166 protein-coding genes and 1 pseudogene (3 of these 167 only partly in view) are annotated in these 230686 nt (G+C 65.5%); 75 read left to right on the top strand and 92 right to left on the bottom strand.

Translation table 11 applies throughout. The annotated features are described in order from the left end of the window. Positions 1–4: the beginning of an AAA family ATPase gene (locus ACQP1T_RS18195; protein ID WP_433761721.1), read on the bottom strand. 1019 nt of this gene lie to the left of the window's left edge; 4 of the gene's 1023 nt are visible here — the first part of the coding sequence; it begins with the start codon at positions 2–4; the stop codon falls past the left edge of the window. After that, positions 1–416, bottom strand: the 5' portion of a protein-coding gene (locus ACQP1T_RS18190; protein ID WP_062982110.1) for a ribulose bisphosphate carboxylase small subunit. The gene continues 7 nt to the left of window position 1, outside the view; the window shows 416 of its 423 coding nt (coding positions 1–416); the start codon lies at positions 414–416; the stop codon falls past the left edge of the window. The genes ACQP1T_RS18195 and ACQP1T_RS18190 overlap by 11 nt, the downstream gene beginning before the upstream one ends. A gap of 17 nt (positions 417–433) precedes the next feature. Next, the gene (locus ACQP1T_RS18185; protein ID WP_433761720.1) at positions 434–1879 is read right to left on the bottom strand and encodes a form I ribulose bisphosphate carboxylase large subunit; all 1446 of its coding nucleotides are present in this window, start codon (positions 1877–1879) and stop codon (positions 434–436) included. Positions 1880–2111: 232 nt separating this feature from the next. Here ACQP1T_RS18185 and ACQP1T_RS18180 point away from each other — a divergent pair, with 232 nt between their 5' ends. Together ACQP1T_RS18180 and ACQP1T_RS18175 are read left to right on the top strand one after the other, a co-directional pair. Further along, on the top strand, positions 2112–2978 hold the full coding sequence (locus ACQP1T_RS18180) for a LysR family transcriptional regulator (RefSeq protein ID WP_433762241.1): 867 nt from the start codon (positions 2112–2114) through the stop codon (positions 2976–2978). Between the two features lie 203 nt (positions 2979–3181). Continuing rightward, positions 3182–4039, top strand: a complete 858-nt coding sequence (locus ACQP1T_RS18175) for a class I SAM-dependent methyltransferase (RefSeq protein WP_433761719.1) — start codon at positions 3182–3184, stop codon at positions 4037–4039. A gap of 1 nt (position 4040) precedes the next feature. Here the strand turns inward: ACQP1T_RS18175 and ACQP1T_RS18170 are convergent, their stop codons facing one another. From ACQP1T_RS18170 to ACQP1T_RS18160, 3 genes are read right to left on the bottom strand one after another with little or no spacing between them, the layout of a single operon-like run. Further along, entirely contained in the window at positions 4041–5480 is a 1440-nt protein-coding gene (locus tag ACQP1T_RS18170; RefSeq protein WP_433761718.1) for an FHA domain-containing protein, read from the bottom strand. Then, positions 5477–5920, bottom strand: a complete 444-nt coding sequence (locus ACQP1T_RS18165; protein WP_062982117.1) for a hypothetical protein — start codon at positions 5918–5920, stop codon at positions 5477–5479. The genes ACQP1T_RS18170 and ACQP1T_RS18165 overlap by 4 nt, the downstream gene beginning before the upstream one ends. Positions 5921–5923: 3 nt before the next feature. After that, the gene (locus ACQP1T_RS18160; protein ID WP_433761717.1) at positions 5924–7465 is read right to left on the bottom strand and encodes a hypothetical protein; all 1542 of its coding nucleotides are present in this window, start codon (positions 7463–7465) and stop codon (positions 5924–5926) included. A 154-nt stretch (positions 7466–7619) separates the two neighbouring features. Here ACQP1T_RS18160 and ACQP1T_RS18155 point away from each other — a divergent pair, with 154 nt between their 5' ends. The 14 genes from ACQP1T_RS18155 to nuoN all read left to right on the top strand — a co-directional run bounded on the left by ACQP1T_RS18155 (position 7620) and on the right by nuoN (position 24201). After that, positions 7620–8030 (top strand): Rv3143 family two-component system response regulator, encoded by a 411-nt coding sequence (locus ACQP1T_RS18155; protein ID WP_062982414.1) that lies wholly within the window; start codon positions 7620–7622, stop codon positions 8028–8030. A 402-nt stretch (positions 8031–8432) separates the two neighbouring features. Continuing rightward, the gene (locus ACQP1T_RS18150; protein ID WP_433761716.1) at positions 8433–8813 is read left to right on the top strand and encodes an NADH-quinone oxidoreductase subunit A; all 381 of its coding nucleotides are present in this window, start codon (positions 8433–8435) and stop codon (positions 8811–8813) included. A gap of 77 nt (positions 8814–8890) precedes the next feature. Beyond that, the gene (locus tag ACQP1T_RS18145) at positions 8891–9445 is read left to right on the top strand and encodes a NuoB/complex I 20 kDa subunit family protein (RefSeq protein ID WP_040690435.1); all 555 of its coding nucleotides are present in this window, start codon (positions 8891–8893) and stop codon (positions 9443–9445) included. Further along, entirely contained in the window at positions 9442–10212 is a 771-nt protein-coding gene (locus ACQP1T_RS18140) for an NADH-quinone oxidoreductase subunit C (RefSeq protein WP_433761715.1), read from the top strand. The genes ACQP1T_RS18145 and ACQP1T_RS18140 overlap by 4 nt, the downstream gene beginning before the upstream one ends. Beyond that, positions 10212–11546 carry an NADH dehydrogenase (quinone) subunit D gene (nuoD, locus tag ACQP1T_RS18135; RefSeq protein WP_433761714.1) on the top strand — a complete coding sequence of 445 codons (1335 nt, stop codon included), beginning with the start codon at positions 10212–10214 and terminating at the stop codon, positions 11544–11546. Before ACQP1T_RS18140 ends, nuoD begins: the two co-directional genes overlap by 1 nt. After that, the gene (gene nuoE, locus ACQP1T_RS18130) at positions 11543–12250 is read left to right on the top strand and encodes an NADH-quinone oxidoreductase subunit NuoE (protein ID WP_433761713.1); all 708 of its coding nucleotides are present in this window, start codon (positions 11543–11545) and stop codon (positions 12248–12250) included. The genes nuoD and nuoE overlap by 4 nt, the downstream gene beginning before the upstream one ends. A 2-nt stretch (positions 12251–12252) precedes the next feature. Continuing rightward, complete coding sequence (gene nuoF / locus ACQP1T_RS18125; RefSeq protein WP_433761712.1) at positions 12253–13566, top strand: NADH-quinone oxidoreductase subunit NuoF; 1314 nt, start codon at positions 12253–12255, stop codon at positions 13564–13566. A gap of 23 nt (positions 13567–13589) precedes the next feature. Continuing rightward, the gene (locus ACQP1T_RS18120; RefSeq protein ID WP_433762240.1) at positions 13590–16085 is read left to right on the top strand and encodes an NADH-quinone oxidoreductase subunit G; all 2496 of its coding nucleotides are present in this window, start codon (positions 13590–13592) and stop codon (positions 16083–16085) included. Next, positions 16078–17883: an NADH-quinone oxidoreductase subunit NuoH gene (nuoH, locus tag ACQP1T_RS18115; RefSeq protein ID WP_433761711.1), complete on the top strand. Its 1806-nt coding sequence runs from the start codon at positions 16078–16080 to the stop codon at positions 17881–17883. Before ACQP1T_RS18120 ends, nuoH begins: the two co-directional genes overlap by 8 nt. Then, a complete protein-coding gene (locus ACQP1T_RS18110; protein WP_433761710.1) occupies positions 17880–18764 on the top strand; it encodes an NADH-quinone oxidoreductase subunit J in 885 nt (294 codons plus the stop codon). The genes nuoH and ACQP1T_RS18110 overlap by 4 nt, the downstream gene beginning before the upstream one ends. Continuing rightward, entirely contained in the window at positions 18761–19060 is a 300-nt protein-coding gene (nuoK, locus tag ACQP1T_RS18105; RefSeq protein ID WP_062982135.1) for an NADH-quinone oxidoreductase subunit NuoK, read from the top strand. Before ACQP1T_RS18110 ends, nuoK begins: the two co-directional genes overlap by 4 nt. 1 nt (position 19061) lies before the next feature. Next, the gene (gene nuoL, locus ACQP1T_RS18100) at positions 19062–20975 is read left to right on the top strand and encodes an NADH-quinone oxidoreductase subunit L (RefSeq protein ID WP_433761709.1); all 1914 of its coding nucleotides are present in this window, start codon (positions 19062–19064) and stop codon (positions 20973–20975) included. Continuing rightward, the gene (locus ACQP1T_RS18095; RefSeq protein ID WP_433761708.1) at positions 20972–22591 is read left to right on the top strand and encodes an NADH-quinone oxidoreductase subunit M; all 1620 of its coding nucleotides are present in this window, start codon (positions 20972–20974) and stop codon (positions 22589–22591) included. Before nuoL ends, ACQP1T_RS18095 begins: the two co-directional genes overlap by 4 nt. Continuing rightward, positions 22588–24201 (top strand): NADH-quinone oxidoreductase subunit NuoN, encoded by a 1614-nt coding sequence (nuoN, locus tag ACQP1T_RS18090; RefSeq protein ID WP_433761706.1) that lies wholly within the window; start codon positions 22588–22590, stop codon positions 24199–24201. The genes ACQP1T_RS18095 and nuoN overlap by 4 nt, the downstream gene beginning before the upstream one ends. Positions 24202–24250: 49 nt before the next feature. Here the strand turns inward: nuoN and ACQP1T_RS18085 are convergent, their stop codons facing one another. The 3 genes from ACQP1T_RS18085 to ACQP1T_RS18075 form a co-directional block, all read right to left on the bottom strand. Further along, entirely contained in the window at positions 24251–24814 is a 564-nt protein-coding gene (locus ACQP1T_RS18085; protein ID WP_433761705.1) for a GNAT family N-acetyltransferase, read from the bottom strand. Between the two features lie 15 nt (positions 24815–24829). Further along, positions 24830–25549 carry an SDR family NAD(P)-dependent oxidoreductase gene (locus tag ACQP1T_RS18080; protein ID WP_433761703.1) on the bottom strand — a complete coding sequence of 240 codons (720 nt, stop codon included), beginning with the start codon at positions 25547–25549 and terminating at the stop codon, positions 24830–24832. 277 nt (positions 25550–25826) lie between these two features. After that, on the bottom strand, positions 25827–26657 hold the full coding sequence (locus tag ACQP1T_RS18075; protein WP_433761702.1) for an alpha/beta fold hydrolase: 831 nt from the start codon (positions 26655–26657) through the stop codon (positions 25827–25829). Between the two features lie 114 nt (positions 26658–26771). Between ACQP1T_RS18075 and ACQP1T_RS18070 the strand changes: the two genes are divergently transcribed. Continuing rightward, a complete protein-coding gene (locus tag ACQP1T_RS18070) occupies positions 26772–26909 on the top strand; it encodes a hypothetical protein (RefSeq protein ID WP_433761700.1) in 138 nt (45 codons plus the stop codon). Positions 26910–27130: 221 nt separating this feature from the next. Here ACQP1T_RS18070 and ACQP1T_RS18065 read toward each other — a convergent pair whose 3' ends face one another. From ACQP1T_RS18065 to ACQP1T_RS18040, 6 genes are all read right to left on the bottom strand, one after another. Beyond that, on the bottom strand, positions 27131–59704 hold the full coding sequence (locus ACQP1T_RS18065; RefSeq protein WP_433761698.1) for a PfkB family carbohydrate kinase: 32574 nt from the start codon (positions 59702–59704) through the stop codon (positions 27131–27133). Between the two features lie 49 nt (positions 59705–59753). Further along, complete coding sequence (locus ACQP1T_RS18060) at positions 59754–61202, bottom strand: hypothetical protein (protein WP_433761697.1); 1449 nt, start codon at positions 61200–61202, stop codon at positions 59754–59756. Positions 61203–61214: 12 nt separating this feature from the next. Next, positions 61215–62942: a hypothetical protein gene (locus ACQP1T_RS18055; RefSeq protein ID WP_433761696.1), complete on the bottom strand. Its 1728-nt coding sequence runs from the start codon at positions 62940–62942 to the stop codon at positions 61215–61217. A gap of 292 nt (positions 62943–63234) precedes the next feature. Then, positions 63235–64413 carry a CBU_0592 family membrane protein gene (locus ACQP1T_RS18050; protein WP_433761695.1) on the bottom strand — a complete coding sequence of 393 codons (1179 nt, stop codon included), beginning with the start codon at positions 64411–64413 and terminating at the stop codon, positions 63235–63237. Next, a complete protein-coding gene (locus ACQP1T_RS18045; RefSeq protein WP_433761694.1) occupies positions 64410–65360 on the bottom strand; it encodes an EamA family transporter in 951 nt (316 codons plus the stop codon). The genes ACQP1T_RS18050 and ACQP1T_RS18045 overlap by 4 nt, the downstream gene beginning before the upstream one ends. Next, positions 65357–66214 (bottom strand): prephenate dehydrogenase, encoded by an 858-nt coding sequence (locus tag ACQP1T_RS18040; RefSeq protein WP_433761693.1) that lies wholly within the window; start codon positions 66212–66214, stop codon positions 65357–65359. The genes ACQP1T_RS18045 and ACQP1T_RS18040 overlap by 4 nt, the downstream gene beginning before the upstream one ends. Positions 66215–66771: 557 nt before the next feature. Here ACQP1T_RS18040 and ACQP1T_RS18035 point away from each other — a divergent pair. Then, a complete protein-coding gene (locus ACQP1T_RS18035) occupies positions 66772–67362 on the top strand; it encodes a TetR/AcrR family transcriptional regulator (protein WP_433761692.1) in 591 nt (196 codons plus the stop codon). Beyond that, positions 67359–68198, top strand: coding sequence for an alpha/beta fold hydrolase (locus tag ACQP1T_RS18030; RefSeq protein WP_433761691.1), 840 nt, complete (start codon positions 67359–67361; stop codon positions 68196–68198). The genes ACQP1T_RS18035 and ACQP1T_RS18030 overlap by 4 nt, the downstream gene beginning before the upstream one ends. A 115-nt stretch (positions 68199–68313) precedes the next feature. Here the strand turns inward: ACQP1T_RS18030 and ACQP1T_RS18025 are convergent, their stop codons facing one another. From ACQP1T_RS18025 to ACQP1T_RS17985, 9 genes are all read right to left on the bottom strand, one after another. Then, positions 68314–69531, bottom strand: a complete 1218-nt coding sequence (locus tag ACQP1T_RS18025) for a DUF418 domain-containing protein (protein ID WP_433761690.1) — start codon at positions 69529–69531, stop codon at positions 68314–68316. A gap of 102 nt (positions 69532–69633) precedes the next feature. After that, on the bottom strand, positions 69634–70413 hold the full coding sequence (locus ACQP1T_RS18020) for a hypothetical protein (RefSeq protein WP_433761689.1): 780 nt from the start codon (positions 70411–70413) through the stop codon (positions 69634–69636). Between the two features lie 258 nt (positions 70414–70671). Beyond that, positions 70672–72060 (bottom strand): three-helix bundle dimerization domain-containing protein, encoded by a 1389-nt coding sequence (locus tag ACQP1T_RS18015; protein WP_433761688.1) that lies wholly within the window; start codon positions 72058–72060, stop codon positions 70672–70674. Between the two features lie 743 nt (positions 72061–72803). Beyond that, complete coding sequence (locus ACQP1T_RS18010) at positions 72804–74222, bottom strand: S8 family serine peptidase (protein WP_433761687.1); 1419 nt, start codon at positions 74220–74222, stop codon at positions 72804–72806. Between the two features lie 69 nt (positions 74223–74291). Then, positions 74292–74888: a DUF308 domain-containing protein gene (locus tag ACQP1T_RS18005; protein ID WP_433761686.1), complete on the bottom strand. Its 597-nt coding sequence runs from the start codon at positions 74886–74888 to the stop codon at positions 74292–74294. Between the two features lie 62 nt (positions 74889–74950). Continuing rightward, on the bottom strand, positions 74951–75643 hold the full coding sequence (locus ACQP1T_RS18000) for a hypothetical protein (protein ID WP_433761684.1): 693 nt from the start codon (positions 75641–75643) through the stop codon (positions 74951–74953). Beyond that, on the bottom strand, positions 75640–76500 hold the full coding sequence (locus ACQP1T_RS17995) for a maltokinase N-terminal cap-like domain-containing protein (RefSeq protein WP_433761682.1): 861 nt from the start codon (positions 76498–76500) through the stop codon (positions 75640–75642). Before ACQP1T_RS17995 ends, ACQP1T_RS18000 begins: the two co-directional genes overlap by 4 nt. A gap of 190 nt (positions 76501–76690) precedes the next feature. Further along, positions 76691–77641, bottom strand: a complete 951-nt coding sequence (locus ACQP1T_RS17990; protein ID WP_433761681.1) for a hypothetical protein — start codon at positions 77639–77641, stop codon at positions 76691–76693. 550 nt (positions 77642–78191) lie between these two features. Then, complete coding sequence (locus tag ACQP1T_RS17985) at positions 78192–79193, bottom strand: helix-turn-helix transcriptional regulator (protein ID WP_433761679.1); 1002 nt, start codon at positions 79191–79193, stop codon at positions 78192–78194. A gap of 62 nt (positions 79194–79255) precedes the next feature. On the opposite strand from ACQP1T_RS17985, the gene ACQP1T_RS17980 reads away from it, so the two are divergent. After that, complete coding sequence (locus ACQP1T_RS17980; RefSeq protein WP_433761677.1) at positions 79256–80413, top strand: epoxide hydrolase family protein; 1158 nt, start codon at positions 79256–79258, stop codon at positions 80411–80413. A gap of 76 nt (positions 80414–80489) precedes the next feature. Further along, complete coding sequence (locus ACQP1T_RS17975; RefSeq protein WP_433761676.1) at positions 80490–81611, top strand: winged helix DNA-binding domain-containing protein; 1122 nt, start codon at positions 80490–80492, stop codon at positions 81609–81611. A 110-nt stretch (positions 81612–81721) separates the two neighbouring features. On the opposite strand, the gene ACQP1T_RS17970 is transcribed toward ACQP1T_RS17975, so the two are convergent. After that, entirely contained in the window at positions 81722–82864 is a 1143-nt protein-coding gene (locus tag ACQP1T_RS17970; RefSeq protein ID WP_433761675.1) for an epoxide hydrolase family protein, read from the bottom strand. A gap of 503 nt (positions 82865–83367) precedes the next feature. On the opposite strand from ACQP1T_RS17970, the gene ACQP1T_RS17965 reads away from it, so the two are divergent. Beyond that, entirely contained in the window at positions 83368–84954 is a 1587-nt protein-coding gene (locus ACQP1T_RS17965) for a carboxylesterase/lipase family protein (protein ID WP_433761674.1), read from the top strand. 183 nt (positions 84955–85137) lie between these two features. Here the strand turns inward: ACQP1T_RS17965 and ACQP1T_RS17960 are convergent, their stop codons facing one another. Together ACQP1T_RS17960 and ACQP1T_RS17955 are read right to left on the bottom strand one after the other, a co-directional pair. Then, the gene (locus ACQP1T_RS17960; protein WP_433761673.1) at positions 85138–85881 is read right to left on the bottom strand and encodes a (R)-mandelonitrile lyase; all 744 of its coding nucleotides are present in this window, start codon (positions 85879–85881) and stop codon (positions 85138–85140) included. Between the two features lie 22 nt (positions 85882–85903). Next, the gene (locus ACQP1T_RS17955) at positions 85904–86470 is read right to left on the bottom strand and encodes a TetR/AcrR family transcriptional regulator (RefSeq protein ID WP_433761671.1); all 567 of its coding nucleotides are present in this window, start codon (positions 86468–86470) and stop codon (positions 85904–85906) included. Between the two features lie 325 nt (positions 86471–86795). Here ACQP1T_RS17955 and rox point away from each other — a divergent pair, with 325 nt between their 5' ends. Beyond that, complete coding sequence (gene rox, locus ACQP1T_RS17950) at positions 86796–88223, top strand: rifampin monooxygenase (RefSeq protein WP_433761669.1); 1428 nt, start codon at positions 86796–86798, stop codon at positions 88221–88223. Between the two features lie 486 nt (positions 88224–88709). Here the strand turns inward: rox and ACQP1T_RS17945 are convergent, their stop codons facing one another. Next, positions 88710–89108, bottom strand: a complete 399-nt coding sequence (locus tag ACQP1T_RS17945) for a pyridoxamine 5'-phosphate oxidase family protein (protein WP_433761668.1) — start codon at positions 89106–89108, stop codon at positions 88710–88712. After that, positions 89105–89923: an NAD(P)H-binding protein gene (locus ACQP1T_RS17940; protein ID WP_433761667.1), complete on the bottom strand. Its 819-nt coding sequence runs from the start codon at positions 89921–89923 to the stop codon at positions 89105–89107. Before ACQP1T_RS17940 ends, ACQP1T_RS17945 begins: the two co-directional genes overlap by 4 nt. Before the next feature lie 86 nt (positions 89924–90009). Between ACQP1T_RS17940 and ACQP1T_RS17935 the strand changes: the two genes are divergently transcribed. Next, positions 90010–90399, top strand: a complete 390-nt coding sequence (locus tag ACQP1T_RS17935) for a winged helix-turn-helix transcriptional regulator (RefSeq protein WP_433761666.1) — start codon at positions 90010–90012, stop codon at positions 90397–90399. Positions 90400–90693: 294 nt separating this feature from the next. Here the strand turns inward: ACQP1T_RS17935 and ACQP1T_RS17930 are convergent, their stop codons facing one another. Next, positions 90694–91878: an NAD(P)/FAD-dependent oxidoreductase gene (locus ACQP1T_RS17930; RefSeq protein ID WP_433761665.1), complete on the bottom strand. Its 1185-nt coding sequence runs from the start codon at positions 91876–91878 to the stop codon at positions 90694–90696. Between the two features lie 81 nt (positions 91879–91959). Further along, positions 91960–92904: an RNA polymerase sigma factor SigJ gene (gene sigJ, locus ACQP1T_RS17925; protein WP_433761664.1), complete on the bottom strand. Its 945-nt coding sequence runs from the start codon at positions 92902–92904 to the stop codon at positions 91960–91962. A 91-nt stretch (positions 92905–92995) separates the two neighbouring features. Between sigJ and ACQP1T_RS17920 the strand changes: the two genes are divergently transcribed. From ACQP1T_RS17920 to ACQP1T_RS17910, 3 genes are all read left to right on the top strand, one after another. Next, positions 92996–93640 (top strand): ABC transporter ATP-binding protein, encoded by a 645-nt coding sequence (locus tag ACQP1T_RS17920; protein WP_433761663.1) that lies wholly within the window; start codon positions 92996–92998, stop codon positions 93638–93640. Next, positions 93637–94413, top strand: a complete 777-nt coding sequence (locus tag ACQP1T_RS17915) for an ABC transporter permease (protein ID WP_433761662.1) — start codon at positions 93637–93639, stop codon at positions 94411–94413. Before ACQP1T_RS17920 ends, ACQP1T_RS17915 begins: the two co-directional genes overlap by 4 nt. A gap of 110 nt (positions 94414–94523) precedes the next feature. Further along, positions 94524–95732, top strand: a complete 1209-nt coding sequence (locus tag ACQP1T_RS17910; protein ID WP_433761661.1) for a site-specific integrase — start codon at positions 94524–94526, stop codon at positions 95730–95732. A gap of 282 nt (positions 95733–96014) precedes the next feature. Here ACQP1T_RS17910 and ACQP1T_RS17905 read toward each other — a convergent pair whose 3' ends face one another. Beyond that, complete coding sequence (locus ACQP1T_RS17905; RefSeq protein WP_433761660.1) at positions 96015–97406, bottom strand: amidase; 1392 nt, start codon at positions 97404–97406, stop codon at positions 96015–96017. A 121-nt stretch (positions 97407–97527) separates the two neighbouring features. On the opposite strand from ACQP1T_RS17905, the gene ACQP1T_RS17900 reads away from it, so the two are divergent. Continuing rightward, positions 97528–98166, top strand: a complete 639-nt coding sequence (locus ACQP1T_RS17900) for an MspA family porin (protein WP_433761659.1) — start codon at positions 97528–97530, stop codon at positions 98164–98166. 5 nt (positions 98167–98171) lie between these two features. Then, entirely contained in the window at positions 98172–98480 is a 309-nt protein-coding gene (locus ACQP1T_RS17895; RefSeq protein ID WP_433761658.1) for a hypothetical protein, read from the top strand. A 2-nt stretch (positions 98481–98482) separates the two neighbouring features. On the opposite strand, the gene ACQP1T_RS17890 is transcribed toward ACQP1T_RS17895, so the two are convergent. Both ACQP1T_RS17890 and ACQP1T_RS17885 read right to left on the bottom strand, forming a co-directional pair. Beyond that, positions 98483–98959 (bottom strand): nitroreductase family deazaflavin-dependent oxidoreductase, encoded by a 477-nt coding sequence (locus ACQP1T_RS17890; RefSeq protein WP_433761656.1) that lies wholly within the window; start codon positions 98957–98959, stop codon positions 98483–98485. Between the two features lie 76 nt (positions 98960–99035). Further along, on the bottom strand, positions 99036–101318 hold the full coding sequence (locus ACQP1T_RS17885; protein WP_433761655.1) for a molybdopterin guanine dinucleotide-containing S/N-oxide reductase: 2283 nt from the start codon (positions 101316–101318) through the stop codon (positions 99036–99038). Between the two features lie 94 nt (positions 101319–101412). On the opposite strand from ACQP1T_RS17885, the gene ACQP1T_RS17880 reads away from it, so the two are divergent. Continuing rightward, positions 101413–101592 carry a hypothetical protein gene (locus ACQP1T_RS17880; protein WP_433761654.1) on the top strand — a complete coding sequence of 60 codons (180 nt, stop codon included), beginning with the start codon at positions 101413–101415 and terminating at the stop codon, positions 101590–101592. Between the two features lie 155 nt (positions 101593–101747). Here ACQP1T_RS17880 and ACQP1T_RS17875 read toward each other — a convergent pair whose 3' ends face one another. Beyond that, the gene (locus ACQP1T_RS17875) at positions 101748–102077 is read right to left on the bottom strand and encodes a rhodanese-like domain-containing protein (RefSeq protein ID WP_433761652.1); all 330 of its coding nucleotides are present in this window, start codon (positions 102075–102077) and stop codon (positions 101748–101750) included. An 89-nt stretch (positions 102078–102166) separates the two neighbouring features. On the opposite strand from ACQP1T_RS17875, the gene ACQP1T_RS17870 reads away from it, so the two are divergent. From ACQP1T_RS17870 to ACQP1T_RS17860, 3 genes are all read left to right on the top strand, one after another. Next, positions 102167–102640: a MarR family winged helix-turn-helix transcriptional regulator gene (locus ACQP1T_RS17870; RefSeq protein ID WP_433761650.1), complete on the top strand. Its 474-nt coding sequence runs from the start codon at positions 102167–102169 to the stop codon at positions 102638–102640. A gap of 237 nt (positions 102641–102877) precedes the next feature. Continuing rightward, positions 102878–105133, top strand: a complete 2256-nt coding sequence (locus tag ACQP1T_RS17865; RefSeq protein ID WP_433761649.1) for an MMPL family transporter — start codon at positions 102878–102880, stop codon at positions 105131–105133. Between the two features lie 129 nt (positions 105134–105262). After that, positions 105263–106093: a class I SAM-dependent methyltransferase gene (locus ACQP1T_RS17860; RefSeq protein WP_433761647.1), complete on the top strand. Its 831-nt coding sequence runs from the start codon at positions 105263–105265 to the stop codon at positions 106091–106093. On the opposite strand, the gene ACQP1T_RS17855 is transcribed toward ACQP1T_RS17860, so the two are convergent. From ACQP1T_RS17855 to ACQP1T_RS17815, 9 genes are all read right to left on the bottom strand, one after another. Next, the gene (locus tag ACQP1T_RS17855) at positions 106060–106770 is read right to left on the bottom strand and encodes an SDR family oxidoreductase (protein ID WP_433761646.1); all 711 of its coding nucleotides are present in this window, start codon (positions 106768–106770) and stop codon (positions 106060–106062) included. The genes ACQP1T_RS17860 and ACQP1T_RS17855 overlap by 34 nt on opposite strands. A 102-nt stretch (positions 106771–106872) precedes the next feature. Next, the gene (locus ACQP1T_RS17850) at positions 106873–107814 is read right to left on the bottom strand and encodes a sigma-70 family RNA polymerase sigma factor (RefSeq protein WP_433761645.1); all 942 of its coding nucleotides are present in this window, start codon (positions 107812–107814) and stop codon (positions 106873–106875) included. 10 nt (positions 107815–107824) lie between these two features. After that, positions 107825–109015, bottom strand: coding sequence for an NAD(P)/FAD-dependent oxidoreductase (locus ACQP1T_RS17845; RefSeq protein WP_433761643.1), 1191 nt, complete (start codon positions 109013–109015; stop codon positions 107825–107827). A 492-nt stretch (positions 109016–109507) separates the two neighbouring features. Next, positions 109508–110440, bottom strand: a complete 933-nt coding sequence (locus ACQP1T_RS17840) for a TauD/TfdA dioxygenase family protein (protein ID WP_433761641.1) — start codon at positions 110438–110440, stop codon at positions 109508–109510. A 109-nt stretch (positions 110441–110549) separates the two neighbouring features. Next, complete coding sequence (locus ACQP1T_RS17835) at positions 110550–111896, bottom strand: LLM class flavin-dependent oxidoreductase (RefSeq protein WP_433761639.1); 1347 nt, start codon at positions 111894–111896, stop codon at positions 110550–110552. Positions 111897–111904: 8 nt separating this feature from the next. Next, positions 111905–112780: an ABC transporter permease gene (locus ACQP1T_RS17830; RefSeq protein ID WP_433761638.1), complete on the bottom strand. Its 876-nt coding sequence runs from the start codon at positions 112778–112780 to the stop codon at positions 111905–111907. Continuing rightward, positions 112773–113612, bottom strand: coding sequence for an ABC transporter ATP-binding protein (locus ACQP1T_RS17825; RefSeq protein WP_433761636.1), 840 nt, complete (start codon positions 113610–113612; stop codon positions 112773–112775). The genes ACQP1T_RS17830 and ACQP1T_RS17825 overlap by 8 nt, the downstream gene beginning before the upstream one ends. Continuing rightward, entirely contained in the window at positions 113609–114694 is a 1086-nt protein-coding gene (locus tag ACQP1T_RS17820; protein WP_433761635.1) for an ABC transporter substrate-binding protein, read from the bottom strand. The genes ACQP1T_RS17825 and ACQP1T_RS17820 overlap by 4 nt, the downstream gene beginning before the upstream one ends. Before the next feature lie 304 nt (positions 114695–114998). After that, entirely contained in the window at positions 114999–115769 is a 771-nt protein-coding gene (locus tag ACQP1T_RS17815; RefSeq protein WP_433761634.1) for an IclR family transcriptional regulator, read from the bottom strand. A gap of 246 nt (positions 115770–116015) precedes the next feature. Here ACQP1T_RS17815 and ACQP1T_RS17810 point away from each other — a divergent pair, with 246 nt between their 5' ends. Further along, positions 116016–117590: an FAD-binding protein gene (locus tag ACQP1T_RS17810; RefSeq protein WP_433761632.1), complete on the top strand. Its 1575-nt coding sequence runs from the start codon at positions 116016–116018 to the stop codon at positions 117588–117590. Further along, positions 117587–117925: a 4Fe-4S dicluster domain-containing protein gene (locus ACQP1T_RS17805; RefSeq protein ID WP_433761630.1), complete on the top strand. Its 339-nt coding sequence runs from the start codon at positions 117587–117589 to the stop codon at positions 117923–117925. Before ACQP1T_RS17810 ends, ACQP1T_RS17805 begins: the two co-directional genes overlap by 4 nt. Here ACQP1T_RS17805 and ACQP1T_RS17800 read toward each other — a convergent pair. Beyond that, complete coding sequence (locus ACQP1T_RS17800) at positions 117922–118620, bottom strand: TetR/AcrR family transcriptional regulator (RefSeq protein ID WP_433761629.1); 699 nt, start codon at positions 118618–118620, stop codon at positions 117922–117924. The two genes, ACQP1T_RS17805 and ACQP1T_RS17800, sit on opposite strands and share 4 nt — an antisense overlap. A 130-nt stretch (positions 118621–118750) precedes the next feature. Between ACQP1T_RS17800 and ACQP1T_RS17795 the strand changes: the two genes are divergently transcribed. Continuing rightward, a complete protein-coding gene (locus ACQP1T_RS17795; protein WP_433761627.1) occupies positions 118751–119680 on the top strand; it encodes an NAD-dependent epimerase/dehydratase family protein in 930 nt (309 codons plus the stop codon). 62 nt (positions 119681–119742) lie between these two features. Next, on the top strand, positions 119743–121467 hold the full coding sequence (locus ACQP1T_RS17790; RefSeq protein ID WP_433761625.1) for a GMC oxidoreductase: 1725 nt from the start codon (positions 119743–119745) through the stop codon (positions 121465–121467). Positions 121468–121474: 7 nt separating this feature from the next. Here ACQP1T_RS17790 and ACQP1T_RS17785 read toward each other — a convergent pair whose 3' ends face one another. Together ACQP1T_RS17785 and ACQP1T_RS17780 are read right to left on the bottom strand one after the other, a co-directional pair. Then, the gene (locus ACQP1T_RS17785) at positions 121475–121753 is read right to left on the bottom strand and encodes a hypothetical protein (RefSeq protein ID WP_433761624.1); all 279 of its coding nucleotides are present in this window, start codon (positions 121751–121753) and stop codon (positions 121475–121477) included. After that, entirely contained in the window at positions 121734–126143 is a 4410-nt protein-coding gene (locus ACQP1T_RS17780; RefSeq protein ID WP_433761622.1) for an FHA domain-containing protein, read from the bottom strand. The genes ACQP1T_RS17785 and ACQP1T_RS17780 overlap by 20 nt, the downstream gene beginning before the upstream one ends. A 192-nt stretch (positions 126144–126335) precedes the next feature. Between ACQP1T_RS17780 and ACQP1T_RS17775 the strand changes: the two genes are divergently transcribed. Together ACQP1T_RS17775 and ACQP1T_RS17770 are read left to right on the top strand one after the other, a co-directional pair. Then, a complete protein-coding gene (locus ACQP1T_RS17775; protein ID WP_433761621.1) occupies positions 126336–127898 on the top strand; it encodes a hypothetical protein in 1563 nt (520 codons plus the stop codon). Positions 127899–128166: 268 nt separating this feature from the next. Beyond that, complete coding sequence (locus tag ACQP1T_RS17770) at positions 128167–129108, top strand: acyl-ACP desaturase (protein ID WP_433761620.1); 942 nt, start codon at positions 128167–128169, stop codon at positions 129106–129108. A 162-nt stretch (positions 129109–129270) separates the two neighbouring features. On the opposite strand, the gene ACQP1T_RS17765 is transcribed toward ACQP1T_RS17770, so the two are convergent. Together ACQP1T_RS17765 and ACQP1T_RS17760 are read right to left on the bottom strand one after the other, a co-directional pair. Next, positions 129271–129807, bottom strand: a complete 537-nt coding sequence (locus ACQP1T_RS17765; RefSeq protein ID WP_433761619.1) for a DoxX family protein — start codon at positions 129805–129807, stop codon at positions 129271–129273. A 25-nt stretch (positions 129808–129832) separates the two neighbouring features. After that, on the bottom strand, positions 129833–130597 hold the full coding sequence (locus ACQP1T_RS17760) for a dioxygenase family protein (RefSeq protein ID WP_433761618.1): 765 nt from the start codon (positions 130595–130597) through the stop codon (positions 129833–129835). A gap of 88 nt (positions 130598–130685) precedes the next feature. Here ACQP1T_RS17760 and ACQP1T_RS17755 point away from each other — a divergent pair, with 88 nt between their 5' ends. Both ACQP1T_RS17755 and ACQP1T_RS17750 read left to right on the top strand, forming a co-directional pair. Beyond that, positions 130686–131135 carry a MarR family winged helix-turn-helix transcriptional regulator gene (locus tag ACQP1T_RS17755; RefSeq protein WP_433761617.1) on the top strand — a complete coding sequence of 150 codons (450 nt, stop codon included), beginning with the start codon at positions 130686–130688 and terminating at the stop codon, positions 131133–131135. 417 nt (positions 131136–131552) lie between these two features. Next, complete coding sequence (locus tag ACQP1T_RS17750; RefSeq protein WP_433761616.1) at positions 131553–132032, top strand: hypothetical protein; 480 nt, start codon at positions 131553–131555, stop codon at positions 132030–132032. Positions 132033–132039: 7 nt separating this feature from the next. Here the strand turns inward: ACQP1T_RS17750 and ACQP1T_RS17745 are convergent, their stop codons facing one another. Next, complete coding sequence (locus tag ACQP1T_RS17745) at positions 132040–134259, bottom strand: MMPL family transporter (protein ID WP_433761615.1); 2220 nt, start codon at positions 134257–134259, stop codon at positions 132040–132042. 355 nt (positions 134260–134614) lie between these two features. Between ACQP1T_RS17745 and ACQP1T_RS17740 the strand changes: the two genes are divergently transcribed. Together ACQP1T_RS17740 and ACQP1T_RS17735 are read left to right on the top strand one after the other, a co-directional pair. Beyond that, positions 134615–141055, top strand: coding sequence for a type I polyketide synthase (locus ACQP1T_RS17740; protein WP_433761614.1), 6441 nt, complete (start codon positions 134615–134617; stop codon positions 141053–141055). 30 nt (positions 141056–141085) lie between these two features. Continuing rightward, complete coding sequence (locus ACQP1T_RS17735; RefSeq protein WP_433761613.1) at positions 141086–142477, top strand: condensation domain-containing protein; 1392 nt, start codon at positions 141086–141088, stop codon at positions 142475–142477. Here the strand turns inward: ACQP1T_RS17735 and ACQP1T_RS17730 are convergent. Both ACQP1T_RS17730 and ACQP1T_RS17725 read right to left on the bottom strand, forming a co-directional pair. Beyond that, on the bottom strand, positions 142470–143156 hold the full coding sequence (locus tag ACQP1T_RS17730) for a hypothetical protein (RefSeq protein ID WP_433761611.1): 687 nt from the start codon (positions 143154–143156) through the stop codon (positions 142470–142472). The genes ACQP1T_RS17735 and ACQP1T_RS17730 overlap by 8 nt on opposite strands. A gap of 144 nt (positions 143157–143300) precedes the next feature. Beyond that, positions 143301–144371: an alpha/beta hydrolase gene (locus tag ACQP1T_RS17725; RefSeq protein ID WP_433761610.1), complete on the bottom strand. Its 1071-nt coding sequence runs from the start codon at positions 144369–144371 to the stop codon at positions 143301–143303. 561 nt (positions 144372–144932) lie between these two features. Between ACQP1T_RS17725 and ACQP1T_RS17720 the strand changes: the two genes are divergently transcribed. After that, positions 144933–146051 carry a TetR/AcrR family transcriptional regulator gene (locus ACQP1T_RS17720; RefSeq protein ID WP_433761609.1) on the top strand — a complete coding sequence of 373 codons (1119 nt, stop codon included), beginning with the start codon at positions 144933–144935 and terminating at the stop codon, positions 146049–146051. Here the strand turns inward: ACQP1T_RS17720 and ACQP1T_RS17715 are convergent. Next, entirely contained in the window at positions 146028–147155 is a 1128-nt protein-coding gene (locus ACQP1T_RS17715; RefSeq protein WP_433761607.1) for a TetR/AcrR family transcriptional regulator, read from the bottom strand. The two genes, ACQP1T_RS17720 and ACQP1T_RS17715, sit on opposite strands and share 24 nt — an antisense overlap. Before the next feature lie 116 nt (positions 147156–147271). On the opposite strand from ACQP1T_RS17715, the gene ACQP1T_RS17710 reads away from it, so the two are divergent. From ACQP1T_RS17710 to ACQP1T_RS17695, 4 genes are all read left to right on the top strand, one after another. Then, positions 147272–148282 carry a polyprenyl synthetase family protein gene (locus tag ACQP1T_RS17710; RefSeq protein WP_433761606.1) on the top strand — a complete coding sequence of 337 codons (1011 nt, stop codon included), beginning with the start codon at positions 147272–147274 and terminating at the stop codon, positions 148280–148282. Next, positions 148279–149655, top strand: coding sequence for a cytochrome P450 (locus ACQP1T_RS17705; protein ID WP_433761604.1), 1377 nt, complete (start codon positions 148279–148281; stop codon positions 149653–149655). Before ACQP1T_RS17710 ends, ACQP1T_RS17705 begins: the two co-directional genes overlap by 4 nt. Positions 149656–149663: 8 nt before the next feature. Then, positions 149664–150572, top strand: coding sequence for a UbiA family prenyltransferase (locus tag ACQP1T_RS17700; RefSeq protein WP_433761602.1), 909 nt, complete (start codon positions 149664–149666; stop codon positions 150570–150572). Positions 150573–151025: 453 nt separating this feature from the next. Next, positions 151026–153119, top strand: a complete 2094-nt coding sequence (locus ACQP1T_RS17695; RefSeq protein WP_433762239.1) for an AMP-binding protein — start codon at positions 151026–151028, stop codon at positions 153117–153119. A 2-nt stretch (positions 153120–153121) separates the two neighbouring features. On the opposite strand, the gene ACQP1T_RS17690 is transcribed toward ACQP1T_RS17695, so the two are convergent. The 3 genes from ACQP1T_RS17690 to ACQP1T_RS17680 all read right to left on the bottom strand — a co-directional run bounded on the left by ACQP1T_RS17690 (position 153122) and on the right by ACQP1T_RS17680 (position 158862). Then, positions 153122–154543, bottom strand: a complete 1422-nt coding sequence (locus ACQP1T_RS17690) for an MFS transporter (RefSeq protein WP_433761601.1) — start codon at positions 154541–154543, stop codon at positions 153122–153124. A gap of 155 nt (positions 154544–154698) precedes the next feature. After that, complete coding sequence (locus tag ACQP1T_RS17685) at positions 154699–156558, bottom strand: hypothetical protein (RefSeq protein ID WP_433761600.1); 1860 nt, start codon at positions 156556–156558, stop codon at positions 154699–154701. Between the two features lie 1161 nt (positions 156559–157719). Continuing rightward, on the bottom strand, positions 157720–158862 hold the full coding sequence (locus ACQP1T_RS17680) for an esterase/lipase family protein (RefSeq protein ID WP_433761599.1): 1143 nt from the start codon (positions 158860–158862) through the stop codon (positions 157720–157722). A 246-nt stretch (positions 158863–159108) separates the two neighbouring features. Between ACQP1T_RS17680 and ACQP1T_RS17675 the strand changes: the two genes are divergently transcribed. Next, positions 159109–160344 (top strand): PucR family transcriptional regulator, encoded by a 1236-nt coding sequence (locus tag ACQP1T_RS17675; protein WP_433761598.1) that lies wholly within the window; start codon positions 159109–159111, stop codon positions 160342–160344. 6 nt (positions 160345–160350) lie between these two features. Here the strand turns inward: ACQP1T_RS17675 and ACQP1T_RS17670 are convergent, their stop codons facing one another. Continuing rightward, complete coding sequence (locus ACQP1T_RS17670) at positions 160351–161028, bottom strand: FadR/GntR family transcriptional regulator (protein WP_433761597.1); 678 nt, start codon at positions 161026–161028, stop codon at positions 160351–160353. A 111-nt stretch (positions 161029–161139) separates the two neighbouring features. On the opposite strand from ACQP1T_RS17670, the gene ACQP1T_RS17665 reads away from it, so the two are divergent. The 5 genes from ACQP1T_RS17665 to ACQP1T_RS17645 all read left to right on the top strand — a co-directional run bounded on the left by ACQP1T_RS17665 (position 161140) and on the right by ACQP1T_RS17645 (position 167621). After that, positions 161140–162609 (top strand): amino acid permease, encoded by a 1470-nt coding sequence (locus ACQP1T_RS17665; RefSeq protein ID WP_433761596.1) that lies wholly within the window; start codon positions 161140–161142, stop codon positions 162607–162609. Beyond that, complete coding sequence (locus ACQP1T_RS17660) at positions 162606–163658, top strand: asparaginase domain-containing protein (RefSeq protein ID WP_433761594.1); 1053 nt, start codon at positions 162606–162608, stop codon at positions 163656–163658. The genes ACQP1T_RS17665 and ACQP1T_RS17660 overlap by 4 nt, the downstream gene beginning before the upstream one ends. An 11-nt stretch (positions 163659–163669) precedes the next feature. Then, positions 163670–165097: an aspartate ammonia-lyase gene (locus ACQP1T_RS17655; protein WP_433761593.1), complete on the top strand. Its 1428-nt coding sequence runs from the start codon at positions 163670–163672 to the stop codon at positions 165095–165097. Positions 165098–165763: 666 nt separating this feature from the next. Beyond that, complete coding sequence (locus tag ACQP1T_RS17650; protein ID WP_433762238.1) at positions 165764–166678, top strand: undecaprenyl-diphosphate phosphatase; 915 nt, start codon at positions 165764–165766, stop codon at positions 166676–166678. Between the two features lie 40 nt (positions 166679–166718). Further along, complete coding sequence (locus tag ACQP1T_RS17645) at positions 166719–167621, top strand: alpha/beta fold hydrolase (protein ID WP_433761592.1); 903 nt, start codon at positions 166719–166721, stop codon at positions 167619–167621. A gap of 15 nt (positions 167622–167636) precedes the next feature. Here ACQP1T_RS17645 and ACQP1T_RS17640 read toward each other — a convergent pair whose 3' ends face one another. The 4 genes from ACQP1T_RS17640 to ACQP1T_RS17625 all read right to left on the bottom strand — a co-directional run bounded on the left by ACQP1T_RS17640 (position 167637) and on the right by ACQP1T_RS17625 (position 170729). Further along, positions 167637–168602, bottom strand: a complete 966-nt coding sequence (locus ACQP1T_RS17640) for a serine/threonine-protein kinase (RefSeq protein WP_433761590.1) — start codon at positions 168600–168602, stop codon at positions 167637–167639. Positions 168603–168672: 70 nt separating this feature from the next. Continuing rightward, positions 168673–169350 carry a PAS and ANTAR domain-containing protein gene (locus ACQP1T_RS17635; protein WP_433761589.1) on the bottom strand — a complete coding sequence of 226 codons (678 nt, stop codon included), beginning with the start codon at positions 169348–169350 and terminating at the stop codon, positions 168673–168675. Positions 169351–169382: 32 nt separating this feature from the next. After that, positions 169383–170417: a PucR family transcriptional regulator gene (locus tag ACQP1T_RS17630; RefSeq protein ID WP_433761587.1), complete on the bottom strand. Its 1035-nt coding sequence runs from the start codon at positions 170415–170417 to the stop codon at positions 169383–169385. A 9-nt stretch (positions 170418–170426) separates the two neighbouring features. Next, the gene (locus ACQP1T_RS17625) at positions 170427–170729 is read right to left on the bottom strand and encodes a hypothetical protein (RefSeq protein ID WP_433761586.1); all 303 of its coding nucleotides are present in this window, start codon (positions 170727–170729) and stop codon (positions 170427–170429) included. Between the two features lie 210 nt (positions 170730–170939). Between ACQP1T_RS17625 and ACQP1T_RS17620 the strand changes: the two genes are divergently transcribed. After that, positions 170940–171836, top strand: a complete 897-nt coding sequence (locus tag ACQP1T_RS17620) for an alpha/beta hydrolase (protein ID WP_433761584.1) — start codon at positions 170940–170942, stop codon at positions 171834–171836. Between the two features lie 64 nt (positions 171837–171900). Here ACQP1T_RS17620 and ACQP1T_RS17615 read toward each other — a convergent pair whose 3' ends face one another. Further along, entirely contained in the window at positions 171901–173259 is a 1359-nt protein-coding gene (locus tag ACQP1T_RS17615) for an NAD(P)/FAD-dependent oxidoreductase (protein WP_433761583.1), read from the bottom strand. Positions 173260–173365: 106 nt separating this feature from the next. Next, on the bottom strand, positions 173366–174178 hold the full coding sequence (locus tag ACQP1T_RS17610) for a ParA family protein (RefSeq protein WP_433761581.1): 813 nt from the start codon (positions 174176–174178) through the stop codon (positions 173366–173368). A 337-nt stretch (positions 174179–174515) separates the two neighbouring features. On the opposite strand from ACQP1T_RS17610, the gene ACQP1T_RS17605 reads away from it, so the two are divergent. Continuing rightward, on the top strand, positions 174516–174851 hold the full coding sequence (locus tag ACQP1T_RS17605; RefSeq protein ID WP_433761579.1) for a histone-like nucleoid-structuring protein Lsr2: 336 nt from the start codon (positions 174516–174518) through the stop codon (positions 174849–174851). A 129-nt stretch (positions 174852–174980) separates the two neighbouring features. Here ACQP1T_RS17605 and ACQP1T_RS17600 read toward each other — a convergent pair whose 3' ends face one another. The 3 genes from ACQP1T_RS17600 to ACQP1T_RS17590 are packed head-to-tail and all read right to left on the bottom strand — an operon-like array spanning position 174981 to position 178148. Further along, positions 174981–175799, bottom strand: coding sequence for an FAS1-like dehydratase domain-containing protein (locus ACQP1T_RS17600; protein ID WP_433761578.1), 819 nt, complete (start codon positions 175797–175799; stop codon positions 174981–174983). Further along, the gene (locus tag ACQP1T_RS17595) at positions 175796–176959 is read right to left on the bottom strand and encodes a CaiB/BaiF CoA transferase family protein (RefSeq protein ID WP_433761577.1); all 1164 of its coding nucleotides are present in this window, start codon (positions 176957–176959) and stop codon (positions 175796–175798) included. Before ACQP1T_RS17595 ends, ACQP1T_RS17600 begins: the two co-directional genes overlap by 4 nt. A gap of 34 nt (positions 176960–176993) precedes the next feature. Then, positions 176994–178148 carry an acyl-CoA dehydrogenase family protein gene (locus ACQP1T_RS17590; protein WP_433761576.1) on the bottom strand — a complete coding sequence of 385 codons (1155 nt, stop codon included), beginning with the start codon at positions 178146–178148 and terminating at the stop codon, positions 176994–176996. Between the two features lie 126 nt (positions 178149–178274). Here ACQP1T_RS17590 and ACQP1T_RS17585 point away from each other — a divergent pair, with 126 nt between their 5' ends. Next, the gene (locus ACQP1T_RS17585) at positions 178275–179225 is read left to right on the top strand and encodes a LysR family transcriptional regulator (RefSeq protein WP_433761574.1); all 951 of its coding nucleotides are present in this window, start codon (positions 178275–178277) and stop codon (positions 179223–179225) included. Between the two features lie 266 nt (positions 179226–179491). Here the strand turns inward: ACQP1T_RS17585 and ACQP1T_RS17580 are convergent, their stop codons facing one another. From ACQP1T_RS17580 to ACQP1T_RS17555, 6 genes are all read right to left on the bottom strand, one after another. Continuing rightward, entirely contained in the window at positions 179492–180574 is a 1083-nt protein-coding gene (locus ACQP1T_RS17580) for an NADP-dependent oxidoreductase (protein WP_433761573.1), read from the bottom strand. Positions 180575–180737: 163 nt separating this feature from the next. Further along, the gene (locus tag ACQP1T_RS17575) at positions 180738–181238 is read right to left on the bottom strand and encodes a DinB family protein (RefSeq protein WP_433762236.1); all 501 of its coding nucleotides are present in this window, start codon (positions 181236–181238) and stop codon (positions 180738–180740) included. A gap of 766 nt (positions 181239–182004) precedes the next feature. Next, positions 182005–182796, bottom strand: coding sequence for an SDR family oxidoreductase (locus ACQP1T_RS17570; protein WP_433761572.1), 792 nt, complete (start codon positions 182794–182796; stop codon positions 182005–182007). A 96-nt stretch (positions 182797–182892) separates the two neighbouring features. Continuing rightward, entirely contained in the window at positions 182893–183471 is a 579-nt protein-coding gene (locus ACQP1T_RS17565; protein WP_433761570.1) for a TetR/AcrR family transcriptional regulator, read from the bottom strand. A 375-nt stretch (positions 183472–183846) separates the two neighbouring features. Further along, positions 183847–184887, bottom strand: a complete 1041-nt coding sequence (locus tag ACQP1T_RS17560) for a hypothetical protein (protein WP_433761568.1) — start codon at positions 184885–184887, stop codon at positions 183847–183849. A 342-nt stretch (positions 184888–185229) separates the two neighbouring features. Then, positions 185230–186117 carry a hypothetical protein gene (locus ACQP1T_RS17555; protein ID WP_433761567.1) on the bottom strand — a complete coding sequence of 296 codons (888 nt, stop codon included), beginning with the start codon at positions 186115–186117 and terminating at the stop codon, positions 185230–185232. Between ACQP1T_RS17555 and ACQP1T_RS17550 the strand changes: the two genes are divergently transcribed. From ACQP1T_RS17550 to ACQP1T_RS17540, 3 genes are all read left to right on the top strand, one after another. Then, positions 186101–186406, top strand: coding sequence for a hypothetical protein (locus ACQP1T_RS17550; protein ID WP_433761565.1), 306 nt, complete (start codon positions 186101–186103; stop codon positions 186404–186406). The genes ACQP1T_RS17555 and ACQP1T_RS17550 overlap by 17 nt on opposite strands. Before the next feature lie 524 nt (positions 186407–186930). Next, complete coding sequence (locus tag ACQP1T_RS17545) at positions 186931–189303, top strand: hypothetical protein (RefSeq protein ID WP_433761564.1); 2373 nt, start codon at positions 186931–186933, stop codon at positions 189301–189303. 519 nt (positions 189304–189822) lie between these two features. Beyond that, complete coding sequence (locus ACQP1T_RS17540; protein WP_433761562.1) at positions 189823–190776, top strand: NAD(P)-dependent alcohol dehydrogenase; 954 nt, start codon at positions 189823–189825, stop codon at positions 190774–190776. 36 nt (positions 190777–190812) lie between these two features. On the opposite strand, the gene ACQP1T_RS17535 is transcribed toward ACQP1T_RS17540, so the two are convergent. The 4 genes from ACQP1T_RS17535 to ACQP1T_RS17520 all read right to left on the bottom strand — a co-directional run bounded on the left by ACQP1T_RS17535 (position 190813) and on the right by ACQP1T_RS17520 (position 195475). After that, positions 190813–191655, bottom strand: coding sequence for an ATP-grasp domain-containing protein (locus tag ACQP1T_RS17535; protein WP_433761561.1), 843 nt, complete (start codon positions 191653–191655; stop codon positions 190813–190815). Between the two features lie 434 nt (positions 191656–192089). Continuing rightward, complete coding sequence (locus ACQP1T_RS17530) at positions 192090–193214, bottom strand: MAB_1171c family putative transporter (protein ID WP_433761559.1); 1125 nt, start codon at positions 193212–193214, stop codon at positions 192090–192092. A 145-nt stretch (positions 193215–193359) separates the two neighbouring features. Then, complete coding sequence (locus ACQP1T_RS17525; protein WP_433761558.1) at positions 193360–194826, bottom strand: MDR family MFS transporter; 1467 nt, start codon at positions 194824–194826, stop codon at positions 193360–193362. 478 nt (positions 194827–195304) lie between these two features. Further along, entirely contained in the window at positions 195305–195475 is a 171-nt protein-coding gene (locus tag ACQP1T_RS17520; RefSeq protein WP_062982450.1) for a hypothetical protein, read from the bottom strand. Between the two features lie 156 nt (positions 195476–195631). Here ACQP1T_RS17520 and ACQP1T_RS17515 point away from each other — a divergent pair, with 156 nt between their 5' ends. Then, on the top strand, positions 195632–196435 hold the full coding sequence (locus ACQP1T_RS17515) for a hypothetical protein (protein WP_433761556.1): 804 nt from the start codon (positions 195632–195634) through the stop codon (positions 196433–196435). Here the strand turns inward: ACQP1T_RS17515 and ACQP1T_RS17510 are convergent, their stop codons facing one another. From ACQP1T_RS17510 to ACQP1T_RS17475, 8 genes are all read right to left on the bottom strand, one after another. Continuing rightward, positions 196436–197413 carry a glycine betaine ABC transporter substrate-binding protein gene (locus ACQP1T_RS17510; RefSeq protein WP_433761554.1) on the bottom strand — a complete coding sequence of 326 codons (978 nt, stop codon included), beginning with the start codon at positions 197411–197413 and terminating at the stop codon, positions 196436–196438. It lies immediately after the preceding gene. Next, positions 197410–198147 (bottom strand): ABC transporter permease, encoded by a 738-nt coding sequence (locus ACQP1T_RS17505; protein WP_433761552.1) that lies wholly within the window; start codon positions 198145–198147, stop codon positions 197410–197412. Before ACQP1T_RS17505 ends, ACQP1T_RS17510 begins: the two co-directional genes overlap by 4 nt. Further along, positions 198144–199415, bottom strand: a complete 1272-nt coding sequence (locus ACQP1T_RS17500) for an ATP-binding cassette domain-containing protein (protein ID WP_433761550.1) — start codon at positions 199413–199415, stop codon at positions 198144–198146. The genes ACQP1T_RS17505 and ACQP1T_RS17500 overlap by 4 nt, the downstream gene beginning before the upstream one ends. Continuing rightward, on the bottom strand, positions 199412–200056 hold the full coding sequence (locus ACQP1T_RS17495) for an ABC transporter permease (RefSeq protein WP_433761548.1): 645 nt from the start codon (positions 200054–200056) through the stop codon (positions 199412–199414). The genes ACQP1T_RS17500 and ACQP1T_RS17495 overlap by 4 nt, the downstream gene beginning before the upstream one ends. A 262-nt stretch (positions 200057–200318) precedes the next feature. Next, positions 200319–200864 carry a hypothetical protein gene (locus ACQP1T_RS17490; protein ID WP_433761546.1) on the bottom strand — a complete coding sequence of 182 codons (546 nt, stop codon included), beginning with the start codon at positions 200862–200864 and terminating at the stop codon, positions 200319–200321. Positions 200865–201085: 221 nt separating this feature from the next. After that, the gene (locus ACQP1T_RS17485; protein WP_433761544.1) at positions 201086–201490 is read right to left on the bottom strand and encodes a DUF3618 domain-containing protein; all 405 of its coding nucleotides are present in this window, start codon (positions 201488–201490) and stop codon (positions 201086–201088) included. A gap of 2 nt (positions 201491–201492) precedes the next feature. After that, a complete protein-coding gene (locus ACQP1T_RS17480) occupies positions 201493–201915 on the bottom strand; it encodes a phage holin family protein (protein ID WP_433761542.1) in 423 nt (140 codons plus the stop codon). A gap of 117 nt (positions 201916–202032) precedes the next feature. Then, positions 202033–202452 carry a MarR family winged helix-turn-helix transcriptional regulator gene (locus ACQP1T_RS17475; protein ID WP_433761541.1) on the bottom strand — a complete coding sequence of 140 codons (420 nt, stop codon included), beginning with the start codon at positions 202450–202452 and terminating at the stop codon, positions 202033–202035. Positions 202453–202543: 91 nt separating this feature from the next. Between ACQP1T_RS17475 and ACQP1T_RS17470 the strand changes: the two genes are divergently transcribed. Continuing rightward, the gene (locus ACQP1T_RS17470; protein ID WP_433761539.1) at positions 202544–203269 is read left to right on the top strand and encodes an SDR family oxidoreductase; all 726 of its coding nucleotides are present in this window, start codon (positions 202544–202546) and stop codon (positions 203267–203269) included. Between the two features lie 63 nt (positions 203270–203332). Here the strand turns inward: ACQP1T_RS17470 and ACQP1T_RS17465 are convergent, their stop codons facing one another. Together ACQP1T_RS17465 and ACQP1T_RS17460 are read right to left on the bottom strand one after the other, a co-directional pair. Beyond that, a complete protein-coding gene (locus ACQP1T_RS17465) occupies positions 203333–203476 on the bottom strand; it encodes a hypothetical protein (RefSeq protein WP_433761537.1) in 144 nt (47 codons plus the stop codon). Positions 203477–203636: 160 nt separating this feature from the next. Further along, complete coding sequence (locus tag ACQP1T_RS17460) at positions 203637–203987, bottom strand: histone-like nucleoid-structuring protein Lsr2 (protein WP_433761535.1); 351 nt, start codon at positions 203985–203987, stop codon at positions 203637–203639. A 283-nt stretch (positions 203988–204270) separates the two neighbouring features. On the opposite strand from ACQP1T_RS17460, the gene ACQP1T_RS17455 reads away from it, so the two are divergent. Genes ACQP1T_RS17455 through ACQP1T_RS17445 form a run of 3 tightly spaced genes read left to right on the top strand, consistent with a single transcriptional unit; the run spans position 204271 to position 209364 of the window. After that, the gene (locus ACQP1T_RS17455; protein ID WP_433761533.1) at positions 204271–207690 is read left to right on the top strand and encodes a protein kinase domain-containing protein; all 3420 of its coding nucleotides are present in this window, start codon (positions 204271–204273) and stop codon (positions 207688–207690) included. Between the two features lie 54 nt (positions 207691–207744). Then, the gene (locus ACQP1T_RS17450) at positions 207745–208206 is read left to right on the top strand and encodes an RDD family protein (RefSeq protein WP_433761532.1); all 462 of its coding nucleotides are present in this window, start codon (positions 207745–207747) and stop codon (positions 208204–208206) included. Between the two features lie 54 nt (positions 208207–208260). After that, complete coding sequence (locus ACQP1T_RS17445) at positions 208261–209364, top strand: CapA family protein (protein WP_433761531.1); 1104 nt, start codon at positions 208261–208263, stop codon at positions 209362–209364. Here ACQP1T_RS17445 and ACQP1T_RS17440 read toward each other — a convergent pair. After that, positions 209345–209998: pseudogene (locus tag ACQP1T_RS17440) on the bottom strand (dienelactone hydrolase family protein); the annotation flags it as partial. The gene ACQP1T_RS17445 and the pseudogene ACQP1T_RS17440 overlap by 20 nt on opposite strands. A gap of 550 nt (positions 209999–210548) precedes the next feature. Here ACQP1T_RS17440 and ACQP1T_RS17435 point away from each other — a divergent pair. Next, a complete protein-coding gene (locus ACQP1T_RS17435) occupies positions 210549–211733 on the top strand; it encodes an NAD(P)/FAD-dependent oxidoreductase (RefSeq protein ID WP_433761529.1) in 1185 nt (394 codons plus the stop codon). Here ACQP1T_RS17435 and ACQP1T_RS17430 read toward each other — a convergent pair. Further along, on the bottom strand, positions 211706–212770 hold the full coding sequence (locus tag ACQP1T_RS17430; protein WP_433761527.1) for a sulfite oxidase: 1065 nt from the start codon (positions 212768–212770) through the stop codon (positions 211706–211708). The genes ACQP1T_RS17435 and ACQP1T_RS17430 overlap by 28 nt on opposite strands. Before the next feature lie 132 nt (positions 212771–212902). Then, entirely contained in the window at positions 212903–218365 is a 5463-nt protein-coding gene (locus ACQP1T_RS17425; protein ID WP_433761525.1) for a carboxyl transferase domain-containing protein, read from the bottom strand. A 338-nt stretch (positions 218366–218703) separates the two neighbouring features. Here ACQP1T_RS17425 and ACQP1T_RS17420 point away from each other — a divergent pair, with 338 nt between their 5' ends. Next, on the top strand, positions 218704–219072 hold the full coding sequence (locus ACQP1T_RS17420; protein ID WP_433761524.1) for a hypothetical protein: 369 nt from the start codon (positions 218704–218706) through the stop codon (positions 219070–219072). 87 nt (positions 219073–219159) lie between these two features. Here ACQP1T_RS17420 and ACQP1T_RS17415 read toward each other — a convergent pair whose 3' ends face one another. After that, positions 219160–219981, bottom strand: a complete 822-nt coding sequence (locus ACQP1T_RS17415; RefSeq protein WP_433761523.1) for an LLM class F420-dependent oxidoreductase — start codon at positions 219979–219981, stop codon at positions 219160–219162. Positions 219982–220096: 115 nt separating this feature from the next. Between ACQP1T_RS17415 and ACQP1T_RS17410 the strand changes: the two genes are divergently transcribed. The 6 genes from ACQP1T_RS17410 (at position 220097) to ACQP1T_RS17385 (ending at position 227501) form a co-directional block, all read left to right on the top strand. Beyond that, positions 220097–220633: a VOC family protein gene (locus ACQP1T_RS17410; protein WP_433761521.1), complete on the top strand. Its 537-nt coding sequence runs from the start codon at positions 220097–220099 to the stop codon at positions 220631–220633. Positions 220634–221151: 518 nt separating this feature from the next. Continuing rightward, positions 221152–221940: a DUF4344 domain-containing metallopeptidase gene (locus tag ACQP1T_RS17405; protein WP_433761519.1), complete on the top strand. Its 789-nt coding sequence runs from the start codon at positions 221152–221154 to the stop codon at positions 221938–221940. Positions 221941–222096: 156 nt separating this feature from the next. After that, positions 222097–223023 carry a DUF4344 domain-containing metallopeptidase gene (locus ACQP1T_RS17400; protein WP_433761518.1) on the top strand — a complete coding sequence of 309 codons (927 nt, stop codon included), beginning with the start codon at positions 222097–222099 and terminating at the stop codon, positions 223021–223023. 224 nt (positions 223024–223247) lie between these two features. Further along, the gene (locus ACQP1T_RS17395) at positions 223248–224030 is read left to right on the top strand and encodes a hypothetical protein (protein WP_433761517.1); all 783 of its coding nucleotides are present in this window, start codon (positions 223248–223250) and stop codon (positions 224028–224030) included. 65 nt (positions 224031–224095) lie between these two features. Beyond that, complete coding sequence (locus ACQP1T_RS17390) at positions 224096–225940, top strand: dynamin family protein (RefSeq protein ID WP_433761516.1); 1845 nt, start codon at positions 224096–224098, stop codon at positions 225938–225940. 136 nt (positions 225941–226076) lie between these two features. Next, the gene (locus ACQP1T_RS17385) at positions 226077–227501 is read left to right on the top strand and encodes an Hsp70 family protein (protein WP_433761515.1); all 1425 of its coding nucleotides are present in this window, start codon (positions 226077–226079) and stop codon (positions 227499–227501) included. Positions 227502–227507: 6 nt separating this feature from the next. Here ACQP1T_RS17385 and ACQP1T_RS17380 read toward each other — a convergent pair whose 3' ends face one another. Next, the gene (locus ACQP1T_RS17380) at positions 227508–228986 is read right to left on the bottom strand and encodes a dynamin family protein (RefSeq protein WP_433761514.1); all 1479 of its coding nucleotides are present in this window, start codon (positions 228984–228986) and stop codon (positions 227508–227510) included. Positions 228987–229270: 284 nt separating this feature from the next. Here ACQP1T_RS17380 and ACQP1T_RS17375 point away from each other — a divergent pair, with 284 nt between their 5' ends. Beyond that, a complete protein-coding gene (locus ACQP1T_RS17375; RefSeq protein WP_433761513.1) occupies positions 229271–229519 on the top strand; it encodes a hypothetical protein in 249 nt (82 codons plus the stop codon). A gap of 34 nt (positions 229520–229553) precedes the next feature. Continuing rightward, positions 229554–230216: a S1 family peptidase gene (locus tag ACQP1T_RS17370; protein WP_433761512.1), complete on the top strand. Its 663-nt coding sequence runs from the start codon at positions 229554–229556 to the stop codon at positions 230214–230216. Positions 230217–230287: 71 nt separating this feature from the next. On the opposite strand, the gene ACQP1T_RS17365 is transcribed toward ACQP1T_RS17370, so the two are convergent. After that, a protein-coding gene (locus ACQP1T_RS17365; protein WP_433761511.1) for an FHA domain-containing protein crosses the window boundary here: on the bottom strand, positions 230288–230686 show its 3' portion. The gene runs 240 nt beyond the window's last position; only the last 399 of its 639 coding nucleotides appear in the window; its start codon lies beyond the right edge, outside the window — the gene reads right to left on this strand; it ends in the stop codon at positions 230288–230290.

The raw sequence follows: 230686 nt of genomic DNA, 5'->3' as shown, positions 1-230686 counted from the left end.
CCATACCGGGTACCCGGCCGTTCGTCGGTGGCATAGGAGTGCAGACCGTAGCTCTGGCGCCGGTCCGGTCCCTCGGTGCGGGTCAGCACGAATCCCGGCTCGTCGACGGGACGCTGCACCAGGAAGCTCAGCGCGGTGGTCTGCCTGCCGTAGCGGGCATCGTAGGCGAGCACCCGAATGTAGTGTCGCGGAAAGGTATTGCGACATGCGTCGATCTCGGCGAGCACGCCGTCGGGCTCGTCGAGATCGAACAGCGGCAGCCCCCACATTTCCCAGTAGGCGTTGCGGGGGTGCGGATCATCGGTGTATTCGATGGACACCGGCCAGTTGTTGAGCAGGGCGTAGCGCACCTGGGCCGCGATTTCGGCGTCGGTGAGTTCGGGCAGATACGAGAAGGTTCCATGGCGCAGATACATGTGCGTGGTCCTGTCGTTCAGCGGCTGGCCGTTGGCACGGCATCCGGCGCGTCGGTGGAGGTGTAGTCGAAGGTGACATCGCCCCAGGTCGACAGCGCGACATCGAGCGGGCGGCAGCTCTCGGCGGCCTTGCGCAGCACATCCGGACCTTCTTTCAGCAGATCACGACCCTCGTTGCGGGCCTTGACCACCGCCTCCAGCGCCACCCGATTCGCCTCGGCTCCCGCGGCGATGCCGAGCGGATGTCCGATGGTGCCGCCGCCGAATTGCAGGACCACGTCATCGCCGAAAAGATCGAGCAGCTGGTGCATCTGGCCCGCATGAATGCCGCCGGAAGCGACCGGCATGACACCGCCGAGGCTGGCCCAATACTGGTCGAAGAAGATGCCGTTGCCCGGATTGGTGGGAATGTGGTTCTCCCGCAACGTGTCGTAGAAGCCCCTGGTCGTCGCCGGATCGCCCTCGAGCTTGCCGACCACGGTGCCCGCGTGCAGGTGGTCGACGCCGATCAACCGACACCATTTGGCCAGTACCCGGAAGCTCACGCCGTGGGTCTTCTGCCGCGTGTAGGTGGAGTGCCCGGCCCGGTGCAGGTGCAGCAGCACGCCATTGCGCCGCGCCCAGTGCGACATCGACTGCATGGCGGTGAAGCCAACCGTCAGATCCATCATGATCACGACGCTGCCCAGCTGTTTGGCGAACTCGGCGCGTTCGTACATATCCTCCATGGTCGCCGCGGTGACATTGAGGTAGTGGCCCTTGATCTCACCGGTTTCGGCCATGGCGCGGTTGACGCCCTCCATGGCGAACAGATACCGGTCGCGCCAACGCATGAACGGCTGGGAGTTGATGTTCTCGTCGTCCTTGGTGAAATCCAGGCCGCCCTTGCACGCCTCATAGATCACCCGGCCGTAATTCCGTGCGGACAGACCGAGTTTCGGCTTCACCGTCGCACCCAGCAGCGGCCTGCCGTATTTGTTCAGGTACTCGCGTTCCATGACGGTGCCGTGCGGCGGACCCTGGAAGGTTTTGACGTAGGCCACCGGAATTCGCATATCCTCCAGGCGCAGTGCCAGCAGCGGCTTGAAGCCGAAGACATTGCCGATGATCGAGGAGGTGAGATTGGTGATCGAACCCTCTTCGAAGAGGTCGAGATCGTAGGCGATATAGGCGAAGTACTCCCCGGGGCGGCCGGGAACCTCATCGATGCGATAGCACTTGGCCTGGTAGCGGTCGTGCGCGGTGAGACGGTCGGTCCATACGACAGTCCATGTGGCAGTGGATGATTCGCCCGCGACGGCGGCCGCTGCCTCGATCGGATCCACACCCTTCTGCGGGGTCACGCGGAAGACGGCGAGGACGTCGGTGTCTTTGGGGACATAGTCCGGGGCGTAGTAACCCATCGAGGCGTAGGAGTGGACACCCGGATCCCAGCGGTTGGGTTCGGTTTCGTCGGTCATCATTGCTCCGCTCGTTTTGCGGGTGATCCGCGCTCGGGAGATGTTGCGCGAGGCACCCGCGCCCGGATTTCGAGCAGGACACCTCGGCTCGGGTGTTGTGCGGGATGCTGCGCCTGAGACGTGGGGTGGACGCCTACTGAGTTCAAGGATGACGGCGTTGTCGATGACAAACAATTTGATTGTTCCTCGGAATACTCAACGGATTCATTGAGTTTGATACCGTCGAATCGTGGGTATGGTGAGTGCGGCGAGGATGGAAACATTCCTGGCCGTGGCCCGGCAGGGCAGCATTCGCCGCGCCGCCACCCAGCTGCACATCACCGAGGCCGCCGTCTCCGCGGCGGTCGCGCACGTCGAAAAGCAGCTCGGGGCAAAGCTGATCGCGAAGGCCGGGCGCGGTATCGCGCTCACCGAGGCCGGGCGCATCTACTCCGAATACTGCCGCACCATCCTCGGCCTGATGAAAGAGGCCAATGCCGCGGTGCGCCGGGCCGAAACCGGCAAGCTGCGGATCGGTGTGGTCGCTACCGCGGGTGAGTATGTGCTGCTCGGGCCGCTGGCGTCATTCCGGAATCGCTATCCGGATATCGAACTGAGCCTGTCGGTGCATCCGCGCGACGTGCTGTTCCTCGAATTGCACCACCACGAAACGGATCTCGTCATCGCGGGTCGCCCACCGCGGGACACCGGACTGGTCATCCGCGCTCGTCGCCCGAGCCAGCTCGTGGTCGTCGGCGCGCCCGGCTGCCCCGACCCGCTGCGCAGCACCTGGCTGCTACGCGGTCGCGGCTCCGGCACCCGCGACGCCACCCTCAGCCTCATCGATCGTCTGGAGATCTCGCCGTCCACGCTCACTCTGGGCAGTCACGGCGCCGTCCTGGCCGCCGCCCGTGAAGGCTTGGGCGTGACCCTCATTCACACCGACGCTCTGGCCCAAGATCTGGAATCCGGTCTGCTGCACGTACTTCCGGTCGAGGGCACGCCCATGGACCGTCCATGGCACGCCGTAACCACACGCACCCCGACCCCCACTACCCGGCTGTTCCTCGCCCACATCCTCGATCCCGCCGAAGTAGGCAACCACGCCTTCCACCCCGGCTAGCACCCCCGGGCGGTGGAGTCCGGGGGCACGACACCCGGACTCCACCCGACTGGCGATCGACATGATCGCGCAGGTCGTCGGCGGTGAATTCGCCATTCGTCGATTGTGGACCCGATACCGACTCAGCAGCATGTTTCGCTGTTACGAGCCGGTGAATATCGTGTTCCGCCCGGCCGGGTCAACGCTGTGCCAGACTGGCGCGCATGACTGGTGGGGAAGCGTTGATTTCGAATGTGTCCGATACCGCGCGTTGGGTCGCGGCCTACCGCGCGATAGAGACCGGGCGCCAGGATGCGCTGTTCCGTGATCCGCTGGCCGAACGCCTGGCAGGTGAACGCGGATACGCCATGGTGGCGGCCGCGTCGCGGATGATGCGCAACGGCTGGCCGGTCGTGACCCGAACCACGATCATCGATGACCTGATCGCGACCGCCATCGCCGAGGGCTGCGACCGCGTGCTCAATCTCGCCGCCGGGCTCGACACCCGCCCCTACCGCTTGGACCTGCCCGCCGATTTCGTCTGGATCGAGGCCGATCTGCCCGCGCTCACCACGGAGAAGGAGACCGCGCTCGCGGAGGAGAAACCGCACTGTGCGCTGATCCGCCGCGGTGTCGACCTGGCCGATCCGGCCGCGCTCGGGCAGTTCCTGGACTGGGCGCTCGGCCCGCTCGGTCCGGAAAATACCCCCGCCGCAAAGGCTTTGGTGCTCACCGAAGGTCTGCTGATGTATCTGAAAGAGGAGACGGTCCGCACCATCGCCGCCGCCCTCGCCCGGGCGGAGATCCGCTGGTGGGTCATGGATATCACGGTGAAAATGCACCGCATGCGCTCGAGTTCGATGTTCACGAACGCACCCATCGAATTCGAACCCGGCAACGGCGTCGCCTACTTCGAGGATCTCGGCTGGCAGCCCCGCGAAATCGAACACCTCCTCGTGCACGCGCGCAAACTCCACCGTGCACCGTGGTACCTGCGCCCGTTCACCTATCTGCGCCAGCCCGACCCTCGCAAGCCCGGGCGCAACCCCTGGTCCGGAATCGTCCGCTTCGAGCGCGATTGATTCAGAACTGGCTGTGTTGGGAGTCGAAGGTGAGGATGCGCCCGCCGAGCAGGATCTGGGCACCGGCGGCCAGGGTGGTGGGCTGGTTCGGCATGGCGCGCAGCCACTCGTGGTGACCGGGCATCCGGACATAGGTGCCGTTGGCCGAGCCTTGGTCGACCACGGCGACCTCCCATTCGATCAGCCGAATCTCCACATGCGCCCGCGACATCGCGCCGGAATTGTCCGGTAAACGGATCGGCCGCGCACCGCGCCGCACCGCCTCGGCATGTTCGGGTTCGCGCCCGAGGACTATGTCGTTGTCGAGCACGAACGATGTCCCGTCATCGAGCATCAGCAACCCGAGCGGCGGCCGCACCCCCTCGGTCAAAACACAGGTCAACTGGTCCATCCGAATCCCACAGACCGCGCAGAACGACACCCGCGGATCATTCAGATGCTGCCGCGAACACATGAACCCGCGAACGACGGCCCTACCATTCCCGGGCACCGACGCCACCTCGTTGTTCGTCGGCACAACAGGTCCCTGCACGCCGATCTCGGATCGCGACCCATTCTTCTGCAGCCCGATTCGGCGCCGCTCCCCGACGCCCGACACCGCATTCCTGGGCGGCAGGTTCCCCACGCCCATCGCGGACGCGCGCTCCCATGGCGCCGCCGTCCCCGCCGATCCACCCCCGATCGGTGGCCGCACCGCAATTTCCGACCGCGGTTCGACCTCGTCCGACCGATTCGCCACAGGGTCGACGAGTTCGATCGGCCGACTCCGGGGCTCGAGTCGTTCCGCATCCTCGACTCTCTGGACAGCTTGCACACTTTCGGTCGCCAACGCGTCCTTGGACCGGGCGGCCTCGACCTCCGCTTTCACCGACCGGGCACTGGAATTCAGCCGCACCGCGAGTGCGGGAGTCGACGCGGCCGACCCGAACCACAGCACGGCCCCGGCACCGGGCACCATTCCGTCACCGAGTGCGGCGATACCGCGGCCGGGCAGCGCCGATTCGGTAATCCCGTCCTCGTCCACGAACAACCCGATACCGATAGCGGGCGCCGGGATCACCACGCGGTCGACGGTGAACCCGGCATCCCTGCCGCGCAGTATTTCCGCGCGACCCGAGGTCTCCAGCACCGCCGTCACACCGCCGTGCAGGAACAACGCCACGCCCGCCGTGCTCGGGGTGATCACCCCGAATTCCACGTGCTCCTCGTCGTCCAGGCTCATCAACCAGTTGGTGGCAAGTCGTGCGAACCTGCGCCCGGTGCGTGGTTGCTCGGCCGCACCGGCCTCGCGCACCAGCTCGAGCAGCGCCGCCATCGTCTGCGCCGCAGGCGATTCGGCATCGGCGGCAAGTTCCGAACGGTGCGCGACGACGAGCGCGACACCACCACAGTTCGCGATCAGATGCCTACCCCCGGCCAGGACCTCCAGCTGCGGACTCACAGCAATCGCCCACCCTGGAACCGCCACCGATGGAATACCACCCGCATCGGCCCGTTCACGATGAGCCAGAACACGATCCAGGTCACGATGAACTGGATCAGGAATGCTGTCAGCGACGGATGCAACGCGCGTGGCAGCACAATGGTCGTATGGTGCACGAGGACCCACATCAGCGCCGCCTCGTTGAGCACCGTCCAGAAGCCGAACAGCGTGGGCCAGTCCTTCTCCCACCGGAATTGCTGCAGAAAATGGTAGAGCAGTTCCCACAGTACGCCGACGAGCACGGTCGCCAGCAGCACCGACAACGTCACCCGATAGGCATTGCCCAATGACAGCGATCCGGTCGGCAGAACCGGTGTGATGATCACTGCGACCAGCAATCCGATAATGCCGAGCGCGAGTATGCGGGTCTGAATCCGGCCGTTCAAGGTAAGCAGCATCGATCAGATCTTCTTGTTCGTCGCCCACAACCACCATTGCCGAGTCGACCGCAGCGGCCCCATCCGCTGGCAGAAACCCAGTGCCGCAAGGTCGTCCGCGATCTCCTGAGCCGCGATCTGCAACCCGAGGAAGGTGTCCACACCCGGAAACGGTCCACCCAGCGTCGCACTACCGGATGCATACATGCGTCCGCTGCCACTTCGGGTGCCGATCAACTCGAAGGTGGTCGCCACATCCATCCGGCCCACCGGATTGCGCCCGGCACCGGCATGATCCAGCAGATCGGCCAGCAGCCGATGTTCGCGCACATCGGCCTCCAGCCCGGTGCAATCGATGATGTAATCGGCCGAAATGTCGAACGGCTGGGTCGGCGGCGGAAACGGCAGTGCCGCCGTGGGATCCGGCACGATCGTGGTGATCACCCCGCCCTGGCCCCGCTCGGGCCGCAGATCACGCGCGCTGCCCGCCATCACCTGATACCAACCCTCCTTACGTCCGCGACGCAGTTGCGCCTGCCAGTTCGAGCGCACCGGGGTGTTGGTCCCGCCCATCTCCTGGTAGGCCTGCGCGCGCTGCTCCCCTTGCAGCGTGCGCATTTTCGCTTTGAGCTGTCCGCCCCATACCGACTTCGGATAGTTGAAGCCCTGATAGGACCACCCGTCGCCGCCCTTGCGTCGACTGAAAATATTCGGTCCGTGCGCTGCGGCCACATAGTGCCGAAACAGATGCAGGATCTGGGTATTCAGCCGCAGTTTGTCCCGGTCATCGATGAGCCGTTGCAACACCCGACTGGCCACGATCCCGCTGCCGCGGATCATCACCTTCCCCGGCCTGCGCTGTAGTGCCTGATACACGTGTTCATGCGGTTCATACGCATTGACTACCCGCGTGGGATCCCGGTACTTCTCCCGATACTCCTGCAGATCCGGCAACAACTTCAGCCCCGGATACCCCACGCCCACATGCACATACGTACTGCGAAACGCGATCCGCTTGGTCGGGGCCGCACCGGCGGGCGGGGTGAGGACGCTGAAATATCCACCGCCATACCGTTTGCGCACCATGCGCACATGCCCCTTGTGCAACGAACCCGCGTATCCGATCCGATGGAACTCCCGTTCCATCGCGACGAACGCCTGCCCCGCCCGTGGCGTGTAGTAATTGCTGAAGATCGGCTCGGTGAACACATTCCACAGCGGCCGGATCGATTTCTCCGCCAATGCCTCGCGCACCGCATAGGACGGAAAGCCCCAGATGTTGTCCGGTGTCGAGGCCGAGTCGCTGCGCAGTCGCTCACCGCGCGGAATCTGTGATACCCGGGTCAGATACTCATATGACGACCACGGCACCTCCTGCGGCCCGAGCACCGCCATCGCTGCCGCCGCGACGCCGTAGATCCGCAGGGTGTCATAGGTGACGAAGGAGCCGATCCCGCTGCCGATGGTCACGAACGGCACGTCCACCACCGGAATGCCCGCCCGGCCCACCATCTCATCGGTCCACACGTGGGCTTCGACGAGTTCGCCCGTGATATCTCCCCGCATTTTCGGGATGCTACCGGCCCGAACTTGGCAACCGCTTTCGATTACCTTGCCAGCGCACGCATTCCGCACCGCCACCCGGCGACAGCGCGACGCGTGCGGAGCAATCTGCGCCAACCTGCCACGCCGCACCCCCGCCCCGACGTACCATCCCTGCGTGGCCGACGCGATTCGTTCCACCCCACTGCGGGTCCTGGTCTACAGCAACGACGCCGATACCCGGCGGCAAGTAATGCTGGCACTGGGTAGAAACCCGCACCCCGAGCTGCCCACCTTCGAATACCTCGAGGTGGCGACCGCGCCCGTGGTCATCGAGCAGATGGACGCTGGCGGTATCGACCTGGCCATCCTGGACGGGGAATCCGCCCCGGCGGGTGGGCTCGGCATCGCCAAACAGCTCAAGGACGAGATCGCCCAGTGCCCACCGGTTCTGGTGCTCACCGGTCGCCCGGACGATGCCTGGCTCGCGAACTGGTCGCGCGCCGAGGCCGCGGTGGCCCATCCCATCGATCCGATCCGGCTCACCGAAGCCGTCGTCGCGATATTGCACAACCGCTCGGCAGCCTGACCCCATCTGCCCCGATCACCGCATAGTGCCCGCGTCCCGAGGACGCGGGCACTTCGATGTCACGTGACGGCTGCTATCACTTAGCGATCCGACGGGTCGGATTACCCCCGATTCAGTCATAAATAGCAGTCCCGTTTTCGATCAAAGACCCCAATCGAATAAACGGTCGACCCCCCGCGTCGGTTGTAGGCTGTGCCGTAGCTCACATGAGCGCGGGCCTCGATATGACAGACCCGCGCGGTGCGAGCAGGCCATGAGGCGAGTCTGACCGAGGCGGACAACGAAGTCAGCCCGCCTCGGAAGCTGCCGTCATGATTCGACGCCGACCATCACATCCCCGGGCGCCGTCGGGACATGACGCCCAACCGCCAGCTACAGCTCGCAAGGAGGGGAAGTGCAGTCGTGAATATCGAGATGCCCACTCTGGTCCTCGGCGCGGTCGCCGCCGCGTTCGCGGTGTTCTCCGTCATTCTCTCGGCCCTCGTCGGCCCGAAGCGCTACAACCGGGCCAAACAGGAGGCCTACGAGTGCGGCATCGAAGCGACACCGCACGCCGTCGCGGGCGGGCCGGGAAGCGTTACCGGACAACGCTTTCCGGTGAAGTACTACCTCACCGCCATGCTGTTCATCATCTTCGATATCGAGATCGTGTTCCTCTACCCGTGGGCTGTCCACTTCGATGCGCTCGGTCTCTTCGGTCTCGCCGCCATGGCGCTGTTCATCTTCAACGTCTCGGTGGCCTATGCCTACGAATGGCGCCGCGGCGGTCTCAGCTGGGACTGATCGCCCATACGCACTGGCCCACAAGGCATTACGCCGCGTCGGGCCGTACGCACAGTGGAAGTGAGAGTTAGTCGAACATGGGTCTCGAGGAAAAACTGCCCAGCGGCTTTCTGCTGAGCACGGTCGAAGATTTCGCCGGATATCTGCGCAAGGGCTCGCTGTGGCCGGCCACCTTCGGGTTGGCCTGCTGCGCCATCGAGATGATGGCCACCGGCGCAGGACGTTTCGATATCGCCCGCTTCGGTATGGAGGCGTTCCGCGCCTCACCGCGGCAGGCCGATCTGATGATCGTCGCGGGCCGGGTCAGCCAGAAGATGGCGCCGGTGCTGCGTCAGGTCTACGACCAGATGACCGAACCGAAATGGGTGCTGGCCATGGGCGTCTGCGCGTCCTCGGGCGGCATGTTCAACAACTACGCCATCGTGCAGGGCGTGGACCATGTGGTTCCGGTCGACATCTACCTGCCCGGCTGCCCGCCGCGGCCGGAGATGCTGTTGAACGCGATCCTGACACTGCACGCGAAGATCCAGCAGATGCCACTCGGCGTCAACCGCGAGGAGGCCATCCGCGCCGCCGAAGCGGCGGCCCTGGCGTCCACGCCGACCATCCGGATGGAGGGCCTGCTGCGATGACCTTCGACTCCCCCGAAAATACCGAAACCAGGACGCCGCAGGAATTCGTCGACGCCGCGGCCACCGCGGGCCCGGAAGGCACACCGCCGGAAGCGGATTCGGCACCAGCCGAGGTGATCGGCGTACGCCGCGGCATGTTCGGTGTCACGGGCACCGGCGACACCTCCGGTTACGGCCGCCTGGTCCGTCCGGTGACGCTGCCCGGCAGCACCCCGGCACCCTACGGCGGCTACTTCGACGAGGTCGTCACCGAATTGCATGCCGCGCTCGGCGCGGTCGGTGCCCGCTGGGAGACCGTTATCGAGAAGGTGATCGTCTTCCGCGGCGAACTCACCCTGCACGTGCGGCGCGAACATCTGCTGACGGTCGCCAAGGCGTTACGCGACTACGCCGCATTGCGTTTCGAGCTCTGCCTCGGCGTGAACGGCGTGCACTACCCGGACGACGCGGGCCGCGAATTGCACGCGGTCTATCACCTCATGTCCATCACCCACAATCGGCGCCTGCGCGTCGAGGTGTCCGCACCGGATGCCGATCCGCATATCCCGTCGCTGTTCAGCGTGTATCCGACCACCGACTGGCATGAGCGGGAAACCTACGACTTCTTCGGCATCCTCTTCGACGGCCACCCCTCGTTGACGCGCATCACCATGCCCGACGACTGGCGTGGCCACCCCCAGCGCAAGGACTACCCGCTCGGCGGGATCCCGGTCGAGTACAAGGGCGCGCGCATTCCGCCGCCCGACGAGCGGAGGGCGTACAAGTAATGAGCGACATCGACACCCGGCCCGGCGTCCACAACGACACCGGGCCCGACCCCACTGTCGTCACGGTGGCGGGCCAGGACTGGGACGCGGTCACCGAAACCCTCGACGGCGCGGGCGAGGAACGCATCGTCGTCAATATGGGTCCGCAGCATCCGTCCACGCACGGCGTGCTGCGGCTCATTCTGGAAATCGAGGGCGAGACCGTCACCGAGGCCCGCTGCGGCATCGGCTATCTGCACACCGGCATCGAGAAGAATCTGGAATTCCGGAACTGGGCGCAGGGCACCACCTTCGTGACTCGGATGGACTATCTGTCCCCGTTCTTCAACGAGACCGCGTACTGCCTCGGCGTCGAGCGGCTGCTCGATATCGAGGATCAGATTCCCGATCGCGCCACCATCGTTCGCGTCATGCTCATGGAACTCAATCGGATCTCCTCGCATCTGGTCGCGCTGGCGACCGGTGGTATGGAGTTGGGTGCGCTCACCCCGATGCTGTTCGGTTTCCGGGAACGCGAACTGATCCTGGATGTCTTCGAGACCATCACCGGCCTGCGTATGAACCACGCGTACATCCGGCCCGGCGGTCTCGCCCAGGATCTGCCCGACGACGGTGTCGCCAAGGTCCGTGAGCTGCTGAAGCTGCTGCCCAAGCGGCTGCGCGATATGGATCATCTGCTCACCCAGAATCCGATCTGGAAGGCACGCACCCAGAACATCGGCTACCTGGATCTCACCGGCTGCATGGCCCTCGGCATCACCGGTCCGGTATTGCGCTCGACCGGGCTGCCGCACGATCTGCGCAAGTCCGCGCCGTACTGCGGCTACGAGAACTACGAATTCGAGGTGCCCACCACCACCGGCTGCGACTGCTACGGCCGCTATTGGATTCGGGTCGCGGAGATGAAGGAGTCGCTCAAGATCGTCGAGCAGTGTCTGGACAAACTGCGCCCCGGTCCGGTGATGGTGGACGACAAGAAGCTCGCCTGGCCCGCCGATCTGCAGCTGGGTCCGGACGGACTCGGCAACTCCCCCAAGCACATCGGCCGCATCATGGGCACGTCCATGGAGGGGCTCATCCACCACTTCAAACTCGTCACCGAGGGCATTCGGGTCCCGGCGGGGCAGGTATATGTGGCGGTGGAGTCGCCGCGCGGCGAACTCGGTGTGCACATGGTCAGCGACGGCGGTACCCGCCCGTATCGGGTGCACTATCGCGACCCCTCGTTCACGAATCTGCAAGCGGTGGCGGCGATGTGCGAGGGCGGGATGGTCGCCGACGTCATCGCCTCCGTCGCCAGTATCGACCCGGTGATGGGCGGAGTTGACCGATGACCGAGATCCTGTTGAAGCTGTCCACCCGGCCGCAGCCGTTCGCTCCGTATGTGCGCGAGCGACTGGAGATCGATGCCAAGGAGGTCATCGCCCGCTATCCGGAGCCGCGCTCGGCGCTGCTGCCGCTGCTGCATCTGGTGCAGGCCGAGGAGGGCTGCGTCACCGGCACCGGCATCGAATTCTGTGCCGAACAGCTGGGTTTGACCGGCGCGGAGGTCACCGCGGTGGCGACCTTCTATTCGATGTATCGGCGCACGCCGACCGGCGACTATCACGTCGGTGTCTGCACCAACACGCTCTGCGCGGTGATGGGTGGCGATGCCATTCTCGAGGCCCTGCAGCGCCGACTCGGCATCGGGCACGGCGAGACCACGGCGGACGGATCGATCACCCTCGAGCACATCGAATGCAACGCGGCCTGTGATTTCGCGCCGGTGGTGATGGTCAATTGGGAGTTCTTCGATAACCAGACCCCGGAATCGGCTGCGGCACTGGTTGATTCGCTGCGTCGGGGCGAGCAGGTGACACCGACGCGCGGCGCGCCGCTGTGCACGTTCAAGCAGACCGCGCGCATTCTCGCGGGCTTCCCAGACGAACGCCCGGGCGTGCTCGACGGCGCGGCGGGCGAGGCGACGCTGGCCGGTCTGCGGGTCGCGCAGGAACAGAATATGCAAGCGCCGGAACCGAAGCCGGGCGAGGAATGAACATGACACTGACTCCCGTACTCACCCGGTATTGGGACGACCCGCAGTCCTGGACCATCGAGCACTACCGCGGCCACGACGGCTATCAGGCATTACGCAAGGCCCTGCGGATGGAACCCGATCAGGTCATCCAGACCATCAAGGACGCCGGTCTGCGCGGCCGCGGCGGCGCGGGCTTCCCGACCGGTATGAAATGGAGCTTCATCCCGCAGGGTCCCGGACCCGATGGCGTCACCAAACCGCACTACCTCGTGGTCAATGCCGACGAGTCGGAACCCGGTACCTGCAAGGACATTCCGCTCATGCTGGCCACCCCGCACACCCTCATCGAGGGCGTCATCATCGCGGCGTATGCCATTCGGGCGGCGCACGCGTTCATCTATGTGCGCGGCGAGGTCGTGCCGGTGCTGCGGCGGCTGCAGGCCGCGGTCGCGCAGGCGTATGCGGCCGGATTCCTCGGCAAGAACATTCTGGGCTCGGGCTACGACCTGGAACTCATCGTGCACGCCGGTGCCGGTGCCTACATCTGCGGTGAGGAAACCGCGCTGCTGGATTCGCTGGAGGGCCGACGCGGTCAGCCGCGACTGCGGCCACCGTTCCCGGCCGTCGCGGGTCTGTATGCCTGTCCGACGGTGGTCAACAATGTGGAATCCATTGCGAGCGTGCCGCCGATCATCCTCAACGGCACGGCCTGGTTCCGGTCCATGGGCAGTGAGAAGTCACCGGGTTTCACGCTGTACTCGCTGTCGGGGCACGTCGCCCGGCCGGGGCAATACGAAGCGCCGCTGGGCATTACGCTGCGCGAACTACTCGGCTATGCGGGTGGTGTGCGTGCCGGACATCAGGTGAAGTTCTGGACGCCAGGTGGTTCGTCGACGCCGCTGTTCACCGACGAGCACCTCGACGTGCCACTGGACTACGAGGGTGTCGCCACAGCGGGATCCATGTTGGGCACCAAGGCATTGCAGATATTCGATGACACCACCTGCGTGGTGCGCGCGGTGCTGCGCTGGACCGAGTTCTACGCCCACGAATCCTGCGGTAAATGCACGCCCTGCCGCGAGGGCACCTACTGGCTCGTCCAGTTGCTGAAGCGGATCGAGGCGGGCCGGGGTACCGAATCGGATCTGGAGAAGCTCCTCGATATCAGCGACACCATCAACGGCAAATCGTTCTGCGCACTCGGCGACGGCGCGGCCAGCCCGATCATCTCCTCGCTGAAGTACTTCCGCGAGGAATACGTCGACCATCTGCGGCTCGACGGCTGCCCGTTCGATCCCGCGCGATCCACCGCCTGGGCCGAAGGAGTGAAATGAGCACAGTATCGCGCAGCGATTCGATGGGGGGTGGTGGCCCGGTGACGGGTGGGCCAGCCACCGTGAACACCAATGCCAGCGGACTCGTGCCCGCCGACCTGGTCACCGTCACCATCGATGACACCCAGGTCAGCGTCCCCGCGGGCACCCTGCTGATCCGGGCCGCCGAACTCATCGGCATCCAGATCCCGCGCTTCTGCGACCATCCGCTGCTGGATCCGGTCGGCGCGTGCCGCCAGTGCCTGGTCGAGGTGGAAGGGCAGCGCAAGCCGGTCGCGTCCTGCACCATGACCGTCGCCGACGGCATGATCGTGCGCACCCAACTGACCTCACCCGCGACCGCCAAGGCCCAGGAGGGGGTGATGGAGCTGCTGCTCATCAACCACCCCCTGGACTGTCCGGTCTGCGATAAGGGCGGTGAATGCCCGCTGCAGAACCAGGCGATGTCCAGCGGTCGGCCCGAAACCCGGTTCGACGGCGTGAAACGCACCTACCCCAAGCCGATTCCGCTGTCCACGGCGGTACTGCTGGACCGGGAACGTTGCGTGCTGTGCGCCCGCTGCACCCGCTTCTCCCAGCAGGTCGCCGGGGATCCGTTCATCGAACTCATGGATCGCGGTGCGCTCGAACAGGTCGGCACCGCACAGGCCGAACCGTTCGACTCCTACTTCTCCGGCAATACCGTGCAGATCTGTCCGGTGGGCGCACTCACCGGCACCAGTTACCGGTTCCGGGCCCGCCCGTTCGATCTGGTCTCCAGTCCGAGCGTCTGCGAGCATTGCGCATCGGGCTGCGCACAGCGCACCGACCATCGACGCGGAAAAGTGTTGCGCCGCTTGGCAGGTGACGATCCGCAGGTCAATGAGGAGTGGAACTGCGATAAGGGCCGGTGGGCGTTCACCTACGCCACCGAACGCGACCGGCTCACCACACCGCTGGTGCGCGGGTGGGACGGCAACCTCACCCCCGCGTCCTGGTCCGAGGCCCTGGCCGCCGCTGCGGAGGGTCTGGCCTCGGCCTTCGGCAGCGCGGGCGTGCTGGTCGGTGGTCGCGTCACCGAGGAGGACGCCTACGCCTACGCCAAATTCGCGCGAGTCGCGTTGGGCACCAATGACATCGACTTCCGCGCCCGGGTGCATTCGGCCGAGGAGGCGGACTTCCTCGCCGCCCGTATCGCCGGACAGGGTGTCACGGTCGACTACGACGCCCTGGAGAACGCGCCGGTCGTACTGCTCGCCGGACTGGAACCGGAAGAGGAGTCGCCGATCATCTATCTGCGGCTGCGCAAGGCGGCACGCAAGCACGGTATGCCGATCTTCTCGCTCGCCGCTTATTCTTCGCGTGGGCTGGATCGGATGTCGGGCACGCTGTTGCAAACCGTGCCCGGGGCCGAACCCCATCTGCTCGATGTCCTGCGCACCGGTGAGACGGACGCTGCCGCTGTGGCGACGGCCGCACAGTTGCTGCGTCAGCCGGGTGCGGTAGTGCTGGTCGGTGAGCGGATGGCCGGAATTCCCGGCGCACTCTCGGCAGCGGTGCGGCTCGCCGACGAAACCGGTGCCGCCCTGGCCTGGGTGCCGCGGCGCGCCGGCGAACGCGGTGCGGTCGAGGCGGGCGCGCTGCCCGGGCTGCTGCCCGGTGGTCGCCCGGTCGTGGATCCCCGTGCGCGCCAACAGGTTCGCACGATCTGGAATGTCGACGAACTGCCGGTCACCTCGGGTCGCGATACGGCTGCGATTCTGGAGGCCGCGCCGACCTTGGGCGCACTGGTCATCGGCGGTGTGGATATCGCCGATCTGCCGGACCCCGAGGCGGCGCTCGAGGCCATCGACGCCGCCCGCTTCGTGGTCAGTCTGGAACTGCGGCACAGTGCGGTCACCGAACGCGCCGATGTCGTCTTCCCGGTGGCCTCGGCAATGCAGAAATCCGGCACCTTCCGCACCTGGGAGGGTCGGCCACGGCAATTCGATGCGGCACTGGGCGATTCGATGGTGCGCCGCGAACCCGCACCACTGTCGGATCAGCGGGTGCTGCAGGCCATCGCGGGCGAGATGAAGGTGGCACTCGGACTTCCCGATACCGAATCCGCGCGCGCCGAACTCGCCGAACTCGGCGCCTGGGACGGTCCGTCGGTGCCCGCCCCCGCGCACCGGCCGCACCCGGTGACCCAGCCCAATCCCGGCACCGCCATCCTGTCCGGCTGGCGGATGCTGCTGGATCAGGGCCGCATGCAGGACGGCGAGCCGAATCTGGCGGGTGTCGCGCGGCCGCCGGTGGTGCGGCTGTCTCCCGCCACCGCCACCGAAATCGGTGCCGCCGATGACGATCAGATCGTCGTCGCCACCGATCGCGGCACCGTCACGCTGCCGCTGCTGATCACCGATCTGCCCGATCGGGTGGTGTGGCTGCCGCTGAACTCGCCGGGCTGCTCGGTCAACGAACAGCTCGCCACCCAGCCGGGCGGTGTGGTGCAGCTGCACCGCGCCGACGAGAGGATGAAGGAACACCGCCATGAGTGATCTCTCTCTTTTCGGCCACGACCCGCTGTGGCTCGTCATCGGAAAATCCCTGGCGATCTTCGCCTTCCTGCTGCTCACGCCGATGATGGCGGTCTATCTGGAGCGCAAGATCGTGGCCTGGATGCAGATGCGCGTCGGTCCCAACCGAGTCGGCCCCAAGGGCACGCTGCAGGCCGTCGCCGACGGCGTGAAGATGGCGCTGAAGGAAGATATCGTCCCGGCCATCGTCGACAAGCCGATTTTCATTCTGGCGCCGGTCATTTCGGTGGTGCCCGCCTTCATGGCGTTCGCGGTCATCCCGATCGGGCCGGAAGTATCGATCCTCGGCCACCGGACCGCACTGCAGCTCACCGATCTGCCGGTGGCGGTGCTCTACATCCTGGCCATCACCTCGATCGGCGTGTACGGCATCGTGCTGGCGGGCTGGTCATCGGGTTCGACCTACCCGCTGTTGGGCGGCTTGCGCTCGACCGCGCAGGTGATCTCCTACGAGATCGCGATGGCGCTGTGTTTCGCGACCGTGTTCCTGCTCGGCGGGACCATGGCGACCTCCGGCATCGTGAAAGCGCAGGAGGGCACCTGGTACGTCTTCCTGCTGCTGCCCTCGTTCCTGATCTACTGCGTGTCGATGGTCGGTGAGACCAACCGTGCGCCGTTCGATCTGCCCGAGGCCGAGGGCGAGCTGGTCGGCGGCTTCCACACCGAATACTCCTCGCTCAAATTCGCCATGTTCATGATGGCCGAATACATCAATATGGCAACGGTTTCCGCGCTCGCCACCACGCTGTTCCTCGGCGGCTGGCACGCACCGTTCCCGATCAACCTGTGGGACGGCGCGAATTCCGGCTGGTGGCCCGCGCTGTGGTTCATCGCCAAGATGTGGACGTTCCTGTTCGTGTTCATCTGGTTGCGCGGCACGCTGCCCCGCCTGCGCTACGACCAGTTCATGAATCTCGGCTGGAAGTTGCTGATTCCGACGTCGCTGCTGTGGGTCATGGTGGTCGCCACCGCGCGGCTGCTGCAGAACGAGGGCTACCAGATCCAGACGCCGCTGCTGGTGACCAGCGGAATCGTCATCTCCGGACTGATCGTGCTGATGTTCCTGCGGGCCGGGCGCAAACAAGGCGCGCCGCCCACGGTCGAGGAACCCGCCCCGGCGGCATCGGGCAGCGCGGTCTTCCTCGGGTTCCCGACGCCACCGCTGCCGGATCCATCGACGCGACGGCCGGAACCCGAGGCGGGCCTGCTGGAACCACTGATGGGCTTCGCGGTGACCTTCCTGACCATGTTCAAGAAACCCAACACCGAGTCCTATCCGGAACAGAAGGTGCCGACCGCACCCCGCTATCACGGCCGCCACCAGCTCAACCGGCATCCGGATGGTCTGGAGAAGTGCATCGGCTGCGAACTGTGCGCGTGGGCCTGCCCCGCGGACGCGATCTACGTCGAGGGCGCGGATAACACCGAGACCGAACGCTTTTCACCCGGCGAGCGCTACGGACAGGTCTACCAGATCAACTATCTGCGCTGCATCGGCTGCGGATTGTGCATCGAGGCGTGCCCGACCAGGGCGCTCACCATGACCAACGAGTACGAGATGGCCGATGACAACCGCGCCGATCTGATCTACGAGAAGGACCGGCTGCTTGCCCCGCTGGAGCCCGGTATGACCGCACCGCCGCACGCCATGTATCCCGGTGCGACCGAAGGCGATTACTACCGCGGCAATGTCCCGGGCGGTGAAAGCGGTTCGGATAGGAAGCCCGCCGCCGCGGGCGCGGAAGGAGGTGCGCGGTGACCGAATTCATCCTGGCCGCCCAGACATCGGCGGCCGAGCCACTGACCCACACCTCGACCGGCGAGGCCGTCCAATTCTGGATCCTCGGCCCGCTCGCCGTCATCGGCGCGCTCGGCATGGTGTTCGCGGGAAAGGCCGTACATTCGGCGATCTGCCTGGCCGCCACCATGATCGTGCTGGCCACCTTCTATATGGCCCAGGACGCGCTGTTCCTCGGCGTCGTGCAGATCGTCGTCTACACCGGCGCGGTCATGATGCTGTTCCTGTTCGTGCTGATGCTGGTCGGTGTCGACTCCCCCGAATCGCTCGGGGAAACACTGCGCGGACAGCGGCTCTCGGCCACCGCGGTGGGACTCGGCTTCGGGTTGCTGCTGATCAGCGGCATCGCCAACGGCATCCGCAACTCCGGGATCACCTATCCGGCAAAGGGATTCGCCTATCAAGATGTGATCGGCCAACTCGCCGAACTGATCTTCGTCCGATATGTGTGGGCCTTCGAACTCACCGGCGCGCTGCTCATCACGGCCACCATCGGCGCGATGATCCTTGCGCACCGGGAGAATTTCGGGCCACGCCTGGATCAGCGGGAGCTCTCGCGCCGCCGCTTCCGCGGCGCCTACGATCCGGCCAGGCCCGCCGAACGCGCCACCCCACTGCCGACGCCCGGTGTGTATGCGAGGCACAACGCGGTCGATATTCCGGCGCGGCTGCCGGACGGATCCTTCGAGGAACTGTCGGTCAGCACCATCCTGCGGCACCGCCGCACCAGGGCGCTCACCGAGGCGGCGGTCATCTCGGTCGGTACGACCCCGACCTTCGCCTCCGAGGTCGACGAGCCCGAAACCCCCGCCCGCGAGGCAGACGAGGAAGGCAAGCGGTGAATCCTGAGAACTACCTGTTCCTGTCCGCCCTGCTGTTCACCATCGGCGCGGCCGGTGTGCTGCTGCGGCGCAACGCCATTGTGGTGTTCATGTGCATCGAGCTGATGCTCAATGCGGTCAATCTCGCCTTCGTCACCTTCGCCAGGCTGCATTCGAATCTCGACGGTCAGGTATTCGCGTTCTTCACCATGGTGGTGGCCGCGGCCGAGGTCGTCGTCGGACTGGCCATCATCATGACCATCTTCCGCACCCGCCGTTCGACCTCGGTCGACGACGCCAACCTGCTGAAGTTCTGACGTGGATACCGCAACGCTCTGGGTGCTGCCCGCCCTGCCGCTGGCCGGGGCAGTCGTACTGCTGTTGGTCGGGCGCTACAGCGATAAGTGGGGGCATCTGCTCGGCTGTGCCACGGCGCTGGCCTCGTTCGGCTTCGCCGTCGTCGCCTTCTTCCACATGCTCGACCGTGCCGACGCCGCCCGCGCGATCCACAATGACTTTTTCAGCTGGGTGCCCGTCGATGGGTTGCAGGTGGACTTCAGCCTCCAATTGGACCAGCTGTCGGTGTGTTTCGCGCTGCTGATCACCGGCGTCGGATCGCTGATCCACATCTATTCCGTCGGCTATATGAACCACGATCCGGGACGGCGGCGGTTCTTCGCCTACCTGAATCTGTTCCTGGCGGCCATGCTGCTGCTGGTGCTGGCGGACAACTACCTGGTGCTGTATCTGGGTTGGGAGGGCGTCGGTCTGGCCTCCTATCTGCTGATCGGTTTCTGGTACCACAAGCCGACCGCGGCGACCGCGGCCAAGAAGGCGTTCGTGGTCAACCGGGTCGGCGATATGGGGTTGGCGATCGCCATGTTCACCATGTTCGCGACCTTCGGCTCGATCGACTTCGGCTCGGTGTTCGCGACCGCGCCGAAAGCGGGCGAGGGCACGCTCACCGCGATCGGGTTGTTGCTGCTGCTGGCCGCGTGCGGTAAGTCCGCGCAGGTGCCGCTGCAGTCCTGGCTCGGTGACGCGATGGAGGGTCCGACTCCGGTCTCCGCGCTCATCCACGCGGCCACCATGGTGACGGCGGGTGTGTATCTGATCGCGCGCTCCGGACCGATCTTCGATCTCGCGCCCAACGCACGACTCGGCGTGGTGCTGGTGGGTGCGGTGACGCTGCTGTTCGGCGCGATCGTCGGTTGCGCGAAGGACGACATCAAGAAGGCACTGGCGGCATCCACCATGAGCCAGATCGGATACATGGTGCTGGCCGCGGGCCTCGGCCCGGCCGGATACGCGATCGCCATCATGCATCTGCTCACCCACGGCTTCTTCAAGGCCGGACTGTTCCTCGGAGCCGGATCGGTCATGCACGCGATGGACGACGAGACCGATATGCGCCGCTACGGCGGACTGCGCAAAGTGCTGCCGGTCACCTACATCACCTTCGGGCTCGGCTATCTGGCGATTATCGGGGTGCCGCCGTTCGCCGGATTCTTCTCCAAGGATCGGATCATCGAGGCGGCGTTCAATCAAGGTGGCACAAGCGGTTTGGCTTTGGGCGCGGTGACGCTGTTCGGTGCCGGGCTGACCGCGTTCTACATGACGCGCGTGATGATCATGACGTTCTTCGGCGAGCGTCGCTGGCCCGAACACTTATGCGGCTCCGCCGCGGGGGCCGATAAGCACCCACACGAGGCACCGGCAGTGATGACCGGCCCCATGATTCTGCTCGCGATCGGTTCGGTGGCCGCGGGTGGGTTGTTCGTCCTCGGGTCGTCACTGCAGAACTGGCTCGAACCCGTCGTCGGGGCACATCACGGCGAGGAGGTGGTGCCCGCGGGTGTGGTGACCGTACTGGCGCTGCTCGTGGTCGCCGTCGGAATCGGCTTCGCCTACTACCAGTACGCCCAGCGTGAGGTTCCCGAGACCGCGCCGGAAGCGGTGTCGGCATTGACCATCGCGGCCCGCAAGGATCTCTACGGCGACGCGTTCAACGAGGGCGTATTCATGCGTCCCGGTGCGTATCTGACGCGGTCACTGGTCTTCCTCGACAATCGCGGCATCGACGGCATCGTCAACGGGACCGCCGCACTGATCGGCGGACTGTCCGGGCGCATCCGGAAGGTGCAATCCGGGTTCGTGCGGTCCTATGCCCTGTCCATGTTCACCGGCGCGGCACTGGTGGCCGCCGCCCTGCTGGCAGTGAGGCTCTGGTGAGTGACTATCCCTGGTTGACCACGCTGTGGTTGTTGCCCGTCGTCGGCGCGGTGGCGGTGCTGCTGTTGCCCGCGTCGCGGCGCACTCTGGCGCGCGGGCTGGCATTCGGTGTCGCATCGGCGGTGCTGGTGCTCGGCATCGTTCTGGCCGTGCGCTTCGAACCCGGTGGGGCGCAGTATCAGTTCGTCGAATCGCATGAGTGGATTCCGGCCTTCGGCGCGGGATACACGCTGGGGTTGGACGGGATCGCGCTGGTACTGGTGCTGCTCACCACCGCGCTGGTGCCGCTGCTGATCCTGGCCGGTTGGAACGATGAGCGCGAGGTCGGCAGCGGGCGTCGGGTGTCGCACACCTATGTCGCGTTGACGTTGCTCGTCGAGGCGATGGTGCTGATTTCCTTTGTCTCGCTCGACATTCTGCTGTTCTACGTATTCTTCGAGGCGATGCTCGTCCCGATGTACTTCCTCATCGGCGGATTCGGGCCACGCAGTGCCGATCTCGCACATCGCCAGCAGCGCTCGCGGGCGGCGGTGAAGTTCCTGCTGTACAACCTGTTCGGCGGTCTGATCATGTTGGCCGCGGTGATCGGGTTGTATGTACTCACCGCACGGCAGGGACTCGGATCCGGATCGTCGGGCACCTTCGATTTCCGCACCGTGGTGGCCGCGGCCAATACCGGACAGCTCGGCGCCGGTCCGGCGGTGCTGAATGCGCTGTTCCTCGGGTTCATGTTCGCCTTCGCGGTGAAGGCGCCGCTGTGGCCGTTGCACACCTGGCTGCCGGATGCCGCGGTGGCCGCGACGCCGTCGAGTGCGGTGCTGATGATGGCAGTGGTCGACAAGGTCGGCACCTTCGGTATGTTGCGGTACTGTCTGCTGCTGTTCCCGGATGCCTCGGGAACCTATGCGCCCCTGGTGATCACGCTCGCGGTGATCGGCATCATCTACGGCGCGCTGCTGGCCATCGGACAGACCGATGTGATGCGCCTGATCGCCTACACCTCGATCTCGCACTTCGGCTTCATCATTCTGGGCATCTTCGCGATGACCAGTCAGGGACAGACCGGGGCCACGCTGTACATGGTCAACCACGGCATATCGACAGCGGCACTGTTCCTGATCGCGGGATTCCTGGTGTCGCGCAGGGGAACTCGGGCGATCGCCGCCTACGGCGGGGTGCAGAAGGTGGCGCCGGTGCTGGCGGGCACCTTCTTGATCGCCGGTCTCGCCACCCTGTCACTGCCCGGTCTCGCGCCGTTCATCAGCGAATTCCTGGTGCTCCTCGGCACATTCACCCGGTACGGATTCGCGGCGGTCATCGCCACCGGAGCGTTGGTGTTGGCGGCACTGTATGTGCTGTGGATGTACCAGCGGATGATGACCGGGCCGGTCAAGGAGGGCAACGAGCGGCTCTATGACCTGGTGCCGCGCGAGGTGGCGGTGGTGCTGCCGTTGATCGCGGCGCTGCTGTTCCTCGGTATCTATCCGAAACCGGTGCTGGACTTCATCAATCCCGCGGTGGGTCAGACGCTGACCACCATCGGCGTCCACGATCCCGCGCCGAAGACGCCCGCGATCCCCGCAGCAGGGGCCGATCACGGAGGTGCCCACAAATGAGCAGTCTGCTCGCGGCGAGTATGCCCGCGCCGAGCATCGAATACGCCGAGCTGTCGCCGATGCTGATCGTGTTCGGGGTGGCAGTGGTCGGGGTGCTCGTCGAGGCTTTCGCACCGCGTCGCCACCGGTACGCCATCCAGGTGCCACTCGGGCTTGCTGGGTTGGTCGCGGCGTTGGTCGCGGTGCTGCGGTTGTCCGGCACCGAGGCGACCGCGATGGTCGGTGCGGTGGCGATCGACGGTGTGACGCTGTTTCTGCAGGGCACGATTCTGGTGGTGTCGATTCTGGCGCTGCTGTTCATGGCCGAGCGCGGTGCGGAGCCGCGGCCGCAGGCGCGTTCCGGTCCCGGGACGTGGAGTGTGGCCGCCGCTGCCGCCGTCGGCGGTGGTGTGGACGCGTTCACACCGCAGGCCTCCGCGGTGCCCGGTAGTGCGGGTGAAATGGCCGCTGTCCGTGCGGGTGTCGCGACCACCGAGGTATTCCCGCTGACCATGCTCGCGATCGGTGGACTGCTGCTGTTTCCGGCGTCGAATGATCTGCTGACCATGTTCGTGGCGTTGGAGGTGTTGTCGCTGCCGCTGTATCTGCTGTGTGGGCTGGCACGGCGCAAGCGGTTGCTGTCACAGGAAGCGGCGCTGAAATACTTTCTGCTCGGGGCGTTTTCGTCCGCGTTCTTCCTCTACGGCGTCGCCCTGCTGTACGGGCAGGCGGGGACGGTGAAACTCGGTGGGATCGCCGATGCGATAACCCGGCATCCGCAGAACACCACCCTGGCGTTGCTGGGGGTTGCGATGCTGGCGGTGGGGCTGCTGTTCAAGATCGGCGCGGTGCCGTTCCAGTCCTGGGTGCCGGATGTGTATCAGGGCGCGCCGAGTTCGGTCACCGGTTTCATGGCCGCTGCGACGAAGATCGCCGCGGTCGGTGCGCTGTTGCGGGTGCTGCAGATCGCCGTGCCCGGTCTGCGGGACGACTGGCGTCCGGTGCTCGCCGCCATCGCTATCGCGACCATGGTGATCGGTGCGGTCATGGCGATCACCCAGACCGACGTCAAACGCATGCTCGCGTACTCCTCGGTCGCACATGCCGGATTCATCCTGACCGGTCTCGCCGCGGCGAACGAGGCGGGCACCTCGGCCATCCTGTTTTATCTGTTGGCATACGGCCTCGGCACGCTCGGCGCGTTCGCGGTCGTCAGCCTGGTCCGCGATACCGAAGGTGACGAGGCCACCGCGATGTCGCAGTGGGCCGGTCTCGGCCGCCGGTCCCCCTGGCTGGCAACGGTTTTCGCGCTGTTCCTGCTCTCGTTCGCGGGCCTGCCCCTCACCGGTGGCTTCGTCGCGAAGTTCGCGGTCTTCCAAGCCGCCGCCTCCGGCGACGCCGCCTACCTGGTGATCGTCGGTGTCATCTCCAGCGCCATCGCCGCCTTCTTCTACATCCGCGTCATCGTCCTGATGTTCTTCACCGACCCACCCACCGACGCCCCGACCGTCGCCGCCCCATTCCTGACCACTACGGTCGTTGCATTCACCGCGGGCGCCACCGTCCTGCTCGGCATCATCCCGCAAATGCTGCTCGACTTGTCCGACCGCGCATCAACTTTCGTCCGCTGACCCGTCACCCACACTGCCGCACCCCACAGGGGTGCGGCAGTGTCGCATTTCAGAGGGCGCCTGCAAGTCGTGTTGCGGCGTACACGAGCATGTCGCGTCGGACACCGCCGATCTCCTGGTACTTGTGTAGCAGGCCTTCACAGAGGTATCCCCCGGTTTCGGCTACGTGTATCGACCTCGTGTTCCATGGCTCGATATAGAGCTCGATCCGGTGCAGGGTGGAGATGGTCCAGGCGAAGGTTGTCAGGGCTTGCAGTGCCGCACCTGCGAATCCGCGGCCGCGGAGTGCCGGGGCGACCGAGTAGCCTACTGCCGCTCGTCCTTTCGCCAGATTTTGCAGCCACAGCCCGATAGCGCCGACAGCGTTGTCGGTATCGGCGTCGGCTATCGCGAAGGAGAAGCCGATTCCTTCGGCGTGTCTGCCGCGTTGACGGTGCACCCAGTCCAGTGCCTCCGCGGCGGTCGGAAAGGCGGGCAAACTACCGATCAACGGGATGTAGGGGTCCGCGCCCATATCGATCGCGAGATGGGTGTCGGTTTCGGTGAACTCCCGCAGGATGATCGGGCCGCTGGTCAGCGGTGTACTCGGCCAAGGTGGTAGCTGTTGTGTCATGGGTCCCCTCGCGGTTCAGTGCAGGTATGAGGCTCCGTTGACGTTCAGGACTGCCCCGGAACTCCAGGTTGCTTCGGGTGACGCCAAGTAGCGGACGGCGGAGGCGATTTCCTCGGGCTGGGCGACGCGGTCGAAGGGGCTTTGGGCGCGGACCTCGTCGGTGACGCGAGAGGCGACGCGTTCGGTTGCGACGAAACCCGGTGCGACCGAGGCGACGGCGATGCCGTAGGGGGCCAGATACACCGCAAGCGATTGACCGAGGGCATGGACGGCTGCTTTGGAGGCACCGTAGGCGGGGTAGTCGGGTTCACCGCGGAATGCGCCGCGGGAGCCGATATTGATGATGCGTCCGGGCACCTTGTTATCGATCATGTGGCGCGCGGCGCAGTAGGAGACATTGGCCGTGCCGAACAGATTGACGTCCACGGTCTTGCGCCACACGTTCTGCCAGTCCGGGTACGAGGTTTCCGCGAGGGGATGCGGAAGGTTCACCGCCGCATTGTTGACCAGCACATGCACTGTGCCGAGTTCCTCGATCGACGCCGCGACGATCGCTTCGGCCGCTTCCGGGGAACCGATATCGCCGTCGACGAGGATATGCCCGTCGCCGGGTAACCGGCGCAATGTCTCCTCGGCATCGGTCCGCGCGGAGGAGTAGTGCACCGCCACCCGATCACCGTTCTCCGCGAACGCCACCGCAACCGCCCGACCGATCCCCCGCGAAGCTCCCGTCACCAACACACCACGATTCATCCCACCACCCTGCCACGAGCATTTCGCTGCTCTCACGATGGGGACGAGGTACCAGGTCCCGGCTCCGAAACGAGCTCGGCGCGGGGATGGCACCTCGTTCGCCCAGCGCGCCCTGCGACATGGCGTGGCGATCCTGCCCGGCGCCGGTCTCGACGCCTGGCGTCACCGGCACTGGCTGTTCAGCATGCCCGGCCCGAGACGTGAGACATGGTCTCGGCGTGGAAACATCACTGTGCGTGAGAGATGCGGTACGGCCGTTCTAAGCAGCACCTCCGAGTACCGCACGCAACCGGACGGCGAAACCGGTTGGGTCCTCGACGAATCCGGTATGTCCGCCGGGGAATACGGTCGGAGTCACCCCGATGGCTGCGCCGAGTGCCCGTGACGTGCGGTCGCAATGTTGGCCGGTCGATTCGGAGCCGATGCCGATTACCATGCGCACCGGAGTCGCTTGCAGCACAGTGATATTCGGCTCCCACGTAGTGGTGCCACGCAGCTCGTGATCGAACCAGTAGCGCTCGCTGGCCAGCTGGCGCGGGTCGCGCTCGCCGCCGAATACCTGCTGTAGCACCGGTTCCGGCATCATGATGTTCGCGTTGGCCATGAACTTGCGCCACGCGCCGAGCGCATCACCGCTGCGGTAGGTGGCGATCACGTCTTCGGTTCCCGCACGGACCTGGTCGCGTTCGGCCAGGAGTTCACCCAGCGGCGGTTCGTGGGCGATCACGGTGGTGACCAGATCCGGCTGGGATTGGACAAGGGCCAATGCCGTCACAGCGCCGCCACTGGAGCCGAATACAGCCGCGGGGCCGATGTCGAGGTGGGTGATGAGGCAGGCCAGGTCGTCGGCGCGCAGCTGCGGTGTCGAGTCCTGTTCCGGGTCGTCGAGCACGCTGCCTTGATGGCCGCGCGGGTCGGTGGTGAGCACGGTGTGGTCGGTGGCGAGCAGTTCCGCCAACGGCGCGAAGGCCGCCGCATCCATCGGGGCGCCGACCAGTGCGACCAGCGGTCCGGTACCACGCACCTCGTAGTGCAGTCGCGCGCCGGCCACGTCGAGGGTGTGTGTGGTGGCGGTCGAAGTCGGGGTCATCAAGATCTCCTCGAGCAAATAGTCATGGTCTGCCGAGAAGGTTGACCGGACTTACCGCACGAATTAATCGGTCCGCCACCAACTCTTATTTCGAAGGTTGCTGGAGATGTCTCTGTGCTGGATCGGCCGGGCAACGGCTGGAGGAGCTGGCCGGGCGACGGTGCGGACGTTCCGCCCGCCGATGATGGCGACCAAGAGCAGTTCCATCGACATCTCGAGCAGCGCAACATCTTCGCCGTCACGGTGGCGTGAACCGCTGTCGCATCTGCAGCCGGGTGAGGTGTGCGAGGCCGCCCGCGACGCCGGCATGAACGCGGTGGACCTCCCGGTGGAGCCGGGCGCGTTGCTGTCCGAGCACGCGGCCAGGCTGGACGAGATGTACCTGGGAGTCGCCTCCCGGTTGGATTCCGATCTCCGGAAACGGTGCCCGCGTCACCGATCTCGGGCTGTCGGTCCCTCAGTTACTGCCATATTTACTTCAGGGGGTTTGCGCGCCATAGGATGGTGCTGAAAGACATTCTGATCAAACCTGTCTCGGGGTTCGCGTGCCGAGCGAACGCCTCTCGGTAATGTCGATCGTTCTGATCGGCAAGATCCGGATCGCCGAGATGCTCGAAATATGAATGATACAATGACATCACTTCGCCGAGATTGAACTCGTCACTCCAAGGGTAAGCCCCGCGATAAAAGTCGGTGAACAGCGGCGAACTCCAACCCTCGCCCTCAGGTCCTTTATTCACCGTCTCGAACGTTCTCGACGGTTCCGGCCCAGAATTGAGATCTTGCATAGTGGCATCATTAACGGTCCTGTTCCAGAGACTTACTACTCGCCCGCCAGATTTCAGGACTCGATGTATCTGCGGATTCACCGTTTCCAGATCCAACCAATGGAGAGCCTCGGCCGAAATCACGAGATCGAATGTGTCCGGTTCGAAGTGGTCGGAGATCTCCTCGGCAAGGCAACGGACCACCGTTACCGAGTCACCGAGATTGTGGACAAGCACCTCGAGCATAGCGGCATCGGGCTCCAACACGGTGATATCGGCACCGGGCATCCGTCTTTTCAGTTCATTGGTATTCAGCCCGGTTCCGGCACCGATTTCCAATATCCGCGAATTACTGGGAAGTCCACTCAGTGCCTGTTCCCACGCAGCTTCCGCAAAAGGTTTATGTCGGCGACCCAGATGATATGACCAGGCGTCCGTGCCGAACACATGTTTCAGTGGCACATCGCCTGTATCACCCCGGGCACCGACGTTACGTCCGTCAGATCCCTTCTGCTGATCGCCGCGCGGAACCGCTGTGGCCGAAGTAGATCCGAATCCCTGCGGTCGCACTCCCGAATCCTCCGAAAGCCCCGTCGACGACAAGAAATCCGAGAACGCAGTCCGATATCGGGCGGCGAGGTGAGCAGAGAGTCGTCCTATCGGAAAATCTTTTGCACGGATGGTGCGCTGTATTATCTGCCGGAAATACTCTTCGAGATCCGCCTTCGAGATGCGTGAACTGTGCCACTCTCGCGCGAATTGCTGTGCCATGAAGTCGTATTCGGCGGCTATTGTTCGTTGCATATCATCATCTTCCGGTGAACCCGGCACGGTGGCGGCCCACTTCGAGAATCTGAGGTCGAAGTCATTTCCGGCGTCGAGGTGTGGATACAGATCCCAATCCAGCGCATACGGGGAAATCTTCAACGCGTTTGCCCATCGCTGGATGAAATCGAAGGTGATAGCGCCGCCGTTCTCAGCCGAATCTACCGTAACGACCTCGATACCCATTGCGGTGGCGAGTTGCGCTCGACTCAATCCGCGCTGTTCCCGGACTGTGCGCAGCCATGCCCCCACGGTATCGCGTACAAGATTCGAAACAGGCGGGTAACCATCGACCGCAGTGGCCGGTTGCTTCGCCGGCGCCTTCGATTCCTTCCGCTGCTCGAACGTTCCGGCGCTCGGCGATCGCGTCGCGGACGAACGGCTCCACGGTGTCGGCGATGGCGAATCCGGACTCGACACAGCAGCACTCCCCGGCACAGCGGCAGCAGGATCGTTGTGTCGGGAACGTGCCGGTTTTCTCCGGTAATAGAGACTCGTGGCCTCCTTCCACTGGGGTATCGACGCGAAGTCGCGGGGGTCCGGAGCCGATTCACCGAGCCGATCCATGCGATACGAATAGCCCCACGCCGCGGCGAAATCGTTCCAAGGACCGGCCTGCCACAGGAATCGGTCATACGTTCGTAGCGCGGCGTCCACGCTCACCGGTGGACGACCCGGATTCCATCCGAACAAACGTCTTGTGTCGTTATCGGTGAGCCCGTTCACCCGCTGGAATTCATCTTTGTACTCGGCCGGAGATCGAGTCCTGCCCGGGTCGGGGAATAGGTATATTTCCGTCGAGCAGTGGGGAATGTTCCGTTTGACCACGGCGGGTTCCACAGCTTGATCGATCGACGGAAATGCTTCGATGATATTGCTCCGGATAGCAAGATCGGCAGCACTGTCGTCGAGATACGCGTCCACCATCTCGGTCGACAGCGGAACCCATCCTGTCTCGCGTCTTCTGACCATGACTTCCGTCATGCCCATCGCGGTCGCCACTTGCGATAAGCGAACACCCGCATGCTCGCGGCGATATCGGAGATAGCTGCCCGCGTAGGGATGGCCTTCCGGGAAATGCGGTGTGCCCGGCATTATCGACCGGAGGTAAGCCTCCACGAGTTGTTTGGACGGCGGAGAACCATCCGCCTCGATATCGGTGATAGCTTCCTCCGGCATGCCCATCTTCGTGGCGAGATGCCGACGCGGGAGACCGGTGCGCAACCGCAATACCCGCAGGCAGGCGCCAATGGGCGCATTGTCACCGATGGCATCCGACAACCGGACAGCCAGGGCGCGTACATGCGCCTCCCACACTCTGGGCACCAGATGATCGGCCGCCTCCCGGTTATCGATCGTCAGGGGAATTACGCCGAGCACAACCGCGAGTCGATCCGGGCTCGAACCGGTGTATTCGCGGAACCGCCGCAGGCTCCCGCCGACGGTGGCGGGCGGACCGGCCACCAGATTCGGACAGAAGGCTTGGGCGAGCGGAGCGTAGAGGCGACGGGCATCGGGAACACGGCGCAACAGTGCGCGCACCTGATCGGTAGGCAGTTCGCCGGGGCCGTCCTCGATGCTCTGCCAAGTCCCGGGCTCCGCCTCGGTGAGCAGATCCATCTCGTCGGATGTCAGTGCGAGGTATCGGCGAACATCACGCGCCCAGTCACCAGGGAGGTCGTAGGCATGCGGATGCGGAACGGGTTCGTCAGGGGCCGGGTCGGATTCCGCGCCGATCTCGGCGAGCAATCGCCTGATCCGGCGGCCTTCGACAGTGTGCATCCGCGCGTACTGTCCGAGACTTTGTGTGACGAACCCGGCCTCCCGATTCCGCGCCCGAGTCTCGTACCAGCGCCGGAATCCCTCCGCGTCCAGCGTTTCGGCCACCGCGGGCCCGCCGTCGCGACCATCGGCACCTGCTTCCGGTGACGCGCTCAGGAGGGAGAGATCGAGCTCGTCGGCATGCGGCATCGATTCGTAACCACCGGAATGCGCGACCGCGTGCGCGCCAGCCGACAGACCGACCTGCACCGCACGGTCGATAGGCAGCCCGGCCGCCAACGCCACCGCCAACGCGGCGGTGAACGCGTCGCTCCCGCCGGTCGTGTCGACGACTGAAGTGCTGTGCGCCTCGAACCGCGCACTGCGACCCTGATGATGCACGGCACATCCAGCCGCACCGAGCGTCACCACAATCGTTGGGACACCCAGTAACTCGAACAAACGCTCGGGCAGCAACGCCGCGTCGATCGCCGCGGCATCGATCGATGCCGCGGACAGCAGCGCCCGCGCCTCGATCTCGTTCGGCACGAGAATGTCCGCCATACGCACCGTGTCGAGGGAAACCTGTTCGCGTGGCGGAGCCGGTTGCAGAACGACCTTCGTACCATTCTCCCGGGCAACAGCGGCGACATGAGCGATAACCGCGTCGGATGTGGTGAATGTCAGCAGCACCACCTCGGCGTTCTCGATCGCCCCGAGGTTACGTTGAATGTCCTCGCTGGTCAGCCCCAATTCGCCAGGGTCGTGGTAAATGAACGACACTTCTCCGTCCGCCCGGACGAGACACGCGGTCTTCGCAGTCGAAGTCTCATTCTCGATGCGCACGCCAGCACTGCCGACTCCCTCCCGGTGCAGAACCGCTCGAATATCGCTGCCGAACCTATCGCGCCCGATCGCGGACACAACCTGCACCGTCGCGCCGAGTCGCGCGGCGGCTACAGCCTGGTTGAGAGCCTTACCGCCCGGAACCTCACGAAAGGATCGCGCGTCGCGATACTCCTGCGCCGCCGGAAGTTCGTCGTAACCGACGATGATATCGATAACAGCGTCACCGACCGCCACCACCCTTCGACCACTCAGCGCGGTGTGTCCCGGACCGTTTCCTGGTGACGGGGCGGGCTGGGTCGACGATGAGTCCCTATCAACCGCCGCACGGGATCCTGATTCGACATCCGAACTAGTTTCGTCGAAATAGCGCGCCAAATTACGTGGTGCGGCAGCGCGAAGCATCTCATCCGAAACATCGCAGACACGACCGAAATTGCGCAGATAACTTATGGATACACGAACATCCGATTCCGCCCTTTTTACCGTATCCACGTGGACACCAATGGCGTCGGCGAGTTGCCGCTGAGTCATCTCACGGATGTTCCGGACGGCCCTGTGCCAGTCACCGAAGGTAGCGAAGGCGGGGTCCCTGGGATGAGGGAGAGCGTTGTCGAAAAAATGTCGCAATTCATGCGGAGCAGCAGCACGAAGGACGTCATCCGAAATACCCAGAACGCGACCGAAGCCACGCAGATAGTCAACGGTTATGCGCGCTCCTGCCTCGGCCGTCATGACGGTTTTCCTACTGAGTCCCATGGCGTCGGCAAGTTGTTGTTGTGTCCGTTTATGCAAGATCCGGACGGCCCGCAGCCATTCGCCGACCATGCGCATTCTTTCGCCGCGACTGCGCTCCGGCACGGGCGCCGCGGCATCCCCGGCCCGACTTTCAGGCCCTGGCTCCCTGCCGTCAGAACCGATCTGGAAATCGGGTGGCGGGAAGTCGATTTCGGTTCCGGGCAGCAGTAGCGAATGACCGTCTCTATCGAAGGCCATCACCCAGATGCCTTTCAACTCGGCCGCGGTCGTCTGGTCATCCCACATCCCGAACAGCCCTTTACCGGGATCCTGCAGTTCGAGCCACCCGTCCCCCACCTGCTCGTCGTACCGGTATTCCAGCCGGTAGATGTGGCCGCTGACCCCGTGCTCGTCGACCACGTGCGTCCCGTCGATCACCACGATCGACACCCCGTCGCGCTCCTCGGCAGGCAATCCCGCCACCAGCTCGCGCGCCGACTCCTCGACCTGTCGATGGGGGTTGACCGGATCGATCGCGACCCGTTGCAAACGCCCGTGCAGATCGGACACGCAGGTTTGCACCGACAAGCCATCCAGGCCAACATTTTCCGACACACGGACATCTGGCCTACCGGTCCGATCCCGATGCAACTCCTCGGTCAACGGTGCGCATCGACCCGCGGTATGCCCATCGGGTCGGACATACACCGCCGCAGCGTCACCGGCCGCGGTTTCCTCGAGCTCGGGTGGCGCGACCTTCAGCGCCGTCGTCAATTGGGCGTCGAACTCGATATCGAGTCCATCCAGCTCAGCGGTCCGGATCTGCACCGCGTCGGCCTTATTCACCATCTCGCACAGTTCGGAGCACCGTTCGGCCAGCGGCCGCACCTGCTCGCGAAGGAGCGGATCTCGCAACCGCCGCACCGACTCGATGACGGCGTCGTCCACCTCGACCGGATCCAGCTCCTCGGCCCGCGCTTCGGACAGGGTGTGCAACTGGATCGATGCTTTCGTGCCGAGCGCTGTCATCGTCTGTTGTAGCGCTTCGGCGACCAGGCGACGCAAACCCGCGAGTTGCCCCAGGGGCGGACCCATTCGGCCCAGGTCCACACCGGCGTGGTCGGCGAGCCGGAGCAATTCGTCGGACGCTTCCGCACGGCTCGATTCCGCGTCGAGTATGCGGGAAACCGTGGCCTGAAGCGGCGCCGCAGCAGCCCGCAAGCGGAACCACCACCCCTCCGCCCGGCCGGCCTCGTCGTCGACAGCGATCATCTGGCGCAACGCGCGATACCGCTGGGCCACCGCCGACATGCGGCTCGATTCGGCACTCGACTGCAGGAGGTTTTGCGGTCGGCGCACCGCACCGTCCTGCGATACGTCCCAGCCCGCATCACGCAGCCAGGTTTCGCACGTGGTCGCCGCGAGACGCAGCGACGACCAATCCGGCCCGAGCTCACCTCGAAAAATGTTGCGGTCCAGGGGGAACTGTCGAAGATGGGCCGCCATCATGGCGGCGAGCCGCTCGTTGGCGACCTGCTTCTGATTGCTGGCTTCGGCGAATGCCGCCGCCACGGTATCGATCCGGCCGAGCCGTTCGGTCGCGTGGACGATCCAGCGAACGCGTTCGGTCACGCGGTCGAACCGATCTATCCGTTCCGCGAGCGCGACTACCCCCACCCGGGTGGACCGATGGGCCTGCTTGCGGATGTATCCGGGCATCGACGCCGCCGGGTCCAGCTCCCGCATTTCCGCGAGGTCTGCGGTCATCCGCTCCCGCAGTCCGGTCAACCGAGCCAATTCTTCGGCACCGGTTGTTTCCGCGGCCAGCGCGGTCGGATCGATGCCGAACTTCCGATGTTCGGTGTCCAGCAGTGCGAACAGATCGCGGCGACGCGCAATGACCACACCGTCACGTACCGGGACGAGAAAGGACTCCAGCCATCCGAGACTCGGCAGCTCGGGTCCGGGACCGCGCTCCGCGACCGGCGCGCTCGCGAGCTCCGCAATGGCCCCCGTCAGGCATACATCCAGGTCGGTGCGCAGCCGATGCACCGTATCGTCGAGATCAGTGAGCGTGTCCGCGTCGCGGACCAGCCCACGTAGCTGCTCGGCCCGCGCGGACTCGTGCGCGTCGATGGGCATGCGCCGCAAGCGATCTCGCAATACTAGCGACACCATGCGAGTGCTCTGATGCGCCAGTCCGTGTTCGCGAGCCTCGGCGCGCAGCAGCTGCCGCATCGGCTCACGGAGGCGCCACTGGCCCTCGGCGTCCGACAACGCCGAGCCGAGCAGATACAGCTGACGAGCCCGGCGCTCCAGCCGCTGGAACGCCCTCGCCCGGTGATCCGCCGACGCCAGCGTTGCCCCGAGTACGCCGAGCAGCACGTCGACACGACGGAAACGACCAGCAGCGCCCATCAAGGCGAGTACACGGCCCATCAGTCGGTGCAGCTCAGCGCCGCGCCGGGACAGTTCCTCTTCCACCGCATCGACCGCCCGCGCCCACCGATCCAGGCGATGGATGTCCGCGACCAGTTTCGCGACCGGCTGGGATTCGGCGAATTGCTTTGCGGCGGTGGCGAATCCCGCAGTCGTAGGTCCGGACGACCGCACCCGGGTCACCGTCCGCAGGATCCACTCGTCGTCTGTCAGGCCATTCACGACTCTGAGCAGCCGGATCAGATCGCCGCGGATTCTGGTGTGCTGAGCGAACCAGAGCTCCCGCGTGGGCGAACCGGTCCGCAGCAGTTCCGCCGGATCGACGGCGTGGTCGCGCAGCATTTCCGTGAGTTCCCGCTGTAGCCGCGCGGACTCCTCGTCCACGCGACGCGCGACCACCAGCCGAGCCGTGGGGTCGTCTTCGCGCCGCCGCAATTTTCTAGTAACGGAGCAGGGGGCCGCAGCGACGAGGTCGCGGCCCAGATTCGGGTTCTCACCGACCAGACTTATCAAATACCGCGGGGTGGGGAAGTCGGCTATCGGCCCGTCGAATCGACGCAGAATATTATCCAACAACTCCTGGTCGGCCTCGGTGCTACGGCGACGCAGGTCCATTGCCGCTGCGTTGATCCGCCATACCGAATCTTCGAGATCTCCTGGGTTGTCGATCAGCCACACCGACCCGAAACGCATTGCCGCGGCACCATACTCATGCCTGGCCATGGTATCGATTCGGTCGACTCCGCTTCTTTCGTAGTATTCCGCCGTTCGCTCTGCCAGAGCTGCATAATATCCGTTATCCGGTACGCCTTCATCGAGAATCGATTCGTCGGCAACCACAATCTTGCCCTCGTTATCGAATGCTATTTCCTGGTCGATAACTCCGACGGAGTTGCCGGCATCGTCGAGAATCGAACCTGTGACCGTTATACCTTCAATCGTCGCCGCATACTGGCGCCGCAGCGGGTCGAGATCCACATCATTCCAAAATTTCCACTCTACAATGTATCGTGCCGTCGTTCGCACCCGATACGGTCCAACCTGCCCGGTAACGGGCATCACATGCCGGAGCAGCGCATTGTGTGGTTCCTGATGAACGAGCAGATCGCCGAGGAAAAGAGTGACCGACGCATCTGCGCCGTCCACAGTCGGCAAATCGGCAGATTCGCCTCCTACCGGTTCGGGTTCCACTGTGCGCGATGACGGATCGGCAGCCATGTACTCGGCATAATCCCGAACCAAATCAAGTGCGGTCGACCTCAGCAGGCGCCTGCCCAGCTCACGGTCGTCGCCGACGAGATTTCGCACATCGGCAGGTGACGAGCCGTCGATACCCGCGTGCTCGATCTGGCCCAGGAAATCCACGATCCGACGATGATCGGCGGGGGTGATATCAATGAAGATGCGCGTAGCGGCTTCATACAATTGCTCGACATTCCATTCGAATTTGCCCACACCGTTATCCCACCGAACACCTGGCTCCCCTGCGGCGACCACCAATGCTTCGAATGCAGGCATAAACTCGCTTCGGTAGGCGTACCGGCCGAAATAATCTCTGTCCAGCCGCGAGAAGAACGACTCGTATACTTCTCCGACATATCTCCGTACACAATACGATAGATCACCGGCCCGTACCACGATCCGATTGTGCTCATCGAATTCGATATCGAACTGCGCGCCCCAAATCTCATTACCGTTATCGGAATCGACAAGATTACCGGAGAAGGTAAATCCGCGAACCCAGCGGATCGGGTCGGTGCGCGGCGTCGTGTCCGAATTCTCGATGACTGTGTAACGGGCATCGGTTACCTCGAAATCGAGGCGCCCATACCGGCCGTTGAGGTCTCCGAGCCGTTCACGGAGCAGACCATTGTCGGGGTCGGCAACAGCCAGCAGATCGGTCACCGGCGTCGCCGACGCCGGATCGGCGACGCGGATAGCAGACAGTTCCGGAACTGCCGTGCGCGAGGACCACGGCGTCGGAGGTGACGAATTATCCTGTCGTTCCTCGGTGGACCGGGCTAGTCCCGACCATGGTGTGGCCCTGGAGGATTCGGGATGCGGGGCCGATGACTGCGGGCTCAACCGCTCGTCGGCAGGCCGCGACTTTGTTTTCGCGAACAGCGTGGGATTGACCTCGGCGGGCGGACTCCACACCTGCGCCGCCTGCTCGAAGTCATACGCAAAGCCCAGCAGAGACGCCTCGGAGAACGGGGGGCCGACCCACATCCATCCTTCCGGCCTACCGTCAGGTGTGCGGTATCCGATCGGCTGCGCGACGGTCGGATACCCTGCCCTGGCGCTCAGCTGGGCTCCGGTGTCCCCGGCGAACAGCAACCCGTCCAATCGGTGATCGAACGCGGAATCGAGCCTTTCCCGTGCCGTCGCCACAACATGGGCGCGATGAACCTGATATTCCTCCAAGACCGCTGGATCGTCCAGGTCTATGGTGCTGGCGTGGATCAACCTGCCCTGCCCGTACAGGGTTGTGCCCAATGTGTAGGCGTTGGCCCGGTTGAAACGGATCAGGTCGTCCAGCGTTTTGATCGGCGCGCTCGCAGGCAGCCGGGCCAGGTAGCCATTGAAATCCCGCTCGAGCTCGTAGGGGGCGAGGGCTTTGGGCAGGCCGGTCAGGGGCACCTCGACCGGGATCAGAGTCGCGCCTCGCGCTATGAGTACCGCTTGCGCCGCAATGAACACGGGGGGTGCGGGCACCCCCGCCACGAAAGCCACCCCAATTCGGCTGCCACGCAGGGCGTCGACGGACAGCGCGGCGGTGTAATCCGTGTCGGCGCTACCCGCGATGACCGCCGTCGCCGGATCCTGTGGGTCGGTTCCGGCCAACACGGTGAGCAGCGCTGCCGCGCCGTACACCGTCCGGGCGATGGGGCCTGCGGTGTCCAAGGTGCCCGCGCTCGGCACCATTCCGGTTTTGGGCAGCAACCCACGCGTTGGTTTGACCCCGACCACCGAGTTGAACACAGCCGGACTGTTGATCGACCCCGAGGTCTCGGTGCCGATGCTTGCCGTGGTCTCCGCGGCCGCGACGGCAACTGCCAACCCGGTAGAGGATCCGTGCGGTGGGAACTTCCGGTTGTACGGATTGCGTACGGTCCCGCCGAGAGTGCTATAGCCGAACTCCATTCCATCGCTGACGAAATTCGCCAGTTCGGTCATATTGCCTTCACCGAGCAGTATCGCTCCGGCCGCCTGCGCTCGCTGCACCACGACGGCATCGAGGAAGGGATACGAATTGCGCAGCGCGACCGCGCCTGCGGTCGTCGGCAGTCCGGCTACATCGATATTCGGCTTGATCAACAGGGGAATTCCATGCAGCGGTCCCCGCACACGTCCCCGTCGGCGTTCGGCATCCATCCGCTCGGCCTCATCGAGGGCGTTCGGATGCAGCACATGAATCGCATGCAGATCCGGGTCCACCACCCGGATCCGGTGCAGATACGCCCGGACGAGCTCGACCGAGGTCAGCACCCCATCGGCCATCGCGCGCTGCAGCGTGTCGATATCGGCCCGGTCCAGATCGACAGGGGGTGTTGCGGGGTCCCGAGCTCCGGTCAACGGAAACTCCTCGGGTGCCTCGTTCTCGATGAAATGGTCGACGACCGCTCGCCAGTCACCGAGCTCTCGAGCGCTCGTCTCGGCGTGGATCGGATACCCCAGCCACGAGGCCACCGTGAGCACCCGCCGGTGCATGTCGGTCCTGGCCGGGTGGCTGCCATCCACCAGCGCGAGAACGATGTCCGCGTCCGCACCGGTCAATCGCGCCACCGTTTCTGGGCCGGGCCGCAGGTCCACGCCGACCCCGTCCAGTGCCAGGAACGACTCCGCGTCCGCGAGCAGCGTCAGCATCCGAGAGGCGTCGGTTCGCCCACTCAGCCGCCGGAGCTCGGTGACCGGGTCGGTGGTGACCGACTCCGCCACCGAATCCGCGCCGCCGACCATCTCGGTCAGCTCCCGTTCGATCCGATCAGCCCTGCCCTGCAAGCGATCCCACACCGCGGGATCAGGTGGTCCCCACCAGGCCAACTGTGTCATCGCGGCGGCGATGTCTCGCTGCCACCGCACCGTGTCCTTGATCCAGGACATCAAGCGCAACAGCAGGCCCGCCTCGACCGCATCCCGCCACTGCCCGGAAGCCAAGTCCCGCAACCGATCCAGCGCCCGGTCCAGCGCCCATTGCAGCGGTGCGGCCCGCACCTCGTCCGGGTCGATCTCGAGCAGTTCGGCCAGCGACGTGCGCAGAGCGTGCCACCGCTCGGCGGCCTCGCGCGCGGCGACCGACTCGACGGAAGGCTCGGCGGTCGACACCGCACCGATCGGGTCCGCAGCGTTGACCGGGCTCGGCACCGGCCCGAGCCCACCAGGGTCGAGAAACCGTGCGAGCGCCACGATCAATCTCGACAATTCCCTGGATCGCATCTCGGCGGCGATTCGCCGCAATGCGACCAGCGGGTCGACGGTGACCGGTGGTCCGGTCAACCACGCCTTGCCGGCCAGCCCGACCACATGGCGCAGATCGTTATCGAGATCTTTTCTCCGGCCGGCCAATTCGGCTCTTGTGCGGTCCAGTTCGGCTTTTCGGGCCGGGTCTCCTTCGTATTGGATCCGGTCGACCGACGCGGCCCGGAAATCCGCGTCCAGCCGCAACCACTCCCCGATCCAGCGGCCGATTCGGGTCAGCTCACCCGCCTGCCTCGCTCGTTCCCAGCTCGCGGGATCGAAATGCCGCAGCCGCGTCAACACCACGTTCAATCCCTCGCGTAGCGGCGCGTGCCGCACCAGGTCCGGATCCACCTGCATAGATTCGGCCAGCTCCGCCCGCAGCGCCGATCTATCGATCGGCGGTTCGGCTTGGTCGGGCGCCGCGATGACCGGCGGGAGCAGCGTGGTGACGTACTGGTGCACGACCGACCGCGCCTTGCGTGCGATGACGCCGTTCGTCTCCCCATCGGCGAACCCGGCACCGATCGTTTCCTCCGGGTCCAGAATCTTTTTGTCTCGGTCTTTGAAGGCGACGGCCGGTAGGTCACTCCACCACTGCTCGCAGGACTCGTCGATCAGGCCCTGCGCATGCCAGTGCGCCCACGTGTCGCGCAGCACGGTCTCGACGTTGCCGCTCAGTTCCCCCTTCGTGGCGTTATCGATGGCGTGCGCGAATTCGTGGATGACGTAGTCGCGCAGGGGGTTCCCCGTGCTCGGGTGTATTCCGGCGGCGGCGTCACTGCGGGTGCGTTCGAACGCGTCCATACCGTCGGCGAGCCGGCGCAGGTTGATTGTCATCCAGGCTGTCCGGTTGCTGTTGAGCGCGCCCTCTGCTGAGCTATCGAGGTCCGGATCGCTCATGACATCGATCCGCAGCCCCCGAATATTGGTCATCAGTCGGGTGAAGCCGGGCGCGTAGCGGTATTTCGTGAGCAGCTCGTCCAGTGCCGCGAGGATCTGCTCTGCGGCATGAGCGGTGACCTCGGGACGGTCGAAACCGACGATCGTGAAGTACGGGTGCGCGAGGGCGAAGTCCGTCACCGCCCGGGCCTTGACCTGTGCGTCGGCACTGAGCCCGGCGATATGCGATACCTGCTCGGGGCTGTGCTCCGCGTACCGCTCAGCTTGGGCGAGCGCGGCCAGGAACCGCTCGTGCATATCGAGCAGCATTATTTGGTGCATGGGCGGCACGGTGGGGTTTGCGATCAGCGCTCCGAGGTAGGCCACCTCCACCCGCATATCGGTGATGTCGTCGCGAGCGAAGCTGTGGTTGTGCCACAGGTCTCGGCCATCGACGCGCCGGACGAACGCGGCCGCGAACGGACTGACATCCTCGTCCACCGAAGTGCCGGCCCCGCGCCCGGCCACCACCTCGCCGGTCGGGCGGATGCCCCAGTGTGCGGACGTGCGCGCGGTTGCGGTGACCGCGTCGAACAAGCCGAGACGCAGACCGGAAGGTGAGTCGAGATACCGGGGATCCACCGCCGTGGCCGCGGGGAGCACAGTGTGCGCCGATCGTGCGGTCGGGAGCTCGCGGTAGAGCTCACGGCCGCCGAAGACGGGCAAGCTGACGCTGGCGACCGGCGCGCGCATCTTCCTGGCCACCTGGTAGTTCAGCCACTCCTTCGACGCGTCGAACGGATTGGCGTAGGTCTCCCTGATCATCTGAGCGCCGTTCGCGAAGGTCAGGACCTCGACCAGCACCCGCGGCGTGTCCTCGACCACCTCGACCCGTACGATTTCTTCTCGTAGAAGGCGGGCGGCGGCGGTGTCGAACGGCGTGGGTGACAGAGCGTCCGCTCGCTCTCCGGGATGGCGCCGACCGCCACTGCGATGTTCGGCGATCTCGGGATCGGGCGGAATATACGGGGAGGTGCCCTCGGCGGAGGCGGGCACCCCGTCCTCGGTCTCCGGCATTACCTCCAGCACCGAATCCAGCCACCGATCCAGATCCGCGTCGAATCGGTCGATTTCCGCGGTCGGGTCGGTGATCTTGTCGGCGGCATCGACCACTCTGCTGAGGTGGAAACAATGTTCTGCGCGCGCCAGCACCACGTTGTCTCTCGGATCATCGTCGGCCAGTTGAGGGAACAGCTCGAACATCGCCGGAATCACGGATTGAATCAGTATTGCTTCAGCGGGCACTCGGGCCAACTGGCGCAACCGCGGCGGAGCAGTCGATCCCAACTCCTGCGCCAGCCAGTCCAGGTCCTCTTTCACCATGTGGCGCAGTGCTTCCCGCAACTCCGACAGCGTGCCCCACCGGCCCATGTCCACACCGGCGGACGTGGCGGCACGCCATAGCTGGCGGTGGGCCAGCGCGCGCTTCTCGTCGGCGTCACGTCGGCTCAGGAGTAGCCCTTTGAGTTGCGGCCCAGGCTTGCGCAGGCGGTGAACCCATTGACTCCAAGATTTTTCGTCGTCAAGGGCTTCGATCAGTCGACGCAGCCCGAGATAGTGCTGCGCAACGTACTGCTGAGCGGTCGGCTCGTTACTCGGCCACAGCGCCTGGACGCGCCTGTGCACCTCGGCGACGGTCGACTCCGCCCATCCCTCGCCGGGCAACCGGGCCGCACACTGGCGGGCCGCGGCGAGCAGCGACGTCGAATCGGGTCCAAGTCCTCCCCTACGTCTATCCAACGGGTACTTCCGAAAGTGGTCGGCCGTCAGGCGGACGACCCGCTCGCGTGCCAGATTCCGCTGGTGGTGGGATTCGTCCATCACGGCTGTCACGGCATCGATACGGGTGAGTTGGGTGTTGGCGCGGACGATTCCACGAACGAGGTCGATGGCGGTGTCGAGCCGCGCCGCGCCCGCATGCCCGAGTACGTCTGGATGCGCCGACTGCAGACTCGTCAGCCGCATCAGGTCGTACGCACCCGCCCCCCGTTCGTCGAGTGCGGGCGTATCGATGTCGAATTCTTTGCCCAACCCGTCCAGTAGGGCTACGAGCATGCTGCGACGCCGGGACATGACGTCATCGCGCACAGCGGCCAGGCACTTGCTCAAAGATGACAGGGGGCGCAGCTGATCGGAGGTCCCGTGCACAGCGGCCAGATACTCGCCCAACGATGCGGAGGCGGTCAGGCGGCGCAGCTGATCGGGGGTCCCGGGCACCGCCACCGGTATGCCGGTCAACGTCCGAGTCAGGTGCTCGACCGCGGTGGCCGTATCGGTACTCAGTAGATATGTGGTGTCGTAGAGTTCCGCAGCCGCTGTAGCTCGCTCCACCAGCCGACGCAGATCCGCCGTGCGGCCCGTGGCCGTCGCGGATCCCGGGGCAGCCGCCAGCAGATGTCGCAGGCGGACGCCCAGCAACAGCATCCCCGGCCGCGAATGCGCGGACACGGGCAGGTAGTGCCATGCCGCCGAGAGCATCCGCTCATGCGCGGGCTCGAGCGACCGCAGGGTTCGCTCGTAATCCATTGTGGCCGTGCCGAGTTCATAGATCTCGTCAGCCTGTGCCGCCAGCCGGCGCAGAGCCTCGACCTGCCCGACCACCGCCGCGAGCATCGAGCCGATTACTCGAACCAGCGCACCGACCGGCCGGAAGTCGGCGACCACGCGCATCAGACCGTGCACGTGTGCGGTCAGCCGACGCAATTCGCCGGCGCGACGCGTCAGCTCGGCCTCGACCGCGTCGACCGTCCGGACCCATGTGCTCAGACGCTGGATTTCGTCGATAAGCCTTGCGGCGAAGGAGTATTCGGCGAATACCTGACCAGCGGCAGCGACCTCGGGCGTCAGGTAACCCCGCGCCTGCCATTCCCGCAGTACATGATGTATCCATTCGTCGTCCACCGCTTGGCCGCGCCCGATGGCGAGCATTCCGGCCAGATCACCGCGGACTTGTCGATACCTGGTGAACCAGCTCTCCCAGGCAGCCGATCCGGTGCGCAGCAGTTCATCGGGATCGATGCCGCGCGGCCGGAGCAGCTCGACCATTTCCTGCCGCAGCTCCGCGGCGCGGGCGTGGGCACGGCGCGCTGCCGCCTGCCGGTCATTCGGCTCGGCGTCTCCGCGACCAGGCGCGGGGTCATCGGGACCCGTACCTGCGATGGGAAACATCGGCAGCGCGGGATCTCCCGGGAGGGCCTGGACGACACCCTCATGGTTGTAAAGAACCGCGACCGCGGGAGCGTCCGGCAGCTTCATGGAGTCCGGGCGTAGCCCGATGTCGTACTCGTGCTCGCGACCATCGGACGGATCGAAGTACACGAGACTTCCAGGCTTCTCCTTGCTATGTTCCAACGTCACGAAATGCGATCCCGGACCACTGTCGGAAAGACTGATCCGATAGTCGGCCGGATCCACCAATTGCCACCCGACCACAGCAATCGCGCCCGGCGGCAATGTCAGTACATTCCGCTCCAGCCACTCGAACGACTCGACTTCACGGAACTCGCTACCAGCGGCCCGCTGCGCAGCCAGCGGATATGCCCCCCGCGCACCGATCTCCCCCGGCAGCAGATGCCCGAGATCCGCGCGACCGGTTCGATCGCGCACCCGCTTCATACTTTCCACAAAGCAGTGGACTGCACCGGTCCGCGCGATACCGCGACCGGCGGTATCGGCAGTCGCCACCCGTTGGCTCACGAGCAGGCCCTTGGCTTCGAGATACGGCCCGAGGTCAGTGTCCCGGTTCAGGAAATTCCCGATCACTTCTTCGAGGAAAAGTTCCTGATGACGGTAGACGTTCTCGTAAAGCCAATTACCGACCGCGCGGGTGAAGCCCCCTTCTGCCGCGATCAACTGCTCAACCTTTTCCCCGACAACGCTGGCAAAGATGTCGTTCCAAAGATATGAATAGTAAGTACTGTGATAGTCGAGAACGAACATATGACCGTAGGTTTGAAGCGGACCGGCGTCGAGAACCGTCGGAAGATCGAGACCAACCTCGGTCAGCACGGAGTCCTCGAACTCCTGCACCTTGGATCGCAAATCCGCACCCGAAGGAACCTCCGAAGGAGCGAGGCGGTGCCATGCCAGATCCTGGACAGCGCGCGCCATCCATCTCGCCAGCTTCGAGCCATTATTTCTTCGCACCGACTCCCGGATTTGGTCAACCATTTCCGAAGGAATCAGCTGGCCCGTCTCGTGATGGAACGCGTATTCCGTCAGGAACAGCATCGCGAATTCTTCGGCGAGCATGCCGGGCCCCTCCGCCCAGGTGCGCGGCAAACGGCGAGACGATACCTCGTGAGCACCCTCGCCCAACATGTCGTTTAGCCCGTGCCCGAACTCGTGGAAGATATCCGTAACCTCAAGCCAGGTCAGTAGCTTCGGATATTTTACATTGTTCGGTTTCTCGATATTCAAACAAATAATGGACACCGGAGCGCGGTTCAGTGGAGCGAACCTGTCTATAATGGGCTGGGTGAACGCACCACCACTTTTCCCCGGCCGCTTGTAAGGGTCGAAGAATATAAGCCCGAGCGTATCGCCTGCGGAGTCCGTTACCTCGAACACCCTGATGTCGGGGTGGTGAGCGGGTACATCGTCGCGTTCGGTGAACGACACGCCGAAGACGCTCTCGCAGAGGCGCAAGACCCCCTTGGTCAGCACCCGTTCCAGCTCGAAGTACTGCCCCAGGGACCTGTCGTCGACTCCAGCCTGCCTCGATAAGAAGACCTGCCGCGCATAGTCGACATCCCACGGCTCGAGATGATCACGGTCGACGGCTTCAGCAGCCTCGCGTAGTTCGGTGCGAGTCGTCGCCACTATGAAAGGCGCCAACTTCTTCAGGATCGCCGTCGCCGACTCCGGATCGACGGGCTCCTGATCGGCGATAAACGCCGCATGATGCGGGAACCCCAACAGCGCGGCCCGTTCGGCTCGCAAAGCGATCATGTCGACCGCGATCTGAGTATTGTCGAATTCTCCGGTGCGGCAGAGCTCCACCGAAGCCTGGTACACCCTTTCCCGCACACCACGGTTACTCAATCGCGCCAGCGACGTCTGGATATTACCGGTCAATGCGTTGTCAAGCGGTAAAAGAAAGCTGCCCTCGCCGGTTCTGATAACTCCCGAGTCGTCGATGGACAACCCCGCCAGCTCGGCCTCGGTCACCGGAACCGCCGCGGCCGTGAGAGCATCGGACTTGTTCTTCTGAAAACGAATCCGTAATTCCACCATTCTCGTGTCGATCTGGACGATCCTTGCCATGCTTTCTTCCGGAAGACCGAAACCAGTGGCTCGAAAATCCTTGTACACCCGCTCCAAAAGGAAACGCGTTCGCCGGTCCAGATTCAAGCTGTCGCGGCGATGGTACATATCTGTGACCCAGCCACCTAATTCTGCGTTCGTCTTGATCTGGTGGCGTGCTTCGGACAGTATCTTTGATGCCTCTACTTTTGCTTCTATAATGCCCGGGTAACTGTTGGGATCCGAAGCGATAATGGCGTCAACTGTTCGTTCCACGGGACGAAGCTCGGTTCCTGCTGTTAGATAGCGGTGGAATATTTCATCGAAAGTCGACTGGTCAGGATTCCTGATCAACTCGAGCAGCTCGTCTATTTCGGTCATCCACAGCTCGACCGCGTGACGTACCGCCGGAACGATATCCGCGACCTCGATCAGGTTCAGTTGCGCTGTCCCTAGTGGCCCTTTTCGGTCCAGCAATGGGTTCGGCCGGGTGGTGGCGGGCTGCCTGGAACGGTTCGCCACACGATCGGCGAGGTTGTCGATCAACCGATCCCATTCCAAACAGCTGGTGGCGTGATGGACCACCGTGGAAGTTTCGAGGTATTCCACGATTGCTTCGGCCAGCCGGGCGGTCTCGGTGCCGAACATCGCGGTCGAACGCTTCAGTTCGGCAAGCGGATCGCTGCCCTCGGCCGCGGATTGCACCATGGGTTTCGGCACGCCCATCAACTCGGCTAACCGCGCGGTCTCAGCGGCGCGTCGACCGGGCAGCGAATCGGCCAGGGCGGTGTCGCCCTCGATGGCACGGGCGGTCGCGATCTGCGCGTCGTTTTCCAAGCGCATCGCATCCACGATCCACGATCCGAGACCCGCCGGGTTGGTCCCGGCCAGCCGCGACCAACCCGCGTCGTCGAGCGCGCGCAGATGGTCTTGCAGTCGTCTGACCGGTGCCTCGAGATGCTGGCGCACCGTCAGATCCGACGCGGCGATCCCGAGCAGGCTGGCCAGGGTCTCGTGGGCATGCTGAGCCCGAGTCTGCTGCGGTTCGAGTGACGCGGCGCTGGGCTCGAACGGTTCGATCCCCAGCCAAAGTGCCGCAGCGCGAAGCTTATTCGCGGTCCTGACACGTTCTCGTCGGGCGTCGCTGAGATCCTTCTCCAAATCATCTGGTGCGGCAACGGCGCGATCAGCAAACTGAGCGCGCCCCGGCGTCTCGGCGCGCGCCTCACGCACGGCCACGACACGGTCGCCGGGTGCCGACACCGCCCCCTCCACGACCTCGGCGTGGCGCGTTGCGGCCGGTTCGACATGCGACGAACCGGGAAGCCTCGCCGATTGGTGGATGTCCTGCGCGACTCTTCCGGCGAACGCGACTCGGAGTGCGGCGCGGGACTCCGCGATGATCTCGCCCGCAGTGGCGGCATCGATCCGCAATCGCGCGGCGGCGTCCCGCTCCGAAATGCCCTGAATGAAATGCAAGTTGACCAATTGGACCGCGATCTCAGGGTCGGGCAACTCCACCAGAGCGGCTCGCAAAGCGGCCGTGAGCTCCTCAACGCCCAGGTTCGACGCCGCCTGCGCTTCGGTATCGGCAGTCGGATCTGCCAGTTGCGCTTGCCGACCATCGTCGTTCAGCGTTTCCGATCTGAAGGGGTCCTCGATGATTTCCCACGCTTCGGCCACCTCAGCCAGCGACAAGCCGACTGCCCGCGCGATCTCCGTATTGTCAGGAGCCACCGTGGTCCGTGCGCGCAGCTTGCTGACATACGAAGCAACCGCGATCACTTTTCTCAGCTTCTTCCGGCCCAGACCCGGGAACTTCGACTCGAAGTACATCCACCGCGCCACGCCGCGGCAAGTCGCCCAGGCATGAGCATCGAAAGGCACCCCCCACGGCACATGCCGGACGATCGCACGCATAATTGCCATTGCGAAAATCTGGGCTACGTCGTCCACGGACATCGCGGCGTCGTTCACCGACATCGCCAGCGACCGATATCTCCATGCCGCAGCCCGCGCGATCCAGTCGTACCGTTCATAGAGATTGTTGGCTATCGCCGCTTCGTCCGACGATCCCGGCTTGGTGTCTATCAGCTTCCAGAACGCCTCATCGTCCGGCTGCGGCGTCTCCGAATCACCGGGGCTGCGGATCAACCGCACGACTGTGCGCATCGTGTTGTGGGGGACATCGAGCGCATCCCGCCATCTACGCAAGAAATCAAGGCTGGCATACCCGGACTTCTCCAACTTCGACACAGTTCGTGTATCGCGACCCATGCGTTGGGCGAGATCGGATTGCGTCAGCCCCCGGGCCTGCCGGGTAGCCACGAGCCAATCCCTGACCGGTCTACCTTCGGCCAGTGCCGGGATCACTCTCGTGAGGCGGATCCGGCGCTGCTCCGCGCCTTGTCGAAGTTCGTCGGGAATACCCAGCGCCGCACAGAAGTCCGCTAAATAGCCAGCCGTTATGTCATGGCCGCGTTCAGCGGCGCGCACTGCCGCAAGACTGCGCCCCATACGGTCGGCGAGGTCCTGTTGGGTGAGAAGATAGTGCAGGCGGGTCGCTTCGTACCACTGCGCGATCGGCTGATCCGGCGCGTCCTCGGGTTCGGGAATCGAATCACCGAAATAATGTGCGAACTCGGGCCCGAGATGCTGCGCCACAGAATGCAGCACATCACGCGAGATACCCAGAGCCACACCGAAATCCCCTAGATAGCTCACCGTTATCGCAGCACCGTTTTCGGCACTGCTCACGGCTTTCTGATGTGTTCCCATGAGGTCGGCGAGCCGTTCCTGGGTCATGCCCGCACGCTGGCGGACCACTCTGAACCAGTCGGCTATCCGACCACTGCCCGAGTTGCCCGCGATGTCGTGCGATAGGAATGTTCGGGCGAACGCGAGATTTCCGAGATGGGCGAATCGCGGGTTGTAGATCGGCTCGCCGACCCGTGCGCCGAGCACGCGACCGTCAGCCGAGTACGACACTTCTCGCGGCCACAAGCGGAAGACGGTCTCACCGAGAAGTCCACCGGGAGCGAGGATTTCGGCTTCGCCATGGCTGAGGTTCGAGATCGGGCCGCGACCGGAAATATCCTGGAGGGTGGCGTCCACGTCGATGCCGTAGGGATGGTAGATCTCGAGCATGTGGCGCGTGTGCACGTAGGTGCCGTCGGGCTCGCGACGCATCTTGCCCTGGGCCGCCATCTCGGCGACCCACGCCGCGTCGGGGATGTGCTGGAGCCCCCGAACAATGACGTGCTCCGGGCTGCGCGACAGTGAGACGAACCCATCCGGTTTCGCACGGCCGGTGGAGCCCACGTGCGAACTGATACCGAGAGCGCCGATGTCGCGTGCGGCACAACCGCTTTCGAAGATCTCCTGGCCGCGGTCGTCCATCCGATAGAGCGCGTTGCCCGGCTCGAGGTAGGCCTCGCCCGCACTACAGTCGCGCCACACCGGGCGCAGTCCGTCGCCGCGGGTGCTGACGAATACCGCGCTCGGGTCGACCGGGGCGACGGCGTCGGACATCGCATGGACCGGCACGTCACGGGTGAGATACCGCGGCAGCGTCCCACCGGGGATGAAGCTGGGCGGTTGGGCGCTGGTGTAATGCCGTCCGGACGGCACCGCGAGTTCGCTGTCGACGACCTCGGTGAGATACCGCTGACCGATCGTGTCCGGCGTGGCCAGGGTATTCGTGCGGACCCGCTCGATAATGGAATCGATGGCGACCACCAGCCGACCGTCGGCGATCCGTTCCAGCACGTCGGCGCGGCTCAAACCGTGTGCGACGGCGTATGTTTCGATCACATGCTCCCGATGTGGATCCACCGGGACCGTGCCACGTGGTGCCGGGCGGGTACCAACTCCCGCCGCGCCGAGTATCCGGGTGTCAGTTGCGGCGAAATCCGACATCTCCCGCAGGCCGAGTATCGGATCGAAATGATCGATACCGAATACCATGCAGACCGCCGCGCCTTGCGCGCGGTGCCGGGCAGCCAAATCCGCGGCGTATTCTTCGACTCGGTCGGCGACGGCCGCGGTCACGCTCGCGACGATGCTTCTCGGCTGACCAGGGGCGGGTCGCCGCACCGCCTCCGCGCGCAGCCACTCGAGGTCCGATGGTTCGAAGCTACGAGGGAATCCCTTGTCCGGGTACACCAGCTGCATCAGCTGTTGGAACTCGGTGTGTGGATCGTCTACGCCGGTGAGAATGAACCGGAAGGCGTCGATGGTATCGCGCAGGTACTCGTCGATATCCGGCCTGGTGTGCGCGGGCAGGCGCAGCACCTGCGCCATCTCGCGCAGGACGTAGTACAGGAATACCGCTTCGGGCTGGTGTCTTTCGAGCAGGCCCGCGAGCTGTTCGGACAGCTCCTCGTCCGCGGACTCGATGGGGATGCCGTACCCGAGCGCGATGTAGGCGAGCACGGCCCTTTCGGCGTCCGGAGTACTGAAGCAGTCCGCGATCGATGAACCGGGTTCGGCGACAGGGCCTTCCGCGAGGATGACGCGGTTCTGCCCCTCGGTCCGCGCGACCCATTCCTCCAGCAGAGCCACGAGCGCCGTCGACTGCGGGAGCTCCGGGGCCGGAAAGTGTCGGGTTCCGACGAACAGGCTCTCGCCCGACCACACCGCCAGGTGCGAATCTGCCTGTGCGGCAGCGATCGTGGGATCGGGCGGCCCCCGGCCCGGTGGACGATCGCCCATCGGGCGAACCGGGATTTCCCGGCCACGGCGGCCGATCGGTTCGCCGTTGGTCGACAGTGGAAGTTCCGGTGTGCCATCGGATTTGAAAGCCAGACCGTGAAACTTAGCGCCTATGCCTGCTGACTTTGTCAAATGGGCGGCCCATGCATCCACCGCCTTGTCTCCGCGCACCGTCCGCACGGAGATGTGCACCACGCCACCGGGTTCGACACGGGTGGCCTGCTCTACGACTACGACCATCCCATCTTCGTGTTTCACCGTGAACGCGGACGCGCCGCTCTCCCCGAAATCCACCGCGCCGATCACGGTTCCGCCGGACCGTCGCGCATGCGCGATGATCGCCGCCGCATCCGGGAATCCGCCCGGGTGCCAATTCGCAAGGCTCCACCGGGACGCGTCCTTCCCGTCGACCCCTGCCAGCGGGATCTGATCCAGACGCTCCGGCGGAATATCGAACCGAGGCCGCGGACCCGCCCCCTGCTCTGCCGCTTCGGCGGCCACCAGGAAACAGGTCTTCGGAACCGAAGCGAGCCAGTGTGCACCGGTACCAGCCGGCGTGCCCTCCTGTAAGAATTCCTCGATCCGTTCGACCAATTCGCCTGGTGTGGCTGCGGTCAGGTCGGGGAAATGCCGCGCGAGCACGTCACCGATTTCGGATCCGCTGCCCGACGACAGCCGCCACCGCCCTTGATCTCGCTCGAGTGGTATCAGTAACGCCATGGTTGCGCCGAGGTTCGTCGCCCACATCACCCGCTCCGAGTCTGCTGGGAGGTCGCGATGGGTTGCGGCCAGCGGTGGCAGCTGCCGCGTGTACAGCCGATGGAGAAGGTGCGCGGGGTGGGACCATTCGAGCGTCGGCTCGGCTGTCATCTTGTGGTGGCCCACCGACACCAGATCATCGGGATCACGGAGCGGATAAGCCACCGTGGATGAAGGCGACACGTCGCTCGCGACGACTTGTGTCTGCGTATCGAATGTCGCCGAGCCGAGCCGGCTGAGCCACTGGCGGAATGCGTCACTTGTCAGGCTCGCTTCCCGGCAGGTCAAGTAGTGGTCGAGCAGGTGGGCACGAACCTCGGCCGCCGTCTGCCGACGCCGCGGGCCCTCTGCCTCCGCCGGGGGAACTGTCCGAATCTCGACTCGACCGTCGGGTCCCGCTGTCACCGCGAGGTACCGCTTTTCCAGCTCGTCGCGCCACAGTGCGTCGGCGAACCTCGGACGCTCCACCGCCAGTGCCAGCAGACTCGCCATATGCCGGCCGGGCGGCGCGGCGACCACCAGCAGACCACCCGCCGCGTCCGGTATGTACCCGATGCGGTCGTCCAACGCCTGTCCATGCCCGCGGCCGCGCAATTCCGCCGCGATGACCCGGCTGGTCAAGAAGTCGTCACGCTGCCGCTCGCTGTGCGATACGGCATCGGACAATCCGGCCAGCCGCTCGCGCAGGTCGACGTACTCCTGGATATCGGATTCGCGGCGCAGGATCTTCGCCCGGCGAGCGGCGAGCCCCGCGTCCGAGATCGGGATCGATGCCAACTCCAACGGGTCGACGCGCAGTTCATCGGCCAGCAGTTCCCTATCGCGGGTCACCCTCTCCCACAGCACCTCTGACACCGACCGACTTGCTTGCTCATCCCGCTCCGACACCCTGAGTCGACTCGCGACCGCATCGCGTGCCGCAGTCCATGCCCGGAGCTGTTCGGCGGCCTCGGCGGCGGCGCGGACCAAATCCTCGTATCGGCGAACCTCATCCGGGGACAGCCGGACGTCGAGTTTCCGGGGCGCGCGGTCGACCGAATCCAGCTTCGTTTCGCGAAGCGTCTCGGCCACCCGCCGGACCAGCGACCGCAGGTCGGGGTCCCGGATAGGATCCAGCACTGCGCCGCCCCCGGCGTCCGATACTTGCCGTGCCAGCCAGTCGTCATCACCAAGGCTGACGTCGACGGTGATGTGCTGATGACCGTCCGTCGCGAGCAGTTGCCAAGATTCGCGCAAGCGGTAGAAGCGCGTGCCCTCCTCACGTATCGGAGATACCGCCTCCGTGATCCGGTAGAGCAGTCCTTCCGCCGTTTTGGACGACAGGCCCTGGAACCGACGATTCAGGGTGTCGCCTGCGTCGCCGTGCCCGCGTGGTGGCGCGACCCGCCAATTCAGGCCGTCGACCTCGATATCGACCACAGCGTTCAGGACGCCGAGCTCGATATCGGCGCGAAGGACGGCGCGCCAGAACCGGTCGGCGCCCTGATCGGCCGCGACCGGCAGCGCGAACTTCCGGGTGGCGATCCTGATCAGGACGGCGGTGGGATGCGGCAGATCCATATCCACCGAGGACTGCGCCTCGGCCGCCATGTAGGCGAACGCCTGCACCATGCCATCTCGCTTGAGTCGGCCAGCGACGACTTCGGTTCCGGCAGTTGCCTTTCGGACATCCTTCTTGCTGTAGAGGCAATCTTTGCCCAACAGGCCGATCCAGTCGCCGAACGTCCCGGCGACCAGGCCGAGCTGCCGAAAACGCAAGTACTCGTCGAGCAGAATGCCCTCGACCTCGGCATCCGTCGCCGCACGGTACTGCCCCTCCGCGGTGCCCGCGGAAATATTCGTCACGACGGCGCCGTCCGGGCCTGGTGCCACCCCTCGGTATTGCCTGTCGAATCGCGGGTGCCAGCCCGCGTCGACGAATCTCGAATCGGTCGTCACCACGTCGAGCATCATCCGCCGGTGCATGCCCTGCGGTGCCGCGACGACCAATGTTCCGCCACTGCCCGACGGGAGAAACGCGACATAGTCGGTGAGGCGCTCGCCGGTGCGGCCCTCGCTCTGCCAGGAATTGAGCTGGTCCTCGATTGTGCTGCGTGCCGCGTCCCATACCGCGTCACGTCCCTCGTCAACGGCCGCCTGAGCGGGACCGGGCGGCGATGCGGATTCGGATGGCGACGCGACCACCGGGTCGGGATCAGTCGGCGACGTGACCAGCCGGTCCGGATTAGTCGGCGACGCGGCCAGCCGATCCGGATTAGACGGCGACGCGGCGAGCGGGTCGGGATCGGGCTGATCGGCCGCCGCGACGGGTTCAGCGATGGGTCGAACGTCGCGAAGCGACACCCTGCCGGTCTCGTCAACTGTCACCTCGCAGTAGTGGTAGCGGGCCCTGCGCTCCGATAGCCCGGCGCGCACCTCGGGTGCGAGCGCGTCCATCGCGTGATCCAACCCCGCAACGGATCCGGCGACGAATACTTCGGGTGCCTCGGCACCGCTTTCGACGACCGCTATCTGCGGCGCCAGCCAGCGCCCGTCCCGTGCGCTGATCACATTCTGTGCGAGCACATCTCGTGCTGCGGCCGCGGCGGCCTCGGCCCGAGCGCTGCGCTCCCGAACGAGGGCATACTCGTACAGCGCGAGGTGGTCGCGGACGATCTCACCGGAGGACGCGAGATGAGCGGCCTCGGCTAGCTCGGCTGCCATCCCCGGCGGGTGCGGCCGATCGTCTCGGAAGGTATGCGCCCATTCGATGAGCTCGTCCACGGACCGAGCAAGCTCCCGCGGACTCGACTCGTCCGCGTTCGGCAGCCCGAGCCGATGGGCTCGCCGCCTGACCTCGTCCAAGGCGCGCCGTCGTACGCCAGCGGCCTCCGCGATCCATTCGCCCCACCCGCGCAGTGACGCCTCGACCTGCCCGGACGGCTCATACACCCGCGGATCCTCCACCGGCACCCAGCCGGAGCGGCGGTGCGAGCCCTCCAGCCCGAGCTGGGCGGCCAGGTACTCGCGAACACCACGAAGTCGCTCGAACTCGGTGCCGAGAATCTCCTCCAAGCGGTCACATTCGGCAACATAGCCCAGCAGATGGGTGAGCCTCCGATACCGCGCGGCGCGGCTGCCCAGCTGCGGAATTTCGGTCAGCTTCCCGCTGGCCCTGGTGCCTATCGGCGCTTGTCGCTGCTGGAATCCAGCCTGGGTTTCGGCGCGCCGCACCACGCCGAGCGTGAGCTCGGCCCCCAGCGGGAGGATGTCCGCTGCCCGCAGATCCGTACGCAGAGTTGCGGTCAGTCTCCCGAATTCCCGGCGCAAACCGGCGATCGAGAAACTCGGATCCGAGCGATCCGCGACACACAGTTCCAGCCATTTGTCACGCAGGGCACGTACCCGCACCAGCGTATCGAGCTGCCGCGACAGCAAATCCACTTCCTGGCGCACTCCAGTACGTTCAGTGGCGGGTGCTCGAACTGTCTCGAGTTCGTCCGCCGTGGCACGGAACCGATCGACCAGCAACCTCTCCTCGTCCAGCTCGGCCGCACTTTCGACCAGGCGAGCGAGATCGAGATACTCGGTCACTATGTCGATCAGGCGCCCGACGACGGAGGATTGGCCGATCGCCTCACCGAGAACCCGCCATTCTGCCGCCGGGTCCGAAATCTCGACCCGTTCGGTTGCCTGCTCGAAGCCCAGTTCCGGCAGCCAGATGATGCCGGACAGGTTCATCGGCTGGTCGGCATCGAGGATTCCGCGCTTCAGCCACTCGAGGAGGGCGGTGAGCTCGCCGCCCGCCGCCCGCCGCGTGAACCGCTGCCAGTACCGGTGGTCCACGGCGCGCAGCCCCCGCTGGAAATGCTCGACGACACGCAGAACTCGCTGCCGTCCGTCACCGAGTTGAGTGAGGATCTCTGGTAGCCGCGCCTGATCCGGGTGGTCGGGTCGTGCGTTCGCCAACAGGTCGGCCAGCTCCCGAGCCTTCGACTCGAACGCGCCGGACCATCGCGCCAGGTACGCCGAACCGAGCCGCATGCGGGTGGCGTTGGCTCCGCACAGGGCGGCCAGATGATCCAGCTCGCCGGACAACCTTTCGCACCGCGCGACCGCGGCATGCAGCGCCCTTCCCATGTCCCCGTCAACCGGACGGCCATCGGGCTCGTGCGCGGTGACGGGCTCATGTGGACGGTCGCCAGTTTGCGCCGGGCTCGGTGGTTTCGGTGGCGACTCGTTGTCGTCCAGTTCTGTCGCATCGACTTCGTCGGTACCCGCGACCGGGAGCATCGGCGCGCGCGGTGGAGCGAGCGCGATCCCCGTCCACGGTGTGCTGGTGCTCGGCCGCAGTTGCGCGTCGCTCTCCCTGAATTTGATGAAGATCGCGTATATGTGCAGGTTATTCGGCAGTTTTTCCGGTTCGAACAGTTGCTTGGCACCGTTGTCGACCAGCGGGTCGCGCCATTTGATGACGCCCGGTTGGGCCTTGTCGTGGAACAGCAAGCGGGCATGGCCCTGGCCCGACATCGCGCGGGCGCGATCGCTCTCGGTGACCACATAGGCAGCGGCGCCCGGTTCCATTTCGCGCAACAGGTCCGCCAGTTGCTCCCAGGTCTCCACGGGTTCCCACGGCTTGTTGAGCAGCACGGGGGGCAGTCGTTCGGGGGAGACACCGCCGAGCTGAGGATCGGGGGGCAACGGCTCGGCCGCGAGATTCTCGGCGAGCGTGACGCTTTCGGTCTCTTCGGCGGCATAGCCCGCAACCAGATGCGCGCAGTCGATCGGCGTCGGCGCGCTGGGCGGGGTGGACGGACGGAATTCGCTATTACCCTCCAGGGGCGCATCGGCACCGGCGACCGGCAGCAGCGGGCGGTCCGAGTTCGGTCGGGTCGCCGGGGCGCCGGTGCCGAGTTGCCGCCACATTCCCACGGGCAGACTGTGCAGCGGTACCCCAATATCTCGCCTAGGTGGAGCGGATACCGTTGGCCTCGTGGGGAACTCGGTAGAAGCGGGCTTCGGCGCGGCCCCTGGCCGCCGGTCGACCGCGTAGCGGCTCGAGATACCCGGTACCCGGGCACGGCCTGTCGGGATGGCCTGCAGCGCCTGCCATCGCTTGCTCAGCTCCCCCGGCCCCATCTGAACCAATCGGCTCAACCAGTTCTGGCCCGAGTCGCCGCGGACCGCGGCGATGGCTGTCGCCTCGGCGAACACTCGGTTGAACCCGACCGCGGTCTCGGACAGTGCCGCCAAGAGCAGGCACAGCCGCGCGATATCGATCACGCGGTCCGTATGACCTGGGTCCGCTCCAGTCCCAGCCGACGGTGCCTCCCCTGCTGTGGCCTCCGCGAGGACCTGCTCGATCCGCTGGGTGCTCAGTTCGTCCGGCTCCACTCCGAGCAGCCGCGCCAGTTCCGCTGTTGCCGTGGCTAGTTCGTCGTGCAGCCGCGCGAGTTCCGGCGACCGCGGTGTCAGTGCCCAGTGATCGATCTCGATACCGTGTTCGCGGGCCAGTTCCCGAGAAAGTTCGCCGCGTCGCAGACCCAACCGGATCCACTCCGGGCGCAACGGCGATGAGAACCACCACGACTCGCCCAATGACTGCCGGGGGCTGCTGACCGGTCCGGGCGAGGCATCCGGGCGAGAAACGTCTGTCGCGGGCGGCAGATCGGGGTCCTTCGGAATCGGTGGCAGCGCGGCGAATTCGGCCTCGATCCTCAGATATCCGGCGAGGATCTCGACCAGTCGGTGCACAGCCGACGCGGGCCCGTCCTGCGCGGCCAGGCGCTGCAATTCCGTCGTCCGTTGCCCCGATAGCGCCGTGCCGTCCGGTTCCAGTCCGGCATCCCGCAGCCACTGCAGCACCCCGGCCGCTTCACGGTTCGCCTCCGCGATACTGCGCAGTTGCCGCCCGAACATCTCGCCGAGATTCGCCAACAACCCCGTCCGCACAACGGGATCCAGCCGCGACCACCCGAGCTCACCCAGCGATCGGGACCAGCTCTCGAAACTGTCGATCACTCGCTCGAGCGCCTGCCGCCCCCACCACCTCAACTCCTGCGGGGCCACCTGCAATAGCTCCGCCGCCCGCGCGGCGGCATCGGCGTGCTGGCGTGCGAGTTGCTGTGGATCGGGAGCGGTCGCAGTCGCCTCCGGCAATTCGACTCCGGTGGACTGTACGCTCGAAACTCCTTGTGGCGCATCACCATCAGTCGTGTCGACACTGTTCACGGCGGACGTTACCGATCCGAGCATCGCGGCACCGGGCACCAGAGATTGCGCCCTGCCGTCGGGAGCCGATCGCGGCGCGGACGTCTCCTGCGGGGCCTCCCGCGTGGACATCTCCGGCGAGGGATGCGACGCGGTTGGGTCAGCACGGGGAGCCACGGCCGATCCGGTGCCCCCGGGCTCGCCGGACCGCGCAGAGGTCTCGTGCGCGGTCCGCGACGCAGCTGAATCACCACCGGGAGCCACGGCCGAGTCGGCGCTTCGGGGCTCGCCGGACGGCGGCGATTGGGCGGCCGCGCTGTCTCGACGCGCCTGCTCGGTCTCGGCCAATTCCTGGTCACGCAACCCCCGAGCGCGGTCCAGTGCCGCCTCTCGTACCGGATTCTGCGACTGGACACCGTCTCGCTCCAGTACCGCTACCGCACCTTTACCCGCTGTCTCCGCAGGCTGGGCGGGCGGGGACAGCGGAGCCGAATATGGGCCCGTACCATCGCTTTTCGAACCGCGTGGAGCCGCGGAGTCGGCCGATCGAGCGGACATCGAGGCATCATCGGATCCGCCGACAGGCACCAGTGCCCGTGCCGCGTCCGCACCCGCCCTGGCACCGTACTCACGAATCGCCCCCTCCAGCAGGGCATCGCGATCGACACCGGACACCACACCAACCGGTTCAGGGGAGGCCGAAGGCCGCAAACCAGCGGCCGCGAGCGCGTCCCTCGCCGCCGGTGTCAACGCCGTCCCGTCACCACCTGGCGTCTCGGCCAACTCCCGCTCATGCAGCACGCGCGCGTGCTCCAGGGCCGCCGATTCCAGCGGCCGCAACCCAGCGGCCGCGAGCGCGTCCCTCGCCGCCGGTGTCAACGCGGTCTCGTGACCAGCCAGTGTCTCGGCCAACTCCCGCTCATGCAGCACGCGCGCATCATCAAGCGCCACCGCCGAATTCGCGTTGCCCTCCTCGGCTCCGAGCCGCAACACCAACTCCGGAGACTTCATCAACCGATCGGAGGTCGCGTGCACATCCGTCCACCGCTCCAAAACCGCCGCATCCGCACCGATCCACTCCCGCAACCTCCCCCGCAGATCCCCAGCCATCACCTCAGACGGTTGCAACGACTCACCCGGCATCAGGTAACGGCCGCTCTGCTTATCGGCGACAACGCCGCGACGCACCTCGTCGCCGATCAACCCACCCGCATGCGCTCGCGCCTGCTCTGCCCACTGCGGCGACCGCTCCGCTTGCCCGACCCAGGCTTCGACGGCCGCACGCAACCGCGACGGTGTCATCGAATGGAACTCGGTATCCGACAACCGCAGCCATTTGGCCAACCCCGACCCAGCCCGCGCCGACTCCCGCTGCAGCACTTTGAAATCCGCCGCCCGCGCCTTCGCCACGGCCGCTTTGCCCTCTGCAGCACCATGATCACGAATCGCCGCCTCCAACACGGCTTCTCGATCAACACCAGATATCGCGTCGTCGGCAGCGGCACGGCCACGACCGGGCTCCGCCGGTCCGGAAGGTTCGCCGACCACCACTGCTTCGCGTCCGGCATCGGCTGACGTGGCAGTGGACCGGTGCGCGTTCCCGACCACGTCCGCCACCGGCTTATACCGCGGATGATCAGGGTTCCAAGTCCCATCCGCCGCACGGCCATCGGCCACACCGACCTGCGTGTCGGCCGCCTTGTACTGCTCCAAGTGGTCCAGCATTCGAATAACCGGTGCCGCCCCTGCCGCCTCAGCGACGCGCCGCACCGACGACCCGGTCCCGCCAGGGACATCTGTCGGTTCTCCCGCCAGCCCGGCGTCTCCCAGCCACCGCTGCACCGAGGCCGCATTGTGGTTGTCCGCAGCGATTTCCCTGGCCTGGTCCACCAGTCGCGGTCCAACATCGTCCAGCGCTCTGTCTCGGATCACCGGATCCATCCGGTCGCCCACCGCCCGCAGCATCGCGTCGGACCGGCCGATGGCTTGTTCGATCACCTGCCGCCCCCACCACCGCACCTCTTGCGGCGTCACGCCCAGCGCTGCCGCCAGGTCGGCGCGCGCCGCATCGCGCGCCGCCACCCGCCGAGCCAGCTCGGCCACGTCGACGCTGTGCGCGGTCGCCTCGTTCGAGCCTCCTTCGTTGTGCCGCATACCATTTGCGCCGCCACCCGCTTCGGAATGTTGCGCATCCTGCGGGGCTTCGGTCCCCGACGCTGCCCGAGTTTCCGCCAACTCCTGGTTCCGCAGCTCGTTCAAATGCCGGTACAGCGCCGCATCCGGATCGCTTGCGACCACAGAGTCTGGTGCCACGCGCTCCCCGACGGTCTCACCGACCGGCGCATCGGCACCCGCGGTGTTTCCGATGTCCGCCGGACCCCGTTCCGCTGGCGGAGCACCGGGCCGCTCGGGCCGAACCACCCCATCGCCACCGGGCAAAAGCCCCTCAACCCCGGCCGGAACCGGTGATGCCAAGTTCTTATGTATCCGGGCCTGCGCATGCGCCGCGGCCATACCAACGGCACCCCCGCTGGCCAGCGCCGACAACGACAGTTCGAACTGACCGGTCACTGCGGCGGCCGCGGCGGCACCGCCGACCACACCCGAGATGCCCGCGGTCGCGGCGACCACCGCGCGCCCGAGCATGACCGGGGTGGCATGCGGAACGACCGCCTGGGCCAGATGGCCGCCGAGCGCTCCACCGAGCCCGGCACCAGCACCGGCGACCGCGGCCGTCAGGACCGACTTCCCATCGATGCTCTTGCGATCTCCACTCAGGATCCCAAGCATTTGGCCGACCTGGACGCCGAAATCGACACCGGCGGTCAGCGCCGCGAACCCGCCCGCGTGCACGACCAGCAGACCGACTCGCTCGGCCGCCGCGGCGGCACCCGCGCCCGCACGCTCGGCGACAAACGCCGCGAACCGAGCCAGATGTTCGGCTCTCGCCTCCGACAGCACCTGCAACGCGCGGATCGGATGCCAGCCGCCCGCCAAGAGGAGCTGATACACCGTCATCGCCCCGAAGGCGTACATGGTGTACACCTCTTTGTCCGTATCGGCCGCGCTGCGCTCGGTGTGGCTCGCCATCGTCTTGCAGAACTGGCCCGCGCGAGCGACCGCCGTGTTCAGCGGCTTCGCGGCGGCGACGATCTGATCACCGAGACTGTCGCGCACCGCTTCCGGCAAGGCCGCGATCTCCGCGTCGAGCCGCTGTCCGATCTGCGCGAGCTCCGCACTCGCCTGTTGCCACGCGGCACTGACCCGTCTACCGGCATCGGTATCCATCCGAGGGACCTCGGCACCGAAGACAACAGCCTGAATCGGCGCCGGCAGCTCGGACAACAGTCGCAACGCGGTCGTCACGACCCATTCCCTTCGCGTATCGGTTCAGCAGCTATCTTGTTGGTCAGGATCAGACAAGTGCCCCCTGGCGTCGTCGGTAGCGCTGTTCGAAACCGGTCACATACGTGGAGGGTGCGATCGACGAGGTGGAATGTTCCACCACACCGTCATCGGCGACATAGAAGATCGCCCGGCCGATCGCGATCTCACCGGGCGGCACCGGGACGTACACCATCCAACCGACTTCGACGCGCTCCGCGGTCAGCTCCGCAAGTGGATAGCCAGTCGTATCCAGCCCCTGATCCAGGATGTAGGTCCGGACCCGATCGGCGGCGTCCGCGCCCGATATCGCCCGTTGTACTTCTCGGGCCGCGACACCCGCGATCGAGAACTGGTACTGGGCTGCGTCGATGTCGAAGCGCTCAGGATCGCCGAAAATGTCGGTCACCGCCGTCCGGGTGACGACACCCGCCTGCGCGGCCGACACCAGCACCTCAACCATGCTGCGCACCCCCGCGTTCGGCTGATCGGGCAGCAGGCCGGTCACGATGTCGACGACGGTATCCGCGGTCCACACCCCGGGAACAGCCGACGCACACTGCTCGACCGACGCGGACTCACCCCGCCACCACTGCCCCTGCTCCCACCAGTAGCAGAACGACAGCAGCCCGGCCGCCGCCCGCGGATTCAGCACCGAGTCCGCCACCCAATCCGGCGCTCCGGCATAGAAATTCGGCATCGGCGCAGCCCCGTTGTACACCGCATCCAACTCGGGCGGATTCCATATCCCCCCGGACAGCACCGCACGCCCGCCGGGCAGCACATAGAGGGTGGAACCTGCCCGCCGAGAACTTTCGAACCAGCCCACCGACGGCAGTATTCGGGGTCCCAACTGCGATCCCACCGCCACGAATGCCGCCGATACCACGGCCCAACGCGCCCACATCACCGGTAGATCGGGCAGTTGGTTCTCCAACGGCACCGGTCGAACCCCGGCCGCGTGGTCGGCGCGCACCGCGGCCACCGCCGACCGCGGGCTACGCGTCTGCCGGTCACCGTGGCCGAGATACGCCGCCAGCCACACCGGCAGCCGATCCCGCGGATATTCCGCCAGATCGGCGATATAGGCCTGCGGGGCGAACAGCTGATCGTCCGGAAATGGCTCATCGCCGTAGTCGTAGCCGACCTCGGTCGCGCCTCCGTCGGACGACCACATCAGCAGACGCCACCAGGGACCCCACTCGAGCCGCGCGGACAGCTCGCGAAGCCGACGCACCGACGCGAGCACCGACGCGGACGGATCCAGTCGGGTCGACCGGTCCCCCTCGGTGAAGACGACCTCTACCGACTCCTCGGCAACGGTCAGCGCGAAGACCGCCGACATGGAATGCCACCCGGACGGACCGGCCGCGATGATATCCGCCGCGATCTGTCGGGCCGCCCGCGTCATCTCGTCATCGAGCGAATCGATGGCCTGCCCGCTCTCGATATCGGTATCGCCCGTGTCCGAATTCGTCATACGACAGCCCCCTCAGTGCTCCAGATTGTTTCTGTCCCAACCGATCACGGCTCGCGCCCACCGTCCCGGGCTGCGGCGGGTGTCGGTGAGCAGGCCGCATAGTGTCTTCGCCGGTTCGGTGGCTTTGTCCCCGTTGAGCATCACGTCGGTGAAAGCATCGGCCAGCGCTTCGCCCGCGTCGAATCGCCCCTTGTCGAAACTCGCACCGCTCAACTGATCACGCCAGCGTTTGTAACCGGCCACCACGCGAGCAAGACCGGCATCGCGGTAGCCCCTGTCGCCGCGCAAATACTCCTCGATCAAGAGTCGCTGCGCCCGGCGCCGTGACTGCCCGCCACCGGCGAGGTCGAAGGCGCGACCGAATTCCCGAACCGTCGCCGCGTACACGGGACGCGTATCCGCCTGCGCGACAGCGGCACCCGGCCGACGCCGGTCGCGCAGGATCTCCTCGAGCCGCTCAGGATCAGCGGCCGATGCACCATCAAGAGTGACCGACCACGAGTCCGCATCGGCAGCCTCCGTTCGACCAACGCGGACGACCCCGCCCTCGGCGACAGCCCCGATCGCGATGGCGCGGACATCGATCACTCGATGCCTGGTGAGCACGTCGTCGGTTGCCGCGAGAAACTCCGCCACCACGGTCGCGTCGAGACCGGTGGCCTCGAAACCGGACACCTCGACGCCGTGTCGCTCGGCCAGCTCGCGAGCTAGTCGCGCGATCGCGTTCCCCGGTCGAGCCGCCGGACCGGCAACTACGGCGGGCCGCTCGCTCGGACTGTGCGGTCGAACAGTCGCGGATTTCTTGTCCGGCGTCGGCTTCCCGTCGCGCGCGCGGGCGGGCCCCGCGACCGGAGTCGATCGAGCAGCCGGGTTGCCACTGCCCTGCCAGGGCGTGGCCGACGGCTTCCGATCCCCGCGTGCGCTCACCGCGGGAGGTCCCGTACCGCTCGCACCCGGCGGTACAGCGGCGCGCGGCAACGGCTCGCGCCCGGGCGGTGCCGTCGTAGGCGCGCCGGGACGAACAATTCGACCGGCATCCGGAACGCCCCGCACGGAAGCATTGGCGGGCTCCGGCCAGCGCTGCCCCCCACCTCCTTCGTCACGGCCGACACCATCTGCGGGGTCAGCAGAATCCGGCTGCGGGCCAGCGCCAACGGACGGATCGGTACCCGACGGCCGCACACTCCCTTGACCATCATTGGCCTCGTGCGCATTCGGTTCCGCGTGCGCACGGACACCTCGCGCCGACGGCGCGGAACCCGAATCCGGAGCGATCGGCCGTGCTGCTGCGGCGGCCGATGCCCGAGGTGCTCCGGCGGCCGATTCCTGAGGCGTTCCGGCGGGTGACTCTCGAGGTGCTTCGCCGGCCGATTTCTGATCGGCCTCGGGCACCACCGGATCTCCGGACACCCGCGGAACCGGTTCGGGGGCCGCAGCGGTGACAGAGTCGCCCGCAGCATGGTCGGCCGCCTCCAGCGAGCCCGCGACGCCGGTCACCTGCCCGCCGAAACCGCGCAACGCCTGCGCTATATCGCGAAGGGCCGCAATCGCCTGCCGCGCATCCGGCTGGTAGGTCTTCTCGAACGCCGCCCCTGCTTCGTCGTCACCCCACCACTGCCCCTCCTCGGACAGGACAGCGTCCAACCGTTGCATTACTTGCTGGACCTCATCGCCGATCTCCTCGAACGCGGCCCCCCGGGCACGCAGCAGTTGCAGATCGGCCCATAGCGATCGACTCACCCCACGCTCCCAAGCTCGGACAGATCGAATAAGCATGACCGGATAGGTAGGTGCACAACATCGGTAGGTGCGAACCTCGTTAGATGCGAGCTAAAACCATTTGCGCGTCTACGGTTTTGGCGGAATTGCCCGGCGGGCCGCAAGCATGGCCGCAGCCTGTTCGGCGGTCGTCACCTCGCGTCACGTCATCATCCGGGCCCTCCCGCAGGACCGCGCCGATAAGGTCCAGCGGGAAACCGCCCGGCTCGGTCAGCAGAGCACGTGATCTGCGAGTACCCATCGGTCGACTACGTCACCGATCCGACCGAGACGATGTTCGCGCGGTCACCAACGATGAACTCGACTGGAGTCGATCAGCGGCGAGCGGCGCACCGTCGGCCCGGCAGATGGTGTCGTACATATGCAGAATCGAACCGTCGGCGCTCGGCGAGGTGCGATCGCGCGAGAGATGGGCGAGGATATCTCCTGCGCGGAGGTACATGTGATCGTAGGGATCCAGGTAGCGGTCGTCGGCCCATCGTCTGGCGACAGTGGCGTATCGCCGCAGCAGCACGATGTCCACGCTGGGTCGACCGCCAGTGACGGGACGCCCGTTCGGCAGTTTCAGCCATTGCATCTCGGCCAGTAGGAGCTCCGGCAGCAGCACCTCGGTCATGATCTCGTCCGAGCCGACCCGGCCGCGGCGACTGTATTCGTCGATCACCGCCAACGAATGGGCGATCGCCGACAATTCCTCGTAGGTGGCGCTGGACATCCACGGCTGTATGCCCAGCCGTGTTGTGCGGCTTCGAAGTTCGGCGTAATTCGGCAGGCCGGCGGCGCGCCAGGAAAGCAGGCGTCGCCGCCGCGGCGTGTAGACCGTTCGAGCGATGTCGATCAGAATCGACCACCACAGATCAAAATTCTGTCGAACATGCTCCTCCGGCTCGACCGGGCCGTGACCGACCGGAAGCGGCATCTCGATGATCTTGCGGCGCAGTCCGGGTGATGTCAGCGTGTCGAAGTCCGCCCGAATCCCGTTGTCCCGCAGGAAGGTCAGTGACCACCAGATAACGTGCGGTTGCAGCCACTGTCGTCCCTGCGAGGTCGCGTAGGAGTTACGCAACAACCGGATGAGGCGGTGCGGGTTACTCAGCTCGTCGCCGATGAGGGTGACCGCCCGGCCCGGCGGGATAGACAACTTGCCGGGAAATTCGGCGAGCACGCCGTTGTCGGCGGCCAGGTTCGAGTGCGCTGCTCGCGCGCGGAAACCTTGTTGTCCCAGCGAGATTGCCGATACGAGGGCCCATGTGCCTTCGAGTAGGAGAAAGCCCCAATTCCGGTCGGTATAGGCGATGACGGCGAGGATGCCGCTGCCGATCGCGTTGCACGCGAGGTAGGAGATCTTCGTGTCATCGACCAGACCCGCCTGAGCGGCGACAAAGGCCGCGAGCAACAGAAGCGCGCCCAGAACCTGTGGAATCTGGCTCATCGGCGGGCCCACTGTGCCATGAACGTCCACGCCATGCGCGGCCACGCATCTTCACCGGCATCGTGTTCGAAGCCGCCGAATTGTGCGGCAAGCACCAGAGATATCCCGGCGAGCTGCACAATCGTCAGGCTTTGGCCCGCGAAGGTCCAGCCGAGTATCACCGCGACCACCGGACCGAGCAGCATGAGCCGAGAACCGGCGGTCGCCTCGACACCGCGCAGCAGGCCGCCGAAGAACAGCGCGAAAGCCGCCGCGGTCGCCGCTAGCGCCAGCCATCCGGTCGCGACGAGTTGGTGCCAGCTCAGGCTGGGTGGTTCCCCCTCGAGCAGTGTGGCCAGCGGCAGCAGCACCAGCCCGCCCGCCAGCATCTGCCACGCGATCGCGCTCAGCGGCGGTGTCGACGGCGGTACGCCCCAGCGCCGGGTGAGCACCATCCCGACGCCCGACAGCAGTGCCAACGCGGCCGCCGCACCGACACCGACCAGGTCCAGTCGGGCCGTGCCGCGCAGCACGACGAGCCCGACTCCGAACAGTCCCAGCAGTGGCGCCCAGAACTGACGCGGCGTCAAACGTTGGCCGGTCATCATCACCACCAGCGGAACGACAATGCACTGCGCCGCGGAAATCGTCGAGACGACCGCACCGGGTATCCGGTGCGCGGCGACCGCTTGCAAACCGAAAAAGCCGCCGAAATTCAGCATGCCCAGCAGCGTGGCGCGCGCCCACCAAATTCCGGCGGGGCGTGCGGGCCGCAGCGCGATCAATACGAGCCCAGCAGGTAATATGCGGAGCACCGCGTTCCACAGCGGCGCGTCGGGCAGGGATTGGATGGCCAGAAATGCGGTTCCGAAAAGACACGGGCCCGTTGCACAGGAAATCAGGGCGTAAGTATTGACCGGGGCTACCTGCCGAAATGTGGTTGTCGCGCGATTTTCCAAGCCGGTCACCGCGCACCGCCCTGCTCGGTCAAAAGAGCCCGCCCAGCATTTCCGCGTCCCAGCAATTCGGTCAGCTCGCCGGATTCCGCGCGCAGCGCGGCCGCAGCCGTTGTCAAATCGCTGGCAACCTCCGCCAGCACCTTGGCGACCTCGGTCGCGTTCGCCCGCAAGATATCGGTCCACAGCCCCGCGTCACCCGCGGCGATTCGCGTGGCATCTCGAAGACCCGCGCCACACAAACGTAATGTCGGATCATCGGCGTCGGCCAGGGTCGCGGCGAGCGCGGACGCGACCAGATGCGGCGCGTGGGAGGTGCGCGCCACGATCCGGTCGTGCTCGTCGTGCGCCATCATCACCGGACGCGCACCGGTCGAACCGACGAACTCGACCACGGTTTCGATTGCGTCCGAACATGTTTCGGCCAGCGGCGTAAGCGCCCAGACCCGGCCGTCGAACAGCTGCGCCGAGGCGGCGTGTGGCCCGGATCGTTCGCTACCGGCCATCGGATGCCCGCCGACATAGGAGGTGAGATCGCAGCCGACCGCCTTCGCCTCCGCCAGCGGAGCGGCCTTCACGCTGCCGACATCGGTATAGAAACGGCCCAGCCCGCGGGCCTGGCATTCGCCGAGAACCGTGGCGATTTCCCCCGGAGGGACAGCGATCACCACCAGATCGACGGTGGGCTCGGGCAACCCCGCGACACCTGCTCCGAGCGCGGCCGCCGCCGCGGCAACCACGGGGTCTCGATCATGCAAATAAGTGAGTACGCCGTGCCTACGTAAGGCGAGGCCCACCGATGTTCCGATCATCCCGGCGCCGATGACCGCAACCGTGCGAGCCGACCGTTCCCGGAGCGCATTCACGAAGGTCTGCCTATTCTGCTCGGGGCCCACAGTGCACAGCAGACTAGTGCGATGACATTCATTACCCGACCTCATCCGAATTATTCCATGCGGGTCCAAATGAATGTCACCGCAGTAGAGTCATCTCGATTCGGCAAAGATACTCGCGTCATCACGAGCGTTCAATCGGTAATTAAAATAGGTAGATCAGACCAGAATTACCTATATACGAAACATACCGATAATATCTGCGCGGCGGTCCGCGGGTGCGGCACGACCGACACCGCCATACGCCAGCATCGCCACCCCGCGGCCGCGCCACCCAGCGCGAACACGTGCGATCCGTCGAAGTCGGTGTCAGTTGCGTTCGCCCTGGCCGCCACCATAGCCGGAGCAAATCCGGCATAGGCCGACGAGCCCACGCCCGGACAGATCATCTCGATCGATGTCAGCCTGCTGGGCTGTTCCCTCGGGACCACATTGGCCTTCCACCTGCGACCGGCACCCCAGACGCCTCTGGCAATACCTAGTATCATTAGGATATGAACTAGGTACCCTAGCTCAGGAGAGGAGGTGCAATGTCGCCACGCGCCGGGTTGACCGCTGAGCGAATCACGCTGGCGGCAGCGGAACTCGCCGATGACATCGGCTTCGACAACATCACCGTCGCCGCGCTGGCCAGGAAGTTCGGCGTCAAGGACGCGAGCCTGTACTCACACATCAAGAACCTCGAAGACCTGCGCAACCGGGTGGCGATGCTGGCAAGCGACGAGAAGTCCGACCGTATTGCCGCGGCGGTGGCCGGGCGCGCAGGACGGGATGCGCTCGCGGCTTTTGCCGACGAATGGCGCCGTTACGCCCTGGAACATCCCGGCCGCTATGCCGCCACCCAGATGCCGATGGACCCCGCCGTGGCCGCCGATTGGACCGGTGGGCGGCGCGCCATCGACCTGACCTACGGGATGCTGCGCGCCTACAGGCTCGACGAACCCGACATCACCGACGCGGTTCGCCTGTTGCGCAGCACTTTTCACGGATATGCCAACCTGGAGTCGAGCGGCGGATTCGGCCACGCCCGCTCCACCGCCGCCTCCTGGGACCGCATTATCGACGCCCTGCACATCACGCTCACCCACTGGCCGACCGACGAGAAAGCAAAACAACAGTGAGATCCGAAACCCTCGAAGTGTCCGGCGCCACCTTATATTTCGAGGTGCGCGGTAACGGTCCGGTGCTGCTCCTGCTGCCGGGCAGTGGCGGCGACGCCGGGATCTTCGACCCGATCGCCGATGCTCTCGCCGAGCACTTCACTGTCGTCGCCGCCGATCCACGTGGCTACTCACGCAGCGTCCTGGACGCTCCCGAACCCGTGGACCAGCGCATCGAAGTTCTCAGCGATGATGCATACCGCCTGATCGAACACCTCACGCCCGCAGGAGAATTCGCCTATGTCGCGGGTGTCAGCGGTGGCGCGGTCGTCGCGCTCGACCTGCTGGCCCGTCATCCAGAACGGCTGCGTCTGGTCGTTGCCCACGAGCCGCCGTGCTTCGCGGTTCTGCCGGATGCGCACGCGCACCGGGCCATGGTCGAGGAAGTGGTCGAACTCGCCCGTGACCAGGGGCCCGCCGTCGCGGGCGGGCGATTCATGCAGGCGGTGGGTGTCACCCCGAAGCCGCTGCCCGATGCCGCCGAGGTCCCGGCTCGCACCGCCGAAATGCTCGGACGGCTGATGGCCAACGCACCGCTGATGTTCGCTCATGAACTGCGCGCGGTCACCGATTACCGCCCCGATACGGCCGCGCTCGCCGCTGTCGTGGACCGCCTTGTGCTGGCCGCGGGTCGGGAAACCCGTGGCCAGCTGCCGTATCGGACCGCGGAAACCCTTGCGAGCGAATTGGACCGACCGCTGGTCGAGTTCCCGGGTGGGCACAGTGGCGTACGGGAAACCCCGACCGAATTTGCTCGTGCTCTGCTGGAAGCACTGACGGTCACCGCGGATCACTGACCCACGCAGGTTCCTCGCCGGAGGCCGAGCCGTGCGGCCGATACTGGGCGTGCATGTTTTGTCGAGACCTGGCAGATATCGCCGGTGCCGACGGACCAGTGCACGCTCAGTATCGTCAAGTCAATGGATCCCGTTGCACCGGAACGTATTCCGTCCGAGGCCGCCAAGGCGGAACCGACAGGTATGTCGCAGCACGCAGTACCCATTCCACCGGCCCGTACGCATGACCGCGCAACCACCAGTGACTGAATGCGAGCTGCGCGCTATAGGTCACCAACGCGATCCCGATGACGCCCGCCGGTGGCACATCATCGGCCAGGGCGAATCCGTAGCCGGTGTAGATCACCATCAACACCACCGACTGCATGATGTAGTTGGAAGCCGCCATCCGACCCGCCGGGGCGAGCAGCGCCGTATACCGTACGGTGCGGGCTGATCGGGTCAACATGATGATCCCCGCGATGTACGCGAACGTCATCAGCGGGTTGACCACTTCCTGGATTCCGTTCCAGTACGACGGCGGTTCCAGCCAACCCATCCCAGACGAGAACGTCACCGCCGACACCGGTAATCCGACAACCAGCCCACCGATGAACACCCGAGGTGCCCAGCGGCGCACCGTCTCCGGTTCGGCGAATAGCTTGCGCTGACCGGCCGCCATCCCGATCAGGAACATGCCGAGCGCCGGAACGCCCTGGGTGATCCAGATCAGGATGATCCACAGCGGCGCCTCGGACACCTGCATCGTGAAGGTATCGCCGAAGCTGCCCGTATAGCCGTCATGCAATGCCACCACATCGAGCAGCTCCGCGACCTCGGAAATTCCACCGGAGCCAGGCAGGAACGCCCATATCGACCACGCGAGATACAACACCGCCCCGCCGACGACCGCCGTCCGTGGCCGCAACCACCGCAGCAGGATCAGAAACAGGCACAGAAACGCGTACAGCGTGAGGATGTCACCGATCCACAGCAGGAAGACATGCGCCAACCCGATCACCATCAGCGCGGCACAGCGCCGCAGCAGCCGCGGATTCGCCGACACCCCGGCCCGCTGCGCCGCCGCTATCTGCAGGGTGAACGAGTAGCCGAACAGGAATGCGAACAGCAGATAGAACCGGCCGCTGAACAGCGCCTCCACCACCGCGTTCACGAAATGATCGAACGGGCCGTCGAAACCGAGTACCGGATCGTCGGCGGTGCCGCGGAACGACCAGAGCAGCGTGGCGACGGCGACATTCACAATCAGGATTCCGAAAAGTGCGAATCCCCGCGGTATGTCGACCTCGGCTATCCGCCGCGATGCGGTGGCGGGCACGACCGATTCGGACATGATCGGAAGATTAAACGGCGGACTCCGAGGGGTCGTCCTCCCACCGACCGATTCGCACCCTGATCGGATCCGACCCGAACAGCTACCTCCGGCGTATTGACATCACACCAGGTCGGCGACCTCCAAATAGAGCTGCCGCTCGACGGCGATGTCGACGAGGAAACCTTGCTGCCCGCCCGCGGTATCGGTCGCATGGAATGCCGCCACCGCGACCTCGCCGACCCGCAACCGTTGGCCCGCGAAATCTCGCTGTCCCAGGATGATCGGCTGCGCCTGATCGAATTCCAACTCGCTGACATCGACGGACAGCGGGGCGCCGAGCAGGTCGGTGACGGTGCCGGGGATGAGCCGGGCCGAGACGATTTGATCGAAGCTGGGCCGCCGCACGATCCGATGCGCCACATACATCTTGCCCGCCCGGCCGAAGCACAGATGAGTCAGCAATTCCGCGGTGCGCAAGCGATGCGGATCGAGCTGTGTGAAGGATACGACGTTGCGCACAGTGGCCACGACATCGCGTGCGATCACGATGCCGCGCCGATCCAGATGGCCGCGAATCAGGTTGCCCCGGAATGTTGTTCGGGGGTGATCCGCGCGCGGATCGAGGTCGGCGAGCGAGAGATCCGCCGGTTCGAATGCGTGGCCGCCACGGAATCCGGTGCGCCGGTCGGCGCCGAGTGCCCGACTGCCGCGCTCGTCCAACTCGATATCGAGTAGCGCCTGGAAGTCGAACGGCGCGAAGAACATCGGCCGATGCGAGAAATAGCAGTCGGTGCCGGTGCCGAAGACGACCATCCCGTGTGTGCCGACTGTCGGCGCCGACCGATATGGACCCGCATATCTGGCCGTATATCTGGCCGTCCTGGTGAACATCCCGCTCATGGGACGCTCCTTTCTTCATCCCCTCCCATAGCCTGGGCCGAGTAGGCCCCCATGCCACGAGTGTTCGGCTACTCGAATCCGCCGACCCCCGCTACTCGACCTCCCGATCCGATAAGTCCCCTTTGCGCTCCACGATCCTCCGATCGCGCCACCTCGGCAATCGGTCATGACCTGGACATATGGGTCGCCGGTGAATGCCCTGGCGAAAAGGCGGCGCACGGCTGTGCGACCGAGGTGGGCGCAGCCTCGGATGCGACCTCAGTTGTAGGTCTTGGTGACGCTGTCGATGAGGTGTTCGAGGGTGTCGATGGTGGGGGTGTCGATCACGTCGATCACATCGCCGGGCACCGAGACGTGGTTGTCGGCGGTGACCTTGGCGAATTGGCTGGGGTCGCTGGTGCGGAAACCGTGTTCGGCGGCGAGGCGTTGCAGGTCGGGGTCGGTGGCCAGCAGGCGGCCGATGCGGTCGCCGGGCGCGGTGAGTGGCACCAGGGTGTGCTGGGAGACCACGGTCGGGGACGGGTAGGTCAGCACCATCCCGGGTTTGATCTGGCCGCGCAGGCTCGCCTCGACGAACTGGGCCTCGTAGATCCAGACCATGGGCGTCGGCCCCATACCCGCGGCGAGATATTCGCGGAACGGGCCGTCGGTGGAGTTCTCGGTGTAGCCCTGGCGCACGAACAGCCGCGATATCGTCGGCAGGACGGCCTGCTCGGCGGCCGGGCCCTGCACGATGGTGTTGTCATTGGCGACGTGGCTGGCGATGGCCAGGTACATGGCGGCGGAGTTGGAGGTCCGTGGGTCGGTCGTGGAGACCAGGATGTTCTTGTGCACCGGGTAGACGGTGTTGTCGCGGAGTTTGTCCCATTCGACATCGTTGCGTACGAGTTCGAGGTACCGGGCCATATCGAAGGTCGGGAGCGGACCGGGACGCAGCACGCCCGCCGCGGTCAGCAGGTCGGCGATGGGCTGGAAGGTCGCGATCGCCATGGGTGAGGAGAACGGCGTGTATTTGGTGCTGATATTGCGGGCCCGCTGAATCCGTTCCGCCGCAGGCGCACTCGATGGAAAGGCGAAATCGTATGTGCCGAGATCGATGGAGGTCGCGATCTGTCGCGATCCGGCCGGATCGACCTGCGCCTTGACGCCCTTGCGGGCCAAGGCTTCCACGACGCGCGGGTCTTCGAAGAAGGCCATCTTCTCCGAGCCGACCACGCCGTGCACGGTGGTCAGCGCTGCTGTCGCGCCGGCCGGAGCGGGTTGTTCGGGCTGGCGCACCGCGAAGGCGACGACCAACGCCAGGACAACGATCGCAGCCGCGGCCGCGAGTGCCATCAGTCGCTTGTCGGCGGCGAATTTGTCGCCAGCCGTGCGGATTCGACCCATCCTCCCCGTCGGATCGGTCTGCGGACTTGGGCCTTGTTGTGCGGCAACGTTTTCCGATTCGGCCTGTTTCGACGAGGCCGCCAGCTCCCTGCGTGCGATCCGCTCGATCAGAATCGGAACGAATTCCCGCACCGGATGGCCTTCGAACCGCCGCCGCACCGTGCCGACCACGCTCTCGACCTCATCGGCCGGGTAGTCGTCGACCAGGCGGTCGGTCAACCGCTGAATTGCCTGCTCTTCGCGGACAGTAACGACACCCACCACAGTCTCCTCGGCGTCACATCGATCTCCGGTCGCGACGGCACCCATCCCCGCTCGCGCCGCCGAACCCTACCGAAATTTTCGACCGGGATTACACCGACGAAACCCCCCATCCCTGGCGGGTGAATCCCACTTCGACTGTGCCCGTGGCCATCTGCGGCAGACCACTACACACCACTGCCGCCCAGCTCACGGCAAGAATCGCAGCCCGACCGTCCACTCGTGGACGGTCCGCGCTACCCCGAACCGCCCCGTAATCCGCGCCGAAAGTTCAACGCGCCATACACCTTTCGACACCCAACGTTGTCCACAAGTTTCCATCCCAACCCGCCGCGTCGCCGGGTCTCGGCACGTCGTTCACGAACACCTTCGCGCGGCGCACACGGAGACCCCGGTATGTCGCACGGGAACCCGCGCACGCGCTGACGCACACTTTTGAATCCAAGGTCCGGTGTGTCGTGCGGTGCGTCCATATGCGCGAGGCCCCGATGGTGTGCGGCAGTTCAGTCGGGTTGGCTCGCGGCCGCTGCCAGCCGATCGAGGTCGCGACCCGTTCGGCCTCTGCTGCCGTCGCCGCGCGCCCCTGGCACCAAGCGCAGTCGGGCAAGCAGCATGACCTCGCGCGACCAGCACTTCCTGTGCCGCAGCACTTTTCGTGCAGGAGCGCATTTTCCTGAAGCCGCATTCGGCGAAAGCGTCTACGGCTCACGCCGGTCCCGGACAACCCGGCGACGAACCGTCCTTCACGGTGCGATCAGGGCCTGGATATCGGGCAGGTTGCCGATCCGTTGGGTCGCGGGGCGGCCGGGGGCGTCGACTTGGGGTGAACCGGTGGCGCGCAGTCGCGCCCGTACCTCGGATGGCGTTTTGCGTCCGGTGGCCGCGGCGGCCAACCCTTGATAGCTGGCGATGGAGCCGACGACGATCGGGGATGCGCTGGAGGTTCCGCTGAATGTGTCTGTGTACCAGTAGTCTTCGTCGGCGCCACCCTGCAGGTCACCGTATCCGGTGGTGGTGACTTCGAGGCCCCAGCCCTGTGTGTCGACACGAGAGCCGTAGTTGGAGAAGGCGAGTCGCGAGCGTGCTGGTCCGTGGTCGCGGCCGTGGAATCCGGGTGGTGGGGCGCCCGCGCCGACCAGGATGGCTCCGGAGTCCGCGTCGCCGCCGCGGAACGGGTTGCGCCACGAGGTCGGGAAGTCCGCGGGTCGGGTGTCGTACAGGGCGCTGTCGAGGTCTTCGGAGCCGTTACCTGCCGCGCCGACCACGATGACGCCGCGTCCGATCGCGTAGCGGATCGCGGCCCAGTCGTCGGGCCACCATTCGATCGCGATGTATCCGGCCTGGTCTGCGCGGTTCTGGAAGTTGTTGCGTGGTCCGGGCCGGTGCAGTTCGAGCAGGATGATGTCGCCTGCGCTCAGTGCGTCGGCCGCGGTTCGGATGGCGGCCGCGGACCCCGCGTCGAATACCGAGACCGCGCGGATGGCGGCATCGGCGGCAATCCCGGTGATACCGAAGGTGTTCGCATCACCGCTGATCTCCCCCGCCACCGCGGTGCCGTGATTGCGCCAGCCCGCATCCGTCGACGGCGCACCGCCGATCACGCCGCCCTGGTTCGCCAGCAGGTCTTCGTGGGTGAATCGCCACGCGCCCTCCACGTCCACGATGCGCACGCCCGCGCCGCGGCCACCGGGTCGGGTCCAGGCCCAGCGTGCGTTCACTCCTTGCGGTGCGGCGTCCAGATAACCTTGCCGGGCTTCGAAATTCGGGGTGACGGGCGGTGCGTCTTCCAGCCGACGGGTCGCGATATCGGCCAGTACGACCGGTGGCGCGATCGGCGGCTCCGCGGGCGGTTTCACATAGGCCGCATCGACCGCGTCGTCGGCACGCAGTCGGTCCGCGACCGCCTCGAGTTCATCCCTGACCCCGCGCACAGCGAAATAATTCAGATATTCCGCACCCACATCCTCCTGCGCGGTACCGGCGATTCGCCGTGGCAGTCGATTGGGCGGCCCGAAGATGCGCACCGGCGCACCGCCTTCCGGCAGCAGTTCGACCAGTCGCGATTGCGCCGCGAGACTCTCGCGCACCGCATCGGGATCGATACCCGCCCGGGCACCGTGGGTGACGACGATCAGTTCCGAACCATTATCGGTGCGTGCCATGACGACAGTTAACCCGCCCCATGATCATCGCGCCAGCGCGATCGGGCGCCAACTCGGATGTGCGCCAGTTCAGTTCGGTGCCGCCGGAATGCGCGCGGTCCGCGCGACCGGGTCGACCGCGCCGGGTCCGCGCGCGACCGTGAGAATTTCCAGCATGCCGATCACGATCGCGCAGCCACCGGCCGCCATGCCGAGTACGTCCAGCGAGTCGAACGGCAGGGAGACCATGATGAACCCCACCATCATGGTCAGCAGCCCGAATATCTCTTGCCAGCCACCCTCGGGCAACTCGTCGGCCCAGACTGCCACGGTCGCCTGCGCGATTCCGCGCACGGTCCAGCCGAGGCCGAGCCACACCGCGAGAAGCAGGATCGAATTCGCGCTGTGGAACGCCATGACGGCCAGCGCGAGCGAGACGACGCCGCTGAAGAATACGAACATCCGCAGCGCCGCGCCGAACCGGGCACCGATCGCGATGATCAGCTGCATCGCGGCGCTCAATAGTAGATAGAGACCGAACAACAACTCCGCCATCGGCTCGGTCTTATCCGGCCACACGGCGATCAGCACGCCGAGAACCACGGCGCCGATACCCGCGACCAATACCGCCAGCCGCGCGCCGTCGGCAAGCGAACCCCCACGACCCGCACTCTCGTTTTCGGGCATAGCTCCATTGTATGGCCCGCTCATGCGGATAACCGAATGTTTGCTTTCGGGTCGCGATATTTCTACGCCGACTCAGCGTGTCGCGATGAATCGCGGGTATACACGAGTGTCCCGACACCGCAGGCGAGGACCGTCCCGAACACGAGCGTCAGCGGCAGGTGGCGGGCGAGCGGGTTCTCGCGCAAGGGGTCTCGCATCAGCAGCCAGCCCGCGACGATCATCACGAACCCCTCGCCGAGCGCCGCGACCAGCGCAGCCTCGACCGTCGGCCGCCATGCTCGGCGGTTCCGCTCGGCCAGCCACCCGCCGACGCCGAGCAGCGCACAGCCGAACCCGATGAGCGACGCACCGATCGCGGTACCGAAGGCCACTGTCGGCGCGTCGACGGTTTCGGCGCGAATGTCGTTCCAGCGCACCGCAACCACTTCATCGCGCCAGGACTCCAGTTCGACACTTGATCCGGGTGCCGCACCGGCGAGGATGGTGTTGTCGGAGGGGAAGTCGAGGTGCCGCTCGATACCGGTGTCGATCTCGAGTCGGTAGGTCGCCGCCTGCGTCATCCCCCCGCGAACGTCGGTGTCGGTGACGCGGGCGGGATTCAGAGCATGTTCTTCGCGTTGGTAGGCCGCGCGATCGCCCGCCGTCCGGGTCACATCGACGACTCCGATGACGGTGGCCGCGAACGCGAGCAGCCCGAATCCGAGGAGTAGCCCAGGACGTAGGGCCGTCCAGGACCACCACCGCTGCTCGGTCATGCGTCGATCGCCAGTACCACGCCGTGGACGGTGGAACCGGTGACGTCCTGCCATGGCATGGCGACTCGGGCGGAGTGCGGCCCGGAAATCGGTTCGTCGGCGTGCCGACTGTCGGCAGATTCGGAGTTCGCGAGTGTCGCATCGGTACTCGGTACCTCAGCGAGTCTATCGGGGTGCTGGGCATAGACGGGTGTCACACCGGAGTTCGGTGCGGCAGCGAGGGCATCGTGGCGTCGGCTATCGGATGTTGATCCCTCGGGTGCGGGACTGGAGTCCGGGTGCGTATCAGGGCGCTGGCTGCCCGCCGCCGATTCATGGGGCGCCACAGTGGAGTTCGGCGCGTCGAGGCGTAGAACTCGTTCGACCCGAATGTTTCGACCACTACCCACGGCAATATCGGTGCAAGTCGACCCCTCAACGGAAGAGCCGAATTCCGTTGCGGCGGAGGGGAACTCGATGGTCGAGACGACGACGGATGGATCCGGTGTGTCACTCGCGCTCTGCGCTTGCGGCTGTGCCTGCCCGGCCAGCAGCGCGGCGATCTGAGCGACCGCCACTGGATCCCGGGTCGCGTCGTAGATCCAGCGCTGTCCGAGCACACCGTGGATCGAGGTGCCCACGAGTGCGTCCTCGGCACCGTCGAGTGGTGCGCCGCGGTAGGTCAGCGGCACGTGGTAGGTGATCGATTCGGGTCCAGCGCTATCGTTCACCAGCACGAATTCGATGCCGACGGAACCCGCCGGGTCATCGAGCCGGAAGCCTCCGGCCTTGCTCAGCTGTGGTGCACGCCCGCTGTCGCGATACCACGGCCGGGTCGGCAACCAGGCGGTGAGCAGTTCGAGCTTGCTGGGCGACATGGTCGTACGGTGAATAACAGCCATGGGGCACCCTATCCTTCAACGAAGGACCCCGGTTTCACGCGGCCTCGAGTTCGGGGGGCGCGATGCCCCAGCTGGATCGCGATCCACACCGCACGTCTCGGGATCGGCCACAAAATTTTCGCGGCGGGATGTCGAGATCACGCGCACGGCTCCCGCTTGTTCTCGCCTAACCGGGAGCACTGTCGGATACCAATCCGGTTCGGCTCTGGCGGGATTCGGCGACCAGATGGTCGAGTTGGCGTTCGGCGCGTTCGGCGCGGGCGAGGGTCTGGGCGCGGGCGTCGTCGAGTGCGGCCATGCGCTCGGCGGCTTCGCGGCGTGCCTGCTCGAGCGCGGCCGCCGATTCGGTACGCACCGCCGCGACTTCCGTAGTTGCCGCGCGGCGCACTTCGACGAGTTCGCTGCGCGTGCGATCCAGTTCCTCGCGTAGCCGGTTCAGTTCCGCGCGCGCCTCGGCTACGGCCTGATTGCGTTCGGCCACGGCCTGTTCGGCGCGTTCGATGGCGCGTTCGGCATCGGCCGCGCGCTGTACCGCCAGATCGCGTTCGGCACCGGCCGCGGTGATCTGCTGGGCGGACTCGCGCCGGATCTGTTCGATCTCCGTCGCCGCCTTTCGCCGCGCCGACTCCACATCCTCGGTAGCCTGCTGCCGTGCCCGTTCCACATCGTCGACGGCTTCGCGACGAATGGCGCGGATCTCGGCCTCGGCCTCGCTGCGCGCCGCGAAGACATCGTCGGCGGCCTGTTTGGTCACCCGCTCGACCTCACGTAGTGCATCCGAGCGCGCCGTATCCGCCTCGGTGACCAGTGATTCCGCATGTTCGGCCGCACTGGCCGCATCGTCGGCGGCCGATTCCGCGGCCGCGCGCGCCTCCTCCGCTTCGCGTCGCGCCTGGTCCGCGGCCACCGTGGCGACCTCGGCCTCCGCGATGCGTCGTGCCGCATCTGCCTGCACGGCCTGCACCTGCGCCTCGGCGATTGCCGGATCGGCCAGCGTGGACAGCTCGGCGACCGCCGCATTCAGCGTGTTGCCCAATTGATCGGCCAGTCCACGGAATTGGGCGAGCAGTTCATCCGCGCGCAACCGAGCCACCGTCACCGGACCCTGTTGCGTCACTGTGACAGCAGCCCCCGGTGTCTGCGACTCCTGTTGCTGCCGTTGCCGTTCCCGCCAAGCGCGCCACCGGGTGTGCTCCGGGTGATCGCAGTATTCCGAGGGCCGCCCCGGCCCACCCCCGCGCGTAATCGGTCGAGCACATCCGGGGTAGTTGCAAACGTTGGACACCACAGAATCGTAGCGTTGGTTTCGTCGATTCCAACATATTCACACGAAACGAAATCCGCGTCGCCCCAAGACCTTTGCCCGCAAGACCACCGATTCTGACCGCCGATAAGTGAACCTTATCGGCGGTCAGGCGTTCTCGGGTTCTCGCAATCCCCCGCAGGAGTTACGTTTACGTTTGGTTTGCGCATACGAAACGAAACCCCAACGGAACCAGCGAAAAACTGGGTACCCCCAAGACCTGATGCGGAGCTGAGCTGTCCGCTCGCCATCGAGCCCGAGCGCCGTCGATCGGCGCGCGTGGACGAGGGCGGGCTCGACGCCGTCGCCGCTGTCGATATTCGAAGTCGCGTTCCCCCGCGACGATGTATCGAGCCCTTCGGCGTCAGCCTTCGATGGTCGGGGTGTTGGTCCGGGTAGCGCCTGCGATGGCACGCAAATAGCGGTCGGCCAGTGCGCGAAGTAGCTCGACCAACTCCGGCGGGTCACCGACAGTGAACTCGATACCATGCATGCCCAGCTGTCCGATGTTGATCGCCAGCGCCTCTGGGGTGTCCGCGCCGGTGTGGAGGACACAGGTCGTATCGTCGATCGCTTCGATGGTGCCCGCGGCCGGGGGAATGCGGGCGCTGAGGAATTCGGCGGGTGCGTGCACGGTCACCGATGCCCGGAATCGCCAGGCCGCTGCGGATACGCCGCAGGTCACCCGATCGGTCATGTCCTCGGGTAGCTCACGGGGAGTGAATCGTGGCCCGGTCGGAGTTTTCGGCGTGATGCGGTCCACACGGAAGGTGCGCCAGTCGGACCGGTCGATGTCGAACGCGATCAGATACCAGCGTCGTCCCCAGTTGACCAGCTGGTAGGGCTCGACCACCCGCCTGCTGTCGCCGCGATTGTGGTCGCGGTAGTCGAATCGGAGCCGCTCGTGATCACGGCAAGAGGCCGCGATCACGGTCAACGTCTCGGCGTCGACCCGTGGACTCGTGCCGTCTCCCGGGACTACGACGGTATATGCCTGCAACGCATTAACTCTGCGCCGCAATCGATTCGGCAGCACTTGTTCGAGCTTGCCGAGGGCCCGCAGTGAGGTCTCCTCGACTCCTGCGATGCCGCCTCCAGCGGCGGTACGCAGGCCGACGGTGACCGCGACGGCTTCCTCGTCGTCGAGGAGCAGCGGCGGCAGGCTGGCGCCCGCCCCGAGTCGGTAGCCGCCCGCAGACCCTCTGGTCGCGTGCACCGGATAACCGAGGTGGCGCAGCCGTTCGATGTCGTTGCGCACCGTCCTCGTGCTGACTTCCAGCCGTTCGGCCAGATCGGTACCGCTCCAGTCGCGCGGGATCTGCAAGAGCGAGAGCAGCCGGAGCAGTCGGGCCGAGGTCTCCAACATTTCTTCAGTCTTCCATTTCTTTAGGAATGAAGTCTTCCTAATGCTCTCCTACGGTTCACGGCATGACGTTCACGACCACCGCGATCACACCCTTCCGTATCGATATCCCGCAGGCGGACCTCGACGATCTACAGGATCGGCTGGCGCGCACTCGCTGGTCCGGCGAGCTGCCACCAGAGACCGAGGGAAAGGTCCAGACCGGGCCGGTGCCGCCAGGCTGGGAGTACGGAGTCCCGCTCGACTATGTGCAGCGACTGACCGCCTACTGGCGCGATGGATACGATTGGCGCACATGGGAATCCAAGCTCAATGCTTACCCGCAGTTCACCACCGAGATCGACGGACAGCTCATCCATTTCCTGCACGTACGTTCGCCGGAGGCTGATGCCACCCCGCTGATCCTGACTCACGGGTGGCCGAATTCGGTGTTCGAGTTCCTCGACCTGATCGAACCTCTCACCGATCCGCGCGCCAACGGCGAGGACCCGGCCAAGGCATTTCACCTGGTGATCCCCTCATTGCCCGGCTTCGGCTTCTCCGGACCCACCCAAGCGAAGGGCTGGAACCGCTACCGCACCGCCGCGGCATGGGCAGAGCTGATGAAACGACTGGGCTACGACCGCTACGGCACACACGGCAACGACATCGGTTCGCACGTGTCGCCCGAACTGGGTCGAATCGACCCGGACCACGTGATCGGGGTGCATGTGACCCAACTGTTCTCCTTCCCTTCCGGTGACCCAGCGGAGCTGACCGAGCTGACCGAGCAGGAGCGGGGGTATGTGCAGCATCTGAAATATTTCAACGACAACATGTCCGGCTACGCCCGGCTTCAGGAGAGCGCGCCACAGAACCTTGCGCACGCGCTGGCAGATTCACCCACCGGGCAGCTCGCCTGGACGGCGCAGCTGCTGGCCTCGCTGGACGACGATCATGTGCTGACCAACGCGACGCTGTACTGGCTGACCAACACGGCGGCTTCTGCCGCCCGCTTCTACTACGAGGACCATCACGCCGAACACCCGACCCAACCGACCACCGCTCCCACGGGCCTGGCCAGCTTCGCCTACGACTTCACGCCCCTGCGCCGTTTCGCCGAACGCGACCACAGCAACATCGTGTCCTGGAACGAGTTCGACCGGGGCAGCCACTGGGCGACCCAGGACGCGCCCGACCTGTTGATCGCCGACATCCGCCAGTTCTTTGGCGAACTGAAGTAATCCGCATCGAATGATCGTCCGTGGTGGTGGCGTCGCGCTGGCGCCACCACCACTGTTCTGTCGAAAGGTCCTGCTGATGACGCAAGTACTCAGTCGTCGGGCGCTCAATCGCGCCACTCTCCATCGGCAGTTGCTGTTGCGCCGCTCCGAATTGTCCGTCATCGACGCGGTGGAGCAGTTGGTCGGGCTGCAAGCCCAGACCCCGCACACCTGGTACGTCGGATTGTGGTCACGACTGGCGGATTTCGTCCCCGAACAGGCTGCCCGTCTGCTCACCGACCGCAAGTTGATTCGAATTGCTTTGATGCGCTCGACGATTCACCTGGTCACCCCGGACGACGCAGGTGCGCTGCGTCCACTGATCCAACCGGTATTGGATCGTGACCTCTACCGCAACCACACACATGGCAAGCCCATCGAAGGCATCGATATGGCGAAACTGATCGCCGACGGTATCGAGTTACTCGCCCCGAAACCGTTGACCAACAAGGAGCTCGGCGCGTTGCTCGGCCAACGCTGGCCCGACCGCGCGCCCGCCTCACTGGTCTACGCCATCCGCAACCAGGTGCCTTTGGTACAGGTGCCACCACGCGGTGTCTGGGGCCGCAGCGGGCCGATCGCGCACACCACCGCTGACGCGTGGCTCGGCACGGACCAGACGATCACTGCTTCGCTCGAGCAAATGATCCTGCGGTACCTGGCCGCCTTCGGCCCGGCCAGTGTGCAAGATATGCAGATGTGGTCCGGCCTGACCAGGTTGCGCGAGGTGGTCGACCGAATGCAGCAGGGCTTGATGATCTTTCAGGATCAGCACGGCCAGGAGCTGTTCGACCTACCCGACGCTGCACGCCCGGACCCCGACACCCCGGCACCGCCGAGGTTTCTGTACGACTTCGACAACGTTTTGCTCTCACACGCGGACCGCACCCGGGTGATCACCGACGAGCACGGCAGGCAGGGTTACCGTACTCAGCGCCCCACTCCGCAGATCCTGCTGGTCGACGGATTCACCGCAGGCGACTGGACGATCAGCCGAAACACCGGATCCGTGACAATCACCATCCGCCCCTATGACCGGCCGTTCACCACACACGATGCGGCCGCTATCACTGAAGAAGCTCACGCGTTGCTGGCATTCACCGACCCCGGCACCCAGACCCGCAATGTCATCCTCGACGGCCCCCGCCGACGAGTGTGATCGGCGATCGCGGTGCCGCCCGCGCCTCCAATTATCTGGCCGACCGGAGAACACCTGTCGAGGCATGTGACCGAGACAGGCGTCCGCCGTGGATCGTCGAGATCGGGTGTCTATTTGCGGTATTCACCGAACGTGGCGCGCAGGTCGTCGACGATGAGGTCGGGTTCTTCCATGGCGGCGAAGTGGCCGCCGCGCTCGAATTCGGTCCAGCGCACGATGTTGTGGTTTCGTTCGGCGATGCGGCGGACCGGAATACCGAGGTCGTGCGGCATGACTGCCACAGCGACCGGCACACCGGTCTCGGGTTCCGGCATTCCCCAGGTCGCGGCGCCTTCGTAGTAGTAGCGCGCCGACGAGCCCGCGGTGGCGTTGAGCCAGTAGACCATGACATTGGTCAGCATCGCGTCCCGGTCGACGGCGTCCTCGGGTGCGTCGGTGGAGTCGGTCCAGTCCTTGAATCGTTCGACGATCCAGGCCAATTGCCCCACCGGTGAATCGGCGAGCGCGTAGGACAGCGTTTGGGGGCGACTGGCCTGCAGCATCGCGTACGCGCCGAGTTCGTACTGAGCGCGGCGAGCCAGTTCGACGGCACGCTGTTCGGCCGGGTTGTCGGGGTCGGCGGTCTCGGCGGTGACAGTGGCGGAGGCGATCATCGTCAGATGCACGGCGACCAGGTGCTCGGCGTCGATGACTGCCAGCTGTCGGGAGATCGCGGCGCCGGTGTCTTCACCGTGTGCGGCGTAGCGGTCGTAGCCGAGGCGGTGCATCAGTTCCGCCCATGCCTGCGCAGCCCGCGCGGTTGACCAGCCGACCGCGGGTCCGGAGAACCCGAAGCCGGGGATGGTCGGCACGACGACATGGAACGCGTCCTCCGCGTTGCCGCCGTGCGCGACCGGGTCGGTCAGCGGCCCGATCACGTCGAGGAATTCCACGATCGATCCGGGCCATCCGTGCGTGAGTATCAGTGGCAGAGCGTCGGTTTCGGCCGAGCGGACGTGGATGAAGTGCACGTTGTGGCCGTCGATCTCGGTACGGAACTGCGGGAAGGAGTTGAGCCGGGCCTCTTGGGCGCGCCAATCGTAGGTGTTACGCCAGTATTCGGCGAGTTCCCTGGTGTAGTCGAGCGGGATGCCCTGCGACCACCCGGCTTCGGGATCAGCGTCGGTCCAGCGGGTGGCGTCCAGTCGCCGATTCAGGTCATCGAGCTGCTCTTGGGGGACGTCGATCCGGAAGGGGGTGATCTCTGTGCTCATGACAATCACTCTAGGGGGCTGCTAGGACAACTTCTGCCCTAGGTTCTGCACACTGTGCCGGAGGCCTCACGAACTCGCCTGCACGCCCCCACGGAGGTCATACCCGACCCCGTGGATCGCCCCGCCGATACTGGAACCTCCTGCTGGACAACAGCTTCGGCGAGGTCCACATGATCCTGTGGACAGATGCCGTGCGCCTGCCGATGCTCGCCAACCTCGCGGGAACAGGCACCTGGTCGACCGCCGAGCCGCCAGGGCACGCAACGTTCGTCGCCGTCCCGTTCTTTGTCGCCTTCGGGAACTCGGATATTTGTCGCCTTCGGGGACTCGCGCCGATCGGGTATCGGTCCGCCGGCGGGGATTGTCGGAAATATGGTCTGCGATGCCCGGTCCGAGGCGTGTCGGATGCCGAATGCTGTTCAGAGCCAATGGCATCCAAGCCCGATAGTGCAGACTGATGGGTTCGCGCTGTGTTCATAGCCGCTGGCGGGGTCGAGCTACGAATGGCTACCGCGCTCGTCGAGGAGTTGACGACCCACGCAGCGGATCACCTATCGAGGAAAGCGGGTACCCGAGTGAATATCGAACCTGAAATCCATACGGCTGCGGGAGTTGTGCGTGGCAGGTGGGAGAACGACGTCGCGGTCTTCCGGGGCATCCCTTTCGCCGAGCCGCCGGTGGGCGCACACCGGTTCGGCGCTCCTGTTCCGGTGCGGCCGTGGGATGGCATCCGTGATGCGCTGCGGTTCGGTCCACCGGTTCCCCAAGGCGCCCATACGGGTTCGGTGATGTCGTCGGTATCTGGCAACGTCGATGACGGGTCCGCCGACTGTTTGACGCTCAATGTCTGGTCACCCGACCTCGGTGCCGCACGGCTGCCGGTGATTGTGTGGATCCAGGGCGGCACCTACCTGGAGAACAATTCCGCCAACCCGCACCAGAACGGTGCGACTCTGGCTCGGGCCGGTGTGGTGCTGGTCAGCATGAACTATCGCGTCGGTGTGGACGGTTTCGCCCACATCACCGGAGCCCCGGACAATCGAGGCATTCTGGACCAGATCGCCGCGCTGCGGTGGGTCCAGGACAATATCGGCGCATTCGGCGGCGTACCGGACAACGTCACCGTATTCGGCCAGTCCGCCGGTGCGGCGTGCATCGCAGCTCTTCTTGTTATGCCGTTGGCGGCCGGACTGTTTCGACGGGCGATAGTCCAGGGCATGCCGGGCACCTACTTCGCCCAACGGCTCGCCGCCGCGATCTCCACCACGATCGCCGCGCAACTCGGCGTGCGAGCCACCGTCGGTGAGCTGGCCGGCATCCCGCCGCGCGCATTGACCGACGCGACGGACGTGGTGATCGAGAAGATGCCGGAATTCGTCGAATCCTGGGGCCCCATGGCGCTCACGCCCACACCGTTCTCACCCGTCGTCGACGGCGACGTCCTGACATGCGCACCATGGCGTGCGCTCGCGGACGGTGCCGCGCGCGACATCGACCTACTCGTCGGCCACACCCGCGACGAATACCGGCTCTACACCTCCCGCCCCGGCAACGAGCCGACCGAGGCGCGGGTGAGGACGACATTCGACCACCTTGCACCCGGCACAGATGGAAACGAGCTCTACCGCATCGCCTACCCGGACACCACACCCGCGCGGCGCTACGAAATCCTCAACTCCGACTGGCTGTTCCGGATGCCCAGCCTGCACCTCGCCGACGCCACCCACATCGGCGGCGGATCCGTCTGGCTCTACGAACTGGGCTGGAGCTTCAACTCCGAGCAAGGGGCCTCGCACGCCCTGGACTTCCTGCTCGTCTTCGGCACCCTCGGCCCCGACGAAATACGGTCCCACCGATCCGCCCACCCGAACGCCGCGAACGAGATCACTCGCGTCTCGCACCGCATGCGCACCGACTGGGTAACCTTCGCGACCACAGGCGATCCGGGCTGGTCACGCTACGATCCGCACACTCGATCCACTCGCGTCTACAACGCCGAGCCGACCACCCAGCGCTACCCTGAGGAACGCTCGCGCCGCATCTGGTCCACGCACCGGTTCGACATCCTCGACCTCCTCCATACCGACTGACGGGGTGTCATGTCACACGGCGGACAGCTCGAACCGTCCAGAGTCCGACACGACAGATCGGGTGGTCGCTCGAACATGCTGGATGCGAACCGTTTTGGGTCGACAAGGCATCAGGGAACGGAACCGGGAAAATGGTCGGCGGGTACAGCAGCCCTGCGAGCAGGAGAGCTGCATTCGATGCGGCTAGTTTTCGGGGAATTCGATCTCGGGTGTCTGGTCGGCATCGAGCAGGAAGTACCCGAGGAATGTCACACCTTTGCTCTCGGCGTCGAAGCGGGCGATGCGCACGCCTTCGGGTTCGTAGAACACATCCCCTGGCCCGAGCACGGACTCCGGTCGGCCGTCGATCTGGTAGATCACCGAACCGGATTCGATGCTGCCGAAGACCGGGCCGTTGTGGACATGCAACCCACCAGCATGGTTGGGGGCGAGGGTGATTCGCCGGATCTCGACCCGCTGTGTGGGCAGCGGTTCGGGCAGTGGCTGGTCGAGCAGAATCGAGCGGGCGATCGGCGGGGTATCGGCGGTGTCGGGAACGGCGGCGTATTCCGCGTCGGTGACCGGGGCGCCTGCTTCGGGTTCGGTGCCGTCATCTGGCAGCTCTTCGACGGCTAGATGGGTCATGGCGGTGGTGGATGTGGCTCCGTGCCAATGCCATTCGTCGGCGGCGATGTGCACGGTGTCGCCGGTGCGTATGGTTTCGACGGGTCCGCCGCGGCGTTGGACGAGCCCGGTGCCCTCGGTGACGATGAGTACTTGACCGAGAGGGTGGCGGTGCCACACGGTGCGCGCGCCGGGTGCGAAGCGGACGCTGTCGATGTGGGTCCGCTGTCGTCCTTCGGGCGCGGCGACCGTATCGATCCACGCGTCACCGGTAATCCATTGGGGCGGAGCAGAACTGGTGGCGGGTGTGCGAGATATGCGCACGGGTGATTTCCTGACTGTTGGGTTACCGGATGGTGTGTGCGGCAAGAAGTGCGAGGATGCCCGCGATCGCCTGGTCGAAGGACTCGCTGGTGCTGTCCGCGCGGGCCAGGACATATCCGCCCTGCATGGTGGCGACGATCGCGCAGGCGGTGGAGGTCGGGTCGAGGGCTGGCGCCAATTCGCCGCCGTCCAGGCCCTCCTGGATCACTTCCGCGAGACGGCCGCGCAGCCAGGTGAAGGTCTCCTCTACCGGCGCCCGCAGTGCGGGATTGGCGATCACCTCGGGGTCCTGGGTCAGTCTCCCGATCGGACAACCGCGCAGAACATCACGCTCGCGACGTAGGTAGGCGGTGATGCGTTCGACCGCGGTCCCGGGTGCCGACAGCTGCGCATCGACACCGGCCCGGATCTCCTCTGCGGTACGGCGAATGGCCGCCAGTGCCAGATCCTCCTTACCGGCGAAATGGTGGTACATGCTGCCCTGCCCGGCCTCGGCGCGCTGCTGAATGGTTTTCGGGCTGGTTCCGACATAACCCCGTTCCCACAGCAGCGCGCGGGCGCTTTCGACGAGGCGTTCCCTGGTGCTCACCCGGCGAGTGTACATACTAATAGGTACAGAATCGCGGCGAGCTGCGATCGTCCCGGCCCAGAGGGCCAGCGTTCGGGGTGGTCTTCGAGAGGAGGGCGCTCGTCCGCAATGGACGGCAGATAAGCAAGGTTAAGGAGGTTACTCACTCCCTATCCCTTTCAACATATATCGCACCCGGGGGCTTGCGGCAAGCCCCCGGGTGTGCTGCAGAATCTCCTGCCGAAGCCGGTACCTGCGGAAATATGCGTGGGTGTCTCGCGAGAATTACCGGTGGCGGTACGCGTGCAGCGGTTGGGTCGAAGGGCAAATCGAGTGAGGGGTTTTCGTGATCGATGTGATCGTGGCCGGTGGCGGACCGACCGGAGTGATGCTGGCCATTGAGCTGCGCATGCGCGGCGTGGACGCGCTGGTCGTGGAGAGGGATGCGGAGCCGACCAAGGTGGTGCGCGGGCTCGGCATCCACGCGCGCACCGTCGAATTGATGGATCAGCGTGGTCTGTTGGACCAGGTGCTCGCGCTCGGACAGCAGCACCCGCTCGGCGGTTTCTTCGCCGGAATCAAGAAGCCCCGGCCGCAAGGGTTGGACACCACATATCCGTTCGTGCTCGCCATTCCGCAGCCCGACACCGAGCGTCTGTTGACCGAGCACGCCACCGAACTCGGCGTCGAAATCCGCCGCAGCTGCGAAGTGGTCGGCCTGAGCCAGGACGACGACGGGGTGAGCGTCGAGCTGGCCGACGGCACACAATTGCGCTCACGTTATCTCGTCGGCTGCGACGGCGGCCGCAGTACGGTACGCAAGCTGCTCGGCGTCGACTTCCCCGGCGAGCCGACCAAAGTCGAGACGCTGATGGGCGAGGTGGAGCTGACCGCGGCGCCGGAGGAGATCGCCGCCGTGGTGGCCGAAGTCCGCAAGACCCAGCTGCGGTTCGGCGCCGTGCCCCTGGGAGACGGCGTGTACCGTATCGGCGCGCCCGCCGCTGGCGTGGCCGAGAACCCCAGGGTCCCGCCGACTCTGGACGAATTGAAGCAGCAGTTCCGAGAGCTCGCGGGCACCGACTTCGGCGCGCACTCGCCGCGCTGGCTCTCGCGCTTCGGTGATGCCACCCGCCTGGCCGAGCGTTACCGGGTCGGCCGGGTGCTGTTGGCTGGCGACGCGGCGCACATCCATCCGCCGATGGGTGGCCAGGGCCTCAACCTCGGCATCCAGGACGCATTCAATCTCGGCTGGAAACTGGCCGCCGAGATCGACGGCTGGGCACCGGAGGGGCTGCTGGACAGCTATGAGACCGAACGGCGTCCGGTGGCCGCCGACGTGCTCGACAACACCCGGGCACAGGCCGAGCTGATTTCGCTCGAACCGGGCGCCCAGGCGGTGCGCCGACTGGTGGCGAAACTGATGGACTTCGACGAGGTGAACCGGTACCTGCTCGAGCAGATCACTGCGATCGGAGTCCGCTACGACTTCGGCGCGGGCCATGAATTGCTGGGTCGGCGGCTGCGGGATGTGAAGCTGAATCGGGGACGCCTCTACGAGCTTATGCGCGGCGGTCGTGGACTGCTGCTCGACCAGACCGGCGAGCTCTCGGTGGAAGGTTGGGCGCAGCGGGTCGACCACATCATCGAGGTGAGCGAGGAACTGGAGGTGCCCGCGGTGCTGCTGCGGCCGGACGGTCATGTGGCGTGGGTTGGTGACGATCAGCGGGATCTGATCGGCCACCTGCCCAAATGGTTCGGCGCTCCGGTCAACTGAACGGGTCGTTGTGGCCCGAACGCTCCAGTGGCTTTCGGGTCACACCAGCCCGCATGCTCGAGCACCAGCCGCAGAGATCGCCGGAACTGCCTGGCTCGCAGGCCCGCGGCCGCACCACTCGGATGCGGGGGTAGTGGTGCAGCCGAACGGAATCCGGCGCCAGCGCCGTGATGCTCCGGGATGTTGATCCCGGAGCATCACGTAAATTGTTGTGGCCGTGACTATTTCGTTTCGGATCCGCTATCGGCGGTTGGTCGCGGCAGCCGATCGAGTCCTGCTGGCGAAACCTGAAGTCGCCGTGCTGCTTTATTCAGGCGGGTCGTGTGTCAGGCATAGGGGTCCGGGGAACCGGAGGGCGGTCAGCGACCTTGTTGCTTGGACATGGATAGCTGCGGCGATCTTTCGCCATCTTCTCGCAGGTTGTGCTTGTCCAGCCAGGAGGTGATGGCGGTGGCGATCGCTTCGGGTGTGGTTCGACCGTCGAGGTCAGGTGTTGAGGGTCATGATGCTGTCCACCGCGATCGTGACGACGACCCGCCCAGGCGGGTTGGGCGGTGGCGACTGATAGCGCCTGGTGTACCGGGACACGCCGTCGGCCACCTCGCGTGAATCGTTGGACACGGTCGCCGTGCCCTCGAGCGTGATCCAGCGAAAACCGTCGACCTGGCACAGGGCGACGCGGCTGCCCGGGTTCGCGGCCAGGTTGCGGGCCTTGCGTGAGGAGCCGACCGTCATGACCCTGGCCAGCCCCACGTCACCCTCCCAGGTGAAGCGAACCGGCGCAGCGTGCAGCGAGCCGTCCGGCCGAATGGTCGTCAGTGTGGCAGACAGCGGTTCGGCCAGGAAAGCCTCGACCGAGGCCGACAGCGGCTTCCGGCGGGTCACTTGAACGCTGTGATGGTGCGTGCCACCCATTCGGCGAAGGTCCGAGGTGGGCGTCCGAGGAGCCGTTCGATATCAGGGCTGACGGCCTGCTCGGCGGCGGACGGTGTGCCGAGCGCGCCGAGGGTGGCCTCCACGACCGGCTCGGGCATGTACCTCAGCATCTGGGTCCGCGCTTCCGCACGGCTCTGCTCGACGAACCGCACCGGCTCGCCCAGTGCGGCACCGATCGCCGCGGCCTGCTGCCGGGGTGAGATCGGTTCCGGCCCGGTCAGCGTATAGATGTTGCCCTGGTGTCCCTGCTCGCGTAGCGCGATGGCGGCTACCTCGGCGATGTCGGCCGGGTCGATGGCCGGGACCGCGACATCACCGAACGGCGCCGCGACCACCCGCTGTGTACGGACCATATCGGCCCATTGCAGCGCATTGGAGTCGAAGTTGCCCGGCCGCAGCATTGTCCATTCCAGACCTGACTGCTCAACAGCGTCTTCGAGCACCGAAGGGTGACGTCCCGTGCCGACACCATGGGACGACAACAGAACCACGCGCGGGACATCGGCCGCCCGCACGACGTCGAGGACGGCATTGATATCGCCGTTCGCCATGAAGTCTGGGGAGGTCAGCAGAAATAACACCGCTGCTCCCTGGAGGGCCGGCTCGAGGCTCTGCGGCTCGGCCAAGTCGGCTTGGTGATGCCGGACTCCCGCCGGTACCCCGACCCCGCTCCGGGACACGGCGATCACCGGCTCTCCCGCCCGGGCGAGTGCCTGCACGAGCGGCTGCCCGACATTTCCGGTCGCTCCCGTCACCACAATCATCTCTGTCTCCTGTTCCGCTTGTTCAACGCACTGGGCGACACTACTATCCAAGAGCTAGTAGGTACCTAGGGGAAAGTGGGTTTCAGGTGACCGAGACCACATCACAGGTCCCTCCGGAACTGGCCTGCCCGATCGCTCCGGTGGTCGATCTCGTCTTCAGCCGCTGGACCACGCCGATCCTGTGGACGCTCAACGAGTTCGGGCGGCAAAGGTTCAGCGAGCTGGAACGCCGCATCACAACGATCACGCCCAAGGTCCTGACGCAGCGGCTCCGGCAACTGGAACGCGACGGGCTTGTCGTGCGCACCTATCACCCCGAGGTCCCACCCCGGGTGGAGTACGAGATCAGCGCACTGGGACGCAGCCTGGCACCCCTTTTCGCAACACTCGCCGAATGGTCGGTCAACCTGGACAAGGTCGATCAGGCCCGACAGAACTACGACGCCCGCGACCGGGCCCCTCACCGGCGAACCTGATCCGAGGGAGTGGTAGTGACCTGACGAAACCGCCGCCCGCGCAGAGGAATTGGCGGAGTTGAATGTCCGCTGACCCACGCTGCGGAGGACGGTGCGTCCGCGCCGATGCTGATGACGCTGTCCGGGCACACCTCGGTGCGGTCGCTGACGAAATACGCGCGGCCGTCGGCGGAGGCGCCGGGTTCCGTTCAGATGCACCACTACCCCGATGCTCGAGCACCGGCCGCAGATCATGCCGAAGCCGCCGCCGCGCTTATGCGACGCGGCGGCTTCGACCGTGTTCAGGCTGCCGGGTCACCGGGTGACGAACTGCGCCGCCACGTCACCGGTAACCACGAGGTGGCGGCGACGGCTGGGCAGCAGCATGGTCGGGTGCGAGATGCTCCAGGCCGTGGACGCGCAGATGAGCTCCTTGATGCGAGCGCCCATACGGCCCGTGATCACCGTGGACGTGGGCTGATCGGCGGGGGTCACCTTCTGGACGATGCCGTCGCGGCGACCGAGGCTGATGCATTGGCTGGCGTAGCCGATCGGGGCGTCGGGAACTGTGCGGCCGGTCAAGCGCGCGGCGATGGCGTCGGCGCCCTGCCATGCCATCGGGGTTGCGGTGGCGCAGCCCATCCGCAGTGGTTTGCCGCCGACCCCTTCGGCGTGCGCGGCGTCGCCGACGGCGTACACATCGGGGTGGGAGACCGAGCGCAGGGTGGCGTCGACGACGATCCGTCCGGTGTCCGACACCGCCAGGGTGGTGGCGGCCGCGATCGGGTGCACGGTGAAACCCGCTGTCCACACGGTCATTTGGGCCGGGATCGTCGTGCCGGTAGCGGTGAGCACACCGTCCGCCGCGACGCGGGTGACATCGGCGTGCTCGTGGACGGTGATGCCGAGCCGCTGGAAAGCTCCGCGCAGGTAGCGCTGGGCCTTCTCGTCGAGCCAGTCGCCGACGCCACCGCGCGCGGCGATCGCGACCTCGAGGTCAGGGCGCGCCTCGGCGATCTCGGCGGCCACTTCGATGCTGGTCAGACCGCCGCCCACGATCAGCACGGTCTGGCCCGGCCGCAACTCGTTCAGGCGCGCCCGCAGCCGCAGCGCGGCCTGCTTCCCGGCGACGTTGTAGGTGTGCTCGGCGACGCCGGGGATGCCGTAGTCGGCGATGGTGCTGCCGAGTGCGTATACGAGGGTGTCGTAGCCGAGTGTCTCGACCTCGCCGGTGAGGTCGACGGTCTTGCGGTCCACATCGACCGCGTCGACTCGCGCGATCCGGACCTGCACACCGGTGCCCGCGAAGACCTCACGCAGCGGGCGAGCGGGAAGATCCTGCCCGCTGGCGAGCTGGTGCATACGCACCCGTTCGACGAAGTCGGGGTCGGCATTGACCAGGGTGATCTCGACGTCGTCGCGGTGCAGCCGCTTGGCGAGGCGTCCGGCGGTGATGGCTCCGGCGTATCCGGCTCCGAGGACGACGATGCGGTGCTTCATGGTCTTGCTCCTGTCTGGATGGGTTCGCTTCCTGAACCGGACAGCGGCCCGAATGCTGACAGGAATGGACTGTGATGTGGGTCACCAGGATTCGATGATGGGTGCTCCATGTTCCGAATTCGCCCACCGGCGGGTGGCGCGCTCGAGCTTTTCCGGGTTGACCTGGGCGTGGATTGCCGCGATGCCGTCGGAGGTCAGTTCGAGGCACACGATGCCGACGACCCGGTCACCGACCACCGTCACCAGCGCGGGCCCGCCATTGGCGACAGCGGAAAATATGGCGGGGCTGCCGCCGAGCATGTTGCGCTTGCCCTCGGTCGGTTTGATGGCCAGGCGCAGGAACCGTACGACGCGCTGCGCACCGATGAGGGGCCGGTTGAGCGTCGGGAAGAAGTCGCCGCCGTCGCCGATGCTGATGGCGTCATCGGTCAGCAGGCCGATCAGCGTCTCGGTTCGGCCGCTGACCGCCGCGGCGAGGAACTCCTCGACGATCTTGCGGGCGGCGACCTCGTCGACCTGCACGCGAGTCCGGTCGGTGGCCAGATGCTGTTTGGCGCGCCGATAGATCTGCTGGCAGTTCGATTCGGTGATCTCGAGCATTTCGGCAATCTCGTTGTGCGCGTATCCGAATGCCTCCCGCAGCACGTACACCACGCGCTCCTTGGGCGCGAGCCGTTCCATCAGCGTGAGCATCGCGATCGATATCGATTCACGTTGCTCGACGGTATCGGCGGGGCCGAGCATCCGGTCCCCGGCGAATACGGGTTCGGGCAACCATTGGCCGACATAGGTCTCCCGCCTGGCCCGCGCCGAGGTGAGCTGGTTGAGGCACAGGTTGGTGAGCACCTTGGTCAGCCACGCCTCGGGCGTCTCGATATGGTCCCGGGCGGCGGCCTGCCACCGCAGAAACGCTTCCTGGACCGCGTCCTCGGCGTCACCGGCCGATCCCAGCAGCCGGTAGGCGATCGCCTCCAGACGGCCTCTGGTGCTCTCGAACAGATCGACTTCGTGCGTGCTGAGCGACATCCGCCCATGGTCGACCATATCCGCAGGCCGCGTCCACTCGCCCCGTTCCCGGCCCCGTCGGGAAACAGTTCCGTCGATAAGGAATGGTGGGATGGTGCCGAATATCAGTCTGGATCGAGTCAGCGTGCGCCACGGCGAGACGTCGATACTCACCGATATCTCCGTGACGTTTCCCGGAGGGCGGTGCACGGCGGTGGTCGGACCGAGCGGCACCGGCAAGACCACACTGTTGCGGCTGCTCAACCGGCTCGAGGAACCCACTGGCGGCCGAATCCTGCTCGATGACACCCCGATCACCCAGCTCCCCGCGCCCCAGCTGCGTCGCCGCATCGGGTTGGTACCACAGCGACCGACCCTGCTCACCGATACCGTCGCCGATGAGATCCGGGTCGGCCGTGCCGATCTCACCGCCGATCGCATCGATGCGTTGCTCGCTCGAGTGGGCTTACCGGACTTCCGCGATCGGCGCTGTCTCGAACTGTCCGGCGGTCAAGCGCAGCGGGTGTGCCTGGCTCGGGCGCTCGCCGTCGAACCCGAGGTGCTGTTGCTCGACGAACCGACTTCCGCACTCGATGCGGAATCAGCCGCCGCGGTGGCGACCCTCATTCGCGAGCACACCGGCTCCGGTGGCGGTGTCATCCTGGTCAGCCATGACACCGTCTTCGTCACCGATGTGGCCGACGACAGCTGGACACTGCAACACGGGCGCCTGTCCGGTGAACGGAAACTCCAGTGACAGAACAGCTTTCGGTCCCCGGCTGGCCGGGTGTCGCGACTTCGCTTGTGCTCGTGGCACTGGCCGCCGCGATCGCCTACCGTCAGCGACTGCAGCTGACCCGTGAGCTGCTCATCGCCGCCATCCGCGCCGCGGCCCAGTTGGTCGCGGTCGGCGCTATCCTGCTGATCCTGTTCCGGCACACCGGATTACCGGGCGCGCTGGCCTGGGTCGTGCTGATGGTGCTGATCGCCGGGCAGGTCGCGGGCCGACGTGGCAAGGGTGTGCCGCGGGCGCGCCGGGCCGCGACCATCGGGGTCGGCACCGGATCTGCCATCACGCTCGGCGCGCTCATTCTGCTCGGTGTGATCTCCACCCAGGCCCGGGTGGTCGTCCCGGTCGGCGGCATGATCGTCTCCGCCGCCATGCAGGCCACCGGTATCGCACTGCGCCGACTGCACGAAGATGCCCGCAATGCGCGTCCGACCATCGAAGCCCGCCTGTGCCTTGGTCTTTCGGCGCGCGAGGCCTTCCTGCCGCACCGCCGCTCCGCACTGCGCACCGCACTGATTCCGACGATCGACGCGACGAAGGTCGTGGGGCTGATCAGTCTGCCCGGCGCCATGACCGGCCTGATCCTTGCCGGTGTCGATCCGCTCACCGCCATTCGCTACCAGATCGTGGTCATGTACATGTTGGTCGCGGCCACCGCTCTTGCCGCGCTCACTGCGGCACGGGTCGCCGAGTCCTATCTGTTCGACGATGCCCAACGGCTGGTGCCACTTCCCAACTGACGCGCACCGCGACCACACCGGATCGCCGAGTCGTCGCGGCGGCCCGGAAATCCCCGGAGAACGCCTAGTCTTGATCACCGAAGGTCGGGTCGGGTGGATGGAGCGAGCGGGTGGGCGATGCGGTGGTCGCGGTGCCGGAGTCGGTGCGCACCGAGTTGCGCCGTGGGGTGCGCAGCGTGCTGGTCGATACCGTGGCGCTGCGCTTGGTGCGGGAGCGTTTCGACGATGAGCAGGCCGGGGCGTTGCGACGCTATTTGGAGGCGTCGCAGTCGGCGAATACGTTGCGCGCGTATCGAACCGATTGGATCGGGTGGGCCGGATGGTGTGCGGCGGAGGGGCGGCAGGCGTTGCCCGCGGATCCGCTCGATGTCGCGGTGTATCTGGCTGCCGCGGCGGATGCGTCGCGGCACGGTGACGACGGTTCGCAGCGGTGGGCGTTCAGCGCGGCCACGCTCGAGCGCAAGGCGGCGGCCATCGCGGCGGTGCACGCCGCCAACGGATTACCGTCGCCCACCCGGTCCGATGTCGTTCGACTGACCTTGCGCGGTATCCGCCGGACTCGTCGCACGCAGCCGAAACGTAAACGCCCCGTGCTGCTGCACACCCTCGAACAACTGCTCGGCGGGTTGCCGGAGCCGGGATGGCCGACCGAGCCCGCGCGACGCCGCGACGCACTCGCTTTGCTCGTCGGATTCGCGGGCGCATTGCGCCGCAGCGAACTCGCCGGATTGCGGATCGCCGACGTGCGCGTCGATCTCGACCACGGCACCGGTGAACCGCTACTGCTCGTGCAACTTCCGACCACCAAAACCGACCCCACCGGTATCGCCGAACAGCGCGTCGCACTCCCCCGCGGCCAGCGCCCGCACACCTGTCCGGTCTGTGCCTTCGCCGATTGGATCCAGTTGCTCGAGGCGCACGGTGCACGCGGCGATGTGCGCGCCTGGCTCACCGAGGCACCTTCGCCGTCTCGGGATATCCACCGCTGCCACGGCTACCGGGGCACCGTTCTGGCCGAAAACGACACCCTCCCACTGTTTCCCACCATTACCCGGCACGGCGGCATCGGCACCGAGGCCATGTCCGGGCGCGCGATCGCCGAACTCGTGAAACGCTATGCCGCCCGTGCCGGACTCGATCCCGACCTCTTCTCCGGACACTCACTGCGCGCCGGATTCGCCACCCAGGCCGCCCTCGGCGGGGCCAGCGACCGCGAAATCATGCGCCAGGGCCGCTGGTCCAACCCACGCACCGTGCACAACTACATCCGCACCGCAAACCCGTTGGAAGACAACGCCGTCACCAAACTCGGCCTCTAGCGCTGATCGGTCCGCGGACTAGGCGCGCACAGTGACGCCTTTCGCGGTGAGTCGAACGATTGTGGTGCGGGGCATGATCTTCGGGCGGCCGTTTACCGAGTGGCCGCACCGGGTGGTTGCTGACCATGGGGACCAGTTGCGAGTGTGGTTGACACTGGGGACCGAGGGGCTGGTGCCCGACCGGTGGCAGCGTGCGATCGAGGGCGCGCGCGTGCAGGCTCTGGATGGTGGCGCGCCGCGTCGGGCCCTTCGCGGAGGATCGGCGTGCGATTCCCGGGTAGGTCAGTCCTGGATGCGCCGCCAGGGGCGTTCGGATTCCAGGGCGAAGGCGATTTCGAGCAAAGTGCGTTCATCGCCGTGGGCGGCGGAGAACTGCATGCCGATCGGGAGGCCTTCACTGGAAGCGCCCATGGGCAGCGAGATCGCGGGTGTGCCTGCGACATTGTTCAATGGGGTGAAGGCGACCCAGGAGATCAGGCGTGCGAAGAGTTCGTCGAAGGGGACGGTCGGATTCAAGTGACCGAGGCGCGGGGTGGTGTGGACCAGGACCGGCGAGAGGATCAGTTCGTGGTCGCCGAACATGCCCGCATAGGCGTGACGCACTTGCGAGAGACGGTAGAGGATGGCCGGTGTGCGCGCCATGGACTTGCGATACAGTGCCGCGAGTCCGTGGGTGAACGCATCCAGATCACCGCGCTGGAACCGCGGATCGATCGCGAGTTTGCCACCCGCCCCGATCAGGAACGCCAAAAATCCCCAGTAAGTGGTGAAGTCGTCGACGAAGCGTTGCGAAACCGGTAGGGTGATCGGCACTACCTCGTGCCCCATCTTCTCCAGCAGCGCGACGGTGTCGTCGAGAACGGCCCGGGTCTGCGGGCAGGTTTCGGTACCGGTGACGGAATCGGCGATCACCCCGATCCGCAGCCGCCGCCGCGCCGGTCCCTGCACCAGACCGACCGGCGGCAACTTCGGGTTGCGCCAATGCCGTTCGGCCGCAGCGAAATACGTCGCGGTATCGCGCACGGAACGGGTGAGCACACCTTCGGAAACCAGATTGATCGGCATCGAGCGCGCCTGCGGGCCATCGATATGCCGTCCTCGGCTCGGCTTCAACCCGACCAGACCGCAGCACGCGGCCGGAATCCGAATCGATCCGCCACCGTCGTTACCGTGCGCGATCGGCACCACCCCCGCGGCCACGAGTGCGGCCGCACCACCTGATGACGCCCCCGGCGAATAGTCCGTATGCCAGGGATTGCGCGTCGGTTCGGCGGCGGCGAATTCGGTACTCGCGTTCAAACCGAACTCCGGTAGCCGACTCTTGCCCAACACCGACATCCCGGTGCTCAGAAACTGTTTCGCATAAGGCCCGTCCTCGGCGGCGGGCCGCCCGACGAACGCCGCGGTGCCGTGATTGGTCGGCAGGCCCCGCACATCGGTGTTGTCCTTGACATAGGTCGGCACTCCGAACAGCGGCGCATCCGGATCCCCCGCCGACAGCGCCGACTCCGCCGAGACCACCAGGGCGCGCAATGTCGGATCTACCTGCGCGGCCCGCGCCCGCGCCGCCTCGGCGACCTCGGCCGCGCCGATCTCCCCTCGACGCACCAGTTTCGCAATCGTCACCGCATCGTGGTCGGCGAGCACATCGTCGTTGAAGGCATGGAATCGCATATCCGGATTCTGCGCGCCGCGATAGCGACCACGCACCGTTTTGGACAACCGACCTGTCGACAGAGGTCCCGCGCGGCGTCGGATATCGTTCGACTGCAACGTGAGCGAGGAGATCGACACTATGAATAGCTCGACCGCCGTCCCGCTATGCCTACTGGCCGCGGGGGTGCTGAGTTTCGTTCCAGCACAATCGGCTTCGGCGGACGCACTGCCGGATCAGTCCCGCACGGTCACCACCGAGGACGGCTGGGAGCTGACGGTCACGAAATCCGCCGAAAACCTCGACCGAGTTCCCAACCTCGCCGAAACCACCTTCACCCGAGAAGGCTTCGTCAGCGTCCGCGCGGCGGCCGATATCACCGGTGCGGGCAGTGTATCGGTCAACTCGGGCACGCTCACGCTGGGTTACCAAATCGGTTGCCAGATAGATGTTTCCAACGGCATCTCACTCGGGCTGGCGGCATCGGTCGGACCGAACGTCAACGTGATGGTCGCACCGACTCCCGGGTTGAGCGTCGGTGTCGGGGCAGCGGCACTGCCCAGCGTATCGGCCACCTTCAAACCCGGTACGATCACCACCATCCCGTTCGGCACCAAAGCCCTTGCCGGACCGCATGGTTCGATCACCACCGATCAGGTGCAGATCAAAATCGATGCCTGTATGGGGCCGGTCAGCCTGCGCTCCTATGTGATCGCGACCATTTCCACCGATACCGCCGACAATTCGGTCGCGGTCTACGGCGATCCGATCTGGTTGTGATCGCCATGTCCGTCACATATCGCCGAGCCGTCCTGGTCGCGGCCGCAGTCCTGGCGATCGCCACGAGCGCACTGTCGAGCGTCACACACGCGGCGCCGATCGTGCCCGCCACCTGCGACGAATCCGATGCCCCCGACTGCACCCAGCCGACCACCGGCAAGACTGGGGGCATCGTTCCGGCACCAGGCGCCCCGCCGCTGCTCACACCGGCCGCACCGCCTCCACCGGCCAAGCCGGGTGCACCCGCCGCCGCGTTGACTCCACCAGCCCCGGTCCCGCATCCGGGCGCGCCGATCGTGCCCGCGCCGGAGTGAATTCAGCTGCGGCGTAACTCGAAAATGCGGAAGGTACGCCCCCCGGACAGCTCGCACTCCATTTCGTAGCCCGGCCAGAACTCGACCGCCAGATCCCAGGCGCGTTTGCGGTCCATGCCGGTGACCTCGCTGACGCTCACCTCGAACCGCTCACCCTTGCGCCGGACGACGGCGGTATCGGCCGCGCGCAGATTCGCCGACCACACCGGATGCTTGGGGCTGCCCCAATTCGATCCCACCAGCAGCAAGTCGTCACCGCGCGGCACATACAGCAGCGATGTGGTGCGCGGGATCCCGGTTTTGCGACCCGGGACGGTGAGTTCGATCGACGGCAAACCCGCCAGATCGAGCACACCGCGCCGCCCTCGGCTGACCCGCCGCACAAACCGTTCCAGCCGCAGCACCATCGGCGCCGTGCGCATGACCCAGCGCTTCTGCGCGATCCGGCGAGCTAGCGCGGGCAACGGATTCGACACCATAATTCGAAATCCTGACAGAAATCCGACACCGGACCACAGCCGGGACCGCCCGTTGAGACCAGCCTCACCCGCGCCGTCATGAAACGCGCTCGACTGTCGCCGGTGGCCGAACAACGGCCACATCCGGTAGCACACCCTGATACGGCTCGATCTCGACCAGCGCCAATTGTCCCGCGCAGCTCTGACTCAACGTCGAGGCGGGACGATCCGCGGTGAGCACATTCGGGTTGCCGTGCCGACAGAAGCTGGGATCGGCCGGATCCGGGTCGTACCAGGCGCCCGTGGACAACTGCGCGACCTGCGGCCGGACCGCGTCGTCGACGACCAGCCCGGCCAGACAGCTACCCCGATCGTTGAAGATCCGCACGATATCGCCATCTCGCAGACCGCGCGCCGCGGCATCGTCGGGATGTAGCCGCACCGGTTCTCGCCCACCGATTTTCACCGACCGACTGTGCGCGCCGACATCGAGCTGGCTGTGCAGTTTGGCGCGCGGCTGATTCGCGATGAGCTGCAGCGGGAACCGCGTCGCGGCGCCCAGCCATTCCTCCGGTTCCAACCACACCGGGTGGCCAGGGGTGTCGGCATATCCGAAGGCATCGATCGTCTCGGAGAAGATCTCGATCTTGCCACTGGGTGTGGTGAGCGGAAAACGGTCCGGATCCGCGCGGAAATCGGCGAACAGCACCTGCTCGGGATCGGGCACCGCAACCGTGAACGACTCGCTGTCCCAGAACTCGTCGAACTCCGGCACCGTCGGATCGTCGAGGCCCGCGCGCCATTGCTCGTACAGGTGCCGCAACCATTCCTCGACGGTGCGCCCCTCGGTGAATTCCTTACCGACACCGAGGCGTTCGGCCAATTCCGCGAAGATCGCGTAGTCGTCACGGGAGGCACCGTGCGGCCGGGTCAGCGCCTTCATCGGGAAGAATTCGCGATCGTTCTGGCCGGAGCCGAAGTCGTCGCGTTCGATGCTCATGGTCGCCGGAAGGACGATATCGGCGTGGCGCGCGGTCGCGGTCCAGAACGCATCGTGCACGATCACCGTCTGCGGCCGCGTGAACGCCGTATGCAGCCGGGCCAGATCCTGGTGGTGGTGAAAAGGATTCCCACCGCACCAATACACCAGCTCGATAGCGGGATACACCAACCGCATACCGTTGAAATCGAACGGCTCCCCCGGGTTCAGCAGCATATCGGCGATCCTGGCGACCGGAATGAACGCCGAAACACCATTGCCGCCCTGCGGGAACCTCGGCACCGACTGCCCGCGCGCCGGATCACCGACGTGCGCGCACGACCCGTAACTGTGCCCGAAACCGCCACCGGGCAGCCCGATCTGACCCAGCATCGCCGCAAGCACCACCCCCAGCCACAGCGGCTGCGCACCGTGCTCGGCACGCTGCAACGACCAGCTCACATTGAGCATCGTGCGCGCGGCGGCCATCTCCCGCGCCAGCGACCGGATCCGCTGCGCCGACACCCCGGTGATGGCTTGCGCCCACGCGGGATCCTTGACAACGCCATCGGTTTCGCCGCGCACGTAGCCGATGAACCGCTCGTAGCCGACCGTGTACCGATCCAGAAATTCCTTGTCCGCCAACCCATCCGCATCCAATACCTGGGCCAGCGCCAGCATCAGCGCAGTATCGCTACCGGGCCGCGCCGCGATCCATTCGGCCGACGCCTCCGCCGGAATGTCATCGCGCAGTGGGCTGATCGATACGAAACGGCACCCGCGCGCCCGCGCGGCCGCTATCCAGGTTCTGGTGTTGTGCCGCGACACACCACCGGGCGACACCGCGGAATTCTTCGGCGACAGCCCACCGAAGGCCACCACCAACTGCGTGTGCTCGACGAGTACGCTCTTCGCGGTCGCGTGGCCCTCGAACAGCCCCATCGAGCCGATCACATGCGGCAACAGCACCTGCGAGGTTCCCAGACTGTAGCTGTGCACACTCCGGACATAACCGCCGAGACAGTTCAGAAACCGGTGCACCTGACTCTGCGCGTGATGAAACCGCCCCGCACTCGCCCAACCGTAGGACCCGCCGTACACCGCCTGCGCGCCGTACTCGCCGTACACCCGATGCAACTCACCGGATACCAACTCCACCGCGGTTTCCCACGACACCGGCACAAACGGCTCGTCACCGCGCCCGGCACCACCCGGCCCGCGCTCCAACCACCCCTGCCGCACATACGGCTGATCGATGCGCGTCGGATGATGTTGTGCCGAAGCCACATTCTCGATCAAAGGCGTCGGCTCCGGATCCCCGCGCCATGGACGCACCGCGGTCAACCGCTGCCCATCGCTATCGGCTTCGAACACTCCCCAGTGCGTCAGATGCGCGGCCATCACCCCACGGTAGCCCGGGCCACCGACAGGTTCACTTCTTTATGAACGCCGCGCTGATCCGCGGCTTATGCCCGCCCGGCGATCTCAGACACAGATGCTGAAGCTGAAGAAAGGACCCAGCGGGACGTTGAAGCAGAATACGACCGAACCGAACGCAGGTGTGACCGGCTCCGCCGAGGCCGCAGGAGCGGCGAGAGCGCCAACAGATACGGTGAAGGCGATCGCGGCGATCGCCGTGGCAATTCTGGTGGTCATTACAACGTTTCCTGACTGATCGACGATGATGATGCCCCCGACCAGAAATCGTTACTTCTCCGATGATCCGCTGATCCCCGAGCAGGCACAAGACCACGCATCGTCTCGTCGAGAATGCCTCGGCGCGGAAAGTGCGGTCGGACGGCGGATCGCCCGACCGCACATCAACCCGATTCAGGATTCGGATTCGATCGGCAGGCCGGCTTCGGTCCAATCCTGGATGCCCGCGCGGTAGGCGCGGACATTCGTATAGCCGAGGGCGCGCAGCCTGACCGCGACGACCTCGCTGTTCTGGCAGGCGTTGTTGGAGCAGTAGGTCACGATGGGTGCGTGCTGGTCCGGGAGCAACTGCGCAGCTCGGGATTCCACATCAGCGTCGACCAGCGTGAGCGCGCCGGGCAGATGCGCTTTCTCGTAGTAGCCCGCACCGAGGGTGTCCAGGACCGTCACCGTACCGGCCTCGATCGCGGCGGCCAGTTCGTCACGGGCGATGACTGTGGTCATGAGATTTTCCTTCCTGACGACAGATAATTTATGTGCGTGTGCACGCTATTATATGTGTGCGGGTGCACGCAAGTGGTTAGAATCGGCCCGTGACGCAATCGGAGAAGCATCGCGCGGCAGCCAGCAGCGCATGGTCGGCACTGCTGCGGGTGCATGCGAACCTCGTCCCCCGCTTGGATGCCGAACTGCGCCGAGACTTCGCACTCCCGCTCGCGTGGTACGACGTGCTACTCGAACTCGACGGCGTCGAACCGCTGCGCATGACCGATCTGGGCGAGCGCGTCGTACTCAGCCGCACCCGAGTCAGCAGGCTCGTCACCGAGATGGCGGCCGCGGGTCTGGTCGCGCGCGAATCCAACCCCGACGACGGCAGATCCGCGTTCGTCGCTATTACCGATGCCGGTCGCGAGCGGCTACACGCGGCCGCGCCCGGCTACCTCGCCGGCATCGAGCGCTGCTTCGCCGACAAGCTCGATCCGGACGAATTGCACGCGCTTGCCGCGACTCTCGCCAAGGTCCTCGGCCCGACCGATCTCACGATCACACCCCCGCGCAGTTCGTAGGCCGCAAGTCTGCACCGACTGCCAGACGGCACGAATCAAACACTCTGGCAGTCAATGCAATTCGCATCACATCCGCGCGCATCGCGGCATCATTTCTGAAACACTACCACTTCAGACTGGCCTGTACCTTTGACTACAGGCACATCGAGCGTGCACCCCGGAAAGGATGCAGCCCTTGGCGATCGGCGCGGCACAGCAAGCAGCACACCAATTCTCCCGCCGGCAAGGAGCCCGCTGATGTTCACGCGCTGGGGCAACCTCATCCATCGGCTGCGCTTCGCGGTACTCGCGGCCGTGGTGAGCGCACTCCTCGCACTCGGTGCCTACGGCTTCGGACTCGAAGACCACCTCAGCTCCGGCGGCATGGACGATCCCACTTCCGAATCCGCACAGGCCGCACGCCTCGCCGACGCCGCCTTCGGGCGCAACCACGACTTCGACGTCGTCGTGCTCTACACCGCACCAGACGGAAAGACCGTCGACGATCCGGAATTCAGCAAGCAGATCATCGACAACCTCAACACCCTGCCGGACAAGTATCCCAACGAGATCACCGGCATCAACGCCTCCTACTGGCGCGTCGACGGCGCCAAGATCAGCGGCGCGAAGGCGGCCACCGACGACAAGAAACGCGCCGTAGCCGCGATCGCCATCGCGGGCGACAACGACACCGACTGCGTACGCAACTTCCGGAAAGTCAAGGACGCCTTCGCGATCCCCGGCATCGACGTGCAGGTCAGCGGACTGCAAGCAGTGGCGGGCACACTCAACGACACCATGGCCGACGATGTCCACCGCATGGAAGTCCTGGCCATCCCGGCCGTCGCCGTGCTGCTGTTCTTCATCTTCGGCGGCCTCGTCGCAGCCGCGCTGCCGCTACTCGTCGGCGGACTCACAGTCATCGGCGCATCCGGCATCATCATGTTCCTGACCCGCTTCACCGAGGTGAATTCCTTTGTCTCCTCGGTACTGTCCATGATCGGCCTCGGCCTGGCCATCGACTACGGCCTGTTCATCGTGAGCCGATTCCGCGAGGAACTCGCCGCGGGCTACGACACCCGCGCCGCGGTGCGCCGCACCGTCGTCACCGCGGGACGCACCGTCGTGTTCTCCGCGACCATGATCATCGCGAGCCTCGGCAGCATGCTGCTGTTCCCCCAGGGCTTCCTCAAATCCATGGCCTACGGCGCCATCGCGACCGTCCTACTCGCCGCCTTCACCGCCATCACCATCCTGCCCGCCAGCCTGGCCGTCCTCGGACCGCGCGTGGATATGTTGGGGTTCAAGCGGTTCCGAAGAAACAGGACCGCCGAACAAATCGAGGACGGACTCTGGGGCAAGACCACCGGCTGGGTGATGGCACGACCACTCACCGTCGCGATCCCGCTCGTCATCGTCCTCTTCCTGCTGATCATCCCGGTCAAAAACCTCATCTTCGGCGGCTTCAGCGAGCGATATCTGCCGCCGGACAACCCGACTCGCGTCGCACAGGAACAGATCGACACCTTCTTCCCACAACGCCGATCCGATCCCATCGAACTGGTCTTCGTCGCCGACAACAGCACACCGGTCGGCGAAGCCTGGCGCGCGGCCGGACACGCACCAGGATTGGCCAGTCCGTTCGAGATGCCGTCCAAATCCTCGACGCAAGACAACATCTACCGCTCCAAGGCCACACTGGTGAACCCGAACGAAGGCGGGGAAACCATCGAATACCTGCGCAAAATGGAACTCCCCGACGGCGTCGACATGTACGTCGGCGGCATCCCGGCCATGCAAAAGGACAGCATCGACGCGCTGCTCTACCGCATCCCGGTCATGATCGCCCTGGTCCTGCTCGTGAGCACGCTGCTGATGTTCCTCACCTTCGGCTCACTGGTGCTGCCGATCAAGGCCGCGCTGATGAGCGCGCTCGGACTCGGCTCCACCCTCGGCATCCTGACCTGGATCTTCGTCGACGGCCACGCCGCAGGGCTATTGAACTTCACCCCGCAGCCGATCCAGTCCAATGTGCTCGTGCTGATCATCGCGATCATCTACGGCCTGTCCACCGACTACGAGGTCTTCCTGCTCTCCCGCATGGTCGAGGCCAGAGCCACAGGCGCCAGCACCAGCGACGCGGTACGCACCGGCACCGCGCACACCGGCCGCATCATCACCGCCGCAGCGCTCATCCTGCTGGTCGTGACCGGCGCGTTCGCCTTCTCCGATCTGGTGATGATGCAATACATCGCCTACGGCATGATCGCCGCACTGTTCATCGACGCAACCGTGCTGCGCATGCTACTGGTACCGGCGGTCATGAAACTGCTCGGCGACGACTGCTGGTGGGCACCGGCCTGGATGAAGCGTCTCCAGGAGAAAATCGGACTCGGCGAACCTATTCTGGACGATGAACGCCCGGGCACCGAGGATCTGCGCGACCCGATCGAGACCACACCGGTCACGCTGCGGCTCCCCACCGTCACCGCCGGACGGTCGGACGGTTCGTAGCCGCCCCCACCAAAGGGAACGCCGCGCGCCGCCTCGGGAGGTACGCTCACCGCCGGAAAGCCCGCGGACCCGATCGCCGAGCCGGCGACCTGGTCAACCACCGGCCAACTGGACCGAAGGACGACCGCGATGTGCAGCTACCGTCTCGATGCCGAATACGCCGATCCGACACCGCTGAAGGTGCGGATCCACACCCACACACGCTATTCGGAGCGTCCCGACGACCCCACCGCGAAGGTGCTCACCGCGCTCGAACTCGCCGGAACCGAACATCTAGCCGATATCGGCTGCGGCGATGCCCGGTTCCTCGCCCACCTCGCGAGCAACGGTCACCAAGGTCCGCTGGTCGGCATCGACACCTCCCCCGCGATGGTCGCCGCCGCCAATGCCGTGCCCGGCGTGCGCGGCGTATTCGGCAGTGCGGACCGAATCCCATTCGACGACAACAGCTTCGATGCGCTCACCGCGCGGCACATGCTCTACCACCTCGCGAATCCGGTCGCCGCACTCCGCGAATTCCGGCGCACGACCAAGCCCGGCGGGACGGTAGCCGTGGTCGTCAATCATCCCGGAACCTACCCGTACACCACCGAACTCGTGGCCGCGCATGCCGCGACGTACGGCCTCGACGTCGGCGATTCGGTCCCCACCACCGTCGACTCCGACACCTTGCCCGACCTGATGACCGACGTGTTCGGCGAGATACGGATCCAGCGATCGGATAACGCGCTCGTCTTCGATACCCCCGATCCGCTCGTGCGCTTCGCCGAGGCGCTGTTCACTTTCTACGGTGTCACGCCGAATCACCCTCGGCGGCAGGCGATTCTGAACGATCTCCGCGAGGACGTCGAAGATTGGTTCACCCATCATCCAGGGCGGACGTGGCGAGATCCCAAGGGGTATATCGTCGCAACGGCCGTGGTCGATCACCAGGGCAGCGCGCCTTCGGCATCGACGTAGCTTCCGGTGGGGCCGTCGGGGCCGATCTGCGCCATGCGCACGATGATCTGCGCGCCCTCTTCCACCGTCTGGGTGCCGCTGTTCCCGTTGAGATCGGTCTTCGTGAAACCGGGCTCCACCGAATTGATCCGGATATTCGGGAACGCCTTCGCGTACTGCACGGTGAGCATGTTGACAACGGTCTTCGACGCCGGATAAGCGACGCCCGGGTAGGCGTATGCCGGGGTGCCCGGAGTCGACATCCTGGTCACCGAGGCCAGACCGCTGCTGACATTGACCACGACCGGCGCGGCCGAACGCTGCAGCAGCGGCAGGAAGGCATGCAGGACGCGCACTGTGCCGAAGACGTTCGTGTCGAAGGTCTCTCGCATCACGTCCGCGGTGAGGTCCGCGGCACCGATGATGTCGTCCCGGCTGGTCATCTCCGCCTGGATACCGGCATTGTTGACCAGGACATCCAGACCGCCGTCGGCCTCGATGGTCCGCACCGCGGCCGCCACCGACGCATCGTCGGTGATATCGAGTTGGACGGCCCGCGCGCCCAATTCCTGCGCCGCCTGACGACCGCGCTCGGCATCGCGGCTGCCCAGGTAGACGGTGTGGCCCGCCGCAACGAGTCGGCGGGCGGTCTCGAAGCCGAGACCCTTGTTCGCTCCAGTGATCAAGATTGCTGCCATACGACAACGCTAGGATTTAGAGTGCGCTCCAAGTCAAGTGGCAACCCGGTCCTCCCGGAAACTCACTGAGCCGCAACAGCCCTCGACTCATCAACCCGCCGATTACCACGATTCGATCAGCGGGACCGCATGCTCCTGCCGCTGCCATTCCTCGGTGAGGCGACCAAGTCGGGCCGGGGCGGCGATGCCGCGCACTCCCGCGATCTTGTCGTCGCGGATCTCCAGGATCGTGACGCCCACGACGCGGCCGTCGAGCGTGGCGAGCATGGCCGGTTGGTTATTCACCACGACGGCGTGAATCGAGGGCGAGCCACCGGCGAGTCTGCGCTTGGCCGGAGACGGTTTGAAGCCTGCCCGCACCGCGCTGGCGATCCGCTCCGGGGTCGCGTACCGGATCAGCTTCGCGGCCAACCCCAGACCCGCACCGTCGGAGATGCCCGTCGCGTCGTCGGTCAGCAGCGCGACCAGTCGATCGGTGCGGCCCGAGGAGGCGGCGTCGACGAATGCCTCGACGATTCGACGCGCGGCGGCCCGGTCGATGTCAATGCTGTTGCGAGCGGCGGTGATTCGACGCCGGGCTCGGTGGGTGTGTTGCTGACTCCCGGACTCGCTGATGCCGAGCATCTCAGCTATCTCGGCATGGCTGTACGCGAAGGCCTCGTGCAGCACATAAACGGCCCGTTCGACCGGCGACAGCCGCTCCATGAGGGTCAGCACCGCCAGGGTCACCGATTCGCGCTGCTCGACGGTGTCGGCCGGGCCCAGCATCGGGTCGCCGTCGAGGAGCGGTTCGGGCATCCAGGCGCCGACCGCGCGTTCACGCCGCACCTTCGCCGAACGGAGCCGGTCGAGCGCCAGGTTGGTGACGATCTTGGTCAGCCACGCTTCGGGCACCTCGACGTAGTCCCGGTCGGCCGCCTGCCACCGCAGGAACGCGTCCTGCACCGTGTCCTCCGCGTCGGCGGCCGAGCCGAGCAGACGGTAGGCGAGCGAGGCCAGGCGATTCCGGCTGGCCTCGAAACGCGCCACGGTGGCAGTGTCCATGAGCACGACTCTATGCGGCGAGCACGTCGGCCGAGCGCTCTCGGATGGTGGCCGAGCGGTACTTGCGAGTCGGCCTTCCGAAGGTCGGACGGCTGATGGCCCAGCCGCTGGCTGCCACGACGGCCGACTTGACGCGCGCCGCCGACCGTCCGCACAGGGCCCCGGCCTTCGACCGAGCGTCACCGTCGACCAGCTGGAAGATCGCGTCCTTGCGTCCCAGGCTGATGTGGTTGCCGAAGTATGTCAGCGCGGTCGCCTTGATCTTGCGCCCGGTCAGGTCCCCGACGATCGCGGCCGTCGCCTGCATGCTGGTGTACCCCGCGGAAGCGCAGGACATCGGCAACGGCCGACCGTTGTCGCCGATGACGAAGGCGCTGTCACCGGCAACGTAGACATCCGGATGCGAGACCGACCGCATCTGACGGTCGACCACGATCTGGCCGTTGGGTGCCACCTCCAAGCCGCTGGCGGCGGCAATCGGGTGGACGGCGAAGCCAGCGGTCCACACGGTCGCATCGGAAGCGAAAGCGGTGCCGTCGGCGCCGACCGCCGCCGCCTCCTCGACACGCTCGATGGTGGTGTGCTCGTGTACCGTGATGCCGAACCGGTCGAAGGCACGCAACAGGTGACGGCGGGCCTTCGCGCCCAGCCAGCCGCCCAGTTCGCCGCTGGTGACGAGGCTGACCTCGAGTCCTGGACGAGATTCGGCGATCTCGGTGGCGGCCTCGATCGCGGTCAGGTTGCCGCCGACTACCAGCACCTTCCCTTCTTCGCCCAGCTCATCCAGGCGTGCGCGCAGGCGCAGCGCGGACGGCCGCGCGGCAACATGGAAGGCGTGCTCCTCGACGCCCGGAACGCCGTGGTCGGCGGCGGTGCTGCCGAGCGCGTAGAGCAGGGAGTCGTATTCGAACCGGTCGATGCCCTCGACGCCGGAGACTGTGACAGTTCGGCGCTCGACGTCGACGTTGGTTACCCGCCCCAGCCGTAGCCGGATCCCGGTGCCCGCGAACACCTCCGCCAGCGGCCGGTGGCGGAGATCCTGCCCCGCGGCTAGCTGATGCAGGCGCAGCCGCTCGACGAAATCGGGTTCGGCGTTGACGACGGTGATCTCGAAGTCGTCAGGGTGGAGTTGGCGGGCCAGGTATCCGGCGGAGAAGGCTCCGGCGTATCCGGCCCCGAGGACGACGATGCGGTGCTTCATGGTTCGCTCCTGTCTGGTTCGCGTGCTTCCTGAACGAGACAGCCCCGGAATTCCTGACAGCATCAACCAGTGACGTGGATCACCCCTTCGAACCGGGCCTGACCAGGGGCAACGTCGTATCCGCTGTTTTGCGCGGACACTACGGGACCCCTTGTAGCGCAATGAGTCTGGTCCCCCCCTTCCCCCTTGCTCTCTTGGCTTGGCGTTTGCGCTGGGTGTTGAGTTTTCTTTGATGGGTGATTTGTGTGGAATTTGAAGAGGAAGGTTACATGTTTAGATGCGCATATCTACATAACGAGATGTAATTTTGAGGACATGGCTGCCAGTTCTCCCTAACCTTGGGTCGTCCCGTCTGCCACGTCGGAGGTCGACACGAGCCACGGGATTCCCCTGCGCCCCCGCGTGTTTCCCCACTCCTCCAATCCGCGCTACCGCGCCCGCTCCCCCATCTCACTCGGGGTCGGCACCCGCGGGTGCCGACCCCGACTTATCTCAGGAGCCGGTGAACTGTTGACCGGAGATCGAGCGCGATTGCTCGCCGTCGACGCCGACCGGGATATCGCCCTCGAGAGTGGTGCGGTACAGGACACGGGTGACATCGAGATGATTGAGGTCGCCCGGGGCCAGGTGCGCGGTGGCGCGGTTGTCCCAGAACGCCAGGCTGCCCTTTTCCCAACGGAATCGGACGGTGTAGGCCGGGTTCGACAGTTCGTCGAACAGCAACTGGAGTACAGCGTCGCTCTGGGCCGGGCTCAGACCGACGATGTGGGTGGTGAAGCCGGGGTTGACGAAGAGCACCTTCTCACCGGTCACCGGGTGCACGCGCACCACTGGATGCTCGGTCACCAGCGGAGCATCGGCGACCTTCTTGGCATAATCGCTCTCCTCGTTCCATGCCGGACGGCTGCCGCCGAACCGGTGCACGGCCCGCAGTCCCTCGACGAACTTGCGCAGCGATTCGGGCAGGTTCGCGTAGGCGGCCGCGAGATTCGTCCAGCTGGTGTCCCCGCCGCGCTCCGGTGCGATCTCGGCCCGCAGCAGTGAGGCGGCGGGCGGGTTGATCAGTGCGGAGACATCGGTGTGCCAGTGGTTGGTGTAGGTGAATTTCTTGACGCCGAAACGCTTTTCGTAGAGTCGGCTGTCGACGGCCAGGATTTCGGGGAATTCGGTCGGCGCGTCATCGTCGTAGGGATGCGAGGGCGTCACGGCGCCGAACCGCCGGGAGAAGGCGATGTGTTCGGCGTGGCCGATGTGCTGGTCGCGGAAGAACAGCACTTTGTATTCGTAGAGGGCCGCGGTGATGTCGGCGACCTCCTGATCGGTGAGCTCGGCCCGCAGGTCGACGCCCGCGATCTCGGCGCCGATATGTCCGGCGACGGGCGTGATCCGGAGGGTGGTGGTCGTGGGCTCGCTGACAGTGGTCATGGTCGTACTTTCTTCGGCGATGGTTGGGGATGATCGGCGCAGCACGGGCGACACCCACTGCTGCCCATTCGCATGAAGTCGACGGCGCGCCTCCTGGTCAGCCCGGGACTCATGCGCCGAGTTCGGTTCGGACCTGGGCGAATTGGCTTTCCACCGGTGCCAACCCGTAGTGCCCGCGCAGAGTGGTCGCGGTGTAGTCGGTGCGGAACAGGCCGCGGTCCTGCAGGATCGGGACCACCCGGTCCACGAAGTCCTCCAGACCGCCCGGCAGGTACGGCGGCATGATGTTGAAGCCGTCGGCGGCGCCGCCTTCGAACCAGGACTGCAGCTCGTCGGCGATATCGGTGGGTGTTCCCGCGAAGGTGCGGTGTCCACGCCCGCCGCCCAACTTCCCGATAAGCTGGCGCACCGTGAGGTTCTCGCGCTCGGCGAGTTCCTTGACCAGCGTGAATCTGCTCTTCCCGCCCTCGATCTCACTCTCCGCGGGTAGCGGTGGCAGTGGTGCGTCGAGTGCGTGTTCGGTGAGATCTACGCCGAGCAGCGCGGACAGTTGCCGCAGTGCGTAGTCCGGTGAGATGAGGTCGGTGAATTCCTGTTCGAGGGCCAGTGCTTCCTCGCGGGTATCGGCGATGAACGGCACCAGACCGGGCAGCACCTTCAGCTCATCGGCCGAACGGCCGTACTTGGGCAGTCGCGCCTTCAGATCCCGGTAGAACGCCTGCCCCTCCGCCAACGAGCGCTGTGCGGTGAATACGGCCTCGGCGTAGTGCGCGGCGAAATCCTTACCGCTTTCCGACGATCCGGCCTGGACCAGCAGCGGCCGCCCCTGGGGGCTGCGCGGCGAATTCAGCGGGCCGCGCACCCGGAACCGATCGCTGGCGTAGTCGATGGTGTGCACCTTGTCCGGGTCGGCGAAGATGCCTTCGTCCGGGTCGAGCACGATGGCCGAGGATTCCCAGCTGTCCCAGAGCCGCACGGTGACGTCCACGAACTCCTGTGCCCGTTCGTAGCGCCTGGCGTGTTCGGGAATGGCGTCGAAGCCGAAATTGAAAGCCTCGTCCTCGTTGCCCGAGGTGACGATATTCCAGCCCGCCCGACCGCTGCTGATGTGATCGAGAGAGGCGAATTTACGGGCCAGGTTGAACGGCTCGTTGTAGGTGGTCGAGGCCGTCGCGATCAGTCCGACGCGTTCGGTCGCCGCCGCGATTGCGGCAAGCAGCGTGACCGGCTCGAATACGGCCAAGGTATTGCGCTTGATCCGCGGTCCGACGGCCAACCCGTCGGCGAAGAAGACCGAATCGAGTTTGCCGCGTTCGGCGATGCGGCCGAGTTCTTGGAAATGCCGCACATCCAGGACCCGGCGCTCCTCGGTGCGGGGATGCCGCCAGGCCGCCTCGTGATGACCGACGCCCATCAGGAAGGCATTGAGATGGAATTGCTTGCGGGGGAACGACATCGGAGTCCTTAACGGGAGGGTTCGGCGCGCCATCGGGACAGGCGGCGTTCGAGGGCGACGAGCAGGCCGTTGAAACTCAGCCCGAGCAGCGAGATGGCGATGATGCCCGCATACATATTGGGGATCTGGAAGTTCTGTTGGGCCGCGGTGATCAGGTAGCCGAGTCCGGCACGGGCGCCGACCATTTCGGCGGCGATGAGCACCAGGATCGAGGACGCCGCCGCCATTCGAACGCCGGTGAAGATCGACGGCACGGCGGCGGGCAGGATCACCTTTTGGAACAGTCGAATCGGCGAGAAACCCAACGAGACAGCGGATTTGATCAGTAGCGGATCCACCGTGCGCACACCGGTGATGGTGTTCAACAGGATCGGGAAGAAGCTCGCGTACACCACGAGCGCGATCTTGGATGTCTCCCCGATGCCAAGGATCAGAATGAACACCGGCAACAGCGCCAATGCCGCGGTATTGCGAAACAATTCGAGGATCGGGTTCAGAAAATCGGCCACCGGGCGATACCAGGCGATGGCGACACCGACCGGAATGGCGACCGCGAGCGCGAGCGAGAATCCGATCGCCGACCGGGTCAGGCTGGTCGAGACGTGCTCCCACATCTCACCGCTGCGCACCAGATCCGCGAAGGCCTGCGCGACGGTCGAAAACGGCGGCAGGAAGACCTCGTCCACCAAACCGAGCCGCGGCGCCGCCTCCCACACCGCGACCAGCAGACCGACGGCGAAGGTGGGTTTGAAGATTCGCCACGCCAACAGCGCGACCGCCCGCACTACTCGCGATACGTCGACTTTCGGTGTCGGCACGGACTCGGCCCGGCTGCGGACGACCACCGGCCGTGACTTCTCGACGACTTGCACTGCGCTAGACATGAACCGGCTTCCTCTCGATGCTCGTGGCCGACAGCGACTCGCGTTCGAGTCCCTGCGCCCGGGTGACTTCGCTCTGCAATTGCGACCAGATCTGGTGCCGTGCCTCCCGGAAGGGTTCGCTGGAGCGCACATCAGCACCGGAATTCCGGTCGATATCGATATCGATCACCGACTTGACCCGGCCGGGGCGTGAGGTCAGCACGGCGACTCGCTGGCCGAGGTAGACCGCCTCATCGATGCCGTGGGTGATGAACAGAATCGTTTTGCCCGTGGCCCGCCAGATCCGTAACAGCTCGTCCTGCAACGACTCCCGGGTTTGCGCGTCGAGTGCGGCGAACGGCTCGTCCATCAACAGCACCTCGGGATCGAAGGCGAGGCTGCGGGCGATGGCGACGCGCTGTTTCATACCGCCGGACAGCTCATGCGGATAGCGGTCGCCGAATCCGGCCAGACCCACCAATTCCAGGTACTCGTCGGCGATCTTCCGCCGTTCCCGGCGCCGCACACCCTTCGCTTCCAAACCGAATTCGATATTGGTCCGGGCGGTGCGCCACGGCAGCAGCGCGTACTGCTGGAAGACGATGCCGCGATCCAGGCCCGGTCCGCTGATCGGCTTGCCGTCCAAAAGGATTCGCCCGGCACTGGGCTTGCTGAGCCCGCCGAGCAGATCGAGCAGCGTCGACTTCCCGGAACCGCTCGGGCCAACGAGCACCAGGAACTCGCCGTCGCGCAGTTCCAGCGAAATATCCTCGATCGCGGTGAACTCCTCGTTCGACCCACGGACCGGAAACTGTTTGCGCACTCCGGCGAGTGCGAGTTTCACCTGAGTCATTTCGCCGCGACCACCTCTCCGATCGGCCCGGTGGTCGGACCGTAGGTCCCGTTGGCGTACGGGTTGTCCTTGTTGGTGTACAGATCCTTCGCCGAGAGCTTTCCTGCGGGCACATCACCATTGCGGACCAGCCAATCGATCCAGATCTGCAGTTCCTTCTCCGCGATCACCGCGCCGGGGACCGGCAGGCCAGGGCTATGCCAGAATTTCAGCAGATCGGTGTTCTCATTGCGGCCGCGCTTGTTGATGATCGAGGCGAAGCGCGCGACCACCTCGTCGCGCGGGGTCACCTGCAGCCAGCGCGTCGCCCGCGCGGTCCCCTGCACGAAGTCCTTGACCGCCTCCGGGTTCTGCGCGATGTAATCCTTGCGGAAAACATAAGTGCCGTAGTCGAATTGACCGAACAGGTCCTTATCGGTGTACAGCGCGTGGATACCGCCACGCCCGACCGCGCCCTCCCGGAAGACTCCGCCCAGCGCGCCGACATCGATCTGGCCCTTGCGCAGGGCGTCCTCGGTATTGGCCGGCGGTACCACGATCAGTTCGACCTGTTTGATCTCTTGATCGGTCAGTCCCTGCTGGTGCAGCCATTCCCGGGTGATGAATTCGTGGTGTGCGCCAAGGGTATTGATGCCGACCTTCTTGCCGATCAGGTCACGGGGCGATTTGATGCCCGCATCGTCACGGACGAAGTAGCCGGTGAAGGACTGCTCGTCCGCGCCGTACGAGCTGAGCACCGAGGTCACGGGCGCACCGCCCGCGACCAACTTGACCACCGCGCCGTTGAAGGCGCTGCCGAACTCGATCTGACGCGTTGCGGCGGCCTGGATATTCGCCGGTCCGCTGGTGGTGTCACCCTCCCAGTGCAGCGCGATCTTGCTGAAGTAGCCGAGATCGTCCGCCAGTTCGTAGGCCGAGACCTGGCCGGTCGATCCCTGGTAGCGCAGTACGGCCTTGCCCTCGGCATTGGTGCCCGGCTCGGATTTGCCGCAACCCGCGAGCACCGCGACCGCGGTGGGAATGGTGAGCACGGCGGCCACCGCGCGGCGGAACCGTGGCCTGGATTTCTGGGACAACGTCATGGCAGTTCTTTCACGGAATGCGCTCTGCCGCAGCGTGATAGGGCACGCGGCAGCGGCAGGTAAGCGCGGAGGGTTACCTGATTCGGCTGATGCGGCGACCTATTTTCGGCGACCGCGGATTCAGGCGCGACAGACTCCATGTGACATGCGCATGAAATCCACCGTGCGACGGCGGATCAGCGCAATGGATTCGATCATGTCAACGACCTTTGTGGGATTCGGATAGAAGCGGCGACCCCGCGGCTTTGTGTCCATGGTGGGGTCGACCGCCATGGACGACAATGCCGATTTCACATTGTGAAAATCACCGTGAGTACAACTCCATCGGCGCATCGGTAATGGCGGCGGTGGACTGGAACAGTGGCCCGATCCGGGCCGCGATCTGCCGCATAGCGGGCACGATGCCGCGCACCAGCTCCTCGTTGAGCCGCGCCGAGCGGGCCTGCACACCGAGCGCACCCCACACCTGCTTATCCGGACCGAGGACAGGCACCGCCACCGAGCGGACCGGATCTTCCCGCTCGATGATCTCCACGGCGAAACCGCTGCGGCGCACGCGATCCAGATCCGTCGTCGGCAGCGGCGCTGGCCGTCGATCGAGTCCGTCGACAACCGGCGCGAATGCCAATAGCGCTCGGCCAACGGCGCTGGAGCGAAGCGGCTGACGGGCCTGGGGCAACTGGTTGGGGCAGAAGTACACCGGCGGCCGCGCCTGAAAGACCGTGACCGCGTCCCGATCATCGGCGATGCTGAGGCTGACGGTGATCTTGATGCCCGCGGCGAGCGCGTAGAGGTGTGGTGCGGCCGCGTCGATGCCAAGTCGCGATAGCGCGGGCCGGGCCAGCGAGGCGAGCCCGTGCCCGATGCGATAGCGGTCGGTCGCCGCATCCTGCTCCAGCAATCGCCCCCGCACCAATGCCTGGGCCAGCCGATATGTGGTGCTGACCGGAAGTCCGGCCCGATGCGCCAATTCGCTCACCGACAGTTCGGGATCATCGCCCTCGAAGCAGTTCAGTACGTGAATCGCGCGGTCGACCGCTTGGGCACCCGAACGGGGTTGATCGGCGGCAGTCATGGTTCCTCCTGATATTTCTACCGATCGGGATGTGGCCAGAACTATTGCCGGGTGATTCGAGCACGGCAATGGTTCCGCGCCCGCTGCGCCGATTCCTCGCGTAGGAATGGCGGCACCGTCAAAATCGCGCTGATTCGAAGGGTTTTGCTAACCCCACGACGCGCACAGAATCGAATTCCCCGCGCTGACCCCGCATTCCGCCGACGATTGCCGCTTTCGCAATCCCGACGTATCAGGAGCAGACGCATGAGTGAACTCTGGCAGACCAGCACCGATGTACTGGTGATCGGCGGCGGTCCGGCCGCCGCGTGGGCGGCCATCCACGCCAGGGAGACCGGGGCCGAGGTGACCCTGGTGGACAAGGGCTACTGCGGAACCAGCGGCGCGACAGCACCTTCGGGCACCGGCGTCTGGTACGTCGCGCCGGAGGCGACCGCCCGGGCCAATGCCAAGGCCAGCCGGGAGGCGCTCGGCGGCCATCTCGCCGATCACTATTGGATGGATCGGGTCCTCGATCAGACCTACACCAACATGAATCGGCTTGCCGTGGAAGGCAAATACCCGTTCCCGACCGATCCGACGACCGGTGAGCAGCTGCGCACCGGTGTGCAGGGGCCGGAGTACATGCGCCGGATGCGCGCGTGGGTCAAGCGGCTCGGCGTACGGATCCTCGACCATTCACCGGCTCTCGAACTCCTCGTCGACGAGTCGGGCACCGTGCGCGGCGCGGCGGGATACCAGCGTCAACTCGATCGCGACTACCGCATCTCGGCAGGTGCGGTAGTGCTGGCAAGTGGCGGTTGCGCATTCCTGTCGCGTGCGTTGGGCACCAATGTCGACACCGGTGACGGTGCGCTGATGGCCGCCGAGGTGGGGGCGCGGTTCTCCGGCATGGAATTCTCCAATGCCTACGCGATCGTGCCGAAGGGTTCGACGATCACCAAGACCGCCTACTACGGCTACGCGACGTTCTTCCACGAGGACGGGCAGGTGCTCGAGGGTGCGGGCTCCACCAGGGGCCGATCGGTGATCGCTCGAACCCTGTTGTCGGAGAAGGTATTCGCCCAACTCGATCGCGCCGATCAAACGGTGCAGAAGCAGATGCGGCTGGGTCAGCCCAACTTCTTTCTGCAGTTCGATCGGCGCGGCATCAACCCGTTCACCGATCGTTTCGAGGTCGATCTGCTCGCCGAGGGCACAGTGCGCGGCACCGGCGGCATCGATATCGTGGACGACGACTGCGCGACCACGGTGCCCGGACTGTTCGCGGCGGGCGATGCCGCGACCAGGGAACGCATCTGCGGTGGTTTCACCGGTGGCGGCAGCCACAATTCGGCGTGGGCGATGTCATCGGGCAGTTGGGCCGGAGTGGGTGCGGCACGGTTCGCGCTCGGCTCGTCTCGGCCGGACGATGCGGCCCTGCGCGGCGCGGGACGAACCGGCTTGCGGCCCAGCGACTCCCCCACGCTCGATGCCACCGACGTTGTCGAGGCCGCGCAGGCCGAGCTGATTCCGTTCCAGAAGAACTACCTGCGCCACGGCGACCGGCTGCGGCCCGCACTCGGCGCGCTCGACACCCTCTGGGAGCGCGCCGGTAAGGAGCTCGGTGGTCGCACCGGTGACGATCGCATCCGGGCCAGGCAGGCCGCCGCCATCACCGCGGTCGGGCGGCTCATGTACGAATCGACCCTGGCGCGCACCGAGACTCGCGGTATGAGCAAACGTGCCGACCATCCGGAGCAGGATCCGGCGCAGCGCCACCACATCCTGTCCGGCGGCCTCGACGTCGTGTGGACCAAGACTGCCCAGGTCGCGTCATGATCGAAGTCGTACTCGCCGACGCCTGCATCGGCTGCGACAAATGCGTCGATGCCTGCCCCACCAACGTATTCGACCGCACCGAGTCCGGAATCCCGGTCATCGCCAGGCAATCCGACTGCCAGACCTGCTTCATGTGCGAGGCCTACTGCCCCACCGACGCCCTCTACGTCGACCCCGAATCGACGCCGCTACCGCCCGGCAGCCAGATCGCCGAGGATCAGATCGGCCGTTACCGCGAGAAGATCGGCTGGGGCAAAGGCCGCACGGCGGGCAGTCTGCTGGCCATCGGTCCCCGACTCCCCCATGGCGCACCCCCGCCGCGCCTGCCGCACTAACCGCGATAGCCGAGTTGTTCGAGGAGACCGTCGAGTTGGAGTTCGAACAGTTCGGCGCGGTCGGTGAAGGTGTCGGTGCCGTACTGATCGAAGACGTCGAAGGTTACGGCGCCGAACAGCCCGACCCACATGGTGATGCCGCGTGCGACCAGCCAGTCCGGAAGGTCGTGGTCGAACGCGGCTCTGATATCGGCGAAATTCGCTGCGAGCGCGGCCGATAGCGGGCGCTCCTCGACCGGCGGTGTAAGCAGGTCAGCGCGGTACGCCTGAGCGAAGAGGGCTTGCATGGTCGCGATGACCCGCGTGCCAGGGACGGTGGTCTGCTCGGCGGGGGCGTCGTAGCCCGGTACCGGTGTACCGAATAAGAGCCCGTAGCGGGCGGGCTCGGCCAATGCCCAACTGCGGACGGTGCGGCCGACAATGCGCAGGCCCTCGATCGGGTCGTCGGGGGCATCGGCCAGGGCCGCATCCACCGTGTCGCCGAGTGCGTTGTAGCCGTCGATCACAAGCAGGGTGAGCAGTTCATCGCGGCTGCGCACGTATCGGTATACCGCCGACGACACCACCCCGAGATCGCGGGCGACCGCGCGCAGCGAGAGTGCGGCAGCGCCATCGGTGGCCAGGTGTTCGCGGCCGATCCGGACGATATCGTTCATGGTCTGGGCCCTGGCCCGGGCACGTGGTGTCGTCGCCATACTGATCACCATGCGCGCTAAAGAGAGCAATGTCAACTAATGCGAGCACTGCTCTTGACTTTGGCTCGGACCGGTTGCATGCTTGGTCACAACAGAGAGCACCGCTCGCCAAAGTAGACTAGGACTCACCATGTCGGAGCTGCACATCGTCACCGGAGCCGGGCCAACCGGGACCACCATCGCCGAACAATTGGCCGCGGCGGGCAAACATGTTCGGGTGCTGACTCGTTCCGGGAGTGGTCCCGATCATCCACTCGTCGAGCGACGCAAGGTCAATGCGACCCTGCCCGAACAGCTTTCGGGCGAGTTCGACGGTGCGACAGCGGTCTACCACTGCCTCGGCGGATCGGAGTACACGGCGAAGGTCTGGCGTGCGGAGCTGCCACCGGCCGAGCGCACCGTGCTCGATGAGGCCGAAAAGGCTAGCACGGTAGTGGTTTTCGCGGAAAACCTCTATTCCTACGGCAAGGTCGACGGCCCGATCACCGAAAACCTGCCCCGCAATGCCGATTTCGGTAAACCCAGCGTCCGCACCCAACTGGTGCGTGCCCGCGAGGCACACGCCGCCACGACGGTGAGCGTCGCCGCCGCCGACTTCCTCGGCCCCTATGTTCGGGCGTCGCTGGCCGGGGAGCAGGTGTTCGTGCCGATCCTCACCGGCAAGCGAGTGCAGGCATTCGGCAAGCTCGACCTCCCGCACTCCTACACCTATATGCCCGACCTCGCCGCCGCCATGATCCGCGCGGCCGCCGACGAATCGGTCTGGAATTCCTTCCTGCACGCCCCGACCGCGCCGCCGATCACCCAGCAGCAACTCTTCGACGCGATCGCCGCCGCCGCGGGCCTCGCGGCCCCCAAGGTCTTCGCGGCACCGGCCGCCCTGCTGCGCATGATGGGCATCGCCAACGAGACGATGCGCGAGCTCGCCGAGATGAGTTACCAGGTCACACGGCCGTTCGTACTGGATTCCTCCGCCAGCGAGCAGCGCCTCGGCCTACATCCGACGCCGATCGACGAGGCCATCGCGGCCACCGTCGCCTGGTGGCAGACCCAGCTCTGAGCCTTTGCTACTCGGTAGTAGTGTTACCGGTGTCACTGGCGACACGGATCGAGGAGCACCACATGGACCAGCGAGACACGGATTTCGACGTACTCGTGGTCGGTTCGGGATTCGGCGGCAGCGTCACCGCGCTGCGGCTGATCGAGAAGGGCTACCGGGTCGGTGTGCTGGAAGCCGGACGACGCTACACCGATGACGAGCTGCCCGAAACCAGCTGGGACCTGCGCAAATTCCTGTGGGCGCCGAAGCTCGGCTGCTATGGCATCCAGCGTATCCACCCGCTGCGCAATGTGCTGATCCTCGGCGGTGCGGGTGTCGGCGGCGGTTCGCTCAACTACGCCAATACGCTCTACGTGCCGCCGGAGCCGTTCTTCCAGGACCAGCAGTGGCGCGATATCACCGACTGGCGCGCCGAGCTGACCCCATACTACGAGCGCGCGAAGAAGATGCTCGGCGTGGTGCAGAACCCGCATCTGACACCGGCGGACGAGGTGTTCAAGAAGGTCGCCGACGATATGGGCTGCGGCGAGACATTCGTGCAGACCCCGGTCGGCGTCTTCTTCGGCGAGCCGGGAAAGACCGTGGCGGACCCGTACTTCGGTGGTGTCGGCCCGGACCGCACCGGCTGCCTCGAATGCGGTGAATGCATGACCGGCTGCCGGCACGGCGCGAAGAACACCCTGGTGAAGAATTACCTGTACCTCGCGGAAAAGGCTGGCGCACAGGTCATTCCGATGACGACGGTGACCGCGATCCACCCGCTGCCCGACGGTACCTGGGATATCTCGACCGAGCGCACCGGCGCGTGGTTCCGCAAGCGCCCGCAGACCTACACCGCTGGCCAGGTCGTGCTCGCCGCGGGCACCCTCGGCACCCAGAAGTTGTTGCACGCCATGCGGGATCGGGGCGTACTCCCCGAATTATCCGACCGGCTCGGCGAACTCACGCGCACCAACTCCGAATCGATTGTGGGCGCGGCGACCCGCAAGGTGAATCCGGAGGTCGACTTCACCCGCGGCGTCGCGATCACCTCCTCGATTCACCCGACCCACGACACCCATATCGAGCCGGTCCGCTACGGCAAGGGCTCGAATGCGATGGGTCTGCTGCAGACCCTGATGGTGGACGGCGGCGGCCGGATACCGCGCTGGCTGCGCTTCCTCGGCCAGGTGGTGCGAAACCCGTTCACGCTCATCAGTTTTCTGAGCGTGAAGAACTGGAGCGAGCGCACCATCATCTCGCTGGTGATGCAGCACCTGGACAATTCCATCACCACCTACACCAAGCGCGGCCTGTTCGGCCGCAAGCTCACCAGCAGGCAGGGCCACGGCGAACCCAATCCGACCTGGATTCCGGCGGGCAACGAGGTGACCCGCAAGGTCGCCGAGGAGATCGGCGGCGTCGCGGGCGGCAGCTGGGGCGAAGTCTTCAATATCCCGCTCACCGCCCACTTCCTCGGCGGCGCACCCATCGGCGCGGACCGCGACACCGGCGTAATCGACGCCTATCACCGAGTTTTCGGCTACCCGACCCTCAGCGTCGTCGACGGCGCCGCCGTTTCGGCGAACCTCGGCGTCAACCCGTCGCTCACCATCACCGCCCAAGCCGAACGCTGCGCCGCCTATTGGCCTAATAAGGGCGAGCAGGACCTGCGTCCCGCACAGGGCGTTGCCTACCAACAGATCCAACCGATCGCCCCCGAGAACCCGGTCGTCCCCGCCGACGCCCCGGCCGCCCTCGTCCTCCCGATAGTCGAAATCCGCACACGCAAGTCCGCCGCCAGTTGACGGTGGTTTACCGCTCGTCGAAATCTCCTGCGTCCAAACCGGTTTCACGCAGGAGGCGAGCCAGGGTTTCGGAGTCGACAGGGCGTTCCGGCGGCTCATCGGCCTCCTCCCGGTTCGCCCGGGCAACAGGGAGCATTTCGTCGTAGCCCGGGTCGCCGGGATGGAATTCCTCGTAACCGTCGAAAAGGACGCCGTCGTCGGTCCGGCCGCCCACCCGTCGGAGGATCGTCACACCGTCCCTGGCGAGGATCGGGTGGTCAACAGCGTCATTTGAATGCTCGTTCAAAGTACTCCTCCAACTGTGCGGCGATGCGTTTGTTTCCGCAGGCGAATTTGAGCAGACGCTTGGGGCCCGCTACCCATGCCGCGAAGGCCTCGGCGAACCCCTCCACCGGCGTGTCGGCATAGTGCCACCAGTCCCGATGCTCCCCGATCCTCGCTTTGATCTCCGCGTGCAGATCCTGCCACCTTTGCTCCTCGCTGAGCCAGCGGCCGCCGGTGCCGTATGCGGCATCGGCGGCATGGCCGAACTCGTGAAAGACGGTCTTTCCCTGAAAACCGTCATTGGCGGCGTCGGAGTTGACGTAGAACCGTCGTTGACCAGGCGAATACAGGCCGATGACGTTCTTCCACTTCACTTTGTCGTTGGGACCTTCGGGGTGCGCTTGCACCAAGGACTCGATACCGGGCAGTTGCGTCACGGGCTTCTTCCCGATGACAATGCCGCCATCGGGCACTGCGTTCATGTGATCGCTGACCCGCTGAAAGACATGATCGGGTATCCGAGCCAGATCCTGCAGGACCTGTCTGCTCTCCGGCGTCGAGTCGACAATGTTGATGAACGGGCCACCCTCGGCGGGGGTAAAGCCGACAGTGAATTCGTATGCGTCCGCCCCCAGTGATATGTGATCGCCCGGGCGCAGTGTGACCATGGTGCCGGACTTGATCTTTGTGCCGTTGACGTAGGTGCCGTTCGTCGACCCCTCGTCGCGGATCCAGACCCGGCCCGATGGGTGAACGCCAACGCTGGCATGGCGGTTGGAGATTCTGTCGTAGTAGGGGAGGTCGGCGGGCAACCGCGAGTCGTGCCGCCCGAGTACCACCGGCTCCCCGCCGCGCACCAGATCGAGCGACAGCCCGCCATGCGGACTGTTGAGCTTCACCGGTACCGGACGCACAGCAGGCTCGCGGAAGCCATCGCCGCCGAAGTGTGCCGAGCCCAACCAGTCACCCATCCGGATCGTGTCGCCCGGCTGGAGCCGGACGGGGCCCGCGTCCGGATCGAGTCTTCGGCCGTTGACCCAGGTTCCTCGCGTGGAGTGCTCATCGCGGAGCATGAGGTTTCCGTATTCGTCACGGTAGATCGTGGCGTGGTGCCGGGACACCGAGAGGTCGTTCATATGCTCGGCCAGCGGCGAGTCGAGCCCACGGCCCAGCTTCACCTCCTCACCACGCCGCAGTATGAGTTCCGGAGCGTCCGCGTCATCGAGCAGCCGAACTGCAAGTGGCGATTCCTCACCCACCTGCACCCTCGCGGACACGTTGTCGAAGGTCACCTTGTCGTCGCTGTTGAGGTACCGTTTTTCATTCGATGGGATCGTCTCGTCATTGACTTGCGTGCGAACCGAGCCCTCTGGCGCCGGGTCGCGCACCCACACTCGACCATCGAGGTCACGTCCGACGATGACTTCATGACCGCCAACGGGCTTGCCGTCGCGCCAGAACATGGTGTGCCCGTTGAGCTCGCCGATGTTGACGATCCGCTCCTGACCGGGTTCCAAGTGAATCGGACGACGATGCTGGTCCGGCGGGAAATGCAGGGCGGCGGGCCCGAGATCGGTCGGCTCACCGATGCCGATATGCGCGGTGCCGACGAAATCCGGCCCGAGCTGGACGCTGTCGCCCTCGGTCAAGGTGATCTTCTGGTTCGGTGCGACTCGGTCCCCGTTGACCCATACGCCCGCGGATCCTTCGTGATCCCGAATCCACAGTCGGCCGTCGTGGTCCAGACCGAGCCTCGCATGCTGCGGGTCGACCCCCGCGACGCCACGCAGATGCGCCGCGAACGGCGAGTTCTCGTCCGTGCCCACCGGGACCGTATGTCCAGGCTCGAGCCGCACCGGTATCGCGTTCGGTCCCGTGCCGAGCAACACCCGGACCGGGCTCGCCCCGATCGCCCCATCCGGCGCCACGAATTGCGCCTCACCACGGTATCCGCCGAGTTGGACCGAATCGCCCGGTCGCAGAGTGCGCTGCTCGCCCCCGGCAAGCACCTCGCCGTTGACCCGGGTGCCGTTCGAGGAGTTGTTGTCCTGGATCCACACCCGGCCGTTCTCATCCATACCGACCGTCACGTGGTGTCGCGATACGGTGTTGCGTCCGGGCGTATCCGGATGCAGGATGCTGCGGCCGATATCGATCGTCTGGCCACGATGTAGCCGGACCGGCGGGCCATCGTTGCCGAACAGCCGCACCTCGGCCATCTGGCGCTGAAAGGTGATCCCGAGTTCGAACCCGCGACCGAGTGCCAGGTCCTGGCCATCGAAGACGCGCACCCAGTTCTCGCCGACCACCTGCTTGCCGTCGACAAAGGTGCCGTTCAACGACCCGTTGTCGCGGATGAGTACGTGGCCCTGTTCGTCGACCATGACGCTCACGTGCCGGCGTGAGACGACCTCGGTCGCCATATGCTCGAGCAGCGATCCAGCACCGCGCCCCAAGACGTACTCCTGGCCCGCGAACAGTCGCAGCGGAACCTGTGCACCATCCGGTCCGGTCAATACCAAATCGACGTAGCCGTCCGGATGGTGGTAGAGCCCGGTGGCTCCGGGTGACCTCGTCGCCGCGGCCAGTTCATAGTCGCGCGCCGACGGTTCGGCCGGATCGACGCGCAGCTCCCGCAGGGTCGGTGGACCCTCATAGGTTGGCTCGCCCTCGTGCGGGATCGGCTCGTCGGTGTGCGGATCGGTCTCGCGCACGACCGGGCCATCGGCATTCTGGTGGACAGGTGACAACTCGGGTGCCGGAGCGTCCGCCACCACGTCGGCCCCCGCATGGTTCGGGGGTGTTCCAGGTCGCCCCTGGCTCGGGTGGTCCGGGATCGGCGCAGGCCGGTCCGCGCGCGGAGGGGCCGACACGTCCCTGCCTTCGCTGCTCGGCCGTCGACCGTTGGATTCCGGTGCCCGAACCGGTGATTCGCCCGCGGACGGTGGTGCCACGGGCGAGGCGGCGGACCGGCGGGGGCCGCCGGTATCGACAGCGCGCGCATCGAGCGCGTCCAGCCGCTGCACCACCACATCGTGCAAACTCGGTTGCCCAGCGGAGATGAATGCCGGGCGCAACTCTTCGATCCGCTGTCTGATCTGATGTACGTCGGATCGCGTCAGATTATGGTCCGGCACCACTTCCGTGTAGACGTGGTCACCGTTGACATGCACCGCAGGCATCCGCACCCCGACCGCGTCGCCGGCCCGTGAGACCAGCAATTGCGCGTGTGCCTGCTGCCGATCCGACACCATCTCGTGGAACACCTGAGTGCCATCGGAAAAGGTGAGGCGCTGCACCACTGACGCCGAGTCTCCAACGGGGCGGCTGGGCGTGATCGTGTCGACCCTTGGTGCTTCGCCGGACCGCAAGAGCTCGTTCACCTGCGCGCCGAACTCTCGCTGCCGCAGCCCGGACCGGGAGGCGCCGGTGTCACTCCGCAACGCATCGCGTCCCGCCTGGTGGACCCGTAGCGAGCTGGTTGCCGCGCCGAGGAATCCACCGGCGAAACCGGTGACGGCGGCGGAGCGCACGATCCCGAACAGGTCGCCGAGGCTGTGAATATCCTTGTAGTGCAGGGCCAGCGACGGCAGTGCGCCGACCACGCCACCACCCAGACCACCCGCGCCGCCGATCAGTACGGTGCCACCCATATGCATCGCAAGTCGACCCGCAGTGGTCGTGGCTCTGCCGCCCATGAGGTCCAGCACGTGCGGCGCGACTCTCCGCCCGATCTCCGCACCCGCCGCACCGCCCATTGCTCCGCCGAGTATCAGTTCCACGAACGAGCCGATATCGAACTTGTCGCGGACGCCGTCAACCATGTCCCAGACCTGCGCGCCCGCACTGGTTACGGCCCCGGTCAGGCCACCGATCTTGGCGGCGTGGATGGCGCCGTGCAGTGCGGTCCGCTCGGCCTGACCGGCCGCCACATGTTCACCCACCTCCCCGGTGAATCGCGCCGCGGCCGCACGCATCGCCTCCTCGGCCTCGAGTCGGTCGACCAGCGCCTTGGCGCCTCCACCCTGGAAGAACAGCAACATGTCGTAGGCGAGTTGCGCGCCGAGTGCGATACCCATGGCGACCAGCAGGTGTTGTATCTGCACCGTGGAGTCGGCAACGTCGTAGCACTGCTTTCCCATGCTCTGACACACGGCGGCCTTGTCGCGCATGGCCTGGAGGACGGCGCGGTGCCGTACGGCAATTCCATCCCGAGCGGCACCGCTGACGGTCTCCTCGGTGCGCCGCGCCTCGGCCTCGTATCGGTCGGCCGCAGCGGTGATTTCGCGGCTGGCCTGCACATATGCGTCCCCGTCGCAGCGCATACCGCCGACATTGGTCTCGGGCCAATGTCCCAGGACCAGGTCGCGCACGGTCGAGGGCACCTCGGCCAGTAGGCCACTCGAATCCACCGCAGCCTCCCGGCACCTCCCACATGCCCGACACGTCAATCTTGTTACGGCCGGAAGAAAGCAAATATTCCCATGGCAGGGAATGCTGTCGGCGGAAAAACTAAGAATAACTGGAAATATCCCCAGCAACGGGCAGATGTGACTCGGTGGTGCTGGTCACACCGAAGTGCCATGGGTGTTGGGAGAACGGGTGTGGGCGAACGGTTTTACGCCGACCCGGACGCGTTGCGCGCCCGTGCGCCGGAACACGAGCGCATCGCCGCGGATGTCGCGGCGACCGTGCGGGCGCTGCGCAACGCGCTGAACGCGGAGGGCACGCCGTGGGGTAATGACGAGGCCGGTCGCACATTCGCCGAGTCCTATCTGCCCGAACATCGTCAGACGATGGCCGACCTCGATACCCTCGTCGCGATACTGCGGCAGTCCGGCAGCGATCTGCGCCAACTCGCGAATAATTTCGAGGACATCGATCTGCTCGGCAAACACCGGATCAGCAACGTGCACAACGAAAACCAGAACGGCGCTGGACCGTCCACGATCGGCAACGGAACGGCCGCGCACCCGATCGATGACAACGTCGCGACCAAACGGACCGCGCCGCAGCCACCCACGACAGCCACCGCGCCGGATGGGGTGTCACCGATACACGAAGCACCGACCTCGGCGATCAGACCCACCGGCTCGCATCCAACGGACAACGGCGCACCCTCGGCGGCGAGTCCGCGGCAGCCGGATCAGACAGCGGGCAACCGCTCCAACTCCGATCAGCCGAACCTCGATCAACCTCGCGCAGACAGCGCGGGACCGCCTGCCACCGCTGTTCAGCCGGTTGCGCAGGCGGGTGCCGGGCCCACGCGTCCCACGGCGAGTTCGCGAACCGCTGCGCCCGCGTTCGGTACACCGGCGGCGGCCAGCACGCCGTGGTCCAAGGCCGGTGCGGCAGCGGCCCCTACGCCATGGTCCAAGCCGACAACGCGGCTGCCGAGAGTCAGTGCCCCGGATGCCGGTCGGCAGGAGATGCCGCCGCGCGTTCCGGGCAGGCCCTCTGCCGTGCGGCCGACCGGGAAGGATAAAGAGCCGGAGCGCAAGACCACACAATCGAACTCCGGCGAATCCCTCGCCGCGCGCCTGGCCAGGGAGCTGGCCGAGCGGCACAATGTGCAGGCGTTCGGCTTCGATACACCCGATGTACCCGAGGTGGTGCTGATCGAGATCGTCGCCGCAGTCGACGCAGTGCTGCCGCAATATCCGCGGGTCTGCCTGCAAGCCATCGGCATCGACGACCTGCCCGATGGTGAACCGACACGGCTGGAATGGAATTCGGCGGAGCACACCTCGCGGATCGCGCTGGCGGTGCATGCGGCGACCGACCTCGAACAATTCGCGCGCACCGCAGCCGAGCACGCGCCCCCGGAATATGCAAGGCGCCCGGTATATTCCGCCATCGTGCGTGAACTCGGCGCAGCCCTCGACGCGGCCGGTGGGTTCCGCGCGCGGACCGCCGCGCAACGTGCACTGATTGCGGAGTACTTACCGCAGGCTCACGAGGACCGCGGCTCGTTGAACCGCACCGTATCTGGATTCCGAGTGTGGCGCGCACAATTGAGCCCGCGAAGCTTTCACCGCGGACAACTCGACCCGGCCACCGCCCTGACGGAGGCATTCACCGATGTGGTGCTCAACGGCGCCCGAGCCGCCCCGCCCGCGCTGGTCCTACACGCCCTTCTAATCCGCACCGCCGGAAGCATCGACTGAGTAGAGATTGGACAGATGACCACCATGCGTTTGGTGCGGTTGGCCTCTCAGAATCAGAGCGGTCGAACAGCTACCCCGGGGCAATCGCCCGGTGGGTGCGCGACCGCAGTTCGCGCCGTGGTCGGCCACTCGGTGAAGTGAACTGGGGCAGATACGCACTCGGTTGAGCACGCTCGTCTAGGGTGTGGGGGCGGCTTGGCCGCGTAGTCAGTTATGCGTGAACAGCTCTGCGTTCCGTGGTTCGTTCCACCGAATCGAAAGGCGCTGCATGGCAAAGGACTTGACGCAACTCGAACTATTGACGGAACTGGAGCCGGTCGTCGGTGCCAACATCGACCGGCATTTGGCCACCGTCAAGGACTGGTATCCACACGATTATGTGCCCTGGGACGAGGGGCGCAACTTCGCAGCAATGGGTGGGCAGGATTGGGATCCCGAGCAGTCACGGCTCTCGGAAGTGGCCAAAGTCGCGATGATCACGAATCTGCTCACCGAGGACAATTTGCCTTCCTACCACCGCGTGATCTCCGAGAACTTCACCAATGACGGTGCGTGGGGCACCTGGGTCGGTCGCTGGACCGCCGAGGAAAACCGCCATGCCATCGCCATGCGCGACTATCTCGTATGCACCCGCGCTGTCGATCCCGTCGCCCTGGAGAACGACCGGATGGTGCATTTGACCCGCGGTGTCCACGCGCCGAAGGACTTCGCCGGTGTGCTCGATCAAGTCGCGTACGTGACCTTCCAGGAGCTGGCCACCCGAATCAGCCACCGCACCACCGCACGAGTCTGCGACGACCCGATCGCCGATCGCATGTTGCAGCGCATCGCAGCCGACGAGAATCTGCACATGATGTTCTATCGCAACATCACCGGCGCCGCGTTCGACATCGCACCGGATCAGACGATCGAGTCGGTCACCAAGATCGTGAAAACGTTTTCCATGCCGGGCACCGGAATGCCGAACTGGCGTCGCAATGGCGTGTTGATGGTCAAGCACGGAATCTACGACCTGCGTCAGCACCTCGATGAGGTCGTATCGCCGGTCCTGCGGATCTGGAAAGTCTTCAACCGCACCGACTTCACAGCACGCGGCGAACGCAGCCGCGAAGAACTCGGCGAGTACCTCGAGAAACTCACGCGCGACGTGATGAAGTTCGAAGAACAACGCGCGCGCATCCTCGCCCGCGAGGCGGCGCGCGTCGGGTAGCGCGGACCTTGGATGTCACAGTCGCGCACGAACACGCGACTGTGACATCCGCCCCGATGCCGATCAGGAACGGTCGAACACCTCAACGACTACCCCAGCAGTGAACCCATCCCACTCGCCGGGAGTGCAGACCCGCCCGGCGGGTCTACCCGATTGAACGCGTCAGTTGCGGACGATCAGAACCGCACCCGCGACGAGCAGGGCCAGCACAATGGCGGCGATGCCGAAAACGAGACGGTGGTTGCGCAGGGCCGGGATCACGCGGTCGACGGCGTAGCGGCCCGGACCGGTGAGGGCGAGCGATGCGGCGGCGAGGGTGAGGAGCAGTTCGTATTCGATGCCCTTCGGGGCGAAGAAGCCGCCGCCCCATTTGACGGCGATCGCGTTGAGCAGGGTTCCGACCAGTGCCGCGGCGGCGAGCGGGGTGAGCAGGCCGACGGCGAGGGCGAGGCCGCCGAGGGTTTCGCTGAGGCCCGCCACCACAGCCATCGCCTTGCCCGACGGGTAGCCGCTCATCGTGAAGAATGCGCCGGTGCCATCGAGACCGCCGCCGTTGAACCAGCCGAACAGTTTCTGTGCGCCGTGTGCGGCCATGGTGAGTCCGACCGCCAGCCGCAGGACAAGTAGACCGAGGTCGTAAGTGTGTGTGGGCGTTGCGGTTTCGGTGTTCGCGGCGGGGGCGGTGATGGTCGCGGTCATGGGATACCTTTCGTCGTGGAGTGGATCAGCCGAGCTGGATGGAGCGCCGGGCCATGCCCAGCCAGAACCCGTCGATAACGGTGCGATGGTTGGCGAAATCGTCGGTGCCCGCACCGAGGGTGACGAACAGCGGTGCGAAATGGTCGCTGCGCGGATGTGCGAGATGTACTGCGGGAGCCTTGTTTTCGAAGTCGAGCAAGGCGTCGAGATCGTGGGCGGCGAGGGTTTCGCGGCCCCAGTCGTCGAATTCGGCGGTGAAGTTGTAGACGTGCTCGTCATCGGTGGTTATGGCGCGCAGGTTGTGGGTGAAGAAACCGCTGCCGACGATCAGCACGCCCTCGTCGCGCAGCGGCGCGAGCCGACGGCCCAATTCCATCAGCCGCTGCGGGTCCAGCGTCGGCATCGACAGCTGCAATACCGGGACATCGGCGCCGGGATACATCTCCTTCAGCGGCACGTATGCGCCGTGGTCCAGCCCACGATCCGGCACATCGACCACACCGCCGCCGAACAGCTTGCGCACCTTGTCCGCCAGCTCCGGCGCGCCGGGTGCGGCATATCGCACGCGGTAGTAGCGCTCCGGGAAACCGCCGAAGTCATAGACCAGCGGCACCGTCGTGGTGGCGCCGAGTGCGATCGGCGCGGCCTCCCAATGCGCGGAAATCATCAAAATCGCGGCGGGGCGCGGCAATTCGCGCGACCACGCGGCCAGCTCACCGGGCCACCGCGGGTGATCGGCCAGCGGCGGTGCGCCGTGTGAGAGGTAGAGCACCGGCATCTGCCCGGCCATCGCTGTCCTCCATCCAACTAGTTCAAATTTGAACTCCGACGACTATAGCCTGTTGTTCAAATTTGAACAACACCGGTAGGATGGCGTCGTGGCTGACGCGAAATGGCTGAGCGAGCGGGAGATGCGCACCTGGCAGGGTTTCCTGGCGGCGGGGGCGCTCGTCGGCCGACAGGTCGAACAGCACCTCAAACAGGAAGGGCTCTCGCATACCCAGTACGAGGTCCTGGTCCGTCTCGCCGCGGCGCCGGAGGGCCGATTGCGGATGACCGAATTGGCCGATGCCCTCTACACCTCGAAAAGCGGTCTGAACTACCAGGTCACCCAGATGGAGAAGGCCGGTCTGGTGCGCCGCGAAGCCTGCCCGACCGATGTCCGCGGCGTCATCGCCAACCTCACCGCGACTGGGCGAGACCGCCTCGAGCAGATCGCCCCCGGCCATGTCGAAACGGTCCGCCGCGTCCTCATCGATGTGCTGACACCCGAACAACAGGAAGCCATCGCCACTGGTTTCGGCGAGGTCGCCCGGCGACTCGGTTAGTGCTCAGCGCTTCGTTTCACCCCTCGGCGGTGTCACTCGTGTAGCCGAGTTCTCGGTCACGGGGACGCGGACCCTGTGCGTCGTGGATCTGGCCACGCCATGGCGACTTGCCAGCAACTGGCAGACCGGGCGCATGGCATGCGGATATACCAGGCGCGATCCCGCATCCGCCGCAACCTGTTTCGCGCAGGTCGGACTGCGCGGGCAATTCTGGGGTTTGCCCGAATGAGCCGTGTGCGGGTCCGACCAAAGGAGGACAGCGGCCGCGACCTCGGGGTGATGTCACCGGCTGTGGGAACGCCGCAGAATCAGGGCCGTAAGAAATCTGTTGGGAAACTCTAAGCCCGAACAGATTTGATGTCCAGGTACGGATGTGACGCTGATGGTCGCAGATTTGAGCCGAGAACGGAGAAGATAGTGCCGACGACGTTTCCGAGTTCCGTCACCGAGGCCACATCGGATACGGTGCAGGACTGCCGCCGACGTGGTTGGACGGTCGCGGAAACGACCAACGGCGTCTGCCTGATCACCGATCAGCGGATCTCGGCCATCGAACTGACCGGCGCACTGGCCGCCACCGTGCGCCGGTACCTTCGGGCCAACAATCTGTCCGGTCCGGTGATCGAAATCCCTGGTCCGCAGCGCCGAGAAATTCATCTGGTGGTCGGTGCGGCCAAGGCGGCCATGGCGATCGGCGCACTGCGCGGCCTCGGCGCGATCGTGCACACCGACGGTGCGAGCATCCCGCTCCCGCCGACCCGACTTTCGGCCGGTTCGGCCTGCTGGGGAATTTCCCCGAATGAGGCCCGCTGGGTTCCGCCCGTGGTCGCGATCGCCGCCGCGGTGCGTACCGCCGAATCCGGCCGCAAACGACATGTCACCGATCTGGCGAGCTGAGACGGGGTCAGACCGAGGTCGGGTCCGATTCCGATCGAAGGGTCGTCGGCAGCGCGGCCGCGCTGTCGGTAACTGGTTCGCGAACAACGACTTTCCGTTGGATTCGCCGTAGCCAGGCCGGGGCCCACCAGCAGGCGTCACCGAGCAGCTTCATGGTCGCCGGGACCAGCAGCATGCGCAGGACGGTGGCATCGATGAACAGCGCGGTGACCATGCCGAGGGCGATGTACTGCATCATCACCAGATCCGACAGCGCGAACACACCGGTCACCACAATCAAGATCAGCGCGGCGGCGGAGATGATCCGGCCGGTGCGCGCGACTCCGGTGCGGACCGCGTCTGTCGTGGCAGCACCCGCCCTACGCGCCTCGACGATGCGGGCGAGCAGGAACACCTCGTAATCGGTGGACAGGCCGTAGATCACCGACACGATCAGCATCAGTACCAGCGACATGATCGGCTGCGGCGTGAAACCCAGCAGACCGGCCCCGTGCCCCTCGACGAAGATCCAGGTCAGCACGCCGATGGTGGCTCCGAGGCCGAGCAGGTTCAGCACAGCTACCTTCAGCGGCAACACGATTGAGCCGAAGGTGAGAAAGAGCAGTGCGGAGGTCGCGATGAATACCAACGCAAGCATCGGTGGTAGCCGGTCGAGCAGCGCGTCGATACTGTCGCGTTGTGCTGCCGGTTCGCCGCCGACGAGCACCGTTGTCCCCTTGGGCAGTTCCATCGAGCGCAGATAGTCGATGGTCGCGTCGGCGTCCGCCGAGCTGGCCAGCACGGTCTCGGTGGTGTAGACGAACGGTTGCGCCGGGCGCTGTGTCGGTTTCGGGAACGGTGCGGCCAGGCCGGGGGCCTGCTCGGCGCGCGTCACCACCGTCTCGATATCCGAACTGTTGTAGGTGATCATGACCAGATAGATCGGATCGATCCGCCGCAGCGGGAAGATCTCGTCGAAGTGCTGCTGCGCCGATCGAGTCGGGTGATCCGGCGGTAGAAAGCGCTCGGTAATGCCACCGAATGCCAGATGCTGCACCGGCGCGATGAGCAGCAGCAGTCCGGCGCAGAGCGGGATCGCGACGGCCAGTGGTCTTTTCATCACACCCGCGGCGACGCGGCCCCAGAAATTGTCCGAGATCTCGGCAGCGGATCTGGTCTTGCGGAACCAGTCGAATCCGAGCAGGTCCACCCTTTGGCCGAGCACGGCGAGCAGCGCGGGCAATAATGTGACGGCCGTCAGCGCGGCCAGTGCGATGGTGACGATCGCACCATAGGCGAACGATCTCAGAAATCCCTGCGGGAACAGCAGAATGCCGCCTGCCGCGGCCACCACGATCGTCGCGGAGAACACCACCGTGCGTCCCGCGGTCGATACCGACCGCCGGACCGCCACCGGCACCTCGTGGCCGTCGGCGAGCTCGTCGCGGAATCGGCTCACGATGAATAGTCCGTAGTCGATGGCCAGACCCAGCCCGATCATCGAAACCACCGGGGAGACAAAGGAGTTCACCTCGGTGACGGTGGTGATGGCGCGAATGATCCCCCAGGCCGCGAGCACGGTGAGCCCGCCGACGATCAACGGGAGCGCGGCGGCGACGACCCCACCGAAGAGGAAGAAGAGCAGTACCGCGACGGCGGGTATGGCGAACAGCTCCATCCGCGCCTGATCGTGGACCATCGTGTCGTTCAGCGCGCCAGCGACCGGCTGACCACCGGCGACCTCCATATCGATGCCCGGTACGTCGAACCCGTCGACGACCTTGCGGAAGTTGCGCATCAACTCGGTCTCGTCATGGCCTTTGACGGCAATGGAGGCGAACGCGTGCTTGCGGTCCTCGGAGCCGAACAGATCCGGCACCGCCACACCGGTTTCGGTGGGCCAGTACGTTCCGTTGACCTTCGCGATTTCATCGGGAAAGCGCCGCGGCAGCTCGTTCAGACTGTCGACGATCACGCTGGCGAATGCCGGATCGTCGATCGTCGCATCCGCGGGCGCGTGGTACAGCAGGATGACGTCGCCGCTGTGATCGCGCCCGAATACCTCGTCGCGCAATCGCGCCGCCTGTGCGGATTCCGAGTTCGGATCGTCCCATCCGCTGGAACTCAGATCGTCGCCGAGACCGAGACCATAAGCGCCCGATCCCAGCATCGCGACCACTATCACGCCGATCACGGTGAATCGTCGCCGGACGATGATATCTGCCCACTGCGTGAAATCGGCGAACAATCGCCGCCTCCTATGCGTGCGTGAATCGAACGGCCGGGACCAGCTGGATCGTAACAATGCCGCCGTCATCCACACAGGTATCGGTGCGGATTCCGACAGCACACAACAAATCAGGTGCTCCGATTGTGAGCTGGTCCGAAAAATGCGCGAAATCCCAGGTGGCACAAGGTTCTTCAGTCACCTCGTTGGGTTACTTCACAGTCCGTGCGGCGTGATTTGACGTGATCTACAGAATGTCGCCGACCCTCGTCGCCACCTCGATAGACTCGGCCCCGGTTTGTCCACGGTGTTGGACTTCGTTATGCATATCGCCCTATTCGCGCGGCGACGAGTAGCCGTATTCGGGAGGAACTGCGTGTCGGATATCGCTATTGTTGGTATCGGCTGTCGATATGCGGGCGGAATCGATTCGCCCGATTCGTTCTGGAAATTCGTGGTCGATAAACGCGACGGAGTCATCGAGATTCCGCGGGACCGGTGGGATTACCGCCGGTACTACGATCCGGATCCGCGCACTCCAGGCCGCAGTTACACCAAGCACGGTGCCTTCATGACGGTCGACCCATGGGAGTTCGACCCGGACTTCTTCGGCATCTCACCACGTGAGGCGACGGTGCTGGATCCACAGCAGCGTCTGATGCTGGAGGTGACCTGGGAGGCTCTTGACGATGCCGGGATCGCGGGCCGGGCGTCCGGTGCGCCGGTCGGCGTGTACGTCGGCGGGTTCGTGGTGGACCAGTCGGTGATCGGCGTGGTGGGTCCGGCGCTGTTCCACACCGATATGCACACACCGGCCAGCGCGTCCTACACGATGCTGTCCAATCGAATCGCCTACGCGCTCAACCTGACCGGTCCCGCCCTGACCGTCGATACGGCGTGTTCGTCGTCTCTGGTCGCCTTCCATCTGGCCTGCCAGGCGCTCGATAACGGTGATTGCACGGTGGCATTGGCCGGTGGCGTGAATGTGATGCTGCAGCCGGAAACATTCGTGCTGATGTGCAAGGGCAGCTTCCTGGCCGCCGACGGCCGCTGCAAATCCTTCGACGCCGCCGCCGACGGCTACGGCCGCGGCGAGGGCGCGGGCATGGTGGTGCTGAAGAAGCTCGACGATGCGGTGCGCGCCGGTGACCGCATCTACGCGGTGGTCAAGGCCACGGGGTCCAATCAGGACGGCCGCACGACAGCCATCACCGTGCCCAACGCCGATTCCCAAGAGGCGCTCGCACGTTCGGTGCGCACGCGCGCCGGCCTGTCCCCGAACGACATCACCTACGTGGAGGCGCACGGAACCGGAACGCTGGTCGGCGACCCGGTCGAGTTGCGCGCACTGGGACGCGCCTTCGGCGCTCCGGCGGGACGTTCGAGCATCCTCGGTGTCGGTTCGGTCAAGGCGACACTAGGTCATACCGAGGCCGCCGCCGGAGTCGCGAGTGTGATCAAGGCGGCGTTGGCGATTCGGCATCGCACGATTCCGCCACAGGGCTGGCTGGACAAGGCCAATCCGGATATCCCGTTCGACGAGTTGGGCTTGCGCGTGCAGGTGGACGCCGAAACGCTGCCGCCGGATGCCGCTCCGATGACGATCGCGGTCAACGGTTTCGGCTACGGCGGAACCAACGCCCACGCGATTCTTCAGGAGTACCGCACGCGACCGGCGGCACCGACCATCGGGACCGGACACCATCACGGCATCCTGCCGATTTCAGCCCGCAGCACCGGCGCCGCCCGAGCCCTCGCCGGGCGTTTCGCCGACCTGATCAGCGCGGGTGCCGATCCGGATCATCTGGCCGAAGCGGCGTGGACGCGACTGGCCCACCATCAGTACCGCACCGGCGTCCTCGTCGGCGAAACCGATGACCTGGTCAGGGATCTGCGGCAGTTCGCAGCGGGCGAGGGCCGCGATGCGGTGCGCACCGTGGTATCCCGTAATGACGAGCCGGTGTTCGTATTCTCCGGTATGGGCCCGCAGTGGTGGGGTATGGCACGCGAATCACTGTCCGCCGGTGGCATATTCGCCGAGACAGCGCAGCGGATCGATGCGGAGTTCCGAGCGGTCTCGGGCTGGTCGATTATCGAGGAGTTGCTGCGGCCCGAGGACGAATCGCGCATGACCAGCACCGAGGTCGCGCAACCGGCCAACTTCCTGGTGCAGGTCGCCTTGGTGGATGAGCTCGCGCAGTTCGGGATTCGGCCGACCGCCGTAGTCGGTCACAGTGTGGGCGAGGTGTCGGCGGCGTATGTGAGCGGGATGTTGACGCTGCCGGAGGCGGTACGGGTCGCTTATCACCGAGCCCGATTGCAGGCGACCACCGCCGGATCGGGCGGCATGCTAGCGGTCGGACTCACGCCGGACCGGGCCCGCGAACTCGTCGGTGACGATCCGCGCGTGGATATCGCGGCGATCAACAGCGGGAACTCCCTTACCCTGTCCGGTGCTGTCGACCGTTTGGACGAGATCGCCGAAAAGCTCACCGAGGACGCGGCTTTCGCGCGTCGACTGCGGGTGGAGGTGCCGTATCACAGCCGGTTGATGGATCCGATCCTGGACGAGCTGCGCGCCGAGCTCGCGGATCTGTCGCCGCGTCCGCCGCGCGTGCCGCTGTATTCGACCGTGACCGGCGATCTCGTCACGGATGCCGACTGGGACGGCGAGTACTGGTGTGCGAATGTCCGTCAGCCGGTGCGGTTCTTCGATGCCATCACCAAGGTGATCGCGGCGGGCAGTCGGGTATTCCTGGAAGTCGGGCCGCATCCGGTGCTGTCGGGCAATATTCGCGAGGCCCTGCTCGACGCCGACGTGCACGGCACCACGGTGGCAACACTCGACCGCAAGGAGCCGGATTCGGCGAGCATCCGACGCACGCTGATCGGCCTCTACGGTGCCGGCGTGCTGAACCAGGAGGTGCTGTTCCCGCCGGACCGTCCCGCCACCGCACACGTGCCGCTCCCCCGCTATCCGTGGCAGCGGACTCGATTGCATTCGACGCTACCGCTTTTCGAGCAGGCCAGGCTCGGGACACCGGACACCTACGCCATGCTCGGCGATCCGGATGTCGAGGGCCGATCGGACTGGCTGTTGCAGGTCGGTTCCGAATTGCTGCCCTGGTTGGCCGATCATGTGGTCAACGGTGTGCGGATCATGCCGGGCGCGGCATATCTGGATGCCGCGCTCAGTGCGACGGCGACGCGGCTGGGCGTCAAACGGGTTGCGCTGGAACAGGTTCGGTTCGTCGCGCCGCTGATCATGGCCGCACCGGATGTGCCGCTCATGGCATTGAGCGTCGAGGAGTCGAGCGGCAGGTTCCTGATCAGATCGCGCAATGCCACCGGGACGGCGTGGACTGTGCACTCGTTCGGCCGGACGCTGACCGGCAGCCACGCGCCGACGAAAGCGACGGTGCCCACCATCGATGTCGGTATCGATATCGATCCGGCGATGTTCTACTCCGGTCTGGCGGCCGCGGGCTTGCAGTACGGCCCCGCCTTCCAGCGGGTGACATCGGTGCGGGTGGGCAAGGACGCGGTGGTGGCGACGGTCGACGGCACGATCGCCGCGGACTCCGGACATCTCGCGCATCCGGCCGTGGTCGATGCCGCGATGCAGACCGCGGCGCTGCTGTTCGCCGACGAGCGGATCAATGAGGGCATCATGGTGCCCGTCGCGGTCGCGGCGGTCCGACTGCTCGCGCCGATTCCGGACCGGATCACCGTGGTCGCGCGCCGCGATCCGCGAGCGCGGCTGCGCGCCGATGTGGATCTGCTCGACGCCGAGGAGAATCTGGTGCTGCGGTTGACCGGACTGCAGATCGGCGCGCTGAAACCGGGCGACGATCCGCTGCACCGCATGGCGGATTTCTATTACGCCGACACCATGGAACAGCGCGATCCCATCGATCCGGCCGGATTGGGCGATACCGGTCCGGTGGCCACAGTCGTTATTGCGCTCGGAAAGAGCAGCCGCGCCGAGCAATTGGCGGAAGCGATCCCGGAATCGCGGCTCTACCTCGCCGATCCGGCCGGACCGGAACCGGCGACGGAACTGGTCACCCACCTGCTGGCCGCGCGGACGGAGGAGGTGCGGCGACTGCACGTCTGTGTCGTCGTCGGCACCGTCGAGGACGATCTCGCGGACCTGTGGACGCTCAAGCGGATCGCCGTCGCCGTGCACGAATTCGCCAACCCTCCGTCCTCCGACGGCACGCCGCAGACGGTCTTCGGCGACGGCTCGGCCCACGTCACCCTGGTAACCGAGCGCGCGTTCACCCTGCCGGACAGTGCGATCGCGCCGGATTCCCGACATGCCGCGCTGGCCGGGGCGCGGCGGGTGCTGTTGAACGAGCAGACGCCGTTGCGGTGGCGACTCATCGACGTCGAGCCCGATACCAGCATTGCCGAACTGCTCGCGGAATTGGCAGTGCCCGGGGCGTTTTCGTACGACAACTCCGACGAGGTGCTGCTGCGCGACGGTAAGCGCTGGGTGCCCGTGGTGACCAAACCTCTGCCCGAGCGTCTCGAAGCACTCGATACTTCTGAGCCGCTGACCGACCCTGAGCTCAATTTCGAGCTCGAACTCCCCCGAACCCGGCTGCTGTCGGCGCTGGCCTGGCGGCAGTGCCCGCGCCAGGAACCGGGTCCCGATCAGGTCGAAGTCCGCATGCGGGTCATCGGGCTGAACTATAAGGATCCGCTCAAGGTCATCGGGCTACTCGGCGAAAGAGAGCTGGCACCAACGTATTTCGGCACCGTGCCCGGCATGGAGGGCGTCGGCACCGTGGTGCGGGTCGGTGCCGAGGTCGAGGGCGTCTCCGTTGGCGATCTGGTCGCGGTCGCGGCCAAGGGCATGATGCGGCGCTTCGCCATTGTCGATCGACAGCTGGCCATCCCGCTGCCGCCCGATGCCGACCCCGGATACTGCACCAGCACCATCGCTTTCGGCACCGCCGAATACGCACTGCTGGATCTGGCCCGATTGGAGCCGGGTGAGACGGTGCTGATCCATGGTGCGGCCGGTGGTGTCGGTACGGCGGCCATTCAGGTCGCCAAGGCGGTGGGTGCGCGGATCATCGGTACGGCCAGTTCCGATGAGCGGCGGGCACATATCCTCGCCCTTGGCGCCGATCACGCGATCAATTCGCGGTCGCTCGACTTCGTCGACGATGTATTGGCCCTGACCGACGGCAAGGGTGCCGAGGTCGTGCTCAGCAGCGCGCCCGGGGAGATCCTGCGCCAGAACTTCAATGCCGTCGCCGAATTCGGGCGCATCGTCGAGGTCGGCAAGGCCGATATCTACACCGGCGGGCTGCTCGAGCTGGCCAATTTCGACAAGAACGTGGCCTACTACTCGATGGACCTGGACCGGCTGGTGGCGGTTCGTCCACAGCGGCTGGCAAAGCTGCTCGAGCGGGTGTACGAGAAGGTCCTCGCGGAGATCTACCGGCCGCTGCCGTACCAGATGTTCGAGACCGAGGAGGTGGGCAAGGCCTTCGAGGAAACCATCCGATCGACCCGGCTCGCCCGGATCGCACTCCGGATGGACTCCCCGGAGCCGCCGGTCCGGCCGTACCTGCCCGAGATCGAGATCCATTCCGATGCAACCTATCTCGTCACCGGCGGGTTCGGCGGATTCGGGATGGCGACCGGTCGCTGGCTGGTGCTGCGCGGCGCCCGCAGACTGGTACTGCTCGGTCGCAGCGGTGCGAGCAGCGGGGAGGCGCGCCGACAGCTCGACGCCTGGCGCACGATCGGCATCGAGGTGATCGAGGAACTGGTCGATGTCACCGACGCCGATGCGGTCGCCGATGTCGTGGCCCGCGCCCACAGCACCGAGCACCCGCTGCGTGGCATCTTCCATGCCGCTGGATCAGTGGCCGACAACCGACTCGACCAGATGGAATACGAACAACTGGCCAAGGTGTACCTGCCGAAGGTGCACGGTGCGCGCGCACTGCATCGCGCGGTCTCCGATGCCGGTATCCGGCTGGATATGTTCGTGCTGTATTCCTCCGGCGGCTCGATGTACGGAATCTACGGCCAGTACAACTATTGCGCGGCCAATGTCGCGGTAGAGGCGCTGGCCGAAGAGTGGTCCAGAGCGGGCGAGCGGGCGCTGTGCGTCGGGTGGGGCCACCTATCGGGAGCGACCGGTGGGATGGCCGCCGACGAAACGGCCGTCAAATACCTCGACCTGGTCGGCTTCGGACCGATCGATATGGCCGATGCCACCGCCTATTTGGAGCAGACACTGCGCCTGGGCGAAACGCGGGCGGCGATCATCCCCACCGACTGGGCCAAGCTCACCGGCACCTTCCCACAGCTGTCCCGCACCGGCCGGACCATCGAACTGGCCAAGGCCTCCGCCAAGGACACCTCCGAACTGGCACGGCTGCGGTCCGAATTGGTCGAGATGGACGAAACCAAGCGCGGACCGTTCATCGCCCGCAAGATGGCCGAGGAACTCGCCGTCGTCATGGGCGTGCCGGTGGATTCGATCGATATGACGGTGCCGGTTCCCGAGCTCGGGCTGGATTCGCTGATGGCGGTGGAATTGGGCGCGCGCGTCACCAAAACCCTCGGCATCGACCTCATGTCGCTACAGATGGGTCGATCGTTCAGCCTGGAACAGGCCGGTCCGAAGGTTGCGGAACTGATTCTGGCCGCCGAATCCGGTCAGTCACAACCGATTCCGGTCCCGGTAGTCACGACGAGCGCGACCAATGGGTCCGCACACCACACCGCGGCCGGGAACGGATCGACACCGGAAGGCACCCTGACACCGATCGCCGTACCGCAGCACTGACCGCCCTTATCGACGAATCGAGGTATCGCTGTGGTCGAGTTCGGCCTTATCGACGAATGGAGCCCGGCCCCGGGGCGGCTGGTCACCTGGGTTGCCGCACCGGAATCGGTAGCGCGGGCCGCCAAAGCACCCGTCCATCCCGCACCACCGTCACATCAACAGGAACAGTATCTGCGCCTCGCGGATCGGCACGCCGCCGCCGACTTCCGCTACTCCGGCCTGTGTCTGATCACGGCCGAGATACCGATCGGTGATCTCGACCTGGATGCGATGACCCACGTCATCAATGCATTCCTCGTGCGCCACGACACCTTTCGGACCTGGTTCGCCATCGATTCCGGTGGCACGGTGCGGCGCCACTTGGTCGCCCCGGATGTGGTCGATTTCGTGCCGATCGATTACGGCCGTCTGGATGACGCCGAAGCCATCCGCGAGCATGTGCAGAAGACGACCCCCGGTCCGTTCCAATGGGATTGCTTCACCTTCGGCGCGATCGAGCACGGTGAATCGACCACGGTCTACCTGGCCGTCGACCATCTGCACACCGACGGGCTCGGACAATACCTGTCCTGTTTCGACCTGGCCCACCTCTACGCCCAGCAGGTCTGGTCGGATGTCGAGGACTTGCCCCCGGCGGCGAGCTATCTCGACTACTGCGTCATGGAACGCCAGTACACCGCGGCGATGACCCTCGCCTCACACGGCGTTCGGAAATGGCTGGAGCTGATCCGCGGCAATGACGGCGAATTACCGTCCTTCCCTTTGGATCTCGGCAAGAGAACGGACGGTTACAACCGCAGTGCCCATCGCAGCATCACCTTGATGGACGAGAACGACGCGCGTCGATTCGAAAAGGTCTGTCGGGACAACGATGCCGAATTCGTCGGTGGTGTCTTCGCCGCGGCGGCGCTGGCCGAGCGCAAACTCGTCGACAGCGACTATTACTTCGGCATGACACCGATCAGCACCCGCACGTCTGCGGCGGAACGCGCCTCGGTCGGCTGGTATGTCTCCCTGGTTCCGGTGGCCTTTCCGATCGGCACCACCAGCTTCGCTCGCGCCGTGACCATCGCGCAGCGGGCCTATGAGAACGGTATTCGGCTGGCGCCCACATCATTTCACCGTGTGCTGGAATTGCTGCCCGCCGATACCGATATCAAGGCCGGGCCGGGTTGGTCGACACCGATGATCTCGTATGTGGACGCGCGCGACTTCATCGGCCACGAATTCTTCGGCGAGGTGCGCGGGGGCGTGTATGCCAATCGCGCGGCCTCCGAGGAGGTTCTGGTGTGGGTCAACCGGCTGCCGCAGGGGACTTCGTTGAGCGTCATCTATCCCGATACCCCGGTGGCACACGAATCAGTCGATCGCTATGTGTCCGCGATGCGGGCGGTGTTCACGTCGGTCGTCGGTACTACGTGACCAATTCCATCAGCCCCCGTGGATCGGATGGCATCACCTCGGTCGGGAAGTTGAATCGCACCAGCCGATGTGGCGGGGCCGCGTCGAAATGAGCGACGGATGACGGTATGAGACCTCCGATCACCTTGTCCAAGAAGCTGTTCACATGCGCGAAGCCGGGCCGCAGGTGGACCGGCCAGCTGCTCAGGCGACCGGCGGGCACCTCGACAGTCGCCTGCTTCGCCACCCGCGCCACCAGCGGCCAGTGCACCGAGAAGGCCAGCCACATATCCAGCGATTCCACCGCGCCCTCGCTGAAATCAAGTCCGCGCAGCAGTGTCAGACCGCCGATGATCGGCATGACATTCGACGGGAAAGGCGCTATGCCGCTGCCGAATTGGAGGTGGGTGCTATCGACGAAATGCGCCTCCTCGCGCGAGACGACCATATCGCCGGAACGTGTTTCGGCGCGATAGTCCTGCGCGCGCAACCAGCCGTCGACCCGCTGGAACCGCTGTTCGATACGGATCGTCGGATCGCCGTCACCCGGGCGCATTTCGACGGTCGAGCGATACCCGTCGTCCTCGTGCGCCACCACACTGGTCACCTCGAATCGGTGCGGCTGATCCGCGATACCGACGGTGTACACGGATTTCTCACCATCAGGAATACCGGGATCACGGAAGGCGGTGGTGTGCACAAGTCCTCCTATCGGCGACGATATGGATCGTATTCAAATCGCTTGCGGCAGTTGGGGATACGCGAAATCGTGATCCCTGCGACTATTCACAAAATATCCTCACTGCAGACCGTATTCCGCACATAATGCCCGCCGCCGCGCTGTTCATTGCTCGAGCGCCGCACCGAGTACGGACCACGAATTGTGCAGATCCTCCTGCCAATACCCCCAGGAATGCGTGCCGGTGCGCCGGAAATCGAAGGTGGCCGGAATATCCAACTCGCGGAACCGATCGCGCAATTGTTCGGTGCACCTGGCGGTGATGGCATCCAACACGCCACCGACGAACAGTTGGTCCACGAGTTTCACCGGATTCGCATCGATGCCCGGTCCGTCCAGCGTATCGAGCGGTCCCGGCTGCCCGGTGCCGGTGGATACGTAGATGGTCGTACCGCGCAGCTGGTCGGCATGGAGATAGGGATCGTTGGCGGCCCACGCCGGATCCGTAGGAGGTCCCCACATATTCAGCGGATTTCCGCGACGTGCGGTCACAATGGCATTCACCATCGCTTGTCCCGGCGGGTCACTGGTGCGCACACAACCGCTGTAGGAGCCGATGGCACGGTAGAGGCCGGGTGCGGCGATGGCGAGTCGGAATACCGCCGAACTCGCCATCGAAAGGCCCGCAACGGCATTGGCCCCGGTACCGCGAAAAGCCGAGTCGATAATCGACGGCAGCTCCCCGGTGAGAAAGGTGGTCCAGCGCTGCCTGCCGATCACCGGGTCGTCGGCCCGCCAATCCGCGAAGAAGGTGCCGCCACCCCCGACCGGCATCACCACGGTGACCTGCTTATCGGCGAAGAATCGCTCGACATCGGTCTTGGTGAGCCAATTGCTGCCATCACTCCAGACCCCGGTATCGGTGCCGCCGTCGAAGCCGTTGAGCAGATACAGGGTCGGCGCTGGTTGCGAATTGTCCACCGCCGGAAGGACTTCAACGGGCACGGTCCGCCCCATCGCCTCGGAATATACGGCCAGATCGAGCACCCGTCCCGGCCCTTGCGCCGCGGTGAGCAGTCGTGATCCATCGGGCGCCTGCCGCGCCGCGGCCAACGCCCGCACCGGTATCGGCGCATCCGAGCCCGATGCGGAATCCGCGAGCGCGATACCGCTGGCACACACGAGGACCGCGGTCGTGCACAGCGCGACCAAACGCGGACCACTCCAGAGCTCCACCCGCCACCTCCGATCGGTAAACGGCACGTTCGGGCCGAAGGTAGGCCGAGATCGCGCGGCGGTGGAACGGCCCGGCCGGAATTTGGGTGATCTCGTCAGCCGCCGCCGAACCATCTGGTATCCGCCACAAATGCGGCCGACTACATCGGGTACCGGCTGTGCTGGTGCGGATTGTGTTCGGCGCTCCCGCACGCGGTCGCGGTGCATCCGGATCGCCCGGTGTGCGGGTAAGCGCACCGGTCTCGACGAAGGTGCCCGAATCCAGCAGTGCGCGTGCGCGTTCGCGGAGCATCGGAATTCACTTGGCCGGCACCCGATGCCCGGTGCCGCCTGACCATCCCCTCCGCGGTCAGACGGCGGCAACTGACGCGCGAGGACATCGGCAGTCGAGATGTTGTTACCATTTGGATGATAGACGCATCCGAATATGCATGACAACGCCGAAGGGAGCACGATCGCGCGCCACCAGCTACATCTCGGCCATTCGTAGCGCCGCGCGTGATCATCGAACCGGTACGCTGCGCGGTGCCGCAGGAAGCAAAGGGAACAGCGAAGGGACCGATGGTTCGTCTGACGAGGGCACAGCAGCAGGACGCCACCCGCAGAAAGGTGTTGGCCGCGGCCAAGTCCGAGTTCGCGCAGCGCGGATTCCGCGGCGCGACGGTCGACGGTATCGCCGAGCGCGCGGACATGACCCGCGGTGCGGTCTATTCCAATTTTCCGGGCAAGCGGGCGCTATATCTCGCGGTGCTGGCACACGAAGCCGAACAAGCTCCCGCACCCGCTGGCCACCCGAAGGCCGATACGCCAGCCGCCGCGCTCGGCGCATTCGCCAGCACCTGGCTCGAGCAGCTGCCGCAGTCGAGCCACTACGAGTACAGCGAGGACGAGCAGTTCACCTCTCCCGCGCTGAGTGTCGACTTCGTACCCGAAGTCCTGATGAGCGAACAGATCCGGCGACCGTTCGCACAGCTGCTCGCGCTCGACGCGTTGCTGCTCGCCGCATCGCTGCGGGCAATCAGCCAACCGACGTCGGCGCCGCTGGAAAGTTTCATCGCCAGCGCCGAATCCGTGCTGACGATCCTGTACGGGACGACCCAGCTGTCCTACGTCGCGCCCGAATTCACCGATCCGGCACGGGCCATCGCATTGTGCGAACAGGTCGCGCTGCTCGGCGGCGTGAAAACGCCGAGCCCGCCCACCCCCGCCGATGCGCGCGTCACTCGGGTCGACGAGCCTTGGGAGCCACCGAGCTGCATCGATCGGGTGCGCGCCGATTCGGCGCGGCTCGACGGCGACGGCCTGGTCGCCGTCGTCGGCATGCACCGGATCGCCACCATCGAAGCGGCGCTGTCGATCTGGCCCGAGCACACCGATATCACGCTGGCGCTGGTGAGTGACCGCCCCGCGGAACTCGCACCGCTGGCGCGGCTGGCGATCGCGGATATCTGCCGGTCATTGCGCCATGCCTTCCCGGCGGCGGCGCTACCTCGGCTACAGGTGATCGTCGATGATGCCGCAATGCTCGCTGCCGCATGCGGATTCGATCGGGTCGACGACAATTCCGAATTCGCTGTCATCGTCGAGAACGGCCGCATCACGACGCGGGCCGAAGGGCGGGGCGCGGGCAAGGCCGCGGCAACCGCACACATGAAGTCATCGACTGCGGACCGAGCGTGAATCTTCCAAGGTGCCGAGCGATTTAGCCAACGCCTGACAGGCGCCCGTCCCGGTCGCCCGCGCCACCACCCGTTCGCCGTCGACGAAGACCGCACTCTCGGTGTCGTCGTCGACGATATCGACCCCGCACGCCCGTGCGAGTTTGCCGGATTCGTCGAGCACCACCTGCATGCCGGGAACCGCGGGGCACGGAAACGCGGCGCGCAGCGACCGGCTGATATCGCTGACCGCGAGGCGAGCCAGCTGCGCCACCTCCGTCCCGTCGTCGGTCGCCATCGCGATCGTGGTGCGACCTCCGCTGGGCCGGTCGCGCAGGATATCGGCGACGGCGCCGAGCTTGTTCATCCCGAGCACGGCAACGACGTTCGCGCCCGAAAGCTCGGCGGTCACCGTATGGACGAGGTCGCGGCACGGTGGTGGCATCCACGGTTCGTCGACGGCCGCCACCGCGACGGTGTCCGTCGTAGCCCGCGTGGTGTCGTCGATTCGGTGGTGCACCATCTGCTCGCATGCGGCGATCACTTTGGCTCGGTCCACGAATTCCGGTGCGACGAAGGACAATTGGGTCGCACCATAGAGCAAGGTGATCACCGATTCGGCGATGCCGAGCCAACGGCCGGGCAGTACCGACCCGCCGCCGCCGTCGAGACCCGCCAGCGCCAGGCCGAGGAGGATGGCGTCCAGTTTGATCAGCTGCACGAACGAGCCGCGCAGACATTCGTCGACAACGAGTTCCGGGATCAAGTCGTGCGCCAGCATCGGTGAGCGCAGCTGTGAGACGCCGCCGACCGGGAAGTTTGCCGAACCGGGGAGCCGGTCCACCCAGGTCCGGGCGAATCGGCCGACGGCCGCCACCGGGGTGCGCGCCGGGCCATCATCCAGCAGTTCCGGCGCCCGCTCGGCTTCCGCGGCTAGCACGGCCAGGTACAACGCCCGCTTACCAGCGAAGTTGGAGTAGACCGCGCCGCGGGTGAGGTCCGCGCGCTCGGCGATGTCATCCACCGTCGCCCCGCGGAAACCGCGTTCGGCGAATTCGGCCTTGGCAGCCGCTAGGACCCGGTCGCGATTGCGTTGCTGCAATGCGGCTCTGCTCTGACGACTCATCGGTTCTCCACCAACCGTTCTGTTCGTTTACAGATGCGCATACCATCCAAATGTTGATACCATCTCAATGCTACGTGCGACTGAGTACGAGCGAGGCGGGCATCGAAGGACGGGTAGTGGGCATCACCAGGTACGAATCCGGGTCGCGAACCGCGGCCGCGGTGCTCGATGAGGCCAGGCGTCTGGTCGAGCCCGCATATCGCTCCTCCCTGGATCGCATTGCCCCACCCATCAGAATGATCGTCGGCTACCACGCGGGTTGGTTGGACGCCACGGGGCGGCCGAGCAAACAGGTCGGCAAATCGATCCGGCCGGCACTGGTACTCGCATCCGCCAAAGCCGTGGCTGCGGCGGAGCCACCGCAGGGTGTCACCGAAGCCGTCGCGGTCGAACTCGTGCACGATTTCTCCTTGCTGCAGGACGAGCTGCTGGACGGCGACGAGCAGCGGCGCAACCGCCGATCGGCCTGGTCGGTCTTCGGCGAACGCGGCGCCCAGCTCGCGGGGGACGCACTACTGGCCATGGCGATCAACGAGATGGTCGGCCGCCCAGGAATCACGCTGCTGTCGAAAGCCCTCGACGCCCTATGCAACGAACAGCCCGCCGATATCGACGCCGACCACCGCGAGACCGTGGACGAATCGCTCGCCATGATCGAGTCCAAAACCGCGGCCCTGTTGTCCTGTGCCTGCGAGATGGGCGCGATCGCCGGTGGCGCCGCCCCGGACCAAGCCAGAGCACTGGCCGAATTCGGACACCACCTCGGCATCGCATTCCAATTGATCGATGACATGCTCGGCATCTGGGGCAATCCGAGCATGACCGGCAAGCCGCTCTACCCCGACCTCGCCGATCGCAGGAAATCCCCGCCGATCGCGCGCGCCCTGGATTCGACCGGGCCCACCGCGGATGCGCTGCGCGAGTTGTATCGAGATGCCGGACGAGATGCCGAAACGCTGCACCGGATCGCCTGCCTGATCGAACTCACCGGAGCACGCGAGTGGGCGGAACGGGAAGCTCGGCGACAGCTCGATGCCGCGCTGGACTGCCTGGCGGACGTATCCGCCGACGATGCCACCGAGGACCTCCGACTACTTGCCGCGATGATGACCAGCAGGTCCGCATGAAGAACTCGATCGATTCGATCCCGCTAGCTCCGAACACTGTCCCGATTCTCGGCCATGGCTTCCGTTTTCTCACCGACCCGATCGGATTTCTGTCCGCACTCCCCGCGCACGGCCGCCTGAGCCGAGTCCAATTGGGGCCGCTGCCGGTCGTGGTGGTCTGCGATCCCGAGCTGGCCCGGGTGGTACTGCTCGACGACCGCACCTTCGACCGTGGCGGACCACTCTACGATCGCTCCCGCGAGGTCGCTGGCGACGGTATCGGCAGCTGCCCGCACAGCAGGCACCGCCGACAGCGCCGCCTGTGCCAGCCCGCGTTCCAGTCGGGGCGAATGCCCGGATACTCCGAGGCGATGGTCGACTCGATCGAAGACGTGCTCGGCGCCTGGCAGGACGGACAGCACATCCAGCTGGGCGCGGAAATGTCGAAACTCACTGTCCGAGTGGCGGTTCGGACGATGTTCTCCTCGTCGTTCCCGGAGCACTCGGTACAGCAGGTCGCCGATGATTTCGCGACCATTGCCGGAAGCATATTCCGGCGGATGGTGCTGCCACCGGTCATCAATCGACTGCCCACACCGGCGAACCGGCGCTACTACCAGGCGCGGAACCGGCTGCGAGCGGTGGCCGCCGAACTCATCGAACAGCGGCGGGCCGACACTCGCGACCACGGCGATCTGCTGTCCTCGCTGATGCGTGCCCGCGATCCGGACTCCACCGGCGCACAGGTCACGATGAGCGACGAGGAACTGATCGACCAGGTATTCACTTTTCTGTTCGCGGGCTCGGAAACCACCGCGAGCACATTGACTTGGGCGCTGTATCTGCTCGGACGAAATCCGGAGCTACGACGGCAGGTTCAGCAAGAGGTCGATACCGTGCTGAGCGATCAAACCGCCCGCTACCAGGACCTGGAGCACCTGCCGGTCGTCAATCGGGTGGTGACCGAAACGCTGCGGTTGTATCCGGCCGGATGGTTGCTCACCCGGGTGGTTTCGGCCGATACCACCCTCGACGGCGTTGCGCTTCCGGCGGGCACGACCGTCGCGGTCAGTCCGCACGTCATTCATCGGCGTGATGAAATCTACGAGCGGGCGGGCGAATTCGTGCCCGATCGGTGGATCGGCGTGGAGCCGGACCGAACCCTGTTCATATCCTTCGGCGCCGGTGCGCGCCGCTGTATCGGTGACCAATTCGGGCTGGTCGAGTCCAGTTTGGCACTGGCGACGATCGCGGCACGCTGGCGTGTCGCTCCGCTGTCGACTCGGCCCGTATCCGTCTCGCTCGCACAGCTGCCCGCACCGACCAAACTCGGTATGCGGGTGTGGCGTCGAAATCCGGTGGCCGTCAACGCGTCCGCATCGGAGCCGGGGTAGGTAGAGCTATGGCCGCGCCACCCGAAGCGCCCGAGTGCCGCCGGGTCGGCGTACTGACCAGCGGCCTGCTGCGTGAGATCCACATCTGCTGGTCGTTCAGCGCAGGCGATCTGACCGCAACCGTTGTGCCCGCCACGACCTTCGCCGTCGCGGCCTGGGCGAGCACCCATACCGGTGTCGCAGCACTGCCGCTGGTGTTGGCCGAATGTCTGGTCTATTTCTGGCTTTACATCTACACCTTCAACCTTTCCAACCAGCTGACCGGGATCGAGGAGGATCGCCGCAACAAGCCGCACCGGCCGCTGGTCGTCGGACTGGTCAGCCCGCAGGGCGCCAGGTGGCGGCTGATGTGGGTCACTGCCACCTTCCTCGTTCTGGGTGCGGTGCTGGGGGTCCTGGAATGGACGGTGCTCTGGATAGTGGCGTGGTGCTTCCACGATCAGTTCGGCGGGGCCCGCACACTGTGGGGTAAGAATGCCGCGATGGTGGCGGGGACGATCGCCCAACTCGCTGCCGCCTGGCAGATCGTGACTCCCCTGACCCCCGCGGCCTGGACCTGGATCGCGGCGATCGCCATACCCTTGGGTGTGTTGGTATCGCTGCAAGATCTGCGCGATATCGACGGCGACGTGGCAGTCGGAAGACGCACCGCCGCAGTGGTTTTCGGTGAGGTGGCCTGCCGTCGGTTCTTCGCTGCGGCATTCTCGGGTTATCCGATTGCCATGCATTTCCTCGTTTATCGGAACGCACCGCTCCCCGCGGCGCTGGTCGGGATAGCCGCCGCGCTGCTGTCCTTCGTCATCGCCTACCGCGTGCTGCGGCTGCGCGATCGCCGTGCCGATCACACCACCTACCTTCTCTACACCTACTGGTACTGCCTGACTCTGGCCAGCGCGGTCTTGGCCTTCGGACCGTGACGAATCACGATCATCGGCAGGACGCGCCCACTCAGATCCGGGGAGGGATCGGATTACCCGGACCGGATGAACGCGACCTGCCCTCGAACACCGCTACGCCAGCGGCCCCGACTGCGGCCTCGGTGTCGCCCCTGCGAGTATTCGAGACACGGTGTCGGCGACGGTGCCCGGTGATCACCATGTGTTCTCAGCTTAGGGTTGCCTGAACCCGTGGGCAATCCTATTGGGGCACAACATCGTTGGTCCGTCTGTCGATTGTGATCATTCCCAGGTGCTCGGGGGGCGCATTCCGATGATCATTGGAATCATTCACATGGGCGTCGGTCCACGGTTGGGCGCGAACCCAACTTCGCAGTGAATGGTGGGCAACACGAGTGGGGCCTCGCATACTTGCGTCTATAGGGGTTACCGCCGACCCGAGCTGTTCGAACCGGCCGACGAGAAGTGCATGAGTTGGTTACCGACATCATCGATGTGGGCGCGGAATTCCCGATCGCCCGGCAGGCGCTCTGGGATCTGCTGCTCGAACCGCAGACCTATCCACGGTTATTCGCTGGCATCGGCGAGTGCGAACGCGTGGAATCCCGTACCGACAACGGCATTCTGGAGGTGCGGGTCGGTACACCGGAGTCCGGAATACGCACACATCAGGTGCGGTTGCGGGTGTGCCGCTGGTACGAGAGCTTCGAATTGGAATGCCTCGGAACCGGCAGTTTCGCTTCGGTCCGTCTGCGCGGCGATGAGAAGCACACCAGGATCGTCATTACCCTGTTCGCGGCGGGACGGATGCATCCGCTGCTGCCGGACCAGTCCAATGCCGCGGTGGCGGCGTGGGTCGACAGCGGCTTGCGGCACGCGGTCGATGTCATTCGCGGCGCACACACCTCGGTGGTGGTCAATGCCGAGAATTCACCGCTGCGGCGACAGGTCGGGGTGGCCAAGCAGATCATGAGTACCGGTGTCGCACGGCCCACCAATCCCGGGACAAGCATCAAACAGGTTCGCTCCCTGGCCAAATGGGGTTTCAATCTGGCGGGCGGCTACGCGGCGGGGTCCGCGCATTCACCCGATCGGATCGCCGTCGTCGACGACTCCGGAACCCGCACCTTCGCTCAGATGCACGAGCGCACGAATGCACTGGCCGGGTCCATGGCCACGCTGGGTCTCGCGTCCGGTGACGCGGTGGGGCTGCTGTCGCGCAACCATGCGGGCATGGTCGAAACCATGGTCGCCGCCGGGAAACTCGGGGTCGATGTGGCGCTGCTCAATGCGGGGCTTTCCGGGCGGCGCATCGAGGAAATCGTGCAGCGCCATCGGCTTTCGGCGCTGTTCGTCGATGGCGATCTGGAACAGCTGGTCCGCTATCTGCATACCGATCTGCCCCGCTTCAATACCGACGGCCGCCCGCCGGTACCCGGACGATCCACCATCGACGACCTGATCGCCATGGGGCACTCCGAATTCCGCATCCCGGCACAGCCCGGCAGGCTGATCGTGCTGACCTCGGGAACCAGCGGCACCCCGAAGGGCGCGCGCCGCCCGCATCCGAAGGGATTCGGCACCATCGCGGCGCTGCTGTCGCGGATTCCGCTCACGATGGATGCGGCGATGCTCATTCCGGCCCCGCTGTTCCACACCTGGGGGCTGGCCGGGCTGCAACTCAGTACAGCGCTGCGTGCGACGGTCGTATTGCCCGAGCGGTTCGATGCGGAGGATTGTTTGCGCCGGGTGGCCGAACACCGGGTCGAGAGCATGATCGTGGTGCCGACGATGGTGAATCGGATCCTCGATCTGCCCACCGCTGTGCGCGCACGCTACGACACGTCCAGCCTGCGCACCGTGATCAGCTGCGGCGCACCGCTGGCGGGGGCGACCGTGCTGCGGTTCATGGACGCCTACGGCGAGATCCTCTACAACGTCTACGGTTCCACCGAGGTCTCCTGGGCCACCATCGCGACCCCCGACGATCTGCGCACCGCACCGACCACCGCGGGCCGACCACCGCTCGGCACCAGGGTCGCGGTGCTCGGTCCGGATCAGCGTCCGGTTCCGATCGGTGTCACCGGGCATATCTTCGTCGGCAACCACATGCTGTTCGACGGATATGTCAATTCCGCGCCGCCCACCGAGGCCGACGGCATGCTCGACACCGGGGACCTGGGCTATCTCGATGTGGCGGGCCGCATGTTCATCGCGGGGCGCGATGACGAGATGATCATCTCGGGCGGTGAGAACGTCTTCCCGCGTCCGGTCGAAGAGGCGCTCGCGCATCTGCCGCAGGTCAGTGAGGTCGCCGTGGTCGGCGTCCCGGATACCGAATTCGGGCAGCGCTTGGCCGCCTTCGTGGTGAAACGTGAAGGCTCGGGGCTGGATTCGGATATGATCCGGTCCTATATTCGCAACCGGCTCAGCCGTTTTTCGGTACCGCGCGATGTCACCTTCCTCAACGCACTCCCCCGCGGCGAAACCGGCAAGATCCTCAAACGCCTACTCATCGGATCCGAGCCCGGAGAATCGTCTCCACTGGGCACCTCCGGCTCCGCCTGACCTTATCCGGGTTCCTGCGACGGTGCCGGCAACGCCAGGGTCGGCACCGCCATGGCAATCGCGACGACCGCGATGGCGGTCAGCATGACAATGCTGCCGTCCAGCGTGTGGCTGCGAAAGAACACCACGCTGAGCAGCGCCAACCCGACCGCATTGCCGATCTGCTCGATGGTGGGCAGCTGGCCCGATGCCTCGGCCATTTGACGCTCCTCTAATCCCGCCAGCATCAGCGGCTGCAGTTGCACGCCGAACAGACCGACCCCGAATCCGGCGATGAAGACCGGGCCCAGCGCCAAGGCGAGATTCACCTCGCCTGCGGTCAGCCGCAGATATGCCGCACCGATCGCCACGCAGCATCCGTACATCGCGATGCCGAATGCGAGTGCCCTTACCCCCCAACGCCTTACCAGCAGCAGCGAGGCGAGGGCACCGGCTCCCGCGCCGAGCGCGAACGGCGTCATCGCCACACCGGTTCGCAGGGCGGACCAGTGCAATTCGTCCTGCAGGGTGATCGATACGGTGAAGACGAATGCGGTGAACAGACCGAAGAAACTCGCCACCAGTGCGGCACCGATGGCGAAGCCGCGATCGGCGAACAGATCCAGGCGCACCAGCGGACTGCCGCCGCGTCGAACCAGCCTGCGCTCGTAGGCGAAGAACACCGCACCCAGCGCGAATGCGGCGGCGAGAACACCGAAAGGCCATGGCCGCCAACCGTTCTGCTGAATGTCGGCAAGGGCGGCGAGTAAGGCGAACAAGCTGACCGTGGATAAGGCCACGCCGCCCAGGTCGAAGCGGTCGCGTTCCGGTGGCCCGCCGAGGTGCAGATATCTGAAACCGAGGACGAACGCGAGCAGGCCGATGGGCAGATTCATCAGGAATATCGAATGCCAGCCGAGTCCGGCGATATCGCTGGTGACCAGCGCACCGCCGAGGATCGGTCCGAGCATTCCGGCGAATCCGGCGGTCGCGCCGTAGAGCGCGAATACCTGTTGATGTCGATTCGGTGGGAAGCTCGCGATGAGGATGGCGATCGTCTGTGCCGCCATCCCGGCGCCCGCGACCCCCTGGACGATTCTCGCGATTACCAATTCCGTTGCACTGGTGGACATTCCGCACCACACCGACGCGGCGGTGAATGCGGTGACCGAGACGAGGAAGACGGTGCGGCGGCCGAAGACGGCGCCGATACGCGCCGCGGTGAGCAGGGTGCACGCGAAGGCGAGCGAATAGCCGGAGACCACCAGCATCTGCGCCGATTGTGAGGCCCGCAGGTCGGCGGTGAGATTCGGCAGTGCGGTATTGACGATGGTCACATCGATCATCTGCATGAAGACCGCGATGAGGCAACCGGCGAAGGCGAGCCACGAACCGAATTCACCGCCTGCCCGCTCGTCGGATCGTCGTGTCCCGGTCTCCGTCACAGCTGATCCTCCCGAACGCGGGCATTCGAACGCGATGACGGTAACGAACCACCCGGTGGCTATCGCAGGTCAGCGATCGAATACTCGGTCAATCCACAAGCCGACCGGCACCCCGCTTGTGAACCGGCCCAAGTCGAGGCTCGCTCTCGGTCTGATCAGGCCGACAGATCGGTCGACTCGGCTCGGGCCATTTTCACCAGCATGTCGTGCAACTCCTTCGCCAACTTTCCCGCTCGCTCCCCGTGCAGCGCGACGTCGGTGAACGCATCGAGCAACGCAAGGCTCGGATCCAGTGGGTTGTAGGCGAGATCCGCACTGCCACGCAAGGATTCGGTAATCAGTCGGCGCTGCGCCTCGTGCCGGGCCCGAAAGTCCCCCGCGACATCGAGCGCACAACCGAACTCACGCACAACCGCCGCATACACCGGCCGATCGGCATTGCGCCGCCGCCGCAACCACCTGCGCGGACGCGCACTCCCCGCCTCCGGAACAAGGGTCGCCAGCGCCCCGCCATCGAGCACCATCCAGATCGCCGACGCATCCGACTGCGGCAACGCCGGAGACGGCCCACGTATCGCGGGCGCGCTGACGTCCGGATCGGTAATCTGTATGCCGCGCAAGGCAATCGGATACCTGGTCAGCATATCGTCGACCGCCGCGGTGACCTCCCGGACAACATACGTGTCCACATTCGGCCCATCGAATCCGATGATGTCCAAATTATGCTGCGCCGCCAACTCGACGGCGGTCGGCGGTGTCGACGAAGAATCCGCACCAGGGCGCGGCATCTCGACATCGGGATATGCCGGAAATCGCACCGCCTCGGATTCCTGAACGTAGACCGGCAGCGGTACCGTCTCCGGCTCGAACTCCTCCCCCGGCCGCACCACCTCGGGTTCTCGAACATAGACCGGCAGCGGACCCGACTCGGATTGCTGGACAAAGTCCGGCAGCGATACCGCGTCAGGTTCCTGGATATGTGCCGGTTCCAGCACTGCCTCCGGGCCAAGAACATCTGCCGGTAGCGCCACGCCCGCAGGCCCGGAAGCATCCGTTTGCATCGGCAGGCCCCCGGGCCCCTCGCTATCCACGGGCGGGTGTGCCGTATCGGGTTCCCAAAAGTACGTCGGTTGCGGCACGGAGTCGGGTACCCGAGCGTCCGCTGGCAACGGCACCGCCCCAGGCGTCTCGATATCCACCAGGGAACGTCCCGACTCGCGTTCCGAAGCATCGACCGGTATCGGCGGCCCAAAAACATCGACCGCTCGCGGCAAAGCCTCGTGTTCGCGAATATCCGGCGGCGACACTTCCACCCCGGGCGCCGCAACATCCGCTGATAGCGGCATCACCCCGGGCGGCTCAGTATCGACAGACAGTTGACCCGACTCGGGCTCCCGAGCACGGACCGGCGACGGCGGTTCCTGTACGTCCGCCGGTGGCGGCACAGCCGCGGGCACCTCGATATCTGCCGGTGGGTAGTGCGTCGTGGCCGAGGTGTCGGCCGGTTGCGGAATTGCCTGCGGCTCGCGTACATCCGCTGGCAGCGGCAGCGGGTCTGGCGGCCGAGCATCCACCGGCGGCGAAACTACCTCCGACTCTCGGATATCCGTCGACGGTCGAATCACCTCCGGATTCACGGTATTGCCCGCCAGGCCGCTCGGGGCCGACGCGGCGTCGGGTTCACGGATATCTGGCGGTAGCGCCACCACTGCGGGCTCGGCCGCATCCGCCAGCAGCGGCACAGCGGCTGGCACCTCGATATCTGGCGGTGGGTAGTGCGTCGTGGCAGAGGTGTCGGCCGGTTGCGGAATTGCCTCCGGCTCGCGATCATCCGCGAGTTGTGCCTCCGCCGTTGGCTTCGCGACTTCAGCGAGTAGTGGCAGCCGCTCCGGCGCATCGACATCCACTGGTCGTTGTACCGTCTCGGTTTCCTGAACATCTGGCGGTGGCGCAAGGGCCGCGGGCTCGGCGGCGTCCAGCGGCTGCGGCGGAATCTCCGGTTCGCCATGATCCACGGGCTGCCGTCGCGCCGTCTCGGGTTCCCGAATATCGACTGGCAGAGGTGGAGCCGGGTGTGTCCCGATATCCATCGGCACCGTCGATGCGACGGGCTCCGCAACATTCGGCGACAGGGGCGGAGGATCTGGCGGCCGAAGATTTATCGGTGGCGAAACCACGTTCGGCGCTTGGACATCCGTCGTCGGTCGAATCGCATCCGGTTTCGCGGTGATGCTCGGCCGATCAGCCGCTGCCGAAGCGGCCGCGTCGGGACCCGCGTAGACCGTGGTGGGTTGGCGGGGCTTGGTGCGCTGGATTATCGGTGGGGTTGGGGTCGCGAGTGGGAGTGGTTCGGACGCAGTGGATTTCGAGGGCTCGGCGGATGCATTCGATCTCGCCGGGCGTGGGCGGACCGTGCGTCGGGACCACGGAGTGTCCACACTGCGACGGGACCAGGGAGTGGGTGCGGGCTCACGTCCGAGTGGGCGGTGTCGACTCGTGGTGGGATGGTCTGTCGTCGGTCGACCCGATGCGATGTTCGGGCGCACCGCTGCGGATGTGACATCCGAACGCACCTCGGCACGCGGAACATCCAAATGCGCCGCAGCCGTCGGCACGTCCGAATGCACCGTAACAGGCGCGACATCCGGCCGCGGCGTCGCGTCCGACCGTATCTCTCCGGATCGGCCGAGCGAGCGCATCTCTGTGGATGCCGGGTCCGAAGGCACCGCAACAGACCGGACATCCGACTGCGGCACCTCGGACGCTACGTCGGACCGCACCTGCGCAGATGCGCCGGGTTGCACTTCGGCGGATACCGCCTCCGAACGCACCTCTCCGGCCTCGCCAACTGAATCCACCTCCGCGAATTCGATGGCGGCCTTCAACTCGACCACGGTTCGGTTGGCTTCGGCGATCAGGCGTTCCAACCTCGTGACCATCGCCCGCAGTTCGCCCGGGTCGAACCGCGACCGCTGATTCACCGAGGTCTCCTGCTGTGTCGTTACCGCGGTCAGGTGCAACCGGGTGTGCTGACCCGTAACCACGGTCCGATTCGCATGGACCCGAGTACGGACAGTGGCACAGTCAATCTTCACTCAGGTCGTCAAACCTCCCGAGATTGGGAAGTCCACACCTTGCCGAGCTCGACCGATTCGGGCAGGGTTCATCGGCCGAACTCAGAGGGCGCCGCCACCTCCGATCAACCACGGGTTGAAGCTGCAGTCGAGGTTCGAATGATGCGCGGGATCCAGGGCCTCGAGGGCGATGGAGGCCGAGCGCGGTGAATACATCATGGTCAAGTGGTCGGACAGATCCTGTTCGCAGCCGTCCTGCAGCGTGATGTTGTCGACCCGGGCATCCGGCCCGGCCAGCAGGAACGTCCAGTTGTAGGGATTGGTGACCTCGTCGTACCGCGATCCGACGATCGTGTAATCGATCCCGGGCACGGTATCGCCGTTCGCGTTCAGCCGCGCATAGAACGAAGACCCCACCGCCTGTTCGATATTCGACAGCCCGACGATCGGCTCGTAGAAACCGAGGATATTCACGCCGAGGTTGTTGATGGCCCGCCCCAGCAACGCGATGCCCATCAATGATGTGCCATGGTGGGTCGCACCGAAAGTGACCAGCTTGCCGACCTTATCGCCGCCCCCGTCGAATTTCAGATACTGATCGGCCACCGTGCCGCCCTGCGAGTGACCAACGATATCGACCTTCTCCGCGCCGGTGGCAGCCCGCACCCGCTCCACGAAATCCGCCAGCTGGCGGGAGGATTCGGCCATCGGCCCCACCCCGTATCGACCGGGCAGCGCCGCCCCGATCCCGCCCCCGTCCAGCAGCCCGGATCGCCCGAAATTGAAGGCGAACACACAGAATCCCGCCCGCGCCAGCTGCGGCGAGAGGTAAGCGAAGGTATCGAATGCGTTGAGCCAGGTGCCGTGCAGTAGTACCACCGGGTTCGGATGTTCGGCACTCGGCTTGCAGTCCCACCGGTTGGCACCCGCGGGTGCGGCGTCCGGATGGGTGAGACCGTAGGCGAAAGCCGCTAGGGCCGCGGTCATTTCGGGACCCTCGCCGACGGTATTGGATGCGATGCTCTTCGCCCAGCCCGATCCAGATCCACTTCCACTATCTACGATCGCCTGCGGCCGCCGCCCGTCCGGGGCCGGGGCCAGCCCCGCGTTGATCTGTTCTACGAGGAATTGCTGATCAGGGTCGGCGGGCTCCGCGCCCGCCGTACCGATTCCGAGCCCATGCGCCACGGCCAGTCCAGCGATGAGGGCGGCGCCCGCGAAGGCGCGACACCCGCGTTGCTTCATTGCAAACATTTCGTACTTCCCATCCCGATCGGTTCCGCGCGGTCGCTATGCCATGGGTCACAGATCGATCGAAATGTGATGGCCGCCATTGTGATTACGCGGTATTCGAAATCTAGGACGGTCCTTAGACGACGTCACTACACGGCACGACGAATAAACTCCGCACCGTGTTGTCGTCGACGACAAAGTTCTGGTTGAGAAAACCGAAACGTTGAAGTGCGCACTGTCCTCGGCAACAATCGGCGCATGGCAACCGCTACGACCTCGGCCACCCGAGACGCTCCATTGGTGACCCGGCTACTGACCAGGTGGCAGCAGATCTCCGAGCGCATGCTGGCCGAGGGCCTCGGTGCGACCCCGCCCGCGACGGAATTGCCCGAAGGGCATTTCACCGCGGAGGTGCTGCCCGCCATCTACGCCTGCGGCCGCGCCGTGTTGCAGGCCATCGGCGAAGACCGCGTATTCACCGGGGCCGAGGTCGCGGCCTTCGTGGCACCGGTTGCCGAACGGCATGCCGAAGACCGCTTTCCGCTGTCGATCCTGATCGAGGCAATCCACGGTTCGGCGCAGTCGGTGCTCGCCGAAGCCGCCGCCCTCGCGACATCCGATGAAATGGCCGATCTGGTCCAGGTCGGCTCTCGTCTGCTCGATCTGCTCAAGCACATCAATATCATCGTCGTCGAGACCTACACGGCGGTCGAACAATCCATCTACAACGCCGAGCGGGAAGCCCGCCGCGAACTGTGTTCGGCACTGCTGCGTGGTCAACCCGCCGACGAACAGGCCGCCCGCGCCGATACCCCGCTCAGCGAGCGCTATACGGTGCTCGGCATCCATATCGATTCCGACGACCAGCCCACCTCGGTCGCCGATCTACTGGCCCGGCGACGGATCCGGATCCTGCATCGCACCCTCGATACGATCAGCAACGGCACCGCACTGGTGACCTTCGACGGGTCCACCGGAATCGCCTTGCTCCCAGCATATTCCGAGGAACCGCGGCCGACGCGATATGCCGGGCTGGCGGGCGAGCTGGCCGAACAATTCGGCGCGGCAGCACATCTGGCCGAATGCCCGGCGGTCGCGCGCGCCGAATTGCCCGATGCCGCGAAGGAAGTGGCCGAACTCGCAACGCTCGCACGCCTACTCGGCCGCCCGACCGGCACCTACCGGCTCGACGATCTACTACTCGAATACCAACTCACCCGCCCGGGCCACGCCCGCGAGCGACTGGCCGAGCGGATCACCCCACTGCTGAGCAACCCCCACCTCCTGGACGCGTTGGAGGCACATCTGCGCTACGGCTCCGACCGCAAGGCCGCGGCGGCACGACTTCATGTGCACCCCAACACCTTCAGCTATCGACTGCGCCGCATCGCCGAACTCACCGGCATCGATCCCACCGATCCGAACAACTCGCGCCTGCTCGCCGCATCGCTGACCATCCAGCGCACACACCAAGCGCAGGATCCGCAGCGGTAAGACCGTTCAGGCGCCGATCCTGGCTACTGTTTCGGCGACTCGCTCCAGGTGATCGGTCATCGCCGCACGCGCGGCATCCGGTGCACCGGCCTCGATGGCCCGCACGATGGCCTCGTGCTCGCGGTCGGAATCGGTGCGGCGGTCCTGGGTGAGGTTCAAGAACTCCGATTGCAGGTCCAGCGCGCGGCGGGTGTCGGCGACCATCGCGGTCAGCATCGTATTGCCACTCGCGGCCGCGATGGCGGTGTGCAATTCGCCGTCGTAGCGCACCCATTCGTGCGCATCCGGGGCGGCCGCCAGCTTGTCCAGGATCTCGAACAGCTGCCGCACCTGCTCCGGCGTGCGGCGCTCGGCGGCGAATCCGGCGGCCGGTATCTCGACGAGCCGTCGCGCCTCGATCAGGTCACCGGCGCCGACGCCGGCGAAGGTCGGCTGGGTGTCGGCGTTCTTGGAGACGATGAAAGTGCCGCGGCCGGTATGGGTTTCGGTGAGTCCGAGGATGGCGCAGGCATGTAGCGCCTCACGGACCACCGGCCGACTCACCCCGAACTGCTTGGCCAGCGCCAACTCCGCGGGCAGGCGATCGCCCACCGCGTAATCGTCACTCTGGATGAGGCTCTTCAGCCGACGAAAGACCGCTTCGGTGGCGCCGATGCGCTGCACGTACCCTTCCTCGACCGTCACGCGACCCAGTATGTCATTGACAGTCGCTGTGACCCCCATTACAGTCAACCTGTCTTACAGCCTGACAGCCTTACTTCTTCAGGGCTGGATCCGGCCCACGGAAGGTTTTCGATGCAACACCACGACCAACAGTCGATCGCCACCACCACGCCCGCACCGCGGATCGATATCGGGGACCTCGGCTACCAGAAGCGACTACGCAAACGCCATATGCAGATGATCGCGATAGGCGGATCGATCGGCACCGGACTGTTCCTCGGCGCCAGCGGCCGGATGTCGCTCGCCGGGCCGTCGCTCGCCCTGGTCTACATCGTGTGCGGAATCTTCACCTTCATGGTGGTGCGCGCACTCGGCGAACTGGTCATGTACCGGCCGTCGTCCGGGGCGTTCGTGTCCTATGCCCGCGAATTCCTCGGTGAACGCGGTGCGTACTCGGTGGGCTGGCTGTACTTCCTGAACTGGTCGACAACACTGGTCGCCGACATCACGGCGGTCGCGCTCTACGCGCACTTCTGGTCGTTCTTCGTGCCCGTGCCGCAGTGGGTGCTGGCGCTCATCGCGCTGACGGTCGTCGTCGCGCTCAATGTGATGTCGGTGCGACTGTTCGGCGAACTCGAATTCTGGTTCGCGCTGGTCAAGGTCGGGACCATCATCGTATTCATGGTGCTGGCCATCGGATTCGTCGTCACCGGCACTTCGGTCGGCGACAACGTCCCCGGCATCTCGACGATCACCGATCACGGCGGACTGTTCCCCCGCGGTCTGGCACCGATGCTGACCATCGCGCTCGGTGTGGTGTTCGCCTTCGGCGGCACCGAGATGATCGGAGTCGCCGCGGGCGAAGCCGACAACCCGAGGCTCGTGGTGCCGCGCGCGGTGAACTCCATCATGTGGCGGATCATCCTGTTCTACGCGGGCTCGGTCATCCTGTTCACGCTGTTGCTGCCGTGGACGGCCTACTCCGCCAGTGAAAGTCCGTTCGTCACGGTGATGAGTTCGATCGGCATTCCGCATGCGGCCGATGTCATGAACCTGGTGGTACTCACCGCCGCGATGTCGAGCCTGAACGCCGGGCTCTACGCGACCGGCCGCACGCTGCGCTCGATGGCGGTGGCCGGTGCGGCGCCGCGTTTCGCGCAGCGGATGAACCGCAATGGCGCACCGTACGGCGGCATTCTGATCACCAGCGTTGTCGGCATCGCGGGCGTGGTGCTCAATCTGGTCATGCCGCAGAGGGCCTTCGAGATCGTGTTGAATCTGGCCGGACTCGGCATTGTCGGCACCTGGGCCTCGATCATGATCTGCCACTGGATCTTTGTGCGCCGAGCCGAGCAGGGGCACTACCGCAGGCCCGCCTTCCGGCTGCCGTTCGCACCGGTGCTCAATATCCTGACCCTCGTCTTCCTACTCGCGGTAATCGTGCTGATGTTCTTCGACGATGAGATCGGGCGCATCACATTGGCGGCATTCCTGCTGGTCGTCGCCGCGATGGTGGCGGGTTGGTACCGGGTGCGTGGACGGTTGGATCCGGACGTGCTCGCGCCGATGGAGGGCACCGGCACCGGATCGGATCACGCGTGAACTCGATCAGTACTGCGCCGCAACGCCTTTCACAGATCAGTGTCGACATTCTTTACACCGGTGGCACTTTCGGGATGGTCGATCATGGTGCCGGACTGCGTCCGCGCCAGGGACTTGGCGGCGAAATCGCCGAGGCTCTGGCACGATTCGAGCGAGACAGCGGTATCGCGGTTCGATTCGACTACACCGAACTCGAGCAGGTCATCGACAGTTCCGATGCCGGGTCCGATACCGCCCGCGGTATCGCCGAACGGGTCCGGTCCGGTATCGCGGAGCGGCGGCCGAACGGAGTCATCGTCGTGCACGGCACCGACACGATGGCCTATGTGGGCGCGCGGATGGCATTCGAGCTACGCGATATCGACGTGCCGGTCGTGCTGACCGGAGCGCAGATCCCGCTGGGACTTCCCGGTAGCGACGCACGGCGCAACCTGATGCTGGCGTTGAACAGTATTGCCGTCCAATCCGTTTCGGGAACAGCCATCGCCTTCGGCGAGTCTCTGCATCCCGCCGTGCGCGCCAGCAAACGCGCGTGCGACGACTACGACGGATTCACCACGGTCCGGGAATGCACACCGCCGCCCGCGCCGCCCCGGCTGCCCGATATTCAGGCCCGCCAGGACAGCGCGCCGGTCGGCCTGTTCACTGTCTTTCCCGGAATGCATCCGAGCCTCCTCGACGCGGCACTGCGTCACTATCGGGGCGGACTCGTGCTCGAGTGCTACGGCTCGGGCACATTGCCACTGCACGGTTCGGCAACGGTCGAGGCCATCCGTGCGGCCACCTCACGCGGGACGCCCGTGGTCGTCATCACCCACTGTGACAGCGGCACAGTCGATCTCGACCGCTATCAGCCCGGTCGGGCCATGCGCGCCGCCGGTGCCATCGGTGGCGGCGATATGACCAGGGAGGCCGCGCTGGCGAAACTGGGCTATCTGGTGGACCTCGGCATCTCCGGTAGCGAGCTGCGCCGGTGGATAACCACCAATCTGCTCGGTGAGCTGTCGAATCACGCTGCGATACAGCCGATCCCGCACACATCCAACTGAACAGGAATCCGATGACCGAAAGCACTCGCACCGAACGCGATTCTCTGGGCACCCGCGCGGTACCACGCGAGGCCTACTGGGGCATCCACACCGCCCGCGCGCTGGACAATTTCGCCATTACCGGCGATCGCATCGGCAATTACCCGGCTCTGATCACCGCGCTCGCCGCGGTCAAACAGGCTGCCTGCCGCGCCAACCTGGACCTGGGCCTACTCGATTCGCGCCGCGCTGAAGCCATCGATGCGGCCTGCGACGAGATCCGCGACGGCGCACTGCACGACCAGTTCCCCATCGATCCCATTCAGGGCGGGGCCGGTACCTCGACGAATATGAATGCCAACGAGGTCATCGCCAACCGCGCGCTGGAGCTGCTGGGCCACGACCGCGGCGGCTACACCGAACTGGACCCGCTCGATCACGTGAATCTGGGCCAGTCCACCAATGATGTCTATCCGACAGCGGTGAAACTCGCCATCGTGCACCATATCCACGACCTGATTGCCGCTCTGAGCCGACTGGCGACCGAATTCGACAGCAAGGCAATCGAATTCGCCGACATCATCAAGATGGGCCGCACCCAGCTCCAGGACGCCGTACCGATGACGCTCGGACAGGAGTTCGGCACCTTCGCGATCATGGTGCGCGAGGATTGCGCCCGCCTCGGCGAGGGCACCGCACTGCTACGAGAATGCAATCTGGGCGGCACCGCGATCGGCACCGGTATCAACGGCCATCCGGACTATCCGGCGCTGGCCTGCACCCATCTCGCCGATATCACTCGGATTCCGGTGATCTCGGCCGCGGACCTCATCGAAGCCACCCAGGACTGCGGCGCGTTCGTGCAGATCTCCGGCATCGTCAAGCGCGTCGCGGTCAAACTGTCCAAGATCTGCAACGACCTGCGGCTCATGTCCTCGGGACCGACGACCGGTCTGGGGGAAATCTCGCTTCCCCCAGTACAAGCCGGATCATCGATCATGCCGGGCAAGGTCAATCCGGTCATCCCGGAGGTCGTCAACCAGGTCGCCTTCGCGGCCATCGGCAACGATATGACCGTCACCATGGCCGCCGAGGCGGGCCAACTCCAGCTCAACGCCTTCGAGCCGATCATCGCCTACAGCCTGCTCCGCACCACCGCCCACCTCACCGCCGCCATCGACACCCTCGCGACCAGATGCGTCGCGGGCATCACCGCGCACCGCGACCACCTGGAACAGGGCGTGCGCCGGTCCATCGGCATCGTCACTGCCCTCACTCCGCACATCGGCTACGCCGCCAGCGCCCGAATCGCCAAGCAGGCCTTGCACACCGGTCGCCCCGTCGAAGAAGTCGCCATCGAACTCGGCCTGCTACCAGCCGAAACCGTGAAATCTTTACTGGCTCCGCACCGCCTTGCCGGACTGCCGACTTCGGCGACCGAACCTGCTGCGGCGCAGTAGTTATCGCGGTGGCGCTGCCCTGTTGCTTCCTGCCTCGGTCGCAGAACGGTGGCCTGGTGCGTCGAGATCCGCACGTCTTGGCTTCGGCTTCGGACACGCCGAACACGCCGATGTCGGCGTGGCAACATAGATCTGCGGGCCGATTGGGCTAGCATGGCAGCGCTGTGTGACGTGGCGGCGTTTGCACAGCGAACGGGGAAGGAACCTGCCCGGCGGCACTCTGTGTCGCCGGGCAGGTCGAAAACTCCTCCCGCCATGCTCGACACGGTCCGTGTTCCGATCCCAGCGGCCCAGCATGCACGGAATCGTCGCATTCCTCGCAAGTATCGCCGCACAGTAATCGAAACCCTCTCTGCCCGAGGGCACCTCACTCGACGACGCAGCCGACGAAGTTCGCTCGACGCTCGCCGACGAATTGCTGGGCACCGCAGACCTTTCCGTACGCGGTCTTGCCAGCGGGGTCCGATCATCGCGGTGCAGCTGACTTCAGCTGTGCCACCGGCGGCGGAACAGCGCGAATCCGGGCAAGCGCCGCAGGATGAGGTCGCACCGTAGTCCGGCGCGAGGTCACCACCGAAAGGTGCTGTGGGAGCCGGTATTCGGACAAATCGTCGCGTGCCGCTCCCGGCCGGAAGCACTCTCACGCACGTGCAAGAATCGTCTGCGATGATCACCTATCTCGAAGCGACAGTTATCGGTGCGGTGCAGGGGGTCACCGAACTGTTCCCGATCTCCAGCCTCGGTCACTCCGTGCTGATCGCCGCATGGGTGGGCGGTGATTGGCGGAAGTTATTGGTCCAGAACGAGTCCGGCGCGGGTAATCCCTATCTGGCGTTCGTGGTCGCGCTGCACGTGGCGACCGCTGTGGCGTTGCTCGGATATTACTGGCGCGACTGGTGCGCGATAATCGCCGGTTTCGTCACGTCACTGCGTACCAGGCGCCTCGATACCGTTCCGCAACGATTGGCGTGGCTGATCGTGATCGCCTCCACGCCGGTCGCCATCCTCGGGCCGCTGCTCGTCCATCCGCTGCACGCACTGTTCGAGGGGCCCATCGACGCGGCCATCTTCCTCACCCTCAATGGCATCGTGTTGGTAATCGGTGAGGGACTGCGCCGACGCAATGAGCCGACGCTGGCGGAATACGGGCGACGTGTCGCGCTCACCGCCGCATCGCCTCCGGCTCGCCAAACGGACCGGCGGCTGGCCGCCCTCGGAGCGCGCGATGCCGTGGGCATCGGATTCGCCCAAGCCGGTGCCCTGCTGACCGGGTTCAGCCGTGCGGGTCTGACCATGGTCGGCGGATTGTGGCGCGGTCTCGAGCACACGCACGCGGCCAAATTCGCCTTCCTGCTTGCCACTCCGGCGATCATGGGCGCCGGGATCGTGGAAATCCCCGAACTGTTCGGACCGGAAACCGACGGCATCCGAGGGCCGGTCCTGGTCGGCGCCATCGTGTCCGGGACGTCGTCCTGGCTGGCCGTGCGCTACTTGGAGCGGCACTTCCAAACTCGCACCCTGCTACCGTTCGCGACGTACTCATTGATCGTGGGGCTGCTCTCGATCATCCACTTCAGCTGAATTATCCGATCCGCCTTCGACAAACAGGTTTCGAACTCAGATGACAACACCGCCCTATGACGAATTCGGATTGTTCGCCGAGAATGCTGCCGAGGCCGGGCTGCCCTGGTCCGGGCCGCCACGGGTGCAACGGTTCTCGATCGACATCGGCGCCGGTCGCCGCATCAGTGGCCTGCGCTGGGGTGACGGCGAGCCGGAATTGGTGCTCCTGCACGGTGGCGCGCAGAACGCGCACACTTGGGACACCGTTGCGCTGGCGCTCGATCGCCCGCTCGTCGCGCTCGACCTGCCCGGCCACGGCCATTCCGACTGGTGGGCCGACCATCTGTACACACCACACCGGCTGGCCGATGCGGTAGCCGCCGCCGTCGAAACGGTGGCGCCGCAGGCGAAGGCGGTCGTGGGCATGTCCCTCGGTGGGTTGACCGCACTGCGACTGGCCGTGCGCCGCCCAGACCTGGTGCCCTGCCTGATCATGGTGGACGTTACCCCGGGCACCGGCGACAACCCGCACAAGACCGCGGCCATAGTCGCCTTCGTCAACGGCCCCGCCGACTTCGGCTCCTTCGAGGAGATCCTGGAGCGCACCGTCGCGCACAATCCGGGCCGGTCGGTCCAGTCGCTGCGACGCGGAGTCCTACACAACGCACGCCAACGAGATGACGGCCGCTGGATCTGGCGCTACGACCGAATCCGCCCCACCGCGGACGGCTCGCTGGACTTCGGCCCACTCTGGGACGACGTATCCGCCGTACAAACGCCCCTACTGCTGGTACGCGGCGCGCGCTCACCGGTCGTCGACGATGCCGACATCGCGGAACTGCACCGCCGCCGCCCCGGCGCGCAGGTCGCGGTCGTCGACGGCGCCGGACACTCGGTTCAGGGCGACCGCCCACTCGAACTCGCGGCACTCATCCGCGAGTTCGCCTTCCCCGCTGATTGATCGTGGCCCGAATCCTCAGTGCCGATCAATCCTGCGAAAATCGTGACCCGACGCGTTGCGCCCGAAGGTGGTTCGTAGCAGCGGCGATCGGGTGAACGCCGCGTTCAATCGGTTCAGGAAGGGACTGCGTGGCCGGGTGTCGGCGGTCTGCAGAGCCTCGCTGAGCAGGCTGATCGGTTCGGTGCAGGTGGTGTAGCGGGCGCTGGGATCCTTTGCGAGCGAACGGTGCACGATCGGGTCGACCTCGGGTGGGATCCAGTGTCGGCGCGCGGAGATATCGGGCAGCGGGTCGTGCAGGTGGGCCTGCGCGGTGGCCATGAGATTTCCGCGGGGGAACGGCGGACGGCCGGTGAGCAGTTCGATGGCCGTGGACATCAGCGCGTACTGGTCCGTCGCCGCGCATACCGTGCCTGCCTGCAGCAGTTCCGGCGCGGCATACGGCACCGACACGACGACGAAACCGTGGGCGGCCAAGGGTGGTTCGGGCCGGTGCAGCCACCGGGCCTGATCGAAATCCGAGAGTTTCACTGTCGCGGGATCGTCTACCCCCACCAATACATTCGCCGGTTTGACATCGAGATGCACTATGTCGTTGGCGTGCACGAAATCCAGACCCGCCGCGACCCGTCCCAGCACATGCAGCACCCGCCGCAGGTCCGGATGTCGATGCGGCATGGGGACCAGCGTCGAACCCGTTGCACCGGCGACGTACTCGTGCGCCGACCACAGCCTGCCGTCGGTTTCCCCGTGCGTGTACATCCGCACGATATTGGGATGCCGCAGCACGGACAGGATGTCGAACTCGTGCACGAATCGTGCTCGCGCCTCGGGTGACCGGCTGTCCTCGGGGCCCAGAATCTTCAGCGACACCGGCCGCGATCGTTCCAGATCCTCGGCCAGATACACATCACTGCTACCGCCATGACCAAGCCGAGCCTGCACAACGAATCCAGCAAACCGGTCATTCGGTTCCAGTACCACCGCCACACCGTAGTTCGCCGAGGCACGGCATCGCCGGCGCAACCTCTCGCTGCTGGGAAATCGGATGCGGTCAGTCCTTGGGTATGCGCTCGTGCAGGGTCAGCAGAATGTGGTCGAAGCTGGCGACGATCGCGGGGTCGGGCGCGGGGACGGTGCACAGCTCGGCGATCAGTTGTTCGGCCAGCACGCGCAGCTTGATATTGGTTTCCTGCGAACGCCAGATGAGCACCTTGAACGCCTGCTCGGCGCTGATACCGTACAGCCGCATCAGCACCCCCTTGGCTTGTTCGATCACCGCGCGCGACTCGATCAGCTCCGGCAAACGGACCTCGAGCGCTTCGCGTTCGGCTTCGGCGAGGGTGGCGCTGAGGTCGATATAGAAACCGGAGGTGCCGACCGGTTGGCCGTCATCGTCGAGAATGCGGTCGGCGACCACCATGACATTGTGTTCGACACCGGAGGTGTCGATGAATCGGTGGCGGCTCGAGAACGGCTCGCGACGGTCGATGGAACGGGCGATGCGTTCGGCGACGGGTTCGCGGTCGTCGGGATGTTTGTGCGCCAGCAGCAACTCGGTGGTCGGCTCGATTTCCCCTGGCCGGTAGCCGTGCATGCGGTAGACCTCCGGCGACCACTCCCAGCGGCGGCTGGCGAACCAGAACCGGAAACTACCGACCGCGGACCGCGCACCCGACTGTCCGGGCAACGGGGTATCGGCGATCGGAGATCTGGGCGAGGACGTCACCAACCAATTATGTCCCCGCAAAAACGCTGGTCAACTCACTCGTCGAGCAGTCGCCATGCCGTGAGTGCGAGCCGGGCCCGCAGCAGACCGGTGGGCTCGGCGAGTTCGATACCCGTCATCTTGGCGATCTGTTCGAGGCGGCGGGCGACACTGCTGTGGTGCAGGTGCAGCAACTCGGCCGCCCGCCGCAGCGAGCCGGTGGCACAGTAGGCGTCGAGCGTCTCCAGATCCTCGGGGGTGCTCGCCATTCGGGCGATCGCGGCGACATCGGCGTTCTCGCGCGCGGCATCCAGCGGTACCTGCGCGAGCAAGGCCAACGCCCCGAGATCGCCGTAGTGGACGATCGGGCTGCCCGCGGTGGCGAAACGCAAGGCGGTGCGAGCGTCCCGCCAGGACTTGTCCGGCCGATCGGCCGCTCCGATGCCCGCGCGTACGCCTGCTGGAAACCGGGCCGGGTCCACCGTGGTGGCCAGGATGACGCCCACGTCGGCCAGCGGTGCCGCCTTCACCGGTCGGGCCGGGCAGATCGAACCACCGATTTGATCGAGCGGAAGTTGCGAACGGACGGCCACGACGCGCACCGGCAGGTCCGCGGCAAAACCCAAGAGCCGCAACGCCCTAGCCCTGGCCGCCTCATCACTGTCGGCACTGATCACCAGCTCGACCAGGGCCGGATCAGCCATGGTCGTGCGTGCCGGGCCGTACCGCTCGACGACCGCCGCCGCGGCGATGGCGAGCCGCTCCAACAGCATTTCGTCGAGCGCGCGGGAGATGTCGGTGCGTTCCAGCCACACCGTGCCGATCTCCTCCTCGTCCAGTGTGATCGGTCCCGTGCTGGACGGCGCCGGCGGCGGACCGGACACTTCCCGTCCGTCGGGTGCGAAGCGGATCACCCGGCCCGTGCCGTGCAACCGAATCCCGGTCACACATTCGGCCAGCACCGCCGAGGCCCGGGCGAGCGCGGGCAGATCCACCCGTCGGCGCATCAGGGTGTCGTAGAACATCACGACGCGCAGCGCACCTTCGGCTTCCACATCCAACTGCGACAATCGGACCACCAACGCATCCATGTCTGGAGGCTACGCCTTGTCCGATACCCGCTCATACCACCGATCGAACCGGTTCCCCAGCACCGTGTAGGTATCCAACCACCCACTGCTCGCAGCGATTTCACATAGCGGGCCGGTCGCGACGAACAGAAACTTCAAATCGCGCAACCGACTCGTATCACCCCGCCGAATCAATTCGAGATGATCGGTGAGATCACGCACGAGCTCGGTTTCATCCGCATATCGAGCCTGCCAGCTCACATCCTGCGGCCCGGCCCGGACGACCGCCATCACCCGCTCCAGGATGTCGAGTATCTCCGCCTCCGACTTCATCCCGTCAGCTTGGCATGGCAGTCAGCGCCATCTTCGACGTCGGGGTGAAGTCGGCCATGGGTCGACTCCGCAAATCGTCATCGGCTGCCAAGACTCTCCGGTCGGCCGAAACCACTTGTACCGGTTATGCGGCGCTCGTCGCGGAGCGGGGCCGGAATGCCCGACGGTTGGCGGATGACCGCCGAGTGCCGGATCGCGAGGATAGTTGTCATGGATCCCGAACTCGAACCATTCATCTCACTGTTCCCGCCGTCCGACCTGTCCGATCCGCCCACCGCGCGCAAACAGCTCGCCGAGCTGGCCGCCGCGGTACCGGTTACCGATATCGCGAACTTGGACATCGAAAACCGCACGGTCCCAGCCGATCCCGATGTGCCGGTGCGGATCTATCGCCCCCATCAGGCGCAGGGGGCCATCGTGTGGCTGCACGGTGGCGGATTCGTGATGGGTGATCTCGACACCGAACATCCATGGGCCACGATGCTCGCCAACGGCTCCGGTGCGACCGTGATCTCCGTGGGCTACCGGCTGGCGCCCGAAAACCCGTTCCCCGCCGCACACGATGACATCTACGCGGTGCTGAACTGGACCGCCGAGCACGCGACCGAACTCGGTATCGATCCCACGCGTATCGCGATCGGCGGCCACAGCGCGGGTGCCGGTCTCGCGGCCGCGGTGGCATTGCGGGCGCGCGACGAGCAGGGGCCGCCGATCCGCTTCCAACTGCTCCACCAGGCCGGACTCGACGATCGGCAGCAGACGTGGTCGCAGCGCAATTTCACCGATACGCCGTTCGTGACTCGCGACAAAGTCGCGCAGATGTGGGCGTACTACCTGGGTTCCGCGCCCGCCACGCCGTACGCCGCCGCTGCGCGGGCCACCGATCTGTCGGGTCTGCCACCCGCTTACATCGCCGCCGCGGAGTTCTGCCCGAACCGCGACGAAGATATCGACTACGCACTGCGCCTGATGGCGGCCGGGGTGTCGGTCGAGCTGCACCAGTGGCGAGGCACGTTCCATGGCTCGCAGGCGATCCTGTCCGCGGAGGTGTCACAGCGGCAGAACGCCGAACTGGCGGGGGCGCTGCGCCGCGCGATGGCCGAGTAATCGACCGCGGGCGAGTTCCTCGAATCGTGCGGCAGGCCAAGGCAAACCACAGCACAAACAACACCTACGCGGAGGTACGGCGTGCTCGCATACGCCGCAACCCGATCGTCGCCGCGGCGACCCGTGGATCGAACATGTGCAGTGGCGATTTGGTCATGTTCAGCACATCGAGGAATTTCGCCGCAGTCGCCGGATCGTCCGCAGCTGCCCGGAACATCCTGTTCAAGCCCGAATGCGCAAGTGATTTCACCCCTGGTGAACCGAGTGCGACCGGAGGCATCGTCATATCGCTGACCTTTGTCAACCACCATGGGGTGCGCAGCATGCGGCCGATGCGGCGATAGTAGCGGCGTGGCAGATCGTCGGTCCCCTGCTGGAGTACCTCATCGAGTAGATCCGCCGCGATGGCCGCGACCGTCATACCGCTGCCATAGATGGGATTGAAACTGCACACCGCATCGCCGATCGAGAGTATTCCGCCGGGGACACGATGCAGCAATTCATACCGACGCCATACCGCCGTGCGGAACCGGTAGGTCGCTATATCGTCGACGGGAGTCGCGCTGCGAAGCACGGTAGCCACATCGTCGGGTGCGAATTCCGCGGCGTAATCCAGCAATTCGTCCGGACTCGACGGTGGATGGTTCTCCTTCCCGACACCGAATGCGGAGAGCACCCACACGTCTCCCTCCTGCGCCGCGAACCCGAACCCGCGCGGTCGGCTCGGCATCGGTCCGACCAGGACGATCCGATCGCCGGAGACGGCGTCCAGCGGCAGTCGGAAATGGCAAGTGGCATAGCCGATATCGACGGGCACCTGATCTTCGCGCGGCCTCGGGTACCCCAGCGTTTCGAGCCAGGCTCCGGCCCGCGAACCCCGGCCCATCGCGTCGACCACCAGATCGGCGTGCACCGGCTCCGGTTCGCCCGAGGTCTCCCTGCGCATCACCCGAACTCCGCCGACGCCGGTATCGGAGCCGATCAGGTCGGCTACGACCGCGTCGTCCCATATCGTCACATTCGGCAGCGCCGATACCCGGTCACGTACATGCGATTCCAGAAACGGTCGGCTGGCGGCAACGGACGTCCTGCCCAATTCAGCGCGATGCAGGACGTTTCCGAAGAAGATCGCCCGGAAATCGTCGAATGCGCTGACGGCCTTCGCGCCATCGGTGATCAGCTCGTCGATCAGGCCGGGAAACCGGGACTCGGCGATATCGGTGGCGCGCATCAGCAGGCCGTGGGAATGTCGCGATTGCGGAGTGCCTCGGCGTACGGGTTCCGCGGCCGACAACCGATCTCGCTCGATGAGGGTCACCGCCGCATAGTGGTCGGCCAGAATACGCGCCGCGAACAGACCCGCGATCCCACCACCGAGCACCACCGCATGGTCTCCGGCGCGGTGGTTACCCCGCTGGCTCAATGGGTCCTCCTCGTCGGCGTGACGGCGCCTCGCCGTGGTCGATCGCGGGCAGAGCACGGCGACCCTACCCCGATGCGGCGTGGTCGCGCACGTCGTAGACGCGGCCTCAACGCCCGGATCGGTGGATGACCTCGCGGGCCAAGGCCCGATATTGCTCTGCTCCGGCGGATCGAGGCGCCCAGGTGGTGATGGGCTCACCGGCAACGCTGGCATCGGGGAAGCGGACCGTTCGCGAGATCACCGTGTCGTAGACCCGATCACCGAAGACCTCGGCAACCCGAGCCAGCACCTGACGCGAGTGCAGCAGGCGCTGATCGAACATCGTGACCACGATGCCGAACAGACTCAGCCCCGGGTTCAGCCGGTCCCGGACCTTGTCCATGGTGTCGGTGAGCAGCGCCACCCCGCGCAGCGAGAAGAACTCGCACTCCATCGGGACGATCACACCGTCCGCGCAGGCCAGTGCGTTCACGGTGAGCAGACTCAAGGACGGCTGACAATCGATGAGTATGTAGTCGTAGCGGTCCCGGATCGGATCCAGTACCCGCCGCAGCGAATGTTCCCGGCCGACCTCGTTGACCAACCGAATCTCCGCCGCGGACAGATCGATATTGCTGGGCAGGAGATCGACATTGTCGACGCGAGTCTCGATCAGCACCTCGTCGAACAGCTTTCCCGATCCGCCGAGCAGGTCGTATACCGTCGATGGCAGGTCATTCAGCACGGCGCCCAACCCCGCGGACAACGCGCCCTGCGGATCGAGGTCGACCAGCAGCACTCGCTGACCGCATTCGGCCAGCGCAGCGCCCAGATTGATGGTCGAGGTGGTTTTGCCGACGCCGCCTTTCTGATTGCACAGGGCAATGACCTGCGCTTGCGCACGGGGCGCCGCGAGTTCGGATGCATTGACCGCACTCATGATTCGCAAACGCTTCGGCTCGTCTCCACCGCCGAGCCGGGCAGGCCAATGTGCCGCAGGTAGTTTGCCAACATGTCGCCAGGCTAGCCCTTCATCCGCGGCGACGAACCACAAACCCCCTATTGGTCCCGGCTCACCGATGATCGAGGCGCAGATCGCTGACAATTCACTGAACCGACCGCTTGGTCGAAACCGTATCGCCTGGAAGGAATCCTGGGCGGTGCGCACGTCGGGGTTCGATTCGGGCCAGCTTCGCTCGTGGTGCGGCCGCTCGTTATGATCACGATCCTCTGCTCACGATCCTTCGCCCGCTGTCCACCCACGAAAAGGAATGCCCATGGCACGCAAGGTCGTTGTGACGCTCGTCGATGACTTCGACGGCAAATCCCCTGCCGAGGAAACAGTGGCCTTCGCCCTCGACGGCGTCGAATACGAGATCGACCTATCCACCGACAACGCCGGTCAACTGCGCGGTATCTTCGAGCCCTGGACCTCGAGCGCTCGCAGAATAGGCCGCGCGCCCCGAGCCAAGAGCCAGACCTCGCGCTCGGCCAACGACCGCGCCCGCACCGTCGCCATCCGCGACTGGGCCCGCGCCAAAGGCATCGCGGTATCAGCCCGCGGACGGATTTCAGCAGAAGTAGCCCAGGCGTACGAGAAGGCCAACGCCTAACCGCGTCCGAGGCGCCGGAACGCGGGCCCCGCACTGCCCGCAGTGCCGTTCGCGAGAACAGCAGTGCGGGGCCGATTTCGTCGCCGACCATCGGCGGGCTGTTCGATCCCGGCGCTGACCACCACTTCCTCAGTCGGCGAGATGCAATGTCCCGGTTGCTGTTCGGCGTCCGAAATCGTCCCGCGCGACGGTCACGAGCGCACCGTCGCGCGGGGTCGCCGAGACGACCAGCCCTTGGTGGTCGAACAGCGGCGACCGCAGCCGGTAGTCGAAGACCTGGTCACCGCTGTAGCCGCGGGCCCGGGCGGCCTCGGCCATGGCCAGTGCCTGCAACGGACCGTGCACGAGCAGACCGGGATAGCCCTCGACATCCCGGGCGTAGTCGCGGTCATAGTGGATGCGGTGGCCGTTGTAGGTCAATGCGGAGTAGCGGAACAACAGGGTCGGGGATGTGTCGATAGCCCATTCGTCCTCGGCCGGAGGCACTTTCGCGTCCTGGCCTGGTTCGCTGGACTGTCCCCTCGGTCCGACGGCGTCGCGATAGGCGATATCCTGCCGCTCGTCCACGACGATCCGGTCGCCCTGCAGAATCTGATGGCCGACCACGACGAAGGTCAGCGCGCCGCTGTGTCCCTGCTTCTCTTGTGTGGTCAGCACTTTCGTTCGTTTCGTCGCCGGTTCACCGCATACCAGCGCCCCGCGGGCGCGCACCCGCCCACCGGCCCACATCCGGCGTCGACCGGGCCCCGGCGGCTCAGGAACGGTATTGCGAATCGGATGACCATCGGGCCCCAGATCCGCCTGTGCCGGTCGTTCGAGCAGATAGATCCAGTGCCAGAGCAGCGGAAGTCCCTTGTCGAGATCCGGCAGCGAGACTCCGAGCAGCCCGCTCAGCGCCTCGGCCGGACCGGGCAGCAGCAGTTCGGTGCGTTCGACGACATCGGTCATGCCAGCCGGTCCTCCGAAATATGTTCTGCCGGTGTGAATTCCGCGCGCAGCGCGGCGGTGTGCTGCCCCATCCGAGGCACGGCACCCATCGCCGGTTCCCAACCACCCACCACCGGCGGCAGCATGGCCTGCATCACCCCACCGGGTGTGTCCACCGGCCGCCACCGATCGCGGGCCACGAGTTGCGGATGCTCGGTGAACTCGGCCGGCGTGCGCAACCGCGCATTCGCGATAGCGGCCTGTTCCAGCAGCTCGATGACCTCATCGGTACCGAATGCGGCAAACGCCCGCTCCAGCAGCACGGTCAACTCGCCGTCGTGTTCCACCCGATCGGTATTGGTTGCGAACCGCGGATCCTCGATCAGGTCGGGACGCCCGAGCACCGTCTCACACAGCGCAACCCACTCACGCTCGTTCTGGATACCGAGGAATGCGGTGCCGTCGGCGGTGCGGTAGGGGCCGTACGGCGAGATCGATGGATGTTTGGCCGCGGTGCGCCGCGGCGGTTCGTCGCCGTAGCGGGAGAAGTAGACGGGCTGGCTCATCCACTCCCCGAGCGCATCGATCATCGCGACATGCAGGCTCGCGCCGACACCGGTGCGCGCCCGGTCGTAAAGCGCGGTGAGGATACCGCTGTAGGCATACATGCCGGTGGCGATATCGGCGATCGAGAAGCCCGCCTTGGCTGGCACTTCCGGTGTGCCCGTCGACATCACGAGTCCGGTCTCGCACTGCAACAACAGGTCGTAGGCCTTCTTCGACCGGTACGGACCCTCGGGTCCATACCCGGAGATCGAGCAGTGGATCAGCTCGGGCCGGATCGCGCGCAACGTCTCGGCATCGAATCCGAGCCGTTCGGCGGCACCGGGGACCAGGTTCTGCACGAATACATCGGCCCGGGCTACCATCGCATCGAGCAACCGACGGTCGGCGGGATCCTTGACATCGAGTTCGACACTCTCCTTGCCCCGATTGAGCCACACGAAATAGCTCGACTCCCCGTGCACAGTTCGGTCGTAGCCCCGCGCGAAATCGCCGCCACCAGGGCGTTCGACCTTGATCACGCGAGCACCGAGGTCGGCGAGCTGACGGGTCGCGAACGGCGCGGCAACGGCCTGTTCGACCGCGACGACGGTGACATCTTCGAGCGGGCGGCGCATGCGGTGCCTTCCGGGAAAGTCGGTGCCGGACAACTCAATTGATCCGATTACGGCTGATCAGCTGGCGGGCGATCACACCGCGCTGAATCTCGTTGGTACCCTCACCGACGATCATCAGCGGTGCGTCGCGAAAGTAGCGTTCCACATCGAATTCGGTCGAATACCCGTAGCCGCCGTGCACGCGTACGGCATTGAGCGCGATCTCCATGGCGGTCTCGGAGGCGAACAGTTTCGCCATCCCGGCCTCCATATCGGCGCGCGCACCAGAGTCGTAGCGGCGCGCGGCATAGTGCACCAATTGGCGGGCTGCGGTCAGTTTCGTCGCCATATCGGCGAGATAGTTGCCGACGGACTGGTGCTGCCAGATGGGTTTGCCGAAGCTTTCCCGTTGCTGGGCATAGCGAATCGAATCCTCCAGCGCGGCCTGGCCGACACCGAGTGCGCGGGCGGCCACCTGGATCCGCCCGATCTCCAGACCGCGCATCATCTGCGCGAAACCCGCACCCTCGACCGCGCCGAGCAGCGCCGATGCGGGCACCCGCATATCGTCGAAGCTCAGCTCACAGCTCTCGACGCCCTTGTAGCCGAGTTTGGGCAGATCGCGCGACACCGTGAAGCCGGGCCCCTTTTCCACCAGCAGAATGCTGATCCCCCGATGCGCGGGTTCCGCGGTCGGATCGGTCTTGCACAGCAGGGCGACGAGATCCGACCGGCGGGCATTGCTGATCCAGGTCTTGGACCCGTTGACTATGTAGTCCTCGCCGACTCGGCGGGCCGTCGTGCGCATCGATTGCAGATCAGAGCCGCCGCCGGGTTCGGTCAGCGCCATGGTGGCGCGCAGCTCGCCGGTGGCCATCCGGGGCAGGTAGTTGTCCTGCTGCTGCTGAGTTCCATAGTCCAGCAATAGTTTCGCGACCACGGAATGTCCGCCCATCGCTCCCGCGAGGCTCATCCAGCCGCGCGAGAGTTCTTCGGTGACGGCGGCGTAGCACGGTGTGGACACCTTGGCCTCGCCCCACGGCTCCGGAATGGCCAGGCCGTAGATCCCGAGCTGTTTCATCTGGTCGATCAGCTTCTCCGGGTAGGTGTTCGCGTGGTCGAGCTCCCGTGCGACTGGTTTGACCTCCCGGTCCACGAAGTCACGCACCACCGCTACGATCGCGGTTTCGTCCTCGTTGAGCTCGTCCACGACGACTTCCTCTCGACCCTCTCGGCGATACACCCACGCACTACCATCATGAGAGTTAATACGGGCCTGCGTAAAATGCCGAGTTCTGATACCACTATGCCGGTTCGCGATGCGCAGGAGGAGCGAATGGACTTCAAGCAGTTGAAGGCCATGGTCACGGTGGCCGAGGTCGGCAGCGTCACCAAGGCCGCGGAGTTGCTGCATCTGGTCCAACCCGCCGTCACCCGGCAGATCCGGATGCTCGAACAGGAACTCGGTGTCGCACTGTTCGAGCGCACCCGGCAAGGCATGCGCCCGACCGAGGCCGGAACCGTCATGGTCGAGCGGGCGCGACGGGCCCTGCACGAACTGGATCGCGCCCGCGCCGAAATCCGCCCGGCGCCCGGTGTCGTCACCGGGGTGGTCACGGTAGGCCTGTTGGAGAGCGCTGCCGATCTGTTGGCCGAACCACTTGTTTCGGCACTCGCGCGCGATCATCCCGGCATCGAATTGCGTGTGCTCACCGGTTATTCCGGACATCTGCAGCGCTGGCTCGACGACGGCGATCTGGATCTGAGTCTGCTGTACAACCTTACCAGCACACCGTCGCTGAATGTCGAAGCGCTTGCGCAGGAACGACTCTGGGTGGTCGCGCCGCCGAGCGACGATTTGCATGCCGAGCGTCCCGTCGCCTTGGCCGAGGTCGCGAGCCATCCGATGGTGATGCCCGCGCCGGGGCATGCGCTGCGCGCCCTCATCGACGGCGCCGCCGCCCAGACCGAGGTGAGTTTCGACGTGGCCGTGCAGACCAATTCGCTGGGTCTACAGAAACTCCTGGTGCTCGGCGGACTCGGCTGGACGATCCTGCCCGGCGTCGGCATTGCCGCCGATGTAGCCAACGGAAGGCTCAGTGCCGCACCCCTGTGCGAACCGGAGGTCTGGCGACTGATCGTCCTTGGTATGCCGCGTACCGGTCGCGTTCCGGCTGCCGCCGAAGTCGTTGCGGCCGAACTCATCCGCCAGGTGCGCACCGCCATAGCGGAAGGGCATTGGCCCTCGGCCCGATTCATCGATCACGGCGAAACCACCGCGGACTGATTGCGCAGCCGAACCGATTCCTGTCGGCGTGCATCACGTCCAGAACCAGCGACATATGCCGCCGAGCAATATGGGCATCAGTTCTTTTTACCGTTGGGAATCCATTTGTAATCCGCTGATCCGCGGAGGCGCGATATGGCGGGCCCAACGCTACCCATACGGTGCGTTCCGCCGGACCGAGCGCCCAGCGGGATCCAGTCGTGAACCACCGCATATTCCTTGCGAATCGCCTGGCAGGTAGAGAATGGAAGCCCACCGCCCGCCCTCTATCCAGCCTCTAGCTGCACTGATGTCAGAGTGGAATGATGCGGCTTGCTCGACCAGCGGGAGGACTCCACGATATCGACCAACTGCTTACCGAGATTGCCGCCCTCGAAGACAGCGCGTAGTGCACTCGGTGCGGATTCCAAGCCGCTGCTTACGGTTTCGGCGATGGTGAGTTCGCCCCGGTCGTGCCAGTCGCGCAATGCCGCGAACGCCTCCGGAAAACGGCCGAGATAGTCGAGAAAGATGAACCCTTCCATGCGTGCCCGGCGCATGGCCAGCTGCATGTAGTTCCGCGGCCCGCACTGTGCATCCGCACCTTGATACCCGGAAGAGATTGCACCGGCCAGCACAACACGAGCGCCGGGCGCCAGGTGCGCCAGACCATGCTCCAGAACGCGGCCGCCGACACCATCGAAGAAGACGTCGACACCGTTCGGGGCCATTCGGGTCAAACAGGCGTCGATGTCATCATGTTTGTAATCGATGGCGGCATGCAGGCCCGCACGATCAGTGATCCAGGTGCACTTGTCCGGACCGCCTGCGGTGCCGATGACAGTGCAGCCCAAGGTTTTCGCTATCTGTCCCGCAATCGAGCCGGTCACACCGGCCGCGGCCGACACCAGCACCGTCTGGCCGGGCTCGGGCCGGCCGATATCGGTCATGCCGAAGTACGCGGTCAAGCCGGGCGCTCCGAACAGGCTCAGCATCATCGTCGGGGGTACACCGTCGGGCACCACGTTCAACCCGAACAATCCACCTTCGGACGCAACGGCATAATCCTGCCAGCCGACCATACCGGCGACCCAGCTGCCCACCGGATAGCTCGCGGTGTTCGAGCGCACCACCTGCCCCACCCCGCTACCCCGCATGACCGTGCCGACCGGGACCGCATCGATGTAGTTGTCCGCATCGTTGAGCCAACCACGCTGCGTGGGATCGATACCCAGCCGATGCACCCTGACCAGGGCTTCCCCCGGCCCCACAACCGGAACCGGAACGCTCCTGAGCTCGAAATCCCCATCCCGCAACGCCCCCTCGGGCCGCCTCCGCACAATCCACTGCCGGTTCACCGCATCCGCCACCAGGCGATGCTAAATCACACACACCGCAGTCTTCGAACCGTTTTCCACCGTGACCAATACGCACGGAATTCGGCATTTGCGCGTGTTGAGTTGCTTTGTGCCCGAGGCCATGTAGGCGGCGAGGATGTAATTCGGCTGGCGGTCGAGATTGGTCCGAGCACGGTCATAGCCCATGGTGGCTTGTCGAGATGTCGTGTGCCCGAGGCCATTCTGGGGCATCGGTGCTCGGCGCGTCGGGATGTTCGATTTGTTCGCGGAGGATGTCGCCGTGGCCGGCGTGTCGGGCGAAGTCCTCGATCGCGAGCAGGTAGATGAATCGGAGGCTGACGTCGCCGGCGCGCGGGTGGGTCCTGATGTCGTCGAGGTCGAATTCTGCGGCGATCGCGCGGGAACGGTCGCTGGCGCGCTCGAATTCGGCGATCACGTCGGCCAGGGTTTCGTTGTCGTCGACGACGAAACTGGCATCGCCCGGCGTCGTACCGCCATCGCATTCGGTCAGGGGAATGCCTCCCAGGACGTGCTGGAACCAGATCCGTTCGGCGACTGCGGCGTGATGGAGTAGTCCGATCGGGGTCGTCATCGACGCGACGAGTCGCCGGCGGGAGTCTTGGTCGGATAGGCCGCGCACGGTGTTGACCAGTTCGGCCCGGTTGCGGTCGAGCATGCTTTCGAGCAAGCGGCGTTCAGCACCGGTGGTGATTTGCGGTATCGACCATGTCATTGTCGGCTCGATTCTGTGGCTCGGTTGGATTTGCTTGTCGTACTTGTGGTTCGGTCTCTCGGCGCATCCCTTCAGCATGGCCGATGATCTGCTGCCGGGGAGGTGGCCGGCGGGTGACGGTCGGCGTTGAGGATGCGGCGGTGCGGAGTCGCTGGATTTCGTCGTGCTGGGCGGCGATTCTGGCAAGGGCACGAGTCCGGAAGTCGGTGAGTTCGTCGATCGTGCCGCTGGCCTGGGCGAGCCGTTCGCTCAGTCGAGATTGTCGGCCTCGAGTCGCAAGACTGCGCGTCGCGGGGTCCCCGATGTCGCCGGCCTATTGCATCGCGCGCAGGCGTTGCTCGAATTCTAATACTGAGATGGGTGTAAGGCCGGCTCGACGAGGCTGTCGCGTTGTTCGAGGAGCAGCGTCGCCGTCCGTCATCTTCGATGCCAGAGTGACCGAACTGGTCTGGGTGCGTTGGTCTTTCAGCACGCCGAGGGTTGCTCGGCCAGCGGCGGAGCAGCGGTGTCTGGTTCGTCAGTTGGTGCTTTCTCTGCACAGCCGGGACGGACCCGAGTCAGGTGAATGTGCGCGTTCTGGTGACGGTCATCGGAGTGTGAGCAGGCGCGGCTGCGACTTGACGCGGCAGTACTGGCCCGAACGACCGGAACGCGGCATCAGCGTGCACTTTTACTGGGTATATCCAGCTCGCGGGCTGGGTGAATGCCCCTAGACTGTCTTGATGGCCCCGCCGTCGGCTAAATAGTCTGCGCCGGTGAGGTTTCCGGACTGTGCAGACGCCAGGAACGTCACCAGGGCTGCGGTTTCGTGCGGCTCAGTGAGGCGGCCAGTCGTGATGCCCATCCGGGCCGGGGCCTGAGCGAGGAATTCATCAAGGGTGAGTCCGTTCTGGGTAGCGACTTCGGCGGCGTACCCGTCGGTGGCTGACCAGTTGCGGGTGCGGGTGGGGCCGGGGGAAACGGTGAGCGCACGCAGGCCTTGCCCGCCGAATTCTTCGGCAAGAGCCTTGGTGAGGTTGTTGAGCGCGGCTTTGGCGGTGCCGTAGTCGACGGGATGGTAGGCGGCGCGGGCCCCGATGGAGGAGATGTTGATGACCACGCCACGCTGTCGGAGCAAGCTGGGCAGAACGCAGCGGGTGACCCGGACGGTGGCGAACAGGTTGAGTTCGTAGGTGCGTTGCCAGGCGTCGTCGGCGATGTCGAGGAAGCCGGCGGCGTCGGCGCTGCCGGGGACGACGCCACCGAGGTTGTTGATCAGGATGTCGATCTCGCCGAGGATCTCGGCGGCCCGTTCGGCCAAGACGGCGGCGCCGTCTGGGCTGGCCAGGTCGACCGGCACGGCGGTGGCGCGTCCGTCGAGCTTGCGCAGTTCGGGGGTGATGGTGCGCGCGGCGGCGACGACGCGGACGCCTTCGGCGGTGAGCGCCCGCACGATTTCCAGGCCGATTCCTTTGCTTGCTCCGGTGACAACAGCGGTCTTTGCGGATAGTTGCAGGTCCACAATGCTTCCTTTCTGGAACTACGGTTACAATTTAAGGATCGCATGCGCGGCCTCGGTCGAACGGCCGGCTCCCGTATCGGCCCAGGTGGTGGCGAATTACAGTGCGCGCATCGCCGTTTCGGCTAAACCGGCGAGTCGGTCGGAGCGGGCGTCGGCCTTGGCGAGTACGCGCATGCCGTTGATGGTTGCGAGCAGGAAAGTCGCCGCGGCGTCCGGATCGAGGTCCTCGGCGAACTCCCCAGCACGCTGACCCTCCTCGATGGCTCCCCGGAACGCATCGTGCTGACGGTCGAAGATACGTCGAACGAGCAAGTCGACCATCTCGTCGTCGCCGCCCAGCTCGACAGCGGTGTTGGCGGCCAGGCATCCGCGACGTTCGGTGTCGGTGCGGGCCGCATCGAGCACCATGGTCAGCGCGGCGTGTACTCGTGCGCGAGGTTGCCCCGGTCCGTCGAGTAGATCGATCACGCGCACCGTTTCCTGGGCCTGGTAGCGGCGCAGCGCCCGCTGGAACAAATCATGTTTACCGGCGAACGCGTTGTAGAGGCTGCCTCGGCCGATGCCGATCGCGTCGAGCAGGTCCTGCGGGGTGGTCCGGGCATATCCCTTGCGCCAGAACACCTCCATCGCCTTTGCGACCGCCTCGTCGGGGTCGAAGCTCTTCGTGCGTGCCATGAGGTCGACGATAGATATTCTGTAACTATAAGTCAAATAAGTGGCGGGCCGGTGCTCGTCCGGTCCAAGCCAAAGCTCAAATGCGCGGAAATCGGCATGTGCGGATGGTTGAGATGTCATGTGGCTGAGGCCATCTAGGCGGACAGGATGTAGTTCAGGTGGCCCACCGAGCCGATCCAGAGATGCGATTCTATCGTCCATGCGACGTCTGACGACCTGTCCCACCATGTCAAGGCATTTCTTATCTGACCCAAATGCTCTCTACCGCAGGGGACCTCACGCCGCCGAGTTGTCTGATCGCATCGCCAGCACTTCTCGGTTTCACTGTCCGGATGAGCGTCTGCCGCATTCCGCACCGAATACACATGACCGGCATCATCCCCTACGGTTGCTGTCGGCAGTGAGCACCGGATTCTTTCCGAATCGTGCTGTCCAGCTTCCTAATTCGGTAGTGGGGCACCATACCGTCATAGCCGCGAGGGAACGCTTGGGTTGGCGGCCGGGAGCCGCCCTTGGGCGGCAAAGAGTTATCTTCAGATGCACGCCTTTGCTTTCGTAACCCGGAAACCCCTCGACCTCGCGCTTGAGGACGCTTGGCCGGTAACCACAGAAGTAGCCGAGGATTGTTATGACGTCGACCAGGGGGCCATCATCCTGGTAGATACGCTTGTGTTCCGAGCCACCACGGACTATCCGCGTCCCATCACCGCCGATGACGCCTCGCAACGTGGCGTGGCGCTGCACCGCAGTCATCTCGTTGATCATCGCTAGGAGTTGAGGCGCACTCTTGACCTGCTCGATCCGGGCGCGACGGAGCAGGTCGCGGGCATAGGAATCCCTGAGCCGATAACCCTTGCCGTTCCAGCGGCCCTGCTCGCCTAGGATCTCGGCTAGCCGTTGGACTCCGGCAGGCTTGGTCTGCCAGACGAACATGGAGAAGTCAGCCACCGCGCCACGCGGGTAGTGAGGTCGCAACGGGTGCAACTCCTGGCCCCGCTTGAGTTGGCGTGAGTGAGAGCCACACAGCCCCCTGGCGCGCGCCGGATTGGGGCAACCCTCGAACGCACAGATGGCTACGCTTTCCCACTGGCTGCCGTCCGTGAGAAGCCAGCCCATCAGTTCGGCCTCGTCCTCGGCGAGCTCCAGCCCGGGGCCGTCGGCCATCTGGGCAGCTACCTGCCACGACACGGCCCGCGTGGTGCCCGCGGTGGTGACTTGCGAGTACGTCTCGCTCGCATGATCCCAACGAATCCAGCGGTGATCGCGAGTGCTGCGCACCGACCAGGACATACTGGCGCTCTCCACGACCTCCGCGTTGTCGTAGGTGTGGATGTCTGTGATCCGGCTCCACTCGGTGCGGCCCGTCTCGACGTTGAGACTGGGTGTCTCGTCGCCTCGAAGGATCTGGTCGTACACGACCCAACCCCGCCTGGTGAGGATCGGCACGTCAAGCGGAACACCATGTTCGCCCACAGTTTTCGGACTATAGACCCCCCATTCCGTCGCCGACATCCACTTGGCTCGGCATCCACCAATCCAGAAGTGCGACTTTATCGTCCAAGCGACATGAGGCGAGGTCTTTCACCAAGCCAAGGCATACCTCACAACATTCCGGATGGCCTGTACCACAACTCATCTCACATCTGCGCGAACCAGCGCTGCCGTCGGCCATACGACGCTTTGCCCGTCGATCTTCTGATACGCCGGGCTGGCCGGTTCGGTCAGCGCGGTATGCGGCTATGAGCGGACGCCTCGGCCCTAGCGGATTGATCGGCGCCAGCGAACTCCTTGTGCACGCTCTACTGCAGCGCCGCTCACGTGTATGAGATGGTCCAGGGCCCCACGGTGTTGCTGCCAAACGGCTTCGATGTCACTGTCATCCCGCTGATCTTGTCGCCAAGCTTTGCCCAACGCCGCACCCGCGGCCTGCATTCTTCGCAGTGCTTCGTGCAGCTCGTCATCCCTGCACGCCACCTTCAAACGTGCTTCGGCCAGCAGATACTGGGCGAGAGGCCACTCCGACACAGGACCTCTTAACCCGAGTGTCCGGCCCTCCCACACTCGATTTCGAATGTCCTCCTCGACCGCGATCACCTGCGCGCACTGCTCGAGAATCAGGTCGACGAGTGCGTTTCGACGGTCTTCGAGTCGTATGACGTATTGGCCGACAATCGCGACCAGGCCCCCAGTGGCTACGCCGACCAGAGCAAACCACCCTTGCATGACTTCAGTCTCCATGTAGCGACGCTCAAACCCATGCATCCATTCGCGAGTTGCGGACGTTCCGCCGACCTCGGATTCCCACAGCCAGTTGATCTTCCGATCCCCCGCGTGGCCGGTTCGTACAGCGCGCCACGCGGCATAGAGCATGCATGAGGTGAGGCCGCTGGGACCGGCGATTTCGCGGGCCGCAAGCAACCATCGATCTGCCTCACCGAGCACAGCCCGCGCCCGGAGTCCCCAACCGTATAGCCGTACGCTATTCCAGCCGACGTCCCATAATTTCTGTGCCAAAATCGCCGCCATGCCAAATGCGAAAAGGGGGGCCTTCGCGGCCGCTGCGATTGGAATTCTCACCGCTGTCCCGTGCGCCGGGAACGCCTCGGCGGCAACGTATCTGCCGCCGGATTTGTCGTTCGCCGCCACAGGCCCCGATCAGATCACGGCCACCATCCACAACCCGAACGCGTCCGGGATCTGCTATGCCACCATCAACATCGACCAGTCTGTTCACGAGTTCACCGAGCACTCGCCTTCCGGCCAAGCCGGACCGGGGCAAACCGTCACCCCCCTCCGGACCGGCCTTGCCGCCGGTACCTACCGGCTGTCGGGGTTCTGCGGTACCAGCGAGACCTCCGGAGATCAGGTGAAGGGCAATGACTACACGGTGACGGTCGGCGTCACCCCACCGTCTACCGGCTCATTTGGGCTCTGACCGGACTTTATACAGGCTATGCCTGTCGGCCCCCTCGCCTCTTGGAGAGGGGGCCGAGTTCGTCAGCGCGGCAGGTCGAACTCACCGTCGGCCACACCGCGGATGAACCGGTCCCACGCCGCATTGAAGGTCTACGCCGGGCCAGTGTTGTTCTGGCTGTCACGGACGCCGACGGCGCCAGAACTGACGACGTATCCCGGGGGCCGCGCATCCCCGTCCGAAGGCCTGCTTGCCTGTCGTGGGGTGTGATCGGGTTCGAAGTTTGTTTCGGCTCAACCGGTCTCGAACCCGGTGTTGGGATAGGTCGGTGTTGTCGCCGCCTACCAGCGTGCGGCAATTGAAGACTCATCGAACGACCCCGCGACATCACGCCCGCGTCCTCAGCCGACCCCACCCGAACGGAGGTCGCCTGAAACAGACCAAACCACAGGTTTCGGCAATTCCTCCCATAGGTCTTGACAATCCCTCCTGCGGCGACCGACTTGTCACTGCGGGCGTGGCGCCTCGTGACGTACCGTGAGCCGGTGTCCAGCAAGAGAGGCGAAAAACGCAAGCGCCGCAGCCGACGTTCTGCCGCCAAACCCCACCAAGGCGCACACAACCCGGGAGCTGGCATTGAGGATCCACTGGGCAGCGCGGAATCAGCGGAACAAGCAGTCACTGCCACCGCGCTGCGGCTACTCGAACTGGCCGCGCCCTATGACACTTTCGAGCTTCTGGCACTGCTGCGCTTCCGGTTTGAGCACATTTACGCCACTGAAGAGCCAGCTGGCCTCTGGAACGCGGCCGCAATGGAACTGGTCGCGCTCATCCTGATGGTCCATGAGCAGCAGAGTTCACCAAAGCAACCCGAGCCTGGCGGCCCTGTCGATTACGCCGAGGGCCTCGAAGCCATCGTTGCCGCAGTGGATGAGTTGATCAGTGCCGGTGCCCTGCTGATGCTGGTCACCACCACACGTGACACTTCCTCGGCGCGTCAGCTGAGTTTCGGCTCAGTGCTGCGCGAGGTGTTCGTCCGAAATCCGGCCTACCCCCACATGGTCGGCGATTCTCTGACCGCTTTGTTCGATGAACCAGTCGTAGAAAGCCATTGCCAGCGTGTGCTCGGTGCGACCGCGTCCCAGATCCGGGCTGTTCACGCCGCCATCAGCGATATCTACCGCCCGGTTTGGACAAACCGGGTCCATAGCCTGACCGCCCTGGCCCAGGCAGTAGTCGAAGCCGCCGACGTAGACCTAGACCAGGCTCTCGACATCGACACCCACCTGCACACACTGCCCGAAGACCGCATCGCCTACCCGCTCACCTCCGTCGCAACCGTCGCGGCGCAGTCTGGTCTCGCGATCGAGACGGTGCAAACGGTGCTCGATCTTTTCACTACTCCCCTGCCGACCGATCCGCCCGCGCAAGTGGCCCTGGAATTCTTCCGCGGAGGGTCGCCGCTGCGCATGCGACCGCTTCTGCGGGCAGCGGACGGCTCCTACGCCCTCGCTCACGACGCACTGCTCATCCACGCCATCCGTGAACGGGTAGAGGCCGAGCTCAAGTCCGATACCGCAGCGTGGAACGCCTACCAGAAACACCGCGGTGAATACCTCGAAGCATCCTGCCTCCAATTGCTCGCAGCGCATCTGCCCGGCCACACGGTACACAGCGGATTCGACTATCTCGTCCCCGACAACGATGCCGAGCAGAACCCTCACGACTTCACCAAGAAGGTCGAAGGCGACGGATTGCTCATTCTCGACGACGCGGCTTTCGTCGTCGAAGCCAAGGCTGTGGCAATGCGCCCACCCTCCCGCACCGGTAAGTCCGGCCCGCTGTGGCACGATCTACGGCGCATGGTCACCGAAGCCGCCGAGCAGGGCCATCGGATGCGCGAGCGCATCCTCACGGACGGTGGCCTGCGCTTGGTCGGCGGAACCTGGCTCGATTTGAGCTACATACGTGAGGTTCACACGGTGGCAGTGACTCTGGACGACTTATCCGGGATCGCGACGATTACACACGAACTCATCGACGCCGGTCTGCTGACCGACGAGAACCTGCCATGGGTGGTTTCCGTCTATGACTTGCGGGTCATCAGTGAGCTGATCGAGCGTCCCTCCGAGTTGCTGCTGTACATCCGCCGCCGTACCGAGGTCGAACTGACCAAACGCATCCGAGCCGCCGACGAGCTCGACTACTTCGTGCACTTCCTCGACGCACAGCTTTACGCCGAGCCCGACCCTGGCCGAACCCGCAGGGAACTACCCACTTTGGGAGTCCCTTCCCGAGAGCAACAGCGACGGTACCGACAGCAGCGCAAGACAGTCGAATTTCTCGAGAGTCGTACCGAGCAGCTCGACACCTGGTACCAGGGTGGCCAGCACTCCGCTTCTGGAAGCACGAGCGAAAAACCCCACCTTCGCGCCGACCCCGCTGCGCTCACCCTCGTCGACGAACTCGGTTCCCGCCGCGAACCGGGCTGGCTTGCGATATCCACCACGATCCTTAGCGGTGACACCGCCACTCAGCATCGATTCGGCACGATCGCCACCAAACTCGCGGAGCACACCATCCGTGACGGTAAGTCGCACCGGATCGCTATCCCCGGCGGGTCCACACTCGCCGACAGCTTCCTGCTGGTCTGGATGAATCTGGTTGCCCCCACGTCGTTGGAAACCGCGCGCAGCGAGCTGCTCCGATACCTGCAAGCGAAAAAACACCAGCTCCAAGTCGCCCGTGGCTTCGGCATGCTCTACGACGCCGCGACAGGCCAGATCCTGACTACCGTGTACGACAACCGCATCCCTGGTCCGGACCCTGGCCTGGACGCCGAAATAGCCGAACTTGGGCTCTGGGACATCCGCGCTACGATGCGCCGCCCGACTCCTCCCTTGTCCCGTCGAACGTAGCTTCACCGTCGCTGAGTTAGCCTGCGTGTCTAACCCGACGTGGCCATCGTTTTTCGCGTCGGGGAGGCGCGCAATGACACCTCAATCGGTGAGCATCCTGTAATCGGCATGTGCGCGCGTCGAGTGTCATGTGCCCCCAGCCGCCGTCCAGGTTGAGCAACTCGAGGAGGGCCCGACGACTCACCAAGAACCGGGTGTATATCCCGGTCTACACCGCATTTACTCCGAACGCCTGCTGCGTGGCTTGCCGTTGCCCTGTCGGACTGAACTCGGCAAAGGCGGATGCCTGGCGTAGCAACCGGTCTCGGCCGCGGGCCAGTCGGGCCGTTGCCCGGGCTCCCGCCCAGCGGAATTGCGGCGTGCCAGCGGTCGGTCGAATTCCTCTCGATGCTGTTGTGCAGGATCGGATTTGGAGTGTCGGTCCGAAGGCCGACGCACTGTTTGCGCATCGTGGGACAGTCCACCGACTAGACTTCGCCGTGTGCCACGCTGCCGTTCGCTCCTCCGTGCCGGCATCACATGAGAGCCGTTGTGTACGACCGCTACGGCGGTCCCGAGATGCTGTCGATAGCGGAAATCCCGGTGCCTTCCCCAGGGCCGAAACAGGTGCTCGTCCAGGTGCACGCGACGTCGATCAACCTCTCCGATTGGGAGACGCTGCTGGGGACGCCGCTGTATTCGCGCATCGGCGGGCTCCGGGCACCGAGACGCCCGGTTCTCGGATCCGATATCGCCGGACGGGTCGAGGCCGTCGGCTCCCAGGTCACTCTGTTCGCGCCGGGTGACGAGGTCTACGGCGACAATCTCACGCTCAAAGGCGGTTTCGCGGAATATGCCGTGGCTCCCGAATCAGCGCTGGCCCGCAAACCGGCGTCGCTGAGCTTCACCGAGGCATCGACCCTGCCACAGGCGGGGGCGATCGCACTGCAGGGCACGGCCGATATCACCGCCGGTATGTCGGTGTTGATCAACGGTGCGGGCGGGGGCTCAGGAGCGTTCGCGATCCAGTTGGCCAAGAGCGCGGGAGCGCACGTGACCGGGGTGGACAACGCAGCCAAACTCGCGTTCATGCGCACGCTCGGTGCCGACGAGGTCATCGACTATCGCACCGAGGACTTCACCCGGACCGGACCGTACGACCGGGTACTCGACCTCGTCGCCCACCGATCGGTCTTCGCCTATCGCAGGTCGGTCGCACGCGGCGGCCGGTACCGCTGCGTCGGCGGCACCACCCGCGCGTTGCTGCGGATGACAACGGTCGGCGTGGTCGCCGGGATGGTGACCGGCCGCAGGCTCGGGGTCCTCGCGGTGAAGGAAGGGCCCGCGCACTTCACACCCCTCGCGGAGTCGTGTGTCGCGGGCCGGATCGATATCCACATCGACCGCAGTTTCCCTCTCGACGAGACGGCGGCCGCGCTGGCCCATGTCGGTGGGGGACGTGCCCTCGGCAAAGTGGTGGTCGAGATCCGCTAATCGGCATGAGGGGGCGTTTCGCTTCGCCAGAGGTGATCAACCACGGAAACCGTTGTGAAAGATAGTGATCAACGCCTCTGGTCGTATCGTCTTCGGTCGGTCGCTGACCTGCCCATCGCCGAGTTCGACCAACCGCCATACTCCATCAGCACGTAGAGCGAAGTCAGCTGTTACGAACGGGAGACCAAGACGAGCGATGGCATGCCCGACCACGGTCGGATCGAGTTCAGTAGCGGGCATGTCCTCGGGGGTGTCGGGGTGCGGTCCGATCAACTGGCACCTGCCGTCGACCCACCAGGTACGAACCTCAGCCGAAAGGAAGTTCTCGAATTGGCGGACAACGAATCCGCCTGTCATGTCTTTTCCGCGCAGCTCTTGGAATCTGTTCGCCACGCGCCACGCACCGTCTGCGTCGTCCACCTCGGGAATGAACGCCGCCTCGTGCCAGTAGTGCTTCATCGACTTGGTGTAGTCGCGGAGCACGGCAGGACCGGATTTCAGTTCTCGCAGCGCGCGGTCGAATGCGGTGCGATCGTTCCCGGTGGTCCATGCCGACCGAGGTGTCATGTCGGAGAGCTCGGAGTACCAGCGAGGTAACTCATGGGCGTGCCGGTACTGCTCGGCGCTGGTTCGCAGCGTGACGTTTCGACGTCGCAACGCTTGATCGAATGCCGCGTACCGGTCGCTGTGCAGCATCCAGCCGCGGTAAACCGCCTCACCTCGTGCTCGGACGCGGCGAACGGCTTCGTCCGCATTGTCCGGACAGGTCAGCGCATCATGGTCGACCAAGGCCACATCCATCCCCGCAGCGCGGGCGGCATCCGCCTCAGCGGCGAAATGCTCATCGACACGGGACGCGTGTATTACGTCGGCTGGCACGAGGAGAATCACAAACGTAGCCTCCCACCCACTCCAGCCGACTCCAACCGGTTTCCGTGCCCGCGAAGGTGCCTGGAGCTTCGACAGCCTCCCGCGTCGGAAACGCCATGCACCATCGCGCCAGGCCACCCATCCCGCGCACATCGGCATGTGCGTATGTCCGCTTGATGCCGGAAGCCCTCTGCGAAAACGCCGTCACCGATCTAGCCATGTGGTTGGCGGCAAACCCGGAAATGGCCAATCCGGCGGCAGCCAGCCCGTACACGTTGCTGCCAGCGCTGACAACACGCGCTCATCGGCATGAGCGAGCGTCTACTCCCGCGACACGGACCGCCAGTTCGGAGCACGGCGGGCGTCGACGGCACCTGGATCGCTCGGACACAAACCCGGGGCTCGGGGATGCCCGACCCTCCGCACCAGTGCTGTGCGATCGCTCATTCCACTACGGCCTTGGCATGCGGCCAGATGCGGGCCAGGTCGATCAGGTGCGCGAGCTCGGCGTCGAAACCGTGTGCGACCACGGGCAACGGTGGGGGTGCGCCGGTGCGAGCGGGCGGTAGGCCCGCCTTTCTGGCCTGCGCCGCCTGTATCAGCCGACGCGCGTAATCGGTAATTGCCCGGTCGGATTCGGGCTCTCGCACGGTATTGCGTTGCGTTTCATCGGTTTCGGCCGGGAGGTAAGGACCTAGGTGGAGCATTGCGTCGCGGATCTCCACCGTCATCCGCAGAAGACGGGTGGCTGGATCTGAGCCGTGCCGCGTATCGACGGGCATGACGATCTCCGGGACCGTCGCGGTGAGATCACGCCACAGCGGCAATAGCCGACGGCAGGTTCTGGTAGCGCGATCCATACCCGCTCGCAGCACCAGCTCCGCGTGCAGTGGTATCGAGAGCAGCGTCGCATTGATCACTACCCACAGGGTGAACGCGGCCTGGACCAGCGACAATTGTGGTTCGTCGGGCCATCCAGTGGCCAGCTGGGAAAGCAAGGGTGCCTGCGCAGCCCAGATAACGGCATTGCTGCCGATCAGGCCGATACACACGATCCGCGCCGCGCGCGGCGTATCGGCCTCGCGTAGTGTGCCAAAGCACCTGCGAGTCAACACGAACGCGTTGTAGGTGAACGATACGGCGAAGGCCCAACCGATGCCCAGTCCATCCCCGGGGAGGCGCAGGTCGACCCATCGTCCCGAGTATCTCGCCGATGCCGCGGTCAGGACTATCGAGGCCGTCGCGGCCAAGGCGAGGAGAGCGGCTTTGCGCTGGTGGCGCCCTACGTTATCCGGCTCGCAATCGGCACTGGCAAGTCGACCGGCGCCGTGCTGGTATGTGGTGGTCATGAGAACGCAGCCCAGGGCAAGCTGATTCACCGGGTCATCGATGGTCGGCGTCGATGCGCACCGATATATCAGCAGGGTCGCGATGCTCCACAGGCCCGCGTGGTTTACGAGCCGATCGATAACCTCTGCGCCGCCGATGAGCCATAACCGACCCGACAGCAGAACCGTGACGCAGCCGATCACCGCCCATGCCACGATTCCCGATATCGGTGACGACATCGATACACCTCTTGGTCTGCGGAACTCGTGCTCGGACTGTCGAAGCGTAATGGACTGGGGCCGTTACTATTTCAGTTCGAGCGGGCGTTGAGACACCAAACCCCCGGCCCGCGGATGCAGCCAGGGGTTCGGTGCCGAATTGTATTCAGCTCTTGACCAATTCGGGCACCGCGGTGTCGAGTTCGTCGGCCTCTTCCGGCGCGGCGGCCGCCCGGCTGGGCAGGAGCACTGCCATGGCGATCACGACCAGCGCCAGGGCGGCGGAGACCAGGAAGGCCAGGCGCATGCCGTCGAGGTGGGCCGTGACGGGGTCGGTGCCGTCGGCGACGAGTCCGGTGCTGCGGGCCGACATCACCGTCACCACCAGGGCGGTGCCGAACGCCGCGGCGACCTGCTGCAGCGTGCCGAGCATCGAGCTGCCGTGCGAGTACAGGTGCTGCGGAAGCGCGCCGAGCCCGAGGGTGAAGACCGGGGTGAAAGCGGCGGCCAGCGACACCATCAGCAGGACGTGCAGCGCCAACAGCTGCCAGTACGGCATGGACATCGAGATCTGGGTGAATCCGGCCAGCGCCGCGGCGATTCCGACCGATCCGGGAATGACCAGAACGCGCCCACCGAAGCGGTCGAACAAGCGGCCGACGGTCGGTCCGAGCAGACCCATCGCGAGCCCACCCGGCATCACCAGCAGGCCGGTCTGCAGGGGGCTCAGGCCACGCAGGTTCTGCAAATACAGCGGCAGCAGGATCATCGAGCCGAGCATCGCCATGAACGCGACCGACATCAGCACCAGCGCCTTCGCGTAGGTGCTGGACAGCAGGACCCGCAGATCCAGCAGCGGGGTGCCCGTGCGCTGCAGGCGCAGCTGACGGAAGACGAATACGGCGATGAGCGCCGAACCCGCGGCGACGATCAGGGCCGGGCTGGTGTAGTTGTCGCTCTCGAAGCGGCTGAGCCCGAATACCAGCCCACCGAAACCTAGCGCGGCGAACACCACGCTGGACCAGTCGATCGCCCCCGCCTGCGGTTCACCGACATTCTCCAGTCGACGCAGACCCAGCAAGGTGACAACCGCCGTGATGGGCAGCACGAGCACGAAAAGCCAACGCCACGAACCGATCTGCAGCACCATCCCGGATACCACCGGGCCGAGGGCGGGCGCCACCGAAATGGCCAGGGTGACATTGCCCATCACCCGGCCGCGGTCCTGTTCGGGCACGACGGTCATCAGTGTGGTCATCAGCAGCGGCATCATCACCGCGGTACCGCCCGCCTGAATGATCCGCCCGAGCAGCAGCACCGCGAACGACGGCGCGACGGCCGACAGCGCCGTACCGGCCAGGAAGACCCCCATCGCCACGGCATAGGCCCGTCTGGTCGATACCCGCTGCAGGAACCAGCCGGTGGTCGGGATGACGGCGGCCATCGTCAACATGAACGCGGTGGACACCCACTGCGCCGCCCGCTCGGTGACCTCGAGGTCGGCCATCAGCCGCGGGATCGCGTTGATCATGATGGTCTCGTTCAGGATCACCACGAAGGTCGCGAGTACCAGTACCCGGATGACGGTCGGCGTCCGCCCTCCCGAGGCGGGGGCGGAAAGTTCGGCTGACATCGGGTGTACCTCCAGTGCGTCTCGACAGGATCGGTGTGGCGCGTTGCCGATTCATCGGATCGCGCCACAGTGATTGAGACGGGACCAGCAGCTCGAATTCATCGGCACGCGCCAGTATTGCGGTCGGCACCGACAAGTTCGGCCACTCGTCCACCCATCGACACACACGGCCCGGTTTCACCACCTCGTCGCTCGCATCAGCTCGCGGACCGCGGCCGTCGCACCGGTGGCCGGACTGCATGATTTCGCCTGGTGCCATCCGGCTCGTCCGATACCTGTCACAGCGTTCAACGGCACGGCCGACCCGTTCGTCGCCTACACCGCCGGACCCGGTCCCCAACGCCGGGTTACTGCCGTCGGCAGGATGAGTCGGGCTCGGCGGCCGGGCGGGGCGGCACCATGCCGAGCGGCGTCCACGGTCCCGGACCGGCGAGCATCCCTTTTCTTCCAGCCCATCCGCGCTCCGATGAGCAGGGCATCACCAGCGGTACCAGCGACCGCGGGTCCCCGCGGAATCGGCGGATCGGAAAACAAAGCCGAGCGCCCAGAGCACCAGGACCGCGATCGCGACCCACCATAAAGCTTTCACCGCGAATCCCACGCCGAACAAGATCAGCGCAAGCAGCAGAACCAGCAACAGAGCAACCATTTCTGCTCACCTCCTGCTGCTCGCATACCCGGCAACCAGCACAAATAACGGATACCACCGATCACGTCGATGGGTTCTGTCCCCGGTTCGAGGCATGTCCCGACCGCTTCGGGAAACACCCGATTCGCGGCGTCTTCATGAAGTACGGTCAGGCCCATGTCCGAGGACTGTGTGGAGCGATCCGAGGTAGCGCAATCCAACACCTACAAATGGGAGGTCGTCGGCAGCGGTCCCGCCGGGGATTCCGTGGTCGACTCCGGTGACGGGGAATTCGGAATTCCCGATGAATGCACCGGCCGCACGTGTACCAACCACATCGAGGTCGGCACCGCGGTGTTCGACCGGGTCGTCGCGGACATCATGATCGAGTACCGCAACGCGGTGCTCGACGCCCGCCTCGAAGACGAACCCGACCCCGACCCACCGCTGCACCGGGTCACCATGCAGGTCCGCGACGGCAACGGCATCGAAATGCTCTCGGCGACAGCAGCATTGACCTATCCCGTCGTCACCGTGGCGGACACCGAAACCTACCGTAAGCAAGTGGCGTTGGCCGAGAAACGCGAGCGGCGGCGACGCGAACGCCGCGATAAAGCCATTGCCGCGGGAACCTGCGCGCCACGGTCGGGACCGGCCGACCCCCGACTGGCCGGACTCATCCTCAACCTGCGCGTCGAAGCCGACACCGTGCGCGAGGAAGTCCCCGACGCCGACCACTGCCGAGAACAATTGGCACTGGCCCAGCACACCGTGCAGGCGGCAACCGAAGCAGCGGCCCGTGCACAAATAGACGGAATGCGAGCCGAGTTCGAACATGCCCACGCCTACATCCAACGTTGGACGCCGCGGATAAACCGCTGGGCCGCATTCCTCGAATTGACCACCGAGGCATACGCCGACGCGGACGCCGTCGACGCCCTCGCCGACCGCATCAGCCTGCAACCTCCGCCCGAGGAGTAGCTACTCGATCAACTTCTCGCTTTTCAGCCAGTCGTATGCAACGTCGGCGGGATCCTCGCCGTCGATATCGACGCGGCCGTTGAGATCCTGCATCAGCTCATCGGTGAGGTGTTCGGAAATCGTGCCGAGCAGGGTGCGCAACTGCGGGTAGCGGTCGAGGACGACGCAGCGCACGACCGCGGTGCCGCTGTAGGGCAGGAAGAACTTCTTGTCGTCGTCGAGCACGACCAGATTCAGATTCTTGACTCGACCGTCGGTGGTGTAGATCATGCCGAAATTGCACGGCACGCCCTTGGCCGTCGCCGTGTAGACGATACCGGCGTCCATGCGCGTCACATTGCCGGGCGGAACACCGTTCGGGTCGTTGTAGGGAATCCCGTACTTCTGCAGCATCGGAATGAAACCATCGGAGCGGCTGAAGAATTCGTCGTCGACGCAGAAGGTCCGGTCGGGCACCGGAAGCGCGGCCACGTCGGACAGCGACTTCACCTGCAGGCGTTCGGCATTGGGCGTCGACGCGCCGAAGGCGTAGGTGTCATTGAAATTGGCCGGTGGCAACCACTCCAGGCCGTGATCGCGCTTCTCGATGTCGTGGACCCGCTGCCAGAGTTCCTTCGGATCCGAGATCGTCTCGGTCTCGTTGTGGTAATTGACCCAACCGGTGCCGGTGTATTCCCAGAGCACATCCGCGTCGCCGTTGAGCTGGGCCTGTCGAGACGATGCGGAACCCGGCGCTCCGGTCAGATCGGTGACGTGGGCTCCGGCAGCGGCCAAGTAGGTCGCGGTGATCTTGCCGAGCAGTACGCCCTCGGTGAAGCTCTTCGAGGTGACGACCAGCTTCGCACCGTCCAGTGGTCGCTCGCCGCCGGGCAGCCGCGCGTCGTGGAATGTTCCGGACGAGCTCACCAGACCGCACCCGGCGAGCAGCGCCGTCGTCGCCACGAGCGCCGAAACCAGAGTGACCAGTGGCGATTTCATGAGACACCCCGCGGCGTCGCGGCCAGTTCGACGAGTCGGCCGATCCAGTCGATGATCAACGCGAGCAACCCGACGAGGATCGCGCCGGAAATGAGCAGCTTGGGCAGGAACAGGGTGACGCCGGTGGTGATCAGCGTGCCGAGGCTGGTCGCACCGATGAAGGTGCTCAGCGTCGCGGTACCGACCAGAATGACCAGCGCCGTGCGCACACCGTTGAGGATCACCGGCACCGCGAGCGGGAGTTCGACCTGGAACAGCGTCCGCGTCGCCGAGAAGCCGATACCCCGCGCGGCCTCGATCGTGCGCTGATCCACCTGCCGCAGCCCGACAATCGTGTTCTGCAGGATCGGCAGGATCGCGTACACGACGAGACCGACTATCGCCGTGCGGAATCCGGTGCCCAGCCAGAAGGTGAACAAGACGAGCAGACCGACCGCGGGCGCGGCCTGACCGATATTGGCGATATTGACGGCGATGGGCTCGAACCGTTTCAACGCCGGACGGGTCAGCGCGATGCCGAGCGGAATCGCGACGACGACCACGATCACGGTGGCGACCACGGTCAGCTTGATGTGGGCCAGAATCGTGGTCTGCAGATTGGCCCAGCCGAGGGACGCCCGCTCCGTCGCCGTGAAAGTCGTCGCGCGATACCAGATGACATAGCCGATGGCGATGACACAGATGACGAGCGGTTCGAACCACACGTCGATCGGAACGCGGCGCAGGCGATTCATGACTGCCCGGCCGATCCGGGCTCGTCTTCGGCGGCGACCACAGGTGTCGGCGCCGGATCGGTTCCGTCGACGTATGTCTCGTAGGACAGGTCCTCGCCATCGCCGGTTCCCTCGGCGAGTTTGGCCCGAATCACCTCGGTCACCGAGTTGATGCTGAGCGAACCGACGACCGCGCCGCGGCCGTCGGTGACGAGCGCGGCGCCTTGGCTGGTCGCGAGCATGGCGTCGAGCGCGTCGTTGAGGGTCGAAGATCGTGCGACGACGGGCAAGCGCCGATCGAGGAAGTCGGAAACCTCCGGTTTGGTCGCCACCTCCGTGAGCGAGGGCCACGATCGCGGCCGCCCGGCCTCGTCGACGACGACGATCCAGGTGTGTCCGTCGGCCTTCGCGCGTTCGATCACCCCCTGCGCCGACTCCCCCACCCGCGCGGTGATCACCTTGTCGTAGGCGACATCGCGCACCCGCGACACGGTCAGATACGCGAGCTTCGCACCGGATCCGACGAACTCCTGCACGAACGGCGTGGCCGGATCGGTGAGGATCTCCTCCGGGCGCGCGTACTGCTCGACGTGTCCGCCTTCGGACAGGATGAGCACCTTGTCACCGAGTTTGGTGGCCTCCTCGAAATCGTGGGTGACGATCACGATCGTCTTACCGAGTTCGTGCTGGATGGCGATCAGACTGTCCTGCAGGCGAACCCGGGTGATCGGATCGACCGCGCCGAACGGCTCGTCCATCAACAGCACCGGCGGATCGGCCGCGAGCGCGCGGGCGACGCCGACGCGCTGCTGCTGACCGCCGGACATATCCTTGGGCAGCCGGTCGGCGAAGGTGCCCGGGTCCAGACCGACCAGATCGAGCAGATACTCGGTGCGTTCGGCGATCCGCTTCTTGTCCCAGCCGAGCACCCGTGGGATGGCGCCGACATTCTTGGCGACCGACCAGTGCGGGAAGAGCCCACCGGACTGGATGACATATCCGATCGACTGCCGCAGCTCATCCGGATCTTCCCGGGTGACGTCGCGGCCGCCGATGAAGATCCGGCCCTCCGTGGGCTCGATCAGCCGGTTGATCATCTTGAGTGTGGTCGTCTTGCCGCAGCCGGACGGGCCGACGAAGGCGACGATATCGCCCGCATCTATTTCCAGGTCGAGCCGCTCGACCGCCGGTTTCTTCTGGCCCTTGTAACGCTTGACAACCGAGTCCAGCTTGATGGACGCACCGGTGATATTGCGCTCCGGCGCGGGCTGGCTGGTCACATCGGTCATGACAGTCCCTTTGCGATCGTGAAGCGTCCGAGCAGGACGAGCAGCGCGTCGAACACCAACGCGATGAGGACGATGAGAATGGTGCCGGTCAGCGCCATTTCGAGCGCGTTCGCCCCGCCGAGCCGCGAAAGACCGTTGAAGATCAGCGATCCGAGGCCGGGTCCGAGGACATACGCGACGATGGCGGCGACGCCGACGATCATCTGGGTGGACACCCTGATGCCGGTGAGAATCACCGGCCAGGCAATCGGCAATTCGACGGTCAGCAGGATGCGCCACCGCGAAAAGCCGATGCCGCGTGCGGATTCGACGACGGCGGCGGGCACCGACCGCAAGCCGACGATCGCATTGCCGATCACCGGCAGTGCCGCGAAGAACGCCAACATGAGGAACGACGGGACCACGCCGAGTCCGAACGGGACCAATAGCAGCGCCAATAGCGCAAGCGAGGGAATGGTCAGCGCGACGCAGCTCGAGGTCAGCGAAAGGGCGGACATCAGCGGCAGCCGATAGACCGCCACCGCGATGAGAACCGCGACGACTGTCCCGACCAGCACCGTCTGAAATGCCAGGGAGGCATGCTGATACGTCAGAAACGCCAGAGTCTCTCCCCGTCCTCGGATGTAGCTCCACAAATGCATGGGATTCCCATCGTCAGCCGAAGACCGGTCGGTACCTATCTGCGCGACGTAACCAGACGCGCGAATGTCAAAGACTAAACGAAACCGCCGCCCTGTGCCGGACGCGCGCGGCGAGGAATGGCTCACAGCATCAGCGACGACTCGGCGGGCCTACCGCACAACGAACACGTGATCGTCGAAAGCAGGTTGAAAGACGCGAGTCCCTGTGTGCCACCGCAGTTCGCCAGCGGCACACAGGGACTCGAAATATTCGCGATCCGGATCAGGGAGTGGAGTAGCCGATCAGCGCGCCGATTCCGGCGCCGATCGGGACGGTGACGAGGGCGCCGACACCACCGAGGAAGAAGCCGATGACCGCACCGATTCCGGCGCCGATGAGCGCGCCGATTCCGGCGTTGTACTGCTTGCGGGCGATCGTGTCGGAGGCTTCATCGATTGCCTGTGCGGTCCGCGTGGTGTCGGATTGCGCTGTGAGGGTGAGGGTTCGGCCGTCGTTGGCGATCTCCGGCGTGAGAGCGACGGTCCCGGCCGCCGTCTGCAGCCCCAGTGGTATCGAGGTCACCGCATTGCCCACGGCGTCGGTGAGGGTGATCGAAAGAGCATCGGCGGCCACGGTGAACCGTCCGGCCTCGACGGTGGTGCTGACTCCTCGGCGGTCCGCTGTCGGTGCGGTGATGAAGTTGATGCCGTGATCGGTTGCCTGCACGGTGGTGTCGGCTGCTACCGGCTGGGCCTGCACAGCGCCCGCGGTAATGCCGGTCGCACCGATCGCGAGCAGGGCGGTGGCGGCGAACTTGGTGGCACTCATGGTTTTCCCCACATTTCATCGGCTGTCGCGCGCCGACACGTGCCTGAAAGCCCGTGCCGGGCCACGTGATTCAGTCGACCACATCTGTGATCGAAAGGTAATAGTACCGTCCAGGAGCAACCCCTGGCGGCCTACAACCGGGCAAGTGAGTGTGCCGATCCCGTTGCCGCCCAACATCTCCGGTGGTGAAAGGGTGTCAGCGGATGGTGTGGGGCCGCAGGTCACCGACGATTACGACGTCGCCGTGGCCGTCGCGTTTGTGGCCCACTGTGCCTGCGTCGGCCACGCAGTATCAGCCAGGTCACCAAGGCCGCGATCGCGGCGGTGGCCGCGGCGGCGACGGGCGCAGGACGGCTGCGCGTCACGGCAGCGAACTGGACGGCGCGATCTTGGGTTGCGGCGCTGGCTTTCTCCCGCTTCTCCCGCACGGTTTCGGCCGCATGATGTACCTTCGCGCGGGCGGTGTCGACGGTCTGATGCAGCTCTGCCTCGGCTCTGCCCTTCACATCGAGCTTGCCGGTCAGTTCCGCCACGGTCTGTCCCAGCTCTTGTCTGGTCAGGTCACGGTCGGCGCGCAGCAGTTCGGCTTCGGGCGATCCGACTGAAGGGTTGCTCTCGTCAGTCATCGCTATCCTCCGATCTTGATCGCGTGAATGTCTCGCTTTACGCCGGCGATCGCCTCCTGCGGGACCGGCGGGACCGCCTTCTGCAGGTCCTTCTTGCCGATGAGGGCCAAGACGGCGCCGATGAGGAGCAGTACCACCCCGACGATCAGCGCGGCGGCCCAGCCCGACAGCGGGCCCGCCAGGGCGATGATCGCCGCGGCGATGAGGGCGGCGCCGCCATAGCCCGCCGTGAGCGCCCCGGCACCGGTCACAACCGCGCCGCGCCCCAGACGTTTACCTTTGCTTTGCACCTCGAGTTCGGCGAGCTTGATCTCGTCCCGGATCAGGTGGGCCATTTGCTCGGTCGCATCGTTGACGAGCTCGACGACCGACCGTGTCTCCGTGGGCGACGTTTCGACATACGACCCGGTGGGTGTTTCGGTCATGGCGATTCCTAGGTGTTCGGGAAAAAGCTCCAGATACGACCGAGTTGGCCCGCTTTGCGACTTTCAAACCCCCGACGCCCCCCGCCACGGGATACACCACCCTGAACTCGGACAGATTCAGCGGCTCTCGGCGAGAGCGGTCACCGAATCGGTGATGAGAGCGACGAGCCTCGCACGGTTCGCACGAGGCACTCGGGCACCCAACTCGGCCGTGAGGGCGTCGCGGAAGTCCGCACGGATCGCGGCACCCTGTTCGGTCAGGACTGCCCGGGTAATGCGCCGATCATCGGGATCGGTCTCTCGTGCGACGAAACCGCGCCGCGCCAGGCGATCCACCATGCCGGTCACATTCGTCTTGTCGCAGCCGAGTAATCCCGCCAGCTCCCCGAACGACGGGCGGCGACCGGATAGCAGACAGAGCAGTTCGACCTGTTGCACAGTGAGTCCGAACCGGCGTGACACGACGCCGTACAGCGCACCGACCTCGCGATACAGGGCGGCGAAGGCGGTGGCCAGATCCGAATCATCCGCGGTCATGGCAATTAGTTTAGCTGATGGACAGTTGACAACATGGAATGAATTAGTCGATGATGCCAACTATCGACAATCTCATCTATTGGAGGCCGTCATGCAGGTCGCGCTCGTCACCGGAAGCTCACGCGGGATCGGCCGCGCCATCGCCGAGCGGCTCGGGGCAGACGGCGCGGCGGTTGTCGTGAACTACCACTCCGACCGGTCCGCGGCCGAACAGGTCGTGGCCGCCATCGAAACCAGCGGCGGGCAGGCGGTCGCCGCGCAGGCGGATGTGGCGGATCCGGCCCAACTCACCGGCCTGTTCGACACCGCCGAACAGCACTTCGGCGGGCTGGACATCCTGGTGAACAATGTCGGCACCGCGACCTTCAGTCCGATCGCCGAGGCGACCGACGACGAGTTCGACCTGATGTTCATCACCAATACGAAGGCCACCTTCATCGCGTTGCGCGCGGCGGCCAACCGGCTGCGCTACGGCGGACGGATCGTGGTCGTATCCTCCGGCGTGACCGCGACCCACCGACCGGGTTCCGGAATCTACGCTGCAACCAAGGCCGCAAGCGAAGCACTCGCCCGTGTCCTCGCCAAAGAACTCGGCCCACGTGGCATCACCGTCAACAATGTGTTGCCCGGCGCCGTTCGCACCGAGGCACTCGCGGCGGCACGCAGCCCGGCACTTACCGAACAGATCATCGATCAAACCCCACTCGGCCGGATCGGCGAGCCTGACGATATCGCCGATATCGTCGCCTTCCTCGCCTCCCCCGACGCCCGCTGGATCACCGGCCAATCCCTGCACGCGGGCGGCGGACTCTTCTGAGCGACAACGAGATTCATGCGGCGGCGACTGTCGCGTGCGACTCGCTGTCGCGACTTCGTCGAGTCAGGGGCGCAGGAGGGTTTTGATGGCGCGGCGGTCGTCCACGGCGCGGTAGCCGTCGGCGGCCTGTTCGAGTGGCAGGGTGAGGTCGAAGACCTGGCCGGGGTCGATGCGGCCGGTCAGGACGCGTAACCGGCTCGAGCCCACATCACCGCCGACACCAACCGGTGAAATCGGCCGCCCGGACAGCTTGGAGAAATCCCTCGCCCGGACGAGCTACTCGACTGTCGAATTCGAGGTGTGCGAAGTTTGCCCAGTTCCCCTCGAATACGGACGTTCGACGAAAATTGCAGGACGCCGTGCGGGTTTACTTCCTGGCGGCGTTGTAGGCGGCGACGATATCGGCGGAGATCCGACCGCGCGCCGATACCTGGTGGCCGTTTTTACGAGCCCATTCCCGGATAGCGACCGAGTGCTCCCGATCCACCGGCGACCGAAAGTCTTTGCCGCCACCTCTGGCCTTGGACCGAACCTTCACTCGACCGGTCCTACGGGCCTTCTCCGTCCAACGATCCAGGTCGGCACGAAGCTTTCCGGCATTCTTTTTCGACAGATCGATCTCATAGGTAACGCCGTCGAGGGAGAACAGAACGGTCTCATCGGCTTTCGACGTGCCATCCAAATCATCGACCATGGTAACGGTCACTTTCTTCGCCATGAGTCAGCCCTTCAGGTGTGAGCATTTCTTCGGCATATCGATGGTATCTGCAACTATATCCAATAGTGCAGCGCGCTATCTGGTACACAAGTACGGCGGAGCAGGTAACGATCATCGGACTCGTTCGATAAATGCGAGCCACTTATTATGACGCCCGAACCTCCGCGACGCGGAGTCGGCCGCTTCACAAACCCGCGAGGCGGGCGGTCCAGGTGCAACGGCGCTATCGTTGAGACACGGGTCGGGATGGATGCGCTGACGCGGAGGTGCCGACGAATATTCGATGGACGAACTCGACGAGGCCGCGACACAGCGCGACCTCCCCACCGGAATCGCGGCGGAACTAGCGGCGGCCGGATTCGGCGACGCGACCGAAATCGGCCGCGGCGGATTCGGCGTCGTGTACTGCTGCTACGAATACGCACTCGAACGCTACGTCGCGGTCAAATTGCTCAGATCCGAGGTCAGCGGCGCTGAGCGCGAGCAATTCCTCCGAGAACAGCGGGCCCTGGGGCGGCTGTTCGGACATCCCCACATCCTGCAGGTGCTACAGGTCGACATCACCGCCACCGGCCGCCCCTATATCGTCATGCCGTTCTACGCCTGTGGCTCGCTGGAGAGCGTGCTGCGGGATTCGGGGCCGCTGCGCTGGTCGGATGTGCTTTCGATCGGCGTCAAGATGGCCGCGGCGCTGGCCGCCGCCCATGCGATCGGCATCGTGCACCGGGATGTGAAGCCCGGCAATATCCTGCTCACCGATTACGGTGAACCCCAGCTCGCCGACTTCGGCATCGCCCAATTCGGCGATGCCACCACGTCCTCCCTGCGCACCGTCCAGGGCACGCCCGCATTCACCGCACCCGAGGTGCTCAGCGGTGCGATACCCACTCCGATCTCGGATATCTACGGCCTGGGCGCTACCTTGCACTGCTTGCTGGCCGGGCGAGCCGCATTCGCACGCCGCACCGGCGAACCGCTGCCAGTGCAACTGGCCCGCATAGCCGCCGCGTCCGCACCCAGTCTGCGCGATCAGCACATCCCCACGGCGGTATGCGCGGCCATCGAGGCGGCCATGGCGGCGAAGCCGGAAGAACGACCGAGGTCGGCGATCGAATTCGGGGAATGGCTGCGCCGCGTGCAGCACGAAACCGGCCTGGCGGTGGACGCACTGGCATTGCCGCCTACGGTCGTCGAATCCGGTTCGGCCACATCCGTTCCCGTGACCTCGCATACCCCGGGTGCACTGACACCGCCCCCACCGCCCAGCACGGCGACAAAATTCCGTCCGCCCGCCGCACCGCATACGATGATCGCCCGCACCCGGCTGCTTGCGTTGTTGCGGGACGGCGGCGACCGGCGCCTCACACTGATCCACGGACCGGCCGGATTCGGCAAGACCACCCTTGCTCTGCAATGGGCCACCGCGCTCGCGGCCGAGGACGTCCCGGTGGCATGGCTGACCACCGACCCCGACGACGACAATATCGTCTGGTTCCTTTCGCACCTGGTCGAGGCCATCCGCCGCGTCGCTCCGGAGCTGGCGCGTGAACTCGGCACGCTACTCGAGGAACGATCATCCGACACCGCGAGATACGTGCTGTCCGCGCTGATCGACAAAATCCACTCGGGTGGACAGACGATGGTGCTCGTGATCGATGACTGGCACCGGGTACATGCCGAAACCACCTGTGCCGCATTGGATTATCTGCTCGAGCACGGCTGCCATCACCTGCGGCTGGTCATCGCGAGCCGAACCAGGGCATGTCTGCCGCTGAGTCGCATGCTGGTGCACGATGAACTGGTCGAAATCGATGTCGCGGAACTGCGTTTCGATCCGCAGGAAACCGGTGCTTTCCTGGCCGACTCCGGCGGGCTGTCGCTGTCGACCGACGATGTGAACCGACTGCAGGAAACGACCGAAGGGTGGCCTGCCGCACTGCAATTGGCTTCGCTGTCGTTGCGCGGCCATGATCATCCCGCCGCGTTCATCGACCAGCTCACCGGCCGCCACCGGGCACTGGCCGATTACCTGGCCGAGAACGTGCTCGATTCACTCGAGCCGCCGCTGCTGGATTTCCTGCTTGCCACCGCGATCACCGAGCGAGTGTGCGCCGATCTCGCGGTTCGGCTGACGGACAGATCCGACAGCCAGGAACTACTCGAAGAGATCGCCGACCGAAATCTATTCCTACGCCACCTCGACGAGGAGGACCAGTGGTTCCAATACCACCACCTGTTCGCCGACTACCTGCGGCGTCGCCTTGTCCGCAGTGATCCCGCGCGCCTGGCGCAACTGCACCGCCGGGCGGCCGACTGGTGCGATGAACACGAGATCGCCACCGCCGCAGTCGATCACGCACTGGCCGCCGACGATCCGGACTATGCGGCGGACCTGGTCGAACGACGGGCCATGGACCTCATCGAAGGCTCCCGCATGGCGACATTCCTCGGCTTGCTGACGAAACTGCCGCAATCCGTGGCACAAGCGCGACCAAGGCTGCAGATCTGCCGAGCCTGGGCCAACGTCGGACTGCAACGCTGGGAACAAGTTCAGCTGGCGCTGGAGGACTTATCCGCCGCACTCGACGCCGGCGCGGCGACCGGTACCGAGGCGACCAAGCTGCGAATCGAGGCGGAAACGGTCACCGGTGCGGCACAATTCGTCACCGACCGTTTCGATGGTCTGCCAGAGCTGCTGTCTCGACATCTCGAGGATGCCGACACACCGTTCGCCGCCACGAACGCCGCGAATCTCGCGTCCATCGATGCACTCAACCGTTTCGACTTCGCCGAGGCCCGCCGCTGGCAAGAATGGGCAGCTCCATATCACCGGCGCAGCAAAGGCGCGTTCGGGGTGATGTACGGCAGGTGCGTCGCCGGGCTCGCTGCCCTCGAACAGCTCGACATCACCGCCGCCGAAGAGCATTTCGATGCCGCCATCACCCGTACCCGGCGCGGCCGCTCGCAAACCTACGGTTCACGGATGTCCGGTGCCCTGCTCGGCTCCATCCGCTACGAGCAGAACCGCCTCGATGAAGCCGAGCAACTACTGGATTCCAGCGCTGACCTCGGCCGCCACGGCGGCGCGGTCTGGTTCCTGCTCGCCAGCTTCGGCACCGGCGCACGCATCAAAGCGATCCGCGGCGACCTCGCCGCCGCCGAACAACGCCTTACCCAGGGTGCGGAAATCGCGGAGCACGAGTCACTTCAGCGCTTGGCCGCCCGCATGGTCAACGAACGCATCCGCCTCGGTCTGTCGATTCCACCCGACACCCACGACGGACTCCGCCAGCTGCCGCCGTACCGCAGGCAGGACACAATGATTCACGCCGCTATCGCCGAACTCGAACAGGACTCCGCGATTCGGCTACTGTTGGCCGACCACTCGGCTGATCAAGCCTGCGACCGCGCCGAGCAGATGGTGCGTGTGATCGAAACCCAGCATCGCCCAAGAGCATTCGTCCGAGCACAACTGTTGTGGGCGGGCTGCCTGTGGGCCGCCGGACGCCGCCGCACCGCCACCGAGGCCGCACTACCCGCATTGGTGCTGTGCGCCGAGCACGGCTTGGTGCGCACCGCAGCCGATGACGGGCCGCACATCTCGGCGATCGCGACCGAAGCGCGATACGACGGCGCACCGCACCTCATCCAATTCCTGAAACTGCTCAGGACAGCAGCGGATCGGTCGCCATCGGTCCGATGAGATCACCGCCCGGTGCGCCGACGAAATGCCATGAGCTCCGGCATAATACGCCGGGTGAACGCGCACCCTCTACCATCGTCTACGACGACTCCCCAGCCCGGCCAACCGGTCCCGGAGGAAGCGGGTGAGAATCGGCTGGCACTTGCCGCCATCGTCGATGCACTACTGGCGTTGATCATCGGTTTCGCCTTGTCGCAGCGCGTTTTTCACGCCACGGACGGTGTCGCGAAATTCTGGGTCACCGTCCTCGCCTGCATCCTGGCGATCTCGTTTCTCAACCACGTCGTTGGCACACTGCTGTTGCGGGGAAGCTTCGCCAAGCTGCTGTTCGGTATGCGGGTTGTGCGCTGGAAGAACGGCCGCCGACCGCGCTTTTGGCAGACGATCGCGCGTTGGCTGTTCGGGTTCGTGCTGATCGGCCTGCAGTACCTGCTGGAAGGCGAAAGCGTCGGGCAGGCGTGCGGATTACGCACGGTCCGCCGGCGCGATCTGATCCGCCCGACAACTCGTCGATAACGGCGGACGCTGCCGCATTGAACGAGGTGGCGGACATGATCGACAATGATGGGTATGGCGACGGTGCTGTTGGGCGGCGACGTCATGCTGGGGCGCGGAGTGGACCAGATTCTCCCGCATCCCGGCGATCCGACGCTGCACGAACGGTGTGTCGAGGATGCGCGGACGTATGTGGAGTTGGCGGAGCAGACAAGCGGTGAATTTGCCCGTCCCGTGGATTTCGGTCACCCATGGGGTGAGGTCCTGCCGATTCTCGCTCAGCACGCCCCGCAGGTGCGATTGATCAATCTGGAGACCGCGATCACCGCCGATGGCGTGTTCGCGCCCGGCAAGGGCATCCATTACCGCATGAACCCGGACAATGTGCCGGTGTTGACCGCGATCGCGCCGGTCGTCTGCGCGCTGGCCAACAACCACATCCTCGATTTCGGTGTCGAAGGACTCACAGACACGGTGGAAACACTCGATACCGGGGGCATCCAGCACGCGGGGGCAGGCGCGGACCTCGACCATGCCCGGGCCCCCGCGATATCGGAACTCGACGACGGACGACGAGTGGTAATCGTCTCGGTCGGTGCCGGATCGAGTGGCGTCCCACACCACTGGGCGGCGCGCCGCGATCGGCCGGGGCTGTGGTGGATCGGCGAATCGCCGAATCTTCGCGCCGCCGAGGAGGTGGCGGCAGAAGTGTTGGCGCACAAGCGCAATGGCGATATCGCGATCGTCTCCGTGCATTGGGGACCCAACTGGGGCTACGGGGTGCCGCTGAGCGAAAGGCAGTTCGCGCATCGATTGATCGATGCCGGAATCGACCTGGTGCACGGGCATTCCGCGCACCATCCACGGCCGATCGAGATCTATCGGGGCAAACCGATCCTGTACGGGTGCGGTGACGTCATCGATGATTACGAGGGCATACGCGGCTATGAGCGATACCGTCCGGAGCTTCGCTTGCTATATCTGGTGTCCACCGATCCCGGCGCGATGGAGACGCGAATGATTCCGCTGCGGATTCGGCACATGCGCCTGCAATCGACCGCGCGCGATGAATCTCGATGGCTGTGCGAGACGATCGAGCACATCAGTCACGACTTCGGTACCCGGGTCGCACCGCGCGCCGACGACTTGCCGGTGGTGTTCAAGACCGCACGACACTGAGGTGGCGGCGGAACCAGTCGCGCGCCAGATCGGCCACCTGCTCGAGCGCGCCGGGCTCCTCGAAAAGGTGCGTCGCACCGGGGACGACGTCGATCTCGCTCGGACACGGCATCGCCAGCTGGGCCTCGCGATTGAGTTCCAGTACATGCCGGTCGTTACCGCCGACAATGAGCAGCGTCGGCGCTCGGACATGGGCCAGCCGCGGACCGGCCAGGTCGGGGCGGCCGCCACGGGAGACGATGGCCGCGATCTCGGCACCGGGCTCGGTGGCCGCCCACAATGCGGCACCGGCACCGGTACTGGCGCCGAAATATCCGGTCGGAAGCCCGCTCAGGACCGGCCGCGTGCGCAATCCGCGGGTCACCGCGACGAGACGCTCGGCAAGCAGCTCGATATCGAAAACCCGTGCGCGATCGCCCTCCTCGGCCGCGGTCAGCAGATCGACGAGCATCGTCGCGAGTCCCGCTCGGTTCAGTACATCGGCGACCAGCCGATTCCGGGGACTGTGCCGACCGCTGCCGCTGCCGTGCGCGAACACGACCAAACCGGTGGAGTCCTGCGGGACGGCCAGTATCCCCGTCAGCCGGATGGACTCCGACGACACGATGACTTCTTCTGTCCGCGTCAAGGGATCGGATGCGGAGGGCAGCATCGAACACCTCCTGTTATCCGGAGTACCCGCCCGGTCGGTCATATGCAAGCGGCTGTCAGGCCGGTGCTCCGTCGACCACTTCTACCCGGCCGGTGTCGACTGGGTGGATCTACATCGGTTACGAGACGGCGAATGGGGTGCCAGCAATTGCTGCAAGTATGCGCGCACCCGAATCCGGGTTCCATCCGGCTACCGACGCGCGCACAATGGATACGCGATCAACACGCTCGTGAACGACGGAACATCGGAGAGCCTCGCCGCCGATACGGTCGAGAAGGAACCGGTCATGATTCGTTCCACTGCGACGGCGTCGCCGTCACATTTCATAGCACCGCCGGTGTGATGCTGCGACAAGCACCTGCCCGAATTCATGCACCGGATGGTCACCGTGGCCGCCCGTTCTGGCATGGATATGAAACTGCCCGCGACGCACTGGTCCGCGATTCCACACCGGAACGTCCGCTCGGTCGCCGCGATTTCGCATATCGGCCGAGCGGGCAGCACATTCTTCCAACGGGAAGGCGTTCAACCAATGACCATTTCCGAGAACGTTCGAACGCCGTCGGTGCTCATCCTCGGAGCCGGGTTCGGCGGACTGGAACTGGCCGCCTGCCTGTCCGAGTCACTGCCCGGCGAGGTGCGGGTGATACTTGTCGACCGTAACGACGGATTCACCTTCGGTTTCTCGAAACTCGAAATCCTGTTCCGCGACAAGACCCCGGAATCCCTGCGGGTCAGCTACCGCGACCTGGTCCGGCCCGGGGTCGAGTTCCGGCAGGAGCAGGTCACCTCGATCGACCCGCAGACCCGCCACGTCGTCACCGACCGCGGCGGCTACGACCCGAACTTTCTGGTTGTCGCGTTGGGCGCCGATTACGACCCCGCCGCTACCCCGGGGTTCGTCGCGGACGGTCACGAGTACTACTCGATCCAAGGAGCTTGCCGACTGCGCGATCGGCTGGGCCATTTCGACGGTGGCACCATTCTCATCGGGGTATTGAGCGTGCCGTTCAAGTGCCCGCCCGCGCCCTACGAGTGCGCGATGCTGCTGCACGAGCTACTGACTCGGCGTGGCATCCGCGACCGCACCCGCATGCACGTGCTGACCCCGATGGACGCACCGATCCCGGTCTCCGCGGAAACCTCTGCCGCGCTGGTCGAGGCGCTCGCGCGACGTGGAATCGACTATTCACCCGGGCGGCGAGTCCACGCGCTCGACCCGGACAACCATGTCGCCGAAACCCAGAGCGGTGACCTCGCCTACGACCTGTTCATCGGCATCCCGACCCATTGCGTACCACCCGTGGTCGAGGCATCCGGGCTTACCGTCGACGGCGGCGACGGCTGGATCCACGTCGACCCGCGCACCCTCGCCACCCCGTATCCGGGCATCTACGCCATCGGCGACTGCGCGGACGCGCCTGTTCCCCGGGCCGGGGTATTCGCCGAGAACGCAGCCCGCACTGTCGCCGCGCACATTGCCGCACAACTGCACGGAACACCCCCGCCTGGAAAGTATCTCGGCCAGGGCTCCTGCTATATCGAATTCGGCGACGGACTAGTCGGCAAGGTCGACGCCGACTTCCTTTCCGGGCCGAAGCCGGTCGCACCGCTCGTCACACCCTCGGCCGAATTGGCAACCGAGAAGGCCGAATTCGCCGCCGCACGGATTCGGCGCTGGTTCACCGATCAGCGGACCGTGACGGGGACTTCCTGAATCAGGTTGTTCCCCATACCCAGGCGGTTCCAGAACTGTTCGGCCGGTTGCACATTCCCCTCGGCATCGGTTGCGCGGCAGCCGAGCAGGTACTCGCCCGGTCGCGCCTGCCAGGTGTAACTCCAACTGCACCAGGCAAATTCGGCGACGCTGCGTTCCAAGTGGGCATCCTGCCAGACGCCGTCGACACCAACTTCGACCCGCACAACGGGCGAGGTTCCGCACCACGCGCGACCACGGAGCCGGACCGCACCGGCGTCGACCGTGCGTCGCCGACTCGGGTAATCGGGAATGCCAGGCGGAATCATCAACGCACGCACCTTGATTCGTGAGACCGGTACCCCCGGGTCGTCGGCGTCGCGTTGGTAGCGATAGGCCGAAGCCTGTTGTAACCCGGTGAAGGGCCGGTCGACCACTTCGATATTCCGCAACCATTTCACGCTCGTCATGCCGTACCACCCGGGGACGAGCAGCCGCAGTGGAAAGCCGTGCTGTGGTGGGAGCGGTGCGCCGTTCATTTCATAGGCGAGCAGAATTTCGGGTCTACGGCATTCGTCGATGCTCAGGGAGCGTTGATAGTTGTGCTCCACATTGTCCTGGAATCCGCGATCGGCTCCGGTGAATACCACCTCGACCGCCTCGTCCCGAATACCGCAGTCGTCGAGAATCCCACCGAGTGCGGTGCCCGTCCACGCCGCCGTGCCGATCGCCTCGAGACCCCACGGCTGGCTGACATTACGCGGGTCCATCCTGGTGCGTCCGTTACCCGCGCATTCGAGGGTGACCGGAAGCGTCGCCGCCGGTCGCGATCTGATGTCGTCCAGCGACAGCTCCAGTTCACGCTCGACGTATCCGGTCACCCGCAGCCGCCACGACGAAGCGTCGATCTCGGGGATGTCGAAATGAATCAGCAAGTAGTGCATGCCGATGGGCGTGATGTCGTACCGCATGCCTTCCAGTTGCATGCCGTGATTGCGCGTCGCCAGCGCGAGTTCGTCGAAGCGGACGCCTTGGGCGCGCGAGACGAGTTCGGTCATCGGCTCGGGCTGATTCTGATCGAGGCGGAACGGGCTGTCGGGTCAGTATATGACGGACCCGAAGCAAAAACAGTCGGCCGACTCAGGGCGCGATACCGCCCCGAGTCGGCCGACTTTTCAGCAAATCAGAGATCAGCTGGGCAGACCCGCCTCGATGGCCTCGATGATGCGCGGACGCAGTTCGGCGGCCCGGATGATCGCATCGACCGAACCGACCTCGACGGCGCGCTGGATATTGTGCACACGGTCGAATTCCGCCGCGACCTCACCGAGTTTCTCCGTGCGAACCGAGGACCGGACCTCGTCGCGTTCCGCGGTCAGTGCCGCACGGTCGGCGCCGAGCGCGTTCGCGGCACGGGCCTCGAGATCGCGCACTCGCTGATCGGCTGCCGTACGGGCATCGACCTCGCCGGAGAACACCACCGCGGCCGCGGGGGCGCCGCCGAGCACCGAGGCGAACGAGCCTTCCAGCGCCAGCACGGTCATATTCGGGTTGAGCAGCTTCGAGAACACCACGAACGCGCCGCCGTGATAGCGCGAGATCACGCAGAACACGATGGGGCCCTGGAAGTTCACGATCGCACGGCCGATCTCGGCGCCGTACTCGAGCTGCAACTTCCGCATCGATTCCGGCGAGCCGTCGAAGCCGGACAGATTCGCCAGCACCACCAGCGGCCGATTACCACTGGCCGCGTTGATCGCCCGCGCCGCCTTCTTCGACGACTGTGGGAACAACGTGCCCGCCGTGTAGGTGTCCGGGCCGTCGGTGGACGGGTAGCCGCGGCGCGGCACTCCCCTGGACTCGATGCCGAGCAGACACACCGGGATACCGCCCAGTCGCGCGTCCTGCACCACGGCCGTCTCGGCGTCGGCCATACCCGCCCAGCGTTCCAGCACCGGGTGGTCCTGATCCGCCACCGCCCGCATCACGGTGCGGATGTCGAACGGCTTCTTGCGGTCCGGGTTGGCGCTGGCGGAGAAGATCTCGCCGACCGTGGTGAAGTCGCTGCCCGCCACGACATGCGGGAAGTCGGAGACGTCACGATCGATGGGGTCGCTGGTGCGCGACCGCCGCGGCGACTGCTCACCGGGCGCCACATAGGTGTGGTCGTAATGCGACATCAGCACGTCCCGCGCGGCGAGCAGGTTCGGCGCCCAGTACTGCGCCTGCCCGTTCGGACCCATCACCCGGTCGTAGCCGCCGATACCGAAGTTGTCCTCGGCCGACACGCCACCGGAGAAGTCCAGTGCCTGCTTGCCGGTGAGCACCATCGCCGAGTCCGGCGTCATCACCAGGATGCCCTTGGTGTGCATGAGCATGGTCGCTTCGGCGTTCCAGTACGGCTGCGCGCCGACGTTGATGCCCGAGACCACGATGTTGATCTCGCCGCCGTCCTGGGTGAATTCGACGATCCGCTTGAGCGCCGCCGCCACCCAGTCCATGTTCTCGGTGCCGGACTGCATCGAGATCCGGGCACCGGAGGACAGCGCGTACCACTCCAGCGGCACCTGCAGCCGTTCCGCCAGATCCATCGCGGCGATCACCCGCCGGCACTCCGGTTCCGAAAGCGCGCCAAGGGATTTCGTCGGATCGCCGAGCAGCACCACCCTGCTGATGCCTTCGGGATACTGCGCGGTCGGCGTGGTGACCACGCCCGCGACGATCGCGGCCTTATTGCGTCCCTTGGGCCGATCGACCGGCACCAGCGTGTGGTCGGCATCGAGGTCGTACTCGGCGAACTCCCCGAGCACACCGGTCAGCTCGTAGGGGTACACGGTGTTGCGGCTGCTGGCCCGCAGCACCTTCTGCCGGTACTCGTCGATCGGTTCGACCGCGTCGTCGGACCGCTCGCCGATGGTCACCTGGGTTCCACCGGTGGCATCGAAGGCGATGCGCACGGCGACCTTGATCAGCTCGCCGGTCTTCGGGTGGCGATGCCGTGCGATGAGCAGGATCTCCTCCAGCCCGGCGCCCGCGGTCGTCGGCCGCACGCGATCGATGATCGTCTCCAGCTCGGCGCGGGTCATCTCGACCGGCGGCCAGATGTACATCACGACGCGGTTGGTGTGGAACCGCTTGGCCGAGGGCCGCTGCGACTGCGCCCGGCGGATCGAGTCGAGGCAGGCGGCGATGGTGCTCTCGGCCGTCGGCAGCGCCAGCAGCCGACCGTCGTGTTCGCGCAGCGCGGCCAGGTCACGTACCTGCGCGAAGGCGACCAGACGCTCGTCGGACGAGTTCTCCTTCGCGATGCACCGGAACAGGTAGACCTCCTCGTCCGAGGACGGGAGCCGGGTGAGGTCGAACTTGCGCAGCCGCTTCATCTGCATCCGCTCCGCGATGTACGGATGCAGGCCGCGGATCAACCGCTCCTCGACCATGCCGGTGGCGGATGGGCGGAAGGTGAAGTGGTGGTGCATCACGGCACCGCCGCTGCCCGCGACGGTCGCGGTGATCCGGTGGATCTGGTTCGGCAACGGCCGCGCACCGAGCACTTCCTGCAGCGCCGACGCCATCGCGTCGAAGTCCTCCGGCTGCTTCTCCCAGCTCAGGTAGATGTCGACCTCGATGGACGCGGCCACGCTGGCCAGCTCGGTGAGACCGCGCAGCACGGTGTCGAGCGCGTCGAAGCTCACCGCCGCCGATACCAGGCTCAGCCCCCGGCGCTCGGCGATCACGAATGTGCAGCCACCGGCCTCGCGGGTGTGCACACCAGTCAGACCCTTGTTTCCGTAGTACCGGCGGGTCAGCACCTCGAGCATGGCGGTGTTGTCGGCACTGCCGCGCACCAGCCGCTGACCGAGCAGCCGCACCAGCGGCTCGGTGCTGCGCACCATCTCGGAGATGCGCTCGGCGCGATCGGGCGTCTCGGGGTGCGCGTCGAGGTGGCTCAGCTGTTTACGGACATTGGTGTACACCCGGGCGCGGTTGCGCCGCAGCAGCGGCTGGCCGAACCAGGAGTACACCAGTCCGCGGGTGAGGTCGGCGATCACCGGGAAGCGCACCTGCGTCGCGGCCACCAGCCGCTCCAGCGCCAGACCGACCGGCTCGCGCAGCGCGCGGTCCGGCACCGGCTCGCCCAGCCACTCGCGCAGCAAGGTGGTGATGACCGTGACGGTGTCGGATGGCCGTTGCTGGGCGAGGAAGATCCGGAAGACCGCGGCTTCGAGCTCGGGGGAACGATCCAGTTCGGTGACGCCGTAATGACCGAGCGCCTTGGCGAGCTTGGCCTGATACGACTCCGGCAGCCCGGCCCGCTCGACATCGAGGCTCTGCAGGTAGGTGTGGAAGTACTCGCGAGCGCTGTGGACGTGGCCCTGGACGCCGTCCTCATCCCACGACCGGTTGTGGCTCAGTTCGGACAGGTCCGCGAACATCTGCACGAGTTCGATTTCGTCGGCCAGCGGCCTACGGTTGTCCGCGATCGCCGCCCGGCGCACGGCGAGGTAGTGGTCGAGCACCCGGCGCTCATCGTGCGGGTCGACATCGAACCCGAGCAGCAGGCTGCGCAGGTCCTGCAGGCTGCGGGCGATACCGTCGTGCGCTCGGTCCGGTGCGGGCTCGCTGGGCAGGTCCAGTTCGACCGATGCGACCTCTTCGGCTTCCGCGGCCTCGTCGTCCTCGGCGAGCGGCTCCAGCCGCAGCAGCGGCGCGCCGGTCTCCACCTGGGTGCCGACCGAAACCGCGCATTCCTTCAACCGGGCCCGGAACGGTGCGCGCAGCACCGTTTCCATCTTCATGCTCTCCAGTACCAGGACGGGCGCCCCCGCCTCGACCTCGGCACCGACTTCCAGCGGCGTGGCGACGACCAGCGCGGGGGCGGGCGAGCGGACGACGCCACCCTCGTCACGGCTGATCCGATGCGTCACACCGTCGACGTCGACCAGATGAATCGGCCCATGCGTGCCGGTGATCACCCGATAGCGGGTGCCGTTGACCACGATCTGCCCGGTGTGGCGGTCGAAACGCTCGAGATCGACATCGGCGGCACGCATTTCGCCGCCCGACTCGATGCCGATGCGGAACCGATGCGCACCGATCCGTGCCACGCGCACCCGGTAGCCGACCCCGCGCAACTTGAGGTCGTGCGGTCGACCGCTCTCGTGCTGCACCTGCGGACGGCCACCTGCCGCCGTGGACAGCAGCCGGTGTCGCTCGACGCGCTCTTCCTCTTCATAGGCATCGATCGCTGCGACTGCCACCGCGATCGCGGAGTGGCGATGCGATACCAGGCGACCCTCCGCGCGCACCCGGTCGATCCAGCCGGTGTCGGCGCTGGCATCGATGACCTCGGGCTGGTTCAGCAGGTCGAGCACGAAGCTCTTGTTCGTCGCGCCGCCCTCGATGACGACCCTGGTCTGCGCCACGGCCCGGCGCAGCCGCCCCAGCGCTTGGTCGCGATCACGACCGTAGGCGATGATCTTGGCGATCATCGAGTCGAAGTCGGCGGGAATCGTGTCGCCCTCGCTGACGCCGGTGTCGACTCGAATACCCGGACCGGCGGGCAGATCCAACCGCGCGATGCGGCCGGGAGCGGGCGCGAAGTCGCGGTCCGGGTCCTCGGCGTTGAGCCGGGCCTCGATCGCGTGCCCACGCTCGGCCGGAGGTTCGCCCTCGAGCTTGCCCCCCGACGCCACCAGCAGCTGCGCCCGAACCAGGTCGAAACCAGTGGTGTACTCGGTGATCGGGTGTTCCACCTGCAGGCGGGTGTTGACCTCGAGGAATGCGAAAAGCTCGTCACCCGGGTGGTACAGGAACTCGACGGTCGCGGCGCCGCGATAATCGACCGCGATCGCCAACCGCTCGGCCGACGCCTTGAGTTCGGCCGCCTGCTCGGGACGCAGCACCGGCGACGCCGACTCCTCGATGACCTTCTGATTGCGCCGCTGCACGGAGCAGTCACGGACGCCGAGCGCCCACGCAGTGCCCTGGCCGTCCGCGATCACCTGCACCTCGACGTGCCGGGCGCCGGTGACCAGACGTTCCAGGAAGACCACACCACTGCCGAACGCGCGCGCGGCTTCCTGACGGGTGCGCTCGTAGGCATCGACGAGTTCGGTCTCGTTGGTGATCACCCGGATACCACGGCCGCCACCGCCGGCGGTCGCCTTCAGCATCAGCGGGTAGCCGATTTCGGCGGCGGCCGCGAGCGCGGCGTCCACGGTTTCCACCGAACCGCGGCTCCACGGCGCGACGGGCACGCCGACTTCCTCCGCGATCAGCTTCGCACCGATCTTGTCGCCGAGCTTGCGCATGGCCTCCGGACTGGGGCCGATGAAGGTGACGCCGATCTGCTCACACAGCTCGGCGAACGCCGGATCCTCGGCGACGAAACCCCAACCGACCCATGCGGCGTCTGCCTTGGTCGTCACCAGCGCGAGCTCGAGCGCCTTGAGATCCAGATACGGGCGCGCGGACGCAGGACCGAGGTCATAGGCGATATCGGCCTCGCGCACGAATGTCGCGTTGCGATCGACATCGGTGTGCAATGCGACGGTTTCGATCGGGCGCCCGGTCTCCGCGGCCAGATCTCGGACGGCATGGATGAGCCGCATTGCGGCCTCTCCCCGGTTCACGATGGCGATGCGGCTGAACACTCGCCAACTCCTTCCACTCCACAGCACTGGCCCGGTCGGGCGACGGTTTGCGACTGCCGGTCCCGCGTAGTCTGCACCTCAATTGCGCGCAGGTACACAGCGTCAGGGGGTTACCCGCGCGTATCGTGGGAAATTCCTCATTTATGCCTATGACACTAGTGGCGGAATTCCTCGTCCGGCAGGATTCCAGTACCGTACCCGTGATCGGGTCGTAGCCGGGTTGCGTGTCGATCGAAGCAATCAATCGAGAGGGAGCGTCGATTCGCGCCTGACCATCGTCAGATGAGTTGACCTACAGCCTTTCTCTCGTTCTCGTGCGCAGTGGTGGGAGGTGATCTGTGGCCGACATTCTCGATGTACTGCACGCGCGCTGCGCCGAGGTCGCGGGTGAGGCGATCCTGTCCGGAGCGGAGCACCCGACCCTCACCCTGTCCACCCGCGAGGTGGCCGACCTGCTCAACCATGTCGCCGATCTGCGCCGCCGCTGCCACGACATCGACCTCGACTACCGCGAGCTCGACAACCGGTACACCGTGCTCCGCCGCGCCACCCGCGATGCCACCGCATCGTTGGATCGGATCCGCTCGACGCTGGAACAGCGGACTGCGCACCCGGAGGCTCTTTCCCGCCAGGCCCGCACCATCGCCCGTTTCGCGGCGGAGAACCTCGCGGCCGCGAGTATGAACACGACGACGTCCGGTCCCTGATGCGGTGCCGCCGCCACGCCCGTGATCGCGAACGTGGAGCAGATCTCGTTATCGAGCCCGATCAAGATGGCCGTGCGATGACAGCCCTCAGACCAGGTACCGGTCGACCACCTTGGCGATTTCATCGAGGGCGCAGAGTGTTTCGGGTTCCGGAAGGGTCGGCACGCTGAATACCAATCGCTGCACCCCGGCCTGAGCATAGCCGTCGATCAGCGCCGGATCGACCGGCGCGAAAGCGACTGTGACGGGCAGCTCGCGTCCGTCGAGCCGGGCCAGTTGGGCCGGTATTTCGGCGGGGTCGGCCACCGCGGTGGGAAGCCAGCCGAGGCCGTGTCGGATGGCGCGTTCGGCCGCCGCTTCCGCGCCACCGATGAAGATCGGCGGATGCGGGGTTTGCACGGGTTTCGGCCAGGCGTACATCGGGTCGAAATCGATGAAACGGCCGTGGTATTCGGCGAGATCCTCGGTCCAGATCGACCGGATGGCCTCGAGTTGCTCGTCGAGCAGCGCGCCGCGGGTGCGCGGGTCGGTGCCGTGATCGGCCATCTCCTCGCGATTCCAACCCGCGCCGACGCCGAATACGAAGCGTCCCTGCGAGATTCGGTCGAGTGTGGCGACCTCCTTCGCGGTATGGATGACATCGCGCTGGATCAGCAGGGTGACCCCGGTACCGAGGATCAACCGTTCGGTGACCGCCGCGACGGCGCCGAGTGTGACGAACGGATCCAGCGCGCGGTAGTACTCCCGAGGCAACTCGCCGCCACCCGGAGCCGGGGACTTCCGGCTCGCGGGGATATGCGAGTGTTCGGGCAGGAACAACGATTCGAACCCGCGCTCCTCCAGCGCCACACCGAGTTTCGGACCGCTGATCCCCTCGTCGGTAACGAAGGTGGTAATACCTATCTTCATGATCTGAATACTCGAACCCTCACATCTATGTGAAGGTCAACCCGAGGCGCTGTGAAGTGGAGCACCGATGCGACGGTGCGTCCCGCCACGGCACCGAGGAAACGGAGCGACTTTCGTGCCTATCCACCGCCTGAACCACGCCGTGCTGTTCGTCTCCGATGTGCAGCGCTCGGCCACTTTCTATCGCGAGGTCCTCGGGTTCCGACAGGTCGGCGCAATTCCGGGTGGAGTCTTTCTGCAGGCGGCCGGTTCGGCCAACGACCATGACCTCGGTTTGTTCCGATCCGCCGAACCGACCGTCGCGCATCGCGGCGGACGGGTCGGGCTGTACCACCTGGCCTGGGAGGTGGACACGCTGCGCGAGCTCGGCCGGATACAGGATGCGCTGCGGGCGGCGGAGGCGCTGACCGGAGCCTCGAATCACGCGGTTACCAAGGCGCTGTACGGGATCGATCCCGACGGCATCGAATTCGAGGTGTGCTGGTTGGTGCCGGATGCCGCGATCGAGGACGAGTTGCGAGGGATGACCGCGCCGACCCTGCCGCTCGATCTTGCAGCGGAGATCACCCGATATGGTGCGGACACACCGGGCGGACCGCGTATGGACCATGCGGTCTGGCAACGCTTCGTCGCGGGCACGACCGCCGACTAACAGGCTGAGCCACATAGGCCTTGACTCCGACTCGCAAGCTGCTGGTCGGCACGGCGCGCCCTTCCTGCTGGTGCGGGTCTGCTTTCGGTCTATGACATCTCCGATTGCGTCGACGCCATCAGCCGGTTACGCGACAGCAATGCAATTCCCGCAGGTCGACATGACCGAGAGAACGGACAGCCAGGGCCAAGCGGCGTGACAGATTGCCGACTACCTCGGAAAACGATGCCGCGCGAGATGACGCCTCGACCATACGAGGAAAACCCGACGTGCCGCACACTCGATCTTGCTACCATTCAGCAATCACAACGTAGTGGGCGCCCTGCGATCTGGAGAGGCGTATTCCAATGATTCCCAAATGGTATCGATGGGCTGGGGCGCTGGCCCTTCTGGCTGCGGCGACCACGGCATGTTCATCGGACGAAGATGGAAAGCCAGCGTCGCAGGGGACGACCAGCGCGGGGACTGCGAGCAAGGTGGCGGACACCGGAAAGTTCGTGCCCAAATACGAACGTGCGATGGCTTCGGACTGGGCCAAGGACGGTAAGCAGGTCAGTCAGGACAACAAGGTCCTCGAAGAACTTTCCGACGCCTTGGGTTCGATCTACAAGCTGCCCAAGGATATTCCGGTCATCGGCAAGGAATGCGGCGAGTTCAACGCTTTCTGGGACCCGGACAGCCAGTCGATCACCCTCTGTTACGAGATGTTCTCGACCGCCAAGAAATATGCGCAGCTGCAGGCTACGGAACCAACGGAGTCCCTGGGAACCACCGACGTTTTCAATTTGTACTTCGACGGCGTAACGCGCATGATCGCCTTCCACGAGTCCGCACACATGGCGATCAATGTGTATTCGCTGCCCGCGACGGGACGCGAGGAGGACTCCGCGGACCAACTCGGCGCCCTACTCGAATTGACCACCCCCGGCCCCATCGGTGTCGGCAGCGTTGCCGCGGCGGCCGACTTCTGGTTCGACGTTTCCGCCGATCCGGCAAGTCTCGAGGCGAGCGCCTTCGCCAACGAACACTCCCTCGACCAGGTACGCGCCTACAACCTGTTGTGCTGGGATTACGGCGCCCTACCCAATACGCTCGGCGCCCTGGTGGCCAAACCGGGTGCGCCGGACAAAAAGGGGGAGCTGCCATATCAGCGCGCTGCCGGGTGTCCCGATGAGTACAACCGGATGAAGGCCGCATGGGAGACCCTTTTGAAGCCATATATCAAGATCAACCTCGGCGTTCCCCCGAGCGCGACCAGCACCCCAACCGCGAGTGCGACTCATTCTCCCACCACCCCTACCCGCTAGGTGAGTCGTCCGCGAACCAGACGAACCGCCTTCGCCACCTGGTTACGCGGCCGCAATGGTGCCATCAGCAATCATCGCGTAGCGGGCACCTGCGATTCGGAGAGGCGTATTGCAATGATTCCCACATGGTGTCGATGGGCCGGCGCGGTGGCCATAGTGGCCGCGGCGACGACGGCGTGTTCATCGGATAAAGAAGGAAAGCCCGCGTCACAGGGGACAACCAGCGCCGCGACCGCGAGCAAGGTGTCGGACACCGGAACGTTCGTGCCCAAATACGAACGTGCGATGGCTTCGGACCTTGCCAAAGAAGGCAAAGAGGCCATTCAGAACAACAAGGTCCTCGAAGATCTGACCGATTCCCTCGAGGCGATGTACAAGCTACCCAAGGACATTCCCGTCATCGCCAAGGAATGTGGCAATTTCAATGCCTACTGGGATCCACAGAACCAGTCGCTCGTCCTCTGTTACGAGATGTTCGCGGTCGCCGCTAGATATGCGAAGGCACAGGCAGAGCAACCTACCGAGCAGTTGGGGACTACTGACATTTTCAACCTCTACTTCGACGGCATAACCCGCATGATCACCTTCCACGAGTCCGCACACATGGCGATCAACCTGTATTCTCTCCCCTCGACAGGACGCGAAGAGGACTCCGCGGACCAGCTCGGCACCCTGGTCCTATTGACGATCCCCGGTCCCCTCGGTGCGGCAGGCGTGGCCGCGGCGGCCGACTTCTGGTTCGCCCTCTCCGACGATCCGGAAAGTCTCGATGCGCGCTCCTTCGCCGACGAACACTCGCTCAGTCAGGTACGCGCCTACAACCTGGAGTGCTGGGCCTACGGCTCCCAACCCGACACGCTGGACGTGCTGGTGAACAAACCTGGTGACCCAGAGGTAAAGGGGTTCCTGCCATATCAGCGCGCCGCCGGGTGTCCCGACGAATACAAGAGGATGAAGTCGGCGTGGGAGTCCCTGCTGAACCCGTATATCAAGACCAGCCTCGGCGTCCCCGCCGCCAGCAAAACCCCGAGTGGAACACCTTCCTCCACCACCCAAACGCATTCCACCACCCCAACGCGCTAGGCGTGTCATCTTCCCGCTTTCGCTACGACCATGGAAGCGGCTGACTTCGCGGGCGGCCACAGCATTCACCTTCGGGGCGAATGCCCGCCGCCAAGGGTGTGGATTTGCTCCACCTCAGGTGTCTATTTCCTGCCGTCGTATGCCCGGACCATAGATCACGAGCCATTGGTACCGGGAAGTCCAGACGTGGATTGGCCCCATCCACAATTCGACGACAGACACCCATGGAGGACAAGGAATTGCCACAGGAATACCCATTCGACGCAGCGGCCCAGATCTCGGCCCCGAGCGAGGTGCCCGTCGTCGGCGACGCCACGATTGATCCGCAGGCCGTGGCAGCCCAGCTCAGTCAGATTCCTGGATTCGACGACATCACGAATCAACTGGGCGGAGCCCCCGCTTGCGGTGGCGCCCCGACGGATCCGCAGGATATGTCGGCCCAGCTGAGCCAGATTCCCGGATTCGACGACATCATGAATCAGCTGGGCGGGGTCCCCGGTCTCGAACAACCGCCGGGACCGATCGAAATTCCGGGCATCGAGCTGCCGGTCGACCAGCCACCGGTGGATCAGCAACAGCCGCCCATCGAACAGACACCGGTTGATCAGCAACCGCCTGTCGACCAGCAACCGCCCGTCGAACAGCCGCCAGGGCCGATCGAAATTCCCGGCATCGAACTCCCTGTCGACCAGGCGCCACCCACCGAACAGCAACCGCCCACCGACCAGCAGCCACCCATCGAACAGCCGCCAGGGCCGATCGAAATTCCCGGCATCGAACTCCCTGTCGACCAGGCACCACCCACCGAACAGCAACCGCCCACCGACCAGCAACCCATGGACCAGCAACCGATCGACGATCTGTCCATGGACAACCTGCCGTCCGATGACATCTACAACACGGGTTCCGACGGCCTCGGCATGGGCGGTGCGACGGAAGACGTGTTTTCCGAGGGGCCCTTGGCCGATATCGGTGACACCATCGCCGACGCCATGGACATGTTCTGAGCATGCGAGCCGATCAACTCCCAACGGGTGGATCGGCTCGGCGCACCGAACGGAGGACAGCTCCAATGGGTAAGCCAGCAGCCGAGGCCCGGGACGACGGCAGCACTGCCGTCCCGCCCCTGTTCGATTGGTTGATTCGGCTCGCGCAGTCGGCGGATCGGGAAGACCTGCTCCGCACCCTCCAAGCCGTGCGGCGCCGATCCGCCGACGCCGCCATGCGCGTCGCTGTTGTCGGATCGCGCCAGCAGGGCAAGAGCCAGCTGATCAACGCCCTGCTGAACGAGCAGGTCTGCGTTGTCGGTGACCGTCGAGCCACCTCGGTGGTCACCGTAGTCGGGCACGCGGACGAACCGGTCGCGAAGCTGGTAGTCGAGATGCCGCACGCCGAAACACCCGTCCCGGCGCCGCTGCCATTCGATGAACTGCAATCCGATCTGGCGAAGTCCCCCCGCGCGCGCGGCGGCCAAGTGGTGTGCGCGGAGATCGGCATCAGTACCGCGACGCTGCCGAAGGGGTTGGCGCTCATCGATACCCCGGGTGTCGGCGGCATCGGCCAGCGGCATGTTCCGCGAGTACTGAACGAGGTGGCGCTGGCCGATGCCGTCATCATCGTCACCGACGCCAGCCAGGAGTTCACCGAACCCGAATTTCGGTTCGTGCAGCAGGTGATCGGTTTGTGCCCCGCCGCCGTCATCGCATTGACCAAGATCGACATCTACCCCGAATGGCGGCGAATCGCGGACGCGGACCGCCGCCATCTCGCCGATGCCGGGGTCGGCTGCCGGATCATTCCGGTTTCGTCGACGCTGCGCGGCCATGCGGTGCGCTTGCGCGACAAGGACCTCAATGCCGAATCCGGCTATCCCGACCTGCTGGCGTTCCTACGCACCGAGGGCCTCGCGGACATCGCGATCAAGCGGCGCGTCCGCATCGCGCGGGATCTCGAAGCTGTCGCGCACCATCTGACCGTGCCGTTCGAGGCGGAATTGAATGCCTTGCGGGACCCGGACTTCCAGCAACGAATGGCCGCCGAGTTGAAGGCTCGCAAGGAGATGTCGGACGCGCATGCCAAATCGGCGCGGTCGTGGCAGCAAGTCTTGAACGACGGCGTCGCGGACCTCAATTCCGAGATCGATCACGACCTTCGGGAACGGCTGCGCGGCATCAACAAGCACATCGAGTCCGAGCTCGCGGACGGCGATCCGGACAAGAAGTGGCCGCTGCTGACTGACTGGGTGCAGGAGCAGGTGAGCGCGGCGGTCGGCGACAATTTCGTCTGGGCGTACCAATCCGCTCAGGCACTGGCCGAGCGGGTGGCGGCATCGTTCGCGGTCGACGGCAACGACATCGATCTGCCCGCGCTCGAAGCCATCTGCGAGGGCGATCTCATCGACCCCCGGCTACAGATCGGCGAACTGCGCGATTGGAAGGTTTCGCTGGCGGATCGGGGCCTGACCGCGGTTCGCAGCGGCTATAGCGGCGCGATGATGATCGGTATGGGCGCGACCATGGTCGGCGCGGCCATGATGAATCCGATCACGATCGGAGCCGGAATCGTGATCGGTGTGAAGGCCTATCAGCAGGACCGCGCCGGACGAATGGCACGCCGCCGCAACATCGCTCAGCTGACGCTGCGCAAGTACGTCGACGACGTGTCCTTCCAGGTGCACAAGCTCTCCCGTGACCGCCTCCGTAGCATGCAGCGGGAGCTGCGCGATCACTTCAAGGAGTCGGCCGAGCAGGCCTTGGCGTCGGCGCAGAGCTCGATGAAAGCTGCACAGGACGCGGCGGGCATGGAGGTCGCCGCGCGGGAGAAGCGTGCCGCGGAAGTCGAGCAGAACTTGGCCGCACTCGCCAGGATTCGCGAAGGCGCCGCCCGACTGCGAACCGCGCAGGCGCAGGGCGGGTAAACCGACTCCACCTTGGGTGAACGAACCTCACCCCATTCGGGGGTCCGGCTCACCTCTTGGGGATATGGCCGACGGTCCGTCCGTGCGGGAGATTTATAAGAGCAAATCCCGAGCGACCATCAACCGAGAGGTGTGCATGTCCGGCAGTCTTGGCATCAAGATCGGCACGGCCGATTTCGTCACCGCAGCCGACGCGGCGACCGGAGGTTCCGGGCGCAGCGCCCAGCGCCTGCAGACGACCCGGCACCCGGCGACGTTGGTCATGACTCGTGGCATGGCACCGACGCTGTCTCCGCTCGGTAGCGGCGCCCGTCCGGTGCACCCGGGACTGGTGGTCACCGGGTTCGTGGACCGCGTCGGCGACCCGATCGATCTCGTCGCCGCCGACGGATCCGCCCATCGGCCGGAGAAGCTCGTCGCCAGCGCGGTCCAGTACCTGACACGGTATTCCGCCGGTGCCTTCGCCGGGCCTCCCACCATCGCGGCGACCTACCCCAGTTATTGGAAGCCACAGGGCGTGCAGGCGCTTCGCGCGGCGCTCGACCGGATGGACATGACCGGCGTGGCACTAGTGGACGAGGTCGGCTCGATCCTCGCTCGAGTCCAGTCCACACGTGGCTTGCCATCGGACGGCGCCGTGGTGGTGTACGACCTCGGCGGCAACGGCCTCAGCGTCTCGGTGGCCCGCGGTACCGAACAGGTCGGCAGGACCGTCCGGAGCGCGGAATTCGGTGGTAAGCACATCGATGACGCCATCTTGCGGCACGTTCTGCGCGGCCTCGACGGCGACCTCGGCGACCTCGATCTGGCGGCGCCCGCCCTGCTGGCGCCGCTGAACGAATTGCGGCTGCGCTGCAGGCAGGCCAAGGAGACGCTGTCCACCGAAACGGCCGCGGTGGTCGAGGTGGAGCTGGGACCGGTGCGTCACGATGTGCGACTTGTCCGCTCCGAACTCGAGGACCTGATCAGGGCGCAGGTGGTGGGCTCGGCCGAGTACGTCAGAGAAGCCTTGCGCACCAACGAAATCGAAGCTCGTGATGTGCGAGCGGTGGTGCTGGCCGGTGGCGCGTCGGCGACCCCGCTCGTCACCGAGGTGTTGTCCGCGGAGTTCCACGTGCCGGTGATCGCGGAATCCGAACCCGGCCTCACATCGGCGAATGGCGCTGCGCTGCTCGCGCGTTCTTCGGCAAGTGCCGCCCCGTCGGCACCGGTATCGCCGCAAGCCATGCCGGCACCGATATCGCCTATCCCGCCGCAATCGCCCGTACCGGCTCGGTATGCCGCTCCGGCCGGTACCGTGCCGCCGGCGGACATCGCACCCGCGAATTCGGCAGCCCCGCAATCACCCCGAGGCGGCAAAAAGGTCGGCAGTCGGCGTCGTAAACAAGCGCTGCTCGCCGCCGCTGCGATCGCGACGCTCGCCGCGGCCGTTGTCGGAATTGTCGCGCACAGCGCGCCGAAGACCGAGCCGCAGCCCACGGTAACCGAGCAAGTTACCAATCCGGCTCCGTCTACCGAGACCACTACCCCGCTCCCCTACCCCAGCAGGCATGTTTCATAAGCGGTCCTATCGAACACCCCGCCGCAACTCGCTCAGCACCCCTTCGGCGCTGCGTGCCGCCACAATGCAGGCATTGGCCGTGAACTGATCCGCGAGTGGGTGTTCGGCACGGGTTCGCCATCGCCGGATCTCCGCCAATGCGATGTCCTGGCCGAGGCCCGCTACCGCGAATGGTTCGATTCCCAGGCGTTCGGCTGGTCCGGTCCCGCGACCGCCGATCACCCGTTGCAGATCGGTGAGTTCGTGCTCGGATAACGCTGTCTCGGTGGAGCGGAGGCGACTGAGCAGGCGGAGCTCTTCGAAACCGTGCACATTCGCGAGCAGTGTCGCCACCTCCCCGCGCAGCGGTGCGGCCTGCGGACCCCGGTTGGCATCGAATATCTGCCGCAGCATCAGCAGCGCGGTATGTGCCTTCAATTCGTCGGCGCGCTGACCGAACTGAATGTCGATGACACGCTCGAGTTCGCCGATGCCACTGCGGGCGATCAGTTCGTCGACCAGAGCCGCCGAAGTGCTGGCACCGCCCCGTAATCGAGTCAGCGCCATGTTGATTCCGAACAGACCGAGACGTCTGACGAGATGCTGTCGTGCCGCACAATCGATCGGCAGATAATCCGCGTGCTGGAATCGATCGGCCGAGAGCATGGCCAATTCCAGATCGGCCGGTGCCACGGTGGCCAGCTGGCGAAGGGCCACGAACTCGCTCTGCCGCAGCGTTTTCGCGGTAAAGGCGAGCAAACCCGCGACCGGTACGGCCGCCTGACACAGACCCGTCATTTCCAATTCGCGAGTGAATTCTTTGGCTGCCGCGCGGGCAGAGTGCATTGCGTCCGGATGGCCCGCGCCGAGTTCGTCCGCCCGAGACAGGACGCCGATGATGCCGAGCGGACCGGCATTACCGCCGACATGCTCGCCGATCTGACGAATCAGTGCGAGGTCGGAATCATCGAGGGAACGAAACAGATAGACCACCGCGTCGGCTCCGGCGGAGCCGGTATCCGGAGTCAGCAACCGCAGTGTGCGCGCGGATACGTCCCTCGACAATGAGGTGGTTCCTGGGGTGTCGATGATCGTGGTGCGCGCCAGGCGGGGCACCGGCCAGTCGACATCGATTCGATCGACCTGCGCCGCCATGAGCTTGCCGAGGTCGAAGGTCAGACCACCATCGGCTCGCTGTATCGGCACATACTCCGACCGGCCGCCCGCGAGCCGTGCGATGACCGTCGGGGTGGCGCCGTGCCGATACCAGGTCACGACCCGGGTGCACTCGGTGGCGTCGGTCGGGGCGATATCTTGGCCGACGAGTGCGTTGAGAAGTGTCGACTTTCCGGCCTTGACGGCACCGGCCAGTGCGATGCGCAGCGGTTCGTGCAGCCGTCGCGCCCCTTCCTCCAGCGGGTCGGTAGCGGCACGGTTGCCGAAGTAGACGCGATGGGCTTGCTCGATGATTCTGTCGACCCGCGCGATCGGCGCCGCGGTGTTCATATCGGCACCCGGGTAACCCGCTCCGGCTGCCGCGAAGCGTCGCCCAGCATGGTTTCACCCATACCGAACATCATCGCGCCATCGCACCCGCCGCGCGTACCCAACACTTCTTTCTCTGCCGTGACCATCACCGATGGTCCCAGGCACAACCCGAGGTCTGAGGGTTTCCAACCCGGGGGAGGATGATCTTCCGCGCATTCTACGAGGAGAGTTGGTGGTGTTCATGTGCGGGAAGCCTTCGACGGACGAGGGCGTCCCTGAAGCACCCAGTCGAAGGAACGAACATGAAGAGCACCAAAATTCGCGCAGCCGTCGCAACGGCAGCGCTCGCACCGATGATTGCCCTCGGCTCAGGCATTGCTACCGCCGATCCCGCCCCGGCCAATCCGCCTGCGCCTGTCCAAGTGGCGCCCGCTTCAGAACAACTGCCACAGGCGACCGATCCCGCCTTCTTGTGGTGGAACCCATTCCTGTGGTGGGTCTGCTTCATTCCGCCGATCTTCCCGTTCGGCACGGGCATCTGCCTCGTATAACCGGATAGTTGCAGCTCGAGCGATTGGATTGGACATGTTCAGGAAGCTCGCGAGGGCTGCGACTGTGCTCGCAGCATGCGCAGCGCTGGCCGGGGTGCAAGCAGGCACTGCGCATGCCACAGGCCCGGCGGTATTGGGCGGCGGTTCCGGCATCATCGTCGATGACCTCGGCGTCTGCACGCTCACCACGATCGGGCACGATGCCGCGGGTCGGCTTGTCGGGATCACCGCGGGTCACTGCAATGACGCGGGTACCACGATCATCGCCGAAGCCAACCGTGATGCCGGGGTCGTCGGCAACTTCGCCTACTCGAACCCCAATATGGACTATGCCGTCATTGTGTTCGACCCGGACAAGGTCGTACCTGTGAATCGCGTGGGTAATACGACGATTACCCGATTGGGCGGTCCGGCACAGTTCCCGGACATCGCGTGCAAGGAAGGCTATACGACGGGCCAGACCTGCGGATTGGCCTACGGAGACGTGTACCAGACCAACACCTGGACCTGGACGCAGATATGTGTCCTGCCCGGTGACTCCGGCGCGCCGGTCGTGGTCGGAACAACGCTCGTCGGCATGGTGAACGGATACCTGAGAGTGCCGTGCCTTGGACCGGAACTCGGAGCGAATATCGCCGCAATCATGGACGACGTCAACGCGCGCGGTGACATCGGAGCGGGTTTCCATCCGATCTAGCTGTCGACCGTGCCGGACCGAGCGAGTTGCCGCGCGGCCCACTGGGTGCGCGACGCACAACATCCGAAGTCCTACCGTCCGTGGTGATTGACGATCACGCCGCTCTCGAGCGCGCGTTCGACCAGAAACATGCGTTTTTTGTTCTGTGGGAAGGATTCGACGTCGAATATTTTGAACAGCGCCCGCATGTGGGTCTTGACCGTGGCGACGCTGAGACAGAGTTCGTGGGCAATCTGCCAGTTCGATGCGGGATAGGTGAATCCGGTCCGAGCGTCGTACGGGCGACACAAGGCCTCGAGAATTAGATATTGCGCGTCGGTCAGCGCGCTCCGGGTGGGCAGGCTGCTCTGGGCGATCGTTACTTCATCTTCGGATGGGTGGTCGTCGTCCGTGAAGATGAATACCGATTTCCCGAAGCGGATCGTATCGCCGGACTCGAGTTTGCGACAACCGTCGACGCGCTCGCCGTT

The sequence above is a fragment of the Nocardia sp. CA-135398 genome (assembly GCF_050955845.1).
Taxonomy (GTDB): Bacteria; Actinomycetota; Actinomycetes; order Mycobacteriales; family Mycobacteriaceae; genus Nocardia.
The sequence above is the reverse complement of the archived record's forward strand: the minus strand, read 5'-3'. Positions and strand labels throughout refer to the sequence as shown.

Coding starts and splice junctions, on each gene's coding strand:
- ACQP1T_RS18185 (WP_433761720.1), bottom strand. CDS start 1,879: ATGATGACCGACGAAACCGAACCCAACCGCTGGGATCCGGGTGTCCAC.
- ACQP1T_RS18180 (WP_433762241.1), top strand. CDS start 2,112: ATGGTGAGTGCGGCGAGGATGGAAACATTCCTGGCCGTGGCCCGGCAG.
- ACQP1T_RS18175 (WP_433761719.1), top strand. CDS start 3,182: ATGACTGGTGGGGAAGCGTTGATTTCGAATGTGTCCGATACCGCGCGT.
- ACQP1T_RS18165 (WP_062982117.1), bottom strand. CDS start 5,920: ATGCTGCTTACCTTGAACGGCCGGATTCAGACCCGCATACTCGCGCTC.
- ACQP1T_RS18160 (WP_433761717.1), bottom strand. CDS start 7,465: ATGCGGGGAGATATCACGGGCGAACTCGTCGAAGCCCACGTGTGGACC.
- ACQP1T_RS18145 (WP_040690435.1), top strand. CDS start 8,891: ATGGGTCTCGAGGAAAAACTGCCCAGCGGCTTTCTGCTGAGCACGGTC.
- ACQP1T_RS18140 (WP_433761715.1), top strand. CDS start 9,442: ATGACCTTCGACTCCCCCGAAAATACCGAAACCAGGACGCCGCAGGAA.
- nuoD (WP_433761714.1), top strand. CDS start 10,212: ATGAGCGACATCGACACCCGGCCCGGCGTCCACAACGACACCGGGCCC.
- nuoE (WP_433761713.1), top strand. CDS start 11,543: ATGACCGAGATCCTGTTGAAGCTGTCCACCCGGCCGCAGCCGTTCGCT.
- nuoF (WP_433761712.1), top strand. CDS start 12,253: ATGACACTGACTCCCGTACTCACCCGGTATTGGGACGACCCGCAGTCC.
- ACQP1T_RS18120 (WP_433762240.1), top strand. CDS start 13,590: ATGGGGGGTGGTGGCCCGGTGACGGGTGGGCCAGCCACCGTGAACACC.
- nuoH (WP_433761711.1), top strand. CDS start 16,078: ATGAGTGATCTCTCTCTTTTCGGCCACGACCCGCTGTGGCTCGTCATC.
- nuoN (WP_433761706.1), top strand. CDS start 22,588: ATGAGCAGTCTGCTCGCGGCGAGTATGCCCGCGCCGAGCATCGAATAC.
- ACQP1T_RS18085 (WP_433761705.1), bottom strand. CDS start 24,814: ATGACACAACAGCTACCACCTTGGCCGAGTACACCGCTGACCAGCGGC.
- ACQP1T_RS18075 (WP_433761702.1), bottom strand. CDS start 26,657: ATGACCCCGACTTCGACCGCCACCACACACACCCTCGACGTGGCCGGC.
- ACQP1T_RS18060 (WP_433761697.1), bottom strand. CDS start 61,202: ATGACGAATTCGGACACGGGCGATACCGATATCGAGAGCGGGCAGGCC.
- ACQP1T_RS18050 (WP_433761695.1), bottom strand. CDS start 64,413: ATGAGCCAGATTCCACAGGTTCTGGGCGCGCTTCTGTTGCTCGCGGCC.
- ACQP1T_RS18035 (WP_433761692.1), top strand. CDS start 66,772: ATGTCGCCACGCGCCGGGTTGACCGCTGAGCGAATCACGCTGGCGGCA.
- ACQP1T_RS18025 (WP_433761690.1), bottom strand. CDS start 69,531: ATGTCCGAATCGGTCGTGCCCGCCACCGCATCGCGGCGGATAGCCGAG.
- ACQP1T_RS18020 (WP_433761689.1), bottom strand. CDS start 70,413: ATGAGCGGGATGTTCACCAGGACGGCCAGATATACGGCCAGATATGCG.
- ACQP1T_RS18010 (WP_433761687.1), bottom strand. CDS start 74,222: ATGGCACGCACCGATAATGGTTCGGAACTGATCGTCGTCACCCACGGT.
- ACQP1T_RS18005 (WP_433761686.1), bottom strand. CDS start 74,888: ATGCCCGAAAACGAGAGTGCGGGTCGTGGGGGTTCGCTTGCCGACGGC.
- ACQP1T_RS18000 (WP_433761684.1), bottom strand. CDS start 75,643: ATGACCGAGCAGCGGTGGTGGTCCTGGACGGCCCTACGTCCTGGGCTA.
- ACQP1T_RS17995 (WP_433761682.1), bottom strand. CDS start 76,500: ATGTCGCCCAGCAAGCTCGAACTGCTCACCGCCTGGTTGCCGACCCGG.
- ACQP1T_RS17985 (WP_433761679.1), bottom strand. CDS start 79,193: ATGTTGGAGACCTCGGCCCGACTGCTCCGGCTGCTCTCGCTCTTGCAG.
- ACQP1T_RS17980 (WP_433761677.1), top strand. CDS start 79,256: ATGACGTTCACGACCACCGCGATCACACCCTTCCGTATCGATATCCCG.
- ACQP1T_RS17975 (WP_433761676.1), top strand. CDS start 80,490: ATGACGCAAGTACTCAGTCGTCGGGCGCTCAATCGCGCCACTCTCCAT.
- ACQP1T_RS17970 (WP_433761675.1), bottom strand. CDS start 82,864: ATGAGCACAGAGATCACCCCCTTCCGGATCGACGTCCCCCAAGAGCAG.
- ACQP1T_RS17965 (WP_433761674.1), top strand. CDS start 83,368: ATGGCTACCGCGCTCGTCGAGGAGTTGACGACCCACGCAGCGGATCAC.
- ACQP1T_RS17940 (WP_433761667.1), bottom strand. CDS start 89,923: ATGATTGTGGTGACGGGAGCGACCGGAAATGTCGGGCAGCCGCTCGTG.
- ACQP1T_RS17930 (WP_433761665.1), bottom strand. CDS start 91,878: ATGAAGCACCGCATCGTCGTCCTCGGAGCCGGATACGCCGGAGCCATC.
- sigJ (WP_433761664.1), bottom strand. CDS start 92,904: ATGTCGCTCAGCACGCACGAAGTCGATCTGTTCGAGAGCACCAGAGGC.
- ACQP1T_RS17920 (WP_433761663.1), top strand. CDS start 92,996: ATGGTGCCGAATATCAGTCTGGATCGAGTCAGCGTGCGCCACGGCGAG.
- ACQP1T_RS17905 (WP_433761660.1), bottom strand. CDS start 97,406: ATGCGATTCCATGCCTTCAACGACGATGTGCTCGCCGACCACGATGCG.
- ACQP1T_RS17900 (WP_433761659.1), top strand. CDS start 97,528: ATGAATAGCTCGACCGCCGTCCCGCTATGCCTACTGGCCGCGGGGGTG.
- ACQP1T_RS17895 (WP_433761658.1), top strand. CDS start 98,172: ATGTCCGTCACATATCGCCGAGCCGTCCTGGTCGCGGCCGCAGTCCTG.
- ACQP1T_RS17890 (WP_433761656.1), bottom strand. CDS start 98,959: ATGGTGTCGAATCCGTTGCCCGCGCTAGCTCGCCGGATCGCGCAGAAG.
- ACQP1T_RS17885 (WP_433761655.1), bottom strand. CDS start 101,318: ATGGCCGCGCATCTGACGCACTGGGGAGTGTTCGAAGCCGATAGCGAT.
- ACQP1T_RS17880 (WP_433761654.1), top strand. CDS start 101,413: ATGCTGAAGCTGAAGAAAGGACCCAGCGGGACGTTGAAGCAGAATACG.
- ACQP1T_RS17875 (WP_433761652.1), bottom strand. CDS start 102,077: ATGACCACAGTCATCGCCCGTGACGAACTGGCCGCCGCGATCGAGGCC.
- ACQP1T_RS17865 (WP_433761649.1), top strand. CDS start 102,878: ATGTTCACGCGCTGGGGCAACCTCATCCATCGGCTGCGCTTCGCGGTA.
- ACQP1T_RS17860 (WP_433761647.1), top strand. CDS start 105,263: ATGTGCAGCTACCGTCTCGATGCCGAATACGCCGATCCGACACCGCTG.
- ACQP1T_RS17855 (WP_433761646.1), bottom strand. CDS start 106,770: ATGGCAGCAATCTTGATCACTGGAGCGAACAAGGGTCTCGGCTTCGAG.
- ACQP1T_RS17850 (WP_433761645.1), bottom strand. CDS start 107,814: ATGGACACTGCCACCGTGGCGCGTTTCGAGGCCAGCCGGAATCGCCTG.
- ACQP1T_RS17845 (WP_433761643.1), bottom strand. CDS start 109,015: ATGAAGCACCGCATCGTCGTCCTCGGGGCCGGATACGCCGGAGCCTTC.
- ACQP1T_RS17840 (WP_433761641.1), bottom strand. CDS start 110,440: ATGACCACTGTCAGCGAGCCCACGACCACCACCCTCCGGATCACGCCC.
- ACQP1T_RS17835 (WP_433761639.1), bottom strand. CDS start 111,896: ATGTCGTTCCCCCGCAAGCAATTCCATCTCAATGCCTTCCTGATGGGC.
- ACQP1T_RS17830 (WP_433761638.1), bottom strand. CDS start 112,780: ATGTCTAGCGCAGTGCAAGTCGTCGAGAAGTCACGGCCGGTGGTCGTC.
- ACQP1T_RS17825 (WP_433761636.1), bottom strand. CDS start 113,612: ATGACTCAGGTGAAACTCGCACTCGCCGGAGTGCGCAAACAGTTTCCG.
- ACQP1T_RS17820 (WP_433761635.1), bottom strand. CDS start 114,694: ATGACGTTGTCCCAGAAATCCAGGCCACGGTTCCGCCGCGCGGTGGCC.
- ACQP1T_RS17815 (WP_433761634.1), bottom strand. CDS start 115,769: ATGACTGCCGCCGATCAACCCCGTTCGGGTGCCCAAGCGGTCGACCGC.
- ACQP1T_RS17810 (WP_433761632.1), top strand. CDS start 116,016: ATGAGTGAACTCTGGCAGACCAGCACCGATGTACTGGTGATCGGCGGC.
- ACQP1T_RS17805 (WP_433761630.1), top strand. CDS start 117,587: ATGATCGAAGTCGTACTCGCCGACGCCTGCATCGGCTGCGACAAATGC.
- ACQP1T_RS17800 (WP_433761629.1), bottom strand. CDS start 118,620: ATGGCGACGACACCACGTGCCCGGGCCAGGGCCCAGACCATGAACGAT.
- ACQP1T_RS17795 (WP_433761627.1), top strand. CDS start 118,751: ATGTCGGAGCTGCACATCGTCACCGGAGCCGGGCCAACCGGGACCACC.
- ACQP1T_RS17790 (WP_433761625.1), top strand. CDS start 119,743: ATGGACCAGCGAGACACGGATTTCGACGTACTCGTGGTCGGTTCGGGA.
- ACQP1T_RS17770 (WP_433761620.1), top strand. CDS start 128,167: ATGGCAAAGGACTTGACGCAACTCGAACTATTGACGGAACTGGAGCCG.
- ACQP1T_RS17765 (WP_433761619.1), bottom strand. CDS start 129,807: ATGACCGCGACCATCACCGCCCCCGCCGCGAACACCGAAACCGCAACG.
- ACQP1T_RS17760 (WP_433761618.1), bottom strand. CDS start 130,597: ATGGCCGGGCAGATGCCGGTGCTCTACCTCTCACACGGCGCACCGCCG.
- ACQP1T_RS17720 (WP_433761609.1), top strand. CDS start 144,933: ATGGTTCGTCTGACGAGGGCACAGCAGCAGGACGCCACCCGCAGAAAG.
- ACQP1T_RS17715 (WP_433761607.1), bottom strand. CDS start 147,155: ATGAGTCGTCAGAGCAGAGCCGCATTGCAGCAACGCAATCGCGACCGG.
- ACQP1T_RS17705 (WP_433761604.1), top strand. CDS start 148,279: ATGAAGAACTCGATCGATTCGATCCCGCTAGCTCCGAACACTGTCCCG.
- ACQP1T_RS17700 (WP_433761602.1), top strand. CDS start 149,664: ATGGCCGCGCCACCCGAAGCGCCCGAGTGCCGCCGGGTCGGCGTACTG.
- ACQP1T_RS17680 (WP_433761599.1), bottom strand. CDS start 158,862: ATGAAGCAACGCGGGTGTCGCGCCTTCGCGGGCGCCGCCCTCATCGCT.
- ACQP1T_RS17675 (WP_433761598.1), top strand. CDS start 159,109: ATGGCAACCGCTACGACCTCGGCCACCCGAGACGCTCCATTGGTGACC.
- ACQP1T_RS17665 (WP_433761596.1), top strand. CDS start 161,140: ATGCAACACCACGACCAACAGTCGATCGCCACCACCACGCCCGCACCG.
- ACQP1T_RS17655 (WP_433761593.1), top strand. CDS start 163,670: ATGACCGAAAGCACTCGCACCGAACGCGATTCTCTGGGCACCCGCGCG.
- ACQP1T_RS17650 (WP_433762238.1), top strand. CDS start 165,764: ATGATCACCTATCTCGAAGCGACAGTTATCGGTGCGGTGCAGGGGGTC.
- ACQP1T_RS17645 (WP_433761592.1), top strand. CDS start 166,719: ATGACAACACCGCCCTATGACGAATTCGGATTGTTCGCCGAGAATGCT.
- ACQP1T_RS17630 (WP_433761587.1), bottom strand. CDS start 170,417: ATGGATGCGTTGGTGGTCCGATTGTCGCAGTTGGATGTGGAAGCCGAA.
- ACQP1T_RS17625 (WP_433761586.1), bottom strand. CDS start 170,729: ATGAAGTCGGAGGCGGAGATACTCGACATCCTGGAGCGGGTGATGGCG.
- ACQP1T_RS17620 (WP_433761584.1), top strand. CDS start 170,940: ATGGATCCCGAACTCGAACCATTCATCTCACTGTTCCCGCCGTCCGAC.
- ACQP1T_RS17610 (WP_433761581.1), bottom strand. CDS start 174,178: ATGAGTGCGGTCAATGCATCCGAACTCGCGGCGCCCCGTGCGCAAGCG.
- ACQP1T_RS17605 (WP_433761579.1), top strand. CDS start 174,516: ATGGCACGCAAGGTCGTTGTGACGCTCGTCGATGACTTCGACGGCAAA.
- ACQP1T_RS17600 (WP_433761578.1), bottom strand. CDS start 175,799: ATGACCGATGTCGTCGAACGCACCGAACTGCTGCTGCCCGGTCCGGCC.
- ACQP1T_RS17595 (WP_433761577.1), bottom strand. CDS start 176,959: ATGCGCCGCCCGCTCGAAGATGTCACCGTCGTCGCGGTCGAACAGGCC.
- ACQP1T_RS17585 (WP_433761574.1), top strand. CDS start 178,275: ATGGACTTCAAGCAGTTGAAGGCCATGGTCACGGTGGCCGAGGTCGGC.
- ACQP1T_RS17575 (WP_433762236.1), bottom strand. CDS start 181,238: ATGCTCGACCGCAACCGGGCCGAACTGGTCAACACCGTGCGCGGCCTA.
- ACQP1T_RS17565 (WP_433761570.1), bottom strand. CDS start 183,471: ATGGCACGCACGAAGAGCTTCGACCCCGACGAGGCGGTCGCAAAGGCG.
- ACQP1T_RS17540 (WP_433761562.1), top strand. CDS start 189,823: ATGAGAGCCGTTGTGTACGACCGCTACGGCGGTCCCGAGATGCTGTCG.
- ACQP1T_RS17530 (WP_433761559.1), bottom strand. CDS start 193,214: ATGTCGTCACCGATATCGGGAATCGTGGCATGGGCGGTGATCGGCTGC.
- ACQP1T_RS17525 (WP_433761558.1), bottom strand. CDS start 194,826: ATGTCAGCCGAACTTTCCGCCCCCGCCTCGGGAGGGCGGACGCCGACC.
- ACQP1T_RS17520 (WP_062982450.1), bottom strand. CDS start 195,475: ATGGTTGCTCTGTTGCTGGTTCTGCTGCTTGCGCTGATCTTGTTCGGC.
- ACQP1T_RS17515 (WP_433761556.1), top strand. CDS start 195,632: ATGTCCGAGGACTGTGTGGAGCGATCCGAGGTAGCGCAATCCAACACC.
- ACQP1T_RS17510 (WP_433761554.1), bottom strand. CDS start 197,413: ATGAAATCGCCACTGGTCACTCTGGTTTCGGCGCTCGTGGCGACGACG.
- ACQP1T_RS17505 (WP_433761552.1), bottom strand. CDS start 198,147: ATGAATCGCCTGCGCCGCGTTCCGATCGACGTGTGGTTCGAACCGCTC.
- ACQP1T_RS17500 (WP_433761550.1), bottom strand. CDS start 199,415: ATGACCGATGTGACCAGCCAGCCCGCGCCGGAGCGCAATATCACCGGT.
- ACQP1T_RS17495 (WP_433761548.1), bottom strand. CDS start 200,056: ATGCATTTGTGGAGCTACATCCGAGGACGGGGAGAGACTCTGGCGTTT.
- ACQP1T_RS17490 (WP_433761546.1), bottom strand. CDS start 200,864: ATGAGTGCCACCAAGTTCGCCGCCACCGCCCTGCTCGCGATCGGTGCG.
- ACQP1T_RS17485 (WP_433761544.1), bottom strand. CDS start 201,490: ATGACTGACGAGAGCAACCCTTCAGTCGGATCGCCCGAAGCCGAACTG.
- ACQP1T_RS17480 (WP_433761542.1), bottom strand. CDS start 201,915: ATGACCGAAACACCCACCGGGTCGTATGTCGAAACGTCGCCCACGGAG.
- ACQP1T_RS17475 (WP_433761541.1), bottom strand. CDS start 202,452: ATGACCGCGGATGATTCGGATCTGGCCACCGCCTTCGCCGCCCTGTAT.
- ACQP1T_RS17470 (WP_433761539.1), top strand. CDS start 202,544: ATGCAGGTCGCGCTCGTCACCGGAAGCTCACGCGGGATCGGCCGCGCC.
- ACQP1T_RS17460 (WP_433761535.1), bottom strand. CDS start 203,987: ATGGCGAAGAAAGTGACCGTTACCATGGTCGATGATTTGGATGGCACG.
- ACQP1T_RS17455 (WP_433761533.1), top strand. CDS start 204,271: ATGGACGAACTCGACGAGGCCGCGACACAGCGCGACCTCCCCACCGGA.
- ACQP1T_RS17445 (WP_433761531.1), top strand. CDS start 208,261: ATGGCGACGGTGCTGTTGGGCGGCGACGTCATGCTGGGGCGCGGAGTG.
- ACQP1T_RS17435 (WP_433761529.1), top strand. CDS start 210,549: ATGACCATTTCCGAGAACGTTCGAACGCCGTCGGTGCTCATCCTCGGA.
- ACQP1T_RS17430 (WP_433761527.1), bottom strand. CDS start 212,770: ATGACCGAACTCGTCTCGCGCGCCCAAGGCGTCCGCTTCGACGAACTC.
- ACQP1T_RS17415 (WP_433761523.1), bottom strand. CDS start 219,981: ATGAAGATAGGTATTACCACCTTCGTTACCGACGAGGGGATCAGCGGT.
- ACQP1T_RS17405 (WP_433761519.1), top strand. CDS start 221,152: ATGGCTTCGGACTGGGCCAAGGACGGTAAGCAGGTCAGTCAGGACAAC.
- ACQP1T_RS17395 (WP_433761517.1), top strand. CDS start 223,248: ATGGAGGACAAGGAATTGCCACAGGAATACCCATTCGACGCAGCGGCC.
- ACQP1T_RS17390 (WP_433761516.1), top strand. CDS start 224,096: ATGGGTAAGCCAGCAGCCGAGGCCCGGGACGACGGCAGCACTGCCGTC.
- ACQP1T_RS17385 (WP_433761515.1), top strand. CDS start 226,077: ATGTCCGGCAGTCTTGGCATCAAGATCGGCACGGCCGATTTCGTCACC.
- ACQP1T_RS17380 (WP_433761514.1), bottom strand. CDS start 228,986: ATGAACACCGCGGCGCCGATCGCGCGGGTCGACAGAATCATCGAGCAA.
- ACQP1T_RS17375 (WP_433761513.1), top strand. CDS start 229,271: ATGAAGAGCACCAAAATTCGCGCAGCCGTCGCAACGGCAGCGCTCGCA.
- ACQP1T_RS17370 (WP_433761512.1), top strand. CDS start 229,554: ATGTTCAGGAAGCTCGCGAGGGCTGCGACTGTGCTCGCAGCATGCGCA.